Origin of the sequence: Pseudomonas sp. Nvir (genome assembly GCF_963778085.1) — a bacterium.
In the GTDB taxonomy this organism is placed as follows: Bacteria; Pseudomonadota; Gammaproteobacteria; order Pseudomonadales; family Pseudomonadaceae; genus Aquipseudomonas; species Aquipseudomonas juntendi.
In genome coordinates, this window is sequence record NZ_OY970405.1 from 2,226,061 (window position 1) to 2,451,380 (window position 225,320).

At 63.6% G+C, this 225,320-nt stretch carries 208 protein-coding genes, 2 tRNA genes, 3 pseudogenes and 2 riboswitches (2 of these 215 only partly in view); of the genes and pseudogenes, 101 read left to right on the plus strand and 112 right to left on the minus strand.

Annotated elements, in window-relative coordinates; all coding sequences use genetic code 11:
* On the minus strand, positions 1–296 hold the 5' portion of the coding sequence (locus AACG97_RS10695; protein ID WP_009681591.1) for a carbon-nitrogen hydrolase family protein. The gene continues 721 nt to the left of window position 1, outside the view; only the first 296 of its 1,017 coding nucleotides appear in the window; it begins with the start codon at positions 294–296; its stop codon lies off the left edge, out of view.
* A gap of 228 nt (positions 297–524) precedes the next feature.
* On the opposite strand from AACG97_RS10695, the gene AACG97_RS10700 reads away from it, so the two are divergent.
* A complete protein-coding gene (locus tag AACG97_RS10700; protein ID WP_009681590.1) occupies positions 525–1,439 on the plus strand; it encodes a ketopantoate reductase family protein in 915 nt (304 codons plus the stop codon).
* A 286-nt stretch (positions 1,440–1,725) separates the two neighbouring features.
* Here AACG97_RS10700 and pobA read toward each other — a convergent pair whose 3' ends face one another.
* Positions 1,726–2,910 (minus strand): 4-hydroxybenzoate 3-monooxygenase, encoded by a 1,185-nt coding sequence (gene pobA / locus AACG97_RS10705; protein WP_054881497.1) that lies wholly within the window; start codon positions 2,908–2,910, stop codon positions 1,726–1,728.
* Positions 2,911–3,054: 144 nt separating this feature from the next.
* On the opposite strand from pobA, the gene AACG97_RS10710 reads away from it, so the two are divergent.
* Positions 3,055–3,921: a helix-turn-helix domain-containing protein gene (locus AACG97_RS10710; RefSeq protein ID WP_033690481.1), complete on the plus strand. Its 867-nt coding sequence runs from the start codon at positions 3,055–3,057 to the stop codon at positions 3,919–3,921.
* A 250-nt stretch (positions 3,922–4,171) separates the two neighbouring features.
* Here the strand turns inward: AACG97_RS10710 and AACG97_RS10715 are convergent.
* Positions 4,172–4,267: pseudogene (locus AACG97_RS10715) on the minus strand (amino acid synthesis family protein); the annotation flags it as partial.
* 1,340 nt (positions 4,268–5,607) lie between these two features.
* Here AACG97_RS10715 and AACG97_RS10720 point away from each other — a divergent pair.
* The 4 genes from AACG97_RS10720 to AACG97_RS10735 all read left to right on the plus strand — a co-directional run bounded on the left by AACG97_RS10720 (position 5,608) and on the right by AACG97_RS10735 (position 9,486).
* Positions 5,608–5,823, plus strand: a complete 216-nt coding sequence (locus AACG97_RS10720; protein ID WP_080671134.1) for a helix-turn-helix domain-containing protein — start codon at positions 5,608–5,610, stop codon at positions 5,821–5,823.
* A gap of 686 nt (positions 5,824–6,509) precedes the next feature.
* A complete protein-coding gene (locus tag AACG97_RS10725) occupies positions 6,510–7,670 on the plus strand; it encodes a two-component system sensor histidine kinase NtrB (protein ID WP_009683198.1) in 1,161 nt (386 codons plus the stop codon).
* Positions 7,671–7,675: 5 nt separating this feature from the next.
* Positions 7,676–9,121 (plus strand): ATPase domain-containing protein, encoded by a 1,446-nt coding sequence (locus AACG97_RS10730; RefSeq protein ID WP_054881496.1) that lies wholly within the window; start codon positions 7,676–7,678, stop codon positions 9,119–9,121.
* A gap of 11 nt (positions 9,122–9,132) precedes the next feature.
* Positions 9,133–9,486: a response regulator gene (locus AACG97_RS10735; protein WP_009683196.1), complete on the plus strand. Its 354-nt coding sequence runs from the start codon at positions 9,133–9,135 to the stop codon at positions 9,484–9,486.
* Positions 9,487–9,528: 42 nt separating this feature from the next.
* Here AACG97_RS10735 and csrA read toward each other — a convergent pair whose 3' ends face one another.
* The 8 genes from csrA to AACG97_RS10775 all read right to left on the minus strand — a co-directional run bounded on the left by csrA (position 9,529) and on the right by AACG97_RS10775 (position 15,327).
* Complete coding sequence (gene csrA / locus AACG97_RS10740; protein WP_009683195.1) at positions 9,529–9,726, minus strand: carbon storage regulator CsrA; 198 nt, start codon at positions 9,724–9,726, stop codon at positions 9,529–9,531.
* A gap of 253 nt (positions 9,727–9,979) precedes the next feature.
* Positions 9,980–11,002 (minus strand): DNA topoisomerase IB, encoded by a 1,023-nt coding sequence (locus AACG97_RS10745; RefSeq protein WP_054913452.1) that lies wholly within the window; start codon positions 11,000–11,002, stop codon positions 9,980–9,982.
* Between the two features lie 56 nt (positions 11,003–11,058).
* On the minus strand, positions 11,059–12,150 hold the full coding sequence (gene modC / locus AACG97_RS10750; RefSeq protein ID WP_115293868.1) for a molybdenum ABC transporter ATP-binding protein: 1,092 nt from the start codon (positions 12,148–12,150) through the stop codon (positions 11,059–11,061).
* Position 12,151: 1 nt separating this feature from the next.
* On the minus strand, positions 12,152–12,832 hold the full coding sequence (gene modB, locus AACG97_RS10755; protein ID WP_009683192.1) for a molybdate ABC transporter permease subunit: 681 nt from the start codon (positions 12,830–12,832) through the stop codon (positions 12,152–12,154).
* Positions 12,832–13,554, minus strand: coding sequence for a molybdate ABC transporter substrate-binding protein (modA, locus tag AACG97_RS10760; RefSeq protein ID WP_225785876.1), 723 nt, complete (start codon positions 13,552–13,554; stop codon positions 12,832–12,834). The genes modB and modA overlap by 1 nt, the downstream gene beginning before the upstream one ends.
* A 176-nt stretch (positions 13,555–13,730) precedes the next feature.
* Positions 13,731–14,807, minus strand: a complete 1,077-nt coding sequence (locus AACG97_RS10765; protein WP_009683190.1) for an NAD(P)H-dependent flavin oxidoreductase — start codon at positions 14,805–14,807, stop codon at positions 13,731–13,733.
* A 39-nt stretch (positions 14,808–14,846) separates the two neighbouring features.
* Positions 14,847–15,017: a hypothetical protein gene (locus tag AACG97_RS10770; RefSeq protein ID WP_165944137.1), complete on the minus strand. Its 171-nt coding sequence runs from the start codon at positions 15,015–15,017 to the stop codon at positions 14,847–14,849.
* 7 nt (positions 15,018–15,024) lie between these two features.
* On the minus strand, positions 15,025–15,327 hold the full coding sequence (locus AACG97_RS10775; protein WP_003250918.1) for a DUF1883 domain-containing protein: 303 nt from the start codon (positions 15,325–15,327) through the stop codon (positions 15,025–15,027).
* Positions 15,328–15,486: 159 nt separating this feature from the next.
* Between AACG97_RS10775 and AACG97_RS10780 the strand changes: the two genes are divergently transcribed.
* From AACG97_RS10780 to AACG97_RS10815, 8 genes are all read left to right on the plus strand, one after another.
* Positions 15,487–15,846 carry a hypothetical protein gene (locus AACG97_RS10780; RefSeq protein ID WP_009683186.1) on the plus strand — a complete coding sequence of 120 codons (360 nt, stop codon included), beginning with the start codon at positions 15,487–15,489 and terminating at the stop codon, positions 15,844–15,846.
* A gap of 145 nt (positions 15,847–15,991) precedes the next feature.
* Complete coding sequence (locus AACG97_RS10785; protein WP_054913447.1) at positions 15,992–16,642, plus strand: c-type cytochrome; 651 nt, start codon at positions 15,992–15,994, stop codon at positions 16,640–16,642.
* On the plus strand, positions 16,639–17,553 hold the full coding sequence (locus AACG97_RS10790) for a c-type cytochrome (protein WP_054881495.1): 915 nt from the start codon (positions 16,639–16,641) through the stop codon (positions 17,551–17,553). Before AACG97_RS10785 ends, AACG97_RS10790 begins: the two co-directional genes overlap by 4 nt.
* Before the next feature lie 272 nt (positions 17,554–17,825).
* Complete coding sequence (gene galU / locus AACG97_RS10795; RefSeq protein ID WP_009683182.1) at positions 17,826–18,665, plus strand: UTP--glucose-1-phosphate uridylyltransferase GalU; 840 nt, start codon at positions 17,826–17,828, stop codon at positions 18,663–18,665.
* Positions 18,666–18,852: 187 nt separating this feature from the next.
* Complete coding sequence (gene gorA / locus AACG97_RS10800; protein WP_009683181.1) at positions 18,853–20,208, plus strand: glutathione-disulfide reductase; 1,356 nt, start codon at positions 18,853–18,855, stop codon at positions 20,206–20,208.
* A 180-nt stretch (positions 20,209–20,388) separates the two neighbouring features.
* On the plus strand, positions 20,389–20,952 hold the full coding sequence (ahpC, locus tag AACG97_RS10805) for an alkyl hydroperoxide reductase subunit C (protein WP_004375926.1): 564 nt from the start codon (positions 20,389–20,391) through the stop codon (positions 20,950–20,952).
* A 127-nt stretch (positions 20,953–21,079) separates the two neighbouring features.
* On the plus strand, positions 21,080–22,657 hold the full coding sequence (gene ahpF / locus AACG97_RS10810) for an alkyl hydroperoxide reductase subunit F (RefSeq protein ID WP_115293876.1): 1,578 nt from the start codon (positions 21,080–21,082) through the stop codon (positions 22,655–22,657).
* Positions 22,658–22,966: 309 nt separating this feature from the next.
* Entirely contained in the window at positions 22,967–23,155 is a 189-nt protein-coding gene (locus AACG97_RS10815; RefSeq protein WP_009683179.1) for a hypothetical protein, read from the plus strand.
* Between the two features lie 4 nt (positions 23,156–23,159).
* Here the strand turns inward: AACG97_RS10815 and AACG97_RS10820 are convergent, their stop codons facing one another.
* The gene (locus tag AACG97_RS10820; RefSeq protein WP_009683178.1) at positions 23,160–23,807 is read right to left on the minus strand and encodes a YceH family protein; all 648 of its coding nucleotides are present in this window, start codon (positions 23,805–23,807) and stop codon (positions 23,160–23,162) included.
* A 545-nt stretch (positions 23,808–24,352) separates the two neighbouring features.
* On the opposite strand from AACG97_RS10820, the gene AACG97_RS10825 reads away from it, so the two are divergent.
* The gene (locus tag AACG97_RS10825) at positions 24,353–25,348 is read left to right on the plus strand and encodes an IS110 family transposase (protein WP_029887815.1); all 996 of its coding nucleotides are present in this window, start codon (positions 24,353–24,355) and stop codon (positions 25,346–25,348) included.
* Positions 25,349–25,696: 348 nt separating this feature from the next.
* Here AACG97_RS10825 and sstT read toward each other — a convergent pair whose 3' ends face one another.
* Positions 25,697–26,908 (minus strand): serine/threonine transporter SstT, encoded by a 1,212-nt coding sequence (sstT, locus tag AACG97_RS10830; protein WP_009682770.1) that lies wholly within the window; start codon positions 26,906–26,908, stop codon positions 25,697–25,699.
* Between the two features lie 129 nt (positions 26,909–27,037).
* Positions 27,038–27,931: a transcriptional activator NhaR gene (nhaR, locus tag AACG97_RS10835; protein WP_009682771.1), complete on the minus strand. Its 894-nt coding sequence runs from the start codon at positions 27,929–27,931 to the stop codon at positions 27,038–27,040.
* A gap of 133 nt (positions 27,932–28,064) precedes the next feature.
* On the opposite strand from nhaR, the gene AACG97_RS10840 reads away from it, so the two are divergent.
* Entirely contained in the window at positions 28,065–28,304 is a 240-nt protein-coding gene (locus AACG97_RS10840) for a hypothetical protein (RefSeq protein ID WP_197886204.1), read from the plus strand.
* Between the two features lie 28 nt (positions 28,305–28,332).
* Positions 28,333–29,085, plus strand: a complete 753-nt coding sequence (locus AACG97_RS10845) for a TerC family protein (protein ID WP_009682773.1) — start codon at positions 28,333–28,335, stop codon at positions 29,083–29,085.
* A gap of 52 nt (positions 29,086–29,137) precedes the next feature.
* On the opposite strand, the gene AACG97_RS10850 is transcribed toward AACG97_RS10845, so the two are convergent.
* The gene (locus AACG97_RS10850; RefSeq protein ID WP_009682774.1) at positions 29,138–29,317 is read right to left on the minus strand and encodes a hypothetical protein; all 180 of its coding nucleotides are present in this window, start codon (positions 29,315–29,317) and stop codon (positions 29,138–29,140) included.
* A 166-nt stretch (positions 29,318–29,483) separates the two neighbouring features.
* Between AACG97_RS10850 and AACG97_RS10855 the strand changes: the two genes are divergently transcribed.
* Positions 29,484–30,215 (plus strand): peptidase C39 family protein, encoded by a 732-nt coding sequence (locus tag AACG97_RS10855; protein ID WP_197886203.1) that lies wholly within the window; start codon positions 29,484–29,486, stop codon positions 30,213–30,215.
* A 113-nt stretch (positions 30,216–30,328) separates the two neighbouring features.
* On the opposite strand, the gene AACG97_RS10860 is transcribed toward AACG97_RS10855, so the two are convergent.
* Positions 30,329–31,612, minus strand: a complete 1,284-nt coding sequence (locus tag AACG97_RS10860) for an NAD(P)/FAD-dependent oxidoreductase (RefSeq protein ID WP_009682777.1) — start codon at positions 31,610–31,612, stop codon at positions 30,329–30,331.
* A gap of 201 nt (positions 31,613–31,813) precedes the next feature.
* Between AACG97_RS10860 and AACG97_RS10865 the strand changes: the two genes are divergently transcribed.
* From AACG97_RS10865 to AACG97_RS10885, 5 genes are all read left to right on the plus strand, one after another.
* Positions 31,814–31,890 (plus strand) — tRNA-Val (locus tag AACG97_RS10865).
* A gap of 155 nt (positions 31,891–32,045) precedes the next feature.
* Positions 32,046–32,122: transfer RNA gene (locus AACG97_RS10870), tRNA-Val, on the plus strand.
* A gap of 132 nt (positions 32,123–32,254) precedes the next feature.
* Positions 32,255–32,824, plus strand: a complete 570-nt coding sequence (locus tag AACG97_RS10875) for an SPOR domain-containing protein (protein WP_029884966.1) — start codon at positions 32,255–32,257, stop codon at positions 32,822–32,824.
* A gap of 97 nt (positions 32,825–32,921) precedes the next feature.
* On the plus strand, positions 32,922–33,347 hold the full coding sequence (locus AACG97_RS10880; RefSeq protein ID WP_009682779.1) for a hypothetical protein: 426 nt from the start codon (positions 32,922–32,924) through the stop codon (positions 33,345–33,347).
* A gap of 87 nt (positions 33,348–33,434) precedes the next feature.
* Positions 33,435–34,217 (plus strand): EAL domain-containing protein, encoded by a 783-nt coding sequence (locus AACG97_RS10885; RefSeq protein WP_225785617.1) that lies wholly within the window; start codon positions 33,435–33,437, stop codon positions 34,215–34,217.
* Positions 34,218–34,296: 79 nt separating this feature from the next.
* On the opposite strand, the gene AACG97_RS10890 is transcribed toward AACG97_RS10885, so the two are convergent.
* Positions 34,297–34,539: a DUF1654 domain-containing protein gene (locus AACG97_RS10890; RefSeq protein WP_009682781.1), complete on the minus strand. Its 243-nt coding sequence runs from the start codon at positions 34,537–34,539 to the stop codon at positions 34,297–34,299.
* Between the two features lie 152 nt (positions 34,540–34,691).
* On the opposite strand from AACG97_RS10890, the gene AACG97_RS10895 reads away from it, so the two are divergent.
* The 4 genes from AACG97_RS10895 (at position 34,692) to AACG97_RS10910 (ending at position 44,532) form a co-directional block, all read left to right on the plus strand.
* A complete protein-coding gene (locus AACG97_RS10895) occupies positions 34,692–36,800 on the plus strand; it encodes a TonB-dependent receptor family protein (protein WP_197886200.1) in 2,109 nt (702 codons plus the stop codon).
* 107 nt (positions 36,801–36,907) lie between these two features.
* Positions 36,908–39,268: a DNA polymerase II gene (locus AACG97_RS10900; protein WP_197886199.1), complete on the plus strand. Its 2,361-nt coding sequence runs from the start codon at positions 36,908–36,910 to the stop codon at positions 39,266–39,268.
* Positions 39,269–39,346: 78 nt separating this feature from the next.
* Complete coding sequence (locus tag AACG97_RS10905) at positions 39,347–43,774, plus strand: NEL-type E3 ubiquitin ligase domain-containing protein (protein WP_225785616.1); 4,428 nt, start codon at positions 39,347–39,349, stop codon at positions 43,772–43,774.
* Positions 43,775–43,980: 206 nt separating this feature from the next.
* Positions 43,981–44,532 carry a DUF4174 domain-containing protein gene (locus AACG97_RS10910; RefSeq protein WP_009682785.1) on the plus strand — a complete coding sequence of 184 codons (552 nt, stop codon included), beginning with the start codon at positions 43,981–43,983 and terminating at the stop codon, positions 44,530–44,532.
* Positions 44,533–44,586: 54 nt separating this feature from the next.
* Here the strand turns inward: AACG97_RS10910 and AACG97_RS10915 are convergent, their stop codons facing one another.
* Both AACG97_RS10915 and aroQ read right to left on the minus strand, forming a co-directional pair.
* The gene (locus AACG97_RS10915) at positions 44,587–45,435 is read right to left on the minus strand and encodes a shikimate dehydrogenase (protein WP_009682786.1); all 849 of its coding nucleotides are present in this window, start codon (positions 45,433–45,435) and stop codon (positions 44,587–44,589) included.
* The gene (gene aroQ, locus AACG97_RS10920) at positions 45,432–45,881 is read right to left on the minus strand and encodes a type II 3-dehydroquinate dehydratase (protein WP_009682787.1); all 450 of its coding nucleotides are present in this window, start codon (positions 45,879–45,881) and stop codon (positions 45,432–45,434) included. The genes AACG97_RS10915 and aroQ overlap by 4 nt, the downstream gene beginning before the upstream one ends.
* 237 nt (positions 45,882–46,118) lie before the next feature.
* Here aroQ and AACG97_RS10925 point away from each other — a divergent pair, with 237 nt between their 5' ends.
* The 3 genes from AACG97_RS10925 to AACG97_RS10935 are packed head-to-tail and all read left to right on the plus strand — an operon-like array spanning position 46,119 to position 51,727.
* Complete coding sequence (locus AACG97_RS10925) at positions 46,119–47,372, plus strand: TolC family protein (RefSeq protein ID WP_225785614.1); 1,254 nt, start codon at positions 46,119–46,121, stop codon at positions 47,370–47,372.
* The gene (locus tag AACG97_RS10930; protein ID WP_225785613.1) at positions 47,365–48,564 is read left to right on the plus strand and encodes an efflux RND transporter periplasmic adaptor subunit; all 1,200 of its coding nucleotides are present in this window, start codon (positions 47,365–47,367) and stop codon (positions 48,562–48,564) included. The genes AACG97_RS10925 and AACG97_RS10930 overlap by 8 nt, the downstream gene beginning before the upstream one ends.
* Before the next feature lie 16 nt (positions 48,565–48,580).
* On the plus strand, positions 48,581–51,727 hold the full coding sequence (locus AACG97_RS10935; RefSeq protein ID WP_225785612.1) for an efflux RND transporter permease subunit: 3,147 nt from the start codon (positions 48,581–48,583) through the stop codon (positions 51,725–51,727).
* A gap of 236 nt (positions 51,728–51,963) precedes the next feature.
* Here the strand turns inward: AACG97_RS10935 and AACG97_RS10940 are convergent, their stop codons facing one another.
* The 3 genes from AACG97_RS10940 to AACG97_RS10950 form a co-directional block, all read right to left on the minus strand.
* Positions 51,964–53,301, minus strand: coding sequence for an MFS transporter (locus AACG97_RS10940; RefSeq protein ID WP_225785611.1), 1,338 nt, complete (start codon positions 53,299–53,301; stop codon positions 51,964–51,966).
* Between the two features lie 186 nt (positions 53,302–53,487).
* On the minus strand, positions 53,488–55,059 hold the full coding sequence (locus AACG97_RS10945) for a sensor domain-containing diguanylate cyclase (RefSeq protein ID WP_047149871.1): 1,572 nt from the start codon (positions 55,057–55,059) through the stop codon (positions 53,488–53,490).
* A 58-nt stretch (positions 55,060–55,117) separates the two neighbouring features.
* A complete protein-coding gene (locus AACG97_RS10950; RefSeq protein ID WP_047149872.1) occupies positions 55,118–55,597 on the minus strand; it encodes a hypothetical protein in 480 nt (159 codons plus the stop codon).
* A 130-nt stretch (positions 55,598–55,727) separates the two neighbouring features.
* Here AACG97_RS10950 and AACG97_RS10955 point away from each other — a divergent pair, with 130 nt between their 5' ends.
* Complete coding sequence (locus AACG97_RS10955) at positions 55,728–56,225, plus strand: GNAT family N-acetyltransferase (protein WP_009683983.1); 498 nt, start codon at positions 55,728–55,730, stop codon at positions 56,223–56,225.
* A gap of 41 nt (positions 56,226–56,266) precedes the next feature.
* Here AACG97_RS10955 and AACG97_RS10960 read toward each other — a convergent pair whose 3' ends face one another.
* The 8 genes from AACG97_RS10960 to lpxO form a co-directional block, all read right to left on the minus strand.
* The gene (locus AACG97_RS10960; protein ID WP_047149873.1) at positions 56,267–57,055 is read right to left on the minus strand and encodes an ABC transporter ATP-binding protein; all 789 of its coding nucleotides are present in this window, start codon (positions 57,053–57,055) and stop codon (positions 56,267–56,269) included.
* Entirely contained in the window at positions 57,052–58,068 is a 1,017-nt protein-coding gene (locus AACG97_RS10965) for a FecCD family ABC transporter permease (RefSeq protein ID WP_033690610.1), read from the minus strand. Before AACG97_RS10965 ends, AACG97_RS10960 begins: the two co-directional genes overlap by 4 nt.
* Complete coding sequence (locus AACG97_RS10970) at positions 58,068–59,078, minus strand: ABC transporter substrate-binding protein (protein WP_009683979.1); 1,011 nt, start codon at positions 59,076–59,078, stop codon at positions 58,068–58,070. Before AACG97_RS10970 ends, AACG97_RS10965 begins: the two co-directional genes overlap by 1 nt.
* 110 nt (positions 59,079–59,188) lie before the next feature.
* Positions 59,189–59,386: riboswitch (cobalamin riboswitch) on the minus strand.
* A 28-nt stretch (positions 59,387–59,414) separates the two neighbouring features.
* On the minus strand, positions 59,415–60,581 hold the full coding sequence (locus AACG97_RS10975) for a DUF1624 domain-containing protein (protein ID WP_009683978.1): 1,167 nt from the start codon (positions 60,579–60,581) through the stop codon (positions 59,415–59,417).
* Between the two features lie 138 nt (positions 60,582–60,719).
* The gene (locus AACG97_RS10980) at positions 60,720–62,846 is read right to left on the minus strand and encodes a TonB-dependent receptor (protein ID WP_225785610.1); all 2,127 of its coding nucleotides are present in this window, start codon (positions 62,844–62,846) and stop codon (positions 60,720–60,722) included.
* 111 nt (positions 62,847–62,957) lie between these two features.
* Positions 62,958–63,165, minus strand: a riboswitch (cobalamin riboswitch).
* Positions 63,166–63,209: 44 nt separating this feature from the next.
* On the minus strand, positions 63,210–63,779 hold the full coding sequence (locus tag AACG97_RS10985) for a GNAT family N-acetyltransferase (RefSeq protein ID WP_054905217.1): 570 nt from the start codon (positions 63,777–63,779) through the stop codon (positions 63,210–63,212).
* Between the two features lie 75 nt (positions 63,780–63,854).
* Positions 63,855–64,199, minus strand: a complete 345-nt coding sequence (locus AACG97_RS10990) for a carboxymuconolactone decarboxylase family protein (protein WP_029884982.1) — start codon at positions 64,197–64,199, stop codon at positions 63,855–63,857.
* Positions 64,200–64,336: 137 nt separating this feature from the next.
* Positions 64,337–65,236, minus strand: coding sequence for a lipid A hydroxylase LpxO (lpxO, locus tag AACG97_RS10995; protein ID WP_029884983.1), 900 nt, complete (start codon positions 65,234–65,236; stop codon positions 64,337–64,339).
* Between the two features lie 159 nt (positions 65,237–65,395).
* Between lpxO and thpR the strand changes: the two genes are divergently transcribed.
* Positions 65,396–65,962 carry an RNA 2',3'-cyclic phosphodiesterase gene (gene thpR / locus AACG97_RS11000; RefSeq protein ID WP_115293883.1) on the plus strand — a complete coding sequence of 189 codons (567 nt, stop codon included), beginning with the start codon at positions 65,396–65,398 and terminating at the stop codon, positions 65,960–65,962.
* Between the two features lie 25 nt (positions 65,963–65,987).
* On the opposite strand, the gene AACG97_RS11005 is transcribed toward thpR, so the two are convergent.
* Positions 65,988–66,893: an AraC family transcriptional regulator gene (locus AACG97_RS11005; RefSeq protein WP_029884985.1), complete on the minus strand. Its 906-nt coding sequence runs from the start codon at positions 66,891–66,893 to the stop codon at positions 65,988–65,990.
* A 180-nt stretch (positions 66,894–67,073) separates the two neighbouring features.
* Here AACG97_RS11005 and calA point away from each other — a divergent pair, with 180 nt between their 5' ends.
* Entirely contained in the window at positions 67,074–68,126 is a 1,053-nt protein-coding gene (gene calA / locus AACG97_RS11010; RefSeq protein ID WP_009683969.1) for a vanillin reductase, read from the plus strand.
* A 70-nt stretch (positions 68,127–68,196) separates the two neighbouring features.
* On the opposite strand, the gene AACG97_RS11015 is transcribed toward calA, so the two are convergent.
* On the minus strand, positions 68,197–69,513 hold the full coding sequence (locus AACG97_RS11015) for a hypothetical protein (RefSeq protein ID WP_232555147.1): 1,317 nt from the start codon (positions 69,511–69,513) through the stop codon (positions 68,197–68,199).
* 202 nt (positions 69,514–69,715) lie between these two features.
* On the opposite strand from AACG97_RS11015, the gene AACG97_RS11020 reads away from it, so the two are divergent.
* Positions 69,716–70,915 carry a sugar transporter gene (locus AACG97_RS11020; protein ID WP_197885997.1) on the plus strand — a complete coding sequence of 400 codons (1,200 nt, stop codon included), beginning with the start codon at positions 69,716–69,718 and terminating at the stop codon, positions 70,913–70,915.
* 52 nt (positions 70,916–70,967) lie between these two features.
* On the opposite strand, the gene AACG97_RS11025 is transcribed toward AACG97_RS11020, so the two are convergent.
* The 3 genes from AACG97_RS11025 to AACG97_RS11035 are packed head-to-tail and all read right to left on the minus strand — an operon-like array spanning position 70,968 to position 73,404.
* On the minus strand, positions 70,968–71,552 hold the full coding sequence (locus tag AACG97_RS11025; RefSeq protein WP_225785609.1) for a LysE family translocator: 585 nt from the start codon (positions 71,550–71,552) through the stop codon (positions 70,968–70,970).
* Positions 71,553–71,601: 49 nt separating this feature from the next.
* Positions 71,602–72,432 carry an AraC family transcriptional regulator gene (locus AACG97_RS11030; RefSeq protein WP_197885999.1) on the minus strand — a complete coding sequence of 277 codons (831 nt, stop codon included), beginning with the start codon at positions 72,430–72,432 and terminating at the stop codon, positions 71,602–71,604.
* Between the two features lie 48 nt (positions 72,433–72,480).
* A complete protein-coding gene (locus AACG97_RS11035) occupies positions 72,481–73,404 on the minus strand; it encodes a LysR family transcriptional regulator (RefSeq protein WP_009683964.1) in 924 nt (307 codons plus the stop codon).
* A 104-nt stretch (positions 73,405–73,508) separates the two neighbouring features.
* On the opposite strand from AACG97_RS11035, the gene AACG97_RS11040 reads away from it, so the two are divergent.
* Positions 73,509–74,162 carry an oxygen-insensitive NAD(P)H-dependent nitroreductase NfsB gene (locus AACG97_RS11040; protein WP_029884991.1) on the plus strand — a complete coding sequence of 218 codons (654 nt, stop codon included), beginning with the start codon at positions 73,509–73,511 and terminating at the stop codon, positions 74,160–74,162.
* Positions 74,163–75,269: 1,107 nt separating this feature from the next.
* Here the strand turns inward: AACG97_RS11040 and AACG97_RS11045 are convergent.
* Positions 75,270–76,424, minus strand: coding sequence for a cysteine desulfurase family protein (locus AACG97_RS11045; RefSeq protein WP_009686427.1), 1,155 nt, complete (start codon positions 76,422–76,424; stop codon positions 75,270–75,272).
* A gap of 210 nt (positions 76,425–76,634) precedes the next feature.
* Positions 76,635–77,561: a LysR family transcriptional regulator gene (locus tag AACG97_RS11050; RefSeq protein WP_115293887.1), complete on the minus strand. Its 927-nt coding sequence runs from the start codon at positions 77,559–77,561 to the stop codon at positions 76,635–76,637.
* 139 nt (positions 77,562–77,700) lie between these two features.
* Here AACG97_RS11050 and AACG97_RS11055 point away from each other — a divergent pair, with 139 nt between their 5' ends.
* Positions 77,701–78,930 (plus strand): acyl-CoA dehydrogenase, encoded by a 1,230-nt coding sequence (locus AACG97_RS11055; RefSeq protein ID WP_225785608.1) that lies wholly within the window; start codon positions 77,701–77,703, stop codon positions 78,928–78,930.
* A 22-nt stretch (positions 78,931–78,952) separates the two neighbouring features.
* Here AACG97_RS11055 and AACG97_RS11060 read toward each other — a convergent pair whose 3' ends face one another.
* From AACG97_RS11060 to ribBA, 7 genes are all read right to left on the minus strand, one after another.
* Positions 78,953–79,993 (minus strand): TerC family protein, encoded by a 1,041-nt coding sequence (locus tag AACG97_RS11060; protein WP_225785607.1) that lies wholly within the window; start codon positions 79,991–79,993, stop codon positions 78,953–78,955.
* 178 nt (positions 79,994–80,171) lie between these two features.
* Entirely contained in the window at positions 80,172–81,479 is a 1,308-nt protein-coding gene (locus tag AACG97_RS11065) for a substrate-binding domain-containing protein (protein WP_115293888.1), read from the minus strand.
* Between the two features lie 286 nt (positions 81,480–81,765).
* On the minus strand, positions 81,766–82,914 hold the full coding sequence (locus AACG97_RS11070) for an ABC transporter ATP-binding protein (protein WP_009686433.1): 1,149 nt from the start codon (positions 82,912–82,914) through the stop codon (positions 81,766–81,768).
* Between the two features lie 17 nt (positions 82,915–82,931).
* Complete coding sequence (locus tag AACG97_RS11075; protein ID WP_197884801.1) at positions 82,932–83,738, minus strand: ABC transporter permease; 807 nt, start codon at positions 83,736–83,738, stop codon at positions 82,932–82,934.
* 6 nt (positions 83,739–83,744) lie between these two features.
* Complete coding sequence (locus AACG97_RS11080; protein WP_009686435.1) at positions 83,745–84,662, minus strand: ABC transporter permease; 918 nt, start codon at positions 84,660–84,662, stop codon at positions 83,745–83,747.
* Positions 84,659–85,684, minus strand: coding sequence for an ABC transporter substrate-binding protein (locus AACG97_RS11085; RefSeq protein WP_009686436.1), 1,026 nt, complete (start codon positions 85,682–85,684; stop codon positions 84,659–84,661). The genes AACG97_RS11080 and AACG97_RS11085 overlap by 4 nt, the downstream gene beginning before the upstream one ends.
* Positions 85,685–85,949: 265 nt before the next feature.
* A complete protein-coding gene (ribBA, locus tag AACG97_RS11090; RefSeq protein ID WP_029887298.1) occupies positions 85,950–87,071 on the minus strand; it encodes a bifunctional 3,4-dihydroxy-2-butanone-4-phosphate synthase/GTP cyclohydrolase II in 1,122 nt (373 codons plus the stop codon).
* 77 nt (positions 87,072–87,148) lie between these two features.
* Here ribBA and AACG97_RS11095 point away from each other — a divergent pair, with 77 nt between their 5' ends.
* Entirely contained in the window at positions 87,149–87,442 is a 294-nt protein-coding gene (locus tag AACG97_RS11095) for a DUF1330 domain-containing protein (RefSeq protein WP_115293889.1), read from the plus strand.
* Between the two features lie 64 nt (positions 87,443–87,506).
* Here AACG97_RS11095 and AACG97_RS11100 read toward each other — a convergent pair whose 3' ends face one another.
* Together AACG97_RS11100 and AACG97_RS11105 are read right to left on the minus strand one after the other, a co-directional pair.
* Positions 87,507–88,742 (minus strand): hypothetical protein, encoded by a 1,236-nt coding sequence (locus AACG97_RS11100; RefSeq protein WP_197884802.1) that lies wholly within the window; start codon positions 88,740–88,742, stop codon positions 87,507–87,509.
* Between the two features lie 321 nt (positions 88,743–89,063).
* Positions 89,064–90,083 (minus strand): alpha/beta hydrolase, encoded by a 1,020-nt coding sequence (locus tag AACG97_RS11105; RefSeq protein WP_125854626.1) that lies wholly within the window; start codon positions 90,081–90,083, stop codon positions 89,064–89,066.
* Between the two features lie 146 nt (positions 90,084–90,229).
* Between AACG97_RS11105 and AACG97_RS11110 the strand changes: the two genes are divergently transcribed.
* The 6 genes from AACG97_RS11110 to AACG97_RS11135 all read left to right on the plus strand — a co-directional run bounded on the left by AACG97_RS11110 (position 90,230) and on the right by AACG97_RS11135 (position 94,301).
* Positions 90,230–91,114, plus strand: a complete 885-nt coding sequence (locus tag AACG97_RS11110; protein ID WP_125854627.1) for a LysR family transcriptional regulator — start codon at positions 90,230–90,232, stop codon at positions 91,112–91,114.
* 67 nt (positions 91,115–91,181) lie between these two features.
* Positions 91,182–91,583, plus strand: coding sequence for a hypothetical protein (locus tag AACG97_RS11115; protein ID WP_033691107.1), 402 nt, complete (start codon positions 91,182–91,184; stop codon positions 91,581–91,583).
* 92 nt (positions 91,584–91,675) lie between these two features.
* Positions 91,676–91,897: an MbtH family protein gene (locus AACG97_RS11120; RefSeq protein WP_009686443.1), complete on the plus strand. Its 222-nt coding sequence runs from the start codon at positions 91,676–91,678 to the stop codon at positions 91,895–91,897.
* On the plus strand, positions 91,894–92,613 hold the full coding sequence (locus AACG97_RS11125; protein WP_029887292.1) for a thioesterase II family protein: 720 nt from the start codon (positions 91,894–91,896) through the stop codon (positions 92,611–92,613). Before AACG97_RS11120 ends, AACG97_RS11125 begins: the two co-directional genes overlap by 4 nt.
* A 57-nt stretch (positions 92,614–92,670) precedes the next feature.
* On the plus strand, positions 92,671–93,222 hold the full coding sequence (locus tag AACG97_RS11130; RefSeq protein WP_009686446.1) for a hydrolase: 552 nt from the start codon (positions 92,671–92,673) through the stop codon (positions 93,220–93,222).
* A gap of 23 nt (positions 93,223–93,245) precedes the next feature.
* Complete coding sequence (locus tag AACG97_RS11135; RefSeq protein ID WP_290370991.1) at positions 93,246–94,301, plus strand: DUF1615 domain-containing protein; 1,056 nt, start codon at positions 93,246–93,248, stop codon at positions 94,299–94,301.
* Positions 94,302–94,401: 100 nt separating this feature from the next.
* Here AACG97_RS11135 and AACG97_RS11140 read toward each other — a convergent pair whose 3' ends face one another.
* From AACG97_RS11140 to AACG97_RS11180, 9 genes are all read right to left on the minus strand, one after another.
* A complete protein-coding gene (locus tag AACG97_RS11140) occupies positions 94,402–95,265 on the minus strand; it encodes a metal ABC transporter solute-binding protein, Zn/Mn family (RefSeq protein ID WP_047149662.1) in 864 nt (287 codons plus the stop codon).
* Positions 95,262–96,161 (minus strand): metal ABC transporter permease, encoded by a 900-nt coding sequence (locus AACG97_RS11145; RefSeq protein ID WP_115293895.1) that lies wholly within the window; start codon positions 96,159–96,161, stop codon positions 95,262–95,264. Before AACG97_RS11145 ends, AACG97_RS11140 begins: the two co-directional genes overlap by 4 nt.
* Entirely contained in the window at positions 96,161–96,907 is a 747-nt protein-coding gene (locus tag AACG97_RS11150; protein ID WP_009686451.1) for a metal ABC transporter ATP-binding protein, read from the minus strand. Before AACG97_RS11150 ends, AACG97_RS11145 begins: the two co-directional genes overlap by 1 nt.
* Positions 96,904–97,806, minus strand: coding sequence for a metal ABC transporter substrate-binding protein (locus AACG97_RS11155; RefSeq protein WP_115293896.1), 903 nt, complete (start codon positions 97,804–97,806; stop codon positions 96,904–96,906). Before AACG97_RS11155 ends, AACG97_RS11150 begins: the two co-directional genes overlap by 4 nt.
* Before the next feature lie 16 nt (positions 97,807–97,822).
* Positions 97,823–98,392: a DUF6162 family protein gene (locus AACG97_RS11160; RefSeq protein ID WP_115293897.1), complete on the minus strand. Its 570-nt coding sequence runs from the start codon at positions 98,390–98,392 to the stop codon at positions 97,823–97,825.
* On the minus strand, positions 98,389–98,709 hold the full coding sequence (locus AACG97_RS11165; RefSeq protein WP_009686454.1) for a hypothetical protein: 321 nt from the start codon (positions 98,707–98,709) through the stop codon (positions 98,389–98,391). The genes AACG97_RS11160 and AACG97_RS11165 overlap by 4 nt, the downstream gene beginning before the upstream one ends.
* Entirely contained in the window at positions 98,706–99,245 is a 540-nt protein-coding gene (locus tag AACG97_RS11170) for a thiamine pyrophosphate-binding protein (RefSeq protein ID WP_115293898.1), read from the minus strand. Before AACG97_RS11170 ends, AACG97_RS11165 begins: the two co-directional genes overlap by 4 nt.
* Positions 99,242–100,435 (minus strand): PepSY-associated TM helix domain-containing protein, encoded by a 1,194-nt coding sequence (locus tag AACG97_RS11175; protein ID WP_054881754.1) that lies wholly within the window; start codon positions 100,433–100,435, stop codon positions 99,242–99,244. The genes AACG97_RS11170 and AACG97_RS11175 overlap by 4 nt, the downstream gene beginning before the upstream one ends.
* 176 nt (positions 100,436–100,611) lie before the next feature.
* Complete coding sequence (locus tag AACG97_RS11180) at positions 100,612–101,946, minus strand: lysine N(6)-hydroxylase/L-ornithine N(5)-oxygenase family protein (protein WP_054881756.1); 1,335 nt, start codon at positions 101,944–101,946, stop codon at positions 100,612–100,614.
* Positions 101,947–102,119: 173 nt separating this feature from the next.
* Between AACG97_RS11180 and AACG97_RS11185 the strand changes: the two genes are divergently transcribed.
* On the plus strand, positions 102,120–102,566 hold the full coding sequence (locus AACG97_RS11185) for a hypothetical protein (protein ID WP_009686459.1): 447 nt from the start codon (positions 102,120–102,122) through the stop codon (positions 102,564–102,566).
* Between the two features lie 30 nt (positions 102,567–102,596).
* Here the strand turns inward: AACG97_RS11185 and pbpG are convergent, their stop codons facing one another.
* Both pbpG and AACG97_RS11195 read right to left on the minus strand, forming a co-directional pair.
* Entirely contained in the window at positions 102,597–103,523 is a 927-nt protein-coding gene (gene pbpG / locus AACG97_RS11190) for a D-alanyl-D-alanine endopeptidase (protein WP_029887028.1), read from the minus strand.
* A gap of 281 nt (positions 103,524–103,804) precedes the next feature.
* Complete coding sequence (locus AACG97_RS11195) at positions 103,805–104,479, minus strand: polysaccharide lyase family 7 protein (protein WP_125854629.1); 675 nt, start codon at positions 104,477–104,479, stop codon at positions 103,805–103,807.
* A gap of 226 nt (positions 104,480–104,705) precedes the next feature.
* Here AACG97_RS11195 and AACG97_RS11200 point away from each other — a divergent pair, with 226 nt between their 5' ends.
* Positions 104,706–105,026, plus strand: a complete 321-nt coding sequence (locus tag AACG97_RS11200) for a DUF1654 domain-containing protein (protein ID WP_029887030.1) — start codon at positions 104,706–104,708, stop codon at positions 105,024–105,026.
* A gap of 38 nt (positions 105,027–105,064) precedes the next feature.
* Here the strand turns inward: AACG97_RS11200 and AACG97_RS11205 are convergent, their stop codons facing one another.
* The gene (locus AACG97_RS11205; protein ID WP_047149660.1) at positions 105,065–105,889 is read right to left on the minus strand and encodes a S24 family peptidase; all 825 of its coding nucleotides are present in this window, start codon (positions 105,887–105,889) and stop codon (positions 105,065–105,067) included.
* A 159-nt stretch (positions 105,890–106,048) separates the two neighbouring features.
* Here AACG97_RS11205 and AACG97_RS11210 point away from each other — a divergent pair, with 159 nt between their 5' ends.
* On the plus strand, positions 106,049–106,360 hold the full coding sequence (locus AACG97_RS11210; protein WP_009686465.1) for a hypothetical protein: 312 nt from the start codon (positions 106,049–106,051) through the stop codon (positions 106,358–106,360).
* Positions 106,361–106,457: 97 nt separating this feature from the next.
* Here the strand turns inward: AACG97_RS11210 and AACG97_RS11215 are convergent, their stop codons facing one another.
* Positions 106,458–106,640, minus strand: a complete 183-nt coding sequence (locus AACG97_RS11215; protein WP_009686466.1) for a hypothetical protein — start codon at positions 106,638–106,640, stop codon at positions 106,458–106,460.
* A gap of 94 nt (positions 106,641–106,734) precedes the next feature.
* The gene (locus AACG97_RS11220; RefSeq protein ID WP_009686467.1) at positions 106,735–107,082 is read right to left on the minus strand and encodes a hypothetical protein; all 348 of its coding nucleotides are present in this window, start codon (positions 107,080–107,082) and stop codon (positions 106,735–106,737) included.
* Between the two features lie 159 nt (positions 107,083–107,241).
* On the opposite strand from AACG97_RS11220, the gene AACG97_RS11225 reads away from it, so the two are divergent.
* Positions 107,242–108,063, plus strand: a complete 822-nt coding sequence (locus AACG97_RS11225) for a shikimate 5-dehydrogenase (protein WP_009686468.1) — start codon at positions 107,242–107,244, stop codon at positions 108,061–108,063.
* 73 nt (positions 108,064–108,136) lie between these two features.
* Here AACG97_RS11225 and AACG97_RS11230 read toward each other — a convergent pair whose 3' ends face one another.
* From AACG97_RS11230 to AACG97_RS11240, 3 genes are all read right to left on the minus strand, one after another.
* A complete protein-coding gene (locus AACG97_RS11230) occupies positions 108,137–108,379 on the minus strand; it encodes a hypothetical protein (protein ID WP_009686469.1) in 243 nt (80 codons plus the stop codon).
* 84 nt (positions 108,380–108,463) lie between these two features.
* The gene (gloA, locus tag AACG97_RS11235; RefSeq protein WP_009686470.1) at positions 108,464–108,991 is read right to left on the minus strand and encodes a lactoylglutathione lyase; all 528 of its coding nucleotides are present in this window, start codon (positions 108,989–108,991) and stop codon (positions 108,464–108,466) included.
* 226 nt (positions 108,992–109,217) lie between these two features.
* The gene (locus AACG97_RS11240; protein ID WP_197884857.1) at positions 109,218–109,577 is read right to left on the minus strand and encodes a histone-like nucleoid-structuring protein, MvaT/MvaU family; all 360 of its coding nucleotides are present in this window, start codon (positions 109,575–109,577) and stop codon (positions 109,218–109,220) included.
* 360 nt (positions 109,578–109,937) lie between these two features.
* Between AACG97_RS11240 and AACG97_RS11245 the strand changes: the two genes are divergently transcribed.
* Together AACG97_RS11245 and cobF are read left to right on the plus strand one after the other, a co-directional pair.
* Positions 109,938–111,227, plus strand: coding sequence for an OprD family porin (locus tag AACG97_RS11245; RefSeq protein WP_182365153.1), 1,290 nt, complete (start codon positions 109,938–109,940; stop codon positions 111,225–111,227).
* A gap of 68 nt (positions 111,228–111,295) precedes the next feature.
* The gene (cobF, locus tag AACG97_RS11250) at positions 111,296–112,045 is read left to right on the plus strand and encodes a precorrin-6A synthase (deacetylating) (RefSeq protein ID WP_009686474.1); all 750 of its coding nucleotides are present in this window, start codon (positions 111,296–111,298) and stop codon (positions 112,043–112,045) included.
* 60 nt (positions 112,046–112,105) lie between these two features.
* Here the strand turns inward: cobF and AACG97_RS11255 are convergent, their stop codons facing one another.
* Both AACG97_RS11255 and AACG97_RS11260 read right to left on the minus strand, forming a co-directional pair.
* Positions 112,106–112,456 (minus strand): response regulator, encoded by a 351-nt coding sequence (locus AACG97_RS11255; protein ID WP_009686475.1) that lies wholly within the window; start codon positions 112,454–112,456, stop codon positions 112,106–112,108.
* A gap of 82 nt (positions 112,457–112,538) precedes the next feature.
* Positions 112,539–112,706 (minus strand): hypothetical protein, encoded by a 168-nt coding sequence (locus AACG97_RS11260; RefSeq protein WP_155273753.1) that lies wholly within the window; start codon positions 112,704–112,706, stop codon positions 112,539–112,541.
* Here AACG97_RS11260 and AACG97_RS11265 point away from each other — a divergent pair.
* From AACG97_RS11265 to AACG97_RS11285, 5 genes are read left to right on the plus strand one after another with little or no spacing between them, the layout of a single operon-like run.
* Positions 112,705–116,172 (plus strand): response regulator, encoded by a 3,468-nt coding sequence (locus AACG97_RS11265; protein ID WP_197884806.1) that lies wholly within the window; start codon positions 112,705–112,707, stop codon positions 116,170–116,172. The two genes, AACG97_RS11260 and AACG97_RS11265, sit on opposite strands and share 2 nt — an antisense overlap.
* A complete protein-coding gene (locus tag AACG97_RS11270) occupies positions 116,169–116,990 on the plus strand; it encodes a CheR family methyltransferase (RefSeq protein WP_009686478.1) in 822 nt (273 codons plus the stop codon). Before AACG97_RS11265 ends, AACG97_RS11270 begins: the two co-directional genes overlap by 4 nt.
* A complete protein-coding gene (locus tag AACG97_RS11275) occupies positions 116,987–117,562 on the plus strand; it encodes a chemotaxis protein CheB (protein WP_029887038.1) in 576 nt (191 codons plus the stop codon). The genes AACG97_RS11270 and AACG97_RS11275 overlap by 4 nt, the downstream gene beginning before the upstream one ends.
* Positions 117,556–118,782: a hybrid sensor histidine kinase/response regulator gene (locus AACG97_RS11280; protein ID WP_009686480.1), complete on the plus strand. Its 1,227-nt coding sequence runs from the start codon at positions 117,556–117,558 to the stop codon at positions 118,780–118,782. Before AACG97_RS11275 ends, AACG97_RS11280 begins: the two co-directional genes overlap by 7 nt.
* Positions 118,783–118,827: 45 nt before the next feature.
* Positions 118,828–119,205: a response regulator gene (locus tag AACG97_RS11285; protein WP_009686481.1), complete on the plus strand. Its 378-nt coding sequence runs from the start codon at positions 118,828–118,830 to the stop codon at positions 119,203–119,205.
* A gap of 48 nt (positions 119,206–119,253) precedes the next feature.
* Here AACG97_RS11285 and AACG97_RS11290 read toward each other — a convergent pair whose 3' ends face one another.
* Genes AACG97_RS11290 through AACG97_RS11300 form a run of 3 tightly spaced genes read right to left on the minus strand, consistent with a single transcriptional unit; the run spans position 119,254 to position 121,893 of the window.
* Positions 119,254–119,835, minus strand: a complete 582-nt coding sequence (locus AACG97_RS11290) for a TetR/AcrR family transcriptional regulator (RefSeq protein ID WP_009686482.1) — start codon at positions 119,833–119,835, stop codon at positions 119,254–119,256.
* 12 nt (positions 119,836–119,847) lie between these two features.
* Entirely contained in the window at positions 119,848–120,696 is an 849-nt protein-coding gene (locus AACG97_RS11295) for a 3-hydroxybutyryl-CoA dehydrogenase (protein ID WP_115293903.1), read from the minus strand.
* Between the two features lie 12 nt (positions 120,697–120,708).
* Positions 120,709–121,893, minus strand: a complete 1,185-nt coding sequence (locus AACG97_RS11300; RefSeq protein WP_232555032.1) for an acetyl-CoA C-acyltransferase family protein — start codon at positions 121,891–121,893, stop codon at positions 120,709–120,711.
* Between the two features lie 170 nt (positions 121,894–122,063).
* Between AACG97_RS11300 and AACG97_RS11305 the strand changes: the two genes are divergently transcribed.
* Positions 122,064–123,074 (plus strand): AraC family transcriptional regulator, encoded by a 1,011-nt coding sequence (locus tag AACG97_RS11305; RefSeq protein ID WP_009686485.1) that lies wholly within the window; start codon positions 122,064–122,066, stop codon positions 123,072–123,074.
* A gap of 45 nt (positions 123,075–123,119) precedes the next feature.
* Here AACG97_RS11305 and AACG97_RS11310 read toward each other — a convergent pair whose 3' ends face one another.
* On the minus strand, positions 123,120–123,560 hold the full coding sequence (locus AACG97_RS11310; protein WP_029887041.1) for a carboxymuconolactone decarboxylase family protein: 441 nt from the start codon (positions 123,558–123,560) through the stop codon (positions 123,120–123,122).
* Between the two features lie 200 nt (positions 123,561–123,760).
* On the opposite strand from AACG97_RS11310, the gene AACG97_RS11315 reads away from it, so the two are divergent.
* The gene (locus AACG97_RS11315; protein ID WP_115293904.1) at positions 123,761–124,954 is read left to right on the plus strand and encodes a CynX/NimT family MFS transporter; all 1,194 of its coding nucleotides are present in this window, start codon (positions 123,761–123,763) and stop codon (positions 124,952–124,954) included.
* Here the strand turns inward: AACG97_RS11315 and pdxR (AACG97_RS11320) are convergent.
* The 6 genes from pdxR (AACG97_RS11320) to glcD form a co-directional block, all read right to left on the minus strand.
* Complete coding sequence (gene pdxR, locus AACG97_RS11320; RefSeq protein WP_225785605.1) at positions 124,947–126,380, minus strand: MocR-like pyridoxine biosynthesis transcription factor PdxR; 1,434 nt, start codon at positions 126,378–126,380, stop codon at positions 124,947–124,949. The genes AACG97_RS11315 and pdxR (AACG97_RS11320) overlap by 8 nt on opposite strands.
* Positions 126,381–126,464: 84 nt before the next feature.
* Positions 126,465–126,803, minus strand: a complete 339-nt coding sequence (locus AACG97_RS11325) for a hypothetical protein (RefSeq protein ID WP_033691133.1) — start codon at positions 126,801–126,803, stop codon at positions 126,465–126,467.
* 131 nt (positions 126,804–126,934) lie between these two features.
* Positions 126,935–127,333: a heme-binding protein gene (locus AACG97_RS11330; RefSeq protein WP_054911741.1), complete on the minus strand. Its 399-nt coding sequence runs from the start codon at positions 127,331–127,333 to the stop codon at positions 126,935–126,937.
* Positions 127,326–128,561, minus strand: coding sequence for a glycolate oxidase subunit GlcF (glcF, locus tag AACG97_RS11335; protein WP_225785604.1), 1,236 nt, complete (start codon positions 128,559–128,561; stop codon positions 127,326–127,328). Before glcF ends, AACG97_RS11330 begins: the two co-directional genes overlap by 8 nt.
* A 9-nt stretch (positions 128,562–128,570) precedes the next feature.
* Positions 128,571–129,623 (minus strand): glycolate oxidase subunit GlcE, encoded by a 1,053-nt coding sequence (glcE, locus tag AACG97_RS11340; protein ID WP_225785603.1) that lies wholly within the window; start codon positions 129,621–129,623, stop codon positions 128,571–128,573.
* On the minus strand, positions 129,623–131,122 hold the full coding sequence (gene glcD, locus AACG97_RS11345; protein WP_047149655.1) for a glycolate oxidase subunit GlcD: 1,500 nt from the start codon (positions 131,120–131,122) through the stop codon (positions 129,623–129,625). The genes glcE and glcD overlap by 1 nt, the downstream gene beginning before the upstream one ends.
* 195 nt (positions 131,123–131,317) lie before the next feature.
* On the opposite strand from glcD, the gene glcC reads away from it, so the two are divergent.
* A complete protein-coding gene (glcC, locus tag AACG97_RS11350) occupies positions 131,318–132,082 on the plus strand; it encodes a transcriptional regulator GlcC (protein WP_009686496.1) in 765 nt (254 codons plus the stop codon).
* Between the two features lie 60 nt (positions 132,083–132,142).
* Here glcC and AACG97_RS11355 read toward each other — a convergent pair whose 3' ends face one another.
* Positions 132,143–132,460: a DUF2388 domain-containing protein gene (locus tag AACG97_RS11355; RefSeq protein WP_009686497.1), complete on the minus strand. Its 318-nt coding sequence runs from the start codon at positions 132,458–132,460 to the stop codon at positions 132,143–132,145.
* Between the two features lie 189 nt (positions 132,461–132,649).
* Between AACG97_RS11355 and AACG97_RS11360 the strand changes: the two genes are divergently transcribed.
* On the plus strand, positions 132,650–133,282 hold the full coding sequence (locus tag AACG97_RS11360; RefSeq protein ID WP_009686498.1) for a glutathione S-transferase family protein: 633 nt from the start codon (positions 132,650–132,652) through the stop codon (positions 133,280–133,282).
* 61 nt (positions 133,283–133,343) lie between these two features.
* On the opposite strand, the gene mrdA is transcribed toward AACG97_RS11360, so the two are convergent.
* Positions 133,344–135,239 carry a penicillin-binding protein 2 gene (gene mrdA, locus AACG97_RS11365; RefSeq protein ID WP_047149654.1) on the minus strand — a complete coding sequence of 632 codons (1,896 nt, stop codon included), beginning with the start codon at positions 135,237–135,239 and terminating at the stop codon, positions 133,344–133,346.
* Between the two features lie 562 nt (positions 135,240–135,801).
* Here mrdA and AACG97_RS11370 point away from each other — a divergent pair.
* A complete protein-coding gene (locus AACG97_RS11370; RefSeq protein WP_009686502.1) occupies positions 135,802–137,139 on the plus strand; it encodes an MFS transporter in 1,338 nt (445 codons plus the stop codon).
* Positions 137,140–137,195: 56 nt separating this feature from the next.
* Positions 137,196–137,936 carry a GntR family transcriptional regulator gene (locus AACG97_RS11375; RefSeq protein WP_009686503.1) on the plus strand — a complete coding sequence of 247 codons (741 nt, stop codon included), beginning with the start codon at positions 137,196–137,198 and terminating at the stop codon, positions 137,934–137,936.
* Here the strand turns inward: AACG97_RS11375 and AACG97_RS11380 are convergent.
* Both AACG97_RS11380 and AACG97_RS11385 read right to left on the minus strand, forming a co-directional pair.
* On the minus strand, positions 137,916–138,866 hold the full coding sequence (locus AACG97_RS11380; RefSeq protein ID WP_197884815.1) for a PDR/VanB family oxidoreductase: 951 nt from the start codon (positions 138,864–138,866) through the stop codon (positions 137,916–137,918). The two genes, AACG97_RS11375 and AACG97_RS11380, sit on opposite strands and share 21 nt — an antisense overlap.
* 12 nt (positions 138,867–138,878) lie before the next feature.
* Entirely contained in the window at positions 138,879–139,946 is a 1,068-nt protein-coding gene (locus AACG97_RS11385; RefSeq protein WP_009686505.1) for an aromatic ring-hydroxylating dioxygenase subunit alpha, read from the minus strand.
* A gap of 201 nt (positions 139,947–140,147) precedes the next feature.
* On the opposite strand from AACG97_RS11385, the gene AACG97_RS11390 reads away from it, so the two are divergent.
* The 5 genes from AACG97_RS11390 (at position 140,148) to AACG97_RS11410 (ending at position 146,649) form a co-directional block, all read left to right on the plus strand.
* Positions 140,148–140,816, plus strand: coding sequence for an ABC transporter ATP-binding protein (locus tag AACG97_RS11390; protein ID WP_009686506.1), 669 nt, complete (start codon positions 140,148–140,150; stop codon positions 140,814–140,816).
* Positions 140,813–143,275, plus strand: coding sequence for an FtsX-like permease family protein (locus tag AACG97_RS11395; RefSeq protein WP_197884816.1), 2,463 nt, complete (start codon positions 140,813–140,815; stop codon positions 143,273–143,275). Before AACG97_RS11390 ends, AACG97_RS11395 begins: the two co-directional genes overlap by 4 nt.
* Positions 143,265–144,320, plus strand: coding sequence for a lipocalin-like domain-containing protein (locus AACG97_RS11400; RefSeq protein WP_009686508.1), 1,056 nt, complete (start codon positions 143,265–143,267; stop codon positions 144,318–144,320). Before AACG97_RS11395 ends, AACG97_RS11400 begins: the two co-directional genes overlap by 11 nt.
* Positions 144,321–144,504: 184 nt before the next feature.
* Positions 144,505–145,737: an ethanolamine utilization protein EutH gene (gene eutH, locus AACG97_RS11405; RefSeq protein ID WP_029887056.1), complete on the plus strand. Its 1,233-nt coding sequence runs from the start codon at positions 144,505–144,507 to the stop codon at positions 145,735–145,737.
* A 114-nt stretch (positions 145,738–145,851) separates the two neighbouring features.
* A complete protein-coding gene (locus AACG97_RS11410) occupies positions 145,852–146,649 on the plus strand; it encodes a helix-turn-helix domain-containing protein (protein WP_009686510.1) in 798 nt (265 codons plus the stop codon).
* Between the two features lie 92 nt (positions 146,650–146,741).
* On the opposite strand, the gene AACG97_RS11415 is transcribed toward AACG97_RS11410, so the two are convergent.
* The 3 genes from AACG97_RS11415 to AACG97_RS11425 form a co-directional block, all read right to left on the minus strand.
* On the minus strand, positions 146,742–148,013 hold the full coding sequence (locus tag AACG97_RS11415) for a D-arabinono-1,4-lactone oxidase (RefSeq protein ID WP_009686511.1): 1,272 nt from the start codon (positions 148,011–148,013) through the stop codon (positions 146,742–146,744).
* A 28-nt stretch (positions 148,014–148,041) separates the two neighbouring features.
* The gene (locus AACG97_RS11420) at positions 148,042–148,809 is read right to left on the minus strand and encodes an SDR family NAD(P)-dependent oxidoreductase (protein WP_047149653.1); all 768 of its coding nucleotides are present in this window, start codon (positions 148,807–148,809) and stop codon (positions 148,042–148,044) included.
* A 135-nt stretch (positions 148,810–148,944) separates the two neighbouring features.
* The gene (locus AACG97_RS11425; RefSeq protein ID WP_009686514.1) at positions 148,945–149,817 is read right to left on the minus strand and encodes a LysR family transcriptional regulator; all 873 of its coding nucleotides are present in this window, start codon (positions 149,815–149,817) and stop codon (positions 148,945–148,947) included.
* Between the two features lie 135 nt (positions 149,818–149,952).
* Here AACG97_RS11425 and AACG97_RS11430 point away from each other — a divergent pair, with 135 nt between their 5' ends.
* The 4 genes from AACG97_RS11430 (at position 149,953) to AACG97_RS11445 (ending at position 154,695) form a co-directional block, all read left to right on the plus strand.
* Complete coding sequence (locus tag AACG97_RS11430) at positions 149,953–151,074, plus strand: muconate cycloisomerase family protein (protein WP_009686515.1); 1,122 nt, start codon at positions 149,953–149,955, stop codon at positions 151,072–151,074.
* A gap of 98 nt (positions 151,075–151,172) precedes the next feature.
* Positions 151,173–151,463, plus strand: coding sequence for a muconolactone Delta-isomerase (catC, locus tag AACG97_RS11435; protein ID WP_115293915.1), 291 nt, complete (start codon positions 151,173–151,175; stop codon positions 151,461–151,463).
* Between the two features lie 35 nt (positions 151,464–151,498).
* Positions 151,499–152,431 (plus strand): catechol 1,2-dioxygenase, encoded by a 933-nt coding sequence (gene catA / locus AACG97_RS11440; RefSeq protein ID WP_115293916.1) that lies wholly within the window; start codon positions 151,499–151,501, stop codon positions 152,429–152,431.
* A 173-nt stretch (positions 152,432–152,604) separates the two neighbouring features.
* On the plus strand, positions 152,605–154,695 hold the full coding sequence (locus AACG97_RS11445) for a putative bifunctional diguanylate cyclase/phosphodiesterase (protein WP_047149652.1): 2,091 nt from the start codon (positions 152,605–152,607) through the stop codon (positions 154,693–154,695).
* On the opposite strand, the gene AACG97_RS11450 is transcribed toward AACG97_RS11445, so the two are convergent.
* Together AACG97_RS11450 and AACG97_RS11455 are read right to left on the minus strand one after the other, a co-directional pair.
* Positions 154,692–154,952 (minus strand): DUF1652 domain-containing protein, encoded by a 261-nt coding sequence (locus tag AACG97_RS11450; protein WP_009686520.1) that lies wholly within the window; start codon positions 154,950–154,952, stop codon positions 154,692–154,694. The two genes, AACG97_RS11445 and AACG97_RS11450, sit on opposite strands and share 4 nt — an antisense overlap.
* Before the next feature lie 274 nt (positions 154,953–155,226).
* The gene (locus AACG97_RS11455) at positions 155,227–155,874 is read right to left on the minus strand and encodes a DUF1345 domain-containing protein (protein WP_009686521.1); all 648 of its coding nucleotides are present in this window, start codon (positions 155,872–155,874) and stop codon (positions 155,227–155,229) included.
* Positions 155,875–156,078: 204 nt separating this feature from the next.
* Here AACG97_RS11455 and pgm point away from each other — a divergent pair, with 204 nt between their 5' ends.
* From pgm to AACG97_RS11475, 4 genes are all read left to right on the plus strand, one after another.
* Positions 156,079–157,716, plus strand: coding sequence for a phosphoglucomutase (alpha-D-glucose-1,6-bisphosphate-dependent) (pgm, locus tag AACG97_RS11460; RefSeq protein WP_009686522.1), 1,638 nt, complete (start codon positions 156,079–156,081; stop codon positions 157,714–157,716).
* Positions 157,717–157,793: 77 nt separating this feature from the next.
* On the plus strand, positions 157,794–158,306 hold the full coding sequence (locus AACG97_RS11465) for a sigma-70 family RNA polymerase sigma factor (protein ID WP_009686523.1): 513 nt from the start codon (positions 157,794–157,796) through the stop codon (positions 158,304–158,306).
* On the plus strand, positions 158,303–159,247 hold the full coding sequence (locus AACG97_RS11470) for a FecR domain-containing protein (RefSeq protein WP_054905556.1): 945 nt from the start codon (positions 158,303–158,305) through the stop codon (positions 159,245–159,247). The genes AACG97_RS11465 and AACG97_RS11470 overlap by 4 nt, the downstream gene beginning before the upstream one ends.
* A 66-nt stretch (positions 159,248–159,313) precedes the next feature.
* Positions 159,314–161,719 carry a TonB-dependent receptor gene (locus AACG97_RS11475; protein WP_197884820.1) on the plus strand — a complete coding sequence of 802 codons (2,406 nt, stop codon included), beginning with the start codon at positions 159,314–159,316 and terminating at the stop codon, positions 161,717–161,719.
* A 170-nt stretch (positions 161,720–161,889) separates the two neighbouring features.
* On the opposite strand, the gene AACG97_RS11480 is transcribed toward AACG97_RS11475, so the two are convergent.
* The gene (locus AACG97_RS11480; RefSeq protein ID WP_029887064.1) at positions 161,890–162,306 is read right to left on the minus strand and encodes a RidA family protein; all 417 of its coding nucleotides are present in this window, start codon (positions 162,304–162,306) and stop codon (positions 161,890–161,892) included.
* Positions 162,306–163,625, minus strand: coding sequence for a flavin-containing monooxygenase (locus AACG97_RS11485; protein WP_009686529.1), 1,320 nt, complete (start codon positions 163,623–163,625; stop codon positions 162,306–162,308). Before AACG97_RS11485 ends, AACG97_RS11480 begins: the two co-directional genes overlap by 1 nt.
* Before the next feature lie 308 nt (positions 163,626–163,933).
* Between AACG97_RS11485 and AACG97_RS11490 the strand changes: the two genes are divergently transcribed.
* Both AACG97_RS11490 and argE read left to right on the plus strand, forming a co-directional pair.
* Complete coding sequence (locus AACG97_RS11490; protein ID WP_197884822.1) at positions 163,934–164,611, plus strand: DUF1028 domain-containing protein; 678 nt, start codon at positions 163,934–163,936, stop codon at positions 164,609–164,611.
* The gene (gene argE / locus AACG97_RS11495; RefSeq protein WP_225785602.1) at positions 164,604–165,764 is read left to right on the plus strand and encodes an acetylornithine deacetylase; all 1,161 of its coding nucleotides are present in this window, start codon (positions 164,604–164,606) and stop codon (positions 165,762–165,764) included. Before AACG97_RS11490 ends, argE begins: the two co-directional genes overlap by 8 nt.
* A gap of 70 nt (positions 165,765–165,834) precedes the next feature.
* On the opposite strand, the gene AACG97_RS11500 is transcribed toward argE, so the two are convergent.
* Together AACG97_RS11500 and AACG97_RS11505 are read right to left on the minus strand one after the other, a co-directional pair.
* Entirely contained in the window at positions 165,835–167,103 is a 1,269-nt protein-coding gene (locus AACG97_RS11500; protein ID WP_009686532.1) for a carbohydrate porin, read from the minus strand.
* 128 nt (positions 167,104–167,231) lie between these two features.
* Complete coding sequence (locus AACG97_RS11505) at positions 167,232–169,649, minus strand: glucose/quinate/shikimate family membrane-bound PQQ-dependent dehydrogenase (RefSeq protein ID WP_225785601.1); 2,418 nt, start codon at positions 169,647–169,649, stop codon at positions 167,232–167,234.
* Between the two features lie 317 nt (positions 169,650–169,966).
* On the opposite strand from AACG97_RS11505, the gene AACG97_RS11510 reads away from it, so the two are divergent.
* Positions 169,967–170,872 carry a LysR family transcriptional regulator gene (locus AACG97_RS11510; RefSeq protein WP_225785600.1) on the plus strand — a complete coding sequence of 302 codons (906 nt, stop codon included), beginning with the start codon at positions 169,967–169,969 and terminating at the stop codon, positions 170,870–170,872.
* A 104-nt stretch (positions 170,873–170,976) separates the two neighbouring features.
* A complete protein-coding gene (locus AACG97_RS11515) occupies positions 170,977–172,179 on the plus strand; it encodes an MFS transporter (protein WP_197884824.1) in 1,203 nt (400 codons plus the stop codon).
* A gap of 41 nt (positions 172,180–172,220) precedes the next feature.
* On the opposite strand, the gene AACG97_RS11520 is transcribed toward AACG97_RS11515, so the two are convergent.
* Positions 172,221–172,832: a LysE family translocator gene (locus AACG97_RS11520; RefSeq protein WP_009686536.1), complete on the minus strand. Its 612-nt coding sequence runs from the start codon at positions 172,830–172,832 to the stop codon at positions 172,221–172,223.
* Between the two features lie 105 nt (positions 172,833–172,937).
* On the opposite strand from AACG97_RS11520, the gene AACG97_RS11525 reads away from it, so the two are divergent.
* Complete coding sequence (locus AACG97_RS11525) at positions 172,938–173,912, plus strand: GlxA family transcriptional regulator (RefSeq protein ID WP_009686537.1); 975 nt, start codon at positions 172,938–172,940, stop codon at positions 173,910–173,912.
* 34 nt (positions 173,913–173,946) lie between these two features.
* On the opposite strand, the gene AACG97_RS11530 is transcribed toward AACG97_RS11525, so the two are convergent.
* The 4 genes from AACG97_RS11530 to AACG97_RS11545 form a co-directional block, all read right to left on the minus strand.
* Entirely contained in the window at positions 173,947–174,798 is an 852-nt protein-coding gene (locus tag AACG97_RS11530; protein WP_047149650.1) for a CAP domain-containing protein, read from the minus strand.
* Between the two features lie 231 nt (positions 174,799–175,029).
* The gene (locus AACG97_RS11535; RefSeq protein WP_054882235.1) at positions 175,030–175,641 is read right to left on the minus strand and encodes a cell wall hydrolase; all 612 of its coding nucleotides are present in this window, start codon (positions 175,639–175,641) and stop codon (positions 175,030–175,032) included.
* 32 nt (positions 175,642–175,673) lie between these two features.
* A complete protein-coding gene (locus AACG97_RS11540) occupies positions 175,674–176,591 on the minus strand; it encodes an AEC family transporter (protein WP_054882236.1) in 918 nt (305 codons plus the stop codon).
* A gap of 124 nt (positions 176,592–176,715) precedes the next feature.
* Entirely contained in the window at positions 176,716–177,414 is a 699-nt protein-coding gene (locus AACG97_RS11545) for a pirin family protein (protein ID WP_197884825.1), read from the minus strand.
* A gap of 184 nt (positions 177,415–177,598) precedes the next feature.
* On the opposite strand from AACG97_RS11545, the pseudogene AACG97_RS11550 reads away from it, so the two are divergent.
* From AACG97_RS11550 to AACG97_RS11560, 3 genes and pseudogenes are all read left to right on the plus strand, one after another.
* Positions 177,599–180,102: pseudogene (locus AACG97_RS11550) on the plus strand (UvrD-helicase domain-containing protein).
* Positions 180,103–180,254: 152 nt separating this feature from the next.
* On the plus strand, positions 180,255–181,181 hold the full coding sequence (locus tag AACG97_RS11555) for an alpha/beta fold hydrolase (RefSeq protein WP_029887323.1): 927 nt from the start codon (positions 180,255–180,257) through the stop codon (positions 181,179–181,181).
* 67 nt (positions 181,182–181,248) lie between these two features.
* Entirely contained in the window at positions 181,249–181,689 is a 441-nt protein-coding gene (locus tag AACG97_RS11560) for a VOC family protein (protein WP_047149648.1), read from the plus strand.
* Between the two features lie 34 nt (positions 181,690–181,723).
* Here AACG97_RS11560 and AACG97_RS11565 read toward each other — a convergent pair whose 3' ends face one another.
* Both AACG97_RS11565 and AACG97_RS11570 read right to left on the minus strand, forming a co-directional pair.
* Positions 181,724–182,293 (minus strand): hypothetical protein, encoded by a 570-nt coding sequence (locus AACG97_RS11565; RefSeq protein ID WP_197884827.1) that lies wholly within the window; start codon positions 182,291–182,293, stop codon positions 181,724–181,726.
* A 41-nt stretch (positions 182,294–182,334) separates the two neighbouring features.
* On the minus strand, positions 182,335–182,721 hold the full coding sequence (locus AACG97_RS11570) for a VOC family protein (protein ID WP_197884828.1): 387 nt from the start codon (positions 182,719–182,721) through the stop codon (positions 182,335–182,337).
* Positions 182,722–182,929: 208 nt separating this feature from the next.
* Between AACG97_RS11570 and AACG97_RS11575 the strand changes: the two genes are divergently transcribed.
* On the plus strand, positions 182,930–183,862 hold the full coding sequence (locus tag AACG97_RS11575) for a LysR family transcriptional regulator (protein WP_009686550.1): 933 nt from the start codon (positions 182,930–182,932) through the stop codon (positions 183,860–183,862).
* 6 nt (positions 183,863–183,868) lie between these two features.
* On the opposite strand, the gene AACG97_RS11580 is transcribed toward AACG97_RS11575, so the two are convergent.
* The gene (locus AACG97_RS11580) at positions 183,869–184,519 is read right to left on the minus strand and encodes a TIGR04211 family SH3 domain-containing protein (RefSeq protein ID WP_225785598.1); all 651 of its coding nucleotides are present in this window, start codon (positions 184,517–184,519) and stop codon (positions 183,869–183,871) included.
* A 268-nt stretch (positions 184,520–184,787) separates the two neighbouring features.
* Here AACG97_RS11580 and AACG97_RS11585 point away from each other — a divergent pair, with 268 nt between their 5' ends.
* Positions 184,788–186,131 carry an OprD family porin gene (locus AACG97_RS11585; RefSeq protein ID WP_197884830.1) on the plus strand — a complete coding sequence of 448 codons (1,344 nt, stop codon included), beginning with the start codon at positions 184,788–184,790 and terminating at the stop codon, positions 186,129–186,131.
* A gap of 244 nt (positions 186,132–186,375) precedes the next feature.
* Here AACG97_RS11585 and AACG97_RS11590 read toward each other — a convergent pair whose 3' ends face one another.
* A complete protein-coding gene (locus tag AACG97_RS11590; protein ID WP_047149647.1) occupies positions 186,376–188,124 on the minus strand; it encodes a BCCT family transporter in 1,749 nt (582 codons plus the stop codon).
* Positions 188,125–188,438: 314 nt separating this feature from the next.
* Between AACG97_RS11590 and AACG97_RS11595 the strand changes: the two genes are divergently transcribed.
* The 3 genes from AACG97_RS11595 (at position 188,439) to AACG97_RS11605 (ending at position 189,991) form a co-directional block, all read left to right on the plus strand.
* Positions 188,439–188,756 (plus strand): hypothetical protein, encoded by a 318-nt coding sequence (locus tag AACG97_RS11595; protein WP_197884831.1) that lies wholly within the window; start codon positions 188,439–188,441, stop codon positions 188,754–188,756.
* A gap of 7 nt (positions 188,757–188,763) precedes the next feature.
* Positions 188,764–188,961 carry a DUF1289 domain-containing protein gene (locus AACG97_RS11600; protein WP_029887314.1) on the plus strand — a complete coding sequence of 66 codons (198 nt, stop codon included), beginning with the start codon at positions 188,764–188,766 and terminating at the stop codon, positions 188,959–188,961.
* Between the two features lie 241 nt (positions 188,962–189,202).
* Positions 189,203–189,991: a substrate-binding periplasmic protein gene (locus AACG97_RS11605; protein ID WP_054903951.1), complete on the plus strand. Its 789-nt coding sequence runs from the start codon at positions 189,203–189,205 to the stop codon at positions 189,989–189,991.
* Positions 189,992–190,012: 21 nt separating this feature from the next.
* On the opposite strand, the gene AACG97_RS11610 is transcribed toward AACG97_RS11605, so the two are convergent.
* From AACG97_RS11610 to AACG97_RS11625, 4 genes are read right to left on the minus strand one after another with little or no spacing between them, the layout of a single operon-like run.
* Complete coding sequence (locus tag AACG97_RS11610; RefSeq protein ID WP_047149645.1) at positions 190,013–191,032, minus strand: XdhC family protein; 1,020 nt, start codon at positions 191,030–191,032, stop codon at positions 190,013–190,015.
* A gap of 50 nt (positions 191,033–191,082) precedes the next feature.
* Entirely contained in the window at positions 191,083–192,426 is a 1,344-nt protein-coding gene (locus AACG97_RS11615; protein WP_225785597.1) for a c-type cytochrome, read from the minus strand.
* A gap of 17 nt (positions 192,427–192,443) precedes the next feature.
* Complete coding sequence (locus tag AACG97_RS11620; protein ID WP_197884834.1) at positions 192,444–194,693, minus strand: xanthine dehydrogenase family protein molybdopterin-binding subunit; 2,250 nt, start codon at positions 194,691–194,693, stop codon at positions 192,444–192,446.
* Positions 194,693–195,148, minus strand: a complete 456-nt coding sequence (locus AACG97_RS11625) for a (2Fe-2S)-binding protein (protein WP_009686563.1) — start codon at positions 195,146–195,148, stop codon at positions 194,693–194,695. The genes AACG97_RS11620 and AACG97_RS11625 overlap by 1 nt, the downstream gene beginning before the upstream one ends.
* Before the next feature lie 244 nt (positions 195,149–195,392).
* On the opposite strand from AACG97_RS11625, the gene AACG97_RS11630 reads away from it, so the two are divergent.
* Positions 195,393–197,579, plus strand: a complete 2,187-nt coding sequence (locus AACG97_RS11630; RefSeq protein WP_232554979.1) for an OsmC domain/YcaO domain-containing protein — start codon at positions 195,393–195,395, stop codon at positions 197,577–197,579.
* 8 nt (positions 197,580–197,587) lie between these two features.
* Here AACG97_RS11630 and AACG97_RS11635 read toward each other — a convergent pair whose 3' ends face one another.
* The 4 genes from AACG97_RS11635 to AACG97_RS11650 are packed head-to-tail and all read right to left on the minus strand — an operon-like array spanning position 197,588 to position 202,209.
* Positions 197,588–199,315, minus strand: a complete 1,728-nt coding sequence (locus AACG97_RS11635) for an FAD-dependent oxidoreductase (RefSeq protein WP_225785596.1) — start codon at positions 199,313–199,315, stop codon at positions 197,588–197,590.
* 41 nt (positions 199,316–199,356) lie between these two features.
* Positions 199,357–199,677, minus strand: coding sequence for an NIPSNAP family protein (locus AACG97_RS11640; protein ID WP_029887308.1), 321 nt, complete (start codon positions 199,675–199,677; stop codon positions 199,357–199,359).
* Positions 199,662–201,395, minus strand: a complete 1,734-nt coding sequence (locus tag AACG97_RS11645; RefSeq protein WP_232554980.1) for an FAD-dependent oxidoreductase — start codon at positions 201,393–201,395, stop codon at positions 199,662–199,664. The genes AACG97_RS11640 and AACG97_RS11645 overlap by 16 nt, the downstream gene beginning before the upstream one ends.
* Positions 201,396–201,399: 4 nt before the next feature.
* On the minus strand, positions 201,400–202,209 hold the full coding sequence (locus AACG97_RS11650; RefSeq protein WP_225785594.1) for a shikimate dehydrogenase family protein: 810 nt from the start codon (positions 202,207–202,209) through the stop codon (positions 201,400–201,402).
* Positions 202,210–202,362: 153 nt separating this feature from the next.
* Between AACG97_RS11650 and AACG97_RS11655 the strand changes: the two genes are divergently transcribed.
* Entirely contained in the window at positions 202,363–203,133 is a 771-nt protein-coding gene (locus AACG97_RS11655) for an IclR family transcriptional regulator domain-containing protein (protein WP_064314589.1), read from the plus strand.
* Between the two features lie 24 nt (positions 203,134–203,157).
* On the opposite strand, the gene AACG97_RS11660 is transcribed toward AACG97_RS11655, so the two are convergent.
* A complete protein-coding gene (locus tag AACG97_RS11660) occupies positions 203,158–205,008 on the minus strand; it encodes an ABC transporter ATP-binding protein (protein WP_110678291.1) in 1,851 nt (616 codons plus the stop codon).
* Positions 205,009–205,400: 392 nt separating this feature from the next.
* Between AACG97_RS11660 and dapA the strand changes: the two genes are divergently transcribed.
* Together dapA and AACG97_RS11670 are read left to right on the plus strand one after the other, a co-directional pair.
* Positions 205,401–206,267 (plus strand): 4-hydroxy-tetrahydrodipicolinate synthase, encoded by an 867-nt coding sequence (dapA, locus tag AACG97_RS11665; RefSeq protein WP_054903956.1) that lies wholly within the window; start codon positions 205,401–205,403, stop codon positions 206,265–206,267.
* 130 nt (positions 206,268–206,397) lie between these two features.
* Positions 206,398–207,291: a LysR substrate-binding domain-containing protein gene (locus tag AACG97_RS11670; protein ID WP_197884858.1), complete on the plus strand. Its 894-nt coding sequence runs from the start codon at positions 206,398–206,400 to the stop codon at positions 207,289–207,291.
* A gap of 10 nt (positions 207,292–207,301) precedes the next feature.
* On the opposite strand, the gene AACG97_RS11675 is transcribed toward AACG97_RS11670, so the two are convergent.
* Positions 207,302–208,171, minus strand: a complete 870-nt coding sequence (locus AACG97_RS11675; RefSeq protein WP_115295270.1) for a DMT family transporter — start codon at positions 208,169–208,171, stop codon at positions 207,302–207,304.
* Positions 208,172–208,293: 122 nt separating this feature from the next.
* Between AACG97_RS11675 and AACG97_RS11680 the strand changes: the two genes are divergently transcribed.
* Genes AACG97_RS11680 through AACG97_RS11690 form a run of 3 tightly spaced genes read left to right on the plus strand, consistent with a single transcriptional unit; the run spans position 208,294 to position 210,843 of the window.
* A complete protein-coding gene (locus AACG97_RS11680) occupies positions 208,294–209,697 on the plus strand; it encodes an aminotransferase-like domain-containing protein (RefSeq protein WP_197884841.1) in 1,404 nt (467 codons plus the stop codon).
* Between the two features lie 40 nt (positions 209,698–209,737).
* Positions 209,738–210,307 carry a TetR/AcrR family transcriptional regulator gene (locus AACG97_RS11685; RefSeq protein WP_197884842.1) on the plus strand — a complete coding sequence of 190 codons (570 nt, stop codon included), beginning with the start codon at positions 209,738–209,740 and terminating at the stop codon, positions 210,305–210,307.
* A gap of 59 nt (positions 210,308–210,366) precedes the next feature.
* Complete coding sequence (locus tag AACG97_RS11690; protein ID WP_029885754.1) at positions 210,367–210,843, plus strand: nuclear transport factor 2 family protein; 477 nt, start codon at positions 210,367–210,369, stop codon at positions 210,841–210,843.
* A gap of 55 nt (positions 210,844–210,898) precedes the next feature.
* On the opposite strand, the gene pdxR (AACG97_RS11695) is transcribed toward AACG97_RS11690, so the two are convergent.
* Positions 210,899–212,389 (minus strand): MocR-like pyridoxine biosynthesis transcription factor PdxR, encoded by a 1,491-nt coding sequence (pdxR, locus tag AACG97_RS11695; protein ID WP_197884843.1) that lies wholly within the window; start codon positions 212,387–212,389, stop codon positions 210,899–210,901.
* Positions 212,390–212,480: 91 nt separating this feature from the next.
* Between pdxR (AACG97_RS11695) and AACG97_RS11700 the strand changes: the two genes are divergently transcribed.
* The 3 genes and pseudogenes from AACG97_RS11700 to AACG97_RS11710 all read left to right on the plus strand — a co-directional run.
* Positions 212,481–212,963, plus strand: coding sequence for a GNAT family N-acetyltransferase (locus AACG97_RS11700; protein ID WP_197884844.1), 483 nt, complete (start codon positions 212,481–212,483; stop codon positions 212,961–212,963).
* Positions 212,964–212,994: 31 nt separating this feature from the next.
* A complete protein-coding gene (locus tag AACG97_RS11705) occupies positions 212,995–213,669 on the plus strand; it encodes an FMN-dependent NADH-azoreductase (protein WP_132475297.1) in 675 nt (224 codons plus the stop codon).
* A pseudogene (locus AACG97_RS11710) lies at positions 213,666–213,938 on the plus strand (carboxymuconolactone decarboxylase family protein); the annotation flags it as partial. The gene AACG97_RS11705 and the pseudogene AACG97_RS11710, both read left to right, overlap by 4 nt.
* Positions 213,939–214,022: 84 nt before the next feature.
* Here AACG97_RS11710 and AACG97_RS11715 read toward each other — a convergent pair.
* Genes AACG97_RS11715 through AACG97_RS11725 form a run of 3 tightly spaced genes read right to left on the minus strand, consistent with a single transcriptional unit; the run spans position 214,023 to position 216,174 of the window.
* Complete coding sequence (locus AACG97_RS11715; protein WP_197884845.1) at positions 214,023–214,493, minus strand: arsenate reductase ArsC; 471 nt, start codon at positions 214,491–214,493, stop codon at positions 214,023–214,025.
* Between the two features lie 28 nt (positions 214,494–214,521).
* A complete protein-coding gene (locus AACG97_RS11720) occupies positions 214,522–215,805 on the minus strand; it encodes an arsenic transporter (RefSeq protein ID WP_197884846.1) in 1,284 nt (427 codons plus the stop codon).
* A gap of 21 nt (positions 215,806–215,826) precedes the next feature.
* The gene (locus AACG97_RS11725; RefSeq protein ID WP_029885761.1) at positions 215,827–216,174 is read right to left on the minus strand and encodes a metalloregulator ArsR/SmtB family transcription factor; all 348 of its coding nucleotides are present in this window, start codon (positions 216,172–216,174) and stop codon (positions 215,827–215,829) included.
* A 154-nt stretch (positions 216,175–216,328) separates the two neighbouring features.
* On the opposite strand from AACG97_RS11725, the gene AACG97_RS11730 reads away from it, so the two are divergent.
* Positions 216,329–217,462 carry an aminotransferase class V-fold PLP-dependent enzyme gene (locus AACG97_RS11730; protein ID WP_197884847.1) on the plus strand — a complete coding sequence of 378 codons (1,134 nt, stop codon included), beginning with the start codon at positions 216,329–216,331 and terminating at the stop codon, positions 217,460–217,462.
* 35 nt (positions 217,463–217,497) lie between these two features.
* On the opposite strand, the gene AACG97_RS11735 is transcribed toward AACG97_RS11730, so the two are convergent.
* On the minus strand, positions 217,498–218,742 hold the full coding sequence (locus AACG97_RS11735; protein ID WP_225785593.1) for a DUF1835 domain-containing protein: 1,245 nt from the start codon (positions 218,740–218,742) through the stop codon (positions 217,498–217,500).
* Positions 218,743–219,101: 359 nt separating this feature from the next.
* Between AACG97_RS11735 and AACG97_RS11740 the strand changes: the two genes are divergently transcribed.
* The 4 genes from AACG97_RS11740 to AACG97_RS11755 all read left to right on the plus strand — a co-directional run.
* Positions 219,102–220,727 carry a methyl-accepting chemotaxis protein gene (locus AACG97_RS11740; protein ID WP_197884849.1) on the plus strand — a complete coding sequence of 542 codons (1,626 nt, stop codon included), beginning with the start codon at positions 219,102–219,104 and terminating at the stop codon, positions 220,725–220,727.
* Positions 220,728–221,050: 323 nt separating this feature from the next.
* Positions 221,051–223,123: a type VI secretion system Vgr family protein gene (locus AACG97_RS11745; protein WP_232554981.1), complete on the plus strand. Its 2,073-nt coding sequence runs from the start codon at positions 221,051–221,053 to the stop codon at positions 223,121–223,123.
* Positions 223,123–224,046, plus strand: coding sequence for a hypothetical protein (locus AACG97_RS11750; protein ID WP_197884851.1), 924 nt, complete (start codon positions 223,123–223,125; stop codon positions 224,044–224,046). Before AACG97_RS11745 ends, AACG97_RS11750 begins: the two co-directional genes overlap by 1 nt.
* Positions 224,043–225,320 carry the beginning of a T6SS effector BTH_I2691 family protein gene (locus AACG97_RS11755; protein WP_197884852.1) on the plus strand. The gene runs 1,947 nt beyond the window's last position, so only the first 1,278 of its 3,225 coding nucleotides appear in the window; its start codon is at positions 224,043–224,045; its stop codon lies off the right edge, out of view. The genes AACG97_RS11750 and AACG97_RS11755 overlap by 4 nt, the downstream gene beginning before the upstream one ends.

Consider the following 225,320-nt stretch of genomic DNA (forward strand, 5'->3'; position numbering starts at 1 on the left):
AGGTGAATATTGTGACGCTTGGCCGCCTCCTCAAGTCGCCTGTATTCGACGCTGTCGACCATCATCGAATTATCGTGGTAACGCTGGACGAACTGCATCGACCAGGCGGGCGTGCCCAGCCACAGAAAGAAGGGGTAGCCTGGGAAGAAATTTTCCGGGAAAGCGATGAGCTCAACGCCTTCTTGGGCCGCTTGCCCGATAAGGCCAATAGCTTTGTCGATAGTCGCGTCAAGGTTGAGAAAAACGGGAGCTGCCTGGACGGCTGCTACCCTAAAAGAGGGGTGTGAGACTGGCATGGCGGTGTCCTCTTGGCCTGGGTCGGCCTCAGTCTAATCGCCAGTTGAATCCGCCTTTTGATCATCCATGTCAGGGAAATTGCTCCAATATCCCAGTCTACAATCGACCAGTTCCTATCCGAAGAAATATAAGCTTTGTCTATTTTCACATCGAAAATCATTTATTTGTCTGATGCGGCGTTGCGTGATTTCATGAGGTGCGACGAATCTAAATACTGTGGAGATATCATGAGAATTGCAGTCATTGGCGCCGGGGCTATGGGTGGACTTTTTGGAGCGCGCTTGGCGCTTGGCGGGCAAGAGGTATCCCTGATTGATGCATCCGAGCCAACCATCCAGGCAATCAAGCGCCAGGGCCTGATCCTCAAATCACATGGTGGCTCCAATACCGTGATGTTGCCTGTCGGGCGCGCGGATGACTTCCAAAACCCATTCGATCTACTCATCATTTTCACCAAAGGCTTTCACACCTCAGCGGCGATTGAGTCGGTAAAGCACCTGGTCGGCCCTAATACCTGGGCAATGTCTGTTCAAAATGGCCTGGGAAACGCTGAGCGAATCGCTGCAGTCGTACCAAATGAGCGCATCATTGTCGGTATGACCAATTTCCCCGCAGACTTGATTGAGCCGGGTGTAGTCAGTAGCCACGGTGAGGGGCATATCAACATCTGGACTGCCAGTGGCGAGGATGATGCCAACGTCCATCACATTGCCGAAGCCTTTACTGCAGCTGGATTGGAGTGCATTGCCAACCCAGACGTGCAAGTGGCAATTTGGGAGAAGGTCGCTTTCAATGCGGCACTGAATTCTCTCTGCGCAGTGAGTGGCCTGACTGTAGGCGGTGTCGGAAAATCGGAGCAAGGCAGAAGCTTGGCTAGCCAGATCATCAAGGAAACGGTTGCAGTCGCGAATGCCAGTGGAATTGCTGCTCAGCAAAGTAACGTAGCAACCGCCATCCAACACGCGTTTGATAATCATGTAAGCCACAAGCCATCCATGCTTCAAGACGTAGAAGCACGTCGCCGGACGGAGATCGACTTCATAAACGGTGCCGTCGCTGATCGTGGCCGGAATGCGGGTGTTGATACCCCTGTGCTGAGAACGCTTGGTGACTTGGTCAAGCTGATCGAAAGCGGCTATTGATTGAAAGACGCTTGGCTCCGAGGCCAAGTGCAACGTTACTGAATCAGGGTGTTGCATCATGCTGAAAAAGTAAGATGCAATGCCCTGGTGGCTACCCAACCAAACTGATCTGTCACATACCGATTTTGTCCGGCTAACACTGCGAACACGATCTCGACACCTGCTGCTCCCACCTTTCCTTTCTCACAGCATAAATATTACATACTGCAAGTGAATTCGTAGGCTGCCACGCAATACGCCACCGGCATCTCTCGATACCAATGGCGTTGCTGGAGATTTCTCAGACTCAGTCAATAGATTCGTAAGGCAATCCAACGTAGTTCTCAGCCACGCTCTTCCGACCTGTTTCAGACGACACGAAGTAATCCAGCTCAGTTTCGTGAATTCGCTGGCTGAACGAATCCGTACCTGCGAAGTTGTGAAGCATGGAGGTCATCCACCAGGAAAAGCGTTCTGCCTTCCATACACGACGCAGGCATATCTCTGAGTATTTGCTCAGCAGATCGGTACGACCATCCTTGTAGACCTTGACCATGATGCGATACAACGTATTCACATCACTCGCTGCCAGATTCAGGCCTTTGGCTCCGGTCGGAGGAACAATGTGTGCGGCATCACCCAGAAGGAACATGCGCCCGTATTGCATTGGCTCTACGACAAAGCTTCGCAGCGGGGCAATGCTCTTTTCAATCGATGGGCCAGTGACCAGGCGGTTGGCCACATCCTCCGGCAGACGACTTTTCAGCTCACCCCAGAATCGCTCGTCTGACCAGTCCTCGACCTTTTCCTGAGCATCTACCTGGACGTAATAGCGGGTACGGGTTGGGGAGCGCATGCTGCACAGCGCAAACCCACGCTCATGCCGGGCGTAGATCAGTTCTTCATCCACTGGCGGGGTATCGGCAAGAACACCCAACCAGCCGAAGGGATACACTCGCTCAAAGACCTTGATTTTATCTGCCGGGATCGACTGGCGAGATACACCGTGGAAACCGTCACAGCCAGCCACGTAGTCGCAGTCAACCCTGACCGTCTCACCGTTCTTCACGAAGGTGACATAGGGCTTGTCACTCTGCAGGCCATGTGGCTGCACGTCATCAGCATCGTAAATGCTAAGTCCGCCAGCACCCTTGCGAGTCTGCAGGAGGTCGCGTGTGACCTCAGTCTGACCGTACACCATCACGGTTTTGCCACCGGTCAGAGCTTTCAGGTCGATATGTTCGCTCCGACCGTCGAACGCCACTTTGAACCCGTCGTGAATGAGGCCTTCTTCATCCATTCGAGCACCTACGCCTGCCTCCCGAAGCAGGTCAACAGTGCCCTGTTCAAGAACGCCTGCGCGAATGCGGGAGAGGATGTAATCGGGGTCTTTGCGTTCGATGATGATGTTGTCGATGCCAGCGTTCAACAGCAGTTGACCCAGCAGCAGTCCGGAGGGGCCGGAACCAATAATAGCGACTCGAGTTTTCATTTTTTTTGCCTCTCTTCACCCTCAGATTCCTGGGCATCTGGGGCTGGGTTGTTTTTGTCCCCTGTATAATTGGTGACTTTTTCCCTCGGAAGAAGGCACTATTCGACTAATTACTTGGACTTTTGAACGATAGTAGGTAATCGCTTGGCTAAGCCGTCCATCTCAGTTCCCGCCTTCAAACTGTACGGAGAATCAGCTGCCTGGCCCGCAGCAGATCTCATGCACTGCGAATCTATCGCGGAGCGTAGCAGCCTCCATGACTGGGAAATTAAGCCGCACCGCCATGTCGATTTGTTCCAGATCCTGTACGTCAGAAAAGGTATCGCGGAGCTGCAGGTCGAGGACAACAACGTCCATTCTCAGGTGCCGATTGTCCAAGTCGTACCAGCGTTGAGCATCCACACTTTCAGCTTCTCCAGCGACGTTGAGGGATACATCCTGACCTTTGCCTCGCCCATCCTGCAGAGCCTGCCACCTTCATTAGAATCAGAGTTTTCCCGGCCACTATGTCTTCCCGCCCAAAACGAGGTCGATCACCTCGATTGGCTCTTTGGGGAAATCAATGCGGAGCATCAGCAAGGTAGGTCAGGTCGTGAGCTCGCCCTGCATTCGTTGATCAATCTCTTGATCGTTTGGATCACACGTCATGCTGCGATAAGGGAGCGCAATAACCAGGGCGGCCATGAGCGTGGCCTGGAGCATCTCCAAGCATTTACCACTTTGCTGGATGAAAATTATCGGCAGCACTGGCCCATCTCCCATTACGCAAAACTGCTCGGCATCAGCACCAACCATCTGAATGCAATCTGCAGGCGTAGGGCCGGTCAGTCAGCGCTCCAGATGATCAATGATCGATTGCTGCTCGAATCCAAGCGGTGCCTGGTCTACACGGAAATGACGATCACTCAGGTGTCCGATAGTCTGGGATTCTCTGACCCTGCCTATTTCTCACGATTCTTCAAAAAGGCCGTGGGCGCATCACCGCGTGATTTTAGGGACGCGAAACACTGAGAAGTTGCCCTCAAATCGCTCGGGCAATCTCATATTTCCGTGGCGGCGTCATGACTCCGTCGCATCCTTTCAAGCACACAATGCAGCTGTCGTACAGTCGCCGAGGCTTGTCAACAAACTGATCGTCTGCAGATCCCTTGTCGGAGTTGCGTATGGTGATTCCTAACTTCTGGATTTTCAGCCGCAATCGCTCAGCGCCGACAGGGTAGATAGGCTGCAGTGGTATGGGAGCCACTGCAGCGCATTCAAGTTATGCCTTTTCAGCATCCAGCTCTTTCTGATCCATGTAGCGGTTACCGATACGTGGATGAGCTCGCCCGCCATCTGCAGCACCCAATACCACGAGGTTGCTGTAAGGCTCATAGCTCCCATCAACAACCTGGTGCCAAGAATTTACTATATAAGTTCCCAGGTAACCCCCTCTCCACGCATCACTAATAAAGCGTCTTTTTTTTGCTCATTGCTCCAATCAGGCCTGCAATGCCATGCAACTATAGGGTGACCATCGCAAAGCTACTGGCCCACGGGTAATCCGCCTAATAGACCAATTCAGATGCTGAATAGCTTTGGTGACTTCTATATAAATGATCTATGTCATGCAGGTGCACAGTGGTATGCATCACATTGATCGGCATGGCTATCTGAAAGGCTGATCTGATTTCTGGATCTCGAGGATGAGGAGAGTTTTTAAATTGCACAGAAGTCACTTTTCGTTGAGTTAACGATGCGTTGATAGGGTTTCAAAAAGGCGTGACTTTAGCACAGAAACTCAGGAAAAAAAGGTGTCAATATTGGTTTCTTGGAAAGTGAGCCCGATTTCGCGTTATAAATAAACCATCAGTATAGTTTGGCATAAACCGCTAGTATATTTTTCGACGGTGTATGGATGTGCTGTGATCTGCTCGTTCTGAAGCTCTCATGAAATTTTTTTCATACCCCCCCTTGAAATGTTTTTTCAAAAACGGAGCTCTATTATTTTGTTAGCAAAAAAAAGCAGAGGTCTCTTATTTTGCAGATTTTTTGATGCCATTTTGAGATCATAAATTCTGCTGTTTTAGGTGGATGATGATAGCTCAGGTCTGCATGCCACCCTTGCCTCGCCCCATTGCTCGCCACTTCACCTCACGCGCATGCGCGTGAGCGTGGCTTGCTTTTGAGCGCCGCAGGCGCATCGCTTTTTTTCAGCGCCGTAGGCGCTGGCTTGATTTTGACCTCAAATAAAAAAAGTGCCATTTTTTTAAAGAAAGTACGCGGAAAATATACTGTTAAATTGTTGGCTTTATAGTGCTTGGCGCATACCCGTAGAGGTCGCAAGCATTTGGGGGGTAGCTAATGCTGGTAAAGGCAGCTTCGCTGTATTTGCCTCATACAGATGGTGTGCGGTGGAAAGTTTTTATCGTAGAGTCGGCGCGGGGTGATCCATGCGGGGATGATCAATCCTCGAGTACCCAGCCCCCGCAGCTCTCATTCACCGTTCAATGGGTTTTCAATTACTTCTATAAAGGTATGCGTCTGGCATACCCATCTGTGTTTGCTAGGGCTTCAGGCCAGTCAGTGAGTATGCTGCTGACACACCCTTTGAAAATGTGTCTCTCGTGCCTTGACGGTTGGCTGTGCAAACATTTAGCTTTAATTGACGCCTAGGGAGGGGTGCTTTAGTGTAAGTGAATATTTGAGAGGGTTTTAATGATCGCGGCTGATAAATTGGCTAAAGAGTTTCTCGACGTGCATGAGACTGCAGACGTCCTTGGTGTGTCAAAAGAAACCTTGAGGTTTTGGCGGTATACTAATAAGCACGCGAAAGAAATTCCTGCGTTAAAGCATGTTTCTCGTCGTATTTATTACCGCACTCAAGATGTTGTGGCATTTTCCAAAATTATGTATTGCCCATCTGGTTGCTGACCGCTACCGAGCCGCGAGCATGATGCTCATACAGGCCACGGCACGATGCTCTGGCTAGCAAGAAGCCCAGATCGATCTGGGTTTTTTTGTGCTTGGAGGGCGGGTTTGGTAGCCGATTTAATGATGGAAAAAATTTTAGAAAATATAAGATTGTTCGAGGAGGAGGCACTTTGGGCTTACGAGCGCTGAGGAAAGCTTACGAGAGCTGAGCTTAATTTTAAGTGCCGGCTACCAAATGGCTACCAAGCTCTCAAAAAGACCAAAAATAATGAAGGATATAGAGGACGAGGGCAAACGCTAGAAGCTTGGTTGTACGTGGTCTACAGCCCTTTATGTAGGTGCAATGGCATGACATAAAAGGTGTTGACAGTCAGCAGATTTTAAGTCTGCTGTGTATACCAATTCCACCACACTCGCACGCTTGAAGGGGTCGTGAACGACCGGCTCGCTTCTAAGCAGAAGGGCTTTGCAATCAAGCGCGCTTTATAACCCATTGTTATAGTTGAGTCAACCGCAGCACCTATGATCTACAGATGAGAGGGCAGTTGTAATGGGCAATTGACACGTTGCAGTCATTAAGCCACTGTTACAGATTGGTTGGATCCAAGAGTGTCAAGGGATGGCTCAAGGCTGGGCACACCGGGTTACGTTCATTTTGTCCTTCCTGCTGTGCCAGTGGAGTATGCATGGTTTCAGCTGATAGCATCGACCCCCCCGACATGCCCGCCCACCGTTATGAACAGCTGGTTCAGTCGGTGGTGGACTATGCCATCTACATGCTCGACCCTTCTGGGCATGTGGTGTCGTGGAATGCAGGCGCGCAACGGATCAAGGGTTACCGCGCCGACGAAGTGGTCGGCCGGCACTTTTCGCTGTTTTTTACCCCGCAGGACTGCGCTGACGGCCGCCCTGAGTGCCTGCTGCGCCAGGCGCTCGAGCAGGGTGTGGCACAGGATGAAGGCTGGCGGGTACGCAAGGATGGCACGCAGTTCTGGGCGTTGGCCGCACTGGATGTGATTCGCGACGAAGACGGCCAGATCGTCGGCCTTGCCAAGGTCACCCGTGACATTACCGACCGTCGTGAGTCTGCCATGCAACTGGATGCCATGCGCGCCCAGCTGTTCCAGGCGCAGAAGCTTGAGGCGCTTGGCCAGTTGACCGGTGGCCTGGCGCACGACTTCAACAACATGCTGACCATCATTCTCAGCTCGGCACGCCTGGCGCAGACTACCCAGGACCCGGTGCGGGCGCAGCGCATGCTGCAGCACATCATCGATGCCGGGCAGCGCGGCACCGAGCTGACTCAGCAATTGCTCAGCTTCGCCCGCCACCGCCAGCTCGATGTGGCCAGTGTTGCACCGGCTGCCCTGGTTGCCGCCACCCGTGGCCTGCTGGAGCATGCGTTACCCAGTGCGATCACGCTGACGGTGGTGCTGCAACCGGACCTGCCGCTGATCGAAGTCGATGCCGGGCAGCTGCAAATGGTCTTGCTCAACCTGTTGTTCAATGCCCGCGACGCCATCACCGGCAATGGCCATATCGACCTGAGGGTGGAGCTGGTCGACTTGGCCGGCGAGGTAGAAGGGCTGCACGGCCGCTTTGTGTGCTTTGGGGTGGAGGACAGTGGCGAGGGTATCGCGCCCGAAGTGCTGCCACGCATCTTCGAGCCATTCTTCACCACCAAGCCCTTTGGCAAGGGTACTGGCCTGGGCCTTAGCCAGGTGTACGGCTTCGCCAGGCAGAGCGGTGGCGCTATTTGTGTCGATAGCGCGCCGGGTCGTGGAACTTGCATGCAACTTTATCTGCCAATGTATCAGAATCAGGCACTCAGCCCACTCGACAGGTAGACAACATGGCACAGGCACTCAGGCGGCTGATAACGGGCATCGACGGGCTCGATGCGTTGCTCAGGGGTGGCCTGGTGGCTGGCGCCTCCTACATCGTTCAAGGGCCACCGGGTGCCGGCAAGACCATTCTTGCCAACCAGCTGGCCCATAACCACGTGCGTGACGGTGGTCGGGTGCTGGTGGCTACCTTGCTCAGCGAGTCACATGAACGCTTGTTCCAGTACCTGTCGACGCTCGCGTTCTTCGACCAGGGGTTGATTGGTGACCAGATCCAGTTCGTCAGCGCTTTCGACACCCTGGAGCAGGAAGGGCTGGAGGCTGTGGTGCGCTTGCTGCGCCAGGAAATCACCCGGCAAAAGGCCAGCCTGCTGATCGTCGACGGCGTGCTCAATGCCCGCGCCCGTGCACACACCACGCTCGACACCAAGAAGTTCGTCTCCGAACTGCAAGGCCACGCGGCGTTCGCGGGTTGTACCGTGTTGCTGCTGACCAGCGCCCGGCTGGAGGAGGGGAGCCCTGAGCACACCATGGTCGATGGGGTGATCGAGCTGGGTGAGCAGTTACTGGGCAGCCGTGCCGTGCGCCATGTCCAGTTACGCAAAACCCGCGGCAGTGGGGCGTTGTCGGGGCGCCACGAGTGCCTGATCGACGAAGCCGGCATGCACGTGTTTCCGCGCCTGGAAGCGCTGTTCAGCCACCCCAGCCAGGTCGCCGGCGGCAATGTGGGGCGCGTCACCAGCGGGGTACCCACGTTCGATGAAATGCTCGGCGGCGGGCTGGCGAACGGTTCGGTCAGCTTGTTGATCGGCCCGTCCGGTATTGGCAAGAGCTCGTTGTGCCTGGCATTTCTTGGCGCCAGTACCGCGCAAGCGCCAGGCTTGCATTTCGGCTTCTATGAAACGCCCGAGCGCCTGCGCAGCAAGGCCGCATCGCTGGGGTACGACTTTGCCGCGATGGAGCAAAGCGGCAGTTTGCAATTGTGTTGGCAACCCACCACAGAGGGGTTGCTCGACCAAGTGGGCGCGCGGCTGCTGGAGCGGGTCGCCGCAGTGGGCAGCAAGCGCGTGGTGATCGACAGCCTGGGGGCATTCAGCCGCCTGGCCACCGACCCGGCCCGCCTCAATGCGTTCTTTCGCGCGTTGACCGGTGAGCTGTGCGCGCGCGGCGTCAGCGTGATGCTGACCTGGGAAATGCGCGATATTTTCGGCGCCGAGATCAGCGCACCGGCGCCGGACCTGTCGAGCATCGTCGACAACCTGATGCTGATGCGCTTTGTGGAACTGGACTCGCAGCTGCGGCGTATGCTGTCGATCCTCAAGGTGCGTGACAGCCACCATGACCCGGCCTTGCACGAGCTGCTGATCGGGCCCCAGGGCATAACGCTACATAAAGCATTCGCCGGCAACAGCGGGGTGCTTTCGGGTACGCCGGTGCCGCAGGACGGCGGGTGACAGGCGGGGCAATGAATACCATTCTGATCGTCGATGACGAATACCTGATCGCCGATATCCTGGCCTTCGCCCTGGAGGAGGAAGGTTACGAGGTGAAAAAGGCCATCAACGGCAAGAAGGCGCTGGAAATGCTTGTGGCCGAGAGCGTGCAGTTGGTGATCACCGACTACATGATGCCGGTGCTCAATGGCGAGGAGCTGGTGCGCGCCATGCGTGACTGCTCGGCGCTGCGCGAGGTGCCAGTCATTCTCATGAGTGGCGCACAGGCCAGCCAGGTCTGTCCTGCCCTGTTCAAGGCCATTTTCGACAAGCCATTCGATATGGACAAGATGATTGCGAAGGTGCGTGAGCTACTGAAAGCCTGAGGCCTGCGGCCGAGCGCATCCATGCGCTTGGTCAGCCGGGGTTCACTGTGAATCGTCGTGCTTTTCCGGGGCTGGGCTGCCGGCCTGGATACGCTTGAAGATCTCTTCCCGATGGACCTGTACATCTTTCGGTGCATCGATACCGATCCTCACCTGCATCCCTTTGACGCCCAGAATGGTGACTTTGATGTCATCATTGATGACGATACTTTCGCCAACCTTACGGGTGAGTATCAGCATGTAGTTCTCCTTGGTGATAATAAAGTCCGCATGGCTAACTGCCGCGGCGGCGGGAGCGGGTCCCTGTTCCTTCTCATTAAAGACGCTTTCGGCGGATAGTAATTCCCCGACAGAAAAATTCTGTTGCGTACCTTCACTTGCAGGTGCCAAAGCAAACCGTCAGCGATTTGTCGGCCAAGGTGCTCGGTGGCAAGAATAGGGCCGTTGGCGGCCAATGGGAAATTTCTTCGCATCATGGATTAAATAGACAGGCTTAATGACCGTCCTGTTCCTCTAGGGCTTGAAGAAATACCAGCAAAGCCACCTCTTCAGGGTCCAGGCCTTTGCGTATGCGGTGCTTTGGCAAGTCCGCCAGGCGGCCCAGGGCGTAGTGTTCGAGTACGGCGGGGTGGATGTAACAGCGGCGGCAGACCGCCGGGGTATTGCCCAGGCGCGTGGCCACCTGGCGAACGATGGCGGCCACCTGGCGTTTGGCCTCGGCCTCCGGTTCCCAGGCCAATGGCCTGAGCAGGTCCAGCGCCAGGCTGCTGCCAGCCCAGGTGCGGTAGTCCTTGGCGGTGAAGTCGGCACCTGTGAGTTGCTGCAGGAACTGGTTGACCTCGGCCGAGCCGACGCTATGGCGCTGGCCGTCGGCATCCAGGTACTGGAACAGCGCCTGCCCGGGCAGTTCCATGCAGCGCTTGAGCAGGTTGGCCAGGCGCCGGTCATTGAGGGTGACGTTGTGCTCGACACCGCGCTTGCCGCGGAACTGGAAGCGAATGCTGCTGCCCTTGACCTCTACGTGGCGGTTGCGCAGGGTGGTCAGGCCGTACGACTGGTTGTCGCGCAGGTAGCGCTGGTTGCCAATGCGGATCAGCGTGTGGTCCAGCAGGCTCACCACCAGTGCCATGACCTTTTCCCGGTCCAGCCCTGGGCGTGCCAGGTAGGTTTCCAGTTGTGCGCGCAGTTTCGGCAAAACCTGGGCGAAGGCCAGCATGCGGCCGTACTTGTGCTGGTCGCGCAGTTCGCGCCATTGCACATGGTAGCGGTATTGCTTGCGGCCACGCGCATCACGGCCGGTGGCCTGCAGGTGGCCCTGCGGGTCGGCACAGATCCACACGTCGGTGTAGGCCGGGGGGATCACCAGGGCGGCAATGCGCGCCAGGGTGTCCTTGTCGCGGACCCGTTCGCCATCGGCGTCCAGGTAGATGAAGCGGTCGCGCCAACGGCGCCGGGTCAGGCCTGGCTGGCTGTCTTCGACATAGTGCAAACTGCGCGGCAGAGGGCAGTCGAGCATGGTGTTTGGCCTCGATCAGATCACTGATCAATGGACAACACGCGTGCCAGGTATGCTCAGCCCAGTAGCGCCACCGATTTGATCTGGGCGTACACGACCTGCCCCGCGTGCAGGGTGAGCTGCTCTGCCGAAAACCGGGTAATGCGCGCGAGCAGCAGGTTGCCGCCAGCGTCCAGGCTGACCAGTACATGCGCCGGGTTGGCCGCGGGGCGGGTTTCGCGCACCTGTACCGGCAAACGGTTGAGGATGCTCGAGGTACTGTCAGCTGTCAGTGCCAGGCTTACGTCACGCGCCTGCACCTTGACCCGCAAGGTGTCGCCCATGGCCCGGGCGGCATGGGCGATGCGTAGCAAGGGCCCATGTTCGCCGGGCAGGCGCAGGTCGAGCAGATCGTAGTGCGGGTCGTGCCCCACCACCCGGCCTTCGAACACCACCCCGGCGTCATCGTCCTGGGCCAGCGGCAGATCGAGGCGGGCGAGGGTTTCGCCAATGGGGCCGCTGGCCACGGCTCGGCCGTGTTCCAGCAGCACCAGGTGGTCGGCCAGGCGTGCCACCTCATCTTGTGCGTGGCTGACATACACCAGCGGGATGTCCAGCTCACCGTGCAGGCGTTCCAGGTACGGCAGTATCTCGCGCTTGCGTGGGCCGTCGAGGGCGGCCAGCGGCTCATCCATCAATAGCAGCTGCGGGCTGCTGAGCAGGGCGCGGGCGATGCCAACCCGCTGCGCCTCACCCCCCGACAAAGTCGCCGGGCGGCGCTCCAGCAAATGGCCGATACCCAACAGCTGGCTGGCCTGGCCCAGGCTGACTTTGCGTTCGGCGGCCGCCAGGCGGCGCCAGCCGAATTCCAGGTTGGCGCGCACCGACAGGTGTGGGAACAGGCTGGCCTCCTGGAATACATAGCCCACCGGGCGTAGGTGGGGAGGGCGGAAATAACCACGGCTGCTGTCCTGCCAGACCTCGCCGTTGACCTCGACATAGGCGTTGGCAGCCCGCTCCAGCCCCGCCAGGCAGCGCAGGCAAGTGGTCTTGCCAGAGCCGGACTGACCGAACAGGGCGCTGATGCCGCGGCCGGGCAGGCGCAGGTCTACGTCCAGGGTAAAGTCGTCACGTGGCAGGTTCAGGCGCGCCACTATCGATGCAGTCATCTCAGCTCCAGCCGGCTTTACTGCGGCGCCCGGTGTACAGCAACAGCAGCACCAGGAACGAGAACACCAGCATGGCGCCGGCCAGCCAGTGTGCTTGTGAATATTCCATGGCCTCGACGTGATCGAAGATCTGTACCGAAACCACGCGCGTCTTGTCGGGAATATTGCCACCGATCATCAACACCACACCGAATTCACCCACGGTGTGGGCGAAACCGAGAATGCTGGCGGTGACGAAACCGGGGCGCGCCAGCGGCAGCACCACATGGAGGAAACAGTCCCACGGGCTGGCGCGCAGGGTGGCCGCGACCTCCAGCGGGCGCTGGCCGATGGCGGCAAAGGCGTTCTGCAACGGCTGGACCACGAAGGGCATGGAATAGACAGTCGAACCAATGACCAGGCCGGTGAAGCTGAACACCACGGTGCCCAGGCCCATGGCCTGGGTGGCCTGGCCGAGCCAGCCGTGGGGGCCGAGGGCGATCAGCAGGTAGAAGCCGATGACGGTCGGTGGCAGCACCAGCGGCAGCGCCACTACCGCGCCCACCGGCCCGCGTAGCCAGGAGCGCGTGCGCGCCAGCCACCAGGCGACCGGCGTGCCGATGATCAGCAGGATCACCGTGGTCAGGCTGGCCAGTTTGACGGTCAGCCAGATGGCACCCAGGTCACTGGCATCCAGCGGCATCAGATTTCATAACCGTAGGACTTGATCAGGGCGGCGGCCTTTGGCCCCTTCAGGTATTCGATCAGGGCCTTGGCGGCGGCATTGTTCTTGCCTTTGTCGAGCAGTACGGCGTCCTGGCGGATCGGGTCGTGCAGGTTGGCCGGTACGATCCAGGCCGAGCCTTGGGTCACTTTACCGTCCTTGAAGATTTGTGACAGCGCGACAAAACCCAGTTCGGCATTGCCGGTGGAGACGAACTGGAAAGCCTGGGTGATGTTCTGGCCTTCGACGATCTTGCCTTTGGTGGCCGCGGTAAGCTGCAGTTTGTCCAGTACCTGGGTGGCGGCCAGGCCGTATGGCGCGGCCTTGGGGTTGGCGATGGCCAGGTGGCTGAATGCGTTTTGTTTCAGCACCTCGCCCTTGGCGTCGACGTAGCCTTCTTTCGCCGACCACAGGGCCAGGGTGCCGATGGCGTAGGTGAAGCGCGAACCGGGGACGATCTGCTTTTCTTCCTCGAGCTTTTTCGGGGTTGTGTCATCGGCGGCAAGGAACACCTCGAAGGGCGCGCCGTTCTTTATCTGGGCGTAAAACTGCCCCGTGGCGCCGTAAGCCGCGACCAGTGTATGGCCGGTGTCGTGTTCGAAGTCCTTGGCAATGGCCTGGATGGGCGCCGTGAAGTTCGCCGCGACGGCCACTTGAACCTCGTCGGCCCAGGCGGTGTTGAAGGCAAACAGACTGGCCATAGCAGTGAAGGCCAGGTGAGACGGGCGGATACGCATGCAGGCAGCTCCTTGGGTTATCGTTATATTCACAACTATATAGCGATAGGCCAGTTGTCGGGAAGGGCTGCTGGGTGCATTCGCAAGGATGGTGTGATTACGGGCTAACGAAAGGTTGCCGCAGGCCGCGCAGGCGCGGGCTACCCGGCAACCCTGGCCAGTGCCTTGGCCGCGATGTCCCGGGTCAGCGCCTCGGCCGGCATACGCCGCCCCAACCGCAACGCCTGCCCTGACCACAAGTTGCTGAAGTCGCTGTTGCCCTGCGGCTCGGTGATTGCCCTTAACGGCATCAATGCCCCGCCCGCCAGCGGAAACGCTGGTGCCAGCGCGCTCATCGGCCCCAGCTCGCGCATGATACGGTTGTTGATGCCGCGGGCCGGGCGGCCGGTAAACAGGTTGGTCAGCGCCGTGTCACTGGCAGGCGCACTGTCCAGCGCCTGCCGATGTGCTGGCGAAACCTTGGCCTCGGGGCAGAACAGGTACGCCGTGCCAATCTGCACGGCAGATGCGCCCAGGGCCAGGGCCGCCACCAGGCCGCGATGGTCAGCGATGCCACCGGCGGCGATGACCGGCAGGCGGACCGCGTCGGCTACCTGCGGTACCAGGGCAAAGGTGCCGATCTGGCTGGTGATGGCGTCGCTGAGAAACATGCCGCGATGGCCGCCGGCTTCATAACCCATGGCGATGATGGCGTCACAGCCGTTGCGCTCCAGCCAGACGGCCTCTTGCACGGTAGTGGCGGTGCAGAGCACCTTGGCACCGCTGGCCTGTACCCGTTGCAGCAGGTCGGCCTGGGGCAAGCCAAAGTGGAAGCTCACCACTTCCGGCCGCAGTTGTTCGACCAGTTGGCAACTCGCCTCATCGAAAGGCGCACGGTTCGAGACCGGGGTGGGCGCCGCGAAATCCGCCCCCACTTCGCTGTAGTAGGGGGCGAGCGCCTGCTTCCAGCGCGCGTCGCGCTCGGCGTCGGGCGCGGGTGGCTGGTGGCAGAAAAAGTTCAGGTTCAAGGGGCGCCCCGGGCAGCCGGCGCGGAATGCAGCAATTTCGGCGCGCACCTGCTCACCGTTGAGCATGGCGCAGGGCAGGGCGCCCAGGCCGCCGGCCGAGCCCACCGCGATGGCCATGGCCGAGCCGGTTGCCCCCGCCATGGGGGCCTGCAGAATGGGCAACTCGATGCCCAGCAGGTCGAGGATACGGCGGTCGGGCCAGTGGCGCATGCGAGGTCTCCTTGCGCTGGGCGAACGGTGCGGCGGCTACTACAGGGCCTTGCTGACCTGAATGTCGCTGATCTTGTCGGCGTCTTCACCATGGATTTTGCGCAAGGCTTCGAGGGCTTGCGCTTGCGAGGCGTCGGGCATCAGCGCGAAGTCCCAGCGACGCTGGCCGTCGAGTTTGTATTTGATCACGTACTTGATGGTCTGGGTCATGGTGGCCTTATCTGAGTTTCGACGACGAGCGACGGATGATCTTGATCTTGTGGGTCAGGGTGGGCTTGCGGGTAACCGAGATCGGGCGGGTGGTCACGGTATCGATGGTGATATTCCAGAACCCGGTGCTGGGCACGGTGATCTTCGCCGGAAACTTCTCGAAGTGGCCGCCGTGGTAGGTATGACGGCCGCCGTTCTTGAAGCTGCGGAAGTTGGCGTCGTTCATCAGGCGGATATTGCAGCGCTGGGAACACTCGATGACGACGATGTCGTCCTCATTGAGGTGCTCGCGCTGGTGTACGAATTTCATGTGATGCTCCGCAAGGGTTGGTTCAGCAAAGGCAAAAGATACCACGATGTGCCGTTATACTGCCGCGCTGTTCGCCGGGCTTGGATAATTCTGCCAAAGCACGGAGCAAAACCGCCTGACGGTGGTCGAACGGGGTTCGTACAAGTTGAGGTATGACAGATGAAGTGGATGGTGGCCGCGTTGACACTGGCACTGGGTGGCTGTGTCAGTGTTTCCGAGCTGGAGCAATCGCATGCGACCCTGGATGTGATTTCTGGCAAGACGCCCCGCGAGTATGCCGATTGCGTCAAGGCGCAGCTTGCCGACAGCCGTGACCCACTGGTGGAAGAGCAGCGCGGTGACGGCCTGCGCCTGACGGTGCCGCAGAAGCTGACAGCAGGTGCTGGCCCGGCCGCCCTGCTGGATATCGATGAGCGTGGCGGCGGCAGCAGCATCAAGCTGCATGAGCGGCTGAGCAACTTTCCGCTGCGCCTGGGCGATGTGCGCACGGCAGCTACCCACTGCATCTCGGGGAGTTGATCTGAGGCAAGTAAAGGGCGGTTAATGGGCTGTTGGCCATCAGATCGGCCGGCCTGACGTTGTTGCGATTTCCCCGACGGGGCTAGTATCCATTTGCTTATGTTTTTTAAGCCTAAGCTTATAACAAAAGAAATGGAGATTCGTGATGACACCGTTGAGTCGCGTCGTGATCGGCAGCCTGCTGATCCTGGCCTGGCCCGGGGCGCATGCCGCCGATGGCCAGAAAATTTTCACCCAAGGCGGGGCCAACCCCGCCGCCCTGGCCTGCCTGGGTTGCCATGGCCCGGACGCCAAGGGTATCGCTGCGGCGGGCTTTCCGCGGCTGGCCGGCCTGCCGGCTGCTTACCTCAGCAAGCAATTGCATGATTGGCGCAGTGGCAGCCGCAAGCAGGCGGTGATGGAACCGTTGGCCAAGGCCCTGAGCGAAGAGGAAATCACCGCCGTCAGCAGCTACCTGGCCAGCCTGCCGGCAGTCGAGGTCGTTGATGGGCGCCGCCAGCAGATTGCCGGCGACCCTACCACCCGCCTGGCCCTGTACGGCGACTGGAACCGGCATATCCCTGGTTGCGTGCAATGCCACGGTCCGGGTGGCGGTGGCGTTGGCGAGCACTTCCCGCCTTTGGCCGGGCAGCCTGCCAGTTACCTGGTGGCGCAGCTCAATGCCTGGCGCGACGGCAGCCGCAGCAATGACCCGAACCAGCTGATGGTCGGCGTGGCCAAGGCCATGACCGATGACGAGATCAAGGCTGTTGCCGAGTTCTTCGCCCGCCCCGCCAGCCAGGAGGTCAAACCATGAAACCGCTGATCCCCGCTCTGTTGCTGCTGGTTGTGGGCAGTGCCCAGGCCGCGCCTATCGCCATGGAAGATCAGTCGCAACTGAAGGTCCCCGGCAAGCAGGCCGCCCTGCAGTTCACGCCCCCGGCGGAAGACGAGCTGCCCGCCAATGCCTTCGGCAAGATGGTGCGTGAAGGCCATGCCTTGTTCGTCGATACCCGCCGGCTGATGCCCGAGGCGGTGGGCAACGGCATGAACTGCAGCAACTGCCACCTCGACCAGGGGCGTATGGCCCATTCGGCGCCACTGTGGGGCGCGTACCCCATGTACCCCGCCTATCGCAAGAAAAACGACAAGGTCAACACCTTTGCCGAGCGCATCCAAGGCTGCTTCCAGTTCAGCATGAATGGCAAGCCGCCGGCCGCGGACAGCCCGCAGATGACGGCGCTGTCGGTGTACGCGTACTGGCTGTCGACCAAGGCGCCGACCGGCGTCGAAATTGCCGGGCGCGGTTACCCGGAAGTCGCGCAGCCTGCAGGCGGGTACGACTTCACGCGTGGCCAGCGGGTGTACCGCGAGCAATGCGCGATTTGCCATGGTGACAACGGTGAAGGGCAGAAAGTGGCGGGCGAATATGTGATGCCGCCGCTGTGGGGCAAGGACAGCTACAACTGGGGCGCCGGTATGCACCGTATCAACACGGCGGCATCCTTCATCAAGTACAACATGCCACTGGGCAAGCCGGGCAGCCTCAGCGACCAGCAGGCCTGGGATGTTGCGGCATGGATCAACCGGCATGAACGGCCGCAGGATCCCCGCCTGGTAGAGGGCTCTGTCGAGAAGACGCGGGTGAAATTCCATGCCAATGACGGCGTGAACCTGTATGGGCAGAAGGTCGATGGCGTGCTGGTCGGGCAGGGGACCGGTAGCTGACGGGCGCCTGTAGCGAACGCTTGGCGGGTAAACCTGGCCTGCAACGGTGGTTGTGGAAGCAGGTTTGCTCGCCAGGAGGCCACCACAGGCATGCGTGAGCTGTGGCATTTCACTTGCATGTTTGCTGGCGATATTTGCGATCCCTCGGAACTATCTACACTTGCTTATCTCTATCTACCCATCGGTCGGCCGCAGGTCAGGCATTGTAAGGTTTGTGCCGCCTGATTAGACTGCGCCGAATTCCACAGGCCTAGCCTTTTGTAAGGACGTATATGATCAAGAAATGCTTGTTCCCGGCAGCCGGCTACGGTACGCGCTTCCTGCCTGCTACCAAAGCCATGCCCAAGGAAATGCTGCCGGTGGTCAACAAGCCACTGATCCAGTATGGCGTTGAAGAGGCATTGGATGCCGGCCTGAGCGAAATCTCCATCGTGACCGGCCGCGGCAAGCGCGCCCTGGAAGACCACTTCGACATCAGCTACGAGCTGGAAAACCAGATCAAGGGCACCGACAAGGAGAAATACCTGGTCGGTATCCGCCGCCTGCTGGACGAGTGCTCGTTCTCGTACACCCGCCAGACCGAAATGAAAGGCCTGGGCCATGCCATTCTCACCGGGCGCCCGCTGATCGGCGACGAGCCGTTTGCAGTGGTGCTGGCGGACGACCTGTGCGTCAACCCGGAAGGTGACGGCGTGCTGACCCAGATGGTCAAGCTGTACAACCAGTTCCGCTGCTCGATCATCGCCATCCAGGAAGTCGACCCTCAGGAAACCAACAAGTACGGTGTCATCGCCGGTGACATGATCCGTGACGACATCTTCCGCGTTACCAACATGGTCGAGAAGCCTGCACCGGAAGATGCGCCGTCGAACCTGGCGATCATTGGCCGTTACATCCTGACGCCGGATATCTTCGACATCATCAAGAACACCGAGCCAGGCAAGGGCGGCGAAATCCAGATCACCGACGCGCTGATGCAACAGGCGCAGAACGGCTGCGTGATCGCCTACAAGTTCAAGGGCAAGCGCTTCGACTGCGGTGGCGCCGAGGGCTACATCGACGCGACCAACTTCTGCTTCGAGAACTACTACAAGACTGGCAAGGCTTACTGATACAGCCGCTGCTTGTAGCAACATTGCGATGACTGGGGCCGCTGCGCGGCCCTTCGCGGGCAGGCCCGCTCCTACAGTTACCGCGCATGCCTTTGGCGTGCGCCCACCTGATGGGGCGGGTTTGCCACGAAGGGCTGCAAAGCGGCCTCAGTGCGTTATGCTGGGCGCCTGCTAGGAGAGAGAACACATGGCCTACGATTTTGATCTGTTCGTGATTGGCGCTGGCTCCGGCGGGGTGCGCGCTGCGCGCTTCGCCGCTGGTTTTGGTGCAAAAGTGGCAGTGGCTGAAAGCCGTTACCTGGGCGGCACCTGTGTCAACGTCGGCTGCGTGCCGAAAAAGCTGCTGGTCTACGGTGCGCATGTGGCCGATGAACTGGAACAGGCTGCCGGTTACGGCTGGTCCCTGGAAGAAGGGCACTTCGACTGGGGCACCCTGATTGCCAACAAGAACCGTGAGATCGAGCGCCTGAACGGCATCTACCGTAACCTGCTGGTGAACAGCGGGGTGACCCTGCTGCAGGGGCACGCGCGCCTGACCGGGGCCAATGAAGTGGAAGTGGAGGGCCAACGCTACAGTGCCAGGCACATCCTGATCGCCACCGGCGGCTGGCCGCAGGTGCCGGACATTCCAGGCAAGGAACTGGCAATCACCTCCAACGAAGCCTTCTACCTCAAGAGCCTGCCACGCCGGGTGCTGGTGGTCGGCGGTGGCTACATCGCGGTCGAGTTCGCCGGTATCTTCCAGGGCCTGGGGGCGGCTACTTCGTTGCTGTACCGTGGCGACCTGTTCCTGCGCGGTTTCGATGGTTCGGTACGTACCCACCTGAAGGAAGAGCTGGAAAAACGCGGCCTCGACCTGCAGTTCAATGCCGATATCCAGCGCATCGACAAGCTTGAAGACGGTAGCCTGAAGGCCACGCTCAAGGATGGTCGCGAGTTGCAGGCCGACTGCGTGTTCTATGCCACCGGCCGACGCCCGATGCTGGACAACCTGGGCCTGGAAAACACCGGCGTCGAGCTGGACGAGCGTGGCTATATCCGGGTCGATGAACAATACCAGACGACCGCGCCGTCGATCCTGGCCATTGGTGACGTGATTGGCCGGGTGCAACTGACCCCGGTGGCGCTGGCCGAAGGCATGGCGGTGGCACGGCGCCTGTTCAAGCCCGAGCAGTACCGCCCGGTGGACTACCAGAACATCCCCACAGCCGTGTTCAGCCAGCCGCCAATCGGTACCGTGGGGCTGACGGAAGAACAGGCGCTGGCGGCAGGGCACAAGGTGCAGATATTCGAAAGCCGCTTCCGCGCCATGAAACTGACCCTGACCGACATCCAGGAAAAGACCCTGATGAAGCTGGTGGTCGATGCCGACACCGACAAGGTGCTGGGCTGCCACATGGTCGGCCCTGATGCCGGCGAGATCATCCAGGGCCTGGGTATTGCTTTGAAGGCCGGTGCCACCAAGCAGCAATTCGACGAAACCATCGGTGTGCACCCGACGGCCGCCGAAGAGTTCGTCACCCTGCGTACGGCTAGCCGTTGATCTATGCGTTACGTTGAAGGGGCGGGGCAGCCCGCTCCTACAACCGAGTCTTCTATCAAGTACCTCTGGCTATAGCCAAAACCAATCACGAGCATGAGCTTTGCCAATGAGCCTTCAGCGGGATGATTAGTTAGGATTCTATCCATCAACTGATTCCAACCCCATGAAGGAGCGTCTCTCATGCCAATCATCAACAGCCAGGTCAAACCGTTCAACGCTACCGCCTACCACAAAGGCGAGTTCGTGCAGGTCAGCGAAGCCGACCTGAAAGGCAAGTGGTCCGTCGTGTTCTTCTACCCGGCCGACTTCACCTTCGTTTGCCCGACCGAGCTGGGTGACCTCGCCGACAATTACGCCGAGTTCCAGAAGCTGGGCGTGGAAATCTACGGCGTGTCCACCGACACCCACTTCACCCACAAAGCCTGGCACGACACGTCGGACACCATCGGCAAGATCCAGTACCCGCTGATCGGTGACCCAACCCACGTCATCTCGCGCAACTTCGACGTGCTGATCGAAGAAGCTGGCCTGGCTGATCGCGGTACCTTCGTGATCAACCCGGAAGGCCAGATCAAGATCGTGGAACTGAACGACGGTGGTGTAGGCCGCGATGCAGCTGAGCTGCTGCGCAAAGTGAAAGCTGCCCAGTACGTTGCTGCCCACCCAGGCGAAGTTTGCCCGGCCAAGTGGAAAGAAGGCGAAGCCACCCTGGCGCCATCGCTGGACCTGGTCGGCAAGATCTAAGGCCATGCGCGCAACAACGCGGGCGGTAGGCAGCCGCCAAAGCTGAACAAGCTACCGCCCCGTCAAACGCCCGGGCGACCTCGCCTGGGCGTTTTTGTATCCGAGTATTGAAGAAGGAATCGCCCGTATGTTGGACGCCACGCTTAAATCGCAACTGAAAACCTACCTGGAGCGGGTCACCCAGCCGATCGAGATCGTTGCCTCCCTCGACGACGGCGCGAAGTCCCGTGAATTGCATGACCTGCTGGTGGAGATCGCCAGCTTGTCCACACTCATTACCCTCAGCGCGGACGGCACCGATGCGCGTCGACCTTCGTTCTCGTTGAGCCGCCCGGGTGCTGGCGCCGATGGCAAAGGTATCAGCCTGCGCTTCGCCGGCATACCCATGGGCCACGAATTCACCTCGCTGGTGCTGGCACTGCTGCAAGTCGGCGGCCACCCTTCCAAGGCCAGTGCCGAAGTGATCGAACAGATCCAGGCATTGGAAGGCGAATTCACCTTCGAAACCTATTTCTCGCTGTCGTGCCAGAACTGCCCGGACGTGGTCCAGGCGTTGAACCTGATGGCCGTGCTCAACCCCAACGTGCGCCACGTGGCCATCGACGGCGCGCTGTTCCAGGGTGAAGTGGAAGCGCGCAAGATCATGGCAGTACCGAGCATCTACCTGAACGGTGAGTTGTTTGGCCAGGGGCGCATGGGCCTGGAGGAAATCCTCGGCAAGATCGACACCAGCGCCGGTGCGCGCCAGGCCGAGAAGATCAACGCCAAGGACGCTTTCGATGTGCTGGTTGTGGGCGGTGGCCCGGCTGGCGCGGCGGCTGCCATCTACGCAGCGCGCAAGGGCATTCGTACCGGCGTGGCTGCCGAGCGCTTCGGTGGCCAGGTACTCGACACCCTCGCCATCGAGAACTTCATCTCGGTGCAGGAAACCGAAGGGCCAAAACTGGCGACTGCACTCGAAGAGCACGTCAAGCAGTACGACGTCGACATCATGAACCTGCAGCGCGGCGAAGCATTGGTTCCGGCCACCGACGGCGGCTTGCATGAAGTGCGCCTGGCGGGCGGCGCATCGCTCAAGGCCAAGACTGTGATCCTGGCCACCGGTGCCCGCTGGCGTGAAATGAACGTGCCGGGTGAGCAGGAATACCGCGCGCGTGGCGTGGCTTACTGCCCGCACTGCGACGGCCCATTGTTCAAAGGCAAGCGCGTGGCGGTGATTGGTGGTGGCAACTCGGGTGTTGAGGCTGCCATTGACCTGGCCGGTATCGTTGCCCAGGTGACGCTGATCGAATTCGACAGCCAACTGCGCGCCGACGCGGTGTTGCAGCGCAAGCTGCACAGTTTGCCTAACGTGAAAGTGATCACCAGTGCACTGACTACCGAGGTGCTTGGCGACGGCGAGAAAGTCACTGGCCTGCGCTACAAGGATCGCGCCACGGACGAGCAGCATGAAGTCGCGCTGGAAGGCATCTTCGTGCAGATTGGCCTGTTGCCGAACACCGACTGGCTCAAAGGTACCGTCGAGCTGTCACCGCGCGGCGAGATCATTGTCGATGCCAAGGGCCAGACCAGCATTCCAGGGGTGTTCGCTGCGGGGGACGTGACCACCGTGCCGTACAAGCAGATCGTGATTGCGGTGGGTGAGGGGGCCAAGGCTTCGCTGGCGGCCTTCGACCACCTGATCCGGACCTCGGCACCGGCGTAAGCCTGGGCTGGCCCTGCCTTCGAAGGCGGAGCAACTGTCTTTCTCAAAATTTGAAAAGCCTGCGCGATTCACCTGTAGGAGCGGGCAAGCCCGCGAAGCAGGCGACGCGGTGTCTGGCACCGGCTGCGCCGGTGTCTGGCACCGGCTGCGCCGGTGTTTGCGGGCATGCCCGTTCCCACAGGGCCTGCGCTGGCTTGGAGTTGCCGCCGTACTTGCAGGAGCGGCTCTAGCCGCGAAAAGGCCAGCACTCGCAAGGCATCAAACCCAGGCTGTCTATGCTTACGGCATCCACCCTCAGGAAGCCGTATCATGACGCTGATCAGCCGCGAACCCTGGTGGCTAGTCCCGCCCAAGCCCGGCCAGACGGAGCAGGACCTGCATTGGGGTTACCTGGAAATCTACGCCGACGGTCGCACCGTATTCATCGACCAGCGCCCCAGCGACCGGGAGCTGGCCGAGCGCAAAAGCTGCCGCAACTTCCCCGACCCCGAGCCGTGACCGCCTAGCCTTCCAAGTCTGCCAGGCGCGCTTCCAGCGCTGCGATGCGGGCTTCAAGCGCTTCAATACGCTCCTCCGACACGCTGCTGCCACTGCTGCGCTGGCCGCTCTCCTGCTGACGTGCAGCAAGAATCGCCTCGATCTCCGCCGGGTCGCCCAACGCATGGGTATAACGGTCTTCGCGCTGGCCCGCCTGGCGTGGCAGGTGCAAGGCCAGGTTGCGCGAGATCAGGCGCTCCAGCTGGTGCTGGATCTGCTCGGTGTCGTCGAAATCATGCAGGCGGTTGCTGCGGGTCAGCAGTTCGTTGAGGGTCTGCGGGCCGCGCAGGAACATCAGGCCCATCAGCACCAGTTGCGCCGGTACCAGCTCCAGGGCCTTGTCCACCCGCTGCTCCCAGCGATCGGCGCGGCTGCCCATCTGCAGGCGGGTCATGCCCTGCGCTTCAAGGTTGCGCAAGGCCTGGCCGACCTGGCCTGGGGTAAGGTTCATGACGGGCTCGCGGCTGGTCTTCTGGTTGCAGGCCAGGACCAGGGCGTTGAGGGTCAGCGGGTAGCTCTCCGGGCTGGTGGCCTGCTTTTCAATCAACGCGCCGAGGACACGGATCTCGGTGCTGCTCAAGCGGCCTTCACCGGCGGTTTCGTATTCTGACATGGCCCTGTCTCATTACTGGGGAAAGGCCACTAGGGTAGGTAATGCCATCGTGTAAGGCAATTGCGGCTGCTGGTGAGAGCGGGTGAGCCCGCTCCGGCCAGCAGCCCGAAGAAAATCAGGCGCTACGCCGAATGCCGGTCAGTCAAGACGCGGGGATGCAGCCCATCGCCGGCAAGCCAGCTCCCACAGGGATCGCCTTAGGGCTGACAGGTGTTTGCCACAAGGTATGGCAGCGCCTGTTAGAGCGAGCGCCGCCCGCGCGGCGCAATCGCGAGCTGCGCTCGCTCCTTGTATGTTGTGACTGGCCTGGCGGGAGAAGTTATTCTCGTCAGGCTGAAGAAGCACTTCCGGGGAGGCCGATCGCTCCTGAAGGCAGGGTTTGCCCCTGACCTTGTACGTAGAGAGGCCCCCCGCCTCATTGCCCACCACGAAGAGTATCGAGAAGCCGACAAGTCGGACTTCGCATTACAAGGTTGCAGCGGCATGAAGTTCGAGGTCGGGGAACCGGAGGCCATTGTTACCTAATTCGCTTGGGAGAGGGAAGAATGAGTGTCTGGGTTGGCCTCGATATCGGCTCACGGACTTCGGTCGTTGGGGTGCGTAAAGATGGCCGCACTGCCGGTCAGTGGGATATCGCTCAAACCCCTGCCGGTCGCAAGGCTGCGGTGAAAAAGCTGCAGGCGCTCAAGCCTACGTCGATCGTGATGGAGGCGACCGGGATCTATTACCTGGACTTGGCCATTGAGCTGCACGCTGCTGACCTACCTGTTTCCGTGATCAACCCCAAGAGCTTCCACAACTTCGCCAAACTGATGCTGGTGAACAGCAAGACTGACGCAATAGATGCTCAGCTGCTGTCCGAGTACGGGGAGCGTATGACCCCGCGTTTGTGGACACCTCCAAGCACTGTACAGCTTGAACTCAGAGGCCTTGGCCGGCACATCAATCGTTTGGTGGGACACCGTATCAGGGCGAAGAACGAGCTGCATGCATTGCAGGCGACCGCCACGACTGCCTCGATGTTGATCGAGGATCAAGAAGAAGAGATTGCTTCACTAAGTAATCGAATCGAGCGCTTTCGTAAGGCAGGGCGCGAGTTAATCGCCCAATGTCCAAGGCTAACTCGACAGTACGAGCAACTCCTCGCAGGCCCTGGGATTGGAGAGGTCTCGGCGCTGGCCGCCCTGGCTGAGCTGACCACGCTGCCCGAAACGCTCAAGTCCTCTCAGGTCGCTCGTCATGCTGGCCTTGATGTTCGACAGACACAGTCTGGAACAAGCATTGATAAACCTGGTCGGCTCGGCAAAAGCGGGAATGCCTATTTACGGGCAGCCATGTACATGCCTGCGCTGACGGCGGTGCGCTGCGATCCTTATGCGAAGGCTTTTTATGAGTCGCTGATCAGCAGGGGCAAGAAAAAAATGCAAGCGATCGCCGCTGTCATGCGCAAGTACCTGACAGGCATCTGGGCGTGCATGAGCGGAGATGAGCCATTTGATACGGCCAAGCTTTTCAGCTCTGAACACCTCAGAAAAGCTTGACCGCCAACAGAGTATCTACGTTTGTTTCGGGCCAATTATTCCTGTGGGATTCGCGCGCGAACGCCTTGGTGCATGCCTCAATATCGCGCCGTACAAACAAGGCGGCCGCGCGCGCCTGTCACAGGCGTTACTGGCCCGAAACAAACGTAGGAGCGAGCGCAGCTCGCGATTGCGCCGCGCGGGCGGCGCTCGATCTCACAGGCGCTGAAGATGCTCCGGCTACCCTTGCCAGGAACCATAGAATCTCCCACAGGACCGCGCTAAGCTTGAGGTCTGCACTGCTCCTGTGGGAGCCCGGCTTGCCGGCGATGGGCCGCAAAGCGGCCCCAATCGCTTGACTGACCGACATTAGACGCTACGCCGCTCTTCAGCCAGGCACGCCGCGGCCGTGAACAGCACATCGGTGGAGGAGTTCAGCGCGGTCTCCGCCGAATCCTGCAACACCCCGATGATGAAGCCCACCGCAACCACCTGCATGGCAATTTCGCTGGGGATGCCGAACAGGCTGCACGCCAGCGGAATCAGCAGCAGCGACCCCCCTGCCACGCCGGAGGCACCGCAGGCACAGACGGCTGCCACCACGCTGAGCAGCAACGCTGTCGGCAGGTCGACCGGGATACCCAGGGTATGCACTGCGGCCAGCGTCAGCACGGTGATGGTGATCGCCGCACCGGCCATGTTGATGGTGGCACCCAGCGGGATCGACACCGAATAGGTGTCTTCATGCAAGCCAAGGCGCTCTGACAGTGCCAGGTTGACCGGGATATTGGCCGCCGAACTACGGGTGAAGAACGCGGTGATGCCGCTTTCGCGCAGGCACAGCAAGGTCAGCGGGAACGGGTTGCGGCGGATTTTCCAGTACACGATCAGCGGGTTCATCACCAGCGCCACGAACAGCATGCTGCCGATCAGCACTGCCAGCAGGTGCAGGTAGCCGAGCAAGGCGTTCAGGCCGGATTGAGCCAAGGTCGCGCTGACCAGGCCGAAGATGCCCAGCGGGGCAAAGCGGATGACTACACGCACGATCAGGGTGACACCGTTGGACAGGTCCTCGACCACGGTGCGCGTGGTGTCGCCCGCATGGCGCAAGGCCACGCCCAGGCCCACGGCCCAGGTCAGCACGCCGATGAAATTGGCGTTGAGCAGGGCGTTGATCGGGTTGTCGACCGCGCTCAGCAACAGGTTCTGCAGTACCTCGGTAATGCCGCCCGGTGCGCTGAGCGTGGCTTCGCCGGTGCTGAGCACCAATGATGAGGGGAACAGCGTGCTGGCGATCACGGCCACCAATGCCGCGGCGAAAGTGCCCAGCAGGTAAAGCCACAGGATCGGGCGAATGTGGGTTTCCTGGCCATGCCGGTGGTTGGCGATCGAAGCCATGACCAGAATGAATACCAGTACAGGTGCCACTGCCTTGAGGGCACTGACGAAGACCTTGCCGAGGAAGGCCAGGTCGCCGGCCACGCTGGGGGCCAGCAGGGCCAGGGCGATACCGGCGAGCAAGCCGATGACGATCTGCGTCACCAGGCTGGTACGGTTGAGGAGGCGGAAAACAGAGGTCATGTGCAGCGTTATCTCGGATTCTGTAAAGGGCGGGACTTTAGCACAGAGCCTTGCCGGGCGGCCCGGCACGTTTCGCGGCCAGTGCCGCCCCGCAAGCGAATGCAGGCGAGGCCGTGCGAACCAGCCCGGTCACCAGTGGAACAGCTCTCGCCGTGCCCCCTCGGTAATCGCCACGATCCCCGGGTGCTTGACCTTGCGCTCCACCGAAATGGCATAGAACGACTCATGCACGGCCTCGGTCTGCCCGATCAGTTGCACGCCGTACTGTCGGCACACTTCCTCGGCGATCACACTGGGTGCAACGAAGATGCCGCTGCCCGACTGGCCGAAGGCCTGCATCAATGCGCTGTCATCGAACTCGCCGACAATGCGGGGCTGCACCTGCTGCTCGCCCAGCCACCGCAGCAAGCGGCTGCGCACCACGGTTTCCTGGCCGGGAATCAGCAGGGGGGCGTCCTGCAAGCAGGCAGGAAAGGCACCCGGGTAGCGCTTGGCCAATGCAGGGGTGGCAAAAAAACTCAGGCCGCATTCGCCAAGCTTCTGGCTGTAGCCCTTGATATCCAGGTTGTTGGGCATGGGGCTGTCGGAAATCACCAGGTCCAGGCGCTGGATGGCCAGGTCGCCGAGCAGCCGTTCGAGCTTGTCTTCGCGGCAATTGATGCGCAGCACGTCGTCCAGCTCCATGGTCGGGGCCAGCAGGCGATAGACGATGGACTTGGGTACCACATCGGCTACGCCCACGCGGAACAGGATCTGCTCCTGTGGCCCGGCGCGCAGCATGGCCTCCAGTTCGCCACCAAGCTGGAACATCTGTTCGGCATAAGCCAGCGTCTGGCGGCCGGTTTCGGTCAGCTCCAGCTGCCGCCCCACGCGCTGGAACAACTCCAGGCCGTAGGTGTGTTCAAACAGGCTGATTTGCCCGCTGATGGTTTGCGGGGTCAGGTTCAGCTGTTCGCTGGCGCGGGCGATGCTGCCGGTCCTGGCCACTGCCCAGAAGTAGTGCAACTGGCGGTAGTTGAGCACGCTGTTTTCCCGATTCGTAAAACCCGAAGTATAACCGTTGAAAATACGAATTTTCCTGATGTATCGGCGTGTCTAGAATCCTTCGTTATCAGGCGCCTCGTGCGCTGCTGAAGTCACCACAAGCGAGGAACCCATGCTGCACTTGAAATCCATCGGCACGCCGCTGGTACTGGCCCTGGCGATGTTTGCCCTGGCTGGTTGCGACCAGGCCGAGAAGTCCGCCCAGCAGATGCTCGACCAAGCTGCTCAATCGGCCAAGCAGGCCATCGACGACACCAACAAGGCCGCCCAGCGGGCGCTGAGCGAAGCCATTGGCAGTGAAGGGCAGAAGCCCGTGCAAGCTGAAAAGAACGAAAAAAGCCAGGAAATCTGACCCCAACCGCCGTTGCAGGATGTGAACAATGGAATATCTGCTGGAACTCGCCGCTAGCCCTACCGCCTGGATTGCCCTGGCTACGCTGGTGGCCATGGAAATCGTACTGGGCATCGACAACCTGATCTTCATCTCGATCCTGACCAACAAGTTGCCGGTGGCGTACCGTTCCAAGGCGCGACGCATTGGCATCAGCATGGCCCTGATCATGCGCCTGGCGTTGCTCAGCACGGTGGCCTGGATCGTCCAGCTGACCGACCCTGTATTCGAAGTGTTCGGCAATGCGTTCTCGTGGAAAGACATGATCCTGATTGCGGGTGGCCTGTTCCTGTTGTGGAAGGCTACCAAGGAAATTCACGAAAACGTCGACCCGCACGGTGCCAAGGAAGAGGCCAAGGTGGGCTCCACGGTGACCTTGGGCTTCGCTGCGGCGATCTTCCAGATCCTGCTGCTGGATATCGTGTTCTCGGTAGACAGCATCATCACCGCCGTGGGCATGACCGAGCACCTGCCGATCATGATCATCGCCGTCATCACTGCCGTGATCGTGATGATGGTCGCGGCCGACCCACTGGCCAACTTCATCAACGACAACCCGACAGTCGTGATGCTGGCCCTGGGCTTCCTGATCATGATCGGTATGACGCTGATTGCCGAAGGGTTTGGTGCCCATGTGCCCAAAGGCTACGTGTACGCTGCGATGGCGTTCTCCACCGCGATCGAGATCCTCAACATTCTCGCACGCAGGGCGCGGCTCAAGCGTGAGGCAGCTGAGCATTGACGGTGGGCAGCGGGGCGCTTTGCGCCCCGTTTGGCTGCTGAATGCTGCACGGTCAGTGCACGCCCGCAGGCCGCCGTGCGCGCTGTACGTGCCGGGTTTTGGCCGGCACCTGCGGCGGTTGTTGATTGGGCTGTGCATGACGCCGCACGATACGTAGTACACCCCATAGCATGGCGGCTGCGACGCTCAGCCACATGCCGACCAGCATGAGGATTGCCAGGGTCAGGCTCATCTGTGCCTCCATCGCTGCGGCAAACGCCAGATTGACCGGCGTTTGCGTTCCAGACACTGCTTTAGTCTAGCCTTTCGCCTGGGACGTTCCATCGAACAAAGGTCTATCTCTGAGTCCGATTCGCTCCAAGCCGCTGTCGGACTATACCCGCGCCGTCGTCGGACCTATGATCAGTGGCCAGAGCTGGGCGCTGCCTGCCCGGCGTTGGAACAAGCGAGTGTCCATGCAGCAATCCTCCTTCAAGAGCGCCCGGCGGCTGCTGTCGGCCTTCATCGTGGCAGCCAGCCTGGCGGGCTGTGCCAGCGCGCCGCCCGCCAATCTCAAAGGCCTGCCGCAACGGGTCGAAATCAGCAGCGTGCCGTTCTACCGGGGCAACGCCAACCATAGCGGCGCCATGGCCCTGGCAGCAGTGTTGTCGCAACAGGGGGCACCGATTACCCCGGGGCTGCTGGACAAGCCCCTGAACCTGCCACAGGGTGCCGACGCACTGGGTACCGCCATCCCTAGCGTGGCGCGGGATTACGGCATGGTGGTGTACCGCCTGGACAAGCAACTGGATGCGCTGTTGACCCAAGTGGCGGCGGGCAACCCGGTACTCTTGCGCTACGAAGACGGTTCCGCCTGGTGGGGCGAGCCGCGCTATTCGGTGCTGATCGGTTATGACCGCTACAAGCAGCGGGTACTGCTGCGCTCGGGCATGCACCGCCGGCACATGATGGCATTCGACGCGTTCGCTTCGGCGTGGGCCGAGCAGGGCAGTTGGGCAGTGCTGGTGCAACCGCCAGGGCAATTGCCGGCTGAAGTGGATAGGCAACGCTGGTTGCAGGCGGCGGAAGAGTTGGCGCGGGCGGGGCAGGAAATCGCGGCGAAGCAGGCGGTGAACAGCCTGCACAAATGATTGTTCCCAGCATGGCTTTTCGCGGGTAGACCCGACCCTCCACGGAGCGTGTGCGCATCGCACAGCGCCATGGAGGAGCGGGTTCAGCCGTGAGGAGGCCAGGTCTGTTTACATCAGAAGCCCAGGCGATCGCGCAGGCTGTAGTACCAGGCACCGATAGCGCTGAACGGCACGCGCAGCATCTGGCCGCCTGGGAACGGGTAGTGCGGCAGGCCGGCGAAGGCGTCGAAACGCTCGGCCTGGCCGCGCAGGGCTTCGGCCAGCACCTTGCCCGCCAGGTGGGTATAGGTCACGCCGTGGCCCGAGCACCCCTGGGAGTAATAGATGTTGTCGCCGATGCGACCTACCTGTGGCAGGCGCGACAGGGTCAGCAGGAAGTTGCCGGTCCAGGCGTAGTCGATTTTCACGTTCTTCAGTTGCGGGAAGGCCTTGAGCATCTTCGGGCGGATGATTGCTTCGATGTTGGCCGGGTCACGTGCGCCGTACACCACGCCACCGCCGAAGATCAGGCGCTTGTCGCTGGTCAGGCGGTAATAGTCGAGCAGGTAGTTGCAATCTTCCACGCAGTAGTCCTGCGGCAGCAGGGTGCGCGCCAGCTCTTCGCCCAGGGGTTCGGTGGTGATCACCTGGGTGCCGCATGGCATGGATTTGGCGGCCAGCTCTGGCACCAGGTTGCCCAGGTAGGCGTTGCCAGCGACGATGATGAACTTGGCGCGGACCTTGCCCTGTGGGGTATGCACCACGGGGTTGGCGCCGCGCTCGATGCGCACGGCCGGGGTTTGCTCATAGATGATGCCGCCAAGCGACTCGACCGCTGCTGCTTCGCCCAGCGCCAGGTTCAGCGGGTGGATGTGACCGCCGCTCATGTCGAGCATGCCGCCGACGTAGCTGTCGCAGGCCACCACCTCGCGGATGCGCTTCTGGTCCATCAGCTCCAGCTGGTTGTGGCCGAAGCGCTCCCACAGGCGCTTTTGCGATTCCAGGTGGCCCATCTGCTTGCTGGTGAGCGCGGCGAAAACGCCGCCGTCCTTCAAGTCGCACTGAATGTTGTACTTGGCCACGCGCTCGCGAATGATACGCCCGCCTTCGAAGGCCATGTGGCCCAGCAGTTGGGCCTGTTTAGGGCCCACAGTGCGTTCGATCACGTCGATGTCGCGGCTGTAGCTGTTGACGATCTGGCCACCGTTGCGGCCCGAGGCACCGAAGCCGACCTTGGCGGCTTCGACGATGCTCACCTTGAAGCCGTTCTCCAGCAGGAACAGGGCGCTGGACAGGCCGGTGTAGCCGGCGCCGATGATGCATACATCGGTTTCCACCTCACCCTGCAGCGCCGGACGTGGCGGCACCGGGTTGGCCGAGGCGGCGTAGTAGGACTGGGGGTAGGGGGTGTTAGCCATGCTGCAGGAACCTCGTGTTTTATATTTTTAACGAATGTAGCGATGCTATCAATAATAATAAACACCCGCTAGTCGTCTGTTGAAAATCCCTCACACAGTCGCAAGCGACCCTTCTCTATAAAGAGGTTTAGATTCAGTAGCTTAGCGCGAAAAAAAGTGTTGACAGGCTTTTCCAATTGCGTAGAATGCGCACCACACGACAGGCACATAGCTCAGTTGGTTAGAGCATCACCTTGACATGGTGGGGGTCGTTGGTTCGAGTCCAATTGTGCCTACCAAATCGAAGAAGGGGTGATCCGCAAGGGTCACCCCTTTTTTCATTGGTTTTTCCGGCGGTTGGCTGCAACACCGGGAAACTGCGAAAGTTTTTGATTTTTCTGAAAAAAACGCTTTACAGGCGCGCACTTGATCACTAAGATGCGCACCACACGACAGGCACATAGCTCAGTTGGTTAGAGCACCACCTTGACATGGTGGGGGTCGTTGGTTCGAGTCCAATTGTGCCTACCAAATTCCAGAAAGGGCGATCAGCAATGATCGCCCTTTTTGCATGTGCGCGTGAAGCAGCCTGTAACCTTTGGTCACGCTTCGGCCAGCGCGCAGCATGCTAGAATCCGCCCCTTCGAAACGGGAGGTACATGCGTGCGTAAACTGGCTGTAGTAATGGCAGTGCTCGCCCTGGCGGGCTGTGAGAACGAGGTCGAGGGCGTGCACAAGCAGGTGGCTGAACACTTGCACAACCCCAAAACGGCCAAGTTCGGCAACGTGCGGATCGACACCCAGGGCACCATCTGCGGCCAGGTCCGTGGCAAGGACGATGCCGGGCAGTACGAGGCCTACCGCAGCTACGTGGCGTTCAAGCGCGATGGCCAGTACGACATTATCGTGGACGAGACCGGCAACAACCTGCGTATCCGCGAACTGTGCGGCGGTGCCGACCTGCAGCGTCGCGCCGAAGCGCTGGCCGACCAGCCGGCACCCGAAGGCTGGGATGTGGAGGTGGTGCAGGGCGCCAACATGGGCGCGCTCAGCGACATGACGGCCCGCCTGATCGAAAAGGGCATCCCGTCGTCGGTGGAATACCGCGATGGCAAGCCGGTGGTGCTGATGGGGCCGTTCCCTACTCGCGAAGAGGCGCAGGCCCGCCGCGACGAAGTCATGGCCAAATTGGGCACCGACTCGGTGGTCATCCAGCACGGCGCAGCGCGCTGACCTGCGCGGCCAACCCGCTCCCAAGGCGCATGATAGGCACCTTGCGCCCAGTATTGGCTATGCTTGGGTAGGGAGACGCTGAAATGGGGGGCGCCTGATGTCGACACTGGAGCGGGCCATAGCCGTGGCCGCCAGGGCGCATGAAGGGCAATACGACAAGGGTGGGGCGGCGTATATCCTTCACCCTTTACGTGTGATGCTGCGGGTTGCCACACCGGAACAGCGCATTGTTGCGGTGCTCCACGATGTGATCGAGGATACCCCGCTGACCCTCTCCGACCTGGCGCGGGAGGGCTTCGCGCTGAAAATTCTCGCAGCCCTGCTGGCGCTCAGCCGGCGTGAAGGCGAAGCTTATCAGGACTTTGTCGTGCGCCTGGGCGACGACCCGCTGGCGCGCACGGTCAAACTGGCTGACCTGGCCGACAACAGTGACCTTTCGCGTATTCCCTGCCCAGGCCCTGCCGACCTGGCGCGGCTGGCGCGCTATCGCGAGGCCAGCGCTTACCTGCAGGCACTTCGTTAGTTCAGCCGCAAGCCTTGAGGTTGACTTGGCATAAGATGCAGATTCAAGCATTCTGAACCGCCATACTCCGTGACCTCGACATAGCCCATGAGCAAGCCAGTGTCCCCCCAGCCCTTTCTAGCGATTGGCTGCTCCCAATGTCGTGACCTCGCTAGCCTTGGTTTCGACATTACCATGGCGTTCCAGCCCATAATCCATGTGCCTTCAGGCAGGCCGTTCGCCTACGAGGCACTGGTTCGCGGTGTGAACGGTGAAAGCGCTGCGCAAATTTTGGCCAAGGTAACTCCCGACAACCTGTACCGCTTTGATCAGGCCTGCCGCGTGAAGGCCATCGAGCAAGCGGCTGGTCTGGGCTTGGGACGCCAGAAAGACTGTAAATTGAGCATCAATTTTCTGCCCAATGCCGTCTACCGTGCCAGCACCTGCATCCGGGCTACCTTGGAGGCCACAGTCACATTCGACTTCCCCGCCAATCTGCTGATGTTCGAAGTGACCGAAGGCGAGCGGATCGAGGACACCGAGCACTTGAAGTCGATCTTCAAGGAGTACGAGCGACAGGGCTTCACCACTGCAATAGATGATTTTGGCTCGGGTTACTCAGGGCTGAATCTGCTCGCAGAATTTCAGCCGGCTGTGCTCAAGCTGGATATGGCTCTCACTCGGGGAGTCAACCAGGATGTGGTTCGCCAAGCCATCGTCGCCGGTATCGTATTGGTGGCCGAGCGGTTGGGCATTACGCTGATTGCCGAGGGGATCGAGACTGACGAAGAGTGCCAAGCACTGGCGGCGCTGGGAATTGATTTTATGCAAGGGTATCTATTCGCTCGGCCGCAGGTGAATGGTTTGCCGTTGTTTGAGCGGCTGTCTTGACCTTGACCTGATGGTGCTCCCCTGGGCGGCACAGCAGGCGCAGGCCGGTAGCAGCGAAAAGCGCAGCGCTCATGCCTGGTCAGTCTTCCTTCGGCACCGTCCAGAAAATCTGCACGCCGCCATCGTCACGGTGGGCAAGGGTGACGTTGTCGTTCTCGGCAATTTCCCCGAGCAGGGTTTCCCAGTCGTCCGGGCTTTCCTGTTCCAGGCGGAAGATCAGCGCGGCGCGGCTGCGTTGGGCGGTGGGGCTGTTGATTATCTTCTGGATGCGAACACCCAGCTGAACGTAGCTGCTTGGGGTGGCGGAGGCGGTGCTGGACACAGGAATATCCTTGTTGTGCTGTATGTGCGTACAGTATTTCAGCGTAAGCAATTTCGCAACAGCTTGTCAGGGAAAATCCGGCGAGGCTGGCCAGAGGGTTCGCACTGTCGGTGCGGGTCTGGTGTAATGGCGGTCATTTTCGGAAGCTGCGCATGTATCGATTTCTTTCTCGTTTTCCTACCTCTACAGGCCTGGTCCTGCTGATTGCCGGCGACTTTGGTGCGCTTGACGATGCCTGGGCCGATGCCCCCACCGCCGTGGTGATCGAGCCGCTGGTGGTGAGCGGTGCCTACCTGCCCACCCGTACGTTCGACCTGCCGTTCTCGGTCGATACTATCGACTTGTCCCGTGGCACTGACGGCCAGTTGGGCGTCAACCTGTCGGAAGTGCTGGGCAAGGTGCCAGGGCTGGTGGTGCAGAACCGCCAGAACTACGCCCAGGACCTGCAGGTTTCTTCGCGAGGCTACGGCGCCCGCTCGGCCTTCGGGGTGCGGGGCATCAAGCTGATCAGCGATGGGATCCCGGCCAGTACTCCCGACGGTCAAGGGCAAGCGGCCACGCTCAACCTGGATGTGGCCGAGCGAATCGAGGTGTTGCGCGGCCCGGCCGCCACCCTGTACGGCAGCAACGCCGGTGGGGTTATCCAGATGTTCAGCCGCGACGGCCAGGGCCCTGCCCAGATAGGTGCCGAAACCACCTTCGGCAGCGACGGTTTCAACAAGAACCACCTGAGCGCCGAGGGCGGTAACGACACGGCCGGTTTCCTGCTGGATGCGTCGCGCATGGACACCGACGGCTACCGTGACCACAGCGCGGCGCGCCGTGACCAGACCTTCGGCAAGGTCCATTTCAAGCCGGATAGCGAATCGCGCCTGGCACTGATCTACAGCAGCCTGGAACAGAACGGCACCCAGGACCCTCTGGGGCAGACCTGGGAAGCCTACAAGCACGACCCGCGCTCCAGCGCGGCAGTGGCGCAAACCTATGACACGCGCAAGAGCATCGACCACCAGCAGTTGGGCATGAACTATGAGCGCTACGTAGGTGACGCCACGTTGCAGCTGAACCTGTACGCCGGGCAGCGCCGGGTGGTGCAGTACCTGTCCATTCCCAAGACGGTGGTCTCGAACAGCCAGCGCGGGGGTGGCGTGGTCGACTTCGATCGGCAGTTCCAGGGCGGTACGCTGCGCTGGATCCAGCCGGTTGCCCAGGTGCCCGGCAATCTCACCCTGACCCTTGGCGCCGATTACGACCAGAGCAAGGATGACCGCCGTGGCTACCAGAACTTCAGCGCTGACCAGTTGGGTGTGAAAGGCGAGTTGCGACGTGACGAGCAGGACACCGCCACCAGCCTGGACCCTTACCTGCAGGCGCACTGGGAAATCGGTAACTGGACCAGCGAGCTGGGCTTGCGCTACAGCAGCATGAACATGCGCGTCGATGACCATTACCTGGCCAACGGTGACGCCAGCGGCTCCAAACGGTATCAGCAAGCCACCCCTTCGCTGTCTGTGATGTACGCCTTCACCCCTGATTTGCGTGGTTACGTGAGTGTCGGCAAAGGCTTCGAAACCCCCACGCAGGCCGAGATGGCCTATGCACCGGGAGCGGACGAACGCTTCAACTTCGGGCTCGAGCCTGCCACCAGCATGCAGTATGAAACGGGCCTGAAGTACCGGCTGAGCGAGCGCACGCGGCTGGACGCCGCCGTCTACCAGATCCAGACCGAAGACGAAATTGTCGTGGACCGTGCGACGGACGGCCGAACCAGCTATCGCAATGCCGGGCGTACCCTTCGGCGTGGCTTCGAGGCCCGCCTGCAGCAGGATTGGAACGACCAGTGGCAGGCCACTGTGGTGTACACCCGCACCGACGCGCGCTATGCCGAAAACGTCAGCCAGGCCATCGCACGTGGCAACCGCCTGCCAGGTGTGCCCCAGGACAACCTGTATGGCGAGGTGCTGTGGAAGCCGGTGGCGGCGGTCAGCATGGGCCTGGAAGGGCAGTACCGCAGCAAGGTGTATGTCGACGACAGCAACGCTGCCAAGGCGGCGCCGGCCTATGCCGTGTTCAATTGGCGTACGCGCTTCGAGCAGCATGTCGGCCCGTGGACATTCCACCAGCTGGTGCGCCTGGACAACCTGTTCGACCGGCAATATGTAGGGTCGGTGATCGTCGGCGACAGCAATGGGCGTTACTACGAGGCCGCGCCTGGGCGCTCATGGTACGCGGGGGCGGGTTTGGCGTACCGGTTCCAGTGACGGGCTACAAGGGGTCGGGTGGCGCCTGCAGCGGCTGCCCAGCCACCGCTGGCAGTGCCGGTAGCGATAGAATCAGCACCTGATCATACGCTTCAGAGGGAGATGCGGTGGAATTGCAGCAGGGCTTCGTCCTGACCCGGCATTGGCATGACACGCCCGAAGGGACCTGCGTGGAATTCTGGCTGGCTACCGATCAGGGGCCCCGGCAATTACGCCTTGCCCCTCAGGACTCGGTGGCTTTCATCCCGCTGGCGCAGGCTGAACATGCCCGGGTGTTGTTGGCCAAAGAGCCAGGTGTACAGCTCAAGCCCTTGCAGTTGAAGGACTTCGAGCAGCGCCCGGTCATGGGGCTGTATTGCCGCCAGCACCGGCAGCTGATGCAACTGGAGCAACGCCTGCGCAACGCCGGCATCGACGTTTTCGAAGCCGACATTCGCCCGCCCGAACGCTACCTGATGGAGCGCTTCATCACCGCCCCCGTGCAGTTCACTGGCAAGCCTGATGCACAGGGCGTGCTCTGCGAAGCTCAGCTCAGGCCGCTGGCAGGTTACCGCCCACCGCTGCGCCTGGTGTCGCTGGACATCGAAACCAGCGAGCGTGGGGAGTTGTACAGCATTGCCCTGGAGGGCTGTGGCCAGCGTCAGGTGTACATGCTTGGCAAACCCAACGGCGACCCGGCGGGGGTGGACTTCGATCTGCACTACTGCGCCGACCCCGCCGAGCTGCTGGTGTGCCTGAACCAGTGGATGGCGCTGCACGACCCCGACGCGATTATTGGCTGGAACCTGATCCAGTTCGACCTGCGCGTGCTGCATGAGCACGCCAAGGCGTTGCAGGTAGCGCTGGCCTTGGGGCGCAGAGGCGCAGCCATGACCTTGCGAAGCCAGGGCGGCGGTGGCCACGTATTCGCCGACGCCCCGGGGCGCTTGTTGATCGATGGCATCGAGGCGCTGCGCTCGGCCACCTGGAGTTTCCCATCGTTCAGCCTCGAAAACGTCGCCCAGACGCTGCTCGGCGAAGGCAAAGCCATCGACACACCCTACCAGCGCATGGACGAAATCAACCGGCGCTTCGCCGAAGACAAACCGGCCCTGGCGCGGTACAACCTGAAGGACTGTGAGCTGGTGACGCGGATCTTCGCCCACACCCGCCTGCTCGAGTTCCTGCTGGAACGCTCATCGGTTACCGGCCTGGCGGTGGACCGCAGCGGCGGGTCGGTCGCCGCGTTTTGCCACTTGTACATTCCGCATATGCACCGCCTGGGGTACGTGGCGCCCAACCTGGGCAGCCGGCCGGACGAAGCCAGCCCCGGCGGCTTCGTCATGGACTCGCGCCCAGGTTTGTACGACTCGGTACTGGTCCTGGATTACAAAAGCCTGTACCCCTCGATCATTCGCACCTTCCTGATCGATCCGGTGGGCCTGGTGGAAGGCTTGCACCGTCCTGACGATGAGCACTCGGTGGAGGGTTTCCGTGGCGGGCGCTTTTCCCGCAGCCAGCATTGCCTGCCGGCCATCGTCGAGCGTGTGTGGCAGGGCAGGGAGGCGGCCAAACGCGAGGGTAACTCGCCGTTGTCCCAGGCACTGAAGATCATCATGAACGCGTTCTACGGTGTGCTGGGTTCCAGCGGTTGCCGCTTCTTCGACCCCCGGCTGGCCTCGTCCATCACCTTGCGTGGGCACCAGATCATGCACCAGACCCGGGCGCTGATCGAGGCCCGGGGTTTCGACGTGATCTATGGCGATACCGACTCCACCTTCGTCTGGCTCAAGGGGGCCCATGCCGAGGAAGACGCGGTGCGCATCGGTCGCGAGCTGGTGGCCGAGGTCAACCAGTGGTGGCAAACGCACCTGCGCGAAAGCATGGACCTGGATTGCGCCCTCGAGCTTCAGTTCGAGGTGCATTACCGGCGTTTCCTGATGCCCACCATCCGTGGTACCGACGAGGGCAGCAAGAAACGCTACGCCGGGCTCAGGCAGCGGGCTGATGGCACAGAAGAAATGGTGTTCAAGGGCCTGGAATCGGTGCGCACCGACTGGTCACCGCTGGCCCGGCAGTTTCAGCAGGAACTCTACGCACGCGTGTTTCGTGGTGAGCCGTACCGTGATTACCTGTGTGACTATGTACAGCGCACGCTGGCGGGTGAGAACGACGAGCTGCTGGTCTATCGCAAGCGCTTGCGGCGACCCCTGGCCGACTATCAGCGCAATGTCCCGCCCCATGTGCGTGCCGCACGCCTGGCCGACGACTACAACAAGCGCCTGGGCCGCCCGCTGCAATACCAGCGCGGCGGCTGGATCAGCTACGTGATCACCACCGCAGGCCCAGAGCCGCTGGAAAACCTGCAAGCCCCCATCGACCATGATCATTACATCAGCCGGCAGTTGCAGCCGGTGGCTGATGCCATCCTGCCTTTTGTCGGCGACGACTTCGCGCGGCTGATCGACCATCAACTGCTGCTGTTCTGAACGGGTAGTAGATAGCTAGCCGTCGGCATGCCCTGAACCTGCACAAACTCTAGCCTCAACGCCATCGCGGAGGCACAGATGCAGGGCAAATCCACTTCACCTTCGAATGCGGTCGACGCGCTTGCCATCGCGCAAGCCTGCCAGGACCATTACATTGCACAGCGGCTGCCGGCATGGATGGCGAAGCTGACGGTGGCCGACTACCGGCTGCTGAGCCAGGCACTGTCGCAGTTGCTGGCTTGCCGGGAAGGGCTGACGCAAGCCCTGGCACGGGTGCGCAACCTGGATGATTTCAGCAGGCCTTTGCTGCAGCAGGCGCTGGCCCGGTTTGGCACCCTGGATGCCGACCGCGTGTGCCTGCGGCAATGGTATTACTTCACGTCGCCGACCATCAGTTATGTGACCGGTCGGCTGCCAGTCGCCGACAGCGATTACTACGATACGCCGCTGCTGGAGGCAGCCCTGGGCAACTTCACCGAGGCCGAGCAGCATGATCAGCCCCGCAAGAATTGCCTGGTGGATGCGCTGGGCGCCACGCGTACTGAGCTATCGGCAACGGCCTTCGTCAGGCTGTGCCGCACGCTGGACCTTGGCCAGCAGTACCAGGCGCACCTGGCGGGTGTTTTTCAGCCAAGCGTGCGTGAGCTGCTGGTTAGCCGCCAACGCTATGGCATGCTGGCCGATGCGCTTGCGGCCCGCGCACAGGGCGTGTTGAGCGCGGCCCAGCTGCACTGGGTGGTGCAACTGTGCATGCATGACACGCTTGGCACCCTCGCGGGATCGCCGGTCAGCGTCCGCCGGCTGGAACTGTTTGGTTGCCGCATGCAGCAGATCGTGGTGCTGGATGTCATTGCCGAGGGGACGTTCTACAACACCAGCAAGTACGTCCTGGTGTATGTACCTGGCGACCCCGCAGGCCCCTGGAGCGTGTGCAACGACCTGGAACACTACGCCCGCCGGGTGCTTGGCAAGCGTTTGCGCAAGAACGACTACCGGCGTTTCTTCAGCCGCTTCGTGCGCCGTCGCGACAGCCAGCGGTTTTTCTCTGCCGTGGGTGAGCGGCTCGACGATGTCACCCACTGGGCGACCCGCAGCCTTGATGAACAGACGCATGCCTATGGTTTACCGCTGTTCGATGCCCTGGCTGATGACTGGATTGGCCAGGTCAAGGATGACGCGGCGATCATCGCCCCGCCAGTGGCGATGTTCGATCGCCAGGCTCAGGCCGAGCATGCCCGCCGTTTACAGGCTGAAGGGCAAACCCTGCTCGGCATCGCAGGGCTTTTCGTGCCCGCAATTGGCGCGGTGATGCTGGGTGTGATGGCCTGGGAACTGCTTGAGCAAAGCTTCCAGGCGGTCAGTGACTGGCAACAGAACGAACGCAATGCTGCGCTGGCCCACCTGCTGAATGTGGGCAAAGGGTTGTTGACCGTCGGTGCAACCGTTGCTGTTGTCGCGGCGGCGCGACGTGCCTGGAGCGTGGTAGACCCACTGGTGCCGGCGCAACTGCCAGGTGGCGAGGAAAAACTGTGGAACACCGACCTGGAACCCTACCGTTGTGGCACCCCGCCGGCTACCGCGGTGCGGGACGAGCAGGGGGTGTATCGCCTGGCCGAGCGCTGCTGGATCAGCATGGACGGTCACTGGTATGAAGTGGCGTGGCGCAAGAACGATGAACAATGGCAGTTGCTCCCTTACCAGGGCTATGCCCCCTTGCTCCGCCACAATGGCGCCGGTGCGTGGCGGCTGTGGTGCGAGCAGCCCGCCGAATGGGCAGACGCGCGCCAGCTGTTCCGCCGCCTGGGCAAGCCCTACAGCGACCTCGATGACCTGCAGATCGACCAGGCGCTGGCCATCCACGGGCTGGACGACCAGCACTTGCGGGCATGGCATGTGTATGGCCGAGCACCTGAGGCAGCGCTGGCTGACACGGTGCAGCGGCTGCTGTTCGCCGGGCGGATCCACACGTTGGTCGGTCAACTGCGCGAAGGTGCCGCCACCGCCGATCAGCAATTGCTGGCGCGGGTGTTGAGCCTTCCCCAGGCGGCAGGCCTGCACGGGCGCGCGCTGGCCGAAGTGGCCTGGGCCGGGCGCCGGGAACTGCTGCAAGCCATGTACGAGGAGCACAACACCGGCCCGCAAACCCCTTGCCCGTTGCAACGGGCCTTCGCCAGCCTGCACCGCCTGGCGGCCAGGGAAGTGATGCGCAATGCCAGCGAGGACGACCTGCAGCACCTGCAAGAGACCGGGCGCGTGCCGCTGTTCATGGCCGAGGCGGCCAGGCTGCAGGTTACGCGGATTCGAACCGCGCGGGTCTTCGAGGCGCTGCGCATCGATACCCCACAGAATCTCGACCTGGCGCGGGTTGTGCTGAACCTGCTGGGGCAGGTGCCGGGGGCCGGAGGGCCAGGCTGGCGATTGTTCGACGGTGAGGCCAGCGAGCCGCTGCTGACGATCGAAGGCGCGGGCCCAACCTTCGATCTGCTGCACCAGCATGGGGTGTTTCGCTTGCACGACCGTGCCCAGGCCAACGCCGGTGCTGCCGGGGAGCTGTTCGAAACACTGGCGGCGGCGTATGACGCCGAGGCACGAGCGGCCAGCCGGCAGCCTGCTGTGTTCGCACCCGCCCTGCGCCAGGCGGTGGCAGACCTCGCCTTCAACCAGCGGCCAGCCGTGCTGGTCGCCCTTGGCATGGGCCAGCGCCGTGGCGCCTTCGTGGCACCGCTACGGCTCGCTGACGGCCGCATTGGCTACCCCATGGCCGGCGGCAGGTTATGGGCTGCGTTCGGGCGGCTCAGGCCGCGGGCGCTGCAGGCACGCCTGCGCGACCTGTACCCGGCCTTCAGCGACGAGCAGGTTGGCCAATGGTTGGCGTCAGCCGATGCCCGGGCCAGGTTGAACGGCCTTGAGGCGCAATACCGACAGCTCAATAGCCACCTCGACAGGTGGGTATTCAATGCTGTTGCCACACCTGAATTGACTGCCCGACGTGAATTCAGAAAAGGCTTGATCGACTGCTGGCGCTTGCTCGTCCCCGAGTTGCAGGACCAGGCATCTGTGCAGGGCGGGCGCTTCATGCTGACCCAGACCCGCAGCCGTTTGCGCCAACTGCCTGGCCTGCCGGCCCAAGTGAGTTTCGCGCACGTGTCCATACTGGCCTTGCGCGCCATGCGGCTGGAGCAGGTGCCCGACGATTTCCTGCAGGCGTTTCCCAACTTGCGCAACCTGGAAATCACCAATTGCCGGCTCAGGCGCCTGCCGCTGCCTCAGATGCTGGCACAAAGGCTGGAGGTGCTCGACCTGTCAGGCAATCAGATCGCGCTCGACGAAAGCCAGGCGCTGGTCCTGGCCGGTTGCCGCTCCCTGGTGTACCTGAACCTTTCGGACAACCCGTTGCGCCGGGCATTTTCCGTGTTCGCCATGACCGAGCTCAACGCCTTGCACCTGTCACGCACGCAATTGCCGGAGTTTCCCTACGGCACGCTGGACGCGCCGCAACTGCACACGCTGGACCTCAGTGGCAACAGTATTTCAGTGCTGCCTGACGACCTGCATCAGTCACACCTGTGGCGCGCGGGCCGGGTCGAACTGTCGGGCAACCTGCTGGCGGCTGCATCGCAGGCGTCTTCCAGCTGGCATTGGCTCGAGGCGAGTCGCGTGCCGTATCGGTTCCGTTATCTGGACCTGGTGACGGCAGAACGTCGCGATGAAATGGCCGCGTTGTGGGTTCATCTGGAAGCCGATGAGGTATCGGACGACTTCTTCAAGACGTTGTCCGTACTGACCACCTCCGGCGCATTCAAGTTTTCCTCCACCGCCTGCGCGCTGGCAGCCCGCATACTGGAAATGTTCGAAGCAATGAGTGAAGACACTGTGCTGCGGCTGGAGCTGTTCAGGCACGCCGCGGCGACGGATTGCCAGGACAACGCCACTGCCCGTTTCGCTGACCTGGAAGTGCGCTTGATGATATGGCGTACGCGCCGCCAGCAGGGTGGGCGCCCCCCGGAGCAGGGCTTGTTGTGGCTCGGCGGGCAGTTATGGCGCTTGGCGTTGCTCGATCAGTTCGCGGCAGAACATGCCCGCCGGTTGGGGGCCGGCAGTGAGTCACTCGAATTCGCCCTGGCTTACCGTGTTGCCTTGCGCACGGCCCTGGATTTGCCCGCCCAGCCCGGGGAGATGTTGTATACCGATATTGCCCGGCTGCAGGACACCGACCTTCGTTCGGCGCGTGCCTTCGTGCTGGCAGCGCAGACCCGCGACGGCATGGCTGAATACCTTTCCAGGCAACGCTTCTGGCAGGACTACCTGCGGGGCAGTTTCCCCGATCGCCTGCAAGTGCCGCAGGACATGCATGATGAACTGGAGCGGCTGATGGCGCTGGGCAACCAGGAAGCGCAGGTCGAGCGGCTGCAGATTCGGAATCAGCAGCGTGAGCATGCCCTGCTGTTGCAACTGACCCTCGAAGCCCTGGACAGAAACGCGCCCGGCGACAGCACGACGGGGTAAAACGGCCAGCGCAGCGCTGCCGGCCGCTGGCTATGCGCTATGCTCAGAGCAGGCGGCGATGTTTGCAAAGGCCTCGCCGCCCGGTCACGGAAATCGGAAGTTACCTTTGTGGCAAGCACGCCATGGGCGGTTGGTTTAGGCTCCCGCGTCGGATCTTTCTCCATGATCTGTAGTCTTTGGTTTATCGAGAGAATAAGGAGATATGCATGCTCGTCCGCTCACTGACCCTCGCCACCCTGCTCGCGCTGGCCGGCCCTTTGCATGCCGCTGACAGTGACGCACCGTTGGCCAAGGAACTGGGCAAGGCGCGGCCATTGGTGGTCATTGCGCCGAGCAGCGCCGACCCCACCCTGCGTGGGCTCAACAAAGCGCTCGAAGACCCGGCTACCCAGGCAAAATTCAAGGAGCGCAGCCTGGTGCTGTACAGCGTGGCGCAAATGATGGGCAAACGGGAGGACAAGAACCTCGAGCAGCAAACCACCATGGCGCTGATCCGCGAGCTGAAGCTGGGGGCGAGCAAAGGCACCAAGGTGATTCTGGTGGGCAAGGATGGTGAGCGGCATGTTCTCAAGGATGACGAAGACAACACCGCCCTCGATCCCCAGGTGATCTTCGAGGCAGTCGATGCGCTGCCCGCGAGCGAGAAGGCGGTAACCGCACCAGAGCCGGTGGCGGCCGCACCGCAAACCAAGGCCAAGGACAGCAAACCTGCCAAACCGGCCAAGCCTGCCGCCCCGCCCAAGCCGCTGGAAGACTGAACGCGTGGCGGCCCTGAGCTTGCTCAGGGCCGTTGCCACGCAGGCCTGGCTCAGTCAGGAGAAGCTGGCGAAATGTGCCTGCATCCGCGCGGCGTCAGCCTGCCGGCCGCTGAACAGTTCGAATGCTTTCACAGCCTGGAACACCGCCATGTTGCTACCGTCCAGTGTGCGGCAGCCCAGCGCCCGTGCAGCGCGCAGCAGTTCGGTTTCCAGCGGGAAGTAGATGATCTCCGCCACCCACAGCCGTGCATGCAGCAGCGCCACTGGCAGCGGCGTGCCGGGTAGCTTGGCCATGCCGACCGGGGTGGTGTTGACCAGCCCGTCCGCATCGGCCAGTGCCGTGGCCAAGTCACCGCCAAGCATTGCCCGCCCCGCACCGAAATGCGCATTCAGGTTGTCGACCAGTGCCTGAGCGCGGGCGGTATCCACTTCGAACAACACCAGCTGTTCAACCCCTTCGCCCAGCAAGGCATGCGCCACCGCCGAGCCCGCGCCGCCAGCCCCCATCTGCACCACCTTGCGGCGGGCCACATCGGGCAGGCCGCGGCGCAAACCTTCGGCAAAGCCCAGGCAATCGGTGTTGTGGCCAACCCGCTTGCCGTCCTTGAGTACCACGGTGTTGACCGCGCCGATGCCGCGCGCTTCATCCGACAGCTCGTCGAGCAACGGCAGGATCGCCTGCTTGAACGGGTAGGTGATGTTCAGGCCGGTAAAACCCGTGTGCTGCGCAGCGTCGAGCAGGCCGGGCAGGGCGCTGTCGTCCAGTTGCAACTGGTCTGCGTCGATCAGCCGGTACAGATAGCGCAGGGCCTGGGCATCGCCTTCGTGCTCGTGCAGGGCCGGGGTGCGCGACAGTTGGATACCCCGGCCGATCAGGCCGGCAAGAATGGCAGGCTGGCTCATGCTGCACGCTCCTTGAGCAGTTCGGCGAAGTAGCTGATGGCCATGCGGTAGCCGTGGCTTCCCAGGCCGCAGATGACGCCGACCGCGATCGACGAAACGAACGACACGTGGCGGAACGGTTCACGTTTGTGCACGTTGGACAGGTGCACTTCGATGACCGGTACTTCGCTGGCCACCAGCGCATCGCGAATGGCTACCGAGGTGTGGGTCCAGGCACCTGGATTGATCACGATACCGGCGCAGCGATTGCGCGCGGCGTGGATCCAGTCGATCAGTTCACCTTCATGGTTGGTTTGCCGGAATTCGACTTCCAGGCCGTGGGCATTGGCAGTGTCGGCGCAGTGTTGACCAAGGTCGGCAAGGGTTTCGTAACCATACTGGGCCGGCTCTCGGGTGCCCAGCATGTTCAGGTTGGGGCCGTTGAGCACGAGAATGAGGGGCGTCATGACGGGCTTCGCTTTGTTGTTGTTGAATGTGCCTAGTTTTGTACTGACTGGTTAGTTCCGTCAATTGAGGGGAGCCGCCGTGTTGGGAAAGTGGGCGATTATCGAACCGCGTTCGCCGCCAAGGCGCGCTGGCGCACAGGCTGCACGCCTTACAGAATTGTAATTTTCATGCCACCACCCCGATAACCAGCCCTCTCTACAGTCCCTCGCCACCCTTCGTCGACGAGGACCTGTTCCGTGCTCATCCCCCGCAAGTTCGCCTTGCTCTGCCTGCTGCTGGTTGGCGCCACGAGCGCCCACGCCAGCCAGCGCCTGAGCTTGCCCCAGGCGCTGGCCGCCGCTTTTGCCCAGAACCCGGAACTGGCTGCCACCAGCCGCGAAATCGGCATTGCCGACGGCGAGCGGCGCCAGGCCGGGTTACTGCCCAACCCCGAGCTGGCGTGGGAGGTGGAGGACACGCGCCGGGACACCAGCACCACTACCATCACCCTCAGCCAGCCGCTGGAATTGGGCGGCAAGCGTGCTGCACGCATCGCCGCGGCCGGCGTCGGTCAGGCGATCGCCCAGCTTGACCTGGAACGCCAGCGCAATGGCCTGCGTGCCGATGTGGTCCAGGCGTTCCATGCCGCCTTGCGGGCACAGGCTGCGCTGGAGCTGGCGCAGCAATCCCAGGCCTTGACCGCCCGCGGCTTGCGGGTGGTGCAGGGGCGGGTCACTGCCGGCCAGTCATCGCCCGTGGAGGCCACCCGCGCCCAGGTGCAACTGGCCCAGGCCGAGGCCCAACTGCGCCGCGCGCAAACCCAGCGTAGCGTGGCCTACCAGGCCCTGGCGCGTTTGACCGGCAGCCCGCTGGTCAGCTTCGACAGCTTGCAGGCGGCCAACCTTTCGCCTGGGGTCGCGCCCAGTACTGAGACCTTGCTCGCCCGCGTCGAGCAAACGGTCGAGTGGCGCCTGGCCGCCGCCCAGGTCGAGCGTGGCGATGCGGCGTTGGGCACGGAAAAGGCCCAGCGCATTCCCAACCTCACCGTCAGCCTTGGCAGCCAGTACAGCCGCGAAGAGCGCGAGCGGGTGAACGTGGTTGGCCTGTCCATGCCGCTGCCGTTGTTCGACCGTAACCAGGGCAACGTGCTGGCGGCTGCGCGCCGTGCCGACCAGGCGCGTGACTTGCGCAATGCCGTAGCCCTGCGCTTGCGCAGCGAAACCCGCAGCGCCGTCGACCAATGGGTCACGGCCATGCAGGAGGTGGCGGCTTACGACCGCACCATCCTGCCGGCTGCACAGCAAGCCGTGGACACCGCCACCCGTGGTTTCGAAATGGGCAAGTTCGCTTTTCTCGATGTACTCGATGCCCAGCGCACGCTGATCGAGGCCCGTGGCCTGTACCTCGAGGCCCTGGCCACGGCGGCCGATGCACGCGCGCGGGTCGAGCGTATCTACGGCGACCTCGATGACCTGGGCAACCCAATGATCAGCAGGAGCAGCAATGACTAACCCACGCAAGTTGGCCCTTCTGGCAGCCACCCTGGCCGCGTTAGGCCTCGGTGGCCTGGCCTGGACCGGTACGCTCGGCCAGGCAGCCACTGCCCAGCCAGCTGAAGACAGCCATGAGCATGGCGAGGCGGACGCCGCCGAAGGCCATGCAGAAACAGAGCACGACGATGAACAAGGGCAGGTGCACCTGTCCATCGCCCAGATCGAGGCTGCCGGGGTGCAGTTGGTTGCTGCCGGGCCGCGCGCGCTGGGTACAGCCATAAGCTTCCCCGGGGAAATCCGTTTTGACGAGGACCGCACCGCCCACGTGGTACCGCGGGTGCCGGGTGTGGTCGAGGCAGTCCAGGCCGAATTGGGGCAGGCGGTCAAGCGCGGGCAGGTGCTGGCGGTAATCGCCAGCCAGCAGATCTCTGACCTGCGCAGCGAGCAGCAGGCTGCCCAACGCCGCCTTGAGCTGGCGCGCCTGACTTTGCGCCGCGAACAACAGCTGTGGCAGGAGCGCATCAGCGCCGAGCAGGATTACCTGCAGGCGCGCCAGGCGCTGCAGGAGGCCGAAATAGCCTTGGTCAATGCCCGGCAGAAGGTCGCGGCGGTGGGGCCGGCAGGTGCCGGCAACCGCTATGAACTGCGCGCACCGTTCGACGCCGTGGTCGTGGAGAAACACCTGAGCGTGGGTGAGGTGGTCGACGCGACCAGCAACGCCTTCACCCTGTCTGACCTGAGCCGGGTGTGGGCGACTTTCGCCGTGGCACCGCGTGAGTTGGACAAGGTACGCACCGGCCGTACGGTCATGGTCAGCGCGCCAGACCTGGGGGCCCAGGTCGAAGGCAAGGTCAATTACGTTGGCAGCCTGCTCGGCGAACAGAACCGTGCCGCCACCGTCCGTGCCAGCCTGGCCAACCCTGACGGCGCCTGGCGCCCCGGTTTGTTCGTCAATGTTGCGGTCAGCATCGAACGTTTCGAGGCTGCGGTAGTGGTGCCTGAAATCGCCCTGCAAAGCCTGGACGCGCAGACCGTGGTATTTGCCCGTACCGAGCAGGGCTTCGAGGCCCGACCCGTAACCACCGGCCGTCGCGATGCCGGGCAGGTGGAAATCACCAGCGGCCTGGCCGCCGGAACCCAGGTGGCTGCCGCCGGCAGCTTCGTTCTCAAGTCGGAGCTGGGCAAAGGCTCGGCCGAGCACAGCCATTGACCAGGGGTACGCCTGCATGTTCGAACGCCTGATCCAATTTGCCATCGAGCAGCGCCTGGTGGTGATGCTGGCTGTGGTCCTGATGGCCGCGGTGGGTATTCACAGCTACCGGCAGTTGCCGATCGACGCCGTACCGGATATCACCAACGTCCAGGTGCAAATCAACACGGCCGCACCCGGTTACTCGCCCCTGGAGACCGAGCAGCGCATCACCTTCGCCATCGAAACCGCCATGGCCGGCCTGCCCGGGCTCAAGCAGACTCGCTCGCTGTCGCGCTCGGGGTTGTCACAGGTCACGGTGATCTTCGAGGACGGCACCGACCTGTTCTTCGCCCGCCAGTTGGTCAACGAGCGCCTGCAAGTGGCGCGCGAGCAACTGCCCGAGGGCATCGAGGCTGGCATGGGGCCGATCTCCACCGGGCTGGGGGAGATTTTTCTGTGGACGGTGGAAGCCGAAGAGGGGGCCCTGAAGGAAGACGGCACCCCCTACAGCGCAACCGACCTGCGCGTGATCCAGGACTGGATCATCAAGCCGCAGTTGCGCAACGTGCCCGGGGTGGCAGAGGTCAACAGCATTGGCGGGCACGCCAAGCAGTACCTGATTGCGCCGGACCCCAAGCGCCTGGCGGCCTACAAGCTCACCCTCAACGACCTGGTCGCGGCGCTGGAGCGTAACAACGCCAACGTCGGCGCGGGTTACATCGAACGTAACGGCGAGCAGTTGCTGATCCGCGCGCCTGGCCAGGTGGCCTCGGCCGATGATATCGCCAACATCGTCATCTCCAGCGTGGACAGCACCCCGATCCGCGTCAGCCACGTTGCCCAGGTAGGCCTTGGCGAAGCGTTGCGCTCGGGGGCGGCGACCGAAAACGGCCGCGAGGTGGTGCTGGGCACGGTATTCATGTTGATCGGCGAAAACAGCCGCACGGTATCCCAGGCAGTGGCTGCCAAGCTGGTGGAGATCAACCGCAGCCTGCCCGAAGGGGTGTCGGCGGTGACCGTGTACGACCGCACCAACCTGGTGGAAAGGGCCATCGCCACGGTGAAGAAGAACCTGGTCGAGGGGGCCATTCTGGTGATCGCCGTGCTGTTCCTGTTCCTGGGGAACATTCGCGCGGCACTGATCACCGCCATGGTCATTCCGTTGTCGATGCTGTTCACCTTCACGGGCATGTTCGCCAACAAGGTCAGCGCCAACCTGATGAGCCTGGGCGCGCTGGATTTCGGCATCATTGTCGACGGCGCGGTGGTGATCGTGGAAAACGCCATCCGCCGACTGGCGCATGCCCAGCAACGGCATGGCCGCATGCTGACGCGCAGCGAGCGCTTGCACGAGGTGTTTGCCGTCGCCCGTGAAGCACGGCGGCCACTGATCTACGGGCAGTTGATCATCATGGTGGTGTACCTGCCGATCTTTGCCCTGACCGGGGTCGAAGGCAAGATGTTCCACCCCATGGCCTTCACCGTGGTCATCGCCCTACTTGGCGCGATGCTCCTTTCGGTGACCTTCGTACCCGCTGCGATCGCCCTGTTCGTCACCGGCAAGGTCAAGGAAGAAGAGGGCCTGGTAATGCGCACCGCGCGGCAGCGTTATGCGCCGGTGCTGGCCTGGGTGCTGGGCCGGCGCCGGCGTGCATTTGCCGGGGCAGCGGCCTTGGTGCTGTTGTCCGGGGTAATGGCCAGCCGCATGGGCAGTGAATTCATCCCCAGCCTCAGCGAGGGTGATTTTGCCCTGCAGGCCCTGCGTGTGCCGGGCACCAGCCTGTCGCAATCGGTGGACATGCAGCAGCGCCTGGAGCAGGCCATCATCGCCCAGGTGCCCGAAGTGGAGCGGGTGTTTGCCCGTACCGGTACCGCCGAGATCGCTGCCGACCCGATGCCGCCGAATATTTCCGATGCCTATGTGATGTTGCGCCCGCGCGAGCAATGGGTCGACCCCGGTAAGTCACGCGAGGCGCTGATCGCCGACGTGCAACGTGCCGCCGCCAGTGTTCCCGGCAGCAATTATGAGTTGTCGCAGCCGATCCAGTTGCGTTTCAACGAGCTGATTTCCGGTGTGCGCAGTGATGTGGCGGTGAAGCTGTTCGGTGACGACATGCAGGTGCTCAACCGTACTGCCGCACAGATCGCCGGCAGCCTGCAGGGCGTACCCGGTGCGTCCGAGGTGAAGGTCGAGCAAACCACGGGCCTGCCGGTGCTGACCATCGACATCGACCGCGACAAGGCCGCCCGCCATGGCCTGAACGTGGGCGATGTGCAGGATGCCATCGCCACCGCGGTGGGCGGCCGCAAGGCGGGCACCTTGTATGAAGGTGACCGGCGGTTCGATATGGTGGTGCGCCTGTCGGAAACCTTGCGTACCGACGTGGATGGGCTGGCCAGCCTGCTGATCCCGGTGCCGGCCAGTGGGGCTGCGGGCATCGGGCAGATCGGCTTCATCCCGCTGTCGCAGGTGGCCACCCTTGACCTGCAACTGGGGCCGAACCAGGTCAGCCGCGAAGACGGCAAGCGGGTGGTGGTGGTCAGCGCCAACGTGCGGGGGCGCGACCTGGGCTCGTTCGTGCAGGAGGCCGAGCAGGTATTGCGTGGCCAGGTGCCGATACCGCCTGGGTACTGGACACGCTGGGGTGGCCAGTTCGAACAGCTGCAATCGGCGGCCGAGCGCCTGCAAGTGGTGGTGCCAGTGGCCTTGCTGCTGGTCATGGCGTTGCTGTTGATGATGTTCAACAACCTCAGGGATGGCCTGCTGGTGTTCACTGGAATTCCGTTCGCCCTCACAGGGGGCGTCCTGGCCCTGTGGTTGCGCGACATTCCCTTGTCGATTTCCGCTGGCGTGGGCTTCATTGCCCTGTCGGGGGTGGCCGTGCTCAATGGCCTGGTGATGATTGCCTTCATCCGCGGCTTGCGTGAGCAGGGGCGAACGCTGCGTGCGGCGGTCGAGGAGGGCGCGCTGACCCGTTTGCGGCCGGTACTGATGACCGCGCTGGTGGCGTCACTGGGCTTCATTCCCATGGCCTTGGCGACGGGCACCGGGGCTGAGGTGCAGCGGCCGTTGGCGACCGTGGTGATTGGCGGAATCCTGTCTTCGACCGCCTTGACCTTGCTGGTATTGCCGGCGTTGTACCAATGGGCTTATCGACGCGAAGAGGCGCAGGAGGGGTAAAGCCCTGGGGCCGCTGGGGCGGCCCATCGCGGCACACCTCCACCCTGCAGGGTGTGCCTAATTGGAGTAACTGTCTTTCTCAAAATTTGAAAAGCCTGCGCGATTCGTTGTGGGAGCGGGCTCTAGGCACCTGCGGCATTCAGCTTGTCATTCGCCGCTCTCACTCCAGACTCTAATCCCCTCTCAAGACACACGCGGCCTTGTGTCGCGATGGGCTGCACGGCAGCCCCAGGATCTCAAACCGAGCCTTGAACGCCTTGGCCTACACCCTCGGCGTTGGGTTCATCATGCAGCGATATCCGGGACGTTTCCGGCAACGCCAGCCCGCCGAGCAAAGCCACCAACGCAATCACCACCAGGTAGAACGCCGGCGCCAGGCTGCTGCCGGTCTGCCCGATCAGCCAGGTCGCGACCAGCGGCGCGGTGCCACCGAACAGCGTATAGGCCACGTTGTAGGTAATGGCCGAAGCGGTATAGCGGGTCCGGGTCGGGAAGCTCTCCGACAGCAATGCCGCAGTCACCACCCCGCTGCACAGCGCGCCGACCGCCAGCAGAATCACCCCCAGCAGGGCCCCCGGCATCGAGCCGGAGCTGGCCAGCCAGTAGGCCGGGAACACGCACAGCATCACCCACAGGCAGGTGAAGCCGATGGTCTTGCGCCGCCCGAACCGGTCCGACAGCGCCCCCGCCAGCGGGCAGCCGATGGCGGCGAACAGCAGGGCTACGGTGGTGACCAGCAGCGACTGAGCCCGGGTCAGGTTGCCGACCAGTTGCAGGTAGGTGGCGAAGTAGGTGGTGAACATGTAGAACGACAACGCCGTCAGCGAAATGAACGCCCCCAGGTTGCGAATGGCCCGGCCGTGGTGGCGCAGGGTTTCCTTGAGTGGCGAATGCTCGTGCTCCTTGCCCTTGGCCACGGCTTCCCGGAATGCCGGGGTTTCTTCCATGCGCCAGCGCAGGTACAGGCCGACCAGGCCCAGTGGTGCGGCGATCAGGAACGGAATGCGCCAGCCCCAGGCAGCCATGGCTTCGCTGGACAGGCTGGCTTCCAGGCTATAGGCGATCACCGCCGCACAGGCGAATGCGGAAAAGGTCGAAACCGGTACGAAGCTGCCGTAGAAAGCCCGCTTGTCGTTGGGCGCGTGTTCCATCAGGTAGGCGCAGGCCCCGGCGTATTCGCCACCGGCAGAAAACCCCTGCAGGCAGCGCGCCAAGGTCAGCAATACCGGCGCGGCCAGGCCGATGCTGGCGTAGGTCGGCAGCAGGCCGATCAGGGTGGTGGAGCCGGCCATCAGCAAGATGGTCAGCGAGAGGATGCGCTTGCGCCCCAGCCGATCGCCGAGGGCGCCGAATACGATACCGCCCAGGGGGCGCAAGGCGAAGGCCACCGCGAACACGGCAAAGGTCTTGAGCAAGGCGACGCTGGAATCTTCGCTGGCAAAGAACTGGCTGGCGATCAGCGTGGCGAGAAAGCCGTACACGGCAAAGTCGAACCATTCGACGAAGTTGCCGATGGCCGAGGCGGCGATCACCCTGCGCAGGGTGGCGGGGGATACCTCATGAGGTGCGGACATGCGGGTGCTCTCCGATTCCATTGGCAGGCATGATGAACGTGGTGCGGTCTGGCCGCGCCATCATTGTTATGCCTGCCAGTAGATAACCGGGCAGCGCAAGGCGCTTTGTCGAGGACGACCTCGGGATACCTGAATCAACCGCCATCGACACGGCGTGTGCCCGGCAGCGCAGCGGGCGCCAGGCAATCAGGCGACAGCGACGCGATTGCGCCCGTCCTGCTTGGCCCGGTACACCGCCAGGTCAGCCTCGCTCAGCACGGTTTCCGGCTCGCGCCCCGGCTCGCCGTTCCAGTGGGCCACCCCCAGTGACAGGGTCACCGCGCCCACCGGCTGGATCGGCGTTTCCTGCACCGTCACCCGCAGGCGCTCAGCGACCGCGGCGGCCACCTCCAGGCTGGCCCCAGGCAGCAGCATGAGAAACTCTTCACCGCCGGTGCGGCAAAGCAGGTCACCCTCGCGGCAACAGCGGCGCATCAGCTCGGCCAGCCGCTGCAGCACCTGGTCACCGACCACATGCCCATGCTTGTCGTTGACCTGCTTGAAGTGGTCGATATCCAGCACGATGGCTGCAAATGCCCGGCCTTCGGCTTCCAGCAGCGACAGGTTGAGCTCCAGGCTGCGGCGGTTGCCCAGGCCTGTCAGGGGGTCGGTCTGGGCATCGCGGTTGAGCCTGCCGATGCGCGCCTGCAGCAAGTTCAAGCCGAACAGCAAGGCGCGCTTGAGCTCTGCGGCCTCGAAGTACCAGGCCCGCACGCGATGCAAGCGCTCAGCGGTGCCGGGGCGGTCCATCGAGCGGGCACCTGCAGCCAGTTGCCACAGTGGGCGGGCGATGGTCAGGGCCAGCCACCACAGCAGCAAGCAGCCTATCAGGGCCAGCGGCGCGGAAATACCGACCACGTTCAGCACCAGGCGGCTGAGCGGCATCATGGTTTGTGCCAGTGGCTGCTGTGCCACCACGCCCCAGCCGGCGCTGGGCACGGTGGCGAAGCCGGCGACCATCTCCACACCTTGGCTGTTGGTCAGCTGGCGGGTGCCGTTGCCCAGGTTGGTCAGTTGGTCGATCAGCTCATTGCCCTGCACGACGGTACCCACCCGCTGGCTGTCGGGGTGGTAGAGCAGCCGGCGATTGCGGTCGACCACATACAGGTACGAACCGTCCTTGTAGAAGTGCTCGCCGAGCAGGCGGTTGAGGATGTTGCGTTCCCGTAGGTAAAGGCTGCCACCGACATACCCCAGGTAGCGGCCGTTGGCGTCGACGACCGGTTGCGTCAGCGCCACCACCAGGTTGTTGGCCGCCGACAGATAGGGTGTCGACACCAGCGCGCGGCGCTCCTGCAATGCCTCCTGCACACCGGGCGATTGCATCCGGGTGCCGACCATGTGGCGTAGCTGGGCGGGGGATATCGCCAGCAGCACGCCATTGGCATCGATCACGAACGTGGAATTGAAAGCCATGCTCTGGCCCAGCACCCGGTCGGTCTCGCGCTGCAAGGCGGCGGGATCGTCCAGTTGCCGGCCTTGCTCGCTGGCGCTGAACGCCAGTTGCTGCAAGGCACTACCGATGAATGCATCGGTGATGCTGGCCAGCTTGGCCGCATACACCCGGTTGGCTTCCAGCGCGTGGTCGATCAGCAATTGGCGCTGTACCCGGTAGCTGGCGAAATAGCTGGCGCACAGCATGACCACGGCAGTAAGGGCGCACAGCACCAGAATGAGTGTGCGTAGATCCAGGCGCAGTCCGTGCTTGGCGTGTGGCAATCCTGACCTCGAGTGTTCGAATAGGGCTACGAAACGGAAGCGACCGTGCCGGTCGCGCTCATGAACCTGCCTTTTCCAAGGCGTTCAGTTCGTCTTGCACCTGCTGCATGCGCTGCTCGGCCAATGCTTGCACCTTGGGGTCGCGGGCGGTTTCACGCATCAGGCCGGTGAGTTTGTCGCTCAGTTGCCGGCCAGCATCGGTGTTTTCCAGGGCACGGGCTTTGGCCGGGTCCTGGGTGGCCGCGACAATGGTGGCGAACTCGGCGTCACTGAAATGCTCTTTGCTGTAGAGGCGGAACAGGTCCTGGCGCTGGTCTTCTACCGTCAGGTGCTTGCGCAGCACATCTTCGATGGTGGTACGCGCCAGCCGTGGGTGCTGGCGGGCCAGCAGCCCGGCCATGCGTTCGATGTTGTGGTCGTAGGCATCCTGCAGCGGCAGCTGGGCAAGAATCTGCTCTTCACGGGAGGGCTTCTGGTCGCAGGCGGTAACGACAGCAATCAGCAACAGCGGCAACAGCAACTTCTGGATGCGAGGCATGGCGTGGCCTGGTCGGGCAGTGAAGGCTGCCGATTATAGCGAGGTCAGCCCTGCCGCGACGAGCCCTGCGATTTGCCTTGTACGGCCGGCTGGGTTAGAACCGTGCACCCAACACTCAGGCTTGAACCTTATGCCGAACTGGACGTTGCAACCTGTTACCCGCGATGCCATTGGCCAAGTGCTGGCGTTTGTCGACAGCGCGCGCCGCGAGCTGTTTCCGGCGCTGGCCAATGCACCGTTGCCCCGGGACCTGGCGCATTTCAGCGAAACCTACCTTGAAGGCGAGGGCTGCTTCCTGGAAGCCCGGGTTGATGAGCGCCTGGTCGGGGTGATCGGCTACCTCCCCTACGACCACCGTTTCAGCCAGCTTGATTATGCTGGCGAGCGGGTAGTTGAAGTGGTGCGCCTGTTCGTGCTGCCGGCGTACCGCAGGCGCGGGCTTGCCGCCGCGTTGTTCGGCGCCTTGCGCCAGCAGGCGCTGCAGGCCGGCATCGGTTGCCTTTACCTGCATACCCACCCATTCCTGCCGGGGGCCATTACGTTCTGGGAGCGGCAAGGCTTCGCTGTCGTGGACGTGGAGCCAGACCCGGTCTGGCAAACCACGCACATGCAGCTGCGCTTGGGCTGAGCAGGCCAGGCGCCTGGGCTACCCAGGCTTCTGCCGGTTGCTCAGGGGGTGCGAAAGCGCAGGATGCGTGTGCCGTCCCAGGGGTCGGTGAGGTAATGGCCATGAACACCAAAGGTGTGCAGCAGGCACTCGGGGGTCAGTACCTCGAACGGCGTGCCGAGCGCGACCAGCCGGCCTTTGTCGAGCACTGCAACGCGGTCGCAGGTCAGCGCCTGGTTGAGGTCGTGCAGGGCCACCAGGGTGGTCACCTGCAGGGCTTGTACCTGTTGCAGCAGGCTCAGTTGGTGCTGGATGTCCAGGTGGTTGGTCGGTTCGTCGAGCAGCAGCACCTGCGGCCGTTGGGCCAGGGCGCGGGCGATATGCACGCGCTGGCGCTCGCCACCGGACAACGACCCCCAAAGGCGAGCGCGCAGGTGCAAGGCGTCGAGGTCGGCCAGTGCCTGCTCGACAATCGCCCGGTCCGCGCTGGAGAACGGCGCAATGGCTGACAGCCACGGCGTGCGGCCCAAGGCGACCGCGTCGAACACATTGATTGCATCGAGGGTGTCGGCCTGCTGTTCAACCAGTGCCAGGCACTGGGCCACACGCCGGCGAGGCATGCCTGCCAGTGGCTCGCCCATCAACTGCACGCTGCCGCAGGCCGGCGGGCGCAGGCCGGCCAGCACCTTCAGCAGCGAAGACTTGCCTGAGCCGTTGGGGCCGACGATCGCGAGTGTTTCACCCGCCACCAGGTTGAGGTGGATGTCGTGCAGCACCCGTTTGCCGGCCAGTTGCAGGCCGAGATCCTGGCAGCTCAGCGGCGCCAGTTGGAATGCAGCCATGACCGTCATGGGCGCCCCCGGCGGCTGACCAGTATCAGCGCGAAGACAGGCGCGCCAAGCAGCGCGGTGACCACGCCCACCGGTATGACCTGGCCGCTGATCAGCGTGCGCGAGAGGATGTCGGCGGCAATCAGAAACAGTGCCCCGCCCAATGCACTGGCAGGCAGCAGGCGGCTGTGTCCGGGGCCGAGCAGCAGGCGCAGGGCGTGTGGAATGACAAGCCCGACGAAACCGATGGCGCCGACGATGGACACCATCACGGCCGTTACCAGCGCCGCGCAACTGATCAGCAGTAACTGGCTGCGCCGCACCGGTATGCCCAGCGAAGCTGCCGAGTCGGCGCCGAAGGTGAAGGCATCCAGCGCGCGGCGATGCCACAGGCACACCAGCAAGCCGAACAGTGCCACTGGCACGGCTAGCCATACTGCGGGCCAGCGCACCCCACTGAGGTTGCCCAGCAGCCAGAACAGGATGCCCCGTGCCTGCTCGGCGGTGGCCGACTTGGTGATCAGGAATGCCGTCAGGGCATTGAACAGTTGCGACCCGGCTATACCAGCTAGAATCACCTGGGCGTTATTGCTGCCAGGGCCTGCCGCGCGGGCCAGCACCAGCACCAGGGCAAAGGCCGCCAGGGCACCGATGAAGGCGCCGGCCGACATGCTCAAAGCCAGGCTGCCCAGGCCCAGCAGGCCAACCAGTACGGCACCGGTCGAAGCGCCGGCGGACAGCCCCAGCAGGTAGGGCTCGGCCAGGGGATTGCGCAGCAGCGCCTGGAGGATCACGCCGCAGGTGGCCAGGCCGGCACCGCAGGCCGCCGCAACCAGTGTGCGGGTCAGGCGATAGTTCCAGATGATCCCGGCATCGATCGGGTCGACCGGATAACCGGCTTGCCACAGCTGGTTGGCCAGCACCTGGCCGACCACGCGCGGTGCCAGGCCGGTTTCGCCAATGGCTGTGCCGGCGAGCAGGGCCGCCAGCAGTGCGGCCACGGCCAGGCCGATACAGGCTGACAGTCGACTGATCACTGGCTGGCTTTACCGCTGGCAAAAGCGGCCGCCAACGTTTGCACGCCACGGAACAGGCGGATACCCGCCTGCATGGCGTCGGCGTCGAGGATGATGATGCGGTCGTGTTTCACCGCGTCCATGTTGCGGGTTACCGGGTCGCTGCGCAGGAATGCCAGCTTCTTCTGGTAGTCGTCGGCGGGGAAACGCCGGCGGTCCATGCGGGCGATGATCAGCCAGGTGGGGTTGGCCCTGGCCAGGGTTTCCCAACCTACGGTGGGCCACTCCTCGCTGGACTCGACCACATTGCGCACCCCCAGGGTGCGCAGCATGAAGTCGGCGACCCCTTGGCGGCCCGCGACGTAAGGGTCAATGACCAGGTTGGCGCTGGAGAACCAGAACAGTGCCGAGGTGCCCGACAGGTCCTTGCCCGCCAATTGCGCGCGGGCGCTGTCCAGGCGGCCTTTGAGCTCGGCGTTCAGGGCCACGCCGCGCGCCTGTACATCGAAGATCTCCGCCAACTGGCTGACGCTCTTGTAGATACTGTCGACCTGGAACGCCTGCAGGCGGGTGCCGTCGGCACCGATCAGGTTGTCCTTGCCCTCACAGTCCGAGGGCAACAGGTAGGTGGGGATGTTCAGTTCGGCGAACTGTTCGCGCGTACCGACCACACCCTGCGGCCCGACCATCCACTCGAACTGCACGGCCACCAGTTGCGGGCGTTGGCCAACCACCGCCTCGAAACTGGGTTCGTTGTCGGCCAGGCGCGGTACCGTGGCGTTCATGGCCTGGTATTCGGGCAACACATTGTTGAACCACAGCGAGCTCGCCGCGAGCTTGTCACCCAGGCCCAGGGCATAGAGCATCTCGGTGCCGGCCTGGCCGATGGTCACGGCGCGCTGTGGCGCCTGGGCAAAGGTCTGCGGCTTACCGCAGTTGTCCACCGTCAGCGGGTATTGGGTGGCGGCGGCCTGGGCCAGGCCGCTGAGGCTGAGGCCGGCAAGCAGGGTGGCGAAGCGGGGCAGCATGCTGGGCGATCTCCTATCGGACAGTTCACGGAATGAACGCACGGACAGACATCGCCGCGCCTTTGCCAGCGGCAAAGGCAACACAATGGCCAATCCCGGGCACCCCGCCGGTTGGTGAATGTTGGCCGGCAGGTCTCCTGACTGGTGCGTCACGGCCCGGCTCCGGCCTTCCCGGGTAGTACACCCAGTGGCGTCGATGGAGCAGGCTCGGCACTTACAGTTGCGGGGGCAGTTCCGTTTGGCCCGTGTTGGCGGGCCGGGGATTCCCTATTGATTCCGTGATGGAAACCGGCGGCCCGCATGGTAGACCATCGCGCCGCCGGGTGAAAACGCTTTTCAGAAGTACTTCAGCCAGCGGATGTCGCGCCGCCGCTGTTTCAGCCGGGCGAACCAGTGCACCGGCCGGTACAGCGAAGCCGCCAGCAACAGCGCCACGCACCATACCGCCGCGACGCCGTCGAAGCCGAAATAGCTGCCGTGGTTGCTGCCGAACAGCGCCACGCAGGCCAGGTACAGCAGCTTCAGCACATACAGGTGCAGCAGGTAGAGGAACATCGGCGCTGCACCGAACACCGCCAGGGCGCTGATCCAGCGGGCCTGGCCGGCGCGCTCGAATGCGCGCAGCAACAGCAGGCCGCAGCCCAGGGTCAGCGCCAGGAACAACAGCGAAGGCGGGTACTTGGTGAGGTTGAAGAAGCTCATCAGGGTGTGTGTGAGCGTGGGGTAGCTGCTCCACGCGGCTTCGCCATAGCCGTTGAATACGCGCAGCACGAAAAAGCCCAGCAGCGCCAGCAGCCCGCCAAGCAGCAGGCAGCGCTGACGTGGCCCGGCCTGGCTGCCGCGGGCAAACCATGGCCCAAGGCAGTAGCCCAGGGCGATCACCCCGATCCACGGCAGTACCGGGTAGGACGTGCGCAGCCGCAGCGTGTCGGACAACGTCAGCCAGCCGCGGTCATGCAGAATCGCCCAGGGCACGTGCAGGGCAGACCCCGGGGCAAAGTGCAGGCTGTCGAGCAGGTTATGCCCGGCAATGATGACGGCACTCAGGCCGAGCAGCGCCGGGCGTGGCAGCCACACCAGCAACGACAGGGCGAGCATGCTGATGCCGATGGCCCAGATCACCTGCAGGTAGATCACCGTGGGCGGCAGCTGGAACGTCCAGGCAAAGTTGACCAGGGTGAACTCCAGCGCCACCAGAAACAGCCCGCGCTTGAACAGGAACGCCGCGACATCGCCACGGCCCTGGTGCTTTTCGCCATACAGCCAGGCCGAGAGCCCGGTCAGCAGCACGAATACCGGCGCGCACAGGTGCGCCAGGGTACGGCTGGCGAACAGTGCCGGCTCGGTGGTATCGATGGCCATCGGGTCGCTGACCTGGCGGTGCAGGAAGAAGGTTTCGCGCACGTGGTCCAGGAGCATGAACAGGATTACCAGACCGCGCAGTGCGTCGATGCTCTGCAGGCGCTGGTTGAGTTGGGTGGGGGTGGCGCTGGCGCTTGTCATGGAAGGTCGCTGATGAGAACAGGTGTGAGTGAAATGTTATGTTATATCCATATGGCCATGGGCGGGTAGGCTTTTTGCTCAGCGCCGTGTTGGCTTTTTCGCGGTGAAGCTGCGCAAAGCCAACCTGGGCTGCTCCGCTCAGAAGCTGTAGTCCACCGTGGCAAAGTAGGAGCGTGGCGTTCCCATCAGCCATTGCTGGCCGCTGAACGCCGCCTGCACATATTCGCGGTCGAACAGGTTGTTCACCTGCAACCCCAGTTTCACCTGCGGCAGAACCTGCCAGCCGATCGTGGCGTCGACCACGGTATAGCCTGGGGCGCTCTGGGTATTGGCGTTATCGGCGTAACGTTCATCCATATAGCGCGCGCCCACCCCCACCTCGATCTGCTGGCCAATACCTTTGCTCAGCCACAGGTTGGCGGTGCGCCGAGGCACGTTGGCCGGGCGGTTGCCGGCACGGTCCTGCACCGCTGCGCCCACCTGTTCGTCAAACGCGTCATACCGGGCGCGCAGCAGCGCTGCGTTGGCAGACACCCGCCACTGGTGGGCCAGCGCCAGTTCCACGGTTGCCTCCAGCCCATCCGACGTCTGCTGGCCAGCCTGTTGGGGCTGGTGCGTGAGGGGGTCGTCTACCAGCAGCTTCTGCTTGACGATGTGGTAGGCCGCCAAGGTCCATTCGCCATCCCCGTCCCAGAAACTTTGCTTGAGGCCCACCTCGGTCTGTTTCGCCTGGGTGAGGTCGTAGTGCATCTGGTTGGGGCTGAGGCTTATCAGGTTGTTGACCCCATCCTCGCTGGTGGAGTACTGGCCATACAGCGACAGCGCGTCACTGAGTGCATACACCAGCCCCGCACGCCAGTTGCCACCTTGCAGGCTGCGGTCGCTGCGGCTGGCATTGGTCAGGTCGTCGCGGTCGATGTGGTGCTGGTCGCGGCGCACCCCGGTCACCAGCGACAGGCGCTCAGTGAGTTGCAAGCGGTTTTCGCCGAACAGGGCAAAGGTATGGGTGGTGGACAGACTTTGCGGGCGCAGCGGCGACCCGCTGTGGAATACGCCCGGCTGCGGCTGCCACGGGTCGATGTAGTCACCGCCTACGTCGTTGTAGGGGCTGTTGCTGTCGACGTTGAAGCGCACCTTGTTGTACTCGGCGCCGAGCACGGTTCTGCTGGCCAGGCCGAACAGCGAATGGTCGAGGGTGAAGGTCTGGCGGTCGCCGAATTGCTCCTGGTCGTGCTTGATTTCCAGGTAGCTGCCGCGCAGCAACTGCTGGCGCCCGGCGTCCCATTCATACTGCTCGGCGTTGCGCCAATGGCGGCGGCTACTGATGTAGTACAGCTGGTTGCTGGCGCTGAGGTGGTCGTTGAGTGCCCAGTCGGTGGTCAGGCGGGTCCACTGGTCGTCGTAGCGCTGCACGTCGTTCTGCAGGTTGTAGTTTTTCTTGCGCAGGCTGCTGCGGTAATGGCCGTCGATCAGCGGCGTGCCGTAGTAGTTGGCAGGCTGCGCCGCACCGCGCTCATGGGCCAGGGTAAAGCTGAGGTCGTCACTGGCATCGAAGCGCAGGGCCGCGCTGAGCGCCAGGCTGCGTGAGGGGGTGCGGTCCACCCAGCCATTGCCGGCTTGCTGGTTCAGCGTCAGGCGATAGCTCAGGCGCTCGCTGAGGCTGCCACCGCTGTCCAGGCCGAGTTGCTGGCGGTCCCAGCTGCCATACCCAAGCCGCAGCTGGTTGCGCACCGTACCGGCAACCGGTTTTTTCGGGATGACGTTGACCACCGCGCCGGTGGCGCCTTCGCCGTAGAGCACCGATGCCGGGCCGCGAAGCACATCGATACGTTCGACCATCCACGGGTCGACCGGGAAGGTCTGGGTGCCGGCTCCGGTGAACAGGCGGGCCCCATCGAACAAGGTCATGACCGAGCCGTGCCCGGCAAAGCCGCGGGCGGACAGGCCGGTGCCACCGTCGCCGGGGGAGCCGATGAAGGTAATGCCCGGTGAGCGGGTTACGGCATCCTGCACGGTCAGGTTGTTGCGCTGCTGGATCTGCTCGGCACTGATGCTGCTGGTACTGGCTGGCGTTTCCAGGGCGCTGAGCCCCAGGCGCGAGCCGGCCTGGGTCGGCGTGGCCAAGTCGCTGGCATGGCTGTCGAGGGTGTCGGTGATGGCCGTGGAGGGCAATGCCAGGGGCTGCGGGCCGCGGTCATCGGCCAGGGCCGGGAGCGTGACGGCCAGGCAGGCCGCTAGGGGGTGAAGCTTGAACATACGGGACATGTCGTTCCACTGCTGCAGGAATGAATGGATCCCGGTGGAAAACACGCAAAGGAGGGCTCCGTACAGGCAGGCGCGCGCACGGATACCGGCCTGCGCCCGCCCACCGCGGGGTGCCAAGTGAAGCCTCAGGCCGGTCTCCGGGCTTGCGAGGGGCATGAAACCTTCACCTTCCCATGCCTGAGCACAGTGGTATCTCGAAGGGTTCGCTCACTTACCGTTGCGGGGGCAGCGCCGGACTTGTCGTGATCAACACGACGCACCGGCTTCCCGTTTCACCCTGCGCGCGGCGGCGTAGGGCACCTGAAACTGGCGCGCATCTGAGCACCTGGCGGTGCCTTCGTCAAGGCAGATCGTGAAGAACGATCAGCGCCCACGCCGCCGCGAAACCCGGGCTTCGATATTCTTGCGCCCGATCAGCAGCGGCGGCTTCTCTGCCACTGGCTCATCGGCCAGCCACTTGTACATCACCAGGCAGTCCACCAGCCCAAGCCGGGCATGGCGATAGGCCTTGGGCAGCCGGCCAACCGTTTCGAACCCCAGCTTGTGCCACAGGGCGACTGCCACTTCATTGGTGGCCACCACCGAGTTGAACTGCAGGGCCAGAAAGCCTTCCTGGCGCGCCAGTTTCTGCGAGTGCTCGCACATCAACCTGGCCACGCCGCGCCCGCGCGCTTGGGCGCAGACCATGTAGCCGCAATTGCCGACATGCGCACCGGGCCCTGCCGCATTGGGCTTAAGGTAGTACGAGCCCAGCAGTTGACCCTCTTCTTCGGCCAGCAAGGTGCGCAAAGGCAGCTCCAGCCACAGGTGGCGGGCCTGTTCGAAGCTCAGGGACGGGTCGTAGGCATAGGTTTCGCAGGCCTGGACAGTGGCCTGGAAAGTGGGCCAGAAGCGCTCGAAGTCTTCGGCCGTCATGGGGCGGATGTGGATCATGCGGGTTCCTGCGCGGGTTTAGCCGCCCAGTCTGCGGGGCACGGCGCCGTCGCGCAAGGGCGGCGCCGTTCGGGCTCAACCGTTGGCCTTGCCCACTGCATCCAGGGCCCTGGCCGAGTAGACCAGCGCGGCACCCGCGTTCATCGCCACCGCCACACCCAACGCCTCGGCAATCTCCTCACGGGTAGCGCCATGCTTCACCGCTTGCTGCGAATGCACGGCGATACAGCCGTCGCAACGGGTGGTTACCGCCACGGCCAGGGAGATCAGTTCGCGGGTCTTGGCGTCCAGATGACCGGTTTTGGCCCCGGCGCCGCTGGCGGTCATGTAGCCGGCCACGGTGTCGGGGGAAAGTTGTTTCAGATCGCCGATGCCGGCCATCAACTGCTTTCGGTAGGCATCCCAGTCCATCATGCTCATCGTCGTCACCTTGGGGTGGTTGCGAATGGAGCTTTCAGGCTAGTCGAAGCGTGGCGAACGTGCGGCTTGTACTTTGGTGCATGCCCAGTCATGCCTTTGGCTACACCATCTGCACAGGCCGCTGGCAACACACGGACTCAGATGTAGATGAACACCAGCAGCAACGCTGCCACCACCGCCCACTTCTCCAGGTAGTAGCGCGTGCGATTGCGCTTTTTCAGCGCCTTGCCGCGTTCCCGGATCTTGTAGATCCGGGTGAACAACCGGTTGATGCCGCCGGTCTTGTCTCCGGCGGTGTTGGGTGCTGCGGCAGCCGCCATGACATTGCGGCTGAACCAGCGGTTGAACGCGCTGGCCCAGCGGTACTTGAGCGGGCGTTCGACATCGCAGAACAGAATGATGCGGTTGTGCTCGGTATTGTTGGCCGCGTAGTGGATGTAGGTTTCATCGAAAACCACCCCTTCACCGTCGCGCCATGAGTATTTCTCGCCGTCTACATCGATGTAGCAGGCGTCGTCGTTCGGTGTGTCCAGGCCCAGGTGATAGCGGTAGGAGCCGGCATACGGGTCACGGTGGCGCACCAGCTTGGCCCCCGGTGGCAGGGTGGCGAACATGGCCGCCTTGACCGTGCCAATGCCTTGCAGCAGTTCGGTGGTGCGTGGGCACAGGGCCATTGCCGACGGGTGGCTTTCGCCGTACCACTTCAGGTAAAAGCGCTTCCAGCCGGTTTTGAAGAACGAGTTGAAGCCCACGTCGTCGTAGTTGTCGGACTTCTTGATTTCGCCTACCTGCAGCAGTTGCCGCCCTTCTTCGCGAATTTCCTGCCAGTGCTCCTGCAGCGGTTTCAGTTCGGGAAAGGCCTCGACCGGCAGGTATGGCTTAGCCGGGTGTTTGGAAAACAGGTACAGAAAACTGTTGATCGGGGCCAGAAAGCTGGAGTGATCGCCCAGTTGGCGGGTCAGCTTGTGACGGACCCGACCGCGCAGGTGAACGTACGCGATCGAGAGAACGAAGAGGAGGACGAGTGCAATTTTCATGGACGGTTACTTGTCGAAAATAAGGCCATGCGCCATGGCATAAGCCCGCCAGCATAAACAATCATGTGGGCAGTTTGTACTTATTGTTACGAAACCGTGGGCCGACATTGGTGTAATGCCCTACAGTCGTGCGCAAACGTTTCATGCCCAGGAGTCACCATGGTCCATGATGTACGCCCCAGCGGCAGCCCGTTCAAACGGCTGTTTTTCGCCTTGCCGGTCAGCGATGTCCAGCGCCGCGCTCTGGCCCAGTTCCGTCGCGGCCTGAACCTGCGCAGCGGCAAACCGGTGCCGGCCGCCAACTTTCATGTCACGTTGCTGTTCCTGGGCGATGTGGATGCCGCTCTGGTGCCGGCGATCTGTGCGGCGGTCGATCAACTGGCGCTGCCGGGCAGGGTACCCCGGTTGACACTTGACCGCTTGCAGGTGTGGCAGCGCTCCAGCGCCCTGGTACTGGAGGCGCAGCAGGTACCAGCAGCGCTGATGCGCCTGGTGTACGGTCTGCAGCAGGCGCTGCTGCCTTTTGCCGGGCAAGCTGACAAGCGCGACTACCGCCCGCACCTGACGCTTGCCAGGGATTATCGCGGCGATTTGCCAGAGGCCGGCAGTGCGCCGGCGTTTTTCCTCGGCGCCCCGCACTTCACGTTGTATGAATCGCGCAAGGGCGCCTACTGGCCGTTGGCGCAATGGCCACTGGCGCCCTCAAGTGCCACGCCTGGTGACTGACGGGTGATTGCCCGCCGCCCTTCAGTCAAACCGGCAAGCTCTGGTAAGGCAGTTCATCCCCTGGGCTGCGTTCGAACTGGCGCTTGTATTCGCGGCTGAACTGCGACGTGCTCTGGTAGCCCACCCGGTGCGCCGTCTGGGCTACACCCAGGCCTTCGCCGATCAGCATTTGCTGGGCCTTGAGCAACCGCAGGCGTTTGAGGTATTGCATGGGCGCCATGTCGGTGCAGCGCTTGAAGTGTTCGTGAAAGGTCGAAACACTCATGTTGGCCCGCGCCGCGAGCGCCTCCACGCTCAGGGGCTCGCTATAGTGCTCGCGCAAGTGGGCGAGGGCGGCGCCGATACGGGCAAAGTGCCCTTGTTGTTCCACCAGCGCCCGCAACACCCCAGCCTGCGGGCCGCGCAGCGCGGTGTAGAGTACTTCACGCACCCTCGCCGGACCCAGAACTTTGGCATCCAGTGGGTCCTGCAGGCACTGCAGCAGGCGCTCCACACTGTCGCGCATGGGCGCATCCAGTGCTGCGGAAGTCATCGATTGCGGTGTTTGCGCCTGCACGGCAGGGTCTGGCGCCAGGTCCATGCTTTGTACCAGTTCACCCAACACCCCACGGTCGATGTCCACCGCCACGCCCAACAACGGCGCCTCGCGGGTGGCGAAGGTTTCACACATGAAGGGCACCGACAACGCCTGTACCAGGTAGTGGCCGGCGCCGTACTCAAGGGTGCGTGGCCCCAGGCGCGCCAGCTTGCTGCCCTGGGCCAGGATCATCAGGCTGGGCTCGTAGATCTGCGGGCTGCTGGCGACATAGTGGTCCCAGCTCAGTACTTGCACCTGTGGCAGGTGCGTAGGCACGAAGCCCGGGCGCGTGGCCAGGCAGCGGATCAGGGCGCAGAGGGGCGCGTTGGCATCGACGTGGCGGGTCAGTTGCATGATGAACCAGGGCAGAGGATCAGACAGCCTAATGATCGCAGATTGACGGCATCGCGCCAGTGGCACAAAGGCAGGTTCGGAGAATCAGGCATGCATGCCGGAGAATCAGCCGTGGGCGCGAGGGCGAATGGTGGGCACAATTGCCCCACTGAATCGTTTCATTCTACAGCGAGGTCCAGCATGTATACCGCCATCGGTTACGCCGCCCAAACCCCTACCAGCCCCCTGGCGCCCATGACCTTCGAGCGCCGCAGCCCGCGCCCGGACGATGTCGCCATCGAGATCCTGTACTGTGGCGTGTGCCACTCCGACATCCACCAGGCGCGCAACGAATGGGGCATTGCCGTATACCCGCTGATGCCTGGCCACGAAATCATCGGCCGCGTCACCGCCACGGGCGAACAGGTCACCGCCTACAAGGTAGGTGACCTGGTAGGCGTGGGTTGCATGGTCGACTCCTGCCGCCACTGCGAGGCGTGCGCCAAGGACCTGGAGCAATACTGCCAGCAAGGGCCGACCATGACCTACGCCACCCCGGACCGGGTCGACGGCAGCAACACCATGGGCGGCTACTCCAGCAGCATCGTGGTCAGCGAGCATTTCGTGCTGCGCATTCCGGCCGGCATGGACCTGCCCAGCGCCGCGCCGATCCTGTGCGCCGGTATCACCACCTATTCGCCGCTCAAGCACCACGGTGTCGGCCCGGGGCACAAGGTCGGCATCCTGGGCATGGGCGGGCTGGGCCACATGGGCATCAAGCTGGCCAAGGCGCTGGGCGCAGAAGTGACCTTGTTCACCCGCTCCCAGGCCAAGGCCGAAGAAGCGCGGCGCCAGGGTGCCGACCATGTGATCGTGTCCACCGATGCCGAGCAGATGCGCGCTGCGGCCGACCGTTTCGATTTCCTGCTCGATACCATTCCGGTGCAGCACGACCTGAACCCGTACCTGGAAACGCTGAAGTTCGACGGGGTGCACATTCTGGTCGGCCTGATCGAGCCGATCGACCCGGCCGTGCATGCGGCCAACCTGGTCATGAAGCGTCGGGTGCTGGCGGGGTCGTTGATTGGTGGTATCGCCGAGACCCAGGAAGTGCTGGACTTCTGCGCCGAACACGATATCCGTTGCGATATCGAGATGCTGGACATCCGCAATATCAACCAGGCGTACGAGCGCATGATCGCCGGTGACGTAAAATACCGGTTCGTGATCGACATGGCCACGCTGCAGGCCTGATCGAGGCCAGCGCCGGCCGCTATGCGGGCAAGCCGCGAAGCGGCCGGCTGGCAGGCCGGGGCAGGCTTGGCTACCAGGCCAGCGGTTTGTCCCAGCCCTTCCAGAACAGCCACCGGCGCACCTCCCCATGTGCGCCGGTACCGATCTGCCACGCCGGCCGGCCGCTGTCGAGGGCAATCTCCGCCACAATCCCGGCATGGCTGGCGGCCACCAGGGTACGCCCGTCGGCGCTGATGTCCATGGCGCTGATGGTCGAGCCCAGGTAGTGCTGCCAATGCTCCTGGCCATCTTCGCCAAAGGCCCGCAGGTAGCCGTAGGCATCACCGATGATGTATTCGCCAGCGCGAGCCACCCCGGCATAGACACGCGCGCCATCCTGCACCAGTGGGGTGCGCGGGTCCTGGCTGTAGTAATCGGTGCGCAGCCCCGGCAGGTCGGCTACCCGTACCGCCAGCGTGGCACCGCTGTAGAGGTGGCAGGCGTTGAGGAGCAACTGGTCACCCCGCTGGTTGAACAGCGCGAAATGCGGGTATTCGCTGCCGGGACCAATCTCGGCCACCAACCTGAGCCGGTCGTCCAGCACCAGGTGCCGGCTGCCTTGCTCACCCACCACGACCCAGCGGCCATCGGCCGACACCGCGCCGTGCTCCATGCTCAGCCCGAGGCTGATGTCCTCCGGCTCGGTGCCTTCGGCCAGGGCGTCGAGTACCCGCGCCTGGTGCGGCAGCAGGCGGGTTGCGCCGTCGCTGGCCAACACGAAGGTGCCATCGGCACTGACCAGCAGCACGCGTTGGCCGTCCGGGAAAGGGATCAATGCGGTGGGCGCGGGTGGCAGGTCGAACGGCTCGAACGGGTAGCCGGCCGGCAACCCTTCCAGGCCGGTCGGCCAGGCCAGGCGCTGTACCTGCGGGCCGCCCCAGCCAGCGGTTACCCGGACGCCTTCCGCATTGCCCAGGGCAAAGTAGCGACGGGCCGGGCAGCGGCCGAAGCACTCGACGCCGATCACCGGGGTGACCCCATGGCGATCGATACGCAGCACCTGGCCTTTTTCGTGCGGCATGCCGATGCGCGCCAGCAGGCTACCGTCGCCCAGCAGCAGGACATTGCTGATGCCCTGGCCATGCTCATCGAGCAACGGTACCAGCGGTTGGTGGGCAGGCGGCCAGGCTTGGCGGAAGGCTTGGCGTTGCTGCTCACTGCAGCCCGGGCGGTTGGCTGCCTGCAAGGCTGCCAGCCAGGCGTCGAGCAGGTGGTCGGTGGCGGGCACTTGTGGCTCTTGAAGATTGTCCCAGCCTTGGGCGCGGCCTTGTGCGACGTAGTCGTTGACGGCCTGGGCATAGGCGATGACCGCCTGCTGCCATTGCTGCTGGGGGTACTGCTTGTCCATGAGTGGATCGGGCTCCTTGCTGCAACGTGTTTCACTTCAAGTGGGCATGGTACTCCTTATGCCCGACTTGCGGTTGTTGGCCCCGGGTGTGACGCGTACCATGCCGGCATTCCTATTCATGACAATGCGTACGTCGGCAACCCCGTAGACGGGGGCCCTGGCGCGCGACCTGTTGCTTTTTCACGGAGACTCTCTTTCTACAATGAACGGACCTGTACCCAGCCACCTGCCACCCGGCACGGGCAGCGGCAGTTGGCTTAGCGTCATCGCCTTGGCCCTGGCGGCCTTCATTTTCAATACCACCGAATTCGTTCCAGTGGCGCTGCTCAGTGACATTGGCGGCAGCTTCGAGATGAGCACTGCCCAGGTCGGCCTGATGCTGACCATCTATGCCTGGGTGGTGGCGCTGGCGTCTCTGCCGATGATGCTGCTGACCCGCAACATCGAACGGCGGCGCTTGCTGTTGTTGGTGTTCATGGTGTTCATCGTCAGCCACTTGTTGTCCTGGCTGTCGCAAAGCTTCGCCATACTGTTGGTCAGTCGCATCGGCATTGCCCTGGCGCATGCAGTGTTCTGGGCCATTACCGCTTCGCTGGCGGTGCGCGTGGCGCCGCCCGGGCAGCAGGCCAAGGCGTTGGGCCTGCTGGCCACCGGCACCACCCTGGCCATGGTGCTTGGCATCCCGCTCGGGCGTGTGGTGGGCGAGGCACTGGGCTGGCGCATCACCTTCCTGAGCATTGCCGTGGTAGCGCTGGCGACCATGGTGTGCCTGATGAAGTCATTGCCGCTGCTGCCCAGTCAGAACTCCGGGTCGTTACGCAGCCTGCCGGTCCTGTTCAGGCGCCCGGCGCTGGTCATCACCTATCTGCTGGTGACCCTGGTGATTACTGCGCAATTCACCGCGTACAGCTATATCGAGCCATTCGCTCTGCACGTGGCGCAGATCGGCGGCGAGCGCACCACGCTGTTGCTGTTGCTGTTCGGTGGCGCAGGGGTACTGGGTTCAGTGTTGTTCAGCCGCTACAGCGAGCGCTTCCCGCAGGGTTTCCTGCTGGGCTCGATGGGGGTGTTGGCGGCGTGCCTGCTGTTGCTGTTGCCACTGTCAGGCAACTTTTACGTGTTCGCGGTGCTGAGCATGTTGTGGGGGGTAGCGATCCTCAGCTTCAGCCTGGCGTTGCAGTCCAGGACCTTGAAGCTGGCGTCTGATGCGACCGACGTGGCCATGGCGCTGTTCTCGGGTATCTACAACATCGGCATCGGGGGTGGGGCCCTGCTGGGCAGCATTGTCAGCAGCCGGCTGGATGTGGCGTACATCGGCCTGGTGGGTGGCAGTGTGGCGGTGGTCGGGTTGTTGCTGGCCGTGGCCAGCGCCCGGCGCTTGCGAGAGGCATTACCGCACTGACCGGTCAGGCCCTGCGATGGGCTGCGCGGCAGCCCAAACCGGCGGGAGGGCGTCAGGCCAGCACAGCCGCCCATGCTGAAATCAGCAAAAGCCCCGCCAACAGTTGGTTGAACACCCGTAACCGCTGCGGCGCCTGCAACCAGCGGGCGCTGCCTGCCCCCAGTACCGCCCATGCCCCCATGCACGGCAGGGCAACCAGGCAGAACACCAACGCCAGCTGCCATACCGGTAACCTGGGGGCGGCAAACACCCCCACAACCGCCACGGCCATCAACCACACTTTGGGGTTGACCGCCTGCAGCAAGGCGGCGCTGAGGGCGCTGAAGCCTTGCGCCGTACCCGCGTGCAGCGGTGCCCCGGCACTGCGCAGCATTTTCCACGCCAGCCCGCTCAACCACAGCGCTCCGGCCCAGCTCATCAGTTGTTGTGCCAGTGGGTGGCGCAGCAACAGCTCGCCCAGCCCCAGGCCCACCAGCAGCACAATCGTCGCTGCCGTGCAGCAGGCCGCCAGGATCGGCAACAGGCTGGCCCGTACGCCCAGGCGGGCGCCGTGCGCCATGACCAACAGGTTGGTTGGCCCCGGGCTGAGGCTGGCGACCAAAGCAAACAGGATGAAGGGCAGCATCGACTGAGACATGGGAACGCTCCAGAGCATCAAAGCCCCATGCTCGCTGTTGCCAAGCGGTTCAGTCTGGAAGATTTGAGCAGCGCCTGCGGTAGTCGGCCGGTGTCAGCTGGTAGGCGCGGCGAAACCAGCGGCCCAGGTGGCTCTGGTCGGCAAAGCCCAAGGCCACGGCCACTTGCGCCGAGCTCTGGCCTTGGGCGAGCAGCCGCCGCGCCCGGGTCAGGCGCAGTTGGATGAGGTAGGCATGCGGGGCAATGCCGAAGGCGGCCTTGAACGCCCGGGTGAGGCGAAAACGGTCGATGCCGCAGGCCCGGGCCAGGTCGTCGAGGCCAATGTCACGTTCCAGGTTGGCATGCAGGTAGTCCCGCGCGCGCTGCGCGCTCAGCGGCAGGCGCGGGTCGGGGTTGATGCGCCGGCGCCAGTGCAGGTGGCAGGTCAGGCGGGCAAGCAGTTCGTCGGTGGCGGTTTGCCGGACGATGCGCAAGTCCTGGTCGTGAACCGCGCGGAAGGCGAGGGCGGTGGCGCTTGCCAAACGTTGGTCATGGCAAAGGGTGTCGGCAAAGCTCGGCAGGCTGCCGCCCGGCGCGTGCTCGAACAGCGACCGCAATTGCTGGTCGAGCCAGAGCGGGTCGAGGTACAACGTGGAGTAGGTGAAGCCTTCCTCGGTAGGGGCCAGGCCATCGTGAATATCGCCAGGCTCGAGCAAGAACACCTGCCCGGGTGTGCTGCGGTGGCGCACCCGGCGGCAATTGAACTGCTGCACCCCCTGTTCGGTGACGCCCACCAGAAAGCTGTCGTGCCAGTGCGGGTCGTAGGCATGCCCGACAAAATGCGCCCGCACCGACTCGATGCCGGTGTCGGCGTCCTGCTTGAAGTCTATCCAGTTGCTCATGGGGGCATGCCGCCGATTCAAAACGCCAACCTAGCGTAACGGTTGAGTTCAGTCTGGAACAATTGTGCAGCCGCTGGCCAGTGCCGGTTCACGCAGCGCCTCGAAGCGCTCGCGTAGCCACAGGTGCAGTTGGGTTACCGCTGGGGTGAGCTGTTTGCGATGCGGGCAAACCAGCGTGACCGGGGTCGATTCGCCGAGCAGTCCGGGGAGAACGACCTCCAGTTCGCCGGTGGCTATGTTGGCGCTGACGTCCAGCCACGACTTGTACACGATGCCTTCACCCTGTACGGCCAAACGGCGGATGACATCGGCGTCGTCGCTGACCAGCGGCCCGCGCACCTGCACGGTGCGGTTGCCCAGTTGCCATTTGTCGTACACCCGGTTGTGCTGCATGTACAACAGGCATGCATGCTGCTGCAGCGCATCGGGGGTGAGTGGGCGGCCGTGGCGGGCCAGGTAGTCGGGCGAGGCGACCAGCACCCGGCGGTTCCAGGCAGCCAGCGGCAGGGCGATGTAGTTGGCGTCCTGGTTGTGGCCATAGCGGATGGCCACGTCTACCGGGTCACGGTTGAGGTCGGCGATCTGGTCAGAGAGAAAGAAGCGCACCTGCAACGCCGGGTGCTCGCGGCGGAAGGCGCTGAGCCATGGCAACAGCATGTTGCGGCCCATGTCGGAGGGCGCCGACACCTGCAGCGTACCGCGCAGGGTGTCAGGGTTGCCATGCAGGTCCTCGTGGCCCTGGCGCAGGCTCTCCAGCACATTCAGTGCGGTCGGCAGGTAGCGCTCGCCCTCTGCGGTCAGGCGCAGGCTGCGGGTAGTGCGGGCGAACAGACGCACGTCCAGGTCGCGCTCCAGGCGCTTGATGGCCGCAGCCACCTGGCCAGGCAGCAAGCCCGCTTCGTGGGCAGCGGCGGTGAAGCTGCCCAGCACGCTGCTACGGGCGAACAGCTCAAGGTCTGCGATGCGCAGCATTTTCACTCCAGGGCCGAAAGTGTTGCTGCATTGTGCCGGTTTTTCTTTTCTGCAGGAAAGATAAGATGAGCGGCAAATTCACTGCTCATACCTGGAGTCGTTGCATGGATACCGTCTCGCTGGCCAAGCGCCGTTACACCACCAAAGCCTACGATGCCTCACGCCGTATTCCCCAGGCCACGGTCGATGCCTTGCTCGAGCAACTGCGCCACAGCCCGTCCTCGGTCAATTCCCAGCCCTGGCACTTCATCGTCGCCGACAGCGCCGAAGGCAAGGCCCGGCTGGCCAAGAGCACCTCGCAGGGCTACGCCTACAACACGCCGAAGCTGCTCGATGCTTCGCACGTGATCGTGTTCTGCACCCGTACCGAAATGACGGAAGCGCACCTGGACAGCGTGCTGGACCAGGAGGCCGCCGACGGGCGCTTCCGGGACGACCAGGCGCGCGCGGCGCAAAACCAGAGCCGCCGTCACTACGTTGACCTGCACCGCTTCGATCTGAAGGACGTGCAGCACTGGATGGAGAAACAGACCTACCTGGCCCTGGGCACGGCGTTGCTGGGTGCTGCGGCGCTGGGGCTGGATGCCACGCCCATTGAAGGTTTCGACAGCAAGCTGCTGGATGCCGAACTGGGCTTGCGCGAGCGGGGGTTCACCAGCGTGGTGATGCTCTGCCTGGGCTATCGCAGTGAGGCCGACTTCAATGCCGGCCTGGGCAAGTCGCGCTTGCCGGCAGCGCAGGTATTCACCTTCCTGTAAGCGTGGCAGCCGGGTAATGCCAGGCAGTCAAGCCCTGGTGGCAGCCATTGGGCTGCTTTGCAGCTCATCGCCGGCAAGCCAGCCCACAGGGGGCGCATCAGGGCTGATAGGTGTTTGTCACAAGATATGCAGCGCCTGTGAGATCGAGCGCCGCCCGCGCGGCGCATCGCGAGCTGCGCTCGCTCCTACGTTTGTTTCGGGCCAATTATTCCTGTGGGATTTGCGCGCGAACGCCTTGGCGCATGCCTCAAAATCGCGTCGTACGAACAAGGCGGCCGCGCGCATCTGGCACAGGGGTTACTGGCCCGAAACAAACGTAGGAGCGAGCGTAGCTCGCGATGCGCCGCGCGGGCGGCGCTCGATCTCACAGGCACTGAAGATGCAGCGGCTACCCTTGCCAGGAACCATAGAATCTCCCACAGGGGTCGCATCAGGGCTGATAGGTGTTTGTCACAAGATATGCAGCGCTTGTGAGATCGAGCGCCGCCCGCGCGGCGCATCGCGAGCTGCGCTCGCTCCTACGTTTGTTTCGGGCCAATTATTCCTGTGGGATTTGCGCGCGAACGCCTTGGCGCATGCCTCAAAATCGCGTCGTACGAACAAGGCGGCCGCGCGCATCTGGCACAGGGGTTACTGGCCCGAAACAAACGTAGGAGCGAGCGTAGCTCGCGATGCGCCGCGCGGGCGGCGCTCGATCTCACAGGCACTGAAGATGCAGCGGCTACCCTTGCCAGGAACCATAGAATCTCCCACAGGGGTCGCATCAGGGCTGATAGGTGTTTGTCACAAGATATGCAGCGCTTGTGAGATCGAGCGCCGCCCGCGCGGCGCATCGCGAGCTGCGCTCGCTCCTACGTTTGTTTCGGGCCAATTATTCCTGTGGGATTTGCGCGCGAACGCCTTGGCGCATGCCTCAAAATCGCGTCGTACGAACAAGGCGGCCGCGCGCATCTGGCACAGGGGTTACTGGCCCGAAACAAACGTAGGAGCGAGCGTAGCTCGCGATGCGCCGCGCGGGCGGCGCTCGATCTCACAGGCACTGAAGATGCAGCGGCTACCCTTGCCAGAAACCATAGAATTTCCCACAGGGCCCGCGCAAGAGGCGGGTTACCACAAGGCTGCCGACGCCGCAGCCAGTACCCTGGCAAACACCTCCAGCGCCTTGTCGACTTCGGCGTCGGTGCTGAAACGGCCGATGCTAAGGCGCACGCTGTTGCGCGCCTGGTGCTCATTCAGCCCCAGCGCCAGCAGCACGTGGGACGCCATGTTGCTGCCCGAGTTGCACGCCGAGGTGGTGGACAACGCCAGTTCGCTGGCCAGCGCCGCACTGTTGAAGCCCGGGCTGTCGATGCACAGGTTCAGGGTGTGCGGGATGCGTTGCGTGGCGCAGCCATTGAGGCTGACCCCGGGCAACTTCAGCAAGCCTTCCTGCAGCCGCGTGGCCAGCTGCGCAAGGCGTAGGTACTCGCTGTCGCCAGGCTGCCCGGCCAGGGCGAACGCACTGCCCATGCCGGCAATCTGGTGGGTGGCCAAGGTCCCGGAACGCAGGCCCTGTTCATGGCCACCGCCGTGGATCTGTGCGCGCAGTACCGGGCGCGCGCGAGGCCCGACGTACAGGGCGCCGATGCCTTTGGGCCCATAGACCTTGTGCGCCGAGAACGACATCAGGTCGACAGCCATCGCGCGCAGGTCGATCGCCAGTTTGCCCACTGCCTGTGCGGCGTCCACGTGCAACAGGGCGCCATGCGCGCGAACGCACTCGCCAATGGCGGCAACGTCGGTGACCGTGCCCAGTTCATTGTTGACGGCCATCAGCGATACCAGGCGGGTATCGGCGCGCAACGCGGCTTGTACCGCCGCGGGCTGGATCAGGCCACGGGCATCAGGTGCCAGGCGCGTGACCGCCCAGCCTTGGCGCTCCAGTTCGGCCACGGTGTCGAGTACGGCTTTGTGTTCCAGCAGGCTGGTGACCAGGTGCCCGGGGTGGTCGATGCCGTTGGCAACGCCTTTGAGCGCAAGGTTGTTCGACTCGGTGGCACCAGAGGTCCATACCAGCGCTTCCGCCGGGGCGCCAATGCGCTCGGCCACTTGCTGGCGGGCCTGGTCCACCGCACTGCGGGCGGCCTGGCCGTAGGCATGGCCACTGGAGGCCGGGTTGCCGAAGTTGGCCTGGCGGCCAAGGCAGGCGAGCATGGTTTCGACCACCCGGTCATCGACCGGGGTAGTGGCGGCGTAATCGAAGTACAGCGGGGCGTTAGGCATCGGGGCATGTCCATGTCTGTCGCCGTGGGGTCGGCGATCGTTGGCATCAGCCTATCGTGCGGTCGAAAGATGCTTTTCGCTTCCCGCTGGGCTATTTGTGGCGTATTTGCATGCTTGTTCTATTTGATTGCCTTTTTGGAGAATATTTTTCTCAATTCATTCTTTCGCACAGCACACCGTGATACGCATCGACCGGTTTCAGCGCGTATTTTAGGCAGGTTCAAGCGCTTTTTCTTCGTCGGCTACCACACGTTGGCACAGCTCGGTGATCTGCTCGCGCATCCAACGGTTGGCCGGGTCCTGGTCGGTGCTTTCGTGCCAGTACAGGTGGGTTTCCAGGGCCGGGACCTCCACCGGCAACGGGTGGTAGCGCAGCTGATGACGGCGAGCGAAACGCTCCGGGACGGTCATTGCCATGTCGGTCTGCTGCAACACTTGCGAGGCCATCAGGTAGTGCTGCGAGCGCAGGGCGACCTTGCGTTGCACGCCCATCTTGCCCAAGGCCAGGTCGACATACCCCAGGCCGTTGCGGCGGCTGGAAATGTGGATATGGGTCATGCCCAGGTAGCTGTCGAGGGTCAGTTTGCTGTCCGACAGCGGGTGGCCCTGGCGCAGGGCACAGACATAGCGGTCTTGCATCAGCTTCACGTGGCGGACCTGGGGGTCGGTGTTCAACGGTGCGTCGATGGCAAAATCCAGGCGGCCGGCGGCCAGCTCCTTGGTGGTTTCACGGCGCTTGCACAGGAAACTCTCGATCAGCACCGTAGGCGCCAGGCGGCGCAGCCGCTGGAACAGGGGCGGCAGAATGACCGCTTCGGTCAGGTCGGTCATGCTGATACGGAAGGTTTTGTTGGCCTGTTGCGGGTTGAAAATGCGGCTTTCCTGTACTGACGTGCGCAGCAGCGCCAGGGCGTTGCGCACCGGGCCGATGATGTTCTGCGCCATGGGCGTGGGCACCATGCCTTGCGCAGTGCGCACGAACAGCGGGTCGTTGAAGGTTTCGCGCAGGCGCGACAGGGCGTTGGACACTGCCGGCTGGGTGATGCCGACGATCTGCCCGGCGCGGGTGAGGTTGGCTTCGGTGTAGATCGCATCGAACACGATGAACAGGTTGAGGTCGACCTTGCTGAGGTTCATGGGCGCCGCTCTTTGTTGGAGTTATCTGCCGATCATATATCGGTTATGAATGTTCATACACGCGGAAAATAGACTAGGTGGATCGGGTTGCGCTGCTCTAGGCTCTGGCCATGTTCTTCGAACCGTGAAGGTAACCCCGATGGATTTCGCCTATTCGCCCAAGGTCCAGGCACTGCGCGAACGTGTCACCGCGTTCATGGATGCTTATGTCTACCCCGCCGAGGCGGTGTTTGACCGCCAGGTCGCCGAGGGTGACCGCTGGCAGCCCACCGCGATCATGGAAGAGCTCAAGGCCAAGGCCCGCGCCGAGGGGCTATGGAACCTGTTCCTGCCCGAGTCGGAGTACGGCGCTGGCCTGAGCAACCTGGAGTACGCGCCGCTGGCCGAAATCATGGGCCGCTCACTGCTCGGCCCGGAGCCGTTCAACTGTTCGGCCCCGGATACCGGCAACATGGAGGTGCTGGTGCGCTACGGCACCCAGGCGCAAAAACGCCAGTGGCTGGAGCCGCTACTGCGGGGCGAGATTCGTTCCTCCTTCGCCATGACCGAACCGGATGTGGCTTCCTCGGACGCGACCAACATGGTCGCGACCGCGGTGCGTGACGGTGACGAGTGGGTGATCAATGGGCGCAAATGGTGGACGTCTGGTGCGTGCGACCCGCGCTGCAAGGTGATGATCTTCATGGGCCTCTCCAATCCGGAAAGCCCGCGTCACCAGCAGCACTCGATGGTATTGGTGCCAACCGATACGCCTGGTGTGAAGATTGTTCGCCCGCTGCCGGTATTCGGCTACGACGATGCCCCGCATGGCCACGCCGAGGTGCTGTTCGAGAACGTAAGGGTGCCTTACGAAAACGTGATCCTCGGCGAGGGCCGCGGCTTCGAGATCGCCCAGGGGCGCCTGGGCCCTGGGCGTATCCACCACTGCATGCGTTCTGTCGGCATGGCCGAACGGGCGCTGGAGCTGATGTGCAAGCGCTCGGTTGCGCGCACCGCCTTCGGCAAGCCTCTGGCACGCCTGGGGGGCAACGTCGACAAGATTGCCGATTCGCGCATGGAAATCGACATGGCCCGGCTACTCACGCTCAAAGCGGCGTACATGATGGACACGGTCGGCAACAAGGTCGCGCGCAGCGAGATCGCGCAGATCAAGGTGGTGGCGCCGAACGTGGCGCTGAAGGTGATCGACCGGGCGATCCAGCTGCATGGCGGGGCAGGGGTGAGCGGCGATTTCCCGCTGGCGTACATGTACGCCATGCAACGCACCCTGCGCCTGGCCGACGGGCCCGATGAAGTGCACCGGGCGGCGATCGGCAAGTATGAGATTGGCAAGTATGTGCCGGCAGAGATGTTGCGCAGCGGGCGGTGAGGCAGGCTGATTCTCGTCAGGCCTACTCTTTGTGGCCGGCATTGGCTTGGGGGGTACCGTGTGCCGGCGGCTGATCCACCACAGCCGGCTGCTGCCCCCGCGTCTTGAGCAGCGAAATCACCACCCCACCCAGCAACAGCCCGAACGTCACACCCAACGACAGCAACGCCGGCACCTTGCCGACCATGCCATGGTAGAAGATCTTGCAGCCGATGAAGATCAACACCAGCGCCAGTGCGTACTTGAGGTATACGAACCGGTGCATCAGCGCCGACAACGCAAAGTACAGCGAGCGCAGGCCAAGAATGGCAAAGATGTTCGAGGTGTAGACAATGAACGGGTCCTGGGTGATGGCGAAGATCGCGGGTACGCTGTCCACTGCGAACACCAGGTCGGCCAGCTCGATCAGCACCAGTGCCAGGAACAGCGGCGTTGCATGGCGCAGGGCCTTGTTCTGCCCCGGGGGTGTCTGGCGGACAAAGAAGTGCGAGCCATGGATCTCGTCGGTCACCCGCAGGTGCCGGCGCACGAACTTGAGGATTGGGTTGTTGGCCAGGTCTGGATGGCTGTCTTCTTTGGCCAGCGCCATCTTCACCCCGGTGAACAGCAGGAAGGCCCCGAAGAGGTACAGCACCCAGGCGAAGTTCTGCACCAGTGCTGCGCCCACCCCGATCATGATCGCGCGCAGGATCACCACCCCGAGGATGCCCCAGAACAGCACGCGGTGCTGGTAACGGCGGGGGATGGCGAAATAGCTGAAAATTATGGCCATGACGAACACGTTGTCCATCGACAGCGATTGCTCGACCAGGAAGCCGGTGTAGAACTCCAGCGCCGATTGCGCGCCTAGCTGGAACCAGACCCAACCGCCGAACAGCACGCCGATGCTGAAGTAGCCGGAGTACAACAGCAGGCTTTCGCGCATGCCGATTTCACGTTCGTGACGGTGCAGTATGCCGAGGTCGAGTACCAGCAGGCCGATGACGATGGCCATGAACACCAGCCACAACCAGGTGCTGGTACCGAGGAACGGGGTGGTGAGAAACGCCTGTAGAGCTGTCATGAGCCCCTCCTTGAATGTCGACGTTGCGTGGCAACAGTGATCCGACATCACGGCGTGGCAGCCGTCAGAGGGGCCCGGTATCACATAGGGTTAAGGCTAGACCTGTTTGCCTGCGCTGCCGAATCCGGAGCTGTTACATTTGTTTGCCAGACGGCCGTGAACAGCATCACCCTGTTGCTCAGTACACCCACACCTCCACACGCTGGTTGTGCAGCCGCCCTTGTTCACGTTCGTTGCCGGCCACAGGCAATTCAGCGCCCATGCCGGTCACCTGCAGCACTGCGACGCCGTTACGTGCCAACTGTCGGCGCACCGCCTGCGCCCGCAAGCGCGACAGCAGCGCAGCGCGGCCTGGGGTCAGCTTGGGGTCGCCGAAGCCAACCAGCACTGTCTTGCCTTGTAGCTTGCCGGCCTGGTGCAGGTAATCGGCGACCCTTCGCACATCACGCAGGGCCTTGTTGTCGAGGTTGGCGCTGCCTGCCTGAAAGCGAAAGTTCACGCTCAGCCGTTGTGCCTGCTTGGCCAGGTTGCGGTAGCGCGGCGGCATGCCTGCCTGTGGTGGCACTGGCAGGGCCTGTATCTGCTGCGAAACGAACCCTTGCTGGGCGACGATGGCCTGGCCTGCCGGGCTTTGGGCGAAGTCCGCGAGGGCTTTGGCGGGTGGTTTGGGGTTGGCCGGCAGATAGAAGTACAAGCGCCGTGACAGGGGGTAGTCCTCGCTGGCCACCAGGGCGCGCGCTGGCAGCATGGCCGGGGCGTCCCCTTCAGCCACCGCCAGCACCTTGGCCCCGTGAATGGCGGCCAGGCTACTGAAGCCAATGGCCTGGCGGTCGGTGCTCACCCCTGCGGCCAGTTCGTCACTGGATTCGAAGCGCCGGGCCTGGGCTGACAGTGCCGCGTGCTGTGGCGCCAGTACCAGTGCCTTGAAGGTTTCAAAGGTGCCGGAGCGGTCGTCACGGGCGTACAGGTGAATGGCCCCGCCGGAAATGCCCAATTCTTCCCAACGCTGGATCTGACCAGAGAAAACTTGCGCCAGTTGCCCTGTGCTGAGCTGCGGCAGCGGGTTGTCGGGGTGGACAATGACCGCCACGCCATCCAGGGCAATGACTTGCTCGGAAGCGGCAGCACGGAGGTCGCCCAACGCTCGCAACTGGAGTACTTCGTTGTCGTTGATCGGCCGTGAGGCGGCGGCCAGGTCGGCCTCGCCCTCAACCAGGGCGGTGAAGCCGGTGCTGGAACCGTGGGCAGCGATGTCGATGCGTACCGGTTGGCCCTGCGTGTCGCGGGCCGTGATCACGGTTTCGTTGGGCAGCTTGCCGGCTTGCCGTTGGATCGCGCTGGCTTGCTGCGCACGGAGCTGGCCCTCCACCAGCGCCGGCAGCAGGGCTGCGCCGATGGTATTGGAGCCTTGCACACGCAAATGAACCGGTTCGGCCACGGTGGCCAGCGGTAGCACGGTGAGCAGTAGCACAAGCAGGCGTGGCATGCCGGGTGGCCCTGTGGCATAGAGTTGGCCGGCAGATTACGACAGGGGCGTGATGATAATGTGACAGTCAATGGGCTTGAGGCTGTCGAGGCTGCTGTGCAGCCCATCGCCGGCAAGCCGGCTCCCACACCGATAGCAATGTTCTCAAGACCTGTGCTGTACGTTGTGGGAGATTCTATGGTTTCTGGCAAAGGTGGCCGCAGCATCTTCAGCGCCTGTCAGCCCTGATGCGATCCCTGTGGGAGCCGGCTTGCCGGCGATGGGCCGCAAGCCGGCCCTGGCGGTCTCAATGCGCGCCGGCCGATTTGCTCAGGTCGCTCTCGGCCCATTCGGTGTAGATGCAGGCATCTGCCACTGCCCAGCGCACCTTCACGCTGTCCCCTGGCTGCATCGGCATACCCGCTGCAGACAGTGCCTTGACCGTCAGTTCGGTACCACCAGCAGTGACCACATGGCAGGTTTGGCTTTCCCCCAGGAACAGTACCTCGCCAACCTTGGCGCTGACCTCGTTCCAGCCTGCCGGCAGCGGCTGGCGCGCGGCTTGCTCGGCAGTCAGGGCCAGGGCTTTTTCCGGGCGGACCATGATCAGCGCATCCTGCGAGGCTGCCAGCCCCGGGGTCAGGCGGATGGCCACCGGCTGGCCTTCGAAGCTGGCTGCGCCGTTACTGCTGGCCTTGATCCGCAGGAAGTTGGAGTTGCCCAGGAACGATGCCACAAACGCATTCGGCGGGTTCTGGTACAGGTCGTAGCCGGTGCCCAGGCCAACGATCTTGCCGTGGCTGAAAATGGCAATGCGCTGCGACAGGCGCATGGCCTCTTCCTGGTCGTGGGTCACGTAGACAATGGTGATGCCGAGGCGGCGGTGCAGCTGACGCAGCTCGTCCTGCAGGTCTTCACGCAGCTTCTTGTCCAAGGCCCCGAGCGGCTCGTCCATCAGCAGAATGCGTGGCTCGTACACCAACGCGCGGGCAATCGCCACACGTTGCTGCTGGCCGCCGGACATCTGCGACGGCTTGCGGTGGGCGAACTGTTCCAGTTGCACCAGCTTGAGCATGGCATCGACGCGCTTGCTGGTTTCGCCCGCATTGAGTTTGCGAATGGCCAGCGGAAAGGCGATGTTGTCGCGCACGTTCAGGTGCGGGAACAACGAGTAACGCTGGAACACCATGCCGATATCACGCTTGTGCGGCGGCACGTTGACCAGCGACTGGCCGTCGACCAGGATCTCGCCGCTGCTCGGCGTTTCGAAACCGGCCAGCATCGACAGGGTGGTGGACTTGCCCGAGCCGCTGGAGCCGAGAAAGGTCAGAAACTCGCCGTCCTGGATCTCCAGGTCGAGGTTGTCCACGGCGGTGAAGTCGCCGTAGTGCTTGTTCAGGCCACGCAGGCTGACCAGGGTCTTGCCGTGCGCGTTGTCTTTGATCACTGCACTCATTGTTGTTATCTCCGCGCTCAGGCGTTTTCGGTGCGCCGGCGCAAGGCGGCGGCAATGAACATGACCAGCAGCGAAAGGCCGATCAGCAAGGTCGAGGCCACGGCGATCACCGGGCTCAGGTCCTGGCGCAGGGTGGTCCACATCTTCACTGGCAAGGTCTGCAGGTCGGGGCTGGCCATCATCACGCTCAGTACCACTTCATCCCAGGACACCAGGAAGGCGAACAGGCCCCCGGCAATCATCCCCGGGCGAATGGCCGGGAAGGTGACCTTGAAGATTGCCTGCAGGCGCGACGCGCCGCAGATCACGGCGGCATCCTCGATCGACTGGTCGAACAGCTTCAGCGAGTTGATGATCGAAATGATGGTGAAGGGCAGGGCGACGATCACATGGCTGACCACGAACGCGAACAGCGTGCCGGTATAGCCCAGCTTGAGGAACAGCGCGTACACCGCCACCGCAATGATCACCAGCGGCACGATCATTGGCATGGTGAACAGCCCGTACAGCAGTTCACGGCCCGGGAAGCGGCCACGCACCAGGGCGAACGCGCTGGGTAACCCCAGCAGCACCGCCGCAACGGTGGTCAGCACGGCCACCTTGAAGCTGGCCAGTGCAGCCTCCATCCACTCGGGGTTGGAAAAGAACTGGCCGTACCACTTGAGGGTCCAGTCGGGCGGCGGGAAGACCAGCCACTGCGACGACCCGAACGACAGCAACACGATGAACACTACCGGCAGCAGCAGGAAGGCTGCGATCACCCCGGTGGTCAGGTACAGGCCTGTGCGCAGCGGGCGGCCCATGGCATTGGGTGAAAGGAGCATGGCGGTTTACCTCGGGTTGCCAACCGGGGACTCCGGCTGCAGCTTCAGGTACAGGTAGAAGAGCACCAGGGTGATCAACACCAGCAGTGCGGCGGCGGCGCTGGCCAGGCCCCAGTTGAGGAACGACTGCACCTGCTGGATGATGAATTCCGGCAGCATCATGTTCTGCGCCCCGCCCAGCAGTGCCGGAGTGACGTAGTAACCGAGCGACATCACGAACACCATCAGCGCCCCGGAAAACAGCCCCGAGCGGCACAGTGGCAGGAACACCTTCCAGAAGTTGGTCCACGGGCTGGCGCCACAGATCGAGCCTGCCTGCAGCACCATCGGGTCGATGGCGTGCATGGTCGCCTGCAGCGGCAGCACGATGAACGGGATCATGATGTAGCTCATGCCGATCACTACACCGGTCAGGTTATGCACCATCTCCAGCGGGGCATCGATGATGCCCATGGCCATCAACGCCTTGTTGATTACCCCCGAACTCTGCAGCAGCACCAGCCACGAGTAGGTGCGTGCCAGCAGGCTGGTCCACATCGACAGCAGCACGATGTTCAGCAGCCAGCGGCCCCAGCCTTTGGGCACCAGGGTGATGGCCCACGCCAGCGGGAAGCCCAGCAGCACGCTGATCAGGGTGACCACACCGGCCACCGAGAAGGTGTTGAACAGCACCCGTGCGTAAGCCGAGTTGGCGAACAGCTGCTCGTAGTTGCCCAGCCCGGGCGTTGGCTCCAGTACCCCGCGCAGCAACAGGCCGATCAGCGGGGCGAAGAAGAACAGACCCAGGAACAGCAAGGCCGGCAGCAGGTTGCGGCTGCCTTTCCAGCGCTGGCTCAGGCCCACGCGCCGCGGTACGGTGCCCGGAGCGCCGGCCCCCGTGGGGGCACCTTGCGCGTTATGCAGGGCGTTGATGGCGACTTTCATTTGACCAACCACTCATTCCAGCGCGCGGCGATGGCCTGGCCGTTCTTGGCCCAGTAGGCGAAGTCGAGGGTGACCTGGTCCTGGGCATGGGCGGTAGGCAGGTTGGGTGCAAGGTCCTTGTCCAGCTTGGCCACGCTGTCGACGTTGACCGGCGCGTAGGCGGTCTTGTTGGCGAACTCGGCCTGGCCTTCGGCGCTGCTGGCGTTGGCCAGGAACTTCATGGCCGCGTCCTTGTTCTTGGCGCCCTTGGGGATGACCAGGAAATCGGCCATGACCAGGTTCTGCTTCCAGCTCACACCCACCGGGGCACCGTCTTGCTGCAGGGCGTAGACGCGGCCGTTCCAGAACTGGCCCAGCGCAGCTTCACCAGAGGCCAGCAATTGCTGCGACTGAGCGCCACCGCCCCACCAGACGATATCCTTCTTGATGGTGTCGAGCTTTTTGAAGGCGCGGTCCAGGTCCAGCGGGTAGAGCTTGTCGGGGGCTACACCGTCGGCCAGCAGGGCCAGTTCCAGCACGCCTGGGCTGGGCCATTTGTACAAGGCGCGTTTGCCAGGGTAGGTCTTGGTGTCGAACAGCGCGGCCCAGTCGACTGGCTTGTTGGCACCGAGCTTGCCTTCGTTGTAACCGAGCACGAAGGAGAAGAAGAACGAGCCGACACCGTGGTCGGACACAAAGCGTGGGTCGATCTTGTCGCGCTTGATCTGGGTGAAATCGAGGGGTTCGAGCAAGCCTTCGCTGGCGGCGCGCAGGGCAAAGTCGGCTTCCACGTCGACCACGTCCCATTGCACGTTACCGCTCTCGACCATGGCCTTGAGCTTGCCATAGTCGGTCGGTCCGTCCTGGACTACCTTGATGTCGGTCGCTTTGGTGAAGGGAACGGCCCACGCTTCTTTCTGGGCGTCCTGGGTGGTCCCGCCCCAGCTGACGAAGTTGAGGCTGTCGGCGGCTTGGGCGGCCTGACATGCCAGGGTCAGCAGGCTGGCAGACAGCACTGCGGTTACACGTTTGCTCAACAGCATGGTTACGCCCTCGTTGCTTTTGTTATTCGAGGCTGGGCTTGTGGTGCGCCCGCCAATAGTGTTCGGGGAGCAGCTAAAACAAAGTGTCGATGGCCATCTGGCGTTGTGGATGCCGGCCAGCAGATTTAAGGTCTACGGGATATCATATTATGGTATTCCAAACTTTTGGCAAGAGGTATGAGGCGACCGGCCATCACTCTGTCCTCTGCATGCTTGCGCGAACCTCTGTAGGCGCGACGCAAGGCCGCGCCTAAAAGGCACTGCGTCAGCCCACCAGGCCTGGCTCAAAGGGAATGCTCTGCACCACCTCCAGCTCATAACCCGCCAGCCCCGCATATTTCAGCGGCGGCCCCAGGTGGCGCAGCTTGCCCACCCCCAGGTCCTGCAGAATCTGTGCTCCGGTGCCCACTTCCGAGTACACCTTGGACTGCCCGCGCTGGTAAGGCCGCACCGGTTGGGTCAGCTGTGGTACCCGCTCCAGCAATGCCTGCGAGGATTCATGGTTGGCCAGGACCACCACCACGCCGCTGCCTTCCTCGGCCACCTTCTGCAGTGCCGCCCACAGGGTCCAGTTGGCGGGGCCGGCGTACTCGGCACCAACCAGGTCGCGCAGGGGGTCGATCACGTGCACCCTGACCAGGGTTGGCTGCTCGCGGCGGATGTCGCCCATTACCATGGCCATGTGCACGCCACCTTCGATGCGGTCTTCATAGGTGACCAGGCGGAAGGTGCCATGCACGGTCGGCAGCTCACGTTCGCCGATGCGCTTGATGGTCTGCTCGGTGCTCAGGCGGTAGTGGATCAGGTCGGCGATGGTGCCGATCTTGATGCCATGCCGTGCAGCGAACACCTCTAGGTCCGGGCGACGCGCCATGGTGCCGTCATCGTTGAGCACTTCGACGATCACCGAGGCCGGGCTGAAGCCGGCCAGGCGCGCAAGGTCGCAACCAGCTTCGGTATGGCCGGCGCGGGTCAGTACGCCGCCTTCGCGGGCACGCAGGGGGAATATATGGCCGGGTTGGACCAGGTCTTCGGGGCGGGCCGTGGGGGCCATGGCGGCGGCCACGGTACGTGCCCGGTCGGCGGCAGAGATGCCCGTAGTGACGCCCGTGGCAGCTTCGATCGACACGGTGAACGCGGTGCTGAACACACTGCCGTTGGCCGGTACCATCTGCTCCAGCCCCAGGCGTTGGCAGTGATCGTCGGTCAGGGTCAGGCAGATCAGGCCCCGCGCTTCGCGGGCCATGAAGTTGATGGCCTGGGCGTCGCAACGCTCGGCGGCGATCAGCAGGTCGCCTTCGTTTTCTCGATCCTCGTCATCCACCAGCAGGACCATCTTGCCTTGCCGGTAGTCCTCGAGAAGTTCCTCGATGGTGTTGAAAGCCATGTTGCACGCTCGCTGTGGTGGTGTCATTTTTATGGTATACCATCATACACAAATATCGACGAATCAGGAGAAAGTGCATGAAGGCCTATTGGATCGCCCATGTGGACGTGACCAACCCCGAGCAGTACCTGCAATACACCCAACGCGCCCCGGCTGCCTTCCAGGCATTCGGTGGCCGCTTTCTGGCCCGTGGCGGGCGCAGCGAGGCGCTGGAAGGGCGGCCCACACCTCAGCGTAGCGTGGTGATCGAATTCGATTCCTACGCGCAGGCGGTGGCGTGTTACCGGTCTGAGCTGTACCAGGAGGCGTGCAGCCATCGCCAAGGGGTAGCGAAGGCCGACGTGATCATCGTTGAAGGGGTGGGGCCGTGAGTGTTGGTTGATGCCCCTGACGCCGGCGAGCCGGCGATAGGGCCACCACTGGCAAAACAGAAGCTCAAGGCGCTTGCGTAACGTGCACGTTGTCGATGACCATGCGCGGATTTTCGCCGTCTTCAACCATGTGAAGGTGCAGGATTTCAGGGCCGTTCACCGTTAGCTCATCGGACCCATAATGCATACCGTCACGGTCACTCAGCCGTTTGTGGTTGTCCGTAAAGGTGAGATCTCTGGTACATAGATCACTGCACCCCCAGTCGTAACTTACGCGGCGGGTACCTGTACCAGGCAGCAGAATTTCGGTTGAACCGTCGAACGTAAGATGTTTTGCCTTTATGGCACTTCCATCGCCGCTGTGCGAATCGTCGCTGATCCCTCCCGTGCCATGTAGTTTGAATGTCGTCTGGTCAACCTTGAATTCCTTGCGGTCACCGACCTGCTCGGACTCGAAATCGACCTCCGAAGGCACGATGGGGCGACCTACCGCTTGGTCTTGCTCATCGTAGGTGAGCTGCATAACCTGATCCTTCGCCGTGGGCAGCTTGATTCGGATTACAGGCACCGCCTGGCCATACGCTGCGTGATACCGGAACTGGTCGAACTGCGCCAGCAAGCCAGCCTGCGTCTGACCCTCGACATAGAAAAATGCAAAAACAGGCAAGTCGGCGCCCACGCCGACTTGCCAGGTTGGGAGCAAAATCTCGTTGTAGCCCATCCACGCATCGGCGCTCAAACCTGCCCTGACTTTTAACGGCATCTCGAACCACCGGGCCTTCATGTTCGCGGGTGCTTCGCGAAGGTCCCATCCGCAGACTCTTGATTTTCTGATGTCATCTTCGCTGTACGTTGCCAACCACGCTTCGGCATCCTTCACGCCGACCTTCTGGCACGCATCCGTGGTGCTCTCAAACCCATCATGCGGGCCGCACCCCTGCGCAGTTTCGCGGTTGTCCGTGCCACCATCGATGGGGAAGGTGCACAGTACTTCGAGCTCGCGCAGCTTGCCGTGCGGGATGGCCTGCAGCGGCGGGAACAAAAAACCATTGAAGCGTTCCGCCGCCCTGCCGAAGTTGGTGTCGCGGCGCACCCAGGAAAACGCTATGGCGCCTTTATCCAAGTGCTTGCGGCTCGGGTCCCAAGGTAGCGATTCTGGGCTGAAACCGGTGGCACGCATTTCAAAACCGCTGCACAGGTAGCTGGGTTTGTCAGGCCCACCACAGTCTTCGGTGACCGAGTCGTACCAGACTTTCAGTTGCGTAACCGCCTGTTCACCCCGCTTGTTCAATTCGATCAACTGCTGTGACTTGGCTGTTGCGCTTGTGAGTGCCTGAGTCTGCGCGGGCGGACGGGCAGGCAGCACAGGGGACGTGTGCGACACGCAACCGATCAAACTTGCCAGGGTTAGAAGCGACAGAGCTATTCGTGTCCACATTGGCGAGCACCTTTTTCTGAGTGGAGCAGCACAGCCGCACGCATAGCTATCGTGGGCTTTGGTGCAATTTGCGCACAGGAAAAAAGTGGCGGCTACTGGCAGTTCTATCAGCATTCGGTCCAAGCCCAGGTGACCGAGCGCCAACATCTCGATTGGGCCTGGGCAGGTCTTCCGGTCATGGGCTCAGTTCAGGTGCGCTTTGAGTTCGGCGCCAGCCTGGCGCATTGCCGCCTTGACCGCCGGTACCTGGCTCAGCGGGTTGAGCAGCCCGTAGTCATGGATCATGCCGTTGTAGCGCACCGAGGTCACCGGCACGCCGGCGGCATTCAGCTTGCGGGCATAGGCCTCACCTTCATCACGCAGCACGTCGAACTCGGCGGTTTGCACCAGCGCTGGCGGCAAGCCTTGCAACTGTTCGGTGGTAGCCCGCAGCGGCGCGGCGTAGATCTGTTCCCGCGCCTTGGCATCCGTGGTGTAGTTGTCCCAGAACCACTTCATCATGCCGGTGGTCAGGAAGTGCCCTTCGGCAAACTGTTTGTACGAAGCGGTTTCGAAGCTGGCGTCCGTCACCGGCCACAGCAACAGCTGGAAGCGCAGGGCCGGGGTGCCAGCTTCTTTGGCCTTCAGCGCCACGACCGCCGCCATGTTGCCACCGACGCTGTTGCCAGCCACGCCCAGGCGCTTGCCATCCACGCCGATCTGCTGGCCGTGCTCGGCCACCCAGCGGGTCGCGGCATAGGCCTGGTTGATCGCGGTTGGGTAATGCGCCTCCGGCGACGGGGTGTAGTCGACATAGACCGCCACTGCCCCAGAGCCAACCACCAGGTCACGGATCAGCCGCTGGTGGGTCGGGAAGTCGCCGAGCACCCAGCCACCGCCATGGAAGAACATGAATACCGGCAACGCCCCTTTGACATTGGCCGGGCGAACCACCTGCAGCTTGATCAACTGGCCGTCGGCCTCGATGGTGCGTTCCTTCACCTCGATCCCGGAGAGGTCAACCTTGGCCGAGGCCTGGGCGCCGGTCAGCACCGCGCGGGCATCTTTCGGGCTGAGTTGCTCCAGTGGCTTGCCGCCGCCTTGCTCCAGGGCTTCGAGGAAGGCCTGGGTGCGTTGCTCCACCCCTGGGCTTCCCGCTGCGAACGCGCTGGAAACGGACAGCGCCAGAAGCGAGGCGGTGAGTGTTTTGTGGACAATGTTCATGGGCGAATCCTTTTCTGTGCAAGTGTCGGGAATGGTCGTCTTGCCTGGCCTGCTGGGCCATCGCTGCGACCTGTGCGTAGATTAGGCAGGTGCGCTCGTGGGAAAAAGCCGCTATAAAGCGTTTTACTGTCACCAAGAGCGAGACAATGAACCCCTACGAAGACATGCGAATCTTTGCCCAGGTGATGGAGGCCGGCAGTTTCACTGCCGCCGCCGACCGCCTGGGGATGTCCAAGCAATCGGTGAGCCGGCGCCTGATGCAACTCGAAGCGCGCCTGGGCGTGCGCCTGCTCAACCGCTCCACCCGGCGCCTGGACGCCACGCCGCTGGGCCAGCAGTACTACCAGTCGGCCATGCGCCTGCTGGGTGAAGTGCAGCAGGTGGAGCACGACATCAGCGGCCAGGCCCAGGCCTTGCGCGGCACCTTGCGCCTGAGCGCGCCATTGTCGTTCGCCATGGCGCACCTGGGCTGTTTGCTGACCGAGTTCCTGCAGTTGCATGCGCAGGTGGATGTGGAGGTGGACCTCAGTGACCGGGCGGTGGACCTGATCGGCGAAGGCTATGACCTGGCGTTGCGGATTGGCGCGCTGGAGGACTCCAGCCTGATTGCCCGGCGCATCGCCGATGTGCAGCGGGTGTACTGCGCGAGCCCGGCCTACCTGGCGGCGCGCGGTGTGCCGGCCAAGCCGGAGGACCTGGCCGGGCATGACTGCCTGCCGTATGGGCATTCGCGGCAGGTGCAGTGGCAGTTTCGGCAGGCTGGCAAGGCCCAGGCGATTCAGGTGGCCGGGCGCATGCGCGCGAACAATGGTGAAATCCTAAGGGACGCGGCGATTGCCGGCATGGGGGTGACTTACCTGCCGACCTTCATCGTAGGGCAAGCGCTGGCCGATGGGCGCCTGGTCACGGTGCTGGATGACTGGCGGCCGCCAGCTTTGCAGCTGTCGGCAGTGTACCCGCAGCACCGGCAGGTGGCGCGGCCGGTGCAAGGGTTCGTGAACTTCCTGCGCGAGCGCTTGCTGCAGTTGTAAAGCCAGGGCACGGGCGATATAAAGACCGCTTCTACAAGCACCCGCAAAAACTGGCTATGCTTGGCCCATGACCAGCTCTCCACCGTTGCGCCAGCCTTGCCCCCCTGGCGCCTGCATTTGTGGCCGCGAACAACTGGCCGACCACCCGCAGACCGCCCAGCGCATACTCCTGCTGACCCGCCAGGAAGAAAAGCGCCTGCTCGAGCGCCTGGAAAACCTGAAAGACCTTGAAGACCTGCAGCGCCTGCAGCAGCGCCTGTTCGACAATCTTGGCATTCGCGTGCACATCGCCCCGGGCTTCAATGAAGTGCGGACCATGCGCGGCATCGTCATCGAACTGGATAACCAGCCCGGGCTGTGCCGCAAGACCCGGCAGGCGATCCCGGCGGCGATCCGCCGCGGGCTGGAACGCAATCCCGAGGTTGCGTTCCGCCTGCTCGATACCCACGACCTGCTGCGCGATGCATGAGATGAAGTTAATTTTCCGCCGGCTTGCTACGTCTACTTGAAAGCCTCCTGCGCCAAGCGCGCAGCGGTACTCATCATTCAAGGAGACAGGCAATGACTTCTGTATTCGACCGCGAAGATATCCAGTTCCAGGTAGTGGTCAACCACGAAGAGCAATACTCGATCTGGCCCGACTACAAAGCCATCCCCAACGGCTGGCGTGCAGTGGGCAAAAGCGGCCTGAAAAAGGAATGCCTGGCGTACATCGACGAGGTGTGGACCGACATGCGCCCCCTCAGCCTGCGCCAGAAAATGGCCGAAGCCGCCCCCCAGTGACCGCACTGAACCTGCTGTGCCTGCCGTACTCGGGGGCCAGCGCCATGGTCTACAGCCGCTGGCGGCGCAAGCTGCCGTCGTGGGTGCAGGTACGCCCGGTGGAGCTGCCCGGGCGCGGCTCCCGCATGGCCGAGCCGCTGCACACCGACATGCAGGCGCTGGCCCGGCAACTGGCCAGCGAGCAGCGCCTGGCCGCCAATGCACCCTACGCGTTGCTGGGCCACAGCCTGGGTGCCTTGCTGGCCTTCGAGCTGGCGCATGAGCTGCAAGCGCTGGGCTGCCCGGCGCCGCTGGCGTTGTTTGCCTGCGGCACGGCGGCCCCGACCCGGCGCGAAGATTACGATGGCAGGCGCTGGCGCGAGCCCAAAACCGACGCCGAGCTGATCAGCGAGCTGCGTGAGCTGCAAGGCACGCCCGAGGAAGTGCTGGCCAATGCCGAGTTGATGAGCCTGACCTTGCCGACACTGCGCGCCGATTTCCTGCTGTGCGGCACCTACGCCTACCGTCAGCGGCCGGCCCTGAGCTGCCCGCTGCATGTGCTGGCCGGCACTGATGACCGGGCCAATGACGAGCAACTGCGGGCCTGGGGCAAAGAAACCCACGGCGAGTTTTCGCTGCAGATGTTCCCCGGCGGGCACTTCTTCATCCACGAGCATGAAGACCGTGTGCTCGACGCCCTCACTGCCTCGCTGCAACCGCTGCGCCTGTCCGCCTGATTGACGTCACCGCTTGCCTGGGGGAGGCTAGGCCTTTTCCCAGGCAAGGGGCAGAGCATGCTGATCGAACCACACAAGGCCACGCTGCTGGTCGTCGACATCCAGGAAAAGCTCATCGGCGCCATGAGCGACGCCGAAGGCACCTGGGCGCGGGCCCGCTGGCTGCTGGCGGCGACCGCCGAGCTGGAGCTGCCGGTGGTGATTTCCGAACAGTACCCCAAGGGTCTGGGCCACACCCTGGCCGAGTTGCTGGCGGCGGCACCGGCCGCCCAGGTGGTGGAGAAAAGCCATTTTTCCTGCGTTGCCGCCCAATGCTTGCCCGACAGCCTGATGGCCCGTGAACAGGTGATCGTGTGTGGCATGGAGACCCATGTCTGCGTGCTGCAGACCGTGCTCGGCCTGCTGGCGCTAGGCAAGCAGGTGTTCGTGGTCGAAGATGCCTGTGACAGCCGCACGGCGGCCAGCAAGGCGGCGGGCCTGGCGCGCATGCGCGAAGCCGGTGCGCAGGTAGTGACCCGGGAAATGGTGCTGTTCGAGCTGATGGGGAGTGCGGCGCATCCGTTGTTCCGCCACATCAGCAAGACCTACCTGGTCGGTGAACAGCCCTGAACGGCCGGTTATGGGCGGCAGGCATGATGGCCCTTGCACTGCTGCAAGGTTGCGCCGGGCGCCGCGAAGAAGTGCCCGCAGCGGACCCGGCCGAGGTTCGCGCCCAACTGCTGCGGTTGCTGCCCACGCAAGCCCGCGACCGCGAGGGCTGGGCCAAGGACATCCAGGTGGCCTTCGAGGCCCAGCGCATCCCCCCCAGCAAGAGCAACCTGTGTGCCGTGTTGGCGGTCACCGAGCAGGAGTCGACCTTCACCGCCGATCCACAGGTGCCCAGCCTGGGGCGTATCGCCCGTGAAGAAATCGACCGCCGCGCCGCGCGCCTGCACATCCCCAGGTTGCTGATCGATGGAGCATTGAAAACGCCGTCTGGCAACGGCCAAAGCTACCAGCAGCGGCTACAGGCAGTGCGCAGCGAGAAACAGTTGAGCGAATTGTACGACGAGGTCATTGCCCGGCTCCCGTTGGGCAGGACCTTGCTTGGCGGGCTGAACCCGGTGCACACCGGCGGGCCGATGCAGGTCAGCATCGACTTTGCCGAACAGCATGCACAGGGGTACCCCTACAGCCATGACGGCAGCATTCGCCAGGAGGTGTTCACCCGGCGCGGTGGCATGTACTTCGGTATCGCCCACTTGTTGGGTTACCCAGCCAGCTACGAACGCCCGCTCTATCGTTTCGCCGATTTCAATGCGGGCTGGTACGCCAGCCGCAATGCGGCGTTTCAAGCGGCGCTGAGCAAGGTCACGGGTGTGCGCCTGGCGCTGGACGGCGACCTGATCGCACCGGGGTCGATCATGCCGGGCGCGACCGAAACGGCGGCGCGCAAAGTGGGCGGGAAGCTGGGGCTGCGCAACCCGCAGATTCGCCGCCAACTGGAGGACGGCGACAGCCTGGCGTTCGAGGACAGCAAGCTGTACGCCGGGGTATTTGCCCTGGCCGACGCGGCCGCTGGCAAGCCGCTCCCGCGAGCGGTGCTGCCGGGGATCGAACTGAAGAGCCCGAAGATTACCCGCAAGCTGACCACGGCGTGGTTTGCAGGGCGGGTGGACGAGCGTTACCAACGGTGCATGAAGCGCTAGCGCCCAGGTGCACTGTCAATGTCGCCACTGCCGAGGCGGGCGCGGTCTTGCAGCGCGAAAGGGCCGCAAAGCGGCCCCAGGATTTGCGACGGACTGTTGATCAGCTTTCGCCAAGTGCCCCGACGACTTGTTCGACACTGGCCTTCAACCCGGCAAACGCATCATCCGGGTCGCTGTCCACCACCACCAGCTTCGCGCCGGCCGCCTGGATCGCTGCGGCCAGCGCCGGCTCCGGTTGGCGATGGTCCAGCACCAACGCTACATCCTGTGCCTTCAGGTTGGCCTCCAGCGCCTTCAGCGCGGCAGCATCCCACGCCGTTGGCAGCGGCTGCTGCACCACATCCAGGTTCAGGCCGCTGGCCAGGTAACCCAACCGCGGCGACAGGCTGACCACTGTGAGGTTGTCGACCTTGGCCAACTGCGTCTGGCTGCTGGCGGCAAGTTCCAACAGCTGGCGCTTGAGCGCGGCCAGGTTGCCCTGGATTTTCGTTTTTTCGCTCGGCGCCAGGCGTTCCAGGTCGTTGGCCACGACGTCGGCCATGCGCCCCAGATTGGTCGGGTTCAGCCACGGGTAGGCGTTGTAGGCATCGTCGCCACTCACCGCAATACCTGGCAAGGCGCCGTCCACCGGTCGTGCGGCATCGATCTCGACAATGCGGATATTGCTGCGCCGGGCCATCGGGTATAACGGGTCGTCGCGCCAGATCGAACGTACGCCGATCACCGCATCGGCCTGTTGCGCAGCCTTGTCCAGGCTGGCGCCACCACGGCCGCTGAAGTACGACGGCTGGCGACTGGCCGGCAGGTTGGCCGGGGCTGCGCGCTTGAGTTGTACGCCGGTCCCCTCGAGCAGGGCGCTGGCCAGGCTGTGGGTGATCGGCAAGGTGGTCAGCACCTGCGTGGCGAAAGACAGCGACGGCAGGCTGGCCAGGGCCAGTGCCAGGGTCAGGTGTTTCAGGTTCATGCCGGGTTTCCTTGCAGGCGGGGAACGAGGGCGCGGGCGAGCGCAGCGAGGGCGAAGCAGAGACCGGCAACCAGGATGATCGCGGCACCCGACGGCACCGGCAGGTCGAACACGATCGGTAGCAGGATGCCGAACAACGTGCTGATGGTGGCGATGAGCACCGAGAGGAAGAAAAAGCCCTTCAGTGACTGGCTGACCAGGCGCGCGGCGGCAGCCGGGATCACCAGCAACGCACCGACCAGAATGGCCCCGATCACCTTCACTGCAGCCACGGTGACCAGGGTCACCAGCACCACGAACAGGTAGTCCAGGGTTTTCACCGCCACGCCGCGTACAGCAGCCAACTGCGGGTTGAAGCTGGCCAGCATGATGCGGTTGTACAGCGGCAGCGCCAAGGCCAGCACCAGTATGGCGACAATACCCAGTACCACCAGGTCCTGCCCGCTCACGGTCAGCACCGAACCGAACAGCACGTTCTCGAGGATGTGCACATTGATCTTGCCCGCCAGCATCAGCAGCAGGCTGGCGCCCAGCGCCAGCGACACCGAGAGGAATACGCCAATCAGTGTGTCCGGTGACAACCCGGTGCGGTTACGCAGGAAGTTCAGCAGGATGCCGAACAGCAGGCAGTAACCGAACAGGCTGCCATAAGGCCCGGTATAGGGCTCGCCCAGCAGGATGCCGATAGCCACGCCGGTCAGTGCGGCATGGCCGACCGCTTCGGAAAAGAACGCAAAGCGCTTGACCACCACCAGGGTGCCCAGGCCACCCAGCACCGGGCCAATCATCAGGCCGGCGAGCAAGGCATTGACCACGAAGCCATAGGCCAGCGCCTCGGGCAGGTAGCCGGCAATGGCCCAGTCCTGGATCGTTTGGCGAAAGGTTTCGAAACTCATCAGGCAATGCTCTCGCTACGCGGGTGGACGGAAAACAGGCCCAACAGGCGCTCCGGCGTCAGGGCCTGGGCTGGCGGGGCGTCGAACAGTACCTGGCGGCTCAGCCCGGTAACCCGGTCGGCCAGGCGCAGCACCGCTTCCAGGTCGTGTTCGATCCACAACACAGTGGTTCCCGCCTGGCGCCAGGCCAGCAGCAGTTGTTCGAACACCTGAATGCCGGCTTCATCGAGCGCCGACATCGGCTCGTCCAGCACCAGCAGTTGTGGTTCGGGGATGAGCCCCTGGGCCAGCAGCACCCGCTGGCGCTCACCGCCCGACAAGGCCCCCATGCGCCGCTTGCGCTTTTCCAGCATGCCAACCCGCGCCAACGCAGCATCGATGGCAGGCTGCACCCTGCGCGACAAACCCAGGAAGGCCGGGCGCCGCTGGCACATGGCAGCCATGAAATCATCCACGGTCATTGGCAGCCCGCGGTCGAACTCCAGGGCCTGCGGGACGTAGCCGATCACCTCGCCTTGCCCTGGCCAGTGCAGGGTCAGTTCACCATGGTGGGGCATTTGCCCGAGCAGGGTCTTGATCAGCGAACTCTTGCCGCCGCCGTTGGGGCCGACGATGGCGTGCACGCTGCCCGGGGCGACGGTGAAGCTGACCTGTTCGAGGATACGGGTGCGGCCCAGGGTCAGGTCGATACCGGCAAAGGTGATGCGCGGCCCGCAGGCGGTTGCCAGGTTGGCAGCGGCGGTCATGCGCGGTTCTCCTGAATGGCGCGGACCACGGTGTCGAGGTTGCGCTTCATTTCCACTTCGTACTTGTCCTTGGTGTATTCGCCATAGGAAATGTGGGTGAGGGGGTAAAGGCGCACACCAGACTCACGCTGGATGGTTTCGACATAGGCTGAGGGGAAGTCCATTTCCGAGAAGATCACCCTCACGTCCAGTGCCTTGAGCTGGTCGATGGTCTTCTTCAGCTGCGCCGGGCTCGGCTCGATACCATGGGCGGGTTCGACCACGGCGGTCACTTCCAGGCCGAAGTCGCGGACCAGGTAGTCGTAGGCAGCGTGGATGGTGGCCACGCGGAAGGTAGCGCTGGGGGCCTCGGTGACCTTGGCCAGTGCCTGGGCACGCAAGCCACGCAGGCGTTTGGCGTAGGCCCGGGCGTTCTGCGTGTAGAACCGGGCATTGTCCGGGTCGAGCCTGCCCAGCTCGCGGGCAATGTTGTTGACCTGGGCAATGGTCGTGCTGATCGACAGGAAAGTGTGCGGGTTGACCACCTTGCCGGCACCGCGTGCGGCAATGCCGGTAGCTGCCAGCAGCGGTACGTTCTGGTTGGCCTCGATCGTGGCGATATCAGGTTTCTCACTGGCAGCGATCATGCGGTCGGCAAAGTCGTCATGGCCAACGCCATTGAGCACCACCACGTCCAGGGTGCCGATGCGCTTGATGTCTTCGGCCCGGGGCTCGTAGGCGTGCGGGTTGAAGCCCGCCGGAATCAGCGGCACCACCTCGGCCTTGTCGCCAACGATGTTGCTCACGTAGCTGTAGTAGGGGTGCAAGGTGATGCCGATACGCAGCGGCTTGTCGTTATCGGCCAGGGCCATTGCCGGTAGGGCCAGGGCCAGGAGCAGGGCGAGGGCGGAGCGAAACATGGGCGAGTCCTTCGGTTCAGTGGCGGTGTTCGCGGGTAACCCCGGCGTCGTAGTGGCTGACCACCTGTTGCCAGCCAGCGGCGATCAGTGCCGCCTGGCCGAGGTCATCCGGGATGATTGCGGCGCTGTCGCGGCGCAACCAGATATCAGCCTGGCCGGTGCTGTCGGGTGGCAGGATCAGCAGCAGGCTGCCGGCAATTTCGGGTGCCTGGCTGCGGCCCAGGTAGGCGCCGGGCACCAGCCAGGTCCACTGGTGACTGCCCCGGCTCTGGCTGCCGGCGTCGACCACGAATGGTGGCAGGCCTTCATCGGCCAGGGCCTGTACCCCAGGTGCAGCAGCGTTTTCTTCACGCAGCAACTGGATCTCGTCGAATGCCACCCGCAGGTCGGTGTAGAGGCCTTGCTCGGCCGCAGTGAGGTCGCGGCGGGCGTCGATCTGGTGGGCGGCGATGGCCTGTTCGTCCTCGCGCTCGCCGCGCAGCCACACCACGCCAGCCGCCAACGCCACTATCAGCAAGCTGGCCAACAGCACGTACAGGGTTTCGTGCCCGGCCCCGGCCGGGCGAATCACGTGAGCGCGGCTCATGGCTGGGCGATGTCGGCGTAGTCGACTTCCACCACGTGCCCGGGGCCGGCGTCGAACAGCACGTAGAATTCGCCGTCTGGGCGCTTGAAGGTCAGGGTCGAATCGTCGCCAAGCTTGCCGCCGACCAGCACTTGCTCGTCATAGCCGATCACATCTAGGGTTACCCCGGGGGCGCCACTGCCGTCCGAGAAACCACCGGTGCACTTGACTTGGCCGCTGGCCAGTTCTTCGCATTCGCACATGGGGTTGTGGGCCAGTGCCGGGCTTGCGGCCAGTGCCAGCAAGGGCAGGGCGAGGGTGCGCAGCAGGTATTTCATTTCATGCCTCCTTTTTTCTCGAGCCAGGCCACGGTGGCTGGCGATGCCTTGGCCAGCGGGACAGACGCTTGGTGCATGCTGCCGTCCCAGCCTTCCACGGTGATCCAGATCTGGGCGTCGGGTTTGGTGCGTGGGGGGATCGGCAGATTGGTGGCCATAGCGTAGGGCGCGCCGAAGAAGATCGTGCCAGCCGCCCGCAGGCTGCGCGGTTTGCCGATGCGCAGGTAAACGGCCTTCACGTCGTTGACGCACGCCTTGCACAGCGCTGCCCTGAATACCTTGAAGTCGCCTGCCGGGCCGTCTCTGCGGGGGGCTTCGTCACGCAGTTCCGCCACGTCCAGGGTGTAGGGGCCGGCCTGGATGCCGGTGATCACATTCGCCCCCAGCCCTGCCTCGCCGCGGAACAGCTTTGCGTCGCTGAAATACTTGGGCATGAAACCCAGCGGGATCAGGATCAGCAGGATGTTCAAGTGGAAACGCCACTTCAACCACCACTGTTTCAGCGGGCTGACGGGCACGGCCTGGGTGTGGCTCATCGTTGCATCTCCAGCGAGGTCCGAGTGGGCGCAGTATGGGGTGCGCGTTCGCTACGCTTCAGCGCGGCAGCGGTGGCTTGCGCCGTACGTTTGGTCCAGATCAGCAAGCCGCTGAACACCATCAGGGTGAGCACCAGGCCGAAGAAGAACCAGATCAGCTTGATCGGCAGGCCGCCAAAGTCACCGGTGTGCAAGGGGCGCATGGACTCGGTGACGAACTCCAGGGCGGAGCGGTCGCCCAGCAGGAACTGGCTGTCCACCTTGCGCGTGTAGGGGTTGACCTCGGCGCTTTGGGCCATCAGCGGATACCAGCTCCGCCCGCCCATGGAAATATGGCTGTAAGCGGTGGCAGGCAACGCAATGAAGTTGATTTCCAGCCCTGGAATCGCCAGGCCAGCGATGCGTGCCGCTTCATCGAGGTCGATCCGTGGGGCTGGGCTGCCATCGGCGGTCTGGGGCACTTCTTCGCGAGCGATGACCGGCACGATCGGCTCGCTGGAAATGCTGATGTGGTTGTCGAACAGAATCGCCTGGATCAGGAACCAGGTACCGGTGATGGAAATGACCGCGATGAACCAGATCGACCAGACACCGGCCAGGCGGTGCAGGTCGCCCCAGAAGATGCGCGAACCGTGCCCTGTGCGTACCGGCTTGAAGAAGCCTTTCCAGAACTTTTTGTACACCACTAGCCCGGTTACCAGCGAAGCGAACATGGGCAGGCCGAGGATCGACACCAGGTACCAGCCCCAGCTGAAACCGTTGGTGAAGGGCACCAGCCACCAGCCGTGCAGGGCGCGGGTGAAGGCTTGGAAGTTGAAGTCGGGGGATTTGCCCTGAATCGCACCGGTGTAAGGATTGACGTACAAGGTCGGGGTGGTGCCGTCCGGGAAGGTCACATTGGCCGTGAGGGCGAAGTGTGAGCCCTCAGGCTGAATGATGGAGCGCACGACCATATCCGGCTCTGCTTCATGCAGGGCGTTCAGCACCTGTTGGAAGCTCAGGCGTTCGGCGTCGGTGTCCGGCTTGCTGGCACGTACATCGGGGTTGGCCAGCCAGACGATTTCCTGGCTGACCACCGCGAGCATGCCCGTGAAGCAGACGATCAATACAAAGAACCAGATCGGCAAGGCGAGCCAGCTGTGCACCAGGAACCACAGCCTGGATTTGGATTTTTTCAACGATTTGGCCATCAGACGGGTCTTCTGCTATGGGTGGTCGAGCGTGCGCCCAACCAAAGAGGGCTGTACTGATAAGGACGAATGAGAATCGAAATCCTGCCGATTAAAATGAAAGCAAATGTTTCAAACGACAAAGCCGACCTGCGCAGGGGGCGTCAGGTCGGCCAGGGCGGCTCGTGTTCTGGCGGTCAGGCGCTGGTCAGTGCCACTGCCGCAGAAGGTTTGCCGTGCAGCTGTGCGAGGTCCTGGTATAGGGCCCTGGCTATCTCCGCGGCACGTGTCGGCAGCACCGAGAGCAGGGTGTCGCTAAGCCCGTGGCTGTTTTCGCAGAAGCCCTGCAGGTAGACCGAGGCTTGCAGGTCGGGGCTGGCCAGCACGCGGTAGTTGCGGTCGACGCTGAAGTCGCCCAGGTACCCGGCCAGGGGTGCCAGCAGGTCGCGGTGCGAGCGGCGTTCGTAGCCGGTGGCGAGAATCACGGCATCGTAGCGGTGCGTTTGCTGCTGGTCGGTGGCAAGGTCACGCAGGGTCAGCTCCAGGCCCTCGCGGGTGGCGACCACGGCATCGACCTGGCGGCGGCACAAGACGTTGTGGCGATACTGGTGGGCGACTTTTTGCCGGTAGAGGATGCCGTATATGCGCTCGATCAGGTTGAGGTCGACCACCGAGTAGTTGGTGTTGTGGTACTCGCCCAGCAGCTTGCTGCGCTGCTCGGCTGGCTCGTTGAAGACCAGGTCTGTGTAGTCCGGCGAGAAGATCTCGTTGACGAACGGGCTGTCGTCGGCGGGCTTGAGGGCCGAGCCGCGCAGGATCATGTCGACTTTGACCGAAGGGTAGCTGTCGTTGAGGTCGATGAACGCCTCGGCGGCGCTCTGCCCCGAGCCGATCACGGCGATGCGCATCGGGGCGCCCTGCGTGCACGGCAGTTTGTTCAGGCTGCTCAGGTACTGAGAATGGTGGAACACCCGCGGGTCATCCTTGAAAGCACCGAACTTCGCCGGAATTTTCGGTGTGCCGCCGCTGCCGACCACTACCGAGCGGGTGCGGCGGCTGTATTCGCGGCCTTGCGCATCACGCGACACCAGGCGCAGGTGCTCCACCCGGCCGCCCTGTACCTGCGGCTCGATCCGCAGCACCTGCTGGCCATAGACGGCCTGGCCGGCGAAGTGTTCGGCGGCCCAGCGCAGGTAGTCGTTGTACTCCAGGCGGCAGGGGTAGAAAGTGCCCAGGTTGATGAAGTCCGCCAGGCGTTGTTTCTGGTGCAGGTAATTGACGAAGCTGTAGGGGCTGGTGGGGTTGCGCAGCGACACCAGGTCTTTGAGGAACGAGATCTGCAGCTCGCTCTGTGTCGCCAGGGTTTCACCGTGCCAGCGGTAGTCCTGTTGCTTGTCGATGAACAGCGCGTCCAGGGCATGGCCCTGTGACTCTGCCAGTTCCTCCAGGGCAATGGCCAAGGCCAGATTGGAAGGGCCGAAGCCCACGCCGATCAGATCTTTGATGGTGTCCTGCTGTGTGGGCTGGCTCATGATGGTGATTCCCTGAATGCTCGAATAGGCACGCCCGCCGGGGCTTCGGCCGCTGTGCAAGTACATGAGGTGGAACGAGCCAGCCGACCGGGAATTTAATTGGGCTAAAGCGCGGCGCGAATTGGCCGATAGGGTGGTTAACGCAAAGCCCGATCTTTCAGACAGGGACCGACATGGCCGTCATCACAGCTGGCAACCTCATGATCAATGGCGTATCGGCGCAGGCGCTCAGCGCTAATGCCGCCGCTGAACGCGACCAGGCCAAGCAGGCCGGCGAAGCGGTGGGCCCGCTGCAAATCAGCAGCGACAGCCTTAAGGTGTCCGCGGGTAGCCAGGCACAGTCAGCGGATACAGCGGACAGCGGTGAGTCGGAGGCGGTAAGCGAGCTGCGGCAGTTGATCAAGGACTTGCAGAAGCAACTGGCCGAGGAGCAGAAGCAGCTTGCCGCGTTGCAGAACAGCAAGATGGATGAGACGTCCAAGGCGGCTGCGGTCGGTGCCAAGCAGGCAAGCATCGCTACCCTCAACGGTCAGATCATGGCCGCCACCGCGCAGTTGCTGGAGCTGCTGCAGCAAGAGGGTGGCAGCAGCTCCGGCGGGATGGTCAGCGCCACGGCCTGACGGCGCCATGGCCTGTTGCTTCGGGCCTGCTTACTCGGCCGCCACCCGCCCTTTGCCCTGGCGATCCGCCTTGTACTGCATGGCCACGGCCGGCGCTGGCTTGGCTGCACCGGTTTCCAGCCATTGGCGCAAGCGGCTGGCATCGGCGAAATGGGTGTACTTGCCGAAGGCATCCAGGATGACCATCGCCACAGGGCGGTTATCCATTCGGGTCAACAGCACCAGGCAATGCCCGGCTTCGTTGGTAAAACCGGTCTTGGTCAGCTTGATGTCCCAGTTGCTCTTGTTCACCAGGTGGTCGGTGTTACGGAACCCCAGGGTGTAATTGGGCTTGCGGAAGGCCACGGTCTTCTCGCGGGTGGTCGACAGCTCGCTCAGCATAGGGTACTTGCGCGAGGCCATCAGCAGCTTGGACAGGTCGCGGGCAGTCGACACGTTCTGCGTCGAAAGCCCGGTAGGCTCAACGTAGCGGGTATGGGCCATGCCCAGGCTACGGGCTTTGGCGTTCATCGCTTTGATGAATGCCGGGTAGCCACCGGGGTAGGCATTGGCCAAGCTATTGGCTGCACGGTTTTCCGAAGACATCAAGGTAATCAGCAGGGTCTCGCGGCGATTGAGCTGGCTGCCGGGGCGTACCCGTGAATACACGCCCTTCATCTCCGGGTTGTTGGCGATGGTCATGGTGAGCATCTCATCCATGGGCAGCTTGGCGTCCAGCACCACCATCGCGGTCATCAGTTTGGTCACCGAAGCGATCGGCACCACGCGGTCGGCGTGGTTCGAGTACAGCTCCTGGTTGGTATTGAGGTCGATCAGCAGCGCGCTGCCCGAAGCCAGGTGCAGTTTGGAGGGGTCGCGTTGCACCTTGGCCGGGGGTTGTGCAGCAGCGGTCGACGGCAGCGTCGCGGTACCTGTGAGCAACAGCAGCAGGCTGAGAATGGACAGGGATGTTTTCACGTTGAGGCTCACTAAAGGTTGGTATGTCGTTGGCTGTGCAAGGGTTTTCCCCCAAAAACCGCTGCATTCTGGAGTATGGCTGAACGGCTGTCGAATGCCTTATATCTAAAGGGCGCAACGTGAACGAAATTTAATCCCGTACCCATTGTGTACCCTTCATGTGCTGTTCATGAAGTGCGCCGAACGGTGATAGGGGCGGGGGCAAACTGAGCGCTCGGTTCTGATCAGGTCCGGTACCGACCCGTGAACAGGAGGGCCGGCACGCAAAGGGCGTTGTCGCCTCAGCCATGTATCAACGTCAGGTCGCTGATAATGCAGATCGAGCCATCGTCGACCGGCGTTTGGTCGTTGTAGTCGACCTGGTTGTAAACGCCGCCGTGGAATTCGAACAGGCGCGAAGCCCAACTGCCGTCGAGTTGCAAACCACCTGAAGTACCGGTTGCTCCCTTGCAGGTTGCGGTGACCGTGACCAGGCCCTGTGCCGTGACGTGCAGGCTTATGCCGAACTGCGCGCCCAGCGGTACGCCCTTGAGCACCGTCGAATTCACTGGGTCAGCCTGGTCATAGGCTTGGCGAAAGCCCAAGGTGATATCACCTTTCTTCCAGAACACCTTGACGGGCGGGCCGTCGTCGCCGCGCACGTGCATCTGGGCAATGACCACCTTCTGCGCGGCGTTGACCTTGGTCAACGTCATGCTTTGACGGCTCCAATGATCCGCGGCACTGGCCAGCGTCCAGGAACGGGTCTCGGTCCATTCACAGCGGGTGCGGTGGGTACTCTTGCTCGACGCCCCTTTGGTTGGCGCAGAAAACTGGATCGAGCCGTCACTGAGTAACGTGACCACCTCTGGGAGGCGGGCAATGGCTTCGTCACCGTCAAGTTCCAGGGCAACGGGGTTGGTTGCGGATACTGCCACCGGGGTGGCGATCAACAGGTTGCTGATGTCTACGGCCATGGTAACTCCTCATGAACAGCCAGGTTTGAAGGGCAGACTGAATGCTGCCTGGTTGAGAGTTAGCCAATGGCTAAATTAAATGTCAATAGCTTAAAGCTAAAAATTGCGCTGTGGGTGAAATTACCTGTTGGCGAAAATTTTCAGGGCAAGGCCTTTACGCTGGATTTGGCTGTGCGATAAGCTTTCGCCGGGTACTGTACAAATATACATATATCAGGATGACAATATGCCTATGCAAACAGCGTCGACCACCCTTCAGCCCCCGGGAATGTCGGGTGTAGAGCGCCTGAGCCTGCGGGTATCGTCGATGATCAACCACCCTGTGGCCCAGACCCAGCGCTGGGTACTGGTGCATCGCCTGCACAGCGATGGCGACGCGGAATGGGAAGAGGTGATGGGGCTGCTGCTGGAAACACCCGAGTTGGACCTGACCTTCAACCCTGATGGCAGCGTGCTGGTGCGCTGGCAGCGCCACGCCGGCCAGCAGTTTGACGAAGTGAGCGTCGAGCAGGGCTGTGGGTCACTGATGCCTGCTGCGCCGTTCTGAAATACCGGCGCCAGGCCGCTGCCGGGGCAGGTGGCGCCTTACACGAGGTGGGCATTCCACACCAGCAGGACCCTGGCCTGGATATAGGTTTCTTCGCGGCGAATCAGGCGGTCCTTGTGCCGTGAGTTGTCGGAAATCATCTCGAAATGATCGTCATCGGCAATCTGCAGGCGCTTGATGTAGATATGGTCACCCCACGCGAAAAAGTAGATCCCGTCGCCCACGAACTCGCGAATGCTGACATCGACGATCAGTGGGTCACGGTGCCTGATGGTGGGCTCCATCGATTGGCCCCAGCCAGTGACCATCTTCAGGTGGTGGTGCTCGCTGAATTCCACACCCAGTTCCCGCAGGTGGCTGGGGCTGACCCGCACATCCTTGAACATTTCCGGGTAGTCATGGGGGATCTGGCCGCCGCCCATGGCCGCGCGCACATCATAGTGGGCAATCCATACCTCATCGCCCACCAGGCCGGGCCGGCCGTGGTCGGCCTGCAGCAATACGGTTTCCGCGGGCTCGGCAGCCGCGGCCAGCAGCCTCTGGCGGGTTTCTTCGGGGATGCCTTTGCCACTTTTTGCCAGCATCTGCTTGACCAGGTCGGCGGCGCACACCGCGCCGTCGGCAGGCCCGCCCGAGGCCTGCGGGTGATCGCCGGGCGCCAGCGCGTCGAACCAGCCGCGTGGCAAGCCTTCGATACCCTCGATCCGCCGCGCCACGTCGTCGCCCAGGTTCTTGGCGGTCCTGTTGGAGAGAATCTGGCTCAGGTGCGCAGGCGCCATGCCCCAGCGCTCGGCGCAGGCGCCCTTTTTCTGGTCGGCGATCAGCTTGACCAGGTTCTGCTTGCGGATTTCATAGATGTCCATAAGGCGAAGCATGCCAGTGTTTAGCTCTCTGCTAAATGTGCGCATGGCTAAATTTCCCTTGAGGTAAATTTACCCCTAGGCTAAACTAAACCTTCAGACAATAAAAGCCACGGCGATGCAATGCCGTGGATTGCCCATCTCGTCAGTAAAGAGGTTTACATGGATCCCACCGACCTCGGCCCAGGCACCCTTACGTGGCTGGGTGGTACAGGCACCGTGTTGTTCGGGGCCTTTCTATGGCTGCGCAAATGGCTGTCCAGAGATGCGGCAGACCGCGCGCTGGACAATGCAGACATTGCCGTGATTCGCCGCCTGACCGAGCTGCTCGATAGCGAGCGCGATGCCCGCCGTGAGGCGGAGGCCAAGGCTGACCAGTTCGCCAAGGAGCGCAATGAACTGGTGGTCACCGTCGGCCGCTTGCAAGGCAGGGTCGTGGCCCTGACCAGTCAACTGGCCCGGGCCAAGGCGTGAAACGACCGACGACCCGCACCCACCATGGCCACACAAAAAAAAGCCCGCCATTTCGGCGGGCACAAGGGCGTAGGGAGCAACGCACAACAAATTCGGGTCAGGCCACCAAGGTGCCTGGTTGCAACAGTTCAGCCAATGCGCGGGCTTGGGCGAGGGTCGGCACCGGCCCACTCACAGCCTCGCCGTTGCGCACCAGGTACCAGCAGGCCAACAGGCCTTGTTCACGCAGTGAAACCGGAACAGCGCTGCCGACAACGGACATGATCTGGATAGTGGCCATGGGGACCTCCTGTGAAACATGGGCCTACCATACGTAGCCGCTACCAGGGTTTGAAATCAACGTTGTCGATAGTGGTCATTACTTCTATCAACCCTTACCAGCGTGGCGGGCCGTAATACACCCGTGGCGGGCCGTAGTAGGCCCGGTAGCCTGGCGGTGGCGGGGCCGGCGCATAATAAGGCTGGTAATAGACGGGCTGCGGCGGCGGCTGCACGTACACCGGTTGCGGCGGGTAGTACACCGGCTGGCGTTCCACGTACACCGTACGGTCGTGCCCGCCAGACACCGTAGCGCCAACCACCGCGCCAACCACGGCAGCTCCCAGTAGCGGGCCCGGCCCATACCAACCGCCGCCATGGCCGTAACCACCGTGGGCAGCTGCAGGCCCGCTGATGGCCAAAGCGCCGACCAGCAGGGCGATTCCGGGAATGAGACGGTTCATATCAACCTCGCGAGTAAACCCCTAAAGTGGGGTGTCACTAATATGACTCCGGTATTTGTCAATTGCGCGCAGGGCAATGGTAAAGGTTGTGTAAGGGACGAACAGCGGTTGCCTCTGGTACGCTGCACAAACGTTTCAGTCATGACTCAGGAGCAGGCTATGTCGACAACTCCCGGCAGGGATACCGTGCTGTGCATTTCCCTGGCAGGCCGCCCCGGTACATTCGGCGTGCGCTTTCACAACCACCTGTACCAACAGTTGGGCCTGGACTTTTACTACAAGGCCATGCGCACCGACGACCTCCCGGCCGCGGTAGCGGGAATTCGAGCCTTGGGCATACGCGGGTGTGGGGTATCGATGCCATACAAGGAAGCGTGCATGGCGCTGGTAGACGAGATCGACCCGTCGGCAGCGGCCATCGAGTCGGTCAACACTTTGGTGAACACCAACGGTCGCCTCACAGCCTACAACACCGACTATCTGGCCGTACGCCAGTTGTTGACCCGGCACCAGGTCGACCCGGCAACCGCTTTCGCCCTGCGCGGCAGCGGCGGTATGGCCAAGGCCGTTGCCAGCGCCTTGCGCGATGCCGGCTTTGCCGAAGGCACCATCGTCGCGCGTAATGCCCAGGCGGGGCAGCAGCTGGCGGATATGTGCGGCTACCGCTGGCTGCCAGAACTCGGCGATATCTGCCCGCCGATGCTGGTGAATGTGACGCCGATCGGCATGGCGGGGGGCGCAGAAGCTGAAGAGCTGGCGTTTTCGGACATCGCCATCGCTGCTGCAGAGCGGGTATTCGATGTGGTGGCCATGCCCGCGCAAACACCGTTGATTCGCCGCGCCCAAGCGCTGGGCAAGCCCGTGATTACCGGGCTTGAGGTGATTGCGCTGCAGGCGCTGGAGCAGTTCGTGCTGTACACAGGTGTGAGGCCGACGCCGGCGCAAGTCGATGCCGCCGTGGCGTACGCTCGCGATATCTGAATGCACCAGCAGCGGCCCCTTCGCGGTATGGCAGCGGTGCTGGCGAAGAGGCCGCTACAGGCCAAGGGGGCAATCAGAATACCTTGGTGCCGGCGTCCAGTTGCTGGTCGACCAGCGCTCGACCGTGGGCCAGTGACACATGCTGGGCACGTTCCAGGTCGGAGAAGAACTTCATCGGCATCGACAGGCGCCTGCTGGTATGGCCATCAGGGGCGGTGATCAGGCAACCGGCGGCGTAGGGCAGGGGCGAGTCAGGATGGGGCATCACGCTGGCGGTGATGGTGTGCTTGCGGTATTCACAGTGAAGGGATTGCATGGTTCTTACCTCGCTGTGGCATGGGAAGCAATTACCTTCATATACCACAGCAAGGGGGCGGTGGTTCCCGCCCCCGACGAACGCTTAGCCTGCGAGGTCGGCCGGCTGAATCACTTCGACCCAATAGCCATCCGGGTCCTTGATGAACGCCAGGTGGTTCATGCGCCCGTCCTGCAGGCGCTTCTGGAACGGTACACCTAGCGCTTCGAAGCGCGCACAGGCGACGCGTACATCGGGTACCGACACGCAGATGTGACCGAAGCCGCGTGGGTCGGTATTGCCATCGTGATAGGCGAAATCGGCATCGTTTTCGGTGCCGTGGTTGTGGGTGAGCTCCAGCACGCCAGGGATCGATTTCATCCACTGGTGACGGGCGGCATCATCGGCGGGGATCTGCGCCGGGTCGACCAGGGCCAGGAAGTACAGGCTGAAAGCGGCTTCGGGGAAATCACGCTTATCTACCACGCGAAAGCCCAGCACACGGGTGTAGAAGTCCAGGGACTTTTCGATGTCCTTGACCCGCAGCATGGTGTGGTTGAAGACGAATTGGGCGGTGGCGGCGTCAGGTTGTGCGGTGACACCAGGCAAGGTTTGCAGATCGTGCAGGCTCATGGGAACTCCTGAGGCAGGGCCGGGCACGGGGCGCCGGCAAAACAGACAGGCTGGCCATGATACGTCAGTGCGCCGATTGCGCAAATGAAAGCGCCCTGCACGAGTGCAGGGCGCTGGAATTAGAGGCCCGCATGTGCGGGCGCGTGATGGGGTCGCTAGTCCTTTAGCTGCCTCGATACTGAGCCAGCCCTTGTGAAAAAAGTGTGAAGCACGTGTTGATGTTTCATCAGCGAGCCCAGCTTTCCACCTCGGCGGCGCCATACTGCTCTTTCCAGGCTTTGAGGCCGCGGTGGTTGCCGCCTTTGGTCTCGATCCGCTCGCCGGTCTCGGGGTGTGTGTAAACCTTCACCACCCGCGGGCGACGGTGCTGTTTGGGGGCAGGGCCGGTGGTGCGCCCCCCGGCTTTGGGGTCAAGTATGGCTATGACATCGCGCAGGCTTTTGTCGTAGCTTTTCATCAGGTTGACGAGTTTCTGCTCGAACTCGATTTCGCGCTTTAACCCGACATCTTTTTTCAACGCTTCCAGTTGCGCCATCTGTTCTTGGAGCGCTTTTTCCGCAGCACGAAACTCTGCAAGTCTGGACACTGTAATCACTCCTGTACGTCGGCTGTGGCGGGGCGTGACGAACATTGGAACGCATGAATACGCCGGCCACGCAGGTGGGTTTTACTGTTCGTTGATAGCGAGTGTAGTCACACATTGGGGCGGGGTAAACTGCTAACTTATTGCAAATAAGCGGGGAACTTTCCTAGTTGCCCACGCGCGATACAGGCGACTCGCCGAAGCGGCCTGGCAGGGCGCTTAGACCATGGTCCAATGGCCCGCGCCAGAGCCGTTACGCGATCATTTCAAAGTATGGCTGGCTGTTGCGCGGTCATGTCCCATTACCGTGGCAAGTCGTTGCCACCGGTTGTTAACCCGCTTTGAATCTGGATGTTTCCCTGCATGTTTTCCCCCTATCCTCTTGCCCCCGGGCGTCGTGTCGCCAGCCTGTTCCTGTTATGTGCCGGTGCCAACGCCCAGGCTGGCGGTTTTCTTGAAGACAGCAGTGCCAAGGTTGAAGCACGCACTGTCTACTTCAACCGGGATTTCCGTGACGGCCACAGCAGTTCCGGCCAAGGGGCGTCCAAGCGAGAAGAGTGGGCCCAGGGCTTTATCCTCAATGTACAGTCGGGTTACACCGAAGGCTTGGTAGGGTTCGGTGTGGATGCGCTGGGCATGTTCGGTGTGAAGTTGGACTCCAGCCCCGCCGACAGTAACAGCGGCTTGCTGCCGTCTTCCGGGCACAACCCTCGGCACTCCGCCGACCAGTATGCAAAGATGGGCCTGGCGGCCAAGGTCAAAGTTTCCAACACGGTGCTCAAATACGGTTCGATGATGCCGGATGTGCCCCTGCTCAAGTACAACGATGGCCGCCTGCTGCCGACGATGTTCCAGGGCGCCATGCTGACCTCCGAGGAACGCCGCGATCTGAAGTTCACCCTGGCACGCCTGGATCGGTACACCGCAAGGGATTCAACCGACCGCCAAAACATTCGCGTGCATTGCAAGAACAAGCGTTACGCCTGCGACATCGAAGCCGACCACTTCGACCTCGCCGGGGTCGATTACCGGGTCAACGAGCGTTTCGGTGCCCAGTATCAAGTGGCCAGGCTGGAGAACATCTATCGCCAGCAGTATTTCGGCCTGGTGGCCAGCCAACCGCTGCCGGTGGGTAGCCTTGCTGCCGACCTGCGGCTGATCAAAAGCGACGACATCGGCAACGCCCGCGCGGGTGCGATCGACCACCGCGCCGTCAGCGGCATGCTCGGCTACAGCCTGGGTGGTCACAAGCTCAGTGCTGGCTGGCAGCGCATGTATGGCGACAGCGCCATGCCCTACCTGGATGGCAGCAACCCGTACCTGGTCAACTATGCACAGGTCAATGATTTTGCCGCCGCCCAGGAGCGCTCCTGGCAAGTGCGCTATGACTATGACTTCAAGGCGTTGGGTGTGCCTGGCCTTACGTTCTTCACCCGGTACATCAACGGTGACCATATCCAGGTGCCAGGCAGCCATGCCGAAGGCAAGGAGTGGGAGCGCGACAGCGAGCTCAAGTACCAAGTGCAAAGTGGCACGTTCAAGGACGTCAGCGTGCGTTTGCGTAATTCCACCTACCGCAGCAACTATGAGCGCTGGGCGCGGGATATGGACGAAACGCGGGTGATCGTCAGCTACAACTTCTCGCTGCTCTGAACGGGTGCTTTGCCAGCGGCCTGCTGGCGCCCGACAATGGCTGCTGAACAGCACCGGAGGGCAGCACAATGAAACAGCTGTTGTTGATCGGCATCGGCCCGGGTGACCCACGCCAGGTCACGTACGAAGCCGTCGACGGGTTGCGCCAGGCCCACGTGTTCTTCGTGCTCGACAAAGGCAGCGTCAAGAACGAGCTGGTGCAGCTGCGCAAGGCCATCCTGCAGCGGTACCGGCCCGAGGGCGGCTATCGGCTGGTTGAGGTCGCCGACCCGCTGCGCGATGGGCAGGCCGACGCGTATGTGCAGGCGGTACAGGACTGGCACGTCCAACGTGCAGCGCTGTATGCGCAACTGATCGAACAGGAACTCGGCGACGGCGAAACCGGCGCCTTTCTGCTGTGGGGCGAGCCCACGCTCTATGACAGCACCTTGCGCATCCTCGACCTGGTCTGCGAGCGAGTTGGCGCGCTGCACCTGCAGGTCATTCCGGGCATCAGCAGCGTGCAGGCACTGGCGGCGCGCCACCGTGTTGCGCTCAACCGCATTGGCGAACCGCTGACCGTGCTGCCTGGTCGGCGTCTGGCCGGGCAGGGGAGTATCGACAATGTGGTGGTGATGCTCGATGGGCAGTGCGCGTTCGCAGCTATCGATGACCCGGCCTTGACGATTTACTGGGGCGCTTACCTGGGCACGGCTGACGAACGGCTGATCGCCGGGCCGCTGCAGGCGGTGAAGGCGCAGATTCTTGAAGTGCGTGCGCGGGAAAGGGCGCGCAAAGGGTGGATCATGGACACCTACCTGTTGCGCAGGGAGGTGTAGCAGGCACCGTTCCTTGGCCCCTGCGCTCCCTGCGCGCTTGGTAAGCGGGTGCCGCCGAATTCAGGCGGTGCCGAGAATCGCCTGCACCTTGTCGCGCAGCTGGTCGATGCTGAACGGCTTGCCGATCATGTGCATGCCCTCCGGCACAGTAATGTTTTCGGCGTAGCCACTGGCGAACAGTACCGGCAACAGTGGCCGCAGCTTGCGTGCCTTGGCTGCCAGCGCCTCACCGCGCATGTCCGGCAGGCCCACATCCGTCATCATCAGCGCCAACGGCTGGTTCGGGTCTTCCAACACCTTGAGCGCCGCGCTGGCATCTTCCGCCTCGATCACCGAGTAGCCCAACTCATCGAGCACTTCGACCATCAGCATACGTACGATGTCGTCGTCTTCGACTACCAAAAGGTGCATGGTTCGGGTCCTGTGCAAGTGAATGTCTATGATCTGTGCACAAGGCGACAGCAGAAGTTCCCGAGGATACCGATACTTGCAATCAGATGGAACGATTGGCACACAGCACTTTCAAATACTGGCTAAATGCCCTGCCAGAGCCGTCAAAGCTGGTTAGACTTCGCTTGTCGGCACGGCGCAGCGGCACATAACCATAACGATTGTTCCGCCATTCTTTTCCATGGATTTTCTTGCTCGGGCGTTTTCTCATGATTCAAGCAGCCTCGATGGACCAGCGCAGCTTCCGCAAGTTGTTGAGCCGCAACATCGGCCTTCCTCTGGGTGTGGGCCTGCTAGGTGCCGTGGCCTTCGTCGCGGTGATCAACTACCTGCTGTCGGCCATGCAATGGGTCGAACACACCGACCGGGTCATTGGCAATGCCAACGAAGCGGTGAAGCTGTCGATCGACATGGAAACCGGCATGCGCGGCTTTCTGCTGACGGGTGACGAGCGCTTCCTCGACCCCTATGAGGTGGCCAAGCCGCGCATTCTCAGCAGCTTGCAGGGCCTGAAAGGCATGGTCGAGGACAACCCGCAGCAAGTTGACCGTATCGACCGGCTGATCGCCTTGCAGCAAGCCTGGAATGACTTCGGCAGCGGCATGATCACCCTGCGCCGCAATGATGGCCCCTACCGGGAGCTGATCGGTAACGGCCGCGGCAAGCGCCTGACAGACGAGATTCGCAAGGAATTCGCCGACCTCATTGCCACCGAGCAGCAGTTGCGCATGGCACGCAACGAGAAGGTCAGCACCGTCACCGTAACCTCCATTTCGGCGTTCGTGCTGCTGATCGTTGGCCTCAGCGCCTTGCTGGCGTACCTGGGGCGCCGCGATCTGTTGGCGTTGTCCAGCAGTTACGACGACAACCTCAAGGCCCAGCAACGTTCTGCCGAGCGCCTGGAGCACCAGGCCTGGCTGCGCAACGGCCAGACCCAGCTGGCTCAACAAGTGCTTGGGCAGCTGACCCTGAACATGCTCGGCGACAACATTCTGCGGTTCTTTGCCTCTTACCTGGGCAGCGTGGTCGGGGCGTTGTACGTGCGCGACGAGCATGGCCGCCTGGTACGCGTTGCCTGCTATGGGCTGGATGCCGAAGAGCAGGCGCGCGAGCAGGTGCTGGGTGATGGTGAGGGTCTGCTGGCCCAGGCCGTGCGTGAAGGGCGGCTGCTGCGCCTGGACGACCTGCCGCAAGACTACTTTCAGCTCAGCTCCGGCCTGGGCAAGGGCTTGCCGCGCAGTGCACTGCTGATGCCGGCCAGCGACGGCGGGCAGATCAACGGCGTGCTCGAACTGGGCTTCCTGCGGCCGCTGCAGGCGCGTGACGAAGAACTGTTGCAGCGCGTGGAGGGCAACCTGGGTATGTCCATCGAAAGCGCCCGTTACCGCCAGCGCTTGCAGGAAGTCCTGGCCGAAACCCAGCAATTGAACGAAGAATTGCAGGTGCAGCAGGAAGAGCTGAAAACGGCCAACGAAGAGCTGGAGGAACAGTCCCGCGTGCTCAAGGAGTCCCAGGCCCACCTGGAAACCCAGCAAGCGGAACTGGAGCAGACCAACGAGCAGTTGTCCGACCGCACCGAAGCGCTGGACCGCAAGAACGAGGAGCTGACCCAGGCCCAGGAAGAGCTGCAGGCGCGCGCCGATGAGCTGCTGCGTTCGAGCAAGTACAAGTCCGAGTTCCTCGCCAACATGTCCCACGAATTGCGCACGCCGCTGAACAGTTCGCTGATTCTGGCCAAGCTGCTGGCCGAGAACGTTGAAGGCAACCTCAGCGGTGAGCAGGTCAAGTTCGCCGAGTCGATCTACTCGGCCGGCAACGACCTGCTCAACCTGATCAACGATATCCTCGACATCGCCAAGGTCGAGGCCGGCAAGCTTGAAGTGCGACCTGAAACCACCCACCTGGACCGCCTGGTCGAAGGCCTGCGCGACATGTTCGAGCCGTTGGCCGGGCAAAAGGGGCTGGCCTTCGAGGTCACCGCCCAGGCTCAGGTGCCTGCCACCCTGTTCACCGACCGCCAGCGACTGGAGCAGATCCTCAAGAACCTGCTGTCCAACGCCATCAAGTTCACCGAACGCGGCCAGGTCAGCCTGAACATCGGCTACCAGCCAGACAGCGGCATCGTGTTTTCCGTGCGCGATAGCGGCATCGGCATTGCTGCCGACCAGCAGCAGGCAATCTTCGGTGCGTTCCACCAGGTCGATGGCACCAGCAACCGCCGGTATGGCGGGACTGGGCTGGGGCTGTCGATTTCCCGCGACCTTGCCCATCTGCTTGGCGGGCAGATCAGTGTCGAGAGCAGCCCCGGGCAGGGCAGTGTGTTCAGCCTGGTATTACCCGAACGCTACGAGAACCTGGAGCAGGAGGTCGAGCCCCTCAGCCTGCGCCCGGCTGTCGATACCCTGCCGCCAGTACCGCAACTCGCCACTGCCCAGGCGCCGAAGCTGCCGCAACTGGCCTTCACCGACGACCGTGACCGGGCGCCTTTCAGTAACCGCTGCATCCTGGTGATCGAAGACGAGCCGAACTTCGCCCGCATTCTCTTCGACCTGGCCCACGAGCTGGGTTACAGCTGCCTGGTGGCGCATGCGGCCGACGAAGGTTTCGAGCTGGCCGCCCGGTTCATACCCGATGCGATCCTGCTGGACATGCGCCTGCCTGACCATTCCGGCCTGACCGTGCTGCAACGCCTGAAAGAACAGGCCGATACCCGGCACATTCCGGTGCATATCATTTCCGTCGAGGACCGTGTCGAGGCCGCCATGCACATGGGGGCAGTGGGCTACGCCGTCAAACCCACCAGCCGCGAAGAGCTCAAGGAAGTTTTCGCGCGCCTGGAGGCCAAGCTGACGCAGAAGCTCAAGCACATTCTGCTGGTGGAAGATGACGACCTGCAGCGCGAAAGCATCGCCCGCCTGATCGGTGACGACGACGTCGAGATCACCGCCGTAGGCATGGCGCAGGAGGCCTTGGCACTGCTGCGGGAAAACATCTACGACTGCATGATCATCGACCTCAAGCTGCCAGACATGCTCGGTAACGAACTGCTCAAGCGCATGACTGCCGAAGATATCCGCGCCTTCCCGCCGGTGATCGTGTATACCGGCCGCAACCTGACCCGCGAAGAAGAAACCGACCTGCTCAAGTACTCGCGCTCGATCATCATCAAGGGCGCCCGCTCACCCGAGCGGCTGCTCGACGAAGTGACGCTGTTCCTGCACAAGGTCGAATCGCAGTTGTCCAACGAACGCCAGCGTATGCTGAAGACGGCGCGCAGCCGCGACAAAGTGTTCGAGGGGCGCAAGGTGCTGCTGGTAGATGACGATGTGCGTAATATCTTCGCCCTGACCAGTGCACTGGAGCACAAGGGCGCGATCGTCGAAATCGGCCGTAACGGCCGCGAGGCCATCGAGCGCCTGGAGCAGCATGACGACATCGACCTGGTGCTGATGGATGTGATGATGCCGGAAATGGACGGCTTCGAAGCCACCCGGCTGATCCGCCAGCAACCGCGCTGGCGCAAGCTGCCGATCATTGCGGTGACTGCCAAGGCCATGAAAGATGACCAGCACCGTTGCCTGCAGGCCGGCGCCAACGATTACCTGGCCAAACCGATCGACCTGGACCGCCTGTTCTCGCTGATCCGCGTATGGCTGCCGCAACTGGAGCGAATTTGACTAGCGAACGTAACACCGATATCGAGATCCGCTTGCTGATCGAGGCCATCTACCTCAAGTACAGCTATGATTTCCGCAATTATTCCGGCGCTTCGATCAAGCGCCGGATCCTGCACGCGCTGCGCCAGTTCGGTTGCCAGACGGTATCGGCCTTGCAGGAGCGCGTGCTGCACGACCCTGGCATGTTCATGCAGTTGCTGCAGTACCTGACGATTCCGGTCAGCGCGATGTTCCGCGACCCGGGCCATTTCCTGGCGCTGCGGACCGAGGTGGTGCCGCTGTTGCGTACCTGGCCATCGATCAAGGTGTGGATCGCCGGCTGCAGCACGGGCGAGGAGGTGTATTCGATGGCCATCCTGCTGCGCGAAGAAGGCCTGCTCGAGCGCACCATCATCTACGCCACCGACATCAACCCGCACTCGCTGGACAAAGCCAAGCAGGGCATCTACTCGATGCAGAACATGCTCGACTACGCCGAGAACTACCGCATCGCCGGTGGCCGCCGGGATTTCGCCGAGTACTACACGGCAGCCTATGGCAACGCGATCATGGACAGCACCCTGCGTGAAAACGTGACCTTCGCCGACCATAGCCTGGCCACCGACAGCGTGTTCTCCGAGACGCAGTTGGTGTCTTGCCGCAATGTGCTGATCTACTTCAACAAGGAGCTGCAGGACCGCGCCCTGGGCCTGTTCCATGAATCGCTGTGCCATCGCGGTTTTCTGGTGCTGGGCAGCAAGGAGTCGGTCGACTTTTCCGCTTACAGCGACGGTTTCGAGCCGCTGGTCAAGCCTGAACGGATCTATCGCAAATCATGAAGGGCGTACAAGCGGTGGTGATCGGCGCCTCGGCCGGCGGGGTGTCCGCGCTGTTCACCGTGCTGGGCGGGTTGCCGTCGGGGTTCGCCATTCCGGTAGTCTGTGTGTTGCACCTGCCGGATGACCGCCACAGCCAACTGGCCGAGGTGCTGCAACGCCGCCTGCTTCGTCCCGTGTGTGAGGCACGTGACAAGCAACCGCTGCGCCCTGGTCAGATCTACGTGGCCGGGCCGGGCTATCATTTATCGGTAGAACGCGACTTCACCCTGTCGTTGAGCCAGGAACCACCGGTGCATTTTTCCCGGCCGGCCATCGACTACCTGTTCATTTCCGCGGCCGATGCCTACGGTGCCGGCCTGCTTGGCGTGCTGCTCACCGGTGCCAATGAAGACGGTGCCCAGGGGTTGGCTTACATCAAGAACAGCGGCGGCCGGACCATCGTCCAGGACCCTCGCGACGCACAGGTGGCGCTGATGCCCGAGGCCGCCCTGGCCCTCCATCAGCCCGACCATATTCTTACCTTGAGTGGGATCGAGCAGTTGCTCGCCGCCCTGGAACCCAGCGCATGCTAAGCAACACTATCGCCAAACTGCTGATCGTCGACGACCTGCCAGAGAACCTGTTGGCCCTCGATGCCCTGATACAGGGCGAGGACCGTGAGGTGCACCAGGCCCAGTCTGCCGAAGCCGCCTTGTCGCTGTTGCTCGAACACGAGTTCGCGCTGGCCATTCTCGATGTGCAGATGCCGGGCATGAACGGCTTCGAACTGGCCGAACTGATGCGCGGTACGGAAAAAACCCGCCACATCCCTATCGTTTTCGTCACCGCAGCCGGGCGTGAAATGAACTACGCCTTCAAGGGCTACGAAAGTGGCGCCGTGGACTTCCTGCACAAACCGCTGGATACCGCGGCGGTGAAGAGCAAGGTGTCGGTGTTCGTCGACCTTTACCGCCAGCGCAAGGTGCTTGACCGCCAGTTGCAGGCGCTGGAGCGCAGCCGCCAGGAGCAGGAAGTGCTGCTGGGCCAGCTGCAGGCGGCGCGCGGTGAGCTGGAGCATGCGGTGCGCATGCGAGATGACTTCATGTCGATCGTGTCCCACGAGGTGCGTACACCGCTCAACGGGCTGATCCTGGAAACCCAACTGCGCAAGCTGCACCTGGCGCGGGGCAACCTGGCGGCGTTCAGCGCCGACAAGCTGCAGGCCATGGTCGAGCGCGACGAGCGCCAGATCAACAGCCTGATCCGCCTGATCGAAGACATGCTCGATGTTTCGCGCATTCGTACCGGCAAGCTGTCGCTGCGGCCCAAAGCGTTCGACCTGAGCGAGCTGGTGCAGCGGTTGGTGGAAAATTTCACCGCCCAGGCCACGGCACTGGATACGTTCATCGAGTTGCAGCATTGCCAGCCACTGCAGGGTGAGTGGGACGAATTTCGGATTGAACAAGTACTGGCCAACCTGTTGTCCAATGCCTTGCGTTATGGTGAACGCAAACCGGTGCAGGTAAGGCTGTACGAGCAGGACGGCCTGGCGTGCGTGCAGGTGCAGGACCAAGGCATTGGTATCGACATGGCTAACCAGCAACGTATCTTTCAGCAGTTCGAGCGCGTCGCAACTCAGCAAGCTACGGGTGGCCTGGGCTTGGGCCTGTATATTTCCGACCAGATAGTGCAAGCGCATGGCGGGCGGATTGTGGTGCAAAGCGAGGTGGGCAAAGGTGCGACCTTCACCCTGCAACTGCCCCTGGCTGCAGTGGAACAACTAAACGACCAGGCGTGGGCAACCTCTGCATAAGCCTGGGGTCTGATGGCCAACTGGAAGAATTTTCAAGGCGTTAACATGAGTGAAGATGCACAAGACGTAGTGCTGGTGGTCGAGGACGAACCAGCGATACGCATGATTCTGCGGGACTACCTGGCGGGCGAGGGCTACCACGTGCTGGTCGCCGAGGACGGTGAACAGGCGTTCGCCATTCTGGCCAGCAAGCCGCACCTGGACCTGATGGTGACCGACTTCCGCCTGCCGGGCGGGATCTCCGGGGTAGAAATCGCCGAGCCGGCGGTGAAGTTGCGGCCCGACCTGAAAGTGATCTTCATCAGCGGCTACCCCGCCGAGATCCTCGAGTCCGGAAGCCCGATCACCCGCAAGGCGCCGATCCTGGCCAAGCCGTTCGACCTGGACACCTTGCACGAGCAGATTCAGGCACTGCTGCGCTGATACCCGTCAAGGCCCTGTCACCGGCGCGCGCTGACGGGCCGGTGCTGATCAACGCAAGGTCCGCTCCAGCCCACCCAGCAACATGCTCTCCATCAACACCAGCGCTTGCGCTTCAGGCAATGCCTGCAGCGCGCCGGGCAATCGGTTCAGCAGCGTTGCAACCACCTGGGCGGTGGCCACCAAAGCTGGCCCCTGGAGCTTCGCCTGCGGTGCGATCAGCCGCAACAGCCCGGCCTCATAACGCCCGCGCAACTGCGTCAGGCGTGCCTGCTGGGCCTCGCTCAGGCAACAGAAATCACGCTCAGCCAAACGAAACTGCAGCGGCCGCTCGGCATGCAACTGCCAATGCGCCGCGATCAGGCAATTCAAGGCTGAAGCGCCGCGGGCCATGGCCCGCCGCCCCTGGTCCAGCAGGGCCTGCAACTCCTCGTACAGTTCCTCGATCAAGTCGAACAGCAGGTCCTGCTTGCTGGGAAAGTGGTGGTACAGCGAGCCGGCCGTCAGCCCGACATGTGCGGCCAATTCGCGCATGCTGACCTGGCCAAAGCCTTTTTCGGCAAACAGCGCCATGGCCTGTTCACGTCGCTCTTCGAAATTGGCACAACGCATCGCGGCATTGATCGGGGGCATGGCGCCTGGGCCTCAGTAGATGAAGAAGCCGCGGCCGCTCTTGCGCCCCAGCCAGCCGGCCGCCACCATCTCCTTGAGCAGCGGGGCAGGGCGGTACTTGCTGTCGTTGAAGCCCTCATGGAAGGCCTCCATGATCGCCAGCAAGGTGTCCAGGCCGATCAGGTCGGCCAGCGCCAGTGGGCCGATCGGCTGGTTGCAGCCAAGGCGCATGCCGGTGTCGATGTCCTCGGCGCTGGCCAGGCCTTCCTGGCGTACGAATATCGCTTCGTTGATCATCGGCACCAGGATGCGATTGACCACGAAGCCCGGCCGGTTGCCAGCAGCGATCGGGGTCTTGCCCAGCTTCTCTGTCACCAGCAATGCCTGGGCGTAGGTACCGTCGCTGGTCTGCAGGCCACGAATGATCTCGACCAGCGCCATCATCGGCACCGGGTTGAAAAAGTGCACGCCAATGAAGCGCTCGGGGTGGTCGATGCTGGCGGCCAACTGGGTCACCGACAGCGACGAGGTATTGGTCGCGATCAGGCAATCGGCGGCGACGTTGCCTGCCACCTGCTGCAGGATGCGTTGCTTGAGCTGCAGGTTCTCGGTGGCCGCTTCGATCACCATCTGCATCGTGGCCAGCTGGCCGTAGTCGGTGCTGGTGCGGATCCGGGTTTTGGCTGCCGCTGCCTGCTCGGCGGCGAGGGTCCCTTTGCTGACCTGGCGTTCGAGGTTCTTGCCCAGCGTTGCCAGCCCGCGCTCCAGGGCGGCGTCGGCCACGTCCACCAGCAGCACCTGGTAGCCTGCCACCGCGCACACTTGGGCGATGCCGTTGCCCATGGTGCCGGCGCCGATCACGGCGATCTGTTCAATGTTCATCTTTCAGTTTCCTCAAACCCGCTCGAAGACCACGGCGATGCCTTGGCCGCCACCGATGCACATGGTGGCCAGGGCGTAGCGCCCCTGAATGCGCTGCAATTCATGGATGGCCTTGGTGGCGATGATCGCGCCGGTGGCACCCACCGGGTGGCCCAGGGAAATGCCCGAACCGTTGGGGTTGACCTTTTCCGGGTCGAAGCCCAGTTCGCGGGCCACCGCGCAAGCCTGGGCGGCGAAGGCTTCGTTGGACTCGATCACATCCAGGTCCTGCACCTTCAGGCCGATCTTCTCCAGCACCTTGCGGGTGGCGGGGATCGGCCCCAGGCCCATCAACTCGGGTTCCACCCCGGCATGTGCGTAGCCCACCAGCCGGGCCAGTGGCTTGAGGCCCAGGCGCCGCACCGCGTCACCGCTGGCCAGCACCAGGCCAGCGGCGCCGTCGTTGATGCCACTGGCGTTACCGGCAGTCACGGTGCCGTCTTTCTTGAACACCGGCTTCATGCCGGCCAGTTGCTCGGCGGTGACCTCACCGCGCACATGTTCATCGACACTGAACTGCACGCTGCCTTTGCGGGTTTTGAGTTCCAGCGGCACGATCTGGCTGGTGAAGCGGCCCTCGGCAATGGCGCGAGCGGCCCGGCGCTGGCTGGTCAGGGCCAGCTCGTCCTGCATTTCGCGGGTAATGCCCTGGCTGGCCGAGACGTTCTCGGCGGTGATGCCCATGTGGAAGTGCTGGAAGGGGTCGTGCAGTACCCCGACGGTGTAGTCGATGCCTTGCAGGTCACCCATGCGCGCGCCCCAGCGTGCCTGTGGCAGCAGGTAAGGGCCGCGGCTCATGGACTCGGCGCCAGCGGCAATGGCCACGTCGGTGTCGCCCAGCAGCAGCCCTTGGGCCGCCGAAACAATGGCCTGCAGGCCCGAGCCACACAGGCGGTTGACATTGAACGCCGGCGTTTCCTTGGGGATGCCGGCGTTCATGGCCGCAACCCGCGCCAGGTAGGCATCACGGGGTTCGGTAGGGATCACCGTGCCCATTACCACATGGCCGATCTGTTCGGCGGCCAGCCCCGAGCGCTCGATGGCGGCGCGGGTGATGGCGCTGGCCAGGTCGGCCAGCGGCAGGTCCTTGAGGGAGCCGCCAAAGCCACCGATGGCTGAACGGACGGCACTGACGACGTAGATTTCTGCGCTGCTCATAGAGGCTCCGATTGCATAGGCATGGCGGGACTGGGCCAGGCTCTGCGAGAATGGCCGGCGAGGTCCCGAAGTGGGTCCGAGTCTAGGCAAAGGCTCTGTCGCAGCCTATGCCGGAACTGTTCAAACAACCTGGCACTTTTTGCCACTCAGCATAGACAGCGAACACCGCCATGCGCGATAGCGATTCGGTCGCCGTGTACTTCCTCAACGCCATGCTGCATGCCCTGCGCGATTGCCCCGCCGAGCGTGACGCGCATTTGCGTGCGGTGGGCATTGACCCGCACCTGCTCGACCAGCCGCAGGCGCGGGTGCCGGCCCGGGCCTTCGCCGAGCTGTGGCTGGCAATGATCCGGCGCCTGGACGATGAGTTCTTCCGCCTCGACAGCCATGGCATGCCGTTGGGCAGTTTCGCCCTGATCTGTCGGGGCCTGATCCTGGAACCCAACCTGGAAAAGGCCCTACGCCAGTGCCTGGCAGGCTTTGGCCTGTTCCTGCACGATCTGCGCGGCAGCCTGACCGTGCGCGGTAGCCGGGCGCTGATCAGCGTGCAGTCGAGCATCGCCGACCCGTTGACCCGGGTATACGCCGAGGAAACCTACCTGGTGCTGATGGTCGGCCTGCTGTGTTGGCTGGGCGGGCGCAGGGTGGCGATTGACCGGACCGAACTGGCAGTGGCCCGCCCAGCCCAGGAGGATGACCTGCTGTTGTGGGGGCCGGACCTGCGCCTGGGCAGCGGGCGTACCGAGGTGGAGTTCGACAGTGCCTGCCTGCGCCGGCCGGTGGTCCAGGACGTGGCGGCGCTGAAAACCTTCCTGCGCAGCGCGCCGCAGGGGCTGGTCATTCGCTTTCGCAACCAGAACGGCCTGGTGGCCGAGGTGTACCGGCATTTACGGGCGCGTGGCTATGGGCAGTGGCCCACGTTGGCGTCGCTGGCACAGCAGCAGGGTATCAGTGCCAGCACCTTCCGCCGGCAGTTGGAGCGCGAGGGGCGCTCCTACCAGCAGATCAAGGACGAGGTACGCCGGGCGATGGCTTTCGAGCGCTTGCGCGAAGGCGTGCTGAGCATTGCCGAGATCGCCGAGCAGGCCGGCTTTCAGGAGCCCAGCGCGTTCCACCGGGCGTTCAAGAAATGGACCGGGCAGAGCCCCGGTAGCTACCGCGCGCGGTTGGCCGGGCGCTGATCTTGGCCAGTCCCGACCCTTGCGCGGGTGCCACCGCGCCAACACTCAGCCCGCCGGCACCATGGCGAAGCCCACCCCGAAGCGGTTCCAGGCATTGATGGTGGCGATCGCCAAGGTCAGGTTGACCACTTCGGCCGGCTCGAAGTGCTGCAGCAGGGCTTCGTATTCGCCCTGCGGCGCACCCCGTTCAGGCAGGCGGGTAAGGCTCTCGAGCCAGGCCAGTGCTGCCCGTTCACGCGGGGTGAAGTACGCGGTTTCCTGCCACACGCACAGTGTTTGCAGGCGTGCCTCGGTCTCACCGGCCTTGCGCGCATCGTTGGCATGCAGGTTGACGCAATAGGCGCAGCCGTTGATCTGCGAGGCGCGCAGGCGCACCAGTTCCAGCAGCGAGTTTTCCAGGCCGCACCTGGCCAGCGCCTGTTCCAGGCCGACCATGGCTTTGTAGGCTTCGGGCGCGTGCTTGGCCCATTCGATACGGTTGTGCATGGCTGTCTCCAATGCGGATGTGGGGGGTGATGGCGCTACTGTAGCGCCGTTGATTGGCCACCCCGATAGCCAATTGCACGCTTGCGCAGGAGGCCAATGTCCATTCAGCTGGCCACTGACAGGCATCCAATCTCTTCATTTCTGCGCAGCCAGCCAAGCCGGGATAATGGTCGATCTTGCACGAAGAGAAACGAACGACCATGAGACCTGCGCTGAACCTGTTGCTGGTGATTTTGTTGGCCCTGAACCTGCGGCCGATCCTGACCAGTATCGGCCCCTTGCTCGAGCCCATGCGCGCCACTACCGGGCTGGGCTACCAGCAGGCCGCCCTGCTGACCGCTTTACCGGTGCTCTGCATGGGCCTGGTGCCGTTGCTGCAGCCGTGGCTGCGGCGCTGGCTCAGCGAGCACGGCGGTATGCTGGGCGGCCTGGCGGCGATTGCCATGGCTTGCCTGTGGCGCCTGCAACTGGACAGTGCCTGGGCATTGATCGCCAGTGCGGTGGTCGCTGGCCTGGGCGTAGCGGTGGTACAGGGCATGATGCCGGGGCTGGTGAACCGCTGGTTCCCCCGCCGCCTGGCGGCGGCCATGGGCCTGTATTCGGCGGCGCTGATGAGTGGCGGTGGCCTGGCGGCAGTGCTGGGCCCGCACATCAGTGCGCACTTCGGCCACTGGCAGGCCGGCCTGGGCCTGTGGGCGGTGCCGGCCGTGCTGGCGTTGCTGGCCTGGGCCGTGCTGCGGCCACGCCATGGCACAGCGAAGCTGGCAGGGGCATCCGGTGGACACTGGTTCGGCACGCGCCGGGCCTGGTTGCTGGCCCTGTACTTCGGCTTGATCAATGGCGGTTACACCAGCATGGTGGCGTGGTTGCCGGCCTACCACACCGAGCACGGCGGCAGCGCCCAGGGTGGCGCCGACCTGGTGGGCCTGATGACCTTTTTCCAGGTGGCCGGCGCGCTCGGTTTGCCGCTGTTGCTGCGGCGCTATGCTGACCGGCGCCCCGGTTTGTGGCTGGCGCTGGCAATCCAGCTGGTCGGCTTTCTCGGCCTGTTACTGGCCCCCACCGTGGCCCCGGGGCTGTGGGTGGCGCTGATCGGTTTCGGCCTGGGCGCTTGCTTCAGCCAGTGCCTTACGCTGACCCTGGAGCATTTGCAAACGCCAGCCGAGGCGGGCAGCCTGGCGGCATTTGTGCAGGGCATCGGCTTCATCATTACCGGGATCGTGCCCTACATCACCGGTTGGCTGCGGGATGTCAGTGGTGACTTCCAGGCGTCGTGGACACTGTTGACGGTCACCGTGCTGGCCATGCTGTGGGTCACCGCGTTTTTCAACCCGCGCGGTTACTCGGCCGCCATCGCCCGCCCGGCAACCGGCAAGGCGGCACCGGTCAGTTGAGGTGCTGCAGGGTGTCGCGCACGCGATCCAGTGCGGGGTCGATATCCAGCAGTTCAATGGCACCGAAACCCATCAGCACGCCCTGCCGCGCAGGCGCTTCGCTGAAGAATGGCGCCAGTGGGTACAGGCCGACCTCGACCTTGCGCGCCAGGTTGGCCAGCAATTCCACGTCGACCCCTGGTCTGGCCAACGCGCTCAGATGAAAGCCGGCGCTGGCCGGAACCGCGCTGAACCAAGGGGCCAGGTCGCCCTGCAGGCGCGCCAGAATGCGTTCGCGGCGCGCGCTGTAGACCTCATGGCAACGGCGAATGTGCTTGTGCAGGTGGCCCTCGGCAAGGAAACGCGCCAAGGCCCACTGCAGCAAGCTCGGGCTGTGCCAGTCACTGAGGTGCTTGGCCACGCAGGCAGCCTGCAGTACGGCAGGCGGCAGCACGGCGTAGCCCAGGCGCAGCTCAGGCAAAAGGGTCTTGGAAAACGTGCCCACGTAGGCCACCAGCCCCTGTCGGTCCAGGCGCTGCAAGGCATCCGCAGCGGGCCCCTGGTAGCGGAATTCACAGTCGTAGTCGTCTTCGATGATCAGCGCCCCCAGCTGCGCAGCCCGCGCCAGCAGCGCGTGCCGGCGCGCCTCGCTCATCGGCATGCCCAGCGGGAACTGGTGAGACGGCGTGACGTAGATCAGCCGGGTGCCGTCGGCGATGTGCTCGACGCACAGGCCTTGGTCGTCGACCGGTACCGACTGCAGCTGCGCGCCCAGGGCCAGGAACAGCTGCCGTGCCGGTGGGTAACCGGGGTCTTCCATGGCCACCTGGCAACCTGGCTCGACCAGCACGCGGGCGATCAGGTCCAGGGCCTGCTGGGCGCCGTTGCACACGAGCAGGTCGGCTGCGCTGCAGTGCACGCCACGGGTGTAGGCGATGTGGTGGGCGATGGCCTGGCGTAGTTCAGGCAAACCCTGGGCCGTAAAATGCCGTTCGGGGTGGCGCTGGCTGCGCCGCAGGGCGTAGTTCAGGCAACTGCGCCACTGGTCGAAGGGGAATTGGGCCTTGCTCGATACGCCGCCGATGAAATCGTAGCGTGAAGGGGCCTGCGCCTGGCGTTGGCTGAGCACCGTGGCGCGCGCTTGCCAGCGTTCGAGCGATGCACTGGCGGCCAGGGTGATGGCGCCAGGTTCGCTGCTGCGCAGCGGCTGGCGCGGTGTGACGAATGTGCCACGGCCCACCACACCGCTGAGCAGGTTGTCATAGGTCAGGCGTGAGTAGGCTTCGGCTACCGTCTTGCGCGACACACCCAGTTGTTCGGCCAGCAGACGGGTGGGTGGCAGCTGGGTACCAGCTGCCAGGTGGCCACTGTCGATGCCAGCGCGCAATTGCTGGTAAAGCTGGTCGGTGAGGCCTTTGCGGCCATCCAGGCGAATGTGCAGTTCCATGGAACGGTCCGGAGCGGGGGTGCCCACAGGATAGCGGATTGGCTGCGCCGTGTGCGCCGGGCCGCGAGCCTTGCGCTACGGCTGTCAGAGCCGGGCAGTGCTGATGGTGATGTAGCCTTTGCCCGCCAGCGCAATGCGTATCTGGGTTTCGTCTGTGGCTGCCTTGCGGTTGCGTTTGATGCATACGCCGTCGATTGCCGCCGCGCGCATGTGCTCGGCAATGGCGCGCCCGTTCGGGTCGAAAAGCACCTCGCTGGCCAGCAGCTCGATGCGCTCGATCAGCAAACGGGTCTGTTCGTCTGTAGCGCAGAAGAACATCACCCCTGACAGGTGCGGGTCGTCATCAGGGTTGCTGATGTCATGGGCGAGCATTTCGCGCAGGCTGCTGCGCAGTTCGGCAATGGAGCGTGCGTACGGGTGCATGCGGCGTTTCCCCTGGCTGGTCATGCTGCGCCGATCTTGTTTTCTCAACGCTGAGGCGGCAAGTAAGACGCGTCCGAACATTTTGTAGGGGAATTCTGAGTCTGCCCGAGTGGCAACCCTCTGTGCAGCCTTCACAAGGCTGCTGCGCCCGCCTTGGCCACTTGTGCGTCCTGGTCGGGCTTGACCCCCGACACGCCAATGGCACCCACCACCTGGCCCTGCACCTGCAGCGGTACACCGCCCTCCAGGCAGGTCAGCAGCGGTGCGGTGACGAACGCGGTGCGCCCGCGATTGACCATGTCTTCGTAGTCCCGGGTTTCCTTGCGCCCCAGCGCCGAGGTGCGGGCCTTTTCCATGGCAATGTAGGCACCGGCTGGCGCACACCCATCCAGACGCTGCAGGGCCAGAGGGTGCCCGCCGTCGTCGACCACCACGATGGTCACAGGCCACTGTTCGGCCAACGCATGCTGGCGCGCAGCCTCAAGTACACGGGTAACCTCGGCCAGGCCGATCACGGGTTTGCTATGCATGGGCGTTCTCCGGCCGCAAGGCGGCTTCGACGATTTCCACCCAGTGCCTGACGGGGGTGCGCCCTGCACCGGCGAGGTGGGTCTGGCAGCCGATGTTGGCCGTAGCGATGATGTGCGGCTTGCCGCTTTCCAGCGCGTTCAGGCGGTTGTCGCGCAGTTGCAGGGCCAGGTCCGGCTGGGTCAGCGAATAGGTGCCCGCCGACCCGCAACACAGGTGGCCATCGGGCACGGCGGTCAGGGTGAAGCCCAGGCGGGTCAGCAATGCCTCCACCGCCCCGCCCAGTTTCAGGGCATGTTGCAGGGTGCATGGGCAGTGAAAGGCCAGGCGCTGTTCAGCGCACAGGCCTAACTGCTCGACGGGCTCGGCAGCCAGCACCTCCACCAGGTCGCGGGCCAGCGCGCTGACGCGCGCCGCCTCGGCTGCGTACTGGCGGTCTTGTGCCAGCAGGTGGCCGTAGTCGCGCACGAACGCGCCGCAGCCACTGGCCGTTTGCACGATGGCCTCGGCACCCGCCTCGATGGCGGGCCACCAGGCGTCGATGTTGCGCCTTGCACGCTGCAGGCCCTGCGCCTGGGCGTTGAGGTGGTAGTCCACGGCGCCACAGCAGCCGGCCTGGCGGATCGGCTGCACACTGATCCCCAGCCGGTCGAGCAGCCGCGTGGCAGCGGCGTTGGTATTGGGCGAGAACGCCGCCTGCACGCAGCCTTCGAGCATCAGCAACCGGCGGGCATGGCGCGGCGACGGGCGCACGCCGGGCGGTGTCACTGATGCCGGCACTTTGCCCTTGAGCGTGGCCGGTAGCAGCGCTCGGAGGGCCTGGCCGCTGCGGGTCAGCGCCTTGAACAGTGCCGGGCGCGGGACCACCGCGCGCAGGCCCTGGCGCAGCAGGCGCTGGCCGAGTGGTCGCGGCACCTGCTGCTCGGCCACGGCGCGGCCAATGTCCAGCAGGTCGTGGTAGCGCACCCCGGACGGGCAGGTTGACTCGCAGTTACGGCAGCTCAGGCAACGGTCCAGGTGCAGTTGGGTGCTGGCGCTGACCGGCTCGCCTTCGAGCATCTGCTTGATCAGGTAGATACGGCCGCGCGGCCCATCCAGTTCGTCACCCAGCAACTGGTAGGTGGGGCAGGTGGCGGTGCAGAAACCACAGTGCACACAGGCGCGCAGGATGCTTTCGGCTTCGTCGGCGCGGGGCAGGCGGCGGGCGCTTTCGCTGAGGTTGGTTTGCATGGTCTGGCCTCACAGGTCCGGGTACAGGCGGCCGGGGTTGAATACCCCCTGGGGGTCGAGCTGTTGCTTGAGCGCCTGGTGGTAGCGCATCAGCGCAGCGGGCAGTGGCGGGCTGCTGGCCGCACCGGGGGTGTAGGCGGTCGCGTGGCCGCCCACCCTGGCAACCGCCTCGCGAATGCTGTGCGCCTCTGCGTCAGACTTGAGCCAGCGCTGGGCACCGCCCCAGTCGATCAATTGCTCGCCGGGCAATGCCAGCTCGCCGCAGGCAATGGGTACGGACAGCCGCCACAGCGGGGCGGGGCCGTTGAAAAAGGCCATGCGCTGTTCGCGCAGGTCGTTCCAGAACCGGCTGTCCAGCGCTTCACCGCCCAGCCGCAGGCGCGCCGAATGCACCGAACCCTCGCCGCCTTCCAGGCGCAGGTACAGGGCATCGCCGTGGTGGCAGGCGGCGCTGATCGGCAGCGGCTGCTGGCCCCATTCGGCCAGTTCGGCCAACGCCTCGTGGCGGCCCATCGGCAGCCGCAGGCTCAGGCACTGGCGCGGGCGTGGCAGCACCTTCAGCGACACCTCGGTCAACAAGCCCAGGCAACCGAAGCTGCCCGCCATCAGGCGCGACACATCGTAGCCAGCGACATTCTTCATGACCTCGCCGCCAAAGCGCAGCAGCTTGCCGTGGCCGGTAACCACGCGTGTACCCAGTAGGTAATCGCGCACCGACCCCGCCCAGGGCCGCCTGGGGCCGGACAACCCGGCCGCGACCATGCCGCCCAACGTCGCATCAGGCCCCAGGTGGGGCGGTTCGCACGGCAGCATCTGGCCGGCCTGGTGCAGCGCTGCCTCGATTTCGCGCAGCGGCGTGCCAGCGCGGGCGGTCAGCACCAGTTCGGTCGGGTTATAGCTGACGATGCCCCGGTGGCGGCGGGTGTCCAGCACTTCAGCCACCACCGGGTTGCCGAGCATGGCCTTGCTGCCGCTACCCTGAATGCGCAGTGCCGTCCCTTGGTTCAGCGCCTGGTTCACCTGTTCGAGCAGGGCCTGGCTGTCGTCGTGGTCCATGCTCATTAGAAACGCTCCAGCTCGGGAAAAGGCAGTTGCCCGTGGTGCACGTGCAACGCGCCGAATTCGGCGCAGCGGTGCAAGGTGGGGATGTTCTTGCCGGGGTTGAGCAGGCCTTGTGGGTCGAACGCAGCCTTCACCGCATGGAACAAGGTGATTTCGTCGCTGTTGAACTGTGCGCACATCTGGTTGATCTTTTCCCGGCCGACCCCGTGTTCACCCGTGATGCTGCCGCCCACGGCCACGCACAGTTCGAGAATCTTGCCGCCGATGGCCTCGGCGCGCTCCAGTTCACCCGGCAGGTTGGCATCGAACAGGATCAGCGGGTGCATGTTGCCGTCGCCGGCATGGAACACATTGGCCACGCGCAGGCCGTATTCGCTGGACAAGTCGCTGATGCCTTTCAGCACGCGCGGCAGCTCGCGGCGTGGGATGGTGCCGTCCATGCAGTAGTAGTCGGGTGAAATGCGCCCCACGGCCGGGAAGGCATTCTTGCGCCCGGCCCAGAAACGCACCCGCTCGGCCTCGTCGCAGGCCAGCCGCACGTCGCGGGCGCCGGCTTGCGCCAGCACGGCCGCGACCCGTTCGCAGTCAGCGTGCACATCGGCCTCGACACCGTCCAGCTCGCACAGCAGGATGGCCGCCGCCTCCACCGGGTAGCCCGCGTGGATGAAGTCCTCGGCGGCGCGGATTGCCAGGTTGTCCATCATCTCCAGGCCGCCGGGGATGATCCCGGCAGCAATGATCTGGGCCACGGCGCGGCCGGCGTCCTCGACACTGTCGAAGCTCGCCAGCAGTACCCGTGCGACTTGCGGTTTGGGCAGCAGCTTGACGGTCACTTCGGTGACGATGCCGAGCATGCCTTCGGAGCCGGTGAACAACGCCAGCAGGTCGAAGCCAGGGCAGTCGAGGGCATCGCTGCCAAGGGTCAGGCGTTCACCCTCGACGGTGAGTATTTCGACCTTGAGCAGGTTGTGCACGGTCAGGCCGTACTTCAAACAGTGCACGCCGCCGGCGTTTTCAGCCACGTTGCCGCCGATGGAGCAGGCTATTTGCGAAGAGGGGTCAGGTGCGTAGTACAGGCCATGGGGGGCTGCGGCCTGGGAAATGGCCAGGTTGCGTACCCCGGGCTGCACCCGGGCGAAGCGACCCTGCGGGTTGACCTCCAGGATGCGGTTGAAGCGCGCCATGACCAGCAGAATGCCCTTGGCCAGTGGCAGGGCGCCACCGGACAGGCCGGTACCGGCGCCACGCGCCACTACCGGTACGCCGCGTTGATGGCACAGCTTGAGCAGCGTCTGCACCTGCTCCAGGCGTTCGGGCAGCACGACCAGCAACGGTACGGTGCGGTAGGCCGACAGGCCGTCGCACTCGTAGGGCTTGAGGTCTTCTTCGCGGTGCAAAACGTGCAGGTCGGGCAGGGCAGCCTGCAATGCCCGCAACAGCGCCTCGCGGTCACTGCTGGGCAGCGCACCATCGACGCGTTCGTCGTAGAGAATGGTCATTGGCTCACTCGGCAACGGTTTTTATTGTTGTTGGCAAAGCGGTCACGCTTGCAGCCTGCGCGCGGTGCTAGTCTGGGTCGAGTGGGCTCGCCACTGGTCCTACCAGTTTTTCCGCTGGGTACTGGCCGTTGGTGGCCTGGCTTGGCTAGATTGCAGGCGGGTGTGCAAGTGGTCCTACCAGCAGGAGGGTGCGCTATGGCGAACGAGGGCAGGGCGAAGGTGGCCGACCAGGTGGCCGGGCGGGTCGAGCGGCTGATTGTCGAAGGCGTGCTCAAGGTGGGCGAGGCATTACCTTCGGAGCGGCGGCTGGTCGAGAAGCTGGGGTGTTCGCGCTCTGCACTGCGTGAGGGGCTGCGGGTGCTGCGCGGGCGCGGCATCATCGACACCGAGCACGGGCGCGGCTCCTTTGTCGCCGACCTCACCGGGCACGCGGGCTACACGCCGTTGATGCATCTGTTCAGCTCACAGCCGCGCACATTGTTTGACTTGCTGGAAGTGCGCGCCTTGCTCGAGGCCGAATCTGCCCGGCTGGCAGCGTTGCGCGCCACCGACGTGGACCGCTTGCTGATCCGCCGCCGCTATGAGGAGATGCTGGCCGCGCATCAGGCCGTCGAGGCCATTGATGCCCGTGAGCACGCCCACCGCGATCATGCGTTCCATCGGGCGATCAGCGAGGCCTCGCACAACCCCGTGCTGGTACATACCCTGCAATCGCTGAGCGATCTGACCCTGAACACAGTGTTTGCGTCGGTCAACAACCTGTACTGCCGGCCGGCGCAGAAACGCCAGATCGATCGCCAGCATGCACGCCTGTATCACGCGGTGATGGAGCAGTTGCCGGAACAGGCCCAGCGCGCGGCGCGCGAGCACATCCATGGCATTCGCGACAGTTTGCGGGAGATCGAACAGGAGGAGCAGCGCCTGGTCAGGGCGACCATGCGTATGGATGGTTGGGGGTGAGCCGAACCTGCGCCGGCCCCGGCGTGGGTAGATTCACGCAGAGGCAGGTGCAAGTCTGATTCAACGATCAGCGATGCGGTCATCCTGCGACAGAATGGCCCTGGCCAGCTCTTCGTCGTCGGCCTGTAGCCCTGGGTGGTCCTTGCGGGCCTGTTCCAGTGCGGCTTCGACATAAGCGCCGCGAATCGCACCCCCACTGGCAACGAACGCCGAAAGCTCGTCGCGGGCAGGAATGATCCGTTTGTCATCCTTGAAGGTGGAATACAGCGAAGCGGAAACACCGGCCGAGGTGGCGACGTCGCCCGCATCGACGCGGGCCAGTGCGGCACCGGCAGGCAGCAGGAGCAGCAGCGCAGGGGCGATGAGTAGGTGGCGCATGTCGTGTTCTCCAGAAGGGTGAAGCCCAAGGAATAAACCACTCAGAGGTTAAGAAAGCATCAGTGTGAAAGTAGTTCCGTTGTTCGTTGGCAGAATGCATGCCCGCAGGTGGTACCGGGCATTGACCGCCTCGCGGTGCGCGTGGTCTGCTCTGCCATTCGCTCATCACAGCCACCGCAAGGTTCGCCCATGCCTGACTACAAGCTGCATTGCTTCGCCGAATCCGGCAACGCCTACAAGGCCGCGCTGATGCTGCAATTGACTGGCCAGAACTGGCAGCCGGTGTTCGTCGATTTCTTCAACGGCCAGACCCGCGAGCAAGCCTGGCGCGATGAGGTCAATGAACAGGGTGAGGTGCCGGTGCTGGAGCACGCTGGCAAGTCCTTGACCCAGTCTGCGCTGATTCTGGAGTACCTTGCGCAGCAGACCGGGCAATTCGGCCCCCGCGACGCGGACGAAAAGCGCGAAATCTGGCGCTGGATGCTGTTCGACAACCATAAGTTCACCAGCTATTACGCGGCGCTGCGTTTCCTGTTCTGCCTGAAGAACACGGGCGAAACCGACGTGACGCAGTTCTTGCGCGAGCGTGCCACCGCCGCGTACCGCATTGTCGATGCCCATCTGGCGAAGGCCCCGTTCATGGTGGGCGGGCGGTTGACCATCGCCGACCTGTCGCTGGCGGGGTATGTGTTCATGCCGGAGGACACCGGTATGGCGTTGGCCGAGTTCACCCACATCGAGGCATGGAAGGCACGCATCCAAGCCATGCCAGGGTGGAAGCACCCCTACGAGCTGATGCCTCGTACCGGTGGGCAGCACTGAGGGCACGGGGCTGCTCTGGGCTTGAAGCACGGGCCCGCTCAGCCAGCAGGCCCGCGCAGCATCAGGTATGCGGCGTAGTGCGCGGTGGCACGGCACCCGCATACTCGGGCTTCAGGTGCCCCTGTTCGTCCAGCAGGTAGGCGTCCATCACTTCACGCACCACAGGCCCCGCCACCCGGCCACCGGCTTCGCCGTTCTCGATCATCACCGCCACCACCACGGCCGGGTGGTCAGCCGGGGCAAAGCCGACGAACAGGGCATTGTCGCGGTGCCGTTCCAGTGTCTTGTCACGGTTGTAGCGTTCACCCTGCTTGATCGCCACCACCTGTGCGGTGCCGCTTTTGCCGGCAATCCGGTACTGCGCGCCGGCCGCGGCCGCACGGGCGATACCCCGCGGGTCGTGCATGACCATCTGCATGCCCTGGCTGACCTGGTCCCAGGCGTGCTTGTCATGCAGCACGATGTCGGGCATCGGGTGGGGGTCGACCGGTGCATCGCCGCCTACGGTCATGGCCAGGTGCGGGCGGTGCCACACGCCCTTGCTGGCCAGCAGGCTGGTGGCCTGGGCCAGCTGCAACGGGGTGACCTGCATGTAGCCCTGGCCGATGCCAAGGATCAGTGTTTCGCCAGGGAACCAGGCCTGGCGCCGGGTGGCCCGTTTCCATTGGGCCGAAGGCATCAGGCCGGCGGCCTCTTCGAACATGTCCAGCGACACCTTCTGGCCCAGGCCGAACTCCGCCATGTAGTCGTGCAGGCGATCGATGCCCAGTTTGTGCGCCAGGTCGTAGAAGTAAGTGTCGTTGGAGCGCATGATGGCTGTGTACATGTCTACCCAGCCGTCACCGCTGCGGTTCCAGTTGCGGTATTTGTGGGCGTAGTTGGGCAGCTCGTAGTAGCCCGGGTCGAACACCCGGCTGCCGGGGGTGATCACGCCGCTGTCGAGGCCGGCGATGGCCACTTCCGGCTTCACCGTCGAGCCGGGCGCGTACAGGCCGCGCAGCACGCGGTTGAACAGTGGGCGGTCGATCGAATCGCGCAATTGTGCGTACTGCTTGAAGCTGATGCCCTTGACGAACAGGTTGGGGTCGAAGCTGGGGTTGCTGACCATGGCCAGCACGTCACCATTGGCCGGGTCCAGCACCACCACCGAGCCACGGCGGTCGCCCAGGGCCTTTTCGGCAGCGACTTGCAGGCGGGCGTCCAGTGTCAGCACGATGTCCTGCCCGGGTGTCGGGGCCTTGTGGTTGAGCACGCGCATCACCCGGCCCTGGGCGTTGGTCTCGACTTCCTCATAGCCCACATGGCCATGCAGCTGGCTTTCGTAGAAGCGCTCGATGCCGGTCTTGCCAATCGACTGGGTGCCCCGGTATTCGGTGCTGTCGAGTACTTTGGCCTCCTTCTCGTTGATGCGCCCCACGTAGCCAACCGAATGGGCGAAATGCGCGCCCAGCGGGTACTCGCGGATGAACTGTGGTTCGACCTCCAGGCCCGGCAGGCGGAACTGGTTGACCGCCACCAGGGCGATCTGCTCTTCGCTCAGCCCCACTATCAGGGTGACCGGCTCGAACGGCTTGCGGCCCCGGCGCAGGTCCTTGTCGAACTGCTTGCGGTCGTCCTCGTTCAGCCCCAGTACCTGGGTCAGGGTATCGAGCACCTTGGCCGAATTGCCGCCGGTCCGCTCGCGGGTAATGGTCAGGTCGAAGCTGGGCTTGTTGTCGGCCAGCACCACGCCGTTGCGGTCGTAGATAAGCCCGCGCTCAGGGGCGATGGGCAGCACATGCACGCGGTTGTTTTCCGAGACGGCGCTCTGCTGGTCGTGCTGCAGCACCTGCAGCACATAGAGCCGACCCACCAGCACGGCACACAGGCTGAAGACCAGGGCGGCGCAGGCCAGAAGCCGGCGGTTGACCAGGTGCTTTTCCTTTTCGTGGTCCTTGAGGGGGATAGGTTGCGGCATTCGGGGCTCTTTTGTGCGGGTTTCGCGCCGATGTGCAGGCGCGCGAACGGGCGGGGGATGCTACGCAACCCACCCGGCAGCCTCAAGCCTGGTGGTGGCTGGCGGTAGCCTGGCTTGCGCTGTGCGCCGCATGGTCAGGGCGCTGGGGCGCTATATGAAGATTTGTTCATGGCGCCGGGTGCGATGACAGGCCTATGCGGTAATGCCGTGATCGATATGGATCCATGCACTGAATCTGTTCGATAAACGAACGCGAATTAACGGTAATCATGAATATGTAAAGTACTGATAATTAAGATTTAAATTTTTGGTTTTTGGGCTGATCAGAATGTCATCACCGGCCTGAGCCGTGCTTGCTTTAGCCCCATGGATTGTTTGTGGATCCATTATTTGTTTGATTAGCGCCTGACATCGGCTGGAGCCCTCCAGCCTGATGCGCCGACAACTACAAGAAGGGTTCAGTCATGAATGGCTTTTCCAGGGTATGGAACCGTCAGGGTTCCTTGCGCTTTGCCTGCGCGTGCGTTGCCGTTGTGCCACCTGCAAAGCGGCAGGTGGCGCTATGAATAACGACCTCAAGCAGCGCCTGGACAACGACCCGATGGGGCGCTTTCAGTGCCTGGCCATCGGCATATGCATCCTGCTCAACATGATCGACGGCTTCGACGTGCTGGTCATGGCCTTTACCGCTGCCTCGGTGTCTGCCGAGTGGAACCTCAACGGGGCGCAGGTGGGCTTGCTGCTCAGTGCCGGCCTGTTCGGCATGGCGGCGGGCTCGCTGTTCATCGCACCCTGGGCTGACCGTTTCGGGCGGCGCCCGCTGATCCTGCTATGCCTGGTGCTGTCGGGGGTCGGCATGCTGCTCTCGGCGTTGAGCCAGAGCCCGATGCAACTGGCCCTGTTGCGTGGGCTGACGGGCCTGGGCATTGGCGGCATCCTGGCCAGCAGCAACGTCATTGCCAGCGAATATGCCAGCAAACGCTGGCGCGGCCTGGCGGTCAGCCTGCAGTCCACCGGCTATGCCCTGGGGGCAACCCTGGGCGGTTTACTGGCGGTGTGGCTGCTGGGGCAGTGGGGTTGGCGGTCGGTGTTTCTGTTCGGCGGCATCGTCACCGTCTGCGTGTTACCGCTGGTCTGGTTGTGGTTGCCGGAGTCGCTGGACTTTCTGCTGGCACGCCGGCCAGCCAACGCCCTGGTGCGGGTCAATCGCTTGGCCGTAAGGCTAGGCCACCCGGCACTGGCGCAGCTGCCAGCGCTTGCGGCCAGGGTGCCGGGCAGTGCCAGCGGTTTCCGGCAACTGTTGGTGCCGGCCATGCGCCGGACCACGCTGGTGATCTGGCTGCTGTTCTTCCTGGTCATGTTCGGTTTCTACTTCGTCATGAGCTGGACCCCGAAGCTGCTGGTGGCTGCCGGGCTGTCCGCGCAGCAAGGCATTACGGGCGGTGTTCTGTTGAGCGTGGGCGGCATCCTCGGTGCGGCGCTGATCGGCGGGCTGGCCTCGCGCTGGCCGCTTACCCGCGTGCTGGCGCTGTTCATGCTGACCACTGCGGCGCTGCTGGTGCTGTTCGTGGCCAACGGGGGCTCGGCTAGCGCGGCATTGGCCCTGGGCCTGTTGATCGGGCTGTTCGCCAACGGCTGCGTGGCCGGCTTGTATGCCTTGTCGCCGGTGGTCTACGACGCATCGGTGCGCGCCACCGGCGTGGGGTGGGGCATCGGCATCGGGCGTATGGGCGCCATTGTGTCGCCCACCGTGGCGGGTGTGCTGCTCGATGGCGGCTGGCAGCCGCTGCACTTGTATGGGGTGTTTGCCAGTGTGTTCATGCTGGCGGCGGGGTGCCTGCTACTGCTGCGCTCACCCAGGCCGGCCCCAGTGGCGGTCAGCGATGCGCTGAGCCACTGACTACTCGAGCCCGGCTTGCGCTAAGATGCCGGCTCGTTTCCCTGGAAGTTGCCTGGATGAGCAAGCCCGGTCAAATGGTGCTGGTCGCGTTGCGCAAGATGATCGCCTCAGGCGAGCTGGCGGCCGGCGAGCGCCTGATGGAAGTTCCCACTGCCGAACTGTTCGGCGTTTCACGCATGCCGGTGCGCATGGCCTTTCGCACGCTCGAACAGGAAGGCCTGCTGGTCCGCTTCGGCGGCCGGGGCTTTCAAGTGCGTTCGGTGAGCGCCGATGACATTGCCGGTGCAGTCGAGGTGCGCGGTGTGCTCGAAGGCCTGGCCGCCCGCCAGGCTGCCGAGCGCGGCTTGGCCGCGCCGGCCCGTGCGGCACTGCAGCAGTGCCTGATAGAGGGCGACCAGCTGTTCGACAAGGGCTTCGTGACCGAAGAAGACCTGCAGGCCTACCACGATCTGAACATGCGCTTTCACCAGGTGATCATCGAAGCCAGCCACAACCCGGCCATTACCGTGGCGCTGGCGCGCAACGACCACCTGCCATTCGCCTCGGTCACGGCGCTGGCGGTAGACCGCCACGACCTGGCCCGTGAATACCGGCGCTTCAACTTCGCCCACATGCAGCACCATGCCGTGTTCGATGCCCTGGTCAACCGCCAGGGTGCCCGCGCCGAAGCGATCATGCGCGAGCATGCCAATGCAACCTTGCGCTATGCCGAAACCTTCGGCGCAAACGCCTCGGGCACCGGCATGCAGGTGATCCTTCCCAGTGCGCTGGCCGCTTCAGATATCCAGCACCAGTAACGGTGTTTTCGCGCGCGAGCAGCAAGGCGTGAACTGATCGTTGAGGGCTTGTTCCTCTTCGGTCAGGAACAGGTCGCGGTGGTCTGGCGTGCCCTGCAGTACGCGGGTCAGGCACGTGCCGCAAATACCTCGCTCGCACGACATGGCGATCTCGATGCCGTTTTGCTCCAGTACCTGTACCACGGTCTGGTCGGCTGGCACCTCGAACACTTGGCCGGTGCTGTTGACCTGTACCGAGAAGCTGCCGTCGTTGCTGGCGTCCACGGGTGCGGCTGCGAAATACTCGCGGTGCAGGTTGGCCTCCTGCCAGCCCAGCTCCCTGGCGCTGCCCAGCACATGCTGCATGAACCCGCCCGGCCCGCACACATACAGGTGCACGTCAGCTTGCGGGTTGCCCAGCACCTGGCGAGCGTCCAGCGCCGTTTCCGGCTGCTCGTCAAAATGCACGAACAAGCGGTCGGCAAAGGGCGCGTTGCGGATACGCCCGACGAATGCGGCACGCTCACTGGAGCGGGCGCAGTAGTGCAGCTCGAAATCGTGGCCACTGTGGGCCAACTGCTCGGCCATGCACAGGATCGGGGTAATGCCGATGCCGCCGGCAAACAGCAGGCTGCGCCGCGCCCCATCGGCCAGCGGGAACAGGTTGCGCGGCGCACTGATCTGCAGCCGCGCGCCGACCTGCACCTGCTCGTGCAGGCTGCGTGAGCCGCCCCGCGAAGCCGGGTCATGGAGTACGCCGATCAGGTAGCGGTGGCGCTCTTGCGGGTGGTTGCACAGCGAATACTGGCGCACCAGGCCATCGGGCAGGTGCACGTCAATGTGGGCCCCGGCGCTGAATGCCGGCAGCAGGCTGCCATCTGCCGAGGCCAGCTCGAAACTGCAGATACCCTGCGCTTCATCGTTACGGGATACCACGATGGCATCGATCATGTCGGTGGCTCCTCAGGCAGGGGTGGCGCTGGTGGCGATCAGTTGCGGCTGTGCTGCACGCTCTTTGGCGATGATCCGCTCCAGCACCTTGCGCGATTGCACGCCACCGGCATCGATGTTCAGCTTCAGCAGGTTGCGCCCAGGGTTGGCCAGCAGGTTCTGTTGCTGGCGCTCGAGCATTTCCAGGTCTTCGCTGAAAATCTTGCCCTGGCCCTCGCGGATGTCGGCGGTCAGGTTCTGGTCGTGCGCGGCAAAATTGCGCGCCATGCCCCAGAAGTACCAGATCGAGGTGTCGCTTTCCGGGGTGATGAAGTCGACCACGATGCTCGCGGCCTTGTGCTGCGCTGCAGCGTGGTAGCCACCCTTGCCGGCATGTGCCACACCCACTTCGATCAGGACGTGGCTGGGTGGGGTGAAGCGGCAGATCTGCCAGCGGTCCACCGGCACATCGTCGGCCAGGCCGTTGCCGCGCAGGGCCATGCGCCAGAAGGGCGGGGCCATGATGTTTTCCATGTGCCGGGCGGTGACCACTTCGTCGCCGGTGACGGTGGTGACGGGCGGGGCTTCGTCGATTTCCTTCTGGCCGATGCTGGAGGCATGCACGTAGGTTTCGTGGGTCAGGTCCATGAGGTTGTCAATCATCAGGCGATAGTCGCAGCCAATGTGGAACAGCCCTCCGCCGTACGCCCACTCTTCATTGTCTGCCCATTCCAAATGCGGGATAAGCGCTGGGTCGGCCTGCGCCTGGTCGCCAGGCCAGACCCAGATGAAGCCATGGCGCTCCACGACGGCAAACGCCTTGTTGCACGGAAAGCCGCGAACCCGCTGGCCAGGCATCGACACCGTCTTGCCGTCGCAGCCCATGACCAGGCCGTGATAGCCGCAGACCAGGTTGCCGTCTTCCACGTAGCCCAGGGATAACGGCGCGCCTCGGTGCGGGCAGAAGTCCTCGACAGCGGCTACACGGTTCTGCTGGCCACGGTAAAAGACGATTTTTTCGCCGCAGATCTGTCGGCCCAAGGGCTTGTCGGCAATTTCGTCAGGGGTGCAGGCAACGTACCAGGTGTTTTTCGGGTACATGAAGGCTCTCCAAGTTTTGTTTTTGTTTAATGGATCCATTAGAGCCATATGCGCGTGCGTGGTCAATCTGCATTTACGTAATGAATAGCGCTATTTGTGCGATTATCGAATCGTCTGTGGATCCATTGATGGGCGCGTCTCTCCTATGTGTCCGTGACCTGCTATTACTGGATAGTCACCCGAGACCCCAAGGCCCCCCCGATGCTGGCCATCGAAAACCTGCACAAATCATTTGCCACCCCCCAAGGGCCGTTGCCGGTGTTGCAGGGCGTCGACCTGTGCCTGGCGCGCGGCAGCAGCCTGGCCTTGATGGGCGAGTCTGGCAGTGGCAAGAGCACCTTGCTGCACCTGGTGGCCGGCCTGGACCGTGCCGACAGCGGGCGCATCCTGATTGACGGCAGTGCCCTGGACAGCCGCTCGGAGGCGTCCCTGGCACTGTGGCGGCGACAGGGGATTGGCCTGGTGTTCCAGCAGTACAACCTGATCAGCAGCCTGGACGTGGGCAGCAACCTGGCATTCCAGGCCCGGCTGGCCAACCGGCACGACCCCGAATGGGGCGCCCACCTGGCTCAACGCCTGGGCCTGGCTGACCTGCTCGGGCGTTACCCTGAACAACTGTCGGGCGGCCAGCAGCAACGCGTGGCCATCGGCCGCGCATTGGCTGGGCGCCCGGCCTGGTTATTGGCTGACGAACCCACCGGCAGCCTTGACGAAGCCACCAGCGACGAAGTGCTGAGCCTGTTGCTGCAACTGGTCAGCGAGGCTGGCAGCGGCCTGCTGATGGTCACCCACAGCCCCCGGCTGGCGGCGCGGCTGCAGCAACGTTGCTACCTGCAGGGTGGCCGTGTGCGCAGCGGGCAGGGCGCATGAGGCTGCTGTCGCTGGCCCTGTTGGCTTTGCTCAGCCACTGGCGGCGCCACCGCGTGCAGTTTTTCAGCATCTTCACCGGGCTGTGGCTGGCCACGGCGCTATGGACCGGGGTGCAGGCCTTGAACAGCCAGGCACGCAGCGACTACGCCAGGGCCAGTGCGGTACTGGCCGGGCCGCTGCAGACGCAACTGCTGCCACGCCACGGCGAACGCTTTGACCAGGCGCTGTACGTGCAACTGCGCAGGCTGGGTTGGGCGGTGTCGCCGGTGCTGGAGGGGCGCCTGCGCCTGCCAGGCGAGCCCGGGCGCAGTGTGCGCCTGATCGGCATCGAGCCATTGAGCCTGCCGGCGGCCAGCAGTATCGCCGGGGTGCAGCCCCAGGCGTTCGACCTGCAGGCGTTCATCGGCGTGCCCGGGCAGGCCTGGGTCGGGCCAGACACCTTGCGCCTGTTGAACATGACCGCAGGGCAGGTGGCCCACGACCGCGATGGGCAACCGCTGCCGCCGTTGCTGGTGCAAGCCGAGCTGGCCCCCGGGGTGATCGTGGTCGATATCGGCCATGCGCAGGCCTTGCTGCAGGCACCGCGGCAGTTGTCACGCCTGCTGGTAGCGGCAAGCCCGGGGCCTTTGCCTGCCGACATTGCGGCTGACCTTGTCGTGCAACCCCGGCAGGATGATGGCGGTTTGCAGCGCCTGACCGACAGCTTCCACCTCAACCTCACTGCGCTAGGCCTGTTGGCCTTCGTCGTCGGCCTGTTCATCGCCCATGCCGCGATTGGCCTGGCATTGGAACAGCGGCGCGGGCTGATTCGCAACCTGCGCGCCTGTGGTGTCAGCCTGGCTACCCTGCTGTGTGCCCTGGGTCTGGAGCTGGGGCTGTTCGCAGTGCTTGGCGGGCTGGCCGGGGTAGCCAGTGGCTACGCGGTGGCGGCCTGGTTGCTGCCCGATGTCGCCGCCAGTCTGCGCGGGCTGTATGGCGCGCAGGTCGCAGGCACGCTGAACCTGCCTGCGCAGTGGTGGTTGTGGGGCGTGATGGTGAGCGTACTCGGTGCACTGCTGGCCGGGCTGGGCAGCATCCTGCGCGCCGCACGCTTGCCCTTGCTGGCGTTGGCGCAGCCGCAAGCATGGCGCTTGGCACAGGGGCCGTGGCTGAGCCGTCAGGCTTGGGTAGCGGGCCTGTTGCTGGTGCTGGCGTCAGCTTGCGGGGTGTTCGGTGACAGCCTGCCCGGCGCCTTCGGTATGCTGGCGGCGCTGTTGCTGGGGGCGGCATTGGCGTTGCCAGCCTGGCTCGACAGGGTGCTGGCCTGGTTGGCGCGCCGTTGTCAGCGGCCGTTGGCCCAGTGGTTCGTTGCCGACAGCCGCCAGCAGTTGCCTGCCTTGAGCCTGGCGCTGATGGCCTTGCTGCTGGCGCTGGCTGCCAGCGTAGGTGTGGGCAGCATGACCGAGGGTTTTCGCAAGACCTTTGTCGGCTGGCTGGACCAGCGCTTGTCCGCCGACCTGTACGTGAGCCCAAGCGATACCGCGCAAGGCCTGCAGATAGCCCAGTGGCTGGGGCAGCAACCTGCCGTGCGGGTGGTTCTGCCTGGCTGGCGCGTCGAAACGCAGGTGCAAGGCTGGCCGGTCCAGGTGCAGGGCATTCTCGACCATCCCGTTTATCACAGCCGGTGGCCGTTGCTGGAACAGCAGCCGCAGGCCTGGCAGCTATTGGCCGAGGGGCAGGCCGTGATGCTCAGTGAGCAGCTGGCGCGGCGGTTGCGTTTGCACTTGGGGGACCACCTGAAGCTGCCCACGGACCCGTCTCGCGGCTTGCTCGTCGTTGGCCTGTACGCCGACTATGGCAACCCCAAGGGCCAAATGCTGGTGAATGCCCAATCGCTGCGCGCGCATTGGCCGGATGCTGCGTTGACAGGCTTGAGCGTCGACCTGCTCGACCCCCAGGGGGCCGCCTTGAAAGCCGCGTTGCAACAGCGCTTTCACCTCGACGACAGCCGGGTCGTGCAGCAGGCGCAGTTGAAGCGGTGGTCGACCGAGGTATTCAACCGCACCTTCGCCGCCACCGCCGCGCTCAACAGCCTGACCCTGGGCGTGGCCGGCGTGGCGCTGTTCATCAACCTGCTGACCTTGGGCCAGTCCCGTCTGCGCCAGCTGGCGCCGCTATGGGCCCTGGGGGTACGGCGTACCCAGCTGGTGTGGCTGAGCCTTGGCCAGGCACTGCTGCTCAGCAGCCTGACCGTGCTGTTGGCGCTGCCGTTGGGCCTGTTGCTGGCCTGGTGCCTGGTCGCGGTGGTGAATGTTCAGGCATTCGGTTGGCGTTTGCCGCTGCATGTGTTTCCCGCCCAGTTGCTGCAACTGGCCCTGCTGGGCCTGCTCACCAGCCTGTTGGCCAGCGCCTGGCCACTCTGGCAACTGGCCCGGCGTCAGCCGCGCGAACTGTTGAGGCCGTTTGCCGATGAAACGTAAAGCCTGGCTGTTGCTCTGCAGCCTGTTGTGCGGTTGTGATCAGCCGGCACCGCAAAGCTATGCCGGCCTCGGCCAGCCGGCAGGCGGGTTCAGCCAGGTCACCCGCGGCCATCGCCTGGAATTCCCACGGGACCATGCGGCCCACGATGGTTTCCGCATCGAGTGGTGGTACGTCACCGCCAACCTCAAAGACACCCAAGGGCGTGACTGGGGCGCGCAGTGGACGCTGTTCCGCTCAGCCCTGCGCCCCGGCCCGGAGACCGGCGATTGGCAGAGCCCGAACCTGTGGATGGGCCACGCCGCGTTGACCGGCCCCGGCGGCCATCGGTCAGCTGAAACCCTGGCCCGTGGCGGGATTGGCCAGGCGGGTGTGCAGGCCCAGCCGTTTCGGGCGTGGATCGACGATTGGTCGCTGCAGGGGCCGGGCGGTATCGACAACCTGCGCATGACGGCCGCTGGCAAAGGTTTTCGCTACGACCTGCAGTTGCGCAGCGAGCGGCCTCTGGTGCTGCACGGCCAGCAGGGCTACAGCGAAAAGTCGGGCAAGGGCCAGGCTTCTTACTACTACAGCCAGCCGTTCTACCGGGTGCGCGGCGAGGTCGAGCGCGACGGCCTGTGCATCGCGGTGGCTGGCCAGGCCTGGCTGGACCGGGAATGGAGCAGCCAGCCGCTGGATGCCGGGCAAACGGGCTGGGACTGGTTCTCGCTGCACCTGGACAGCGGCGCCAAGCTGATGCTGTTTCAGGTGCGCGAAGCGCACGGGGAGGCGTATCGCGCCGGCACCTGGATCGACCCGCAGGGCCAGGGGGTAGCGCTGTTGCCGGCACAGATCCGCTTGCAGCCGCTGGCCTGGGCCCGACAGGGCAATGGCAAGCAGCTGCCGACCCGCTGGCGGGTGCAGGTGCCTGAGCACGGGGTGGATGTGCAGGTCGATGCTGTTCAGCCGCAGGCGTGGATGCAGACGCGCTTCCCGTATTGGGAAGGGCCGGTGCGTTTGAGCGGCAGTGCCGGTGGCCGTGGGTACCTGGAAATGACCGGGTATTAAGCATTTCGAACCGGGCACGGCACTCTCTTTTGCAGGGGCATATACCTCCCGGTATATGGACAGCCCACCCCCCGCCGCTTAGCTTGAATGCTCAACGGGGCACGCCTTGCTCAGCATAAAAACAACGATGCCCCTGTGACCTTTCAGACCTGCCAACCCCACAACTCTAAAAATGAGGCGGCAAATGGAAAGCATCGGTACCTATGTCATCTACGTGATCATGGTGTGTGCGGTACTGGGTGCATTGGCATCCATCTATAACCCCGAAGGCGAGCTGGGCCAGGAGTTCATCGCCGGGCTGCACAGCATCGGCCCGATCTTCATCCCGGTCGCTGGCATCATGGCCGCGATCCCGTACATTTCAGCCGGCATCAGCCAGGTGATCGCGCCGCTGTTCCAGTTGATGGGCGCCGACCCTGGCACCGCGGGGCCTATCTTCATCGCCTCGGACATGGGCGGCTACCAGTTGGCCAAGGCTTTGGCGCAAAGCCCGGAAGGCTGGATCCTCGGCCTGATCACCGGGTTCCAGAGTGGTTCGACGATCATTTTCGTCATCCCGGTCGGGTTGGCCATGCTGCGCAAGGTCGATCACAAGTACATGGCACTGGGCATCATGGCTGGGCTGCTGGCCATTCCCTTGAGCATCATGATCATCGCCATGGCCATGCAGGGACTGGACCTGGGGGTGCGCCCGGATATCGCAACCACCGGTGCCGCCACCCAGGCCTTGCATTTTTCCTGGGCGATGCTGCTGCGCAACCTGATGCCCTTGATCCTGTTCTGCATTGCCCTGGCGGCGGCGCTGCGTTACTGCCCGGCACTGATGGTGTACCTGTTCCTCAAGCTCGGGCAGTTCATGTACATCGCCGTGGTGCTGGTACTGGTGGCGTCGATCGTGCAGTACTTCACCGGGCTGTTCAGCCATGTATTCGGCAGTTGGGGCTTCGCGCCGATCATCGCCGATGCCGATGACCAGTTCCGCGCCCTGGAGATTGCCGGCTACGTCGGCCTGATGCTGTGCGGGGCATTCCCCATGGTGCATTTGCTCAAGCGCTTTCTGGCGCGGCCGATCGAGCGCGTGGCATCGCGCTTCGGCATGTCTGGGGTCGGGGCTGCGGGTGTGCTGGCGGCTTCGGCCAATATCCTCGCCATGTTCCGCCTGGTCAGCGAGATGCCGCCCAAGGACAAGGTGTTGGTGATAGCCTTTTCGGTGTGCGCGGCCTTCACCTTCGGCGACCACATGGCCTTCTCGGCAAACTTCCAGCCCTCGCTGATCCTGCCGCTGATGATTGGCAAGCTCAGTGGCGGCCTGATTGCCATGCTGCTGGCCAGTTGGCTGGCCGTGCCCAAGGCGCAGGAAATGGGGCGCCAGGACGACGCCGCAGGCGCCTTCGCGGTGGCGCCCGAGCCGTCCTGAGCGCAAAGCGTCGTGCATTTGATCCGGAGCGCCCAGGGCGCCCCGGATTTTGTGCTTTTGGCTGGCCAAGACGGTAAGGTCATGAGGCTTTGGTGCATGAGAGCGTGGTGAACAATGACAAAAGACGAAGCGAACGGGCTGGCGGCGCTGATCGAAGCGATCGGCAGCGAACACTTCGGGCCGGCGCTGGACAAGGTGATAGGCGACAAGCTGGCGTTCGACATGAGCTGTGCGTACCTGTTCCAGTTCAACCAGCCGGCCGTGCTGGTGCATAACGGCTACAACCACAGCGTCAGCGAGCGCACCCTGAACGCCTATGTGCGCGGCGGTTACTTGCTGGACCCGTTTTATGTGGCCTGCGTCAACGAGCACCCAGCCGGGCTGTGGCGCATGAGTGAACTGGCGCCCGACTGCTTCTTCTCTTCAGGTTTCGCCATCTCCCGTGATATCCACCCTTGCGTGGCCTCCGGCTACGGCACGGCAGTGGAAGAGGTGGGGTTCATCATGCCGCTGCAGCCCCAGGTGGCCATGGTCTATTCGCTGATGCGCCATCAGCGCAGTGGGGACTTCAGCGCGGCGGAAATGGCGCTGCTGGCGGACCTGGCGCCATTGCTGGCCGCGCTGTTCGGCCAGCACTGTCGGCTGCGTTTTGCCGAGTGCCTGCGGGCTTCGCCGGAAGGCGCCGTGCTGGAGGATGCCTTCGTGGAAATCCTGCAGGGGCAGTTGACCGAGACCCAGCGTTTGATCGCCAAGCTGTTGCTGCAAGGGCACAGCAACGCCTCGATTGCCCGGCAGTTGAATATCTCGGAGGGGACGGTGAAGGTGCACAAGCACAACATCTACCAGCGGCTGGACATTTCCACCAACGCCGAACTGTTTCGCCTGTTCATCGATTATCTGGCCAAGGCATAGCACCGCGCGTTGCCGGCAGTGGGCCGCTGCGCGGCCCGTACGCGGTGCAAGCCCGCCCCGGCACGTTGCCAGGTGCGCCAGGAGCGGGGTGCTTATTTGAACAGCGGGCTGAGATGTTCGCTCAGGTAGGTGCCCTGCGGGTCCAGCTGCCGGCGCAGCTTGCGGAAGTCCTCGGCACGCGGGTAGATGGCGCTTACATCCTCGCCCGTCAGGAAGTGCAACTTGCCCCAATGCGGCCGGGCGCCATACGACCGCAGGATCTGGTCCACCGCGCGCAAGTAGTCCCAGTAATCGGTGCCCGGCTCGCCGGATACCGAAATGGTCACGCTGTCCTGTTCGAAGAACGGGCTCATCCAGGCGCCGTCACCTGCCGTGAACCGGTACTCGATGGGGTAGATGGCTTGCGGGAAGTCTTCCAGCATCAGCTTGCGCACTGCCCGCAGGGCTTCCTTGCTGTGGCGCAGCGGCACGGCGTACTCCAGTTCATGGAAATTGGGCAGGTACTCGATCGGGTACACATCCGAGCTGTACGCGACCTTCTCGAATGCGCTTTCCCAGGCGGGGCGATCCGTAATGTCCATGACCTTGACTTCGCACACGTCGGTGGTGCGCCCGCTGCTACTGGTGGCCGCGGTGTCGGGCAGGCAATAGCAGTGCCGGCTCTGCTCGGTGGGGCACCAGAAGAAACTGAAATGGCGATGCTTGCGCGCCAGTTCGTCGTGCCTGTCCATCACGCTCTCGAAGTCTTCGCGCCAAATGCGCTCGTGCAGGTTGAAGCTGTCGGTCACCTGCAAGGTCAGTTCGCTGACGATGCCCAGCACACCCAGGGAAACGCGGCCCGCCTGCAGCAGGTCAGGGGTGCTTTCATCGACGACGAGAATGTCGCCGTTGGGTTGCACCAGCTTCATGCCCACTATCGACGAGGCCAGGTTGCCCAGGGTAAGGCCTGTGCCGTGAGTACCGGTGGTGAGTGCCCCGGCAATCGACTGGCTGTCGATGTCGCCCTGGTTGACCATCGACAGGCCGGCCGCCCGCAGGGCCTTGCCGAAGGCATTGATGGTGGTGCCGGCTGCGGCGGTGACGCGCTTTCTGGCGTGGTCGACATGGCGTATGCCGCTCATGTTGGCCAGCGTCAGGTGCAGGCCATTGGTCAGCGCTACCGGGGTGAACGAATGCCCGGACCCGGCCACCCGAACGTTCATGCCGTTGCGGCTGGCCTGGTTGACCAGCGTGCACAGTTCGTCTTCGCTGGCCGGCGCCCCGCGTGCCGCGCGAATGCAGGACTGGTTACCGGCCCAGTTGCGCCAGTGCGCGTGGTCCAGGCCGAATTCGTTGATGTGCATGTTGTTGGAGGAAGTGCTCACGTCATTCTCCTGCTTGGCGTGCTTGAGGTCAGACCGCGGTGTAGCCGTTATCCGCGAACAGGTGCGCGCCGTTGACGAAACTGGCGTCGTCACTGGCCAGGAACAAGGCGGCGCTGGCTACCTCGGCGGGTTGGCACAGGCGCCCCTGGGCGGTCGCGATGGCCTGTTCGCTGACGTCCACACCGTGCTTGCGCAGCATGTCGATTTCCCGCAGGCCGTGGGCTGTGGCAATGAAACCCGGGCAAATGGCATTGGCGCGGATACCGCGGTCACGGAACTCCACGGCAATGGCCCGGGCGAACATATGGGTGGCGCCCTTGCTGGTGCAATACAGGACTTCCATTGGCGTGCCCACCACGGCCGATATGGAGGAGGTACACACGATGCTGCCGCCGCCGGCTGCGAGCATGCCCGGCAGCACCGCACGGGTGACCAGGAACATGCTTTTCACGTTCACGGCCATGATCCGGTCCCATTCTTCTTCGCTGGTGTCGAGGAAGGGGACAGCCGAAAGGATGCCGGCGTGGTTCATCAATACGGTGATGTGGCCGAAGGCTGCCTCCACGGTGGCGACAGCGGCCTTGACTTGCTGCGCGTCCGACACATCGGCTGCGGCGAAAACCGCTTGGTGGCCGGCTTCGCGCAGTTGTCGCGCAACCGCTGCGCCGTCGCTGCCGGGCAGGTCGACAATGCCGACCTGCGCCCCCTCTGCCGCGAACAGTTGCGAGGCGGCCAGCCCGCAGCCACCCGCGCCACCCGTGATCAGCGCTACCTTGCCGTTTAGACGTCCCGCCATGTTCGACTCCCGAAGATCTTTGTTGAAGTGTTTGTTGCCCGGGCGTTTCGCGATTCGCGTGGCCGAGCATGAAACAGATCAACGGGAACATCCATATACCGATGGGTATACGGGGGCGGGCTGCACGCAGTGGGCTCAGCCAGCCTGCCGTGCCAGCAAGGCCAGGCAACGCTGCACCATCGGGCTGATATCCCCCTGGCGGCGGCTGAGAATGATCGGGCTGACCGCGCTGCTGTCCAGCAGGCCCACGTATTCAATGTCGGTGCGGTGCTGCTGCTGCACCGATGCCGGCACCAGGGTGATACCGACACCTACTGCCACCAGGCCGATCGCTGTCTGCAACTCATTGGCCCACTGGCTGACCCGGATGCTCATACCGTGCTGGGCAAACAGCGCCAGCACATGGTCGGCATAACTGGGCCGGGGGTTGGCCGGGTAAAGGATGAACGCCTCCGCCGCCAGTTGCGCCAGGCTCAATGGGCTGGCAGACAGCGGGTGGCCCTTGGGTAGCACCGCTACCAGTGGGTCCTCGCACAATACCTGCTGCTCAATGGCCGGGTCGTCGATGCGGATGCGGCCAAAGGCAATGTCGATACGCCCGCTTTTCAGAGCTTGCACCTGCTGCAGCGTGGTCATTTCGCTCAGGCCCAGCTCCAGGTCGCTGTCCTGGCGCAGCTCGCGGATCAAGTCGGGCAGCACGGTGTACAGGGTGGAGGGGGCAAAACCGATGCCCAGCCACTGGCGCTGGCCCTGGCCGATACGCCGGGTGTTGTCGTTGATGCTCTGCAACTGCTGCAGCACGGTGCAGGTTTGCTCATAGAAAAAACGGCCTGCATCGGTCAGCCGCAGCGGGCGTTCGCGCGCGACCAACAGGGTGCCGAGCTCGTCTTCGAGCTGGCTGATCTGCCGGCTCAGCGGTGGCTGGGCAATGTGCAGCAGCTCAGCGGCGCGGGTGAAGTTCAAGGTTTCTGCCAGGACCTTGAAGTAGCGCAGGTGGCGTAGCTCCATCAGACCTCCAGGGTATGGTGAGAGATTCATATGATATTGGACGCTGCGCAGGGTCTCGCGCAATCTTCGCACAAGCAAGCACATGCACCATTCGGGCTGGCCTTCGCCCGCCCGACCTGACGAGACCTGGCAACAATGACAAGCGCGCTGATTGAACGTATCGAGGCAGTCATCGTCGACCTGCCCACCATTCGCCCGCACAAGCTGGCAATGCACACCCTGCAGCAGCAGACCCTGGTGGTATTGCGCGTGCGCTGCAGCGATGGCGTGGAAGGCCTGGGCGAGGCCACCACCATTGGCGGCCTGGCCTATGGCTACGAAAGCCCCGAGGGTATCAAGGCCAACATCGACGCGTACCTGGCCCCGGCGCTGCTCGGCCTGCCGGCAGACAACATCAACGCGGCCATGCTCAAGCTGGACAAATTGGCCAAAGGCAACACCTTTGCCAAGTCCGGGCTCGAAAGCGCGTTGCTCGACGCCCAGGGCAAGCGCCTGGGCCTGCCGGTCAGCGAACTGCTGGGTGGCCGTGTACGCGACAGCCTGGAGGTGGCCTGGACCCTGGCCAGCGGCGACACCGCGCGTGACATCGCCGAAGCCCAGCACATGCTGGAAATACGCCGCCACCGGGTGTTCAAGCTGAAGATCGGTGCCAACCCGGTGGACCAGGACCTCAGGCATGTGGTGGCGATCAAGCGCGAACTGGGCGACAGCGCCAGCGTGCGGGTCGACGTCAACCAGTACTGGGACGAGTCCCAGGCGCTGCGGGCATGCCAGGTGCTGGGCGACAACGGCATCGACCTGATCGAGCAGCCGATTTCGCGCATCAACCGCGCTGGCCAGGTGCGCCTGAACCAGCGCAGCCCGGCCCCGATCATGGCCGATGAGTCGATCGAAAGCGTCGAAGACGCCTTCAGCCTGGCTGCCGACGGCGCCGCCAGCATCTTCGCCTTGAAAATCGCCAAGAACGGTGGCCCCCGCGCTGTGCTGCGCACCGCGCAGATCGCCGAGGCTGCCGGTATCGCCCTGTACGGCGGCACCATGCTGGAAGGCTCGATAGGCACGCTGGCCTCGGCCCATGCCTTCCTCACCCTGCGCCAGCTGACCTGGGGTACGGAATTGTTCGGGCCATTGCTGCTGACCGAGGAAATCGTCAACGAGCCGCCGCAGTATCGCGATTTCCACTTGCACATTGCGCGCACCCCCGGGCTGGGGCTGACCCTGGACGAAACGCGCCTGGCGCGCTTCGCCAGGCGCTGAACTGCAGGCTGCAGGCGCACGCGCACACCACGGCGGGGAGCCCACTTGGGCAAAGCCCTGCCAGCTTTTGAAGCTGACGCAAGAAAGGAGAAACCTGCATGCTGTTCCACGTGAAGATGACGGTGAAACTGCCGGTCGACATGAACCCGGCCACCGCTGCCCAGCTCAAGGCCGATGAAAAGGCGTTGGCCCAGCGGCTGCAGCGCGAAGGCACCTGGCGCCACTTGTGGCGCATTGCCGGGCACTACGCCAACTACAGCGTGTTCGATGTGCCTAGCGTCGAGGCCCTGCACGACACCCTGATGCAGTTGCCGCTGTTCCCGTACATGGACATCGAGATTGACGGCTTGTGCCGGCACCCCTCGTCGGTCCACAGCGACGACCGCTGATTGCTGCTGAACAAGAACAATACGAGGTGAGTACGATGACCGTGAACATTTCCCACACTGCTGACATCCAGGCGTTCTTCGACAAGGTCGCCGGGCTGGACCATGCCGAAGGCAACCCGCGTTTCAAGAAGATCATCCGCCGCGTGCTGCAGGACACTGCACGCCTGATCGAAGACCTGGAGGTCAGCGAGGATGAGTTCTGGCACGCCATCGACTACCTCAACCGCCTGGGCGGCCGTAACGAGGCAGGGCTGTTGGCCGCCGGCCTGGGCATCGAGCACTTCCTCGACTTGCTGCAGGATGCCAAGGATGCCGAGGCCGGCCTGGGCGGGGGCACCCCGCGCACCATCGAAGGGCCGCTGTACGTTGCCGGTGCCCCGCTGGCAGAAGGGGAGGCGCGCATGGATGACGGCACCGACCCCGGGGTGGTGATGTTCCTGCACGGCCAGGTCTTTGCTGCCGACGGCCGGCCGTTGGCGGGCGCGACCGTCGACCTGTGGCACGCCAACACCCAAGGCACGTACTCGTACTTCGATTCGAGCCAGTCCGCGTACAACCTGCGCCGCCGCATCGTCACCGATGCCGAGGGCCGCTACCGGGCGCGCTCGATCGTGCCGTCGGGCTACGGCTGCGACCCACAGGGGCCTACCCAGGAGTGCCTGGACCAGCTCGGTCGTCACGGCCAGCGCCCGGCGCACGTGCACTTCTTCATTTCGGCACCTGGGCACCGGCACCTGACCACCCAGATCAATTTTGCCGGCGACCGGTACCTGTGGGATGACTTCGCCTATGCCACCCGCGACGGGTTGATCGGCGAGCTGCGCTTTGTCGAGGATGCCGCGGCAGCGCATGACCGTGGCGTGCAGGGTGGGCGCTTTGCCGAGCTGGCCTTCGACTTCCATCTGCAGGCGGCCACGGCGCCGCAAGCCGAGGAACGCAGCCGCCGCCCGCGGGCCTTGCAAGGTTAGCCGCACACACCCGCAAAGCCGGTGCGATCCGCCGCGGCACCGGCTCCGTTGGCAAACCCGCCACAGGCTTTTTTGGATCCATTCCCATTCGCAAAAACCCCGTGCGTTTCGCCTAAGCTTGAGTACAATCGTCAGCTTTTTCCGGGACTCCCGTCCCAGTGCTGGAAACCCCCATGCTGACCGGTAGCTACTCCTCTTCGCTGGTGTTGATTTCGCTGTGCGTGGCGATCCTGGCGTCCTATACCGCCCTTGACCTGGCCGGCCGCATCGCCACGGCCAAAGGCCGGGCTGCCCACTTGTGGATGTTCGGTGGCGCACTGGCCATGGGGATGGGCGTCTGGTCCATGCACTTCGTGGGCATGCTCGCCTTCAGCCTGCCCATCGACCTGGGGTATGACCTGGGCCTGACCGCGTTCTCGCTGTTGATCGCCGTGCTTTCATCGGGCTTTGCCTTGTGGCTGGTCAGCCAGCCAAGCCTGCCAAGTCTGCAATTGGCGTTTGGCGCGCTGATCATGGGTGCAGGCATTGCCTGCATGCACTACACCGGCATGGCGGCGATGCGCATGCTGCCAGGCATCGATTATGACCCGACACTGTTCGGCGCCTCGCTGCTGATCGCTGTCGGTGCCTCGGCGGCGGCATTGTGGATCGCCTTCCGCCTGCGTGCGCACACACCCTATGTGCGGCAGATTCGCGGCCTGGCAGCAGTGGTAATGGGCTTGGCCATCGTGGGCATGCACTACACCGGCATGGCAGCGGCGAACTTCCCGGATGGCAGCTTCTGCGGGGCGCTGGCGGGCGGTGGCCTGCAAGGCGATGGCCTGGTCTACCTGGTGCTCATCACCACCTTGTCAGTGTTGGCGGTAGCCTTGTTGACCTCGGTGCTGGACGCGCGCCTGGAGGTGCGCACCGCAGAGCTGGCCCGTTCGCTGACCTTGGCCAACCAGGAACTGACCCAGCTGGCCCTGCACGACACCCTGACAGGCCTGCCCAACCGCACCTTGCTGGCTGACCGCATCGAGCAGGCGATTGCCAGGGTGGCGGAGCAGGGCGGCTGTTTTGCCCTGATGTTCATCGACCTGGACGGTTTCAAACCGGTCAACGATGCGTTTGGCCACCACATTGGCGACCTGCTGCTCAAGGCCGTGGCCGCCCGCCTGCGCGGCCACCTGCACAGCCAGGACACCCTGGCACGGATCGGTGGCGATGAGTTCGTGCTGCTGGTGCAGTTGCAGGAACCCGACGATGCCATGGACGTGGCGGTCAAGCAGGTCAACCTGGTGTCACGGCCATTCCGGGTGGCCGAGCACGACCTGCAGTTGTCGGCCAGCCTGGGTATCGTCCTTTACCCGGGCAATGGCCAGGACCAGCACGAGCTGCTGCGCAATGCCGACGCGGCCATGTACCACGCCAAGAGCGCCGGCAAGAATGGCTACAGGTTCTTCGACGTGTCGATGAACAGCAACGCCCGCCAGCAGTTGCAGCTGCTGCAGGACTTGCGCCAGGCCGTGGCGCAGCGCCAGTTCCGCTTGCACTACCAGCCCAAGTTCGACGCCCAGGCTTGCCAGCCCATCGGTGCCGAAGCCTTGTTGCGCTGGGAGCACCCGCAGCAGGGGTTGCTGATGCCTGACCGCTTCATCGCGCTGGCAGAAAAAACCGGCCTGATCATCCCGATTGGCGAATGGGTGCTCAACGAAGCCTGCCGGCAGATGCGTCTCTGGCTGGACCAAGGCCATCATCAGTGGCGCATGGCGGTCAACCTGTCGGCTATCCAGTTCAGCCATTGCGGGCTGGTCGACAGCGTGGCCCAGGCCTTGCAGCACAATGGCCTGCCAGCCAACTGCCTGACCCTGGAAATTACCGAAACCACCGCCATGCATGACGCCGATGCCAGCCTCACAGTGCTGCAGCGCTTGTCCGATATGGGCGTGGACCTGTCCATTGATGATTTCGGTACCGGTTATTCCAGCCTGATGTACCTCAAGCGCCTGCCCGCCAACGAACTGAAGATCGACCGCGGCTTCGTGCGCGAACTGGAACAGGACAGCGATGACGCCGCGATCGTGTCGGCGATTGTCGCGCTAGGCCAGGCACTGGGGCTGCGAATCGTCGCCGAAGGGGTAGAAACTGACCGGCAGCAGGCGTTTCTGACCCGCCTGGGCTGTGACTCGCTGCAGGGCTACCTGTTGGGGCAACCCGTACCGGCCGAGCAATTTCTGAGCAAGCTGCAAGCGATGGGCCCGGGGGCCAAGTCTGCCGGTTAACCGGCGTCGCGCAAGGTAAAGGCGGGGGCGAAGGCATCCATCTCGGCCTCGACGGCCTCGATGATGCGTTCGACATCGGCAGCGGCCATGATTGCCGCACACGGGATGCCGGCAATCGCCAGCACGGTTTCTCCGGTGGCCCGGTCGAACAACCGCGCGACCATGCTGCGTGGCGCATCCATGCTGGCCTCGAAGCCCAGCGGGTGGAAATGCCAGCGCATCACCTGGCAGGCGTTGGGGAACGTCATCTTGTTCATGCCAGCCTCCTGGTCCGTGCCTGGACGTAGTGGGCGGGTGGCCACATCGATGCGGCCGCCGGGTAAGTAAACATAGCACCTGCAATGCGCGATTCTCAGCGGCGAACATGACAAATGTATTGATGCATGACAACGGTCACATCTGCGGCCCCGCCGGCGCAGTGCCAAAGCCCTCGGGGCAAACGTTTTCGCCTGTTGGATGTGCGCCCCGGCGCAGGTTTTCTGCGGGTTGCACTGTCGGCCCTGGCCCCTCGCTTTCAGACGAACGGCGTGCTCAACCCAGCAAACCGGCCGCGATGTTGATGGTGAACCCCAGGATTGCCGTGTTGAACACGAACCCCACCAGGGAATGCGCCAGCACTACCCGGCGCAAGCCACGCCCGGCCACCCCCACGTCGGAGGTCTGCACGGCCACGCTGATGGTGAACGAGAAGTAGTGGAAGTCCCAGTAGTCGGGGTTGCGTTCACCATCGGCAAATCGCAGGGGGGGTTCATGCTGCCGCCCGGTGTAGAACAACCGCGCATAGTGCAGGCTGAAGATGCAACCGATCATCAACCAGGACCCCGCCACCGTCAGGCCGGTGTACAGGTAGTGCAGGGCCTGGGCGCTGCCCTGCAGGCCGCGGCTGGACACCAGTTGCAGCGTCACTGCGGCCAGGCTGGCGATGGCGGCAATGCACACCGTCAGCAGCACCAGGCCGGCATTTTCATCTTCGATGCGGGCCACCTGGCGGACTTTCTCCGGGTTGGCGCTGCAGCTCAGGTACAGCACGAGCAGCAGATACAGCCAGACCCCCAGGTTCCAGCCAGCGAGGATATGCTGCACGCTGTCGCCAGCGGGTATCAGCCAGCCGCCGAGCAGGCCGACCACGGCGGCGATGCTCAGGCGGGGATGTGTACGGGTCAGGCGGTGGAAAGCCATGGGGCCAATTTCTCGGTCGATATGGCTATCACTCTAGCCTGTCGTGGCCAACCCGGTGGCAGGTCACCTGGCGCTTCAGGCCGGCAGCGGCAGGGTGGCCGGCGGCAACGCCGGTGTTGTTTGCTGGCGCCCATCGCACACCCTTGCAACTCTCAGTACACTGCACGTTCCAACACCAACATCTGTTGAACTCGAGGTTTTTGCATGAAGCTCAGTCCTTTGGCAGGCAAGCCGGCACCAGCCAGCGTGCTGGTCGATATTCCCCGGCTGCTCACCGCCTACTACACCGGCCGCCCAGACGCCGCCGTGGCGGCCCAGCGGGTGGCCTTCGGCACCTCGGGGCACCGCGGCACTTCGCTTGAATTGAGTTTCAACGAGTACCACGTCCTGGCCATCACCCAGGCGATCTGCCTGTACCGCAAGGAAAAGGGCATCGATGGCCCGCTGTTCATCGGCGCCGACACTCACGCCCTGTCGGCCCCTGCCGCCGCCAGCGCCCTGGAAGTGCTGGCCGCCAACGGCGTGCAGGTCATGCTGTCCAAGGATGACGAATACACGCCAACCCCGGCCGTATCGCACGCCATCCTCTGCCATAACCGTGGCCGTACCCAGGGCCTGGCCGACGGCATCGTCATCACCCCGTCGCACAACCCGCCGCAAAGCGGTGGCTTCAAGTACAACCCGCCCAATGGCGGCCCGGCCGACAGCGACGTGACCAAGTGGATCGAAGCCAAGGCCAACGACCTACTGGCGGCCAACCTGGCCGGCGTCAAGCGCATGGACCATGCCCAGGCCCTGCAGGCGGCCACTACCCAGCGCCATGACTACGTCAGCCACTATGTGGCCGACCTGGAAAACGTCATCGACTTCGACGTCATCCGTGCTGCCAAGCTGCGCCTGGGCGTAGACCCCCTGGGTGGGGCAGGGGTGCGTTACTGGTCGGCGATCGCCAAGCATTACCAACTCGACCTGGAAGTGGTGAATACCGAGGTCGACCCGACCTTCCGCTTCATGACCGTCGACTGGGATGGCCAGATCCGCATGGACCCATCCTCGCCGTATGCGATGCAGGGCCTGATCGGCCTGCGCGACCGCTTCGACGTGGCGTTCGCCTGCGACCCGGACCACGATCGCCATGGCATCGTCACGGCCGATGGCCTGCTGCAGCCGAACAACTACCTGGCCGTGGCCATCGATTACCTGTACCGCCATCGCCCGCAATGGCGCAGCGATGCCGCGGTTGGCAAGACCGTGGTGTCCAGCGGCCTGATCGATCGGGTTACCCAGCGCCTGGGCCGCGAGCTGTATGAAGTGCCGGTGGGCTTCAAGTTCTTTGCCCAAGGCCTGTTCGACGGCACACTCGGTTTTGGTGGCGAAGAAAGTGCAGGGGCATCGTTCCTGCGCCGCGATGGCTCGGTGTGGGCCACCGACAAGGACGGCCTGATCCCCGCGCTGCTGGCTGCCGAGATGACCGCCCGCACCGGGCGCAACCCTAGCCAGGCCTATGCCGACCTGACCGAGGCACTGGGCAAACCCTATGCCACCCGCGTCGAGGCCAAGGCCGATGCGCGGCAGAAGGCGCTGCTGAGCAAGCTGGCACCGGAGCAGGTGAAATCCACCGAGCTGGCCGGTGAGCCGATCGTGCAGATCCTCAGCCACGCCCCAGGTAATGGCCAGGCGATTGGCGGGCTGAAGGTGATGACTGCCAACGGTTGGTTCGCCGCACGCCCGTCAGGCACCGAAGACATCTACAAGATCTACGCCGAAAGCTTCATCGACGAAGCCCACCTGCAGCGCCTGGTGCAGGAAGCGCAGGTGCTGGTGGACGCTGCTATCGCCTGACCGGCAACAAAGCACTTGGAACTGCGGCGCGATGTAAATTAGAATTAATCCTATTTACGCCGCCGCAGGGCCTTCCCATGATCGACGCCGCGCCGCCACAAGAGCCTAGCCTGCCTGCCCTGTATCGGGAGCATCGCAGCTGGCTGGAAAGCTGGCTGCGCCGGCGCATGGGCAATGCCTGGGATGCCGCCGACCTCAGCCAGGATACGTTCCTGCGGGTGCTGGCCAGTGCTCAGCCGCTGGCAGACATCCGCGAGCCACGCGCCTACCTGCTTACCGTGGGCAAGCGCCTGCTCAGCAACTTCCACCAGCGCCGCAGCCTGGAGCAGGCCTACATGGATGCCTTGGCGCAGTTGCCTGAGCAGCATGTACCGTCGCCCGAGCAGCGCTGGATCGTGCTGGAAACCCTGCAAGCACTGGATGAACTGCTCGACGGCCTGAAGCCGCCGGTGCGCAGGGCGTTTCTCTGGAGCCAGCTGGAAGGCCTGGGCTATGCCGAAATCGGCAAGCGGCTGGGTGTGTGCGAGCGCTCGGTCAAACGTTACATGGCGCAGGCTTACGAGCATTGCCTGTTGGCCGATCTGCAATGACCCAACCTAGCGCCGAAACCCGCAAGGCCGTGCGTGCCGCTGCCCGTTGGCTGGCACTGCTGGATTCCGGCGCCGCCAGCGACAAGGACCTGCAGCGGCTCGCGCAATGGCGCGCCAGCAGCAGCCTGCATGAGCAGGCGTGGCACAAGGCAGCCTTGTTGCGCGCGCGCTTCTCCGGGCTGCCAGGGGCGTTGGCAATGGCCACGCTGGACCGCCCGGATGCCGGCCGACGGGCGCTGCTCAAGCGCGCCCTGGGCGTGGCGGCGGTGCTGCCGGCGGCGTGGCTGGCAAGCCGTGAGCTGCCCCTGGAAACCTGGGCTGCCGACCTGCGTACCGCGGTGGGAGAGCAGCGCCAGGTGCTGTTGAGCGACGGGACGTTCCTGCAGTTGAATACCGACAGCGCGGTCGATCTCGACCTCGGTGCACGGCGCCTGACCTTGCTGCGCGGGGAGGTTGCGGTAAAGGTGCCCGCGCATCTGCAACTGACCTTGCACGTGCCCGAGGGCCAGGTGCTGCTGGGCGATGCAGAGGTGTGCTTGCGCCTGTTGGGCGACGCCTGCCGGGTGTCGGTGCTCAACGGCAGGGCCCAGCTTCAGCCGGCCCGCGGCCCGGCACGCACGCTGCTGGCAGGGCAGCAGGCCAGCTTGCAGGCAACTGGCGTCGGCGCGGTCAGCGGGCTGGACCCTTGGCGGCTGGGCTGGCGCGAAGGGGTGCTGCGGCTGGACGACCGGCCGCTGGGCGAACTGTTGCACGAGCTGCGTCGCTACCGCCCCGGGGTGCTGCGCTGGGCGCCCGCGCTGGAGCGGCTGCGCGTCACCGGCACCTTCCGCCTTGACGACACCGACCGGGTGCTGGCCTTGCTGGCTGCAAGCCTGCCGTTGCAGGTGCAGTCACGCACCCGTTACTGGGTCAGTTTGTCTGCGCGAGAAAATCGTGCATGAGGCTGTCCCCTTTTTTTCACTCGCCGGTCATTACCGGTAGGAGAAAATAAAGGGGAGCCTTGTTCAATGCCTGCAGTAAAGTCTTGCCGCTTGCGCCCACTGGCGCGCGCCGCGCATCCGTTGTTCGCCATGAGCCTGTTGCTGTGTTCACCGGCCTGGGCCGATGAGCCCGTGCGCCGCACTTACCAGGTAGCGCCCGCCAGCCTGGGGGCCGCGTTGACCCGCTTCGCCGACCAGGCGGGCGTCAGCCTTTCGCTGGACCCGGCACTGGTGCAAGGCCGGCAGAGCGCTGGCCTGTCTGGCGCCTACAGTGTTGACGAAGGGTTTGCCCAATTGCTGCGTGGCAGCGGCCTGCAATGGCTCCCGGTGGGTGAAGGGGCCTTCACCCTGGTGCCGGCCCCCCAGGCCGGTAGCGCCCTGGAAATCGCCCCTACCAGTATCGTCGGCGGGCTGGTCGCCCCTGGCCAATCGCAGCCCTACGCTGGCGGCCAGGTGGCACGCCAGGGCGCACAAGGCCTGCTCGGCTCGCGGGACTTCATGGAAACCCCCTTCAGCATCACCAGTTACACCAGCGAGGTGGTCAAGAACCAGCAGGCCCGCACCCTGGGCGAGCTGATTGCCAGCGACCCCTCGGTACGCGCCACCAACCCCGCCGGCGGGCGCTTCGAACAATTCACCATTCGCGGCTTCAGCCTGTTCAACAGTGATGTCGCCTACAATGGCTTGTACGGGATCTTGCCGACCTATTCGATCGACATGGAAATGGCCGAGCGGGTCGATATCATCAAAGGCCCCAACCAGTTGCTCAACGGCATATCGCCCCGGGGCAGCGTAGGCGGTGGCATCAACGTGCAACCCAAGCGCGCTGGCGACAAGCCGATTACCACGTTCACCGGCAGCTATGCCTCCGACAGCCAGGTGGGGGGTGCCGTGGATATCGGCCGGCGCTTCGGCGAAGGTGACCAGTTCGGTGTGCGCTTCAACGGCGTCAAGCAAGCCGGCGATACTGCCTGGGACCACCAGTCTGTCGATCGCCAGATGGCGGTGCTGGGCCTGGATTTCCGCGGCGAGCGCCTGCGCCTCTCGGCCGACCTGGGCCACACCGAGCGCGATACCGATGCGCCGCAGGAGCGTGTGCTGATCGGCGCCAACGCCAAGGTGCCGGATGCCGATGACGTGCGCCACAACTATGCCCAGGCCTGGAGCAAGGCGCGCACCAATGACACCTTTGGCGCACTGAATGCCGAATACGATATCAGTGATTCGCTGCTGGCCTATGGTGCGGTCGGCGCGCGCAAGAGCAACCATGACTTCCTGCGCCACAACGTGTCGGTCATCAATGACGCCGGCGATTTCAGTGTGCAGCCCCGCGACTTTACCCGCGATGAATCTGTGCGTACCGCCATGGCTGGCCTGCGCAAGTGGCTGCAGACCGGGCCGGTCAGCCACGAACTGAACTTGGCCGCCAGCTATTACTACATGGACTTCACCAACGGTGGCGCCCGTTATGCCGCCGCACCCAGCAACCTCTACCACCCGGTGGCCACACCCACGCCGGGCACACCCACCCGCTTCGATTCGAAGGTCTACACGGAAAACCGCTTCTCCGGCGTGGCCCTGGCCGACACCCTGGGCTTTTTCGACGACCGCCTTCTGCTGACCCTGGGCGCGCGCTGGCAGCGGGTGCAAGTGGATGACTGGAGTGATGGCGTCAAAGGCGACACCGCCTATGACGAAGAAAAGGTCTCGCCCTCTGGCGGGGTGCTGCTCAAGGTCACCGAGCAGTTGTCGCTGTACGCCAATTACATGGAAGGCCTGAGCCAAGGCAAGATCGCCCCGTCGACCTCGGTCAACGAAGACCAGATATTTCCGCCATTCACCAGCCGCCAGGTCGAGGTCGGGGCCAAGTATGACTTTGGCCAGGTGGCCTTCACCGCCAGCGCGTTCCGCATTCGCCAGCCGGCCTACGAAACCAACCCGGCTTCGCGGGTGTTCGGCCCCAATGGCAAGCGTGATAACCGCGGCATCGAGCTGAGTGTGTTCGGTGAGCCTGTGCAGGGTGTGCGGGTACTGGGTGGGGTGATGTACATCGACAGCGAGCTGACCGACACGGTCGATGGCGCCTACGACGGCAACCGCGCCCCGGCCACGCCGGAGTACAACGTGAACCTGGGGGGCGAGTGGGACGTGCCGGGGGTCAAAGGCTTGACCCTGACGGCACGCGGTATCCACTCCAGCTCGCAGTACCTGGACCAGAACAACAGCAAGAAGATCGAGGGCTGGGAGCGCTATGACCTGGGGGCGCGCTACGCGTTCAAGGTGGATGAGACCGAGGTCACATTGCGTGCCAGCGTCGAGAACGTGCTGGATGACCGCTACTGGAGCTCGACAGGGGCCCCGGATGACAGCGAGCCGGGCCTGACCCTGTCGACCCCACGCACCTATCTGCTGTCTGCCACGGTCGGCTTCTAAGCCTTGCACCGTCCCCTGTAGGAGCGGCCTTGTGTCGCGATGGGGCGCGAAGCGGCCCTAAATTTTCAGCTTCGCCGCAACTTCAGCTTCGTCGCAAAAAAACGGGGCCGCTTCGCGCCCCATCGCGACACAAGGCCGCTCCTACAGGGCAAGCGCCTGGCAATTGCCGGTCACGCCTGGTCCGGCACCACGGCGATCACGTCGATCTCCATCAGCCATTCGGCCTGGGCCAGGCCGGCCACTACCAGGCCGGTGGAAATCGGGAACACGCCCTTGAGCCATTTGCCCACTTCCTTGTACACCGGCTCGCGGAAACGTGGGTCGGTGATGTAGGTGGTGGTCTTGACGATATGCGACAGGTCCGAGCCGGCTTCTTCGAGCAGTTGCTTGACGTTCTTCATCGCCTGTTCGGCCTGCGCCCGCGGGTCACCCAGGCCCACCAGCCTGCCTTCGAAGTCGGTGCCGACCTGGCCACGCACATAAATGGTGTTACCGGCCCGCACCGCCTGGCACAGGTCGTTGTCCAGGGTCTGGTTGGGGTAGGTGGCCTTGGTGTTGAACATGCGGATGCGGGTATGGGTAGGCATCAGTGGGCTCCGAGGGTGCTGACGTTGCTGAATGCGGCAGGTTGCTGCCGGTCGGCCGCGCGCTGGTCGCGGTCGCGGTAGGCGCTGTAGGTGCGTTGCGTGGCAATGTGGCCGGCGACGTGTTTGGCGTCGTGCCATACGCCCCAGATGAACGACGAGCCACGGCGCGACAGCCACGGCAGGCCAAGGAAATACACACCTGGTTCGCGAGCGACACCGCGCTGATGCTGGGGCTTGCCGTTGGCGTCGAAGGTGTCCACCTGCAGCCAGCTGAAGTCCACGCCGTAGCCGGTGGCCCAGATGATGCTGCGGACACCGGCCTTGGCCAGGTCCAGCTGCTGCAGTGGGTCGAGCATGCAGGCCGGGTCGGCCAGGCGCCGGCGCGCTTCAGGCTCTTGCGGCAGGTCGAGGCCGTTGCGCTCCACATAGGCATCGGCGGCGTCCAGCAAGGCCAGGTAGTTCTCATCGCCCCGCGTGATGTTCTCGACCAGGTTGTCCTGGAAGTGCGCCACGCCGTTTTCGAACGACCGGGTCAGGCCAACCAGGGTCATGCCCTGGTGGGCGAGGGCACGGAAGTCGACCGTATGGCCCCCACGGGCGCCGCTCACGGCAATGGTCACGTGCTCGCGGCCAGGCTTGGCAATCTCTGCGTCCCATTCACCCAATACGCCAAGCCACCAGCAGAAGTCGCGGTTGCGGTAAGCCCGTGGCGGGCGATCATGAGCGCCGACCGACAGGTACACCTGGCGGCCGGCACGCATCAGCTCTTCGGCGATCTGCACGCCGGACGAGCCTGCACCCACCACCAGCACTGCACCTTCGGGCAGTTGTTCGGGGTTGAAGTAGGCGGCCGAGTGGATCTGGTGCAGGTTGGCGTCTTTTGGCGCGATCGCCGGTATCACCGGCTTCTGGAACGGGCCGGTCGCCGCCACCACGCGGTTGGCGCGGATCACGCCTTCATTGGTTTCGATGGTGAAGCCAGGGCGGTCGCTGTTGCGCTGTACTTTCTTCACTTCGATGCCGGTGCGCACCGGCAGGTTGAACTTGCGTACGTACTGCTCGAAGTAGTCGGCCACCTGGTCCTTGCCGGCGAAGGCGTCGGCATCGAGGTTGAATTCCAGCCCCGGGAAGCGGTCGTGCCAGGCCGGCCCATTGGCCACCAGCGAATCCCAGCGGCCGCTGCGCCAGGCCTCGGCAATGCGGTTGCGCTCCAGCACCAGGTGCGGCACGCCCAGCTTGCTCAGGTGTTCGCTCATGGCCACGCCAGCCTGGCCGGCGCCGACCACGAGGGTGTCGATTTCGAAGTTGTTCAGTGTCATGTCCGAGCCCTTGTTCAGGCGGTTTTTGTCAGGTCGGTTCGGGGACCGCCGTTGCCTGGGGCCAGACTAGGGATGCTGCGCAAATGGCGAAAATAGTATTTAGCTGGGGCTTGCCGATAAAACGGCGAAGGCCCGGATCTTGTGAACGCAACTGTCGTGTTGGAACGTTGAAAGCTCGCGCACTCGCTGTGGGAGCGGGCCTCAGACCCTAGTTTTTTCCTGCCTAGCCCCTCGGAAAAAGGTGGTTTCGCCTGCCCGAAGGTTCCACCCAGAATGGCCTGCATTGCACAGCACACAGGAACCATGCCATGACCTTCTCCATCATTGGTCGCTGCCAGGAAACCGGCCAGATCGGTATCGCCATCAGCTCGTCGAGCATCGCCGTAGGGGCCCGTTGCCCGTGGGTGCGTGCCGGCGTGGGCGCGGTCGCTACCCAGAACATCACCCTGCCGGCGCTGGGCCCGCAGATTCTCGACGCCATGGAGCAGGGCCAGTTGCCACCCGCCGCTGCGCTGGACCGGGTGTTGAGCGCCAATGGCTGGAGCGAGTACCGCCAGGTGACGGTGATCGACAGCACCGGCCAGGTGGCCTTGTTCACGGGGCGCGAGGCGCTTGGCACACACCATGCCGTGGCCGGCGAGCAATGCGCGGCGGCGGGCAATTTGCTGTCCTCCACCGTGGTGATCGAAGCGATGGTGCTGGCCTTCGAACAGGCCGGTGGGCACCTGGCCGACCGCCTGCTGGCGGCCATGCACGCGGCGATGGCTGCGGGCGGTGAGGCGGGGCCGGTGCACTCGGCGGCGCTGAAAATTGCGGGCGAGCTGACCTGGCCACTGGTGGACCTGCGCGTCGACTGGGCCGACAACGACCCGATCGGAGCGCTCGATGACCTGTGGCAAGCCTACCGCCCACAAATGCAGGACTACGTTACCCGCGCCCTCAACCCGACCTCTGCGCCAAGCTACGGGGTGCCGGGCGATGAGTGAGTTTGCCAGCCGCACGCTGCTGGCCAGGCTGGTCGGCTTTGCCACGGTCAGCCGTGACTCAAACCTGGCGCTGATCGGCTTCATTCGCGATTACCTGGCCGGGTTGGGCGTGGAATGCGAGCTGTTCCACAACCCGGAGAGAACCAAGGCTAACCTGTTTGCCACCATCGGCCCCAAGGATGTTGGCGGCGTGGTGCTGTCCGGGCATACCGACGTGGTGCCGGTAGACGGCCAGGCCTGGACGGCCGAACCGTTCGCCCTCAGCGAACACGATGGCCGCTTGGATGGCCGTGGCACAGCCGACATGAAAGGCTTCATCGCGTCAGTGCTGGCAGCGGTACCCGCATTTCTCGCCCAACCGCTGCGCATGCCGGTGCACCTGGCATTTTCATATGACGAAGAAGTCGGCTGCCTGGGTGTACGCTCGATGCTCGCAGCGCTCGAACAACGCCGGCACAAACCGCGGCTGTGCCTGATCGGTGAGCCCACTGAACTCAAACCCGTGTTGGGGCACAAGGGCAAACTGGCGATGCGCTGCCAGGTGCATGGCGCTGCTTGCCATTCAGCGTATGCACCGTATGGCGTGAATGCCATCGAGTATGCCGCCAGGCTTATCGGCAAGCTGGGTGATATCGGCGACGCGCTGGCCTTGCCGCAGCATCACGACGAGCGTTTCGACCCACCGTTCTCTACGGTGCAGACCGGGGTGATCAAAGGGGGCAGGGCGCTGAACATCGTGCCGGCCGAGTGCGAATTCGATTTCGAGGTGCGTGCCTTGCCGGGGTTCGAGGCACAGGCGGTGGCGGACCAACTGCAGGCCTATGCCGAGACCGAGTTGCTGCCGCGCATGCGCAAGGTCCACGCCGACAGCGCCATTCGCCTGCAGCCGCTGAGTGCCTATCCGGGGTTGGCTACACCGCAGGACAGCGAAGCTGCGCAGCTGGTGGCGCTGCTCAGCGGTTCGGACAAGTTCGGCACCGTGGCGTTTGGTACTGAAGGCGGGCTGTTCGACCAGGCGGGCATCCCCACCGTGGTGTGCGGGCCCGGGAGCATGGAGCAGGGGCACAAGCCGGATGAATTCGTCAGTGTCGAACAGCTGCAGGGCTGCGATGCCATGCTGCTCAGGCTGGTGGATCACCTCAGGCAGGCTTGACGGTTTAACTGTCAGGGCTTTGTGGGCGCAGGTTAACCCGCGAATGGGCCGCAGTGCGGCCCCCGGCGACTCAGAAGGTTGCCTTTACCTGCAGGCCCACCACCAGCGCGTTGTCGATGTCTTTGCCAGTGAACGCCCCTGGCTCGATGATGTACTGCACATCCGGGCGCAGGTTCAGCCATGGCGTGGCCTGGTAGCCGTAGCTCAGCTCGATCAACTGCTCGGCGCTGTCGATATCGGGGAACGGCTGGCCGGCGTTGAATGCAGCATCTTCCAGCACATCGCGGCTACGCGGGTTGGGTACGGCGCGGCCATAACCCAGTGCCACGGTATCTCTCGGGCGGCCTTCGAACGGCTTGTACAGCACCACCCCGGCGCCATACCACTTGGTAAACGGCGAAGCGGCCTTGCTCGACGCCGAATACTGGCCGAAAGCGTGCAGGCTGCGGCCTGGCGAGGCCTGATCGTTCCACAGCGCCTGGTCGACCAGCAGGTAGTGCCCGCCGCGCCCCGACACTTCGTCGTCGCTGCCGATGCGCTTCACGTCGGAGCTGTCGTAGTAGTACCCCAGCTTGTACTCGCCCGGCAGCTCGCCCTGCAGCTTGTACACCAGCTCCACCGGGACCACGGTGCCAGTGGTGTGCTTGGGCCCCAGGTGCCAGGCACGGCTGGAATTGCCGTTGCTCTCGGGGTCCACATTGAACGCTGCCACACGCAGTTGCCAGGCGGGCGACAGGTCGTACTTCACGCGCACGCCGAGGTGGGCGTTGGGGTAGTTGGTCCAGCCGCTGCCCCCCGACATGTTCAGCGGGTGGCCACAGAAGCCGGCGTTCATGAAATTGCACAGGATGCCGCTGTCCAGGCCGCCGACGTCGTTGCCCATGGCCATGTAGCCCAGCTTGACGTTGAGCGCAGGGGTGAACAGGGTGCGTTCGTAGCTCAGCTCGGTCAGGCGGGTGTACAGACCGCCGTAGTTTTCCTGGATCGGCAGGCGGTTGCCGACCAGATCGTCCGACGCGCTGTTGCCGCGACGGTCGTTGATGGTCAGCTGGACTTTGCCGCCGTTGTCCAGGCCATACAGCTTCGACAGGTCGAACTGCACGCCCAGCTTGACGTTCTGCGAGTAACGCGCCGAGCGGTGCAGGCCGCCATGCGCGTTGTAGGCGGTTTCACCGCTGTAGTCGCCGGTGATTTTCACCCCGTCCTGTTCCAGCTGGTGGCGCAGGCCGCCCCAGTCACCGGTGAGGGTGCTGCGGGTGAGGAGGTCGTCGTTGGCGAGTGCAGTGCTGCTGGCCAACGCCAGCAGCAGGGTGGGGGTGAAGCGAATTACGGATGGCATTGCTGTGTCTCGGGTTGTCTGTTCGGGCCTCTTCGCGGGCGAACCCGCTGCCACAGGGGCTGCACCATTTGCCGGGGCAGTGATCCTCCTGTGACGGCGGGTTCACCCGCGAACGGGGCGACGCTGTGTTACGGCAAGGCGTAAGCGATCACGTAGTCGCCACGGTCGGTCGACTGGCGCGCACCGCCCGCTGTCACGACCACGTACTGCTTGCCGGTTTTCGGCGAAACGTAGGTCATAGGGCCGCCCTGGCTGCCCACTGGCAGGCGCGCCTTCCAGATTTCGTCACCGTTGCCGCTGTTGTAGGCGCGCAGGTAGAAGTCCTGGGTGCCGGCAATGAACACCAGGCCGCCTTGGGTCGACAGGGTGCCGCCCAGGGTGGGCAGGCCGATCTTGATCGGCAGGTGCATGCGGATACCCAGCGGGCCGGTGTCTTCAACGGTGCCCACCGGTACCTGCCAGGCCACCTGACGGGTCTTCATGTCGATCGCGGTGAGGGTGCCGAACGGCGGCGCCTGGCATGGAATACCGGCTACCGACAGGAAGCGGTTCTTGTTCACCGCATACGGGGTGCCCTTGAGCGGTACTGCACCCATGCCGGTGTTCAGGGCTTCGCCGCCGGACGCTGCATTGCCTTTGTTCTGCGACGGAATCATCTGGATCCACAGGCCCAGGCGCATGTCGTTGACGAAGATGAAACCGTGCACCGGGTCGGTGGAAAGGCTGCCCCAGTTCATGCCGCCCAGCGAACCCGGGAAGCTCAGCGACAGGTCGGTGCCGGGTGCTGTGTACAAGCCGTCATAGCGCATCTTCTTGAAGTCGATGCGGCACAGCAGCTGGTCATACGGGGTAGCACCCCACATGTCCGACTCGGTCAGGGTCTGCGCGCCGATCTGCGGCATGCCCACCGACTTGGGCTGGGTTGGCGAGTACGGCTCGTTTGGAATGTTACTTGGCTTGACCGGAACTTCGTCGACCTGGGTCAGCGGTTTGCCGGTGGCGCGGTCGAGCACATAGATCTGCCCGGCTTTGGTGCCGATCACTACCGCAGGTACGGTCTGGCCGTCGTCCTTGGTGAAGTCGATCAGGCTCGGCTGCATCGGCAGGTCGAAGTCCCAGAGGTCGTTGTGCACGGTCTGGTACACCCACTTCTGGTTGCCGGTGGTGGCGTCCAGGGCCAGCACCGAAGCGCCGTAGGTGTGGTCCAGCTTGCTGCGTTCAACACCGTAGATGTCGGTGGACGACGAGCCCATCGGCAGGAATACGGTGTTCATCGCCGGGTCGTAGGACATCGGTGCCCAGCTGTTCGGGGTGCTGCGCACGTAGGTGTTGTCGCCCTGCGGGGCCTGGCGGTCTTCCGGGTTGCCCGGGTCGAAGGCCCAGCGCATTTCCCCGGTGATCACGTCGAAGCCACGGATCACGCCGCCTGGCATGTCGGTCTGGACGTTGTCGGCAACGCGGCCGCCGACCACCACGGTGGTGCCGGCCATCAGCGGTGCCGAGGACAGCTGGTAGTAAGAGTCTGGCACATCGCCCAGGCCGGCCATCAGGTTGACCTGGCCGTTGTTGCCGAAGCCCTGGCAGAACTCGCCGGTGTCGGCATCGACGGCAATCAGGCGGCCATCGATGGTGTTGGTCAGCAGGCGACGCTGGCAGTTGGCGCCGGCCGGCACGCTACCGCCGGTGACCGGCGAGCTGTTGGGCTGGGTCGGCTGGGCGATGGCCGCAGTGGCATCGAAATAGGCCAGGCCACGGCAACGCTGCCAGACCTTGGACTGGGCATTGATGGCGTTCTTCCACAGCTCTTTGCCGGTGTCGGCATCCAGCGCGATCAGGTTGTTGTGCGGGGTGCAGATGAACACCTTGTTGCCGATCTGCAGGGGTGTCAGCTGGTCTTCGGCACCGTTGCCGTCGCTGATGGCGACGTCGCCGGTGTGGTAGGTCCAGGCCACCTTCAGCTTGTTCACGTTGTCACGGTTGATCTGGTCCAGCGCGGCGAAGCGGCTGCCACCTTCGGTATTACCGTAGTGGGCCCAGTCCTTCTGTTCCTTGCCGGCCTCGACCGCGGTCATGCCCGGGCCTTTGCCAGTAGGGGCCACGCTTGGGTGGGCGACGAACATGTTGCCGGCGGCAACCGCCAGCACCACGGCCATCACCGCGGCAACGCCGTAGGCACCGCGCCCGGCGCTGGCGCCATTGGCGCGGGCCAGCAGTGGGTACACCAGCGCTACCACCATGCCGATGACACCGAACATGAACAGGCGCGAGAACAGCGGCCAGAACACCAGGCCGGCGTCGACCAGCGCCCAAAGGGCAGTGCCAACCAGGAACAGCGCGTACAGCCAGGCGCCCGCTTTTTTACGGCGGGCAATGAGCACACCGGCGATGGCCATTGCCAGGCCGCCGATCAGGAAGTACCAGGAACCGCCCAGGCCGGCGAGTTTGACGCCGCCGGCAGCCAGGAGCAGGCCAAGCAGGGCGATGATCACGCCCAGGCCAATCAGGATGATTTTAGAGGCGCCAGAGGCGCGCGGTGTTTCGTTCATGCCAGGGATCTCAGCAGGTGGAATGCGCGCAGTTTAAGCCCTTAGCTTGCTAATTAACAAGTTGGTACATAATTTTGTGAGGCTGATTGTCGCAGGGCTGAACTTAACGCGATGTGTCTAAAATTCTAGATCGTGTCTGGAAAAATGCATGAAACCACCGGGTATGGCGGCCAAGGTTTTATTATCCAGCTACGGTCGGTTGTAGGCTTTACGCGGGTTGGGCGTGCGCCCGCCATGGCCCGGTTTGCTCGGCGCCACGCTTCTTGACCGGGCTGGCGGTTTGTAAGACCTTTGCGAGTTTTCGAGGACGGCCTGACATGGACAAACTTTTGGCGATGAAAATGTTCGTGGCCACCGTCGATGCCCAGGGTTTTTCAGCGGCTGCACGCCGGCTGGGGGTGGCGACCTCATCGGTGACGCGCCTGGTCGATGCCCTTGAGTCGGCGCTGGGTGCCACCTTGCTCAATCGTTCGACGCGCCAGGTCAGTCTGACCGAGGCAGGCGCGCGCTACTACCAGCGCGCCCGAGGCATCTTCGAGGCGCTGGACGAGGCCGATGCCAGCATCTCGGACCGCGGTGAGGAACCGGTCGGTGTGCTGCGCCTGTGCTTGCCGGTGGAGTTCGGCAGGCGGGTCATCGCCCCGCACCTGGGGCCGTTTCTGGCGCGCCACCCGGCGCTGGAGCTGGACATCGACCTTAGCGACCGCATCGACGACCTGCTCGACGGGCGTTATGACCTGTCGATCCGCCTGGGTGACCCAGCGCCCAGCGATGAAATGGTATGCCGCCCACTCGGCCGCTTCCAACGCTGGCTGGTCGCCAGCCCGGGCTACCTGGCCGAGCGCGGGCCGCTCCTGCACCCCCGGCAGCTGCTTGAACACCCCTGCCTGCGTTTTCGCTATGGGCAAAAAGCACGGCCCTGGCGCCTGACCTGTGGCCAGGAAAGCCTGGAGCTGGACGTAAGCGGGCCGCTGCGCAGTGCCAACGCCGACATGTTGCGCGAAACAGCGCTGGCAGGCAGCGGTATTGCATTGCTGGCCGACTGGCTGGTACGCGAAGACGTTGAAGGCGGTCGGCTGCAGCGCCTCTTCCCTGAATGGCAAGCCAACCCTGGCACCGCCAACGACTGTATCAACGCCCTGTACCTGCCCAACCACCGGGGTTCGCGACGGGTCAGCGCTTTCATCGGGTTTTGCGAAAATGTGCTGAATACTGGCCGCTAGCGTTGCGCTGTACGCAAAGGCGCGTTGCGTAGCTGCCCAATTCTCGGCGCCGCTGCCCGCAGGTAAGGTGGCCGTCATCCCCATACCTTGTCGAGGAACCTCGCATGAACCCTTCCGTCGCGTCAGCGCAACCGGCCACTGCCGGCCTGAGCCGGGCCCTGGTGGTACTCCTGGCGTTCTGCTGCGGCGCTATCGTCGCCAACATCTACTACGCCCAACCCATCGTGGGGCTGATCGCCCCGGACCTGGGGCTGTCTACCGAACATGCCAGCCTGATCGTTTCCCTCACCCAGCTCGGCTATGCCTTGGGCCTGTTGTTGCTGGTACCGTTGGCCGACTTGCTGGAAAACCGTCGTCTGATGGTGGCCACCGCCGTTCTGGCCTGCATCAGCCTGCTGTTGGCAGGTACCAGTGGCAGTGGCCAGGGGCAGTTGTTCCTGGGTTACGCCCTGCTGATCGGCTTCAGTTCAGTGGCAGTGCAGATGCTGATTCCGCTGGCGGCGCACCTGGCGCCCGAGCACCAGCGCGGTCGGGTAGTGGGCAACATCATGGGTGGGTTGCTGCTGGGCATCCTGCTGGCCCGGCCGTTGTCCAGCCTGGTGGCCGACCACTTCGGCTGGCGTGCGGTGTTCATCGGCGCAGCCGGGGTGATGTTGGCGATCATCCTGCTGCTGGCGTCGACCCTGCCGCAGCGTCGGCCCGAGCACAAGGCCAGTTATGCAGGGCTGATGCTGTCGCTGCTCACCTTGCTGCGCGGTTACCCGCTGCTGCGCCAGCGCTCGCTGTACCAGGCCTTGATGTTCGCCGCATTCAGCCTTTACTGGACGGCGGTGCCACTGGCCCTGGCTGCAGGGCATGGCCTGTCGCAAAGCCAGATTGCCTTGTTCGCGTTGGTCGGCGCAGTGGGTGCGGTTGCGGCACCCATTGCCGGCCGCCTGGCCGATGCCGGGCATGCCCGGGCGGGGTCGTTACTGGCGCTGTTACTGGCGCCGGCCGCCTTGCTGCTGGGTTTGACGGTGCCCGGCTACAGCGTGATCGGCCTGGGCCTGACGGGTGTGCTGCTGGATTTTGCGGTGCAGATGAACATGGTGATCGGCCAGCGTGAAGTGTATGCACTGGACCCGGCCAGCCGTGGGCGTTTGAATGCGGTGTACATGACCAGCATCTTCCTTGGCGGGGCAGTGGGTTCGGCAGTGGCCAGTGCGCTGTTCAGCCAGGTTGGTTGGGCAGGGGTGGCATTGGTGGGCGCCGCCTTGCCGGGGCTGGCGCTGCTGGTCTTCGTTTTCCAGGCACGCCAGGCTCGATAGGCGCTGCAACGCCAGTGGCAGTGGCCTGCCTGTGCCAGGGGCTAGCGGCTCAAGGGCAAGGCCACGCCAATCAGGGCGAACAAGCCCCCGCAGCAGCGATTGAAGCCTTTGCCTGCTTTGCTCAGCCAGGGCCGAACGCGGTACGCCAGCCGCGCCAGCAGGTATTCGACCAGAAACTCGACGCTGGCGAAGGTGGCCGCCATGACCACGAACTGCAACAGCAGCCCGCGCTGTGGGTCGATGAACTGTGGCAGGAACGCGCCGTAGAACAGCAGCACCTTGGGGTTGGCCATGGCCGACAGCAGCCCTTGGCGAAACAACCCTGCGTTGTTCAGCCCAGCGTTGCCCGCATTGAGTTCCAACTGCAGGCCTGGGCTGCGCCACAGCTGCACACCTAGCCAGACCAGATAGGCACCCCCTAGCCATTTCAGTACGCCAAGCACCGACGCAGAGGCCTGCAGCAATGCACCAAGGCCGAACATCGCCAGGGCGATGAGCGCGCTGAAGCCGAATACGCCGCCGACAATGGTGAACAGGGTTCGCCGGGCCCCATACAGGGCGCCGTGGGTCAAGGCCAGCAGGCTGTTAGGGCCTGGGGTGAGCGACAAACCGATGCTCGCCAGCAGGTAGATGAGCCATGTGTCGAGGTTCATGCCGGGTAACGCCATGTGATGAACAGGGCGCCAGTCTAGGGCGCAATGGTGGCGCTGGCAGGGTAATATCCGGACATTCGATGGTACTTTCTGGACGTGAATGCCGTGTATCCCGATATTCGCTTGCTGATCTTGCCGCTACCGGATTTTGCCTTGCTGCCGTTTGGCGCGTTCCTCGACAAGTTGCGCTTCAGCGCCGATGACGAGGACTACAGCCAGCAGCGTTATTGCAGCTGGACGGTGGCGGGGCTGGGTGGTGAACCGGTGCCTTCCAGCAGCGGTGCAGTGCTGCAGGTCGAGGCCGTGGCCGGCGACCTCGAGCTGGCCAGTTTCGACTACCTGGTGCTGTTCGGCGGGCGCAATGCCATGGCCACCGCCGCACTTGCACCGCGCTACCAGGCTTTGCTCAAGCGCGCCAGCAAGGCGGGCGTCAAATTGGTCGGGGTCGACAATGGTGTTTTCCTGCTGGCGGCGTGCGGCTTGTTGCGCGGGCATAAGGTGGTGGTGCACTGGCGCCACGAAGCCGAATTCCGGGCGGCGTTCCCGCATGTGCAGCTACTGCCTGAGCAACTGTACTGCATCGATGGCAACCGTATTACCTGCGCCGGTGGCACGGCGGCCATCGACCTGGCTGTCGCGCTGCTGTCACGTGCCTGCGGTCGCACGCGGGCACTCAAGGGCTTGGCCGACATGCTGGTGGATGAAACCCGCGACAGCCGCCATGCCTTGCGCTCCCTGGAGCGGGGCAGCGGGCCGGGGCGCCAGGTGCAGAAGGCGCAGGCACTGATGCGCCATCACCTGGGGGCGCCGCTGGCGGTGGAGCAACTGGCGGCAGCGTTGGGCATCAGCCGGCGCCAGCTGGACCGGCAGTTTCATGCCAGTCATGGCCTGAGTGCCAAGGCCTGGTGGCGCGAAATGCGCCTGCAGCAAGCACGCTGGCGCTTGCTCAACTCCACCCACAGCCTGGCGCAGATTGCCGATGAAGTCGGCCTGGGCGATGCCAGTTACCTGGGCAAATGCCTGCGGGCGCGGTTTGGCTGTACCGCGCTCGAGCTGCGAGCAGCTACACACCAGGGCTGAAGCGCGCCTGACAGGGTTGCAAGGGGGCTCGAATTCACTGTGGTGTGCCGAACAGTGCGGTCCAGTAGATGCCCGCATCGCTCTTTGGGTCCACTGCGTAGGCAGCCCCCAGGTCGCGGAACTCGGGGTTCATCAACGTGGCACAGTGCCCGGGGCTGTCCAGCCAGCCTTCGACCACCTTGTGCGCAGTGTCACGCCCAGCGGCAATGTTCTCGCCGATCTGCTGATACAGGTAGCCGGCCAGCTCCGCCCGGTCGCCGGGGGTGCGGCCATCCTTGTCGATGTGGTCGAAGAAATTCTGGTTGGCCATGGCCCGCGTGTGGTTGGCGGCAGCCCCCGCCAGCACCGTGTTCCAGCTTAACGGCGGGGCGGCAGCGAAGGGTTGCCCGCCACACTGCCGCGCCACCTTGCGGGCCGCGTTGATTTCCTCCACCACTTTCTGCCCTTCGGCTTGCCAGTCACCGAGGCGGCCACTGAGCAGTGGCCGGGCCAGCACGATACGCCAATCGCGGCCTTCCTGGCTGACGCCAATGTCGACGAACTGCGGGTCCAGCACCACCTGGCAGAAACTTTCCTCGATGGCATGCATGGCCGCAGGCGCATCGCGCGGCCCCGACAGGCTGATGGCCTGCACATTGACCATAGGGTAGGCCGCCCGGGTCATGGCCTGCTGCAGATCGCGGGTGCCCTCCGGCGACAGCGCCAGGCGGGTATCGCTGTTCAGCGGCGGCAGTTCCAGCGATGCCTCGCCACCGCAAGGTTGGGCCTGGCTGCGGTAGGCATTGATCGACGCGATCAGTTGCGCTTCTTCGCCGGTAACGGCCAATGCCCCGGTCGAAATCAACAGGCCAAGCGACAAGGCGGCAACGGATGACAGCACGCGCATGTGTATCTCCCTATGACTGGCAGCGGCGTGGTAGGCGCTGCTCATCCTACACAAGCTCGGGGCTTTTGGCCCAGGCGGGTGCAAGGCAAATAAAACGCCGGCAATTAGTGCCGGCGGTACACGAAGGGAGGTAGACCATTGCCCGCCGCAAAAGTGCGAAGCTTGGGCAAACAAACCTAAAAGCCGGCGACAAGTCGGGTGGCAGGGCAGTGTGCGCTAACACGTGCCCTGTCAGCGGGCCAAAGCCTGGTTGGGTTTGTAGAACAAAAAGTGCGTGGTCTTGGCCGTTCGGCGATAAGTCTTGGCCCAGGCTGGATGCACACTGCGGTCATGGAAGTAGAGCGCGCCGCCAGTGGAATCCTGCAACTGCTGGTTGAGGGCTTTGCGCGCAATTTCCTTGGCAACGTCGTAGCGCTGCGGCTCCTCGACCTGGTCGGGGCGCCCGTCGCACCACCAGGAAAACTGGCAGGCTTTGTTTTCAACGCCCTGCTTGACCACACCACAGATGGTATCCGGAAAGCCATCCTGGCCCAGGCGGTTCAGCACCACGCTGGCCACGGCGGCCATGTCTGAGGCATCGGCGCCCTTGGCTTCCCAGTAAAGGGTGCGCGCCAGGCAGGTAAGGCTGTCATCCAGCGGTGCCTTGCCAGCCGGGTCCACGGCCTGCGCTTCGCTCGGGGTCAACTTTTCGGCGGGCTTGGGCGGGGGCGCTGCCTCGACCACTTTTTCTTCAAGGGCTTCGGCCTTGCCCTCGGCCACGGCGGCTTTGGCGGGGTCGGCAGCGTGCAAGGGGGCGGCAAGCAGGGCGGTGGTCAGGCCGATCAGCATCCACGAAAAGCGCATGGTCGAACTCCGAACGGTGGGCTGATGCCAGTCTAGCCAAGCGTAAGCATTAATACCAAAGGCAGGGTGGCGGCGGCGGCCACGGTTTGCAGGGCGATGATGGTGGCCATCAACGGTGCATTGCCGCCCATTTGCCGCGCCATTACGTAGGAGGACGAGGCTGTCGGCAGTGCCTGGAACAGCACCGCCACCACGGCGGCCTGGCCGCCCAGGCCCAGCAGCCGGCACAGGCCCCAGGTGGTCACGGGCATGACCAGGAACTTGAACGCCGAAGCCGCCAGTAATGGCCGCGCCTGCTGGCCGAGGCGGGCGCCGCCCAGCGCTGCCCCCACGCACAGCAGCCCCAGCGGCAGGGCAGCCTGGCCCAGGGCCTTGACCGTGGGCTCGATACCCGGCGGCAGGCCCAGCCCGGTCACGCGCAGCAGCAGGCCACCCGCGCAGCCGACAATCAGCGGGTTGGCGAAGATTGCCTTCAGCACGGTTGCTGGCGAACTGTGGCGGGCGCTGAAGCGGGCGAACACCAGCACGCAGAGCAGGTTGACCAGGGGCACGATGGCCGCGTTGGCAACCGCGGCCAGGGCTATGCCGGCGCTGCCGTAGAGGCCGGCAGCCAGGGTGGCACCAATGTAGTTGTTGAAGCGGATACCGCCCTGGAACACCGAGGTGAAATCGGCACCCTCGTGGTCTGCCATGCCTTGGTAGAGCACCAGCATCACCGCGCCCGCCAAGGTGGAAAGCATCAGCGCGCCGACCATGCCCAGCACCGGCACACCCTCCAGGTTGGCGGTGGCCAGGCCATGCAGGAACAGCGCTGGCAGCAGTACGTAGTAGCTAAGGCGTTCAGCGCCAGGCCAGAAGGTTTCGGCCAGAAACCCCCGCAGGCGCAGGAAAGTACCCAGGGCAATCAGCAGAATGATCGGGAGCAGGGTGGTCAGCAGCAACTGCAGCATGTCAACGTTCCGTGGTCGGTTACCGGCAAAGACTACGGCTACGCAACGATTTGTGAAACGGTATTGACTGCACTCGCTGCTGAAAACGACAGCCCGGCTGACCACCAAGCCTGCCGTGTGAAGGTCAGGCCACGTCCACCAGCACGATCTCGCTGTCTTCGATGGCGGTCACGCGCAGAAGCTGCTCCTGCTCGATGGCCACACCATCACGCGTCTCGACCCGCAGGCCGTTGACTTCCACCCGGCCCTTGGCGGGTACCAGGTAGCCCCGGCGATCGGCGTCGAAACGGTATTCGGCGGTCTCACCCGCTTTCAGGGTGGCAGCCACCAGGCGTGCATCGGTGCGGATCTGCAGGCTGTCTTCATCGCCGGCGCGGCCGCTGGCCAGGGTCACGAAGCCTTCGCCACGTTCACCTTTGGGGAATGGTCGGCTACCCCATTGCGGTGCTTCACCGGTGCGTTCCGGCACGATCCAGATCTGGAAGATACGGGTATCGACGTCTTCCAGGTTGTACTCGCTGTGCACGATGCCGGTACCGGCACTCATCACCTGGACGTCACCGGCCTCGGTCCGGCCTTTATTGCCAAGGCTGTCCTGGTGGGTGATCGCGCCTTCGCGCACATAAGTGATGATTTCCATGTCACGGTGTGGGTGCGGAGGGAAGCCGCTGCCGGCCGCGATCAGGTCATCGTTCCAGACCCGCAGGTTGCCCCAGTGCATGCGCGCTGGGTCGTAGTACTCGGCAAAGGAAAAATGGTGGTGGGCGTCGAGCCAGCCGTGGTTGGCATGGCCGAGGCTATCGAACGAACGAAGTTGCAGCATGGTCGTGCTCCTTGAATCAGTGGATGAGGCCATGATGCGCCAAAGAAGCATCGAAAATAAGCGTAAATATCGGCTCAAAACAATCGAATTAGTGGTTCTATAACCTGCAAGCACTTATCCGCTTCATCGCCTAATCCCCTGATCTGCAAGCATTCGCTGGCCATTTTGGGTCGATGCGGCGAACATGCCCATTGTTTCTGTTCAGCAAGGAGTGACCGTGGCCCAAGAGCTACCCCAGGCCCCCGCCGACCTTACCCCGCCCGCCCAGTTGCCCTGGTTTCGCCGTGTGGCGGCGCGCCTGCTGGGCGCTGCCTGACCCGCCTGCAGGCGCAGCACCGGGACTCATGGTTCCAGGGCCATGCCAGCGGGCAACGCAGGGGTCATGCCGAGGGTGTGCGCGATGGTTTCGAGCGTGGCCGGGAAGCCGGCTACGAGGCCGGGCGCCAGGTGCTGGTGATCCGCGACAGCCGCCCCGAGGATGCTGCCGTGCCTGGCTGCGACGACAACCTCTTCGACGACTGGCGCCTGCCGCTGACGGCTGAACTGAAAAAACGCTTCAAGGCCGATGTGGCCCAGCGCCTGCCCGCCGAAGCGCAACCCAGCGCTGCGCAATGGAAGCTGATTTTCAGCGACACGCCGTCTACCTGCGTGGTGGCCGGCGCGGGCGCGGGCAAATCGACGTCGCTGGTACTGCGCATCCTGCTGTTGCGCCATTACCTGGGCTACGAGCTGGACGCGATGACCGTGGTCACCTTTACCCGCGAGTCGCGCAAAGACTTCATCAAGCGCCTGGTGCAGGTGTTCGCCCTGTGGCAGATCAACCTGCAACCGGCGCAGGCGCGCGAGCTGGTGCGGACCTTCCATTCACGCATTCTGCCGCTGGTGCGCAGCCTGCCGGGTTTTGATCAGCTGCGTGCTTTCGAAACGCTGGGCAGCGACATGCCAGCCGGGCGCGAAGCCGAGGCCGACAGCAACCCGTTCGACCTGCGCTTGAATGACGCCCAACGCCAGCAACTGAACCAGTGCTACAGCCGCGTGCTGCATGAAAGCCCACGCTTTGCCGAGCTGGTCGGCTTGCTTCGAAGCGACGCCTTGCAGCTCAAACCCCTGGACCCGAACAACCCCGAGGTGCAAAAACGCGCCCAGGTTACGCAATTGGCTGCGCAGCGCGACGAAGAGCTGTGTGATGTGATCGAGGACCTCTGGTTCGCTGCCGGCGCCTGGCCGATCACAGGTATCGAACCGTGCCGCGATACCGTCGAGATCCGTGGCAGCCGGTTTCATGTGCATGGGCGCCTGGCGGGGGGTGGGCCGTTGGTGGTGCTCGGCTTCGACCCGACGGAAAGCGCGCAATACCAGCGCCCTGGCGCCAAGCTGGCGGTACGCGGTGAGTGGGCGGTCAAACGCACTTTGTTGCAGGCGTTCTGCGACCGGCCGCTGATCTGGCTCGACAACTACGCCATGGCTCGGCGCCTGGCAGCGTCGCTGGCCGGTGATGCCGTGGCGGGCCCTGGCTTCGAGTACAAGGTCAAGGGCGAGCTGGCGGCGGCGCCACTGCTGGATGCGTTCGTGGGGGCTGCCAATTTCATCGAGAACCTTGGCCTTGAGGTGAACACGGCCGTGGCGTCGATGAGTTTCCCCAGCGGTGACAGCGACGCCCTGTTCTTCGAGGCCCTGGCCTTGTACTGGAAAGCCCTGGAAGCGCACCTGCTGGGCCTGTCGCCACCGGTGATGAGCTACAACCGCATGTTCGCCCTGTTCGGCGAAAACAACCCGGAAAACCTGCGCCTGCTACCCGACCCGCTGTTGCGGCCATTGGCGCACCTGATGATCGACGAGTTCCAGGACGTGTCGCCACAGATCGTCAGCTGGCTGCGTGCGAGTTTGCGCGAAATACGCCGACGCGGCCCGGCCATGCACACCGGGCGGCATGCCCAGCATTCGTCACTGCTGTGCGTGGGCGACGACTGGCAGTCGATCTATGGCTGGCGCGGCAGTTCACCCAAGTACTTCATGGAATTCACCAAGGCCTTTGCTGCACCGGCCAACACCCGCGTGATGCTGGTCGATAACTACCGTTGCCAGCAACAGGTGATCGATGCCGCCGAGCACCTGGTCAAGGGCACCCCGGCAATTGCCGGCAAGAAGGCCCGCGCCAGCGGCCCCGCCGCGCAATTGCCGGGCTCGCCGGTCAAGGTCTTCGACCGGGATGAGGCAGCCTTGGGCCAGACACTGTTGGAGCACTACCAGCGCGGCGAGACGGTGATGATGCTGTACCGCAAGGGCAGCGACCGGGCACTGATGAGCGAGCACCTGCAAAGCGTGGTGCAAGCCGAGGCCGCGCTGCCGGCCGAGCAACGCCGGCTGCGCCAGCTGACCTACCACAGTGCCAAGGGGCTGCAGGCCGACGCGGTGTTCATGCTCGGCGACTGCCAGTACCTGACCAGCTCCCCTTACAAGAACCAGGTCTACCGCCAGGCCGGGTTGGGCAAGGCCGCAGACGCCCAGCCGTTCGATACCGCGCAGAAGGAAGAAGTGCAGCGCCTGGCCTACGTGGCAGTGACCCGAGCCGTGCAGCACTGCTATTGGCACGTCGAGGCCGCCAGCGGCGAAGCGGCAGTGGCGCCAAGGGCGTCTGCACGGGTCGATGGCCGGCAGGCATTCTTCGAGGACCTGCGCGGGCAGTGAAGGGCGCTGTGGCCGGCGAGCAAGGGGCGACGTTCAGCTGAGGGGTGTCGGTCTGGCCTATGCAAGTGTCGGCCCGGCACCAACGCGGCTGCCGGCATCGCGCCAAGGTAGGGGTGTCGCGGCCTTGCCAGGCCTTAGTCAGGAAGCTACCCATGCGTTCATCGTCGACACCCAAGGATTACTTGCTGGACAACAATGGCATCGAAATCGCGGTGCGCTGCTGGGGCCGGGAGGACGGCATGCCGGTCTTGGCCTTGCATGGCTGGCTGGACAATGCAGCCTCGTTCGACCGCTTGGCACCGCTGCTCGAACACTGTTTCGTCGTGGCCCCCGACCTGGTCGGCCATGGGCGTTCCGACCATCGCCGGCACGACAGTGGCTATTACCTGTGGGAGCACGCCGAGGACATGCTGGCGGTTGCCGACAGCCTCGGCCTGAGCCAATTCCATGTACTGGCCCACGGCATGGGCACGGGGGTGGCGTCGCTGCTTGCGGCCATGACCAGCGGCATCGCCAGCATGACGTTCCTCGACGGCATGGGGGCACCGTTCACCGTCGCCGAGGATGACCGCGTGCAGCACCTGGCGCGGGCCTATCGGCTCAAGCGCATGGTGCAGCGCAGCCAGCTACCGGGCTTCGGCGAGCCGGGCGCCGCCCGCTTCGATGACCTCGACACCGCCTTGGCGCAACGCCGCGAGCGGCTGGACACCGAGCTGTCCGAAGGCGCCGCCCGCTTGTTGGCCATGCGCGACCTGTTGCAACTGGGCGAGGGCTATTGCTGGCGCCACGACCCACGGCTGGTTCTGCCCGAACCCATGCCGCTGACCGAGCGCGAAGCGTGCGACCTGCTCAGCCAGATCCGCTGCCCGTTGTACCTGATGTTCGGCCGCCAGGGGGCATTTTCCGGCGATGCGTTCAGCCAGCGCCAGGCAGCTTTGCCCGACCATGCGAAGGTGTCCTGGCACCCGGGCGGTCATCATTTCCACCTGGATGCGCCGGACCGGGCGCTGGCCGACCAACTGCTGCGCATCATCGCGCGGCATGAAGGGGGCATGCTGCAACGCCTGGTGAATGAGTAGCGAGTGCTGGTGATGGCCTGGTGTCCTGCGCTATGGTGGTACACCCCCAGGCCAGCAGGAGCCCGCCATGCGACCCTTCGCCATCCAGCACATCGACCACCTGGTACTGCGGGTCAGGGACCTGCCGCGCAGCGTGGCGTTCTATACCGACCTGCTTGGCTGTTCGGTCAGCCGCGTGCGTGAGGACCTGGGCATGGTGCACCTGGCCACGGGCACGGCGATGATCGACCTGGTTACGCTGGACGGGCCGCTGGGGCGAACCGGTGGTGCGGCGCCGGGCGCCGAGGGGCGCAACCTGCATCATTTCTGCCTGCGTATCGAGCCATTCGATGAGCCCGCCTTGCTGGCCTACCTGCAAGCGGCGGGGGTGCAGGTGGAACCTGCCGAGAAACGCTACGGTGCCGAAGGCGAAGGGCCGTCGCTGTACTGCTACGACCCGGATGGCAACCAGGTCGAGCTTAAGGGGCCGATAGCGTCAGTGTCAGCGGTGCACCCCCTCCGGGTTTAACCCTGGCGGCGCCGCACACCGGAGCGGGCAACCATCAGTCGAAATAGCCACGCAGCCCGAACGCGTAGCCAGTGTCCACGGTGGCCGGCCGGCCCCGGTTCCAGCGCTTTTTCAACACGAACTCGAACGCTGGCTCGTACAAGGCGTCGCGCACCACTGCGCCGGCCAGCACCTCCACGTCATACCAGCCATTGTCCAGCTCGATGATCGGCCGCCCCGGTACTTGGTAACGCGCCAAGAAGTCACCCAGCGTCTTGGGCGTGAAGTGCTGAAGCATCCGCCAGGTATACAGCATCAGCGCCCCGTGCTCGACGCGCAGCACATAGCCGTTGCGCTGGTGCTTCAGGCGGCTGCCAGCTTCGCGCAGCGCTGGTGTGTGGTTGTCCAGGGTGAACAGAATGCGGTACGGCAGGTTATCGACCCCGGCCAGTGGCAGCACCACACCTTCACGCACGGCTTGGTCGCCGCTGTCGTCATGGGTGAAGGCGTAGGCCAGGTCATCGGGCAGTTGCTGGTCCTGCTTGAACCGTTCGAGCAACTGGATATCGCCAAGCAGAAAGTAGTCGACCCCGTCATTGAGCACTTCGCTGAATTCATGGCGCATCGGTTTTCCTTATTGTTGCGCATTGCCATAGCGGCATGGGGTTAGTGCTTCTGTGTGATCTGGATCAGGTTGCCGCAGGTGTCATCGAACACCGCGAGGGTAACCGCACCCTTGTCGGTAGGGGGCTGGGTGAACTGGACGCCGGCGGCGCAGAGCCGGGCATACTCTGCCTTAATGTCACGCACGGCGAAGGAGGTGGCGGGGATACCCGCTTGCTTGAGTGCAGCTTTGTAGGTTTTGGACGCCGGGTGGTCATCTGCCTCCAGCAGCAACTCAACGCCGTTGGGGTCGTTGGGCGAGGTGAGGGTCAGCCAGCGGTGGTCGCCCATGGGGATGTCCTGCTTGGGCTCGAAACCGAGTACGTAATGGTAGAAAGCAAGGGCTTTGGCTTGATTGTCGACGAGGATGCTGGTGACGACGATCTTCATGAGTGCACACCGTATGCCTAGGGTCGATAAGCATCAGTAAAGACGCTGACGGCCATTTGACCAGTGCGCTTGAGCCTACCCAGGGAAAACCTGCTCAAGCCATAGGCAAATGCTTGATCCGCCAGCCACCGCCCGGGCCCCTGCGGGGGTAAAGTGTCAGCCATGATCCCGATTCCCGTGCGCCCAGGCCGGCGCCAGAGAGGTAAACGTGGCTGCCTATACCCTGCGACAACTCAAGTACTTCGTCACCACGGTAGAAGCCGGTAGCGTGGCGGAGGCTTCGCGCCAGCTTTACATCGCCCAGCCGTCGATTTCCACGGCCATCAAAGGCCTGGAGGAAAGCTTCGGGGTGCAGTTGTTCATCCGCCACCATGCTCAGGGTGTGTCGTTGACGCCCAGCGGCAAGCGCTTTTACGCCAAGGCCAAGTCGCTGCTGCAAATGGCCCATGAGTTCGAACAAAACGCCCTGGCCGACAATGACACCGTTGCCGGGCAAATCGATATCGGTTGCTTCGAAACCGTGGCGCCGTTGTACCTGCCACGGCTGATTGCTGGTTTCCGCCAGCGCTACCCTGGCGTGGATATCCGCCTGCGCGACGGCGAGCAGCAGGACCTGATCCAGGGCCTGACCGCAGGGAGCTTCGACCTGGCGTTTCTCTATGATCACGACCTCGATGGCACCATCGAGGCCGAGCCGCTGATGCCGCCGCAAAAACCGTACGTATTGCTGCCGGAGAACCACCGTTTTGCCAGCCAGGGCCAGGTCTCGCTGCGCGACCTGTGCCCGGAGCCGATGATCTTGCTGGACGTGGCGCCCAGCCGTACTTACTTCGTCAGCCTGTTCAACGAACTGGGCCTCACGCCGAACATCGTCTTCAGTTCGCCCTCGATCGAGATGGTGCGCGGCATGGTCGGGCAGGGGTTCGGGTTTTCGCTGTTGGTCACCCGGCCGCATTCGCCCTACACCTACGACGGCCAGCGCCTGGTCATGCTGGACATCACCGAGCCGGTGGCGCTGTCGGGGCTGGCCGCGGCTTGGTTGAAGCGTGTACAGCTGACCAAGCCGGCGCAGTTGTTCGTGGCGTTCTGCCGCGAAGAGCTGGCGAAGTTCCAAGATCTGCAGTCGCAGCGCGGTGCCTGACGCCGTTCAGAACCAGCGGTCATTCTTCTTGCGCCCGCGGGTCAGCGCCGGCAGGATCAGCCCCGCCAGCAGGCCCGCGCCGGCGATGCTGCCACCGTAGACCATGTAGCGCATCATCACCTGTTTGTTCTCATCGCCCAGGCGCGCCTGGGTGTCGCGCAGCTCCGACTGGCTCTGGTCGTATTGCTCGTTGAGCGCCTTGTTGCGTGCCTCCAGCTCATCGATCAGCTTCTTGCGGGAGTCCAGGGTTTCCTGCATGCCCTGCACGCGGTTTTTCCAGCTGTCGTCGATGGTCTTCAGTTGGCCGGTGAGCTCTGTCACCTGCGCATCCAGCAGCGGCAGCCGTTCGTTCTGGCCGGGAACCGCCTGCAGGTCATCGCTGAGGATCCACACCACGTCGCCATTCTGGCCGCGCACCTGGCTGTACTTGCCCTGGCTGCCAAGCAGGGTCAGCTTTTGCCCGGACTTGAGGGTGCCGACAATGCGATGGCCGTCGGTCGGCCCGCTACGCACATAGGTGCTCAGGCTGTCGCTGACCCAGCGTGCGTCGCTGGAGGGCTCTTCGGCATGCACGGGTGCGGCAAGCGCCAGCAGGGCGGCGATCAGGCTGCCGCGCAGGGCAGGGAGGGCGGAGGCGGTTGGGCGGGAATCGGGCATGTTGGTCTTCGCTGCAACGGAGAAAAAGTAGGCCGGTGACTGGGCCGATGAACCGGTCGGTGAGTTGACCGTCAGCGAATGACCTTTTTTTTGTCAGCAGGTTCACTGCCTGGCGTCGGAAATGTCTGCAGGATGTTGCAGCGCCCAAGCCGTGCCGGGGCGCCGCCGATGACGCAATTGTAATGCGGGGATCATCCTGGCGTTATCTGCCGAGGGGCAATCTCGCAACGCCGACATAAAAACAAATGCGACGTTCAAGGAGCATCCGATGACTTGCAGATATCCCCTTAAACTGGCTGCATGCCTGGCCTTGGCCAGCGTCGGTGGCCAGGCACTGGCCGCCGAAAAGAACACGGACGGCTTCATCGAAGGTAGCACCCTCGATGTGCTCAACCGCAACTTCTACTTCAACCGTGACAACCGCGACGCTGCAGCGCCCACGCACAACCCGCGCAAAGCGGCTGACAATGGCTACTCCGAGGCCTGGGCTCACGCCGTGATCGCCCGCTTCGAGTCGGGCTTTACCCAAGGCACGGTCGGTGTCGGCGTGGACGCGTTCGCCATGCTCGGCCTCAAGCTCGATACCGGCGGCGGCCGTAACGGCGGGCGCAGTTCGTTCGATGTATTGCCGGTGGACCATGACGGCCAGGCGCGCGATGAATACACCAAGGTTGGCGGCGCAGCCAAGGTGCGCCTCTTCGATACGGTATTGAAGGTGGGCGATGTGTTTCCGGTTAACCCGGTGGTCGCCGCAGGCGACTCACGGCTGTTGCCCGAGAGCTTTCGGGGCGCGACCCTGGAGAACACCAGCATCAAGGACCTGACCTTGCAGGCGGGGCGCCTGCATGCCATGAGCCAGCCCATGTCCAGCGGCATGCGGGAAAACTTCGCCACATTCTACGGCGGCCCGGTGGACTCGCCCTGGATCGCCTACGGCGGCGGCGACTACACCCTCAACGAATATGCCAGTGTCAGCCTGTTCAGCAGCCGGCTCAAGGATGTCTGGAACCAGTACTACGCCGGCACCAGCCTGAGTTGGCCGCTTGGCGAGCAACTGGCGCTGATTGGCGGTTTCAATTACTACAAGGCCGTGGACGAGGGGCGCCAGCGCCTGGGTGCTTTCGACAACGATATCTGGAGTGCCAAGCTGGGCGTGCGTTTCGGTGCCCACACCCTTGCGCTCACCCACCAGCGCAACAATGGCGACGACGACTTCGATTACTTGCGCCAGGCCGACTCGATCTTCCTCGACAACTCCATCCAGTACAGCGACTTCAACTCGCCCAAGGAGCGTTCGTGGATGCTGCGCTATGACCTGAACATGGCGGCCTATGGCGTGCGTGGGTTGTCGTTCATGACCCGCTACGGCAAAGGTAGCGACGCGGACTACAGCAACGCCAACGCCGTATATATGCGCCGGGGTGCCGATGGCAACCCGCTGACCGATCAGAAACGCTGGGAGCGCGATATCGAGGTCAAGTACGTGGTGCAGAGCGGTGCGGCCAAGGACTTGGCGCTGCGCGTACGCCAGGCCACCACCCGCGCCACGGCGTTCGAGTCGGACCTGGACGAAGTGCGGCTGATCGTCGAGTACCCACTGTCGATCCTGTGAATTCACCTTGGTAGCTTTCCAGCTCCTTTGGTTTGGGTGAATGTTTTGCGCCCCTTGGGCAATGCAAGTCAGTTAAGTAATTTGGGGCAGTACAGGGGATCGCGCAGTTCTTGAGTTCAGCGCCAAACCTGTGGGAGCGGGCGTGCCCGCGAAGGGCTGCAAAGCAGCCCCAGTAACGCTCAACTGACAGGCATTACCCTGTGGGGCGCCTTTTTTGGGCAGTAGCCGTTACCGCTGCGCGGGTTCAGGTGTCTGCGGTTTCGCTCGCAGCCTGCGCCGTCTTGACCGACGCCTTTTTCTCCTGCACCACGATATAGAACTCTTCGCCATGCTTCACCGCCCCATACAGCACGGCTTTTTCGATCAGCTCGTTGCCGCGCAGCTGGCGCAGCATCATCGGGTCCTTGCGCAGGTCGCGGTACAGCGCCAGGCAAAGCAGCACCATCACCACCACAAACGGCAGGGCCACCACGATCGTCAGGTTCTGAAGCCCGGTCAGCGCTTCGCCAGGGTCCCGTGGGTCGCCGATCGCCAACATGATGGCCGCGACCGTCCCGGTCAGCGCGCCCCAGAAGATCACCGTGCGCCGTGAAGGTGCAGTGGTGCCGTGCTCCGACAGCGTGCCCATCACCAGCGACGCCGCGTCGGCGCCCGAGACAAAGAAGATGCCCACCAGCACCATCACCAGCACTGACGTCGCCGAGGCCAGTGGGTAGCTGTCCAGCAACTGGTACAACGCATGGTTGCTGTTGACTGCCCCGTTGGCCAGCTGGAAAGCACCTTCGCGCAGGGCATCGACGGCCGCGCCGCCGAAGATGGTGAACCACACCAGGCTGACCAGGCTCGGCACCAGCAGCACGCCGGTAACGAACTGGCGGATGGTGCGGCCACGGCTGATGCGGGCAATGAACATGCCCACGAACGGCGTCCAGGAAATCCACCAGGCCCAATAGAACACTGTCCAGCCGGCCAGCCAGCTGTTCATCTGCTCGCCACCGCTGGCGTTGGTACGGGCCATCATTTCCGGCAGCATCTTGATGTAGATGCCGAGCGAGGTCGGCAGCAGGTTCAGCATGAGCAGGGTCGGCCCGACCATGAACACGAACAGCGCCAGCACCAGGGCCAGCACCATGTTGATGTTGGACAACCACTGGATGCCCTTGCCGATGCCCGATACCGCCGACGAGACGAAGGCGATGGTCAGCAGGGTGATGATGGAGATGTAGAACAGCTTGCCAGGGCTTTCGATCCAGCCGTTGTATTCCAACCCGCCGGCGATCTGCAGGGCGCCCAGGCCCAGCGAGGCCGCCGAGCCGAACAGCGTGGCGAAGATTGCCATCATGTCGATCAGCCGGCCAAGCGGGCCGTTGGCGTGCTTGCCGATCAACGGCCGGAAGGCCGCGGAAATCAACTGTGAGCGGCCCCGGCGGAAGGTCCCGTAGGCGATGACCAGGCCGACGATGGCGTACATGGCCCAAGGGTGCAAGGTCCAGTGGAAGAGGGTGGTCGCCATCGCGACCTGCATCGCTTCGCTGGTCTGCCCGCTGGCCGAGCCGGGCGGCGGTGACACGTAGTGCGACAGCGGCTCGGCCACGCCGAAGAACATCAGGCCGATACCCATGCCGGCACTGAACATCATCGCCACCCAGGACACCGTGCGAAACTCTGGCTGTTCGCCATCACGGCCAAGCGGTACCCGCCCGTAACGGCTGGCGGCCAGCCACAGCACGAACACCACGAACAGGGTGGAGGTCAGTACGAAGAACCAGCCAAAGTTGAGAATGACCCACGATTGAGCGGTGGAGGCACTGCGCGCCAGGCTGGCCTGGTTGATGAAGCCCCAAAGCACGAAAGCGATGGCCAGGATGCTGGTGAAACCGAAGACCACCCAGTCCAGCTTGCCCTCGAAGCGCCGGTCCTGGCGGGCTTCTGCGGTTTTCGAGGGGTCGGTAACGCCAAGGTCAAGTGTTTCGTTGATGTGTTCCTTTACCATGAATGCTGAGGCCCCTGTGTGGCTTGCCTGTTCGTGCAGGCTTGTAGTTGTGTGAGCTACCGAGGGCGTTGGCGCCTCGGCCGGGTGGAGTGCTGGCGGGATTATCCTGCGCGGTCGGCGCCGGCACCTGTCCCGATAGCGTCCTGGGGCTGCCCTTGCGCGACTTGGCAAATACTTTTAGTTCTGGGGGCATTGGCCCTTTCTGTCTCGGCTTCTGGTACGCTGGTGAGCATTACCCGGGGCCGCACATCAAGCACCGTAGAAGCGCTGTCGCGTGCGGGCCCGGCCGTACCAGGAAACGGAGATTCGTAATAATGGCCACTGACCGTGTGAGCCTGATTCATTTCGATAAACTGAGCATGAGCCCTGCCGCAGCCGAGCGGTTCCAGCATGCTCTCGATGCGCTGGAAGCGCTCAAGCTGCAAGACCGTTACGTTTACCTCATCGCGCCTTACCTTGGGGATATCGCTGACGCTAGCGACGCCGACCAATTGCAGACGGCCTTGGAACAAGGTCTACGCGTTGTCGACGAGCTGGTGGCCGCCTACTCGGTCAACAAGGTCAAGGCCGATGAAGTGAGCAAAGTGTTCAAGGATGCTGGCGCGCGCGCGCGGGCTGAATTACCCGGCTGAACGGCATATGGCCAAAGACATCGACAACCCCTGCGTTTCGCTGTGCCAGCTCAACAGTGAGCTGTGCGTGAGCTGCGGTCGTACCCGCGAGGAAATCCGCAAATGGCGGGGCATGAAGCGCCCCGAGAAGATGGCGACCGTGCAGCGGGCGGCCACGCGCATGAAGGCCATCGCCAAGAAGGCGGCCAAGCGGCAGGTCAGTTAGGCCCTGCTGGCAGCCCATCAGCCCCCACAGGGGGCGCAAAGCTTGAGGTCTGCACTGCTTCCTGTGGGAGCCCGGCTTGCCGGCGATGGGCCGCACTCCTTTTTTGCCCATAAAAGGTCCGCTAGTCGGCCTCTGATGGTCCAGACTGTATGCAGCCCCACACCTGATGCAGCCGACCAGCATTGCTCAAGCCATTGGTCACCCAGCGGGGCGGCGAAGTTACAACTGCCGAGGGTCGTTGATGATCAAGCGTTGCCTGCGCCACGCCTTGCCCTTGTTGTGCCTGATGCTGCTGCCCCTGGCGGCGGTAGCCGATGACACATGCCGACGGCTGACCGCCACCGGTAACCCGGAATACCCGCCTTACCTGTGGCGCGATCCGCGCAACCCGCAGCAGTTGATGGGTGCCAATGCCGATTTGCTCAAGCACCTGGGCAAGCAGCTCGGGCTGGAGATCGACGTGGTTTACGCGGGGCCGTGGTCACGCGCGCAGGAAGAAGTGCGCACTGGTCGGATCGACCTTCTGGCCGGGTACTTTCGCACCGAGGCGCGGCAACAGCACATGGACTTCATCGAGCCACCGTTCCTGGCCACCCCCAGCGTGGTCTGGGTGCGCCAGGGTGACGCCTTTGCCTACCGGCAATGGGCGGACCTGAAGGGCCGCAAGGGCGGTACGTTGGTGAACAACAGCCATGGCCAGCAGTTCGATGAGTACGCGCAGGCTCATCTCACGCTCGAAGCGGTACCCACTGCTCGCCAGGCGTTCGAAAAACTGGTGCACAAGCGCAGTGCCTACGTGGTTTACGAACAGTACCCAGGCATGGCCCTGGCGCGCACACTGGGTATTGGCGGTGCCGTGCAGGTACTGCAGCCACCGGTCTCCAGTGAAGGGTTGTACCTGGCCATTTCGCATAATTCACCCTGCAACCAACCACAGCTGCGCGCAGCACTGGCCCGGGAAATGGCCAGGATCGTGGGCGGAGCCCTGCCGCAGCAGTTGTTGAAGCAGAACATGGAGCAATGGCAATGACAGGTCGTGCGCAGGCCGTTGCTACAGCGCGTGGGCCAGCTGCTCGGCTTCCTTGGCGTTGCTGACGTTGACCGCGCCAGGCAAATGCACATCATTTTTTGCCGCCAGCAGCTCGGCCATCACGCTGACGGCAATTTCCGCCGGGGTCTTGCTGCCGATATAGATGCCTATCGGCCCATGCAAACGCTGTAGCGACGCTTCGCTTTCGCCGAAATGCTCGATCAGCCGCTCACGGCGCAGTTGGCTGTTGCGCCGCGAGCCGATGGCGCCAATGTAGAAGGCCGGGCTGTGCAAGGCTTCGAGCAAGGCCAGGTCGTCCAGCTTGGGGTCATGGCTGACGGCAACGATGGCGCTGCGCACATCTGCCTTGAAGGCACGGACCACATCGTCTGGCATGCCTGGCAGCAGGGTAACGCCGGGGATGCTCCAGCCTGCCGTGTATTCCGGGCGCGGGTCGCACAACGAGACACTGAAGCCGTTGAACAGGGCCATGGTTGCGAGGTACTCGGCCAGGGCGCCAGCACCGATCAGCAGCAGGCGGTAACCAGGCCCAAGGGTGCTGCACAGGCGCTGGCCATCAAACCTGAACAGTTGTGGGGTAGCGGTGGCAACCAGGCTGGCAGCACCCGTGTGCAAGTCGAGTTCGCGACACATCAGGTTGCCGCTGTCCAGGCTGGCCAGCAGTTGTTCCAGGTGCGACAACGCGGGCGCGAACTCCAGCACCAGTTCAAGGGTGCCGCCGCAGGGCAGGCCGAAACGGTGGGCTTCGTCGGCGCTGACGCCGTAGCGCACCACCTGCGGCTGGCCGCTGGGCATGCCGGGGCCGCCATAGGCGCTGGTGTAGCGGTGGATCAGGTCGTCCTCAATACAGCCACCGGATACGCTGCCAACCACCCGGCCATCGCTGCGCAGCGCCATCATCGAGCCGACCGGGCGCGGTGAAGAGCCCCACGTACGGGCGACCGTGGCAAGCAGGGCGCGGTGGCCGCCGGCAAGCCAGTCGCGGGTGGTGCGCAGCACCAGCAGGTCGATGCTTTCCATGGAAACTCCATTACAACACTGTCGAGAAGGTTGGCTCAGGCATGCCCCCTTCAGCGCATATGCAAGATGATGGGGCTACTGCTGGCCGGGTCGGTGTGCCCGCGCAACTTGCTTACCGCCTGCGCGTCCACCGCGCCGCCATGGTTGCCCCAGGCCGAGCGCACGAACGTCAGCACTTCGGCGATCTCCTTGTCCCCCAGTTGCTCGCGAAAGGCCGGCATACGGTAAGCATCAGGCACTCCAGCAGACACTACCCGCTGTGAACCGTTCAAGGTGATATTGATCGCCGACGCGTCTTCTTTGGCCAAAGCCGATGTAGCCCCGGCCAGTGGTGGCATCGATGGCGCCTGGCCCTTGCCGTCCAGGCCATGGCACGACGCGCAGCGGGTCACGTAGGTGTGCGCCCCGGGGGCGTCCAGCCGCTCGGCAGCCGACACCGCCTGGTACTGCCAGGGCGAGCCATCGCGCTGAGGGTCACCGGGCAGCGACTTCAGGTAATGGGCGATGGCGGCCAGGTCGTCGTCAGTCATGAACTGGGTGGAGTTGTTGAATGCCTCGGTCATCGAACCGAATACCACGGCATGGCGGTTGCGGCCGGTCTTGAGGAACTGGGCGATTTCAGCTTCGCTCCAGCGCCCCAGCCCGGTGTTGTGGTCCGCACGCAGGCTCGGTGCATACCAGCCATCGAGCAATGCCCCGGCCAGGTACGCTGTGCCGCTGTCGTCCAGGGCCTTTTCGTTGAACGCCAGGCCACGCGGCGTGTGGCAACTGCCGCAGTGGCCAGGGCCCTGGACGATGTAGGCACCTCGGTTCCACTGCGCGTCCTGCCCCGCCTGGGCGGTGTACGGCGCGGTCGGGGCGAACAGGCCGTTCCACAGCGCAATGGGCCAGCGCAGGTTCAGCGGCCACGGGATATCGCTGGGCAGGTTGGCTTGTTTGGCCGGCTGCACGCCGTGCATGAAGAACGCATACAGGGCCTTTACGTCGTCGTCGCTGAGTTTGGCGTACGAGGGGTAGGGCATGGCCGGGTACAAGCGCCGGCCACCGGGCGCCACGCCGTGGCGCACGGCGCGGTCGAAGTCCGCCAGGCTGTAGGCGCCGATGCCAGTGTCGCGATCGGGGGTGATGTTGGTGGCATGAATGGCCCCCAGCGGAGTGGCCATTTGTAGCCCGCCGGCGAACGGTTGGCCCTCTGGCAGGCTGTGGCAGGCGACGCAGTCGCTGAGCCGGGCCACGTACTCGCCACGGCTGACCAGCGCTGCGGCGGCGGTGTCGGCCTGCGCGTCGGTGAACGGCGAAGCGGGCTCGCGGGTGACATACCAGGCCAGCAGGCCCGCCGCGATCAGGCACGGCAGCGCCAGCCAACCAGCGGTTCTTGCGAAACGATGGGTCATGGGGCAATCCTTGTGCGTCAGCTGAAGGTGTGGCGGCTCATTGGCAGGCTGCGTACGCGCTGGCCGGTCAGTTGCGCCACCGCGTTGGCCACTGCCGGCGCGACTGCGGGCAGGGGCGGTTCGCCAATGCCGCCCATTTTCGCCCCGCTTTCGACAATGCGCACATGTACCCGTGCCATGCGCGAAGGCGGCAGGATCGGGTACAGGTCGTAATTGCGCGCGCGCGGCTTGCCATCCACGTACACCGCTTCTTCCACCAGCGTCTGCGACAGGCCCAACGCCACCGCACCATTGACCTGGTGCTCGATGATGGCCGGGTTGACGATACTGCCGGGGTCGATGGCCTGCCAGATATCGTGCACCTTGACCTGGCCGTTCTCCATCGAGACTTCGGCGATGACGGCAGCGTGAGAGCCGAAGGGCGAGGCCATGGCCACGCCACGGGCCCGCTTGCTGCCATCTTCGGCGGTGAACGGCCCGCGCTTCCAGCCCCCGGACAAGTCGGCGACCGCGTTCAGCAGGGTGGTCAGCCGGGGGTTGTCGCGCAGCAGGTGTAGGCGCAGTTCGAACGGGTCCTTGCCACCTTTGTCGGCCAGTTCGTCTAGAAACGACTCATAGAAGAAGTCGTTCAGCGAGTTGCCTACCGAACGCCAGTAGCCGAGCATGGCCGGGCCTTTGACATAGACCTGGGCAATGCGTTTGTTGGCGATGGCATAGGCCTTGCCCGACAGCCCCTCAAGCGCGGTGGGGTCGACCTTGTCGCCCTGCTTGCCCGCCAGGGCCTCGGTCGGGCCTTCGGTGGCGCTGACCGCTTCGATGGCCACCGGCAGGCCGTCGGCATCGAGCCCTGCGCGGAACTTCACCACGGCGACCGGGCGCAGTACATCACGCAGAAACTCTTCTTCGCGGCTCCAGATCAGTTTGACCGGCCGGCCCACCGCCTTGGCCAGGGCAATGGCCTGCGGGTAGGGGTTGGCCGATTCGTACAGGAAGTGGCGGCCGAAGAAGCCGCCCAACAGAGGCGAGTGCAGGTTGATCTGGCTGGTTTGCAGGCCGGTGCGTTGGGCGATGTCGTCACGGAACATGTCTGGGGCCTGGTTGGGCAGCCAGACATCCAGCGTGCCATCGGCATTGAAGCGGGCAAGGGCCGACGGTGGCTCCAGCTGGGCATGGTTCAGGTACTGGTTGTGGTAGCTGGCCTCGACCCGGGTCTTGGCATTGGCCAAGGCACCCGCTACATCGCCTTCGTTTTCTTCATCGCGCGCCGGGCCGTCGACCGTGGCCAGGTGCTCGCGCCAGCCGTCGCTGGAAAAATCAGCCGGCATCGCCCGTAGCGTGCTGTCGGCAGCTGGCTCTTGCCAGTCGACTTGAAGGGCTTCGACGGCGCGCTTGGCGTGCCACCAGCGTTCAGCGACCACCGCTACCGCCCCTGGCAACTGATGCACCGAGTGCACGCCGTTCATTGCCTTGACCTGGCCTTCGTTACGCAGGCTGCCAACGGTCATGCCCAGGCGCGGCGCATGCTGCACGGCGGCGTGGAGCATGCCGTCCACCTTGATGTCGATGCAGTATTGGGCTTTGCCGGTGGATTTGTCGTAGGCATCCAGGCGCCGAACCGGCTTGCCGATCCAGCGGAACTGGCCAGGGTCGCGCAGCTTGACGCTGGCCGGGTCGGGTACCGGCAGGTCCATGGCCCGCCCGGCCAGTTCGCCGTAAGGCACCGAGCGGCCACTCGTGGTATGTACCACGTTACCCGGGGTGCTCGACAGTTCGGCCACTGGCACCCCCAGTTTTTCGGCGCCAGCCTGCAGCAACATGGCCCGGGCGAGGGCGCCCAAGCGGCGCATGGTGGGGTAGCTCATGCGTACCGACATGCTGCCGCCGGTAATCCGCATGCCGTTTTCCATCACCACATAGGCTTCGCCGGGTGGCGCGCTTTCGACCACGAAGTGCGCGGGGTCCACGTCCAGCTCTTCACCGACGATCTGGGCCATAGCGGTGAACGGGCCCTGGCCGCCTTCCATGAACGGGCTGAGCAGGCGCACCGTACCGTCTGGGCGAATTTCCAGAAACGCTGGCACTTGGGTGCCGCGTTCTGCTGTGGCCACGGCGGCGGCTTGCACCCGCGGCACGCCCACCGGCAGGCCGAAGCCCAGCACCAGTGCGCCCACGGCAGTGCCGGCGAGGAAGCGACGGCGTGACAGGTTGACCGTTTCGCCGCGCTGCAGGCCGAGCAGTTCGGCAGGGGTATCGACGGGTGTGTTCATCAGGCCTGCTCCCCTTGGGCCAAGTCGTGCATGGCGGCATGGATGGCGTTGTAGGTGCCGCAGCGACACAGGTTGACCATGGCTGCGTCGATCTGCTCGGCGCTGGGTTTGGGCGTGTGCTTGAGCAGCGCGGTGGCCGCCATCACCTGGCCGGACTGGCAGTAGCCGCACTGAGCCACCTGGTGGTCGACCCACGCTGTGACCACCCGTTGGCCGACCGGGTCGGCTTCGATCGCTTCGATGGTGGTGACCTCGCGGCCGACCACGCCGGCCACCGGGGTGACGCAGGCACGGACCACGTTGCCGTCGACCAGTACCGAACACGCGCCGCACTGGGCCAGGCCGCAGCCATACTTGGTGCCGGTCAGCCCTAGGTCATCGCGGATCACCCACAACAGGGGCGTGTCGGCGTCCGCCTCGACCTGGTAGGTCTTCTGGTTGATGCGTAGTTCCATGGTTCACCTGCCAGTCATCGGTTGTTGTCGCGGGGTCATGTCGGGTGGGGAATACATTGTTCCCCGGTGGGGAAACGCTAGCACAGGCCAGCGGCCACCGGTTTGAACCGGGTGGCAGGTTCAGAGAATCAGGCAAGTAATCCGTTGTAATGCGCAACTGGGCAGCCAGGCAGGACGTGCGCGGTAAAAACCCGGATAATGCCGGCCAATTTCGTCTTGCACGCTTAAATCACGGTAATCCCGCATGGAAATCAAGGTTAACTTTCTCGACAATCTGCGCCTCGAAGCGAAGTTCGACGACTTCACGGTGATCGCCGACCAGCCGATCCGCTACAAAGGCGATGGTTCGGCCCCGGGCCCGTTCGACTACTTCCTGGCGTCTTCGGCCTTGTGTGCGGCTTACTTCGTCAAGCTTTACTGCCAGACCCGCGACATACCGACAGAAAACATCCGCCTGTCGCAGAACAACATTGTCGACCCGGAAAACCGCTACAACCAGATCTTCAAGATCCAGGTGGAACTGCCCGAGGACATTTCCGAAAAGGACCGCCAGGGTATCCTGCGTGCCATCGACCGCTGCACGGTGAAGAAAGTGGTGCAGACCGGCCCGGAGTTCGTCATCGAGGTGGTCGACAACCTCGACGCCGATGCGCAGGGCCTGCTGATGCCGGTGTCCGATACCAGCACCTGCATCCCCGGCAAGGACCTGCCGCTGGAGCAGACCATCGCCAACATGTCGGGCATTCTCGCCGGGCTGGGGATGAAGATCGAGATCGCCTCATGGCGCAATATCGTCCCCAATGTGTGGTCGCTGCACGTTCGCGACGCGCAGTCGCCCATGTGCTTCACCAACGGCAAGGGCGCTACCAAGGAGGCCGCACTGGCCTCGGCGCTGGGCGAGTTCATCGAACGGCTGAACTGCAATTTCTTCTACAACGACCAGTTCTGGGGCGAAGACCTGGCCAATGCCGCGTTCGTGCATTACCCCGACGAGCAGTGGTTCAAGCCCGGCCCGCGCGACGCGCTGCCGGCCGAGATTCTCGATGCGCATTGCCTGGAAATCTACAACCCCGATGGCGAGCTGCGCGGCTCTCACCTGTACGACACCAACTCCGGCAACACCGCGCGCGGGATCTGCTCGCTGCCGTTCGTGCGCCAGTCTGACCAGCAAGTGGTGTACTTCCCGTCCAACCTGATCGAAAACCTGTTCCTCAGCAACGGCATGAGCGCTGGCAACACCCTGGCCGAGGCGCAGGTGCAGTGCCTGTCGGAAATCTTCGAGCGGGCGGTGAAGCGTGAAATCCTCGAAGGCGAATTGTGCCTGCCGGATGTGCCGCACGAGGTCCTGGCCAAGTACCCGGCCATCCTCGCGGGTATCCAGGGCCTGGAAGCGCAGGGCTTCCCGGTATTGGTCAAGGATGCCTCGCTGGGGGGGGAGTTCCCGGTCATGTGCGTGACCCTGATGAACCCGCGCACCGGTGGCGTTTTCGCTTCGTTCGGTGCCCACCCAAGCCTGGAAGTGGCGCTGGAACGCAGCCTTACCGAACTGCTGCAGGGGCGCAGCTTCGAGGGCCTGAACGACCTGCCGCAACCGACCTTCGAAAGCCATGCGCTGACCGAACCGAACAACTTCGTCGAACACTTCATCGATTCCAGCGGGGTGGTGTCGTGGCGTTTCTTCAGCGCCAAGGCCGACTTCGAGTTCATCGAGTGGGACTTCTCTGGCCACGGCGCAGACTCCAACCAGCAGGAGGCCGCCACGCTGTTCGGCATTCTGCAAGACATGGGCAAGGAAGTGTACATGGCGGTGTACGACAACCTGGGCGCCACAGCCTGCCGTATCCTGGTGCCGGGTTATTCCGAGATCTACCCGGTCGAAGACCTGATCTGGGACAACACCAACCGCGCCCTGGCGTTCCGTGCCGACATCCTCAACCTGCACAGCCTCGACAGCCGCTCGCTGAAACTGCTGCTCAAGCGCCTGGACAACTGCGATGTCGATGACTACACCACCATCACCACGCTGATCGGCGTGGAGTTCGACGAGAACACTGCCTGGGGCCAGCTGACCATTCTTGAACTCAAGCTGCTGATCTGCCTGGCCGTACAGCGCTTCGAAGATGCCAAGGAGCTGGTCGAGGCGTTCTTGCAGTTCAACGACAACACCGTCGAACGTGGCCTGTTCTACCAGGCGCTGAATGTGGTGCTGGAGGTGCAACTGGATGACGAACTGGAGCTGGGCGACTACGAGGCCAACTTCCGCCGCATGTTCGGCAATGCGCGCATGGACGCGGTGCTGGGCTCGGTTGACGGCAGCGTCCGCTTCCATGGCCTGACCCCGACCAGCATGAAGCTCGAAGGCCTCGACCGGCACCTGCGGTTGATCGAGAGCTACAAGAAGCTGCATGCGGCGCGGGCCCGCTTCGCCTGATAGCGGCTTTAGACAGCGTTGAATGGCGCTGGCAAGGCATGCAGCAGGTCGGGCAAACCCGCCCCGGAACTGCTCAACGCCATGCCAGCGATATAGCCAAAGGTCATGCCCGGCCCCAGGGTAATACCGCCGCTCGGGTAGTGCCCGCCCATCACGCTGTGCATATCGTTGCCCACTGCATACAGCCCGGGAATAGGCTGCGCCTGATCGTTCAGCACCCGGGCCGCCGCGTCTGTCGCCAGGCCGGCAAACGTGCCAAGGCTGCCGGGCAACAGCTTGACCGCGTAGAACGGCCCGTTCAGCAGGGGCCGTAGCGAGGGGTTGGGCCCGTGCAACGGTTCCCCTTGGGCGCGGTTATAGGCTGACGCGCCGCGGCCGTAAACGGGGTCCAGGCCCTGTGCCGCATGCTGGTTGAACGCCGCCACCGTGCACTGCAACTGCGCCGCATCGATGCCACAGCGCTGTGCCAGCTGGGCCAGGCTGTCGCCCTTGTGCAAGTAGCCACAGCGTTGGTAGATGCGGGTGGGGAACGGAAAGGGTTTGGTCCAGCCAATGCCATAGCGCCGTTGCGCGGCATGGTCGCAGATCAGCCAGGCCTGCGCCGGCTCGCCCTGCGGCGTGGCGGCGAACAATGCATTCATGAAGTCGTGGTAGCAATCGGCCTCGTTGGCGAAGCGCCGGCCATCGCTGCGTACCGCAATGAAACCGGGTTTGGCGCGGTCGACCAGGTGTGGAAAGTGGCCATGACTGCCATCGCGGCGTGGCACCTGCGACACGGGCGCCCAAGCCCCGGCATGGGCACCGCAGCTATGTACCTGGCCACCGGCCTGTTCGCCCAGGCGCAGGCCGTCCCCGGTGTTTTCCCGGGGCGCGGCAGAATAATGCTGGTGACCCTGCGGCGCATGCGGCATCAGTTGCGCAATACGCTGACGATCATGCGGGAAGCCCCCGCAAGCCAGCACCACGCCACGGCGCGCATGAATCACCTGGCCGTCGGCAAACTGTGCGCCGCCGACCCTGCCTGAGCCCAGCAGGCGCGTGGCCGCTTTGCCGGTCAGCACGGTCACGCCCAGATCGAGCGCACTGCGCAGCAGGCGTGCCACCAGCGCGTTACCATTGACCAGCTGCTGGCCGCGACGGTGCAGCAGCAGATCGCGGCCATGGCGCAGCAGCCGCCTGCCGACATGCATGGCCGCCTTGGGCGAGCGGGTGGCGTTGAAGAAGGCGGCCATGTCGGCGCCCCCGGCAATGCCCATGCCGGCCAGGCTGACGATGTCCAGCGGCGGGCGCAGCTTGTACAGCCAAGGCCCCAGCCGGCGCCCGTCGTAGGGCAGTGCGCACAGCGAGCGGCCGCCGTGCGCACTGCCGTCACCTGCGTGCATGTCGGGCATGCGGCTGCCGCTTTGAAACTGCACGGCAGTGTGCCGCTGGAAAAACGCCACCATTTCCGGGCCGTGGTGCAGAAACGCCTGTTGGCGCGCATCCAGTTCACTGACATGGGTTTGCGCGCGCAGGTAGCGCTCCGGGGCGTCGCCCGTCTCGACGATGCCCTCGGCAACGGCCAGCGGGTTGCGGGGTATCCACAGCCAGCCGCCCGACCAGGCGCTGGTGCCACCCAGGTGGGTGGCCTTTTCGGCGATGATTACCTGCTGGCCATGGTGTGCCGCAGTCACGGCGGCCGCCAGGCCCGCGGCACCAGCGCCGATGACCAATACGTCGCATTGCAGAGGTTGCATGGCGTGGTTCCGTAAGGGCGGTGAGAAGGGGGGTGCAGGGTTTACTGCAAGGGCGAAAAACCGGTCGGCCGCATCAACCGTGAGTGCAGGCGCACGACTGCCCCCAGCTCCCGGTTGCGCCGCGAGAATTCCGCCCAGCGTGGGTCCGCCGCCATGGCCGCCCGGCGCGCCATGCGCTCGTCCAGGCTGCTATAGCCCCAGATATGCACCACCTGGTTGACGTCGCCGAACTCGCTGGTGAAAAAGCCCACCAGGTTGCCCAAATGTTCGCTTTGCACCTCCAGCGCGTGGCTCTGGTACAGCGCGAGCCAGTCGGCCATTTTCAGGGGGTCGAGGGTGTAGGTTCTCAGTTCGTAGTACATGCTGGGGTCTCCGTGGGGGTGGTGGGCGCCTGCAGGCGCGCAGCGATGTGGTTGGCAGCGAGCCAGCCGAACGTCAGGGCAGGGCCCAGGGTGATGCCGGGCCCGGGGTAGGTGCCTTTCATCAGTGAGTTCATGTCGTTGCCAACCGCGTACAACCCGGCGATGGGCTGACCGTTGCGGTTCAGTACATTGGCATCGGTGTTGGTGACCAGGCCGCAGGCCGAACCGAGGTCGCCGGTGTGGAGGCGGATGGCGTAGAACGGCGCGCGGGTGAGCGGCGCCAGGCAGGGGTTGGGTTGGTGCTGCGGGTCGCCCATGTAGCGGTTGTAGCTGTTGCCGCCTTTGCCGAACGCACGGTCGGTGCCCGTGGCGGCATCACGGTTGAACTGCTCGAGGGTGCGGGCAAGCCCCTCCGGGTCCACGCCGATGGCCTGGGCCAGGGCTTGCGCTGTGGTCGCCCGGTACAGGTAGCCGGCATCGACCAGCGCCTGGTTGTTCACGGGGCTGGGCCGCGCCAGGCCCAGGCCATAGCGGTGCATCGCCTGGCCATCACAGACCAGCCAGCAACTGCTGATGCCTTTGGCGAACATGGTCTGCACGAAATGGTGGTACGAGTCGGATTCGTTGACGAAGCGCCGGCCGCTGGCGTCTACCGCAATCACGCCCGGTTTGGCGCGGTCGGTCACCAGGTGCGGGAAACGTTCGCGGCGACCGTCGGCATGGCGCAGTTCGGAAACCGGTGCCCAGAAGAAGTTCGCCGCCAGGCCGTCGCCAACTGCGGCGGCCACTGCCTGGCCAAGGCGCAGTGCGGCACCGTCGTTGCTCGGCGGTGACATGCTCAGGTGCGCGCCCGCTTGCGCTGGGCGGTAGCTGGCGGCCAGCGCGCCAGCGGCGAACCCACCCATGGCGCACACCACGCCGCCACGGGCCATTACCCGTTCGCGGCGCCCGTCACGCTGTATCACCACGCCGGTGACCCTGCCGCACTCGGTGATCAGCTCCACGGCGGCGCTGTTCAACCACAGTTGCGTGCCATGGGCGAAGGCGCTGGTGGCGAGCCGGGCGACCAGTGCGTTGCCGGTCGTCAGCCGCGTGCCGCGCGGGTGCTGCAGCCTGTCCCGCCCATAGCGGGCCAACAGCTTCAGGCAGTGCCACAGTGACCGGGGCGAGCGGCGCATGCTGAGAAAGTGCTGGATGTCCACGCGGTTGACCATCATGCCGCCGAACAGCAGCATGCCCGGCGGTGGCATCTGCAGCGCTTTGAAATGTGCACCGAGTCGCCTGCCGTCGTATTCGACCATTTCCAGCGCGCGGCCAAACTCGGTGGCGCCGGGGGCGTGCGGGTAGTAATCCGGCGAGTGCGGGCGCACGGAATAGCGCAATTCGGTGTGTTGCTCCAGCCAGCGCAGCGCCTGGTGACCTTGCTCGATGAAGGCGTCGGCCAAGTCTGCGTCGTAGCCGTTACCAATTACGTGTTTGAGGTAGGTGCGCATGGCCTCGGGGGAGTCTTCGGCCCCCGCCGCGCGCCCCTGGTCGGTGCCGTACAGCCACACGGCGCCCCCAGAACTGGCCGAAGTGCCACCGAAGTGCCCGGCCTTCTCCACCACCAGCACTTTCAGCCCACGGCAGGCAGCCGTAGCGGCGGTGGCAAAGCCGCCGGCGCCACTGCCCAGCACAACCAGGTCGTAGCTATGTGATGCTGCTTCATGAGTCGCCATGGCTTCAGATCTCCAGCGGCGTCACGCCCATGAAGGCGCCCAAATGGCCGAGTTGGGCAAAGGCCATTTCCGGCCCTGTCTGGATCTTGCAGCCAACCTGCCGGGCGCGGTTGAGCAGCGGGGTGATCTCGGGCGCAGTGACCACGTCGGCTACCAGGGTTTCGGGCAGCAAGGTGGCCAGCAAGGCGGCGGACAATGGCAACTCGGCACGGCTGCCCATGCCTACCGGAGAGGCATTGGCCAGCAGGTCGAAGCCTTCGAGCCCATTGAACGCGGTGTGGACCGTGAGCCCGGGGAAGGCAGTGCCAAGCAGTTCGCACAGTGCGCCCAGGCGCTCGCTGCTGGGGTCGCTGAGGGTAATACTGGCGATGCCGGCCTCGCCCAAGGCATAGGCGATGGCGCTGCCGACACCACCACAGCCAATCACCAATGCACGCTTGCCCGCAGGCAGGAAGCCGTGCTTGCGCGCAGCCCCGAGAAAGCCGGCGCCGTCAACGTTGTCACCCAGCAAACGGCCGTCGCGCTCGCGGCGCACCACATTGACCGAGCCCAAGGCCGCAGCGCGTTCGCTCAGCGCATCCAGGCGCTTGGCCAGGGCCTGCTTGTACGGCACGGTGACCACGCAACCGCGCAGGTTTTGCCAACCGCGCAGGGCACCGACAAAGCTGTCCAGCGCTGCCCCGTGCAAGTCGATGGGCAGCATGGCGACATCGCGGTGGTGGTTGGCGAACCAGGTGTTGAAGTTTTCCGGGGACTTCACCTGGGCGATGGGGGCACCGACGATGGCGACCAGTTCAGTGGAGCCACGAATCATGCTGACCTCATTATTGGCGTTGTTGTGGCGCCAAGGTTGAGGTAGTCAAACGCAGACAACAATGCGCTTGGCGGCGAGTTGATGCGATAATCGCAGCCATGCTCCGGTTATCGCATTGATCGGCCCGATTAGCTTCCAGCACTGAGGTAAGGCATGCCCACCCCCGTCATTCATCCCCGCGACCTTATCGCCGGCCTGCAAAAGGGCCTGGCCCTGATGCAGGTGTTCAGTGCCGAGCAGCCGCGCCTCAGTGTGCCGCAAGCCGCCCGCCTGTCAGGTCTCACCCCCAGCGCTGCGCGGCGTTTTCTGCTGACCTTGGTGCATGAGGGCTTCGCCCAGACCGACAGCCGTGAGTACTGGCTTACGCCCAAGGCCTTGCGCCTTGGGCAGGCCTATGTCGACTCGGCGCAATTGCCACGCATGCTGCGGCCGATCATCGAGCAGGTGGCGCGGCAGACCCAGGAGCATGTGTCGGTAGGCACCCGCGATGGGGACGAAATCATTCACCTGGTGCGCAGCCGCTACAGCCATGTGGCGTCGTTATCGATCCGGCCAGGTTCGCGGGTGCCGATGTATTGCACGGCCGGCGGGCGGGTGTGGCTGGCCTGGCTGGGGGAGGGCGCGCAGGCTGAATACTTTGCGCGCAACGCGCTGCAGGCGTTGACGCCGTATACGCAGACTGACCCTGTGCTGCTGCAGGCCGAGCTGCAGCGGGTGAAGGCACAAGGGTTCTGCATTGTCGACCAGGAATATGAAATCGGCATGCGCGTGCTGGGTGTGCCGTTGCTGGATCGCGCCGGCCAGTTGCAGGCGACGCTGACCATTACCACCCATGCCTCACGCTTGAGCATGGATGAAATCCGCTTGCGCTATCTACCGGCATTGTACGAGGCCCAGGCATTGTTGCGGCCGGTGCTGGGTTGAGCCCAGCACCGCAGGCCGCCGGTTCTACAGGGCGTCGGCCATAGCTTGGTCTTCGCCCAGGAAGCCGCCACTCTGGTGCTGCCACAGCCGGGCGTAAGTCCCTTGTTTGGCCAGCAGTTCGGCGTGAGTGCCTTGCTCGATGATGCGCCCCTCGTCCATCACGATCAGCCGGTCCATGGCCGCGATCGTCGACAAGCGGTGGGCAATGGCGATGACCGTCTTGCCCTGCATCATTTCATCCAGGCTCTCCTGAATCGCCACTTCCACTTCCGAGTCCAGCGCACTGGTGGCTTCGTCCAGCAGCAGGATGGGGGCGTTCTTCAACATCACCCGGGCAATGGCAATGCGCTGGCGCTGCCCCCCAGACAGCTTGATGCCGCGCTCGCCCACCAGCGTGTCGTAACCACTGTTGCCCTGGCGGTCGCTGAGCTGGTCGATGAACCCGTCGGCCTGGGCATTGGCGGCGGCGGCACGAATCTGCGCGTCGGTCGCATCCGGGCGGCCATAGGCAATGTTGTCGCGAATCGAGCGGTGTAGCAGTGAGGTGTCCTGGGTGACCATGCCGATGGCACTGCGCAGGCTGTCCTGGGTGACCTTGGCAATGTTCTGCCCGTCGATGCGGATTTCACCTTGGTCCACGTCATAGAAGCGCAGCAACAGGTTGATCAAGGTGGACTTACCGGCACCCGAGCGCCCCACCAGGCCGACTTTCTCGCCGGGGCGTATGTGCAGGGTCAAGTCGTTGAGCACCTGGCGCTCGCCGTTGTAGTTGAAACTGACCTGGTCAAAACTGACTGCGCCACCTTTGCTCACCAGCGTGGTCGCATCCGCTGCATCCTGCACCTTGGGGCCGCGGGTCAGGGTCCCCATGCCGTCCTGTACGGTACCGATGTTCTCGAACAGCGAAGTGATCTCCCACATGATCCAGTGCGACATGCCGTTGATCCGCAGGGCCATGGCGGTGATCGCGGCTACCGCACCGGCGCCGACCTGGCCCTGGTGCCACAGCCACAGTGCATAACCGCCGGCGCCCATGATCAACGCCACGACCAGCGCCTGGTTGACGATTTCGAACAGGCTGACCAGGCGCATCTGGCGAAAGCCGGTCTGCTTGAAATCCTCCATGGCGGCACGCGCGAAATGCGCTTCACGGTTTGAATGGGAGAACAGTTTCACAGTGGTGATGTTGGTATAGGCGTCGGAAACCCGCCCGGTCATCGACGAGCGGGCATTGGCCTGTTCCTGCCCGACCTTGCCCAGGCGGGGGACGAAATACAGCATGGCCAGGCCGAACAACAGCACCCAGGCAATGAAGGGCAGCATCAGTTTCAGGGCAAAACCACCGGCCAGGGCGATGATCGCGATGAAGTACACGCCGATTCCGGGCAGGATCTCGATAAGGGTGAACAACACGTCGCGTACTGCCAGTGCTGTCTGCATCACCTTGGTGGTGACCCGGCCAGAAAATTCGTCGGAGAAGAACGACAAGCTCTGGCGCAGCATCAGCCGATGGAAGTCCCAGCGCAACCGTAGCGGCAAATTGATTGCCAGCACCTGGTGCTGAACCATGGTGCGCAAGGCCACCAGCCCGACGCTGACCACCAGCACGATACCGATGCCCCACAGCACGCGGCTTTCCTCGGGGCTGACCGTGCTGCCCGCCTGCCAGGCGGCCAGCAGGTCCACTACCTGGCCTAGGAAGGCGAACAGCCAGGCCTCATAGACCGATACCCCGGCACTGAGCAATGCCAGCACCAGGATGTAACCACGGGCGCCGCGCGTACAGGCCCACATGAAGCGCAACAGCCCCATGGGCGGCGGCGGCACCTCGTCGGGCGGGAAGGGGTCGAGCCTGCGCTCAAAAATACGAAGCATGCTTGTCTCCGGGCATCTGCTTTGGCGTAACCGATAACCATACAGCACTGGGCGCAATCCGCCTGCCAATAGACACCTGCGGCGCACATTCGATCAAGCCGGCGGGCTTGACAGGTGTCTGCTTCCCCTACCATTATCCAGCCATCTCCATGCAACGGGCTTGCCAGCATGTCCATGACCAACCACGCCATCTTCGCTTCGGGCTTCAATGCCCAGGCTGGTGCGTGCGTTGCCGTTGCCAAGAAATCCAAGAAACAGCCGCTCATCTGACCGAGGCGCGCTGTCTCGTCAGGTGGGCTGACGAGACAGAAGGCGCCAGGCAACCCCGCCCCGACTCCCTCCACTCTTCGCCCTGCTGACGCTGACTTTCGGTCAACATCAGGAGTTTTTGCATGTCGAATTTCCGTGGTATCTGGATCGCCCTCGTCACGCCCATGCGCGCGAATGAAATCGACTTCGCCGGGCTGGAAAAGCTGGTGAAGCATTTGCTCGAAGAGGGCGTGGCCGGTTTTGTGGTGTGCGGTACTACGGGTGAGGCTGCGGCGCTGTCCAAGGCCGAGCAACTGGCGGTGCTGGATGCCGTGCTGGGCTGGGTGGAGCCGGGCAGGGTGGTGATGGGGTTGTCGGGTTACAACCTGGATGAACTGCTGGCCTTCCAGGCGCAGGTCCAGCAGCGGCCGCTGGGCGGGCTGCTGGTTCCCGCACCGTGCTATATCCGCCCTTCGCAAGCGGGTATCGAAGCCTTCTTCCGCACCGTCGCCGATGCCGCCCGCGTGCCGGTGATCGTCTACGACATACCTTACCGTACCGGCGTACGCATCGAGCAGGAAACCCTGCTGCGTATCGTGCGCCACCCGCGCATTGCTGCGGTCAAGGACTGCAGTGGCGACCTGGAAACCACCCTGGCGCTGATCCAGGACGGTAACGCGCAGGTGCTGGCCGGTGAAGACCTGCAGATCTTCAACAACCTGTGCCTGGGGGGCGCGGGGGCCATTTCGGCTTCGGCGCATGTACGTGCGGACCTTTACGTGCGCATGCTGCGCCAGGTGGACGCAGGTGACTGGGCGGCCGCGCGCGGCACTTTCTACCAACTGCTGCCATGGCTGAAAATGGCCTTTGCCGAGCCCAACCCGGCTGTGGTCAAGGCGGCATTGATGTTGCAGAACCTGATTGGCGATGAGGTGCGCGCCCCTATGCAGGCGTGCACGGCGGCGACCCGGGGCAAGCTGCAAGAGGTGCTGGCCGCATTCGGCGCCTGAGCCAGGGTATCTTCACGGGGGCACGGGGAGTAGCATCGGCCCCATGCGCCTTCACAGCGTCCAGGTTTTCGACCTGGGGGCTGTGTCAGAAGGCATCACGCCCCCTCGACCCGGTAGCCTTGCCACAGCCATGCCAGACGGTTTTCCAGCGTTGCCCTCGCTTAACGCGCTACGTGTTTTTGAAGTGGTCGCCCGCCACCTGAACTTTCGGCTGGCGGCCGAGGAGCTGGGCGTGACCCAGGCCGCTGTTGCGCAACAGGTACGCGGGCTGGAGGCGAGCCTTGGCCTGCGCCTGTTCGAGCGCCTGCCCCGCGGCCTGGCGCTGACCGATGCGGGCCTGGGCTACAGTGCCAGCATCCGCAACGCTCTGGCCATGATCGATGAGGCCACGCGCCTGCTCCGGCCACAGGCTGCCCACCTGACGGTCAGCGTGACCCCGACCTTTGCCTCGAAATGGCTGATACCCCGGCTCGGCGCGTTTGCCCAGCGCCACCCAGACATCGATTTGCGGGTGTTGGCGACCGATCGGTTGTCGCACTTCGGCACTGACAGCGTGGATGTTGCCGTGCGCTATGGCAACCCGGACGTCGGCGCGGGGCTGAACAGTGAACGGTTGATGGAGCAGCGGATTGTCGCGGTAGCCAGCCCGGCCCTGTTCAAGGGGGCCCACGCGCCCACTAGCTTCGCGCAATTGCAAGCGTTCGTCATGCTGCACGACGCCCACGATTTCTGGCCCAGGTTCCTGGCCGAGTTGTTCCCCCAGCACGGTCAACCCAGCGCCCGGAATCTGCGCTTCAACCAGACCTCGCTGGCTATCGACGCCGCCCTCAGCGGGCAGGGCATTGCCTTGGCCAGCCTGGCCTTTGTCAACGAGGACATCGCCGCTGGCAGGCTGAGGCAGGTGTTCGACCATGAATTGCGGCTCGACAAGTCGTTCTACCTGGTATGGCCACGCAAGCTGCAGCAACCCAAGGCGCTTGGTACCGTGCTGCAATGGCTCAAGGACCAGGCCGGCCCTCGCTGAGCCGGTTCGGCTAGTGTGCGTACTTCCTTGCCCCGGCCACACACATCACCGCCCCCAGCGTGACCACCAGCATCATCCAGCTGACGTGTTCGTGCAGCAACAAGGCTGCCAGGCCAAGCCCCATGAAGGGTTGCAGCAGTTGCAGTTGGCCCACGGCCGCAATGCCACCCTGCACCAGCCCCCGGTACCAGAAAACGAAGCCGATCAGCATGCTGAACAGGGACACGTAGCCAAAGCTGAACCATGCAGGGGCGCCTGCCCTGGCCAACACATCCGCGGTTGGCAGGTTGGCGATGGTCAGCAGCAGCATCAGCGGCAGCGCCACGATCAAGGCCCAGCTGATCACCTGCCAGCCCCCCAGTTTTCTGGAAAGGCGCGCGCCCTCGGCATAACCCAACCCGCAAACCAGCACCGCCGCCAACATCAGCAGGTCACCGCTTGCCGACGCTTCGGCGCCATTGAGCAATGCGTAGCCTGCGACCAGCCCGGCACCTGCAAACGAGAACAGCCAGAACAACGGCCGCGGCCGCTCCCCGCCACGCAGTACGGCAAACCCGGCGGTGCACAGGGGTAAAAGCCCCACGAACACGATGGAGTGGGCAGAACTGATGTGCTGCAGGGCCAATGCCGTCAGTAGCGGGAACCCGATCACCACGCCCAGTGCGGTCACGGCCAACGGCAGCAAGTCAGCACGTTGCGGGCGAGGCTGCCTCAGCAAGATCAGTACAAGCGCACCCAGCAGGCCGGCGATGGACGCCCTGGCGCAGGTCAGGAAGGTGGGCTCGAAAGCTGCCACAGCCACCCGCGTTGCCGGTAACGAGCCAGCAAAGATGGCGACGCCGATAAACCCGTTGATCCACCCGCTTGTTGTTTTTTCCATGGCCATACCCTTCGTTCATTCAGGCCCCAGTACAGCACCGACAACACGAGGAAGGCCATGTACAATCCAGTACAGTTGAACCGAACTGTTATGCCTATGAAACCAGTACAGTCGAGGGTGTGATGAGCCGGAACGGAACGCGGATTGATGCGGTGATGGGCGAAATCAAATCGCGGATAGCCTCGCGAACCTATACCCCTGGTGCCAGAATCCCTTCGGTGCGGGCCATGGCGCGGGCCCTGCAGGTGTCGGTGTCTACCGTGCTGGAAGCCTATGAACGCTTGATGGCCGAGGGGCTGCTCAATTCCCGCCCGGGCTCTGGCTTTTACGTCGCCGGGCCGGTCGCGCCATTGGTGCTGACCGAACTGGCGCCCAGGCTGGACCGGGAAGTGGACCCGTTGTGGATCTCGCGCCAGTCCTTGGAAACTGCCAGCGACGCGATGAAACCGGGGTGTGGCTGGCTGCCTGCCGCCTGGATGTACGAGGCGGGCATGCGCAAAGCGTTGCGCACCCTGGCGCGTTCCGACACCGTGAAGCTGACCGACTACGCCTCACCGCTTGGGCATCCGCCGCTCAGGCAGTTCTTGTCGCGGCGTTTGGCGGGGACCGGGATCGAAGCCCCGGCAGACCACATCATGCTCACCGAGTCCGGCACCCATGCCATTGACCTGATTTGCCGCTTTCTGCTGCAGCCGGGTGACACGGTGCTGGTCGACGACCCGTGCTATTTCAATTTCCACGCCCTGCTCAAGGCACACAGGGTGAACATCGTCAGTGTGCCCTACACGCCGGCAGGCCCGGACATCGAGGCGTTCGGTGCTGCCTTGCGTGAGCATGCGCCACGGTTGTACATCACCAATGCCGGGATTCACAACCCGACCGGCGCCAGCCTGTCGCCGGTCACGGCACACCGGCTGCTGAAGTTGGCCGACAGCTCCAGCCTGGTGATCGTGGAAGACGAGATTTTCGCGGATTTCGAGGCCACACCGGCGCCTCGCCTGGCGGCCTTCGACGGGCTTTCGCGGGTCATCCAGATCGGCAGCTTTTCCAAGACCATCTCCGCCTCCATTCGTTGCGGCTACATTGCTGCGCGTGGTGAATGGATCGAGAGCCTGGTCGATCTGAAGATTGCCACCACCTTCGGCGGTGGCCGCCTTGGTGCAGACATCATTTACCAGGCCATTACCGACAGTGGCTACCGCAAACACATGGAGGGTGTTCGCCAGCGCCTGGCCCAGGCAATGACCACAACGGTCGCCAGGCTGCGCGCCCTGGGCATCGAGCCTTGGATAACGCCCCAGGCAGGCATGTACGTGTGGTGCCAGTTGCCCCACGGTAAAGATGCCGCCACGCTGGCCAAGGCCTGCTTGAGCGAAGGCGTGGTACTGGCCCCTGGCAATGCATTCAGCCAAGCCGGTACTGCCGGTGATTTCCTGCGTTTCAACGTGGCCCAATGTGCAGATGACAGAATCTGGGACGTGTTGGCGCGGGCGTTGCTGCTCGCTCCCCTGAATAAATGTCGGTAAGGGGCTTGATCATGGAGAACGATCGTTCTACATTGAACCCATGAGCAGACCAACGATAGATCACAAAGACCAGATCTTGGCCACCGCCGAGAAACTCATCTACGAAAACGGGATTCACGCCACGGGCATGGATTTACTGGTGAAAACTTCAGGCGTGTCGAGAAAGGGCATCTATAACCACTTCGCTACCAAAGATGATATTGCCGCTGCGGCCTTGGGTGCCCGCGACGTACGCTGGATGCAGTGGTTCAGGACTGAATGCGATAATGCAGCCACGCCATACGCTCGCATACTGAACATGTTCACTGTTTTGAAAGGCTGGTTCGAGTCGGATGGTTTTCGCGGTTGTGCATTCATCAACACGGCAGGCGAGGTCGGGGACCCTGAAGACCCCATCCGCCAGATCGCCAAGTTGCACAAGCAGAAACTCCTGGACTACACGCTTGAACTGGCTGAGCAATTGAATGTTCGGCAACCGCCGGTCTTGGCCAGGCAGTTGTTTGTCCTGATCGAGGGCGCGATCACCACGGCGCGTGTCATGGGGGATTATCACGCTGCTGATGATGCCATGGAAGTTGCGCAACTTTTGCTGAAAGAGTTTGCGCCCTGACGTTTGATGCCTGAAGTTGTAATCACACTTTGCTGCCCAACTCGACTGGAGTCATGATCATGTCCAATGCCCAAACTCGGCCGCCACTTCCACCTTTTACCCGTGAAACAGCCATCGAGAAAGTTCGACTCGCTGAAGATGGCTGGAACAGCCGCGACGCGGAGAAAGTCTCGCACGCCTATACGCTGGATACCCAATGGCGTAACCGCGTTGAGTTCGCCACCAACCGCGAAGAAGCGAAAGGTTTCCTGGCCCGCAAGTGGAAAAAAGAGCTGGATTATCGCCTGATCAAAGAGCTCTGGGCGTTTACCGATAACCGCATCGCCGTGCGTTACGCCTACGAGTGGCATGATGATTCCGGTAACTGGTTCCGCTCCTACGGTAACGAGAACTGGGAATTCGAAGCGGATGGCCTGATGCACCGTCGCTTCGCCTGCGTTAACGATATGCCTATCAAGGAAAGCGAGCGCAAGTTCCACTGGCCATTGGGCCGCCGCCCGGATGACCACCCTGGGCTGAGCGAGCTCGGGCTGTAAGTGATCTTCCGCCTGAGCGTCTTCGTCGGCGAGCTAGCCCTGCCCACAGAACGCATCAGGGCTCACGGTTGTTTGCCAGAAGATTTGCAGCCGGTGCGAGGGGCCGCGGCGAGAGGCTTAGCTTCTCGCTGATCAATGCGCCGAGCTGCTCAGCCTGGGCAGCGCTGGCACAATTGGTGAAGCTCAGCAGCAGCCCTGAACGGCGGGGAAGCGCCAGATGCCAGCGCGACAGGGCCTGTACCGCGATCCCCTTGGCCAGCAATTGCTCCGCCAGGAGGGTGTCACTTACCCCCTGCGGCAGGCGCAGCAGCAAATGCATGCCGCCTGGAGACCGCTCGACATGCCAACCTTTGGGCAAGCTCCGCTCCAGTGCGCCGACGGTCAAGGCCCGGCGTTCGTTGTAGAGCCGGCGCATACGTTGGATATGACGGGTGAAATGGCCCTCGGCAATGAACTGCGCCACCAGGGCCTGGGTCATCGAGGGTGAACCGCCGGAAAACAGTGCGTGGGCGACCCGCTCGAACGCTGCAACCTGAGCCAGGGGCACCACCAGGTAGGCCAGGCGGATACCGGGGAACAGCATTTTGCTGAAGGTGCCCGCATACAGCACCCGCCCATGGCGATCAAGGCTGGCAAGCGGCGGGAGCGGGCGGCCGACATAGCGGTACTCGCTGTCGTAGTCGTCCTCCACGATCCAGGCCCCGGTGCTGGCGGCCCAGTCCAGCAGCAGTTGCCGTCGCGGCAGCGACAAGGCCATGGACAGGGGGCTCTGATGGCCCGGTGTGACCATGGCGACCTGCGCCGCCCTGGCGTTGGCGATAGCCTGCTCGACATTCATGCCCTCGGCATCCACTGCCACCCCCTCCAGTTCAAGCCCGAATTGGCGCAGTACCTGGCGCGTGACCGGATAACCCGGGTCTTCAACCCAGGCACGCTCGCCGTTGCGCAACAACGTCTGCGCCACCAGCGACAGGCTGCTGCGCCAACCGCTGGTGATGAACACCTGCTGGGCCGTGCAAGCGATGCCGCGCGACATCTGCAGGTACGAGGCAATCGCGCTGCGCAGTGCTGGCAGCCCGAGGGGCGGCGGGTAGTCCAGGTCACCCGGCTGCATCCCGCGCAGGTAGCGAGCACCCAGGCGCGCCCAGATCTTGCGCGGGAAGGCATCCATCGCTGGTAAGCCCAGTTGAAATGGCAAAAGCTGTGGCGGGCGCTGCAGGGCGTCCGTGTCCTCGGGACCATCACTGGCCGGGGGCTGTACTGTCGCCGCGGCTGCGGGCGGGCGCAGCTCAGGGTTGACCACGGTGCCTTTCTGCTTAAGGGCCAGCAGGTAGCCCTCACTGGTGAGCAACGAATAGGCAAGCTCGACGGTGCCACGTGCCACCCCCAGCTCCTTGGCCATGGCCCGCGCAGACGGCAAGCGGTCACCCGGCGCCAAGGTGCCTGCTGCTATCGCGGCGAGCACACGGTTGTAGAGTTGCCGGTAGAGCGGCGCGGCGGAGCGCTCATCGAGCGGTGCGAAGGATGGAGAAGAAAACGTCATCATGGCCTAGTTCATATACCCTTTCTTGGCTCATTCAAATGGGTTGAACGTGGTTCATCATAGCCCCGTCACCCATCGAGCGAGCTTTGCCACCATGACGTTCACCCCGACCCCCTCAGTCCCGCGCGAGCTTGACCTGGCTGATTCGGACTTGCGCCATCTGGACGGCGAGAATGACCTGCATCTCGCGTTCCCGGTCATGCAGCAACTGCGCCCGCACCTGGCTGGCGAGGCCGACTTCATCGGCCGCGTCCAGCGTATGCGCGCTGAAGGCTATCGGCTGCTCGGGGGCTTCGACTCAGGCCAACTCGTGGCGCTGGCAGGTTACCGCCTTCAGGAAAACCTGGTCTACGGGCGGTTCCTGTATGTGGACGACCTGGTCACCGCCGAAACGCAGCGTGGCCAGCAGTGGGGCGCACGATTGCTGGCTGCCTTGCAGCGGTTGGCCCAGACCACGGGGTGTGCGCGCCTCGTGCTCGATACCGGGTTGGCCAATACCCGCGCCCAACACTTCTATTCCCGTGAAGGCCTGCACAACAGTGCCACGCGCTTCCAAAAACAGTTCGCTGCGCCTTGAGCGGCAGCACGTCTCTCATCGAGGTAACTTCATGACGTCGTCAGAGCAGCCCAGGGCGCCTTTGCGCATTCTTCGCCTGATCGCCAGCCCGAACGGTCAGGCATCAGAAAGCTTCAAACTGTCCCAGCACATACTGCTCGGCTTGGCCGTGCAGGCTGGCAGACGCGGTATCCAGGTCACCGATTTCGACCTCAATGACCTGGCGCCCGTCGACGCCGGATATGCCCAGGCCCTGGCCAACCCGGAAGGGCCTGAAGCCGTAGCGCAAGACGGCACATTGAACCGTTCCGACGAACTGATTGGCCAGTTGCAGGCCTGCGACCTGCTGCTGATTGCCACGCCAATGCATAACTACAGCGTGCCAGCACCGCTCAAGGCCTGGATCGATCACGTGGTACGGGTCGGCATCACGTTCCTGAGCACCGCGGCAGGCAAGGTGGGCACGGTGGTGGATCGGCCGGTTTATGTGGCCGTAGCCTCCGGGGGCTACATCAGCGGGCCGAATGCCCGCCAACCCGACTTTCTCCGGCCATACCTGTCCGCCGTACTTGCCACGATTGGCCTAAAGCAGGTCAATTACTTCACCCTCGAGGGCACCGCCAGAGGGGCGGAGTTTCTGCAAGCGGCCAGGGCTGCTGCACAGGCTGAAGTGCAAGGGTTCTTCGCCGCGTCTTCCAAGCCGCTACCGCAGGGGCAGCACGCATGAGTCGCCTGAACTGGTTTACCGCATCGCCTGGGGCCGCCAAAGCCCTCACTGGGTTGCATCAGTTCTTGACAATGCAGACCGATCTACCGGCACCCTTGATTCATCTGGTTTTTCTGCGGGTGCCCCTACTCAACGGTTGTGCGCACTGCATTGACGTGCATTCGCGTGATCTGCTCAAGACGGGCATGTCGGTGGATAAACTGCTGTTGGTGCCGGTCTGGCATGAAGCGCAGTACCTGTTCTCGGCGCAGGAGCGCTCGGCCCTGGCCGGGGCAGAGGAAGTGACCCGGGTCAGTGAGACGCACGTATCGGACGCGGCCTACGCCGCCGCGGCGACCTCCAGCCCGTCATGCTTAAAGCGCACCAATGTGATCGAGCGCTTGCTGGAGCTGATCGCGTTGCAGCGTGTCGAAGGGCAGGGCGAAGAATGCCTGGCAACGGGCTGTAATCCGCGCCAGCGTGGCGTGGAAAGCCGCGGCGACGGTCGCTGTATCGCCCTCTACATCGGACGGGTCCTCCAGGCCCCAGTGCGCCTTCAGTGCCGTGCCGAAGTACACCGGGCAGGCTTCGCCGGCGGCCTTGTCGCACACGGTGACCACGATGTCGGGCGGGCACCCCTCGAATGCCTCGTTACCCTTGCTGCTCAGGCCCTGGGTCGAAATGCCGGCCTGCTGCAGGGTGGTCAGGCTGCGAGGCAACACCTGGCCCTTGGGAAAACTGCCGGAACTGACGGCTTCAAAGCCGTCAGGCGCCAGGTGATTGAACACGGCCTCGGAAAGGATGCTGCGGCAGCTGTTGGCCGTGCACATGAACAGAACTCGCATGGGGGCTCCTCCGCTTGCTGGCGGACTATCAGAGGCTAAGGCGCAGTGCCAAAGCCGAAAGGGTGATCAACAGCACGGGCAGGGTCAGCAAAATGCCGACCTTGAAGTAGTAACCCCAGGTTATACGCACGCCTTTGCGCGCCAGCACATGTAGCCAGAGCAGTGTTGCCAGGCTGCCGATAGGGGTGATTTTCGGGCCCAGGTCGCAGCCAATCACATTGGCGTAGATCATCGCCTCGCGCACCAGGCCTTGCGCTTCGCTGGCCTGGATGGACAGCGCGCCGACCAGCACGCTGGGCATGTTGTTCATGACCGAAGACAGCAACGCTGCGATCACGCCGGTGCCCAGGGTGGCACTCCACAGCCCTTGTTGCGCCAGGCGGTCGAGCAGTTGGGTGAGCATGTCGGTCAGGCCGGCATTTTTCAGCCCGTAGACCACCAGGTACATGCCGAGCGAGAAAATCACCACCTGCCAAGGGGCCTCGCGCAGCACGCGGCGGGTCGCAATGCGCTGCCCGCGCGCGGCGACCGCGAACAGTAGGGCGGCACACACGGCTGCCACTGCACTGATCGGAATGCCCAGTGGTTCAAGGGCGAACAGGCCCACCAGCAACGCCAGCAACACCCAACCCCCGACCGTGAAGGTGGCACGGTCGTGGATCGCTTCGCCGGGCGTTTTCAGGGCTGCAACGGTGTAGTGCTGCGGTATGTCACGGCGAAAGTACAGCGACAGTACCACCAGCGTCGCGGCGACGCTGGTCAGGTTCACCGGCACCATCACCGAAGCGTACTCGGCGAAGCCCAACCCGAAGTAATCGGCCGAAACGATGTTCACCAGGTTGGAGACAACCAGCGGCAGGCTGGCGGTATCGGCGATAAAGCCGGCGGCCATGACGAAAGCCAGCGTCGCAGCCGGCGAGAAACGCAGTGCCAGCAGCATCGACATGACGATGGGGGTGAGGATAAGCGCCGCACCGTCGTTGGCGAACAATGCCGACACGGCAGCACCGAGGAGTATGCAGAAGGCGAACAGGCGGTAGCCGCTGCCATTCGCCCAGCGCGCCACATGCAGGGCTGCCCATTCGAAAAACCCGGCTTCGTCGAGCAGCAGGCTGATGATGATGACGGCGATGAACGTGAACGTGGCGTTCCAGACAATGCCCCAGACCGCCGGGATGTCGTGCAGCGAAACGGCACCTGTGGCAAGGGCGATGACCGCGCCGAGCGCGGCGCTCCAGCCAACGCCAAGCCCTTTGGGCTGCCAGATGACCAGGGTAAGGGTGAAAACGAAGACTGCAATGGCGACCAGCATAGGGTTGTTTCTCGTTGTTGATCAGCAGCAGGCAGAGCCCCGGACAGGGCGGCCATCCATGTTCTGCAGGCGTTGGGTGTTGTGTGCCAACCATTGCTCGTTGGCCTGTAGCGTCGCCTGCAGAACCGCGTTGACCCAAGTGGGCAGGTCCGGGTTGAGGCGGTAATACACCCATTGCCCCTGGCGTCGGTCCAGCAACAGGCCACTGCTGCGTAGCTGGGCCAGGTGGCGGCTTATCTTCGGCTGGCTGTCGTTCAGCGCGCACATCAACTCGCAGACGCAAAGTTCACCCAGGCTGGCGATCAGCAGGGTGGCGCGGGCACGGGTTTCGTCGGCCAGGCATTTGAACACTTCAGGTGGGGTAATCATGGCAGGGTCTTTACATATGGAAATCCGAATATACGTATTTCCATATGTATTGTCCAAGCGGATTTGTGAGCTGCCGCCGCGGCCGCGCCTTGTCATTTGCCGGGGCTTGAGGCAGGGTCGAGGGCAATGACGTCTCTGCCAAAGGAGCCAGCCCATGTCAAAGCTTTATCCCAGTGTCGACCCCGAGGGTTTGATCGAGTACTCGGTGGTGTACACCGACCGCTCCCTCAACCATATGTCACAGGCATTTCAGGGCGTGATGAAGAACATCTCCGGCACCTTGAAACAGGTGTACAACGCCCAGGGCGTGGCCGTGGTGCCGGGCAGTGGCACGTTTGGCATGGAAGCAGTGGCGCGGCAGTTCGCCACTGGCCAGCAGTGCCTGGTGATCCGCAACGGCTGGTTCAGTTATCGCTGGAGCCAGATTCTCGAGATGGGCAACATTCCGGCGGCTACCACGGTGCTGAAAGCCAGGCCGGTGGAAACCGGGCGCCAGGCAGCCTATGCGCCACCGCCGCTGGATGAAGTGCTGGCGGCGATTGCGGCACACAAACCGCAGGTGGTCTTTGCCCCGCATGTCGAAACGTCATCCGGGATCATGCTGCCCGACGACTACCTGCGCGCGGTGGGTGAGGCCGTGCATGCAGTGGGCGGCTTGTTCGTGCTGGACTGCATCGCCTCCGGCGCGGTGTGGGTCGATATGCACACATGCGCTGTCGACCTGCTGCTCAGCGCGCCGCAGAAGGGCTGGAGTGCTTCCCCATGCTGCGCCCTGGTGATGTTCAGTGCCCTGGCCCTGCAACGCATCGAGCAGACACAGAGCAGCAGTTTTGCCTGCGACCTGAAAAAGTGGCTGCAGATCATGCAGGCCTACGAGCAGGGCGGGCATGCCTACCACGCGACCATGCCCAGCGATGCACTGGCACGGTTCAACGGCGTGATGAACGAGATGCGCGCCTACGGCTTCGACACACTGCGCGCCGAGCAACAGGCCCTCGGCAAGCGGGTGCGCGCCCTGTTGACCGGCAAAGGCATCAAGAGCGTGGCCGCCAGCGGTTTCCAGGCCCCGGGTGTAGTGGTGAGCTACACCGATGACGCCGCCATCAAGAACGGCAGCAAATTTGCCGACCACGGGCTGCAGATCGCCGCTGGGGTGCCGCTGCAGTGCGATGAGCCGGCAGATTTCCAGACCTTCCGCATTGGCCTGTTCGGGCTGGAAAAACTGCAGCATATCGAGCGCACCGTCAGCACGCTGGAGCAGGCGCTGGAGGAGGTGCTGGCGGAATAAGGGTTCCCGCCCACCCTTGCAGCCAAGCCGCTTCGCTATTGTCGTCGCCAGACCTCGCCTTGCTCGCTAACCACCCAAGGCTTGTCAGCCGCGTCGATGCACACCCCGCCTACCCAACGCTGAGCAGGGTGCTGGTCGAGCCAGTTGCGCTGGCCGGCCAGCACCTGTTCGGCGAGTGCGGTCAGCCGTAATGGCCGATGGGCCCAGGCGTCGCCCGGGCCTTCGCACAGCAGCGGGTAGGGTGTATGGAGCAACGGCTGCAGCAGGGCATGGAACATCATGTCGCCCAGGTAAGGGAGCGGCTCATCGTGCTGCATCAGTTGGCTAAACACGCGTCCGGCTGGCAGCTCCCCATGCGATGCCAGAACGCGCAGCAGCAGGCGTTCGGTCAGGCTCAAGCCGTCGCTGGCGCCAGGCAGCTCTTGCAGCTGGCGCGCCAGTGCCCGGCCCAACAGCGGCAAAGGCCGGTGCTGGCGGCCAGCGAGGGCCGCCCAGGCTTGGGGTTCAGCGGCGGTGTAGGCAGCCCAAGCCTGGCGCGCCAAGGTCAGTGCATCCTCACCCAGCGCGCGACGTTGTGGCCATAGCCAGGCCAGCAGATCCGGGGCCAGTTGGCCGATACCGATGAAGCGCTCTACGCCAGGGACCTGGTCGATTTCGATCAGCTCCAGGCGTCGCGGCAAACAGGGCAGGCTGGCGAGCACGCGGATCAGGAACAACTGGTCGTAAGCGTCGGCTTCGCACCACAGCACCAGCTGACTGTCGCCGTTCAAACCGGCCAATGCGGCCTGTTGGGCAGCCTGGCGCGGGGCGACAGCCTCGGCGCTGAGGTTGAACGCTTGTTGTATGTACGCGCTGCGCACCGGCCAGTACCGATCTTCCGGCAGGGCCGGCACCGGCCCCATCACCATGGGGTCGTCGAACATCTGGAAAGCGCCGGCAAACCCCGCAACCCGCAAGCTGTGGGCAATATCGTTACCGCAGCGCCAATGCTGCACGGCGGCTTCGTCATCGGCAGCGAAGCCAGGCTGGCGTGCGGCGAACGCCACGGCATCGGCATGCGCCTTGAGCTTGGGCCAGCTGGCGAAGCCGGCTTCGCGGGCCACCAGCCATTGGGTATCGGCAAGGCGATAATGGGGGCCAGGCAGGCCAAGGGTGCGCAACTGTTCCCGGGCGTCGTCGGCCTGGTGGTGCTTCAGGGCGTTGAGCAAACGCTTGGCGCGTTTGCGCAAAGCGGCAAGATCGAGCAGGCCATGGTGGCGGGATGCATGGATGGTGGGCATGCCAACTCCTTTGAGGCTCGGTCCGCCGACAAGCCTGGAGCTGGTATGGAAACAGGTTATCGCATGGCTCGGGTAACCCCTTTGCGCGGACCGCAGGCGCAGCCAGCGCCAGGGCTCGACTTTAACCGCATCGCGGCTTGGCTGGCAAACCCAGGCTTTCCCGGCCAAGCCCGTCAACGCATGCGCTGCCAGGTACCGCGCGGGTTGCTTGGCGAGGCCCCGCTTGCAGGCAACATCTGTTCGGTTACCGCCCACAAGCATGCCTGAGCCCCTCAAGCCGGCGCCGCGCCGCTCCGATAGCAGCACACCCACCGTCGAATCATCGATCAGAAGTGGTGCCAACCAGGAGTACTGCCCGCATGCTTGCCAACTTGAAGATCCGCACCGGAATGTTCTGGGTATTGTCGCTGTTCAGCCTGACCCTGCTGTTTTCCACCCTCAGTGCCTGGCGAGCGGCGGTTGGCAGTGACCAGCAGATCACCGAACTGGACCAGACTGCGCACCAGTCGGACCGCTTGAACAATGCCTTGCTGATGGCCATTCGTTCCAGCGCCAACGTGTCGTCGGGCTTCATCGAGCAACTCGGCGGCCACGACGACAGTGCTGCCAAGCGCATGGCACTGTCGCTCGAGTTGAACGAAAAAAGCCAGAAGCTGGTCGACGAATTCGTCGAAAACAGCCGCGAGCCGGCCCTGCGCACTTTGGCGACCGAGTTGCAGGCGACCTTCGCCGAATACGCCGCCGCGGTGGCCGGGCAGCGTGAGGCCACCCGCCAGCGCTCGCTGGAGCAATACTTCAAGGTCAACGTCGACGCCGGTAACGCCATGGGCCGGTTGCAGGCGCTACGTCAGCAACTGGTTGGCGAATTGGGCCAGCGTGGCCAGCAGATCATGCTCGAATCCGATCGCCGCCTGGCCCGTGCGCAGTTGCTCAGCCTCGGCCTGCTGGCGCTGACCTTGGCTCTGGCAGCCCTGTGCTGGGGCTTCATCGCCCAGCGAGTGCTGCACCCCCTGCGTGAGGCCGGCCAGCACTTCCAGCGTATTGCCGGGGGCGACCTGAGCGTGCCGGTGCAGGCACAAGGCAGTAACGAGATCGGCCAGCTGTTCCACGAGTTGCAGCGCATGCAGCAAAGCCAGCGCGACACCCTGGGCCAGATCGGCCGCTGTGCCCGGCAACTGGACGAAGCCGCCACTGCGCTGGACGCGGTAACCGAGCAAAGCGCCAACAACCTGCGCCAACAGGGGCTGGAGCTGGAACAGGCAGCCACTGCCGTGACCGAAATGACCACCGCCGTGGAGGAGGTTGCACGCAATGCGATCAGCACCTCGCAGACCACCAGTGAGTCCAACCAGCTAGCCACGCAAAGCCGCCGCCAGGTCAGCGACAATATCGACGGCACCGAGGCCATGACCCGCGAGATCCAGACCAGCAGTACCCACCTGGAGCAGTTGGTGGGGCAGGTGCGCGATATCGGCAAGGTGCTGGAAGTGATCCGCTCGGTCTCCGAGCAAACCAACCTGCTGGCGCTGAACGCCGCCATCGAAGCGGCGCGTGCCGGGGAGGCGGGCCGCGGCTTTGCCGTGGTGGCCGATGAAGTGCGTACGCTGGCCTACCGCACGCAACAGTCGACCCAGGAAATCGAGCAGATGATCGGCCGCGTGCAGGCCGGCACCGAAGCGGCAGTGGCGTCGATGCAGGCCAGCACCCACCGTGCGCAGTCGACCCTGGACGTCACCCTGGCCTCGGGGCAGGTGCTGGAGGGTATCTACAGTGCGATTGGCGAAATCAACGAACGCAACCTGGTCATCGCCAGCGCCGCCGAAGAGCAGGCGCAAGTTGCGCGCGAAGTGGACCGCAACCTGCTGAACATCCGTGAACTGTCCAACCATTCGGCGGCCGGGGCGCAGCAGACCAGCGCTGCGAGCAAGGCGCTGTCGGGCCTGGTGGGGGAGATGACGACCTTGGTCGGGCAGTTCAAGCTTTGAACGCCTTCGGCCCAGAACATTTACGAGCCTCGCAGAGATCGAGCGGCCCTCGCGCAGCGCTCGGTCTCTCGGCGCGCGCCTGTCATCGAAAACTCAGCCGACATTTCCTACGTTACGCCGGGAAGTGCTGGACTTCTCGCAGAATCGGTTCCCCGCTAGCGTTCATGTCTTCAGTTTGCCGGAAGACAAGGACCTCTTCATGCACCACCCACCTCAAGGCCGCGGGGCCTTCTGTTGCTACCGATTTCGCCTGGCCGCTGAGCAGCGCCGGAGTGCTGCAGTCGCTCGACAGCCTTGTCTCAAGGTGGTAGTCGGGAGTCCGCATGCCTAGCCAGTCCGATCTGCGGTTCAGCTTCGAGGCCTTGGCCGGCCGGGTTGAGTTCGAAGTGGTTTCATTCGAACTCGAAGAGGCCATCAGCGCGCCGTTCCAACTGCACCTGGAACTGATCAGTTTCGACGCGGATGTCGACTTCGGCCTGCTGCTCGACAAGCCCGGGCTGTTCACGGTCTGGCGTGGCGAGCAGCCGCTGCGCCATGTGCACGGCCTGGTCAGCAGTTTCAGCCAAGGCGAGACCGGCATGTTTCGTACCTACTACCACGCGTTGGTCGAGCCGCAACTGGCCCGCGCCAGGCTGCGTTCGAACTGGCGCATCTTCCAGCACAAGACTGTGCCGCAGATTATTGAACTGATGTTGCAGCGCCAGGGCATCAACCGCTTCGAAATCAAGAGCCTCGGCGAGCATCAGGTCCGCGAATTCTGCGTTCAGGCCGGTGAAACCGACCTCGACTTCATCGCCCGGCTGGCAGCCGAAGAAGGCTTTGTCTACCGCTTCGAGCACACGCCACAACAGCACCGCCTGGTCATTACCGATCGGCTGCTGGCGTTTGGCACTATCAGCCGCGGCGCGGTCCGGGCCGATGACCCGCAAGCGGTAGATGAGGGTGATATCGACCCCGACCACGTGCTGTATCACGCCAACAGCGGTGGTGATCAGGCCGTGCCGTGCCTGCGGCGCCTGCGTTACAGCGAGCAGGTCCGCAGCACCCGGCAGGTGCAGCGGGACTACACCTTCACCCACCCGCGCTACCGCCAGGAGCATCGGGCCGCTGACAGCAGCATCCCCCATCAAACGCTGGCCTACGAGCGTTTCGACTACCCTGGGCGCTACAAGCGGGACGCGGTCGGCGTACCGTTCACGGCCACGCGCCTCGCGGCGCTGCGCCACGACGCGCGCGTTGCCGAGGTGCAGGGCGATGATGTGCGCCTGCAACCAGGGCTGAGTTTCACGCTTGTCGGGCACCCGCGCGCAGACCTGAACGTGCATTGGCGGCCGATCCGCGTGCACCATGAAGGCGTGCAGTTCACCAGCCTGCAGGAAGAGGCAGGCAGCGCCGACCAGGGCACCCGCTACGTGCAGCGTGCCATGCTGGTGCCGGGCACTCGCGAATGGCGCCCGGCACCCCTGGCCAAACCCCGTATCGATGGCCCGCACATGGCCACCGTGGTCGGCCCGCCCGGCGAAGAGATCTACTGTGACGAGTGGGGCCGGGTCAAGGTCAGTTTTCCCTGGGATCGGGAGAGCAAGGGCAATGAATTCAGCTCTTGCTGGGTCCGGGTTTCGCAAAGCTGGGCAGGCGGCAGTTGGGGCTCGATGGCCATCCCGCGTATTGGCCAGGACGTGATCATCCAGTACGTCAATGCCGACCCCGACCAGCCGCTGATCATCGGGCGTACCTACTGCGGTGATCAGCTTCCGCCGTATGACCTGCCGGAGCACAAAACCCGCATGACCATCAAGAGCCAGACCCACAAGGGCAATGGCTTCAATGAGCTGCGCTTCGAGGATGAACTGGGCAGGGAGGAGGTGTTCATTCATGCCCAGCGCGACTACAACAAGGTGGTCGGCAACGACGAAACCACGCGTGTCGGGCGCAATCGGCTGGAGCAGGTGGGCAATGATCAGCAACTTAGCATCGGTAACCACTATCGCCAGGAAACCGGGGGCAACCACAACCAGTTCATCGGGCAGAACTGCCAGATCGAGATCAAGCATGACCTGACGCACCAGGTCGGTAACAACCGCAGTGAAGCGACCCTGGGCTGTCAGCAGGTTCTCGTCGGCAAGGACAGCGCCTTGGTGGTCAAAGGTGCTCAACGGGTCGAAGTCGGCAACGGCATGCAGCAGCGCACTACGGTGTATCAGCTGCATGCCAGTGAGCGCATAGAGTTGAAAACCCCAGGTGGCTGCATCGTGCTGGACCGGCGCGGTATCACCCTCAATGGCCAGACACTGAACCTGATGGGGCAAACCCAGGCGACTGCGCAGGGGGCAGGCAGCGCTACGTCGCTGACATTGACGCCGAACGCTGCCAGCACCTGTGAGGGAAAGCTCTGATGACGGCTGATGAACTGGCCCACGTGATCGAACAGCAGCATGCGCCCACCCTGTACAGCTATGTGTTGGTCGACCCCCTCGCGCCCGAGGACAAAGGCGATCCAGCCTTGCTCGCCCAGCTTCGCGAGGCATTGGGGGCGAGCGCTTTGATGCATGTACCCAGGCCCGACCTGGCGCATGTGCCGCACCTGCATCCTGTACTGGTATGCCTGGCTGTGCCCGGCGCGCTGCCCAGCCGCGCAATATTGGAATTGACCGCCCGGGCAGCCGTGCGTGGGTTGTTTCAGCCAAGGCGCTACCTATGCGGCTGGGTGTTCAGTGAACAGCCAGCGGCCGACATCGCAGCTCACCTCAGTCGCTTGTGCCGGTTACCCGACAGGGCCCAGGCACTGAGCTTCTATCCGGTCTACGAGCCGATACGCCTGGAGCTGCTTGCGGCAACGTTCAAGCAAGGGGAGCGTGCGCCGTGGTGGCCCATCAGCCGCTGGTTGTTCCTCAACAGCAGTGGGCAGTTGCTGAACCTCAAGGGGCAGAGCGGGCAGCGCTGTCTGCTGCCCGCGTCTGCCTGGCGCATGCAAGCGGATGGAGCATTGGTCGAGCGCGTATTGCGGAGCTTGAGCGCTCTGCGAGCAGGCGTGAACAATACCTTTCAGTGTCAGATACCGTCGTTTGCGGCTGTACGAGCCGGCAACCATATCCAGGAAGCACGCGCCTTGGGCTTGACCAACCCGGAAGATATCGTGGTGCTGGCCCTGCACCAGCTGTGCATTCATCCCCAGCTAACCTCCCTTGCCGCCGTGCGCGGCCTGATAGATGTAGCCTGCCAAGAGCAGCGCGCGCTAGCGCCGTTGCTTGCCCGCTACTCCGAGGCGCATTGGCGGCACCTGATCCAACTCCTGCCGGAAGCGGAGCGCCTTGCATGACCATCAGTCAACGAATCGCCCTGGCTGTCGCTGAAGCCGGGCTGCCGCATGACCACTGCATGGCTTGTCAGCGCCAGGGGCTGCCCATTCTGCCCCTGCGCCGTGCGCTGGTCCCGGATACCCGACCGGAGTGCGTCACTACCGTGGCGGGGCATTTGCACATCTGCGCCAAGCCTGGCCTGCGCACGTTACGCACGGGCTACCTGTATGTCTTGCTTGACCAGCAGGTCTGGCAAGCCTACGCCGTCAGCGCACAGGGCCATCTGCGACGCTTTGACCCCTATGCGCCCCCAGCTGGCCCACCTGGGCCACTGCCGGAAAAATGTGCGCAGGAAAACCACGATATTCCCGCGGCCTTCGTCACGATCGACACCGACAAATACAACAGTGCCTGGCTGGCCTTTTCCAGTGATGCCTGGCCGGTGAGCGTGCTGAACGCCTACAAGCAAGGCGTGGCACCAAGGCACCGCTTCGTTGGGATTGATCTGACCCAGGCGCGTACCCATCCGCAATTGCTGGGCCTGGCGATGACGGCCGACCAGTTGCAAGTTGACACCCAGGTGTTCGAGTACAGCCAGCAGGCGTGCGCACCGTTCGACAGCGTGCATGGTTTCCACAGTCGTTGGCTGCGCAGGTTTGCCCTGCGTGGTTACGTGGTCAATGCATCGGACCGCCACCAGTTGGCAAACGGTGTGTTGGCGCTGGTGCTGGACGACACCGTAGGTCTCATCCAGGAATATAACCACCAGCGGCTGAGCTGGGTAGTGAAGCGCCAGGTCTGGCGTGAGGACCCACTACGCGCGTACCAGTTGCAGACGTCGCAGATAGTACAGGTGATCCGCGCCACGCACCGGGAGTGGGCGGCACAAGGGGTGCCGTCGCTGCAGCCGGTGACCGGCGACGGGCCACCAATTTTCGTGGACCCGGCAGTCGAGCGACAGCGTTTGGTCGAGCGTGCGCAGCTGGAAAGTGATGCCCGTCTAGAAGAGCGCTACCACGAGCCGCAGCGGGCTGCTTTCCAAGCTGAGTACGAGGCGCAGGATGCCGAGTTCCAGCGCTACATCGACCAGGACGCGCAGGCCTATGTTGCATTATTCGATACCCCGATGTTCAAGGTGGCCGAGCGCCACGACTATGACGGCCGTGATCGCGAGTCCGGTGTGGCCTATACCAAGACCATGGGGCTGTGCTTGGGCGGTGGTGTCACAGAGGCCGTGGTGGCCAGCCTTGAACCCCGCCAGCCCCCAGCCGGTACCAGCGAACGGCTGTGGCAG

Bases quoted from the DNA above. Each gene is read 5' to 3' on its own strand.
- thpR (WP_115293883.1), top strand. From the start codon at position 65,396: ATGGTCCATGATGTACGCCCCAGCGGCAGCCCGTTCAAACGGCTGTTT.
- AACG97_RS11730 (WP_197884847.1), top strand. From the start codon at position 216,329: ATGTCAAAGCTTTATCCCAGTGTCGACCCCGAGGGTTTGATCGAGTAC.
- AACG97_RS11670 (WP_197884858.1), top strand. From the start codon at position 206,398: ATGCCAGACGGTTTTCCAGCGTTGCCCTCGCTTAACGCGCTACGTGTT.
- AACG97_RS11210 (WP_009686465.1), top strand. From the start codon at position 106,049: ATGGATCCCACCGACCTCGGCCCAGGCACCCTTACGTGGCTGGGTGGT.
- AACG97_RS11315 (WP_115293904.1), top strand. From the start codon at position 123,761: ATGAGACCTGCGCTGAACCTGTTGCTGGTGATTTTGTTGGCCCTGAAC.
- argE (WP_225785602.1), top strand. From the start codon at position 164,604: ATGAGTGAGTTTGCCAGCCGCACGCTGCTGGCCAGGCTGGTCGGCTTT.
- AACG97_RS11030 (WP_197885999.1), bottom strand. From the start codon at position 72,432: ATGAGCAACTGGATAGACTTCAAGCAGGACGCCGACACCGGCATCGAG.
- AACG97_RS11080 (WP_009686435.1), bottom strand. From the start codon at position 84,662: ATGAAAGTCGCCATCAACGCCCTGCATAACGCGCAAGGTGCCCCCACG.
- ahpC (WP_004375926.1), top strand. From the start codon at position 20,389: ATGCCAATCATCAACAGCCAGGTCAAACCGTTCAACGCTACCGCCTAC.
- AACG97_RS10745 (WP_054913452.1), bottom strand. From the start codon at position 11,002: ATGCTCGACTGCCCTCTGCCGCGCAGTTTGCACTATGTCGAAGACAGC.
- AACG97_RS11615 (WP_225785597.1), bottom strand. From the start codon at position 192,426: ATGACCCATCGTTTCGCAAGAACCGCTGGTTGGCTGGCGCTGCCGTGC.
- AACG97_RS10790 (WP_054881495.1), top strand. From the start codon at position 16,639: ATGAAACCGCTGATCCCCGCTCTGTTGCTGCTGGTTGTGGGCAGTGCC.
- catC (WP_115293915.1), top strand. From the start codon at position 151,173: ATGCTGTTCCACGTGAAGATGACGGTGAAACTGCCGGTCGACATGAAC.
- AACG97_RS11690 (WP_029885754.1), top strand. From the start codon at position 210,367: ATGTCCAATGCCCAAACTCGGCCGCCACTTCCACCTTTTACCCGTGAA.
- AACG97_RS10780 (WP_009683186.1), top strand. From the start codon at position 15,487: ATGAAGTGGATGGTGGCCGCGTTGACACTGGCACTGGGTGGCTGTGTC.
- AACG97_RS11145 (WP_115293895.1), bottom strand. From the start codon at position 96,161: ATGAGTTTCGAAACCTTTCGCCAAACGATCCAGGACTGGGCCATTGCC.
- AACG97_RS11070 (WP_009686433.1), bottom strand. From the start codon at position 82,914: ATGAGTGCAGTGATCAAAGACAACGCGCACGGCAAGACCCTGGTCAGC.
- AACG97_RS11285 (WP_009686481.1), top strand. From the start codon at position 118,828: ATGAGTGAAGATGCACAAGACGTAGTGCTGGTGGTCGAGGACGAACCA.
- AACG97_RS11605 (WP_054903951.1), top strand. From the start codon at position 189,203: ATGATCAAGCGTTGCCTGCGCCACGCCTTGCCCTTGTTGTGCCTGATG.
- AACG97_RS11535 (WP_054882235.1), bottom strand. From the start codon at position 175,641: ATGCGCTTTTCGTGGATGCTGATCGGCCTGACCACCGCCCTGCTTGCC.
- AACG97_RS11360 (WP_009686498.1), top strand. From the start codon at position 132,650: ATGCCTGACTACAAGCTGCATTGCTTCGCCGAATCCGGCAACGCCTAC.
- AACG97_RS11155 (WP_115293896.1), bottom strand. From the start codon at position 97,806: ATGTTTCGCTCCGCCCTCGCCCTGCTCCTGGCCCTGGCCCTACCGGCA.
- AACG97_RS11120 (WP_009686443.1), top strand. From the start codon at position 91,676: ATGACTTCTGTATTCGACCGCGAAGATATCCAGTTCCAGGTAGTGGTC.
- AACG97_RS11645 (WP_232554980.1), bottom strand. From the start codon at position 201,395: ATGGCGACTCATGAAGCAGCATCACATAGCTACGACCTGGTTGTGCTG.
- dapA (WP_054903956.1), top strand. From the start codon at position 205,401: ATGTCGAATTTCCGTGGTATCTGGATCGCCCTCGTCACGCCCATGCGC.
- AACG97_RS11245 (WP_182365153.1), top strand. From the start codon at position 109,938: ATGTTTTCCCCCTATCCTCTTGCCCCCGGGCGTCGTGTCGCCAGCCTG.
- AACG97_RS11510 (WP_225785600.1), top strand. From the start codon at position 169,967: ATGGACAAACTTTTGGCGATGAAAATGTTCGTGGCCACCGTCGATGCC.
- AACG97_RS10855 (WP_197886203.1), top strand. From the start codon at position 29,484: ATGATCAGTGGCCAGAGCTGGGCGCTGCCTGCCCGGCGTTGGAACAAG.
- AACG97_RS11720 (WP_197884846.1), bottom strand. From the start codon at position 215,805: ATGCTGGTCGCCATTGCAGTCTTCGTTTTCACCCTTACCCTGGTCATC.
- AACG97_RS11220 (WP_009686467.1), bottom strand. From the start codon at position 107,082: ATGAACCGTCTCATTCCCGGAATCGCCCTGCTGGTCGGCGCTTTGGCC.
- AACG97_RS11005 (WP_029884985.1), bottom strand. From the start codon at position 66,893: ATGCAACTGACCCGCCACGTCGATGCCAACGCGCCCCTCTGCGCCCTG.
- AACG97_RS11685 (WP_197884842.1), top strand. From the start codon at position 209,738: ATGAGCAGACCAACGATAGATCACAAAGACCAGATCTTGGCCACCGCC.
- AACG97_RS11280 (WP_009686480.1), top strand. From the start codon at position 117,556: ATGCTAAGCAACACTATCGCCAAACTGCTGATCGTCGACGACCTGCCA.
- AACG97_RS11215 (WP_009686466.1), bottom strand. From the start codon at position 106,640: ATGGCCACTATCCAGATCATGTCCGTTGTCGGCAGCGCTGTTCCGGTT.
- glcF (WP_225785604.1), bottom strand. From the start codon at position 128,561: ATGCAAACCAACCTCAGCGAAAGCGCCCGCCGCCTGCCCCGCGCCGAC.
- mrdA (WP_047149654.1), bottom strand. From the start codon at position 135,239: ATGCCGCAACCTATCCCCCTCAAGGACCACGAAAAGGAAAAGCACCTG.
- AACG97_RS11725 (WP_029885761.1), bottom strand. From the start codon at position 216,174: ATGATTACCCCACCTGAAGTGTTCAAATGCCTGGCCGACGAAACCCGT.
- AACG97_RS11455 (WP_009686521.1), bottom strand. From the start codon at position 155,874: ATGGCTTTCCACCGCCTGACCCGTACACATCCCCGCCTGAGCATCGCC.
- AACG97_RS10910 (WP_009682785.1), top strand. From the start codon at position 43,981: ATGCTCGTCCGCTCACTGACCCTCGCCACCCTGCTCGCGCTGGCCGGC.
- AACG97_RS11380 (WP_197884815.1), bottom strand. From the start codon at position 138,866: ATGATCGATGCCATCGTGGTATCCCGTAACGATGAAGCGCAGGGTATC.
- AACG97_RS10720 (WP_080671134.1), top strand. From the start codon at position 5,608: ATGATCGCGGCTGATAAATTGGCTAAAGAGTTTCTCGACGTGCATGAG.
- AACG97_RS11140 (WP_047149662.1), bottom strand. From the start codon at position 95,265: ATGAACCTGAAACACCTGACCCTGGCACTGGCCCTGGCCAGCCTGCCG.
- glcC (WP_009686496.1), top strand. From the start codon at position 131,318: ATGGCGAACGAGGGCAGGGCGAAGGTGGCCGACCAGGTGGCCGGGCGG.
- AACG97_RS10845 (WP_009682773.1), top strand. From the start codon at position 28,333: ATGGAATATCTGCTGGAACTCGCCGCTAGCCCTACCGCCTGGATTGCC.
- AACG97_RS11445 (WP_047149652.1), top strand. From the start codon at position 152,605: ATGCTGACCGGTAGCTACTCCTCTTCGCTGGTGTTGATTTCGCTGTGC.
- AACG97_RS11450 (WP_009686520.1), bottom strand. From the start codon at position 154,952: ATGAACAAGATGACGTTCCCCAACGCCTGCCAGGTGATGCGCTGGCAT.
- AACG97_RS11390 (WP_009686506.1), top strand. From the start codon at position 140,148: ATGCTGGCCATCGAAAACCTGCACAAATCATTTGCCACCCCCCAAGGG.
- AACG97_RS11570 (WP_197884828.1), bottom strand. From the start codon at position 182,721: ATGAAGATCGTCGTCACCAGCATCCTCGTCGACAATCAAGCCAAAGCC.
- AACG97_RS11540 (WP_054882236.1), bottom strand. From the start codon at position 176,591: ATGCTGCAGTTGCTGCTGACCACCCTGCTCCCGATCATTCTGCTGATT.
- AACG97_RS11255 (WP_009686475.1), bottom strand. From the start codon at position 112,456: ATGCACCTTTTGGTAGTCGAAGACGACGACATCGTACGTATGCTGATG.
- AACG97_RS11520 (WP_009686536.1), bottom strand. From the start codon at position 172,832: ATGAACCTCGACACATGGCTCATCTACCTGCTGGCGAGCATCGGTTTG.
- AACG97_RS10990 (WP_029884982.1), bottom strand. From the start codon at position 64,199: ATGAGCATGATGGACTGGGATGCCTACCGAAAGCAGTTGATGGCCGGC.
- AACG97_RS11160 (WP_115293897.1), bottom strand. From the start codon at position 98,392: ATGAGCCGCGCTCACGTGATTCGCCCGGCCGGGGCCGGGCACGAAACC.
- AACG97_RS10955 (WP_009683983.1), top strand. From the start codon at position 55,728: ATGCCGAACTGGACGTTGCAACCTGTTACCCGCGATGCCATTGGCCAA.
- lpxO (WP_029884983.1), bottom strand. From the start codon at position 65,236: ATGAAAATTGCACTCGTCCTCCTCTTCGTTCTCTCGATCGCGTACGTT.
- AACG97_RS11620 (WP_197884834.1), bottom strand. From the start codon at position 194,693: ATGAACACACCCGTCGATACCCCTGCCGAACTGCTCGGCCTGCAGCGC.
- catA (WP_115293916.1), top strand. From the start codon at position 151,499: ATGACCGTGAACATTTCCCACACTGCTGACATCCAGGCGTTCTTCGAC.
- glcD (WP_047149655.1), bottom strand. From the start codon at position 131,122: ATGACCATTCTCTACGACGAACGCGTCGATGGTGCGCTGCCCAGCAGT.
- AACG97_RS11625 (WP_009686563.1), bottom strand. From the start codon at position 195,148: ATGGAACTACGCATCAACCAGAAGACCTACCAGGTCGAGGCGGACGCC.
- AACG97_RS10840 (WP_197886204.1), top strand. From the start codon at position 28,065: ATGCTGCACTTGAAATCCATCGGCACGCCGCTGGTACTGGCCCTGGCG.
- AACG97_RS11565 (WP_197884827.1), bottom strand. From the start codon at position 182,293: ATGCGCCATGAATTCAGCGAAGTGCTCAATGACGGGGTCGACTACTTT.
- AACG97_RS10770 (WP_165944137.1), bottom strand. From the start codon at position 15,017: ATGACCCAGACCATCAAGTACGTGATCAAATACAAACTCGACGGCCAG.
- AACG97_RS10970 (WP_009683979.1), bottom strand. From the start codon at position 59,078: ATGCTGCCCCGCTTCGCCACCCTGCTTGCCGGCCTCAGCCTCAGCGGC.
- AACG97_RS10820 (WP_009683178.1), bottom strand. From the start codon at position 23,807: ATGTCAGAATACGAAACCGCCGGTGAAGGCCGCTTGAGCAGCACCGAG.
- AACG97_RS11330 (WP_054911741.1), bottom strand. From the start codon at position 127,333: ATGCATAGCAAACCCGTGATCGGCCTGGCCGAGGTTACCCGTGTACTT.
- AACG97_RS11130 (WP_009686446.1), top strand. From the start codon at position 92,671: ATGCTGATCGAACCACACAAGGCCACGCTGCTGGTCGTCGACATCCAG.
- AACG97_RS10935 (WP_225785612.1), top strand. From the start codon at position 48,581: ATGTTCGAACGCCTGATCCAATTTGCCATCGAGCAGCGCCTGGTGGTG.
- AACG97_RS11305 (WP_009686485.1), top strand. From the start codon at position 122,064: ATGCGCGATAGCGATTCGGTCGCCGTGTACTTCCTCAACGCCATGCTG.
- AACG97_RS11040 (WP_029884991.1), top strand. From the start codon at position 73,509: ATGGATACCGTCTCGCTGGCCAAGCGCCGTTACACCACCAAAGCCTAC.
- AACG97_RS11545 (WP_197884825.1), bottom strand. From the start codon at position 177,414: ATGCTGCAACTTCGTTCGTTCGATAGCCTCGGCCATGCCAACCACGGC.
- AACG97_RS10930 (WP_225785613.1), top strand. From the start codon at position 47,365: ATGACTAACCCACGCAAGTTGGCCCTTCTGGCAGCCACCCTGGCCGCG.
- AACG97_RS10895 (WP_197886200.1), top strand. From the start codon at position 34,692: ATGTATCGATTTCTTTCTCGTTTTCCTACCTCTACAGGCCTGGTCCTG.
- AACG97_RS11045 (WP_009686427.1), bottom strand. From the start codon at position 76,424: ATGCCTAACGCCCCGCTGTACTTCGATTACGCCGCCACTACCCCGGTC.
- AACG97_RS11610 (WP_047149645.1), bottom strand. From the start codon at position 191,032: ATGGAAAGCATCGACCTGCTGGTGCTGCGCACCACCCGCGACTGGCTT.
- ribBA (WP_029887298.1), bottom strand. From the start codon at position 87,071: ATGGCTTTCAACACCATCGAGGAACTTCTCGAGGACTACCGGCAAGGC.
- AACG97_RS11095 (WP_115293889.1), top strand. From the start codon at position 87,149: ATGAAGGCCTATTGGATCGCCCATGTGGACGTGACCAACCCCGAGCAG.
- AACG97_RS11135 (WP_290370991.1), top strand. From the start codon at position 93,246: ATGATGGCCCTTGCACTGCTGCAAGGTTGCGCCGGGCGCCGCGAAGAA.
- glcE (WP_225785603.1), bottom strand. From the start codon at position 129,623: ATGAGCATGGACCACGACGACAGCCAGGCCCTGCTCGAACAGGTGAAC.
- AACG97_RS11505 (WP_225785601.1), bottom strand. From the start codon at position 169,649: ATGAACGAAACACCGCGCGCCTCTGGCGCCTCTAAAATCATCCTGATT.
- AACG97_RS11185 (WP_009686459.1), top strand. From the start codon at position 102,120: ATGGCCGTCATCACAGCTGGCAACCTCATGATCAATGGCGTATCGGCG.
- AACG97_RS11060 (WP_225785607.1), bottom strand. From the start codon at position 79,993: ATGACAGCTCTACAGGCGTTTCTCACCACCCCGTTCCTCGGTACCAGC.
- AACG97_RS11585 (WP_197884830.1), top strand. From the start codon at position 184,788: ATGACTTGCAGATATCCCCTTAAACTGGCTGCATGCCTGGCCTTGGCC.
- AACG97_RS11420 (WP_047149653.1), bottom strand. From the start codon at position 148,809: ATGGCGGGACGTCTAAACGGCAAGGTAGCGCTGATCACGGGTGGCGCG.
- ahpF (WP_115293876.1), top strand. From the start codon at position 21,080: ATGTTGGACGCCACGCTTAAATCGCAACTGAAAACCTACCTGGAGCGG.
- AACG97_RS10905 (WP_225785616.1), top strand. From the start codon at position 39,347: ATGCAGGGCAAATCCACTTCACCTTCGAATGCGGTCGACGCGCTTGCC.
- AACG97_RS10785 (WP_054913447.1), top strand. From the start codon at position 15,992: ATGACACCGTTGAGTCGCGTCGTGATCGGCAGCCTGCTGATCCTGGCC.
- AACG97_RS11050 (WP_115293887.1), bottom strand. From the start codon at position 77,561: ATGAACCTCAGCAAGGTCGACCTCAACCTGTTCATCGTGTTCGATGCG.
- AACG97_RS11490 (WP_197884822.1), top strand. From the start codon at position 163,934: ATGACCTTCTCCATCATTGGTCGCTGCCAGGAAACCGGCCAGATCGGT.
- AACG97_RS11590 (WP_047149647.1), bottom strand. From the start codon at position 188,124: ATGGTAAAGGAACACATCAACGAAACACTTGACCTTGGCGTTACCGAC.
- AACG97_RS11705 (WP_132475297.1), top strand. From the start codon at position 212,995: ATGACGTCGTCAGAGCAGCCCAGGGCGCCTTTGCGCATTCTTCGCCTG.
- AACG97_RS11480 (WP_029887064.1), bottom strand. From the start codon at position 162,306: ATGCCTACCCATACCCGCATCCGCATGTTCAACACCAAGGCCACCTAC.
- AACG97_RS10985 (WP_054905217.1), bottom strand. From the start codon at position 63,779: ATGATCCACATCCGCCCCATGACGGCCGAAGACTTCGAGCGCTTCTGG.
- AACG97_RS10915 (WP_009682786.1), bottom strand. From the start codon at position 45,435: ATGAGCCAGCCTGCCATTCTTGCCGGCCTGATCGGCCGGGGTATCCAA.
- AACG97_RS10940 (WP_225785611.1), bottom strand. From the start codon at position 53,301: ATGTCCGCACCTCATGAGGTATCCCCCGCCACCCTGCGCAGGGTGATC.
- AACG97_RS11065 (WP_115293888.1), bottom strand. From the start codon at position 81,479: ATGCCACGCCTGCTTGTGCTACTGCTCACCGTGCTACCGCTGGCCACC.
- pgm (WP_009686522.1), top strand. From the start codon at position 156,079: ATGAAGCTCAGTCCTTTGGCAGGCAAGCCGGCACCAGCCAGCGTGCTG.
- AACG97_RS11715 (WP_197884845.1), bottom strand. From the start codon at position 214,493: ATGCGAGTTCTGTTCATGTGCACGGCCAACAGCTGCCGCAGCATCCTT.
- AACG97_RS11175 (WP_054881754.1), bottom strand. From the start codon at position 100,435: ATGGCCAAATCGTTGAAAAAATCCAAATCCAGGCTGTGGTTCCTGGTG.
- AACG97_RS10825 (WP_029887815.1), top strand. From the start codon at position 24,353: ATGAGTGTCTGGGTTGGCCTCGATATCGGCTCACGGACTTCGGTCGTT.
- AACG97_RS11225 (WP_009686468.1), top strand. From the start codon at position 107,242: ATGTCGACAACTCCCGGCAGGGATACCGTGCTGTGCATTTCCCTGGCA.
- AACG97_RS11265 (WP_197884806.1), top strand. From the start codon at position 112,705: ATGATTCAAGCAGCCTCGATGGACCAGCGCAGCTTCCGCAAGTTGTTG.
- AACG97_RS11020 (WP_197885997.1), top strand. From the start codon at position 69,716: ATGAACGGACCTGTACCCAGCCACCTGCCACCCGGCACGGGCAGCGGC.
- AACG97_RS11750 (WP_197884851.1), top strand. From the start codon at position 223,123: ATGACGGCTGATGAACTGGCCCACGTGATCGAACAGCAGCATGCGCCC.
- AACG97_RS11470 (WP_054905556.1), top strand. From the start codon at position 158,303: ATGACCCAACCTAGCGCCGAAACCCGCAAGGCCGTGCGTGCCGCTGCC.
- AACG97_RS11650 (WP_225785594.1), bottom strand. From the start codon at position 202,209: ATGATTCGTGGCTCCACTGAACTGGTCGCCATCGTCGGTGCCCCCATC.
- AACG97_RS11310 (WP_029887041.1), bottom strand. From the start codon at position 123,560: ATGCACAACCGTATCGAATGGGCCAAGCACGCGCCCGAAGCCTACAAA.
- modC (WP_115293868.1), bottom strand. From the start codon at position 12,150: ATGACTGCATCGATAGTGGCGCGCCTGAACCTGCCACGTGACGACTTT.
- AACG97_RS11395 (WP_197884816.1), top strand. From the start codon at position 140,813: ATGAGGCTGCTGTCGCTGGCCCTGTTGGCTTTGCTCAGCCACTGGCGG.
- cobF (WP_009686474.1), top strand. From the start codon at position 111,296: ATGAAACAGCTGTTGTTGATCGGCATCGGCCCGGGTGACCCACGCCAG.
- AACG97_RS11105 (WP_125854626.1), bottom strand. From the start codon at position 90,083: ATGAACATTGTCCACAAAACACTCACCGCCTCGCTTCTGGCGCTGTCC.
- AACG97_RS11260 (WP_155273753.1), bottom strand. From the start codon at position 112,706: ATGAGAAAACGCCCGAGCAAGAAAATCCATGGAAAAGAATGGCGGAAC.
- AACG97_RS11600 (WP_029887314.1), top strand. From the start codon at position 188,764: ATGGCCAAAGACATCGACAACCCCTGCGTTTCGCTGTGCCAGCTCAAC.
- AACG97_RS11085 (WP_009686436.1), bottom strand. From the start codon at position 85,684: ATGCTGTTGAGCAAACGTGTAACCGCAGTGCTGTCTGCCAGCCTGCTG.
- AACG97_RS11465 (WP_009686523.1), top strand. From the start codon at position 157,794: ATGATCGACGCCGCGCCGCCACAAGAGCCTAGCCTGCCTGCCCTGTAT.
- AACG97_RS11150 (WP_009686451.1), bottom strand. From the start codon at position 96,907: ATGACCGCCGCTGCCAACCTGGCAACCGCCTGCGGGCCGCGCATCACC.
- AACG97_RS11195 (WP_125854629.1), bottom strand. From the start codon at position 104,479: ATGGCCGTAGACATCAGCAACCTGTTGATCGCCACCCCGGTGGCAGTA.
- AACG97_RS10885 (WP_225785617.1), top strand. From the start codon at position 33,435: ATGAGCAAGCCAGTGTCCCCCCAGCCCTTTCTAGCGATTGGCTGCTCC.
- AACG97_RS11485 (WP_009686529.1), bottom strand. From the start codon at position 163,625: ATGACACTGAACAACTTCGAAATCGACACCCTCGTGGTCGGCGCCGGC.
- AACG97_RS11400 (WP_009686508.1), top strand. From the start codon at position 143,265: ATGAAACGTAAAGCCTGGCTGTTGCTCTGCAGCCTGTTGTGCGGTTGT.
- pdxR (WP_225785605.1), bottom strand. From the start codon at position 126,380: ATGGAACTGCACATTCGCCTGGATGGCCGCAAAGGCCTCACCGACCAG.
- AACG97_RS10735 (WP_009683196.1), top strand. From the start codon at position 9,133: ATGAATACCATTCTGATCGTCGATGACGAATACCTGATCGCCGATATC.
- AACG97_RS11165 (WP_009686454.1), bottom strand. From the start codon at position 98,709: ATGAAATACCTGCTGCGCACCCTCGCCCTGCCCTTGCTGGCACTGGCC.
- AACG97_RS10815 (WP_009683179.1), top strand. From the start codon at position 22,967: ATGACGCTGATCAGCCGCGAACCCTGGTGGCTAGTCCCGCCCAAGCCC.
- AACG97_RS11515 (WP_197884824.1), top strand. From the start codon at position 170,977: ATGAACCCTTCCGTCGCGTCAGCGCAACCGGCCACTGCCGGCCTGAGC.
- AACG97_RS11560 (WP_047149648.1), top strand. From the start codon at position 181,249: ATGCGACCCTTCGCCATCCAGCACATCGACCACCTGGTACTGCGGGTC.
- gorA (WP_009683181.1), top strand. From the start codon at position 18,853: ATGGCCTACGATTTTGATCTGTTCGTGATTGGCGCTGGCTCCGGCGGG.
- eutH (WP_029887056.1), top strand. From the start codon at position 144,505: ATGGAAAGCATCGGTACCTATGTCATCTACGTGATCATGGTGTGTGCG.
- AACG97_RS11025 (WP_225785609.1), bottom strand. From the start codon at position 71,552: ATGTCTCAGTCGATGCTGCCCTTCATCCTGTTTGCTTTGGTCGCCAGC.
- AACG97_RS10975 (WP_009683978.1), bottom strand. From the start codon at position 60,581: ATGACAAGCGCCAGCGCCACCCCCACCCAACTCAACCAGCGCCTGCAG.
- AACG97_RS11410 (WP_009686510.1), top strand. From the start codon at position 145,852: ATGACAAAAGACGAAGCGAACGGGCTGGCGGCGCTGATCGAAGCGATC.
- AACG97_RS11180 (WP_054881756.1), bottom strand. From the start codon at position 101,946: ATGAGCCAGCCCACACAGCAGGACACCATCAAAGATCTGATCGGCGTG.
- AACG97_RS11295 (WP_115293903.1), bottom strand. From the start codon at position 120,696: ATGAACATTGAACAGATCGCCGTGATCGGCGCCGGCACCATGGGCAAC.
- AACG97_RS11375 (WP_009686503.1), top strand. From the start codon at position 137,196: ATGAGCAAGCCCGGTCAAATGGTGCTGGTCGCGTTGCGCAAGATGATC.
- csrA (WP_009683195.1), bottom strand. From the start codon at position 9,726: ATGCTGATACTCACCCGTAAGGTTGGCGAAAGTATCGTCATCAATGAT.
- AACG97_RS11595 (WP_197884831.1), top strand. From the start codon at position 188,439: ATGGCCACTGACCGTGTGAGCCTGATTCATTTCGATAAACTGAGCATG.
- AACG97_RS11385 (WP_009686505.1), bottom strand. From the start codon at position 139,946: ATGTACCCGAAAAACACCTGGTACGTTGCCTGCACCCCTGACGAAATT.
- sstT (WP_009682770.1), bottom strand. From the start codon at position 26,908: ATGACCTCTGTTTTCCGCCTCCTCAACCGTACCAGCCTGGTGACGCAG.
- AACG97_RS11555 (WP_029887323.1), top strand. From the start codon at position 180,255: ATGCGTTCATCGTCGACACCCAAGGATTACTTGCTGGACAACAATGGC.
- AACG97_RS10765 (WP_009683190.1), bottom strand. From the start codon at position 14,807: ATGCGCCACTGGCCCGACCGCCGTATCCTCGACCTGCTGGGCATCGAG.
- pdxR (WP_197884843.1), bottom strand. From the start codon at position 212,389: ATGATGACGTTTTCTTCTCCATCCTTCGCACCGCTCGATGAGCGCTCC.
- AACG97_RS11660 (WP_110678291.1), bottom strand. From the start codon at position 205,008: ATGCTTCGTATTTTTGAGCGCAGGCTCGACCCCTTCCCGCCCGACGAG.
- modB (WP_009683192.1), bottom strand. From the start codon at position 12,832: ATGCCGCTGGATGCCAGTGACCTGGGTGCCATCTGGCTGACCGTCAAA.
- AACG97_RS11475 (WP_197884820.1), top strand. From the start codon at position 159,314: ATGCCTGCAGTAAAGTCTTGCCGCTTGCGCCCACTGGCGCGCGCCGCG.
- AACG97_RS10980 (WP_225785610.1), bottom strand. From the start codon at position 62,846: ATGTCCCGTATGTTCAAGCTTCACCCCCTAGCGGCCTGCCTGGCCGTC.
- AACG97_RS11300 (WP_232555032.1), bottom strand. From the start codon at position 121,893: ATGAGCAGCGCAGAAATCTACGTCGTCAGTGCCGTCCGTTCAGCCATC.
- AACG97_RS11200 (WP_029887030.1), top strand. From the start codon at position 104,706: ATGCCTATGCAAACAGCGTCGACCACCCTTCAGCCCCCGGGAATGTCG.
- galU (WP_009683182.1), top strand. From the start codon at position 17,826: ATGATCAAGAAATGCTTGTTCCCGGCAGCCGGCTACGGTACGCGCTTC.
- AACG97_RS11370 (WP_009686502.1), top strand. From the start codon at position 135,802: ATGAATAACGACCTCAAGCAGCGCCTGGACAACGACCCGATGGGGCGC.
- AACG97_RS10725 (WP_009683198.1), top strand. From the start codon at position 6,510: ATGGTTTCAGCTGATAGCATCGACCCCCCCGACATGCCCGCCCACCGT.
- AACG97_RS11325 (WP_033691133.1), bottom strand. From the start codon at position 126,803: ATGCACCCGTACGCACGCTCCATTGCCGAACTGCGCAGCAGCCTGCGC.
- AACG97_RS11735 (WP_225785593.1), bottom strand. From the start codon at position 218,742: ATGCCCACCATCCATGCATCCCGCCACCATGGCCTGCTCGATCTTGCC.
- AACG97_RS11425 (WP_009686514.1), bottom strand. From the start codon at position 149,817: ATGGAGCTACGCCACCTGCGCTACTTCAAGGTCCTGGCAGAAACCTTG.
- AACG97_RS10730 (WP_054881496.1), top strand. From the start codon at position 7,676: ATGGCACAGGCACTCAGGCGGCTGATAACGGGCATCGACGGGCTCGAT.
- AACG97_RS11635 (WP_225785596.1), bottom strand. From the start codon at position 199,315: ATGCAACCTCTGCAATGCGACGTATTGGTCATCGGCGCTGGTGCCGCG.
- aroQ (WP_009682787.1), bottom strand. From the start codon at position 45,881: ATGACGCCCCTCATTCTCGTGCTCAACGGCCCCAACCTGAACATGCTG.
- AACG97_RS11205 (WP_047149660.1), bottom strand. From the start codon at position 105,889: ATGGACATCTATGAAATCCGCAAGCAGAACCTGGTCAAGCTGATCGCC.
- AACG97_RS10950 (WP_047149872.1), bottom strand. From the start codon at position 55,597: ATGCCTCGCATCCAGAAGTTGCTGTTGCCGCTGTTGCTGATTGCTGTC.
- AACG97_RS10850 (WP_009682774.1), bottom strand. From the start codon at position 29,317: ATGAGCCTGACCCTGGCAATCCTCATGCTGGTCGGCATGTGGCTGAGC.
- AACG97_RS11115 (WP_033691107.1), top strand. From the start codon at position 91,182: ATGACCAGCTCTCCACCGTTGCGCCAGCCTTGCCCCCCTGGCGCCTGC.
- AACG97_RS11640 (WP_029887308.1), bottom strand. From the start codon at position 199,677: ATGTACTACGAACTGAGAACCTACACCCTCGACCCCCTGAAAATGGCC.
- AACG97_RS11700 (WP_197884844.1), top strand. From the start codon at position 212,481: ATGACGTTCACCCCGACCCCCTCAGTCCCGCGCGAGCTTGACCTGGCT.
- AACG97_RS11290 (WP_009686482.1), bottom strand. From the start codon at position 119,835: ATGCCCCCGATCAATGCCGCGATGCGTTGTGCCAATTTCGAAGAGCGA.
- AACG97_RS11075 (WP_197884801.1), bottom strand. From the start codon at position 83,738: ATGCTCCTTTCACCCAATGCCATGGGCCGCCCGCTGCGCACAGGCCTG.
- AACG97_RS11170 (WP_115293898.1), bottom strand. From the start codon at position 99,245: ATGAGCCACACCCAGGCCGTGCCCGTCAGCCCGCTGAAACAGTGGTGG.
- AACG97_RS10775 (WP_003250918.1), bottom strand. From the start codon at position 15,327: ATGAAATTCGTACACCAGCGCGAGCACCTCAATGAGGACGACATCGTC.
- AACG97_RS11035 (WP_009683964.1), bottom strand. From the start codon at position 73,404: ATGCTGCGCATCGCAGACCTTGAGCTGTTCGCCCGTAGCAGCGTGCTG.
- calA (WP_009683969.1), top strand. From the start codon at position 67,074: ATGTATACCGCCATCGGTTACGCCGCCCAAACCCCTACCAGCCCCCTG.
- AACG97_RS11355 (WP_009686497.1), bottom strand. From the start codon at position 132,460: ATGCGCCACCTACTCATCGCCCCTGCGCTGCTGCTCCTGCTGCCTGCC.
- AACG97_RS11680 (WP_197884841.1), top strand. From the start codon at position 208,294: ATGAGCCGGAACGGAACGCGGATTGATGCGGTGATGGGCGAAATCAAA.
- modA (WP_225785876.1), bottom strand. From the start codon at position 13,554: ATGGCCAGTCTGTTTGCCTTCAACACCGCCTGGGCCGACGAGGTTCAA.
- AACG97_RS11430 (WP_009686515.1), top strand. From the start codon at position 149,953: ATGACAAGCGCGCTGATTGAACGTATCGAGGCAGTCATCGTCGACCTG.
- AACG97_RS10960 (WP_047149873.1), bottom strand. From the start codon at position 57,055: ATGACGGTCATGGCTGCATTCCAACTGGCGCCGCTGAGCTGCCAGGAT.
- AACG97_RS11110 (WP_125854627.1), top strand. From the start codon at position 90,230: ATGAACCCCTACGAAGACATGCGAATCTTTGCCCAGGTGATGGAGGCC.
- gloA (WP_009686470.1), bottom strand. From the start codon at position 108,991: ATGAGCCTGCACGATCTGCAAACCTTGCCTGGTGTCACCGCACAACCT.
- AACG97_RS11230 (WP_009686469.1), bottom strand. From the start codon at position 108,379: ATGCAATCCCTTCACTGTGAATACCGCAAGCACACCATCACCGCCAGC.
- AACG97_RS10860 (WP_009682777.1), bottom strand. From the start codon at position 31,612: ATGGCTAACACCCCCTACCCCCAGTCCTACTACGCCGCCTCGGCCAAC.
- AACG97_RS11500 (WP_009686532.1), bottom strand. From the start codon at position 167,103: ATGCCATCCGTAATTCGCTTCACCCCCACCCTGCTGCTGGCGTTGGCC.
- AACG97_RS11655 (WP_064314589.1), top strand. From the start codon at position 202,363: ATGCCCACCCCCGTCATTCATCCCCGCGACCTTATCGCCGGCCTGCAA.
- AACG97_RS11015 (WP_232555147.1), bottom strand. From the start codon at position 69,513: ATGGACAAGCAGTACCCCCAGCAGCAATGGCAGCAGGCGGTCATCGCC.
- AACG97_RS11630 (WP_232554979.1), top strand. From the start codon at position 195,393: ATGGAAATCAAGGTTAACTTTCTCGACAATCTGCGCCTCGAAGCGAAG.
- AACG97_RS10880 (WP_009682779.1), top strand. From the start codon at position 32,922: ATGTCGACACTGGAGCGGGCCATAGCCGTGGCCGCCAGGGCGCATGAA.
- AACG97_RS11740 (WP_197884849.1), top strand. From the start codon at position 219,102: ATGCTTGCCAACTTGAAGATCCGCACCGGAATGTTCTGGGTATTGTCG.
- AACG97_RS11275 (WP_029887038.1), top strand. From the start codon at position 116,987: ATGAAGGGCGTACAAGCGGTGGTGATCGGCGCCTCGGCCGGCGGGGTG.
- AACG97_RS11745 (WP_232554981.1), top strand. From the start codon at position 221,051: ATGCCTAGCCAGTCCGATCTGCGGTTCAGCTTCGAGGCCTTGGCCGGC.
- AACG97_RS11530 (WP_047149650.1), bottom strand. From the start codon at position 174,798: ATGCGCGTGCTGTCATCCGTTGCCGCCTTGTCGCTTGGCCTGTTGATT.
- AACG97_RS10700 (WP_009681590.1), top strand. From the start codon at position 525: ATGAGAATTGCAGTCATTGGCGCCGGGGCTATGGGTGGACTTTTTGGA.
- AACG97_RS11055 (WP_225785608.1), top strand. From the start codon at position 77,701: ATGGATTTCGCCTATTCGCCCAAGGTCCAGGCACTGCGCGAACGTGTC.
- AACG97_RS11580 (WP_225785598.1), bottom strand. From the start codon at position 184,519: ATGCCCGATTCCCGCCCAACCGCCTCCGCCCTCCCTGCCCTGCGCGGC.
- AACG97_RS11675 (WP_115295270.1), bottom strand. From the start codon at position 208,171: ATGGAAAAAACAACAAGCGGGTGGATCAACGGGTTTATCGGCGTCGCC.
- pobA (WP_054881497.1), bottom strand. From the start codon at position 2,910: ATGAAAACTCGAGTCGCTATTATTGGTTCCGGCCCCTCCGGACTGCTG.